This window comes from Streptomyces sp. TG1A-60, assembly GCF_037201975.1.
Taxonomy (GTDB): Bacteria; Actinomycetota; Actinomycetes; order Streptomycetales; family Streptomycetaceae; genus Streptomyces.
On the sequence record NZ_CP147520.1, the window covers coordinates 2,245,053 to 2,475,738 of the forward strand.

183 protein-coding genes, 5 tRNA genes, 15 pseudogenes and 2 riboswitches (2 of these 205 only partly in view) are annotated in these 230,686 nt (G+C 70.9%); of the genes and pseudogenes, 70 read left to right on the top strand and 133 right to left on the bottom strand.

Going from position 1 to position 230,686, the window contains the following annotated elements:
- Both WBG99_RS08990 and WBG99_RS08995 read right to left on the bottom strand, forming a co-directional pair.
- Window positions 1–1,126 carry the 5' portion of a PucR family transcriptional regulator gene (locus WBG99_RS08990; RefSeq protein WP_338895828.1) on the bottom strand. Its footprint begins 674 nt before the window's first position, so 1,126 of the gene's 1,800 nt are visible here — the first part of the coding sequence; its start codon is at window positions 1,124–1,126; the stop codon falls past the left edge of the window.
- Window positions 1,127–1,366: 240 nt separating this feature from the next.
- Window positions 1,367–3,496, bottom strand: coding sequence for an ATP-binding protein (locus WBG99_RS08995; RefSeq protein WP_338895829.1), 2,130 nt, complete (start codon window positions 3,494–3,496; stop codon window positions 1,367–1,369).
- A gap of 272 nt (window positions 3,497–3,768) precedes the next feature.
- On the opposite strand from WBG99_RS08995, the gene gabT reads away from it, so the two are divergent.
- Together gabT and WBG99_RS09005 are read left to right on the top strand one after the other, a co-directional pair.
- Entirely contained in the window at window positions 3,769–5,103 is a 1,335-nt protein-coding gene (gabT, locus tag WBG99_RS09000) for a 4-aminobutyrate--2-oxoglutarate transaminase (protein WP_338895830.1), read from the top strand.
- Window positions 5,104–5,470: 367 nt separating this feature from the next.
- The gene (locus WBG99_RS09005) at window positions 5,471–6,154 is read left to right on the top strand and encodes a phosphatase PAP2 family protein (protein ID WP_338895831.1); all 684 of its coding nucleotides are present in this window, start codon (window positions 5,471–5,473) and stop codon (window positions 6,152–6,154) included.
- Between the two features lie 248 nt (window positions 6,155–6,402).
- Here WBG99_RS09005 and WBG99_RS09010 read toward each other — a convergent pair whose 3' ends face one another.
- From WBG99_RS09010 to WBG99_RS09030, 5 genes are read right to left on the bottom strand one after another with little or no spacing between them, the layout of a single operon-like run.
- Window positions 6,403–7,821 carry an FAD-dependent oxidoreductase gene (locus tag WBG99_RS09010; protein WP_338895832.1) on the bottom strand — a complete coding sequence of 473 codons (1,419 nt, stop codon included), beginning with the start codon at window positions 7,819–7,821 and terminating at the stop codon, window positions 6,403–6,405.
- A 39-nt stretch (window positions 7,822–7,860) separates the two neighbouring features.
- Window positions 7,861–8,661: an ABC transporter permease gene (locus tag WBG99_RS09015; protein ID WP_338895833.1), complete on the bottom strand. Its 801-nt coding sequence runs from the start codon at window positions 8,659–8,661 to the stop codon at window positions 7,861–7,863.
- On the bottom strand, window positions 8,662–9,594 hold the full coding sequence (locus tag WBG99_RS09020; RefSeq protein WP_338895834.1) for an ABC transporter permease: 933 nt from the start codon (window positions 9,592–9,594) through the stop codon (window positions 8,662–8,664).
- Window positions 9,594–10,760, bottom strand: a complete 1,167-nt coding sequence (locus WBG99_RS09025; RefSeq protein WP_338895835.1) for an ABC transporter ATP-binding protein — start codon at window positions 10,758–10,760, stop codon at window positions 9,594–9,596. The genes WBG99_RS09020 and WBG99_RS09025 overlap by 1 nt, the downstream gene beginning before the upstream one ends.
- A gap of 8 nt (window positions 10,761–10,768) precedes the next feature.
- Window positions 10,769–12,013 (bottom strand): spermidine/putrescine ABC transporter substrate-binding protein, encoded by a 1,245-nt coding sequence (locus WBG99_RS09030; RefSeq protein ID WP_338900268.1) that lies wholly within the window; start codon window positions 12,011–12,013, stop codon window positions 10,769–10,771.
- Window positions 12,014–12,429: 416 nt separating this feature from the next.
- Between WBG99_RS09030 and WBG99_RS09035 the strand changes: the two genes are divergently transcribed.
- Complete coding sequence (locus WBG99_RS09035) at window positions 12,430–12,996, top strand: NADAR family protein (RefSeq protein ID WP_338895836.1); 567 nt, start codon at window positions 12,430–12,432, stop codon at window positions 12,994–12,996.
- Between the two features lie 83 nt (window positions 12,997–13,079).
- On the opposite strand, the gene WBG99_RS09040 is transcribed toward WBG99_RS09035, so the two are convergent.
- The gene (locus tag WBG99_RS09040; protein WP_338895837.1) at window positions 13,080–14,117 is read right to left on the bottom strand and encodes a DUF4190 domain-containing protein; all 1,038 of its coding nucleotides are present in this window, start codon (window positions 14,115–14,117) and stop codon (window positions 13,080–13,082) included.
- A gap of 223 nt (window positions 14,118–14,340) precedes the next feature.
- Here WBG99_RS09040 and WBG99_RS09045 point away from each other — a divergent pair.
- Both WBG99_RS09045 and WBG99_RS09050 read left to right on the top strand, forming a co-directional pair.
- A pseudogene (locus tag WBG99_RS09045) lies at window positions 14,341–15,556 on the top strand (adenosine deaminase).
- A 70-nt stretch (window positions 15,557–15,626) separates the two neighbouring features.
- On the top strand, window positions 15,627–16,376 hold the full coding sequence (locus tag WBG99_RS09050; protein WP_338895838.1) for a glycerophosphodiester phosphodiesterase: 750 nt from the start codon (window positions 15,627–15,629) through the stop codon (window positions 16,374–16,376).
- Here the strand turns inward: WBG99_RS09050 and WBG99_RS09055 are convergent.
- Together WBG99_RS09055 and WBG99_RS09060 are read right to left on the bottom strand one after the other, a co-directional pair.
- Window positions 16,321–17,994: a sigma-70 family RNA polymerase sigma factor gene (locus tag WBG99_RS09055; protein ID WP_338895839.1), complete on the bottom strand. Its 1,674-nt coding sequence runs from the start codon at window positions 17,992–17,994 to the stop codon at window positions 16,321–16,323. The two genes, WBG99_RS09050 and WBG99_RS09055, sit on opposite strands and share 56 nt — an antisense overlap.
- A gap of 279 nt (window positions 17,995–18,273) precedes the next feature.
- Window positions 18,274–18,936 carry a YceI family protein gene (locus WBG99_RS09060; protein WP_338895840.1) on the bottom strand — a complete coding sequence of 221 codons (663 nt, stop codon included), beginning with the start codon at window positions 18,934–18,936 and terminating at the stop codon, window positions 18,274–18,276.
- Window positions 18,937–19,152: 216 nt separating this feature from the next.
- On the opposite strand from WBG99_RS09060, the pseudogene WBG99_RS09065 reads away from it, so the two are divergent.
- Window positions 19,153–19,499 (top strand): annotated as a pseudogene (locus tag WBG99_RS09065) (sugar phosphate isomerase/epimerase); the annotation flags it as partial.
- 145 nt (window positions 19,500–19,644) lie between these two features.
- On the opposite strand, the gene WBG99_RS09070 reads toward WBG99_RS09065, so the two are convergent.
- Window positions 19,645–21,081 carry a gamma-aminobutyraldehyde dehydrogenase gene (locus tag WBG99_RS09070; RefSeq protein ID WP_338895841.1) on the bottom strand — a complete coding sequence of 479 codons (1,437 nt, stop codon included), beginning with the start codon at window positions 21,079–21,081 and terminating at the stop codon, window positions 19,645–19,647.
- A 179-nt stretch (window positions 21,082–21,260) separates the two neighbouring features.
- Between WBG99_RS09070 and WBG99_RS09075 the strand changes: the two genes are divergently transcribed.
- From WBG99_RS09075 to WBG99_RS09105, 7 genes and pseudogenes are all read left to right on the top strand, one after another.
- Complete coding sequence (locus tag WBG99_RS09075; protein WP_338895842.1) at window positions 21,261–21,797, top strand: Lrp/AsnC family transcriptional regulator; 537 nt, start codon at window positions 21,261–21,263, stop codon at window positions 21,795–21,797.
- A 2-nt stretch (window positions 21,798–21,799) separates the two neighbouring features.
- Window positions 21,800–23,173 carry an aspartate aminotransferase family protein gene (locus WBG99_RS09080; RefSeq protein ID WP_338895843.1) on the top strand — a complete coding sequence of 458 codons (1,374 nt, stop codon included), beginning with the start codon at window positions 21,800–21,802 and terminating at the stop codon, window positions 23,171–23,173.
- Between the two features lie 213 nt (window positions 23,174–23,386).
- Window positions 23,387–24,148 carry an ATP-binding cassette domain-containing protein gene (locus WBG99_RS09085; protein WP_338895844.1) on the top strand — a complete coding sequence of 254 codons (762 nt, stop codon included), beginning with the start codon at window positions 23,387–23,389 and terminating at the stop codon, window positions 24,146–24,148.
- On the top strand, window positions 24,130–25,431 hold the full coding sequence (locus WBG99_RS09090; RefSeq protein ID WP_338895845.1) for a hypothetical protein: 1,302 nt from the start codon (window positions 24,130–24,132) through the stop codon (window positions 25,429–25,431). Before WBG99_RS09085 ends, WBG99_RS09090 begins: the two co-directional genes overlap by 19 nt.
- 122 nt (window positions 25,432–25,553) lie before the next feature.
- A complete protein-coding gene (locus tag WBG99_RS09095; RefSeq protein WP_338895846.1) occupies window positions 25,554–25,961 on the top strand; it encodes a VOC family protein in 408 nt (135 codons plus the stop codon).
- Between the two features lie 58 nt (window positions 25,962–26,019).
- Window positions 26,020–26,559, top strand: a pseudogene (locus WBG99_RS09100) (Rossmann fold nucleotide-binding protein); the annotation flags it as partial.
- A 278-nt stretch (window positions 26,560–26,837) separates the two neighbouring features.
- The gene (locus WBG99_RS09105; protein WP_338895847.1) at window positions 26,838–27,521 is read left to right on the top strand and encodes an LAETG motif-containing sortase-dependent surface protein; all 684 of its coding nucleotides are present in this window, start codon (window positions 26,838–26,840) and stop codon (window positions 27,519–27,521) included.
- Between the two features lie 93 nt (window positions 27,522–27,614).
- Here the strand turns inward: WBG99_RS09105 and WBG99_RS09110 are convergent, their stop codons facing one another.
- The 10 genes and pseudogenes from WBG99_RS09110 to rpsB all read right to left on the bottom strand — a co-directional run bounded on the left by WBG99_RS09110 (window position 27,615) and on the right by rpsB (window position 38,474).
- Window positions 27,615–28,430, bottom strand: a complete 816-nt coding sequence (locus WBG99_RS09110) for a maleylpyruvate isomerase family mycothiol-dependent enzyme (protein WP_338895848.1) — start codon at window positions 28,428–28,430, stop codon at window positions 27,615–27,617.
- An 11-nt stretch (window positions 28,431–28,441) separates the two neighbouring features.
- Window positions 28,442–29,476: an ABC transporter ATP-binding protein gene (locus tag WBG99_RS09115; RefSeq protein ID WP_338895849.1), complete on the bottom strand. Its 1,035-nt coding sequence runs from the start codon at window positions 29,474–29,476 to the stop codon at window positions 28,442–28,444.
- Window positions 29,476–31,083 carry an iron ABC transporter permease gene (locus tag WBG99_RS09120; protein WP_338895850.1) on the bottom strand — a complete coding sequence of 536 codons (1,608 nt, stop codon included), beginning with the start codon at window positions 31,081–31,083 and terminating at the stop codon, window positions 29,476–29,478. The genes WBG99_RS09115 and WBG99_RS09120 overlap by 1 nt, the downstream gene beginning before the upstream one ends.
- A gap of 74 nt (window positions 31,084–31,157) precedes the next feature.
- Window positions 31,158–32,243: a thiamine ABC transporter substrate-binding protein gene (locus WBG99_RS09125; RefSeq protein WP_338895851.1), complete on the bottom strand. Its 1,086-nt coding sequence runs from the start codon at window positions 32,241–32,243 to the stop codon at window positions 31,158–31,160.
- Between the two features lie 83 nt (window positions 32,244–32,326).
- Window positions 32,327–32,434: riboswitch (TPP riboswitch) on the bottom strand.
- Window positions 32,435–32,504: 70 nt separating this feature from the next.
- Window positions 32,505–33,611: a 23S rRNA (adenine(2503)-C(2))-methyltransferase RlmN gene (rlmN, locus tag WBG99_RS09130; RefSeq protein ID WP_338895852.1), complete on the bottom strand. Its 1,107-nt coding sequence runs from the start codon at window positions 33,609–33,611 to the stop codon at window positions 32,505–32,507.
- Between the two features lie 143 nt (window positions 33,612–33,754).
- Window positions 33,755–34,881 (bottom strand): annotated as a pseudogene (locus WBG99_RS09135) (phosphatidate cytidylyltransferase).
- Window positions 34,881–35,438: a ribosome recycling factor gene (frr, locus tag WBG99_RS09140; protein ID WP_045561444.1), complete on the bottom strand. Its 558-nt coding sequence runs from the start codon at window positions 35,436–35,438 to the stop codon at window positions 34,881–34,883. Before frr ends, WBG99_RS09135 begins: the two are co-directional and overlap by 1 nt.
- A gap of 155 nt (window positions 35,439–35,593) precedes the next feature.
- Window positions 35,594–36,352 (bottom strand): UMP kinase, encoded by a 759-nt coding sequence (gene pyrH / locus WBG99_RS09145; RefSeq protein ID WP_338895853.1) that lies wholly within the window; start codon window positions 36,350–36,352, stop codon window positions 35,594–35,596.
- A gap of 202 nt (window positions 36,353–36,554) precedes the next feature.
- The gene (tsf, locus tag WBG99_RS09150; protein ID WP_338895854.1) at window positions 36,555–37,391 is read right to left on the bottom strand and encodes a translation elongation factor Ts; all 837 of its coding nucleotides are present in this window, start codon (window positions 37,389–37,391) and stop codon (window positions 36,555–36,557) included.
- A 159-nt stretch (window positions 37,392–37,550) separates the two neighbouring features.
- The gene (gene rpsB, locus WBG99_RS09155; protein ID WP_338895855.1) at window positions 37,551–38,474 is read right to left on the bottom strand and encodes a 30S ribosomal protein S2; all 924 of its coding nucleotides are present in this window, start codon (window positions 38,472–38,474) and stop codon (window positions 37,551–37,553) included.
- Between the two features lie 275 nt (window positions 38,475–38,749).
- Between rpsB and WBG99_RS09160 the strand changes: the two genes are divergently transcribed.
- Entirely contained in the window at window positions 38,750–39,337 is a 588-nt protein-coding gene (locus WBG99_RS09160; protein WP_338895857.1) for a M23 family metallopeptidase, read from the top strand.
- Between the two features lie 191 nt (window positions 39,338–39,528).
- On the opposite strand, the gene WBG99_RS09165 is transcribed toward WBG99_RS09160, so the two are convergent.
- The 18 genes from WBG99_RS09165 to proS form a co-directional block, all read right to left on the bottom strand.
- On the bottom strand, window positions 39,529–40,086 hold the full coding sequence (locus WBG99_RS09165; protein ID WP_338900269.1) for a helix-turn-helix domain-containing protein: 558 nt from the start codon (window positions 40,084–40,086) through the stop codon (window positions 39,529–39,531).
- A gap of 126 nt (window positions 40,087–40,212) precedes the next feature.
- Window positions 40,213–41,046: an RNA polymerase sigma factor WhiG gene (gene whiG / locus WBG99_RS09170; RefSeq protein ID WP_338895858.1), complete on the bottom strand. Its 834-nt coding sequence runs from the start codon at window positions 41,044–41,046 to the stop codon at window positions 40,213–40,215.
- A gap of 272 nt (window positions 41,047–41,318) precedes the next feature.
- Window positions 41,319–42,479 (bottom strand): DNA-processing protein DprA, encoded by a 1,161-nt coding sequence (gene dprA / locus WBG99_RS09175; RefSeq protein ID WP_338895859.1) that lies wholly within the window; start codon window positions 42,477–42,479, stop codon window positions 41,319–41,321.
- A gap of 34 nt (window positions 42,480–42,513) precedes the next feature.
- Entirely contained in the window at window positions 42,514–44,136 is a 1,623-nt protein-coding gene (locus tag WBG99_RS09180; protein WP_338895860.1) for a YifB family Mg chelatase-like AAA ATPase, read from the bottom strand.
- A complete protein-coding gene (locus tag WBG99_RS09185; protein WP_338895861.1) occupies window positions 44,136–44,501 on the bottom strand; it encodes a YraN family protein in 366 nt (121 codons plus the stop codon). Before WBG99_RS09185 ends, WBG99_RS09180 begins: the two co-directional genes overlap by 1 nt.
- Window positions 44,502–44,640: 139 nt before the next feature.
- Window positions 44,641–44,949 carry a DUF2469 domain-containing protein gene (locus WBG99_RS09190; RefSeq protein ID WP_005311352.1) on the bottom strand — a complete coding sequence of 103 codons (309 nt, stop codon included), beginning with the start codon at window positions 44,947–44,949 and terminating at the stop codon, window positions 44,641–44,643.
- A gap of 56 nt (window positions 44,950–45,005) precedes the next feature.
- Window positions 45,006–45,521: an NUDIX hydrolase gene (locus tag WBG99_RS09195; RefSeq protein ID WP_338895862.1), complete on the bottom strand. Its 516-nt coding sequence runs from the start codon at window positions 45,519–45,521 to the stop codon at window positions 45,006–45,008.
- A complete protein-coding gene (gene lepB, locus WBG99_RS09200) occupies window positions 45,511–46,257 on the bottom strand; it encodes a signal peptidase I (RefSeq protein ID WP_338895863.1) in 747 nt (248 codons plus the stop codon). The genes WBG99_RS09195 and lepB (WBG99_RS09200) overlap by 11 nt, the downstream gene beginning before the upstream one ends.
- Window positions 46,258–46,337: 80 nt before the next feature.
- A complete protein-coding gene (gene lepB, locus WBG99_RS09205; protein WP_338900270.1) occupies window positions 46,338–47,228 on the bottom strand; it encodes a signal peptidase I in 891 nt (296 codons plus the stop codon).
- On the bottom strand, window positions 47,194–48,321 hold the full coding sequence (gene lepB, locus WBG99_RS09210) for a signal peptidase I (RefSeq protein ID WP_338895864.1): 1,128 nt from the start codon (window positions 48,319–48,321) through the stop codon (window positions 47,194–47,196). The genes lepB (WBG99_RS09205) and lepB (WBG99_RS09210) overlap by 35 nt, the downstream gene beginning before the upstream one ends.
- Window positions 48,314–49,039: a signal peptidase I gene (lepB, locus tag WBG99_RS09215; protein WP_338895865.1), complete on the bottom strand. Its 726-nt coding sequence runs from the start codon at window positions 49,037–49,039 to the stop codon at window positions 48,314–48,316. The genes lepB (WBG99_RS09210) and lepB (WBG99_RS09215) overlap by 8 nt, the downstream gene beginning before the upstream one ends.
- Before the next feature lie 48 nt (window positions 49,040–49,087).
- Window positions 49,088–49,438: a 50S ribosomal protein L19 gene (rplS, locus tag WBG99_RS09220; RefSeq protein ID WP_013000407.1), complete on the bottom strand. Its 351-nt coding sequence runs from the start codon at window positions 49,436–49,438 to the stop codon at window positions 49,088–49,090.
- A 134-nt stretch (window positions 49,439–49,572) separates the two neighbouring features.
- Window positions 49,573–50,406 carry a tRNA (guanosine(37)-N1)-methyltransferase TrmD gene (gene trmD, locus WBG99_RS09225; RefSeq protein WP_338895866.1) on the bottom strand — a complete coding sequence of 278 codons (834 nt, stop codon included), beginning with the start codon at window positions 50,404–50,406 and terminating at the stop codon, window positions 49,573–49,575.
- Window positions 50,406–51,008: a ribosome maturation factor RimM gene (gene rimM / locus WBG99_RS09230; RefSeq protein WP_338895867.1), complete on the bottom strand. Its 603-nt coding sequence runs from the start codon at window positions 51,006–51,008 to the stop codon at window positions 50,406–50,408. Before rimM ends, trmD begins: the two co-directional genes overlap by 1 nt.
- An 82-nt stretch (window positions 51,009–51,090) precedes the next feature.
- Window positions 51,091–51,330, bottom strand: a complete 240-nt coding sequence (locus tag WBG99_RS09235; protein ID WP_013000410.1) for an RNA-binding protein — start codon at window positions 51,328–51,330, stop codon at window positions 51,091–51,093.
- 2 nt (window positions 51,331–51,332) lie between these two features.
- A complete protein-coding gene (gene rpsP / locus WBG99_RS09240) occupies window positions 51,333–51,761 on the bottom strand; it encodes a 30S ribosomal protein S16 (RefSeq protein ID WP_338895868.1) in 429 nt (142 codons plus the stop codon).
- A 386-nt stretch (window positions 51,762–52,147) separates the two neighbouring features.
- Entirely contained in the window at window positions 52,148–52,744 is a 597-nt protein-coding gene (locus WBG99_RS09245) for a hypothetical protein (RefSeq protein ID WP_338895869.1), read from the bottom strand.
- A gap of 314 nt (window positions 52,745–53,058) precedes the next feature.
- Window positions 53,059–54,474, bottom strand: coding sequence for a proline--tRNA ligase (gene proS / locus WBG99_RS09250; protein ID WP_338895870.1), 1,416 nt, complete (start codon window positions 54,472–54,474; stop codon window positions 53,059–53,061).
- A 200-nt stretch (window positions 54,475–54,674) separates the two neighbouring features.
- Between proS and WBG99_RS09255 the strand changes: the two genes are divergently transcribed.
- Window positions 54,675–55,535, top strand: a complete 861-nt coding sequence (locus tag WBG99_RS09255) for an SAM-dependent methyltransferase (RefSeq protein WP_338895871.1) — start codon at window positions 54,675–54,677, stop codon at window positions 55,533–55,535.
- A 306-nt stretch (window positions 55,536–55,841) separates the two neighbouring features.
- On the opposite strand, the gene ffh is transcribed toward WBG99_RS09255, so the two are convergent.
- From ffh to WBG99_RS09280, 5 genes are all read right to left on the bottom strand, one after another.
- A complete protein-coding gene (gene ffh / locus WBG99_RS09260) occupies window positions 55,842–57,395 on the bottom strand; it encodes a signal recognition particle protein (protein ID WP_338895872.1) in 1,554 nt (517 codons plus the stop codon).
- Between the two features lie 142 nt (window positions 57,396–57,537).
- A complete protein-coding gene (locus WBG99_RS09265) occupies window positions 57,538–60,048 on the bottom strand; it encodes a [protein-PII] uridylyltransferase (protein WP_338895873.1) in 2,511 nt (836 codons plus the stop codon).
- 26 nt (window positions 60,049–60,074) lie between these two features.
- Window positions 60,075–60,413: a P-II family nitrogen regulator gene (locus WBG99_RS09270; RefSeq protein WP_003997576.1), complete on the bottom strand. Its 339-nt coding sequence runs from the start codon at window positions 60,411–60,413 to the stop codon at window positions 60,075–60,077.
- Entirely contained in the window at window positions 60,410–61,678 is a 1,269-nt protein-coding gene (locus tag WBG99_RS09275) for an ammonium transporter (protein WP_338895874.1), read from the bottom strand. The genes WBG99_RS09270 and WBG99_RS09275 overlap by 4 nt, the downstream gene beginning before the upstream one ends.
- A 390-nt stretch (window positions 61,679–62,068) precedes the next feature.
- On the bottom strand, window positions 62,069–63,544 hold the full coding sequence (locus WBG99_RS09280; RefSeq protein ID WP_338895875.1) for a hypothetical protein: 1,476 nt from the start codon (window positions 63,542–63,544) through the stop codon (window positions 62,069–62,071).
- Window positions 63,545–63,970: 426 nt separating this feature from the next.
- Between WBG99_RS09280 and WBG99_RS09285 the strand changes: the two genes are divergently transcribed.
- Window positions 63,971–64,627, top strand: a complete 657-nt coding sequence (locus WBG99_RS09285; protein ID WP_338895876.1) for a bifunctional DNA primase/polymerase — start codon at window positions 63,971–63,973, stop codon at window positions 64,625–64,627.
- Window positions 64,628–64,764: 137 nt separating this feature from the next.
- Here the strand turns inward: WBG99_RS09285 and ftsY are convergent, their stop codons facing one another.
- Entirely contained in the window at window positions 64,765–65,970 is a 1,206-nt protein-coding gene (ftsY, locus tag WBG99_RS09290; protein ID WP_338895877.1) for a signal recognition particle-docking protein FtsY, read from the bottom strand.
- A gap of 135 nt (window positions 65,971–66,105) precedes the next feature.
- On the opposite strand from ftsY, the gene WBG99_RS09295 reads away from it, so the two are divergent.
- Window positions 66,106–67,077 (top strand): LLM class flavin-dependent oxidoreductase, encoded by a 972-nt coding sequence (locus WBG99_RS09295; RefSeq protein WP_338895878.1) that lies wholly within the window; start codon window positions 66,106–66,108, stop codon window positions 67,075–67,077.
- A gap of 145 nt (window positions 67,078–67,222) precedes the next feature.
- Here WBG99_RS09295 and WBG99_RS09300 read toward each other — a convergent pair whose 3' ends face one another.
- The 4 genes and pseudogenes from WBG99_RS09300 to WBG99_RS09315 form a co-directional block, all read right to left on the bottom strand.
- Entirely contained in the window at window positions 67,223–68,641 is a 1,419-nt protein-coding gene (locus WBG99_RS09300; protein ID WP_338895879.1) for a sugar porter family MFS transporter, read from the bottom strand.
- A gap of 267 nt (window positions 68,642–68,908) precedes the next feature.
- Window positions 68,909–72,621, bottom strand: a pseudogene (locus WBG99_RS09305) (AAA family ATPase).
- 249 nt (window positions 72,622–72,870) lie between these two features.
- Window positions 72,871–73,074 carry a hypothetical protein gene (locus WBG99_RS09310; protein WP_338895880.1) on the bottom strand — a complete coding sequence of 68 codons (204 nt, stop codon included), beginning with the start codon at window positions 73,072–73,074 and terminating at the stop codon, window positions 72,871–72,873.
- Window positions 73,075–73,472: 398 nt separating this feature from the next.
- The gene (locus WBG99_RS09315) at window positions 73,473–73,754 is read right to left on the bottom strand and encodes an acylphosphatase (RefSeq protein ID WP_338895881.1); all 282 of its coding nucleotides are present in this window, start codon (window positions 73,752–73,754) and stop codon (window positions 73,473–73,475) included.
- 190 nt (window positions 73,755–73,944) lie between these two features.
- On the opposite strand from WBG99_RS09315, the gene WBG99_RS09320 reads away from it, so the two are divergent.
- Complete coding sequence (locus WBG99_RS09320) at window positions 73,945–74,892, top strand: CAP domain-containing protein (protein WP_338895882.1); 948 nt, start codon at window positions 73,945–73,947, stop codon at window positions 74,890–74,892.
- Window positions 74,893–74,990: 98 nt separating this feature from the next.
- Complete coding sequence (locus tag WBG99_RS09325; RefSeq protein WP_338895883.1) at window positions 74,991–75,431, top strand: helix-turn-helix domain-containing protein; 441 nt, start codon at window positions 74,991–74,993, stop codon at window positions 75,429–75,431.
- Here the strand turns inward: WBG99_RS09325 and mutM are convergent.
- From mutM to WBG99_RS09375, 10 genes are all read right to left on the bottom strand, one after another.
- Window positions 75,404–76,264: a bifunctional DNA-formamidopyrimidine glycosylase/DNA-(apurinic or apyrimidinic site) lyase gene (gene mutM, locus WBG99_RS09330; RefSeq protein ID WP_338895884.1), complete on the bottom strand. Its 861-nt coding sequence runs from the start codon at window positions 76,262–76,264 to the stop codon at window positions 75,404–75,406. The two genes, WBG99_RS09325 and mutM, sit on opposite strands and share 28 nt — an antisense overlap.
- A 256-nt stretch (window positions 76,265–76,520) precedes the next feature.
- Entirely contained in the window at window positions 76,521–77,369 is an 849-nt protein-coding gene (rnc, locus tag WBG99_RS09335) for a ribonuclease III (protein ID WP_338895885.1), read from the bottom strand.
- A 7-nt stretch (window positions 77,370–77,376) separates the two neighbouring features.
- Window positions 77,377–77,550, bottom strand: coding sequence for a 50S ribosomal protein L32 (rpmF, locus tag WBG99_RS09340; protein ID WP_003951102.1), 174 nt, complete (start codon window positions 77,548–77,550; stop codon window positions 77,377–77,379).
- A 2-nt stretch (window positions 77,551–77,552) separates the two neighbouring features.
- Window positions 77,553–78,197 carry a YceD family protein gene (locus WBG99_RS09345; protein ID WP_338895886.1) on the bottom strand — a complete coding sequence of 215 codons (645 nt, stop codon included), beginning with the start codon at window positions 78,195–78,197 and terminating at the stop codon, window positions 77,553–77,555.
- Between the two features lie 151 nt (window positions 78,198–78,348).
- A complete protein-coding gene (locus tag WBG99_RS09350) occupies window positions 78,349–79,452 on the bottom strand; it encodes a cell division initiation protein (protein WP_338900271.1) in 1,104 nt (367 codons plus the stop codon).
- A 99-nt stretch (window positions 79,453–79,551) separates the two neighbouring features.
- Complete coding sequence (coaD, locus tag WBG99_RS09355) at window positions 79,552–80,031, bottom strand: pantetheine-phosphate adenylyltransferase (RefSeq protein WP_338895887.1); 480 nt, start codon at window positions 80,029–80,031, stop codon at window positions 79,552–79,554.
- A gap of 26 nt (window positions 80,032–80,057) precedes the next feature.
- Window positions 80,058–80,690 (bottom strand): 16S rRNA (guanine(966)-N(2))-methyltransferase RsmD, encoded by a 633-nt coding sequence (gene rsmD / locus WBG99_RS09360; protein ID WP_338900272.1) that lies wholly within the window; start codon window positions 80,688–80,690, stop codon window positions 80,058–80,060.
- Between the two features lie 70 nt (window positions 80,691–80,760).
- The gene (recG, locus tag WBG99_RS09365; protein ID WP_338900273.1) at window positions 80,761–82,968 is read right to left on the bottom strand and encodes an ATP-dependent DNA helicase RecG; all 2,208 of its coding nucleotides are present in this window, start codon (window positions 82,966–82,968) and stop codon (window positions 80,761–80,763) included.
- A gap of 609 nt (window positions 82,969–83,577) precedes the next feature.
- The gene (locus tag WBG99_RS09370; protein ID WP_338895888.1) at window positions 83,578–83,817 is read right to left on the bottom strand and encodes a hypothetical protein; all 240 of its coding nucleotides are present in this window, start codon (window positions 83,815–83,817) and stop codon (window positions 83,578–83,580) included.
- Window positions 83,818–83,996: 179 nt separating this feature from the next.
- Entirely contained in the window at window positions 83,997–85,685 is a 1,689-nt protein-coding gene (locus WBG99_RS09375) for a DAK2 domain-containing protein (protein ID WP_338895889.1), read from the bottom strand.
- A 302-nt stretch (window positions 85,686–85,987) separates the two neighbouring features.
- Here WBG99_RS09375 and rpmB point away from each other — a divergent pair, with 302 nt between their 5' ends.
- Window positions 85,988–86,173 (top strand): 50S ribosomal protein L28, encoded by a 186-nt coding sequence (rpmB, locus tag WBG99_RS09380; RefSeq protein ID WP_003993230.1) that lies wholly within the window; start codon window positions 85,988–85,990, stop codon window positions 86,171–86,173.
- A 122-nt stretch (window positions 86,174–86,295) separates the two neighbouring features.
- On the opposite strand, the gene thiD is transcribed toward rpmB, so the two are convergent.
- Both thiD and WBG99_RS09390 read right to left on the bottom strand, forming a co-directional pair.
- Window positions 86,296–87,105 (bottom strand): bifunctional hydroxymethylpyrimidine kinase/phosphomethylpyrimidine kinase, encoded by an 810-nt coding sequence (thiD, locus tag WBG99_RS09385; protein ID WP_338895890.1) that lies wholly within the window; start codon window positions 87,103–87,105, stop codon window positions 86,296–86,298.
- Entirely contained in the window at window positions 87,102–88,067 is a 966-nt protein-coding gene (locus WBG99_RS09390) for a thiamine-phosphate kinase (protein WP_338895891.1), read from the bottom strand. The genes thiD and WBG99_RS09390 overlap by 4 nt, the downstream gene beginning before the upstream one ends.
- A gap of 218 nt (window positions 88,068–88,285) precedes the next feature.
- Between WBG99_RS09390 and WBG99_RS09395 the strand changes: the two genes are divergently transcribed.
- Together WBG99_RS09395 and WBG99_RS09400 are read left to right on the top strand one after the other, a co-directional pair.
- Window positions 88,286–88,519, top strand: coding sequence for an Lrp/AsnC ligand binding domain-containing protein (locus tag WBG99_RS09395; protein WP_033526900.1), 234 nt, complete (start codon window positions 88,286–88,288; stop codon window positions 88,517–88,519).
- A gap of 20 nt (window positions 88,520–88,539) precedes the next feature.
- Entirely contained in the window at window positions 88,540–89,067 is a 528-nt protein-coding gene (locus WBG99_RS09400) for a DUF3515 domain-containing protein (protein ID WP_338895892.1), read from the top strand.
- 130 nt (window positions 89,068–89,197) lie between these two features.
- Here the strand turns inward: WBG99_RS09400 and WBG99_RS09405 are convergent, their stop codons facing one another.
- Genes WBG99_RS09405 through WBG99_RS09415 form a run of 3 tightly spaced genes read right to left on the bottom strand, consistent with a single transcriptional unit; the run spans window position 89,198 to window position 92,237 of the window.
- Window positions 89,198–90,355 carry a D-alanine--D-alanine ligase family protein gene (locus tag WBG99_RS09405; RefSeq protein WP_338895893.1) on the bottom strand — a complete coding sequence of 386 codons (1,158 nt, stop codon included), beginning with the start codon at window positions 90,353–90,355 and terminating at the stop codon, window positions 89,198–89,200.
- A 59-nt stretch (window positions 90,356–90,414) separates the two neighbouring features.
- Window positions 90,415–91,425: an NAD(P)H-dependent glycerol-3-phosphate dehydrogenase gene (locus WBG99_RS09410; protein ID WP_338895894.1), complete on the bottom strand. Its 1,011-nt coding sequence runs from the start codon at window positions 91,423–91,425 to the stop codon at window positions 90,415–90,417.
- Window positions 91,422–92,237, bottom strand: coding sequence for a lysophospholipid acyltransferase family protein (locus WBG99_RS09415; protein ID WP_338895895.1), 816 nt, complete (start codon window positions 92,235–92,237; stop codon window positions 91,422–91,424). The genes WBG99_RS09410 and WBG99_RS09415 overlap by 4 nt, the downstream gene beginning before the upstream one ends.
- Window positions 92,238–92,399: 162 nt before the next feature.
- Between WBG99_RS09415 and cofC the strand changes: the two genes are divergently transcribed.
- Window positions 92,400–93,050: a 2-phospho-L-lactate guanylyltransferase gene (cofC, locus tag WBG99_RS09420; RefSeq protein ID WP_338895896.1), complete on the top strand. Its 651-nt coding sequence runs from the start codon at window positions 92,400–92,402 to the stop codon at window positions 93,048–93,050.
- 9 nt (window positions 93,051–93,059) lie between these two features.
- Complete coding sequence (locus WBG99_RS09425; protein WP_338895897.1) at window positions 93,060–93,263, top strand: hypothetical protein; 204 nt, start codon at window positions 93,060–93,062, stop codon at window positions 93,261–93,263.
- Between the two features lie 103 nt (window positions 93,264–93,366).
- Here WBG99_RS09425 and WBG99_RS09430 read toward each other — a convergent pair whose 3' ends face one another.
- The 4 genes from WBG99_RS09430 to leuC all read right to left on the bottom strand — a co-directional run bounded on the left by WBG99_RS09430 (window position 93,367) and on the right by leuC (window position 96,706).
- A complete protein-coding gene (locus tag WBG99_RS09430) occupies window positions 93,367–94,020 on the bottom strand; it encodes an HU family DNA-binding protein (protein WP_338895898.1) in 654 nt (217 codons plus the stop codon).
- A gap of 138 nt (window positions 94,021–94,158) precedes the next feature.
- Entirely contained in the window at window positions 94,159–94,389 is a 231-nt protein-coding gene (locus tag WBG99_RS09435) for a hypothetical protein (RefSeq protein ID WP_338895899.1), read from the bottom strand.
- Between the two features lie 286 nt (window positions 94,390–94,675).
- A complete protein-coding gene (gene leuD / locus WBG99_RS09440; RefSeq protein ID WP_338895900.1) occupies window positions 94,676–95,269 on the bottom strand; it encodes a 3-isopropylmalate dehydratase small subunit in 594 nt (197 codons plus the stop codon).
- Between the two features lie 6 nt (window positions 95,270–95,275).
- Window positions 95,276–96,706 (bottom strand): 3-isopropylmalate dehydratase large subunit, encoded by a 1,431-nt coding sequence (leuC, locus tag WBG99_RS09445; protein ID WP_338895901.1) that lies wholly within the window; start codon window positions 96,704–96,706, stop codon window positions 95,276–95,278.
- Between the two features lie 193 nt (window positions 96,707–96,899).
- On the opposite strand from leuC, the gene ndgR reads away from it, so the two are divergent.
- Window positions 96,900–97,616 carry an IclR family transcriptional regulator NdgR gene (ndgR, locus tag WBG99_RS09450; RefSeq protein WP_338895902.1) on the top strand — a complete coding sequence of 239 codons (717 nt, stop codon included), beginning with the start codon at window positions 96,900–96,902 and terminating at the stop codon, window positions 97,614–97,616.
- A gap of 65 nt (window positions 97,617–97,681) precedes the next feature.
- Window positions 97,682–98,134: pseudogene (locus tag WBG99_RS09455) on the top strand (transcriptional regulator); the annotation flags it as partial.
- 71 nt (window positions 98,135–98,205) lie between these two features.
- On the opposite strand, the gene WBG99_RS09460 reads toward WBG99_RS09455, so the two are convergent.
- The 6 genes from WBG99_RS09460 to WBG99_RS09485 all read right to left on the bottom strand — a co-directional run bounded on the left by WBG99_RS09460 (window position 98,206) and on the right by WBG99_RS09485 (window position 99,544).
- Window positions 98,206–98,278: transfer RNA gene (locus WBG99_RS09460), tRNA-Glu, on the bottom strand.
- Window positions 98,279–98,306: 28 nt separating this feature from the next.
- Window positions 98,307–98,378, bottom strand: a tRNA-Gln gene (locus WBG99_RS09465).
- 20 nt (window positions 98,379–98,398) lie between these two features.
- Window positions 98,399–98,471, bottom strand: a tRNA-Glu gene (locus WBG99_RS09470).
- A 63-nt stretch (window positions 98,472–98,534) separates the two neighbouring features.
- A tRNA-Glu gene (locus WBG99_RS09475) sits at window positions 98,535–98,607 on the bottom strand.
- Between the two features lie 42 nt (window positions 98,608–98,649).
- Window positions 98,650–98,721: transfer RNA gene (locus tag WBG99_RS09480), tRNA-Gln, on the bottom strand.
- A 91-nt stretch (window positions 98,722–98,812) separates the two neighbouring features.
- Window positions 98,813–99,544 (bottom strand): HAD family hydrolase, encoded by a 732-nt coding sequence (locus WBG99_RS09485; protein WP_338895903.1) that lies wholly within the window; start codon window positions 99,542–99,544, stop codon window positions 98,813–98,815.
- Between the two features lie 88 nt (window positions 99,545–99,632).
- Here WBG99_RS09485 and WBG99_RS09490 point away from each other — a divergent pair, with 88 nt between their 5' ends.
- Window positions 99,633–99,893 (top strand): hypothetical protein, encoded by a 261-nt coding sequence (locus WBG99_RS09490; RefSeq protein ID WP_338895904.1) that lies wholly within the window; start codon window positions 99,633–99,635, stop codon window positions 99,891–99,893.
- Window positions 99,894–99,981: 88 nt separating this feature from the next.
- On the opposite strand, the gene gltX is transcribed toward WBG99_RS09490, so the two are convergent.
- The 3 genes from gltX to WBG99_RS09505 form a co-directional block, all read right to left on the bottom strand.
- The gene (gltX, locus tag WBG99_RS09495) at window positions 99,982–101,457 is read right to left on the bottom strand and encodes a glutamate--tRNA ligase (RefSeq protein ID WP_338895905.1); all 1,476 of its coding nucleotides are present in this window, start codon (window positions 101,455–101,457) and stop codon (window positions 99,982–99,984) included.
- The gene (locus tag WBG99_RS09500; RefSeq protein WP_338895906.1) at window positions 101,450–102,226 is read right to left on the bottom strand and encodes a fumarylacetoacetate hydrolase family protein; all 777 of its coding nucleotides are present in this window, start codon (window positions 102,224–102,226) and stop codon (window positions 101,450–101,452) included. Before WBG99_RS09500 ends, gltX begins: the two co-directional genes overlap by 8 nt.
- A 216-nt stretch (window positions 102,227–102,442) precedes the next feature.
- Window positions 102,443–102,622 (bottom strand): hypothetical protein, encoded by a 180-nt coding sequence (locus WBG99_RS09505; RefSeq protein WP_338895907.1) that lies wholly within the window; start codon window positions 102,620–102,622, stop codon window positions 102,443–102,445.
- A 601-nt stretch (window positions 102,623–103,223) separates the two neighbouring features.
- On the opposite strand from WBG99_RS09505, the gene WBG99_RS09510 reads away from it, so the two are divergent.
- The 8 genes and pseudogenes from WBG99_RS09510 (at window position 103,224) to WBG99_RS09545 (ending at window position 113,928) form a co-directional block, all read left to right on the top strand.
- Window positions 103,224–107,147: a nitrate- and nitrite sensing domain-containing protein gene (locus tag WBG99_RS09510; protein WP_338895908.1), complete on the top strand. Its 3,924-nt coding sequence runs from the start codon at window positions 103,224–103,226 to the stop codon at window positions 107,145–107,147.
- 9 nt (window positions 107,148–107,156) lie between these two features.
- Window positions 107,157–107,570, top strand: a complete 414-nt coding sequence (locus tag WBG99_RS09515) for a roadblock/LC7 domain-containing protein (protein WP_338900274.1) — start codon at window positions 107,157–107,159, stop codon at window positions 107,568–107,570.
- A gap of 110 nt (window positions 107,571–107,680) precedes the next feature.
- A complete protein-coding gene (locus tag WBG99_RS09520) occupies window positions 107,681–108,079 on the top strand; it encodes a DUF742 domain-containing protein (RefSeq protein ID WP_086754757.1) in 399 nt (132 codons plus the stop codon).
- Window positions 108,060–108,635 (top strand): ATP/GTP-binding protein, encoded by a 576-nt coding sequence (locus tag WBG99_RS09525; RefSeq protein WP_338895909.1) that lies wholly within the window; start codon window positions 108,060–108,062, stop codon window positions 108,633–108,635. The genes WBG99_RS09520 and WBG99_RS09525 overlap by 20 nt, the downstream gene beginning before the upstream one ends.
- A 409-nt stretch (window positions 108,636–109,044) precedes the next feature.
- Entirely contained in the window at window positions 109,045–112,275 is a 3,231-nt protein-coding gene (locus WBG99_RS09530; protein ID WP_338895910.1) for a nitrate- and nitrite sensing domain-containing protein, read from the top strand.
- A gap of 10 nt (window positions 112,276–112,285) precedes the next feature.
- Window positions 112,286–112,699 carry a roadblock/LC7 domain-containing protein gene (locus WBG99_RS09535; RefSeq protein WP_033321188.1) on the top strand — a complete coding sequence of 138 codons (414 nt, stop codon included), beginning with the start codon at window positions 112,286–112,288 and terminating at the stop codon, window positions 112,697–112,699.
- A gap of 98 nt (window positions 112,700–112,797) precedes the next feature.
- Window positions 112,798–113,366: pseudogene (locus WBG99_RS09540) on the top strand (DUF742 domain-containing protein).
- Window positions 113,347–113,928, top strand: a complete 582-nt coding sequence (locus WBG99_RS09545) for an ATP/GTP-binding protein (protein WP_013000463.1) — start codon at window positions 113,347–113,349, stop codon at window positions 113,926–113,928. Before WBG99_RS09540 ends, WBG99_RS09545 begins: the two are co-directional and overlap by 20 nt.
- A gap of 304 nt (window positions 113,929–114,232) precedes the next feature.
- Here the strand turns inward: WBG99_RS09545 and WBG99_RS09550 are convergent, their stop codons facing one another.
- The 3 genes and pseudogenes from WBG99_RS09550 to WBG99_RS09560 all read right to left on the bottom strand — a co-directional run.
- Complete coding sequence (locus WBG99_RS09550; protein WP_338895911.1) at window positions 114,233–114,427, bottom strand: acyl-CoA carboxylase epsilon subunit; 195 nt, start codon at window positions 114,425–114,427, stop codon at window positions 114,233–114,235.
- Window positions 114,428–114,484: 57 nt separating this feature from the next.
- Window positions 114,485–116,068 (bottom strand): acyl-CoA carboxylase subunit beta, encoded by a 1,584-nt coding sequence (locus tag WBG99_RS09555; RefSeq protein WP_338895912.1) that lies wholly within the window; start codon window positions 116,066–116,068, stop codon window positions 114,485–114,487.
- 165 nt (window positions 116,069–116,233) lie between these two features.
- Window positions 116,234–116,464 (bottom strand): annotated as a pseudogene (locus WBG99_RS09560) (hypothetical protein); the annotation flags it as partial.
- On the opposite strand from WBG99_RS09560, the pseudogene WBG99_RS09565 reads away from it, so the two are divergent.
- A pseudogene (locus WBG99_RS09565) lies at window positions 116,456–116,626 on the top strand (trypsin-like serine protease); the annotation flags it as partial. The pseudogenes WBG99_RS09560 and WBG99_RS09565 sit on opposite strands and share 9 nt — an antisense overlap.
- Window positions 116,627–116,701: 75 nt before the next feature.
- Here WBG99_RS09565 and WBG99_RS09570 read toward each other — a convergent pair.
- From WBG99_RS09570 to WBG99_RS09590, 5 genes are all read right to left on the bottom strand, one after another.
- Complete coding sequence (locus tag WBG99_RS09570) at window positions 116,702–118,075, bottom strand: hypothetical protein (RefSeq protein WP_338895913.1); 1,374 nt, start codon at window positions 118,073–118,075, stop codon at window positions 116,702–116,704.
- A 126-nt stretch (window positions 118,076–118,201) separates the two neighbouring features.
- Window positions 118,202–120,589 carry a glycoside hydrolase family 3 N-terminal domain-containing protein gene (locus tag WBG99_RS09575; RefSeq protein WP_338895914.1) on the bottom strand — a complete coding sequence of 796 codons (2,388 nt, stop codon included), beginning with the start codon at window positions 120,587–120,589 and terminating at the stop codon, window positions 118,202–118,204.
- A gap of 447 nt (window positions 120,590–121,036) precedes the next feature.
- A complete protein-coding gene (cimA, locus tag WBG99_RS09580; protein WP_338895915.1) occupies window positions 121,037–122,641 on the bottom strand; it encodes a citramalate synthase in 1,605 nt (534 codons plus the stop codon).
- 500 nt (window positions 122,642–123,141) lie between these two features.
- Window positions 123,142–124,230, bottom strand: a complete 1,089-nt coding sequence (locus WBG99_RS09585; RefSeq protein WP_338895916.1) for a branched-chain amino acid aminotransferase — start codon at window positions 124,228–124,230, stop codon at window positions 123,142–123,144.
- Window positions 124,231–124,499: 269 nt separating this feature from the next.
- Window positions 124,500–125,543 (bottom strand): 3-isopropylmalate dehydrogenase, encoded by a 1,044-nt coding sequence (locus tag WBG99_RS09590; protein ID WP_338895917.1) that lies wholly within the window; start codon window positions 125,541–125,543, stop codon window positions 124,500–124,502.
- A gap of 226 nt (window positions 125,544–125,769) precedes the next feature.
- Here WBG99_RS09590 and WBG99_RS09595 point away from each other — a divergent pair, with 226 nt between their 5' ends.
- Complete coding sequence (locus WBG99_RS09595) at window positions 125,770–127,293, top strand: metallophosphoesterase family protein (RefSeq protein WP_338895918.1); 1,524 nt, start codon at window positions 125,770–125,772, stop codon at window positions 127,291–127,293.
- Window positions 127,294–127,347: 54 nt separating this feature from the next.
- Here the strand turns inward: WBG99_RS09595 and WBG99_RS09600 are convergent, their stop codons facing one another.
- The 3 genes from WBG99_RS09600 to WBG99_RS09610 form a co-directional block, all read right to left on the bottom strand.
- Complete coding sequence (locus WBG99_RS09600; RefSeq protein ID WP_338895919.1) at window positions 127,348–127,479, bottom strand: hypothetical protein; 132 nt, start codon at window positions 127,477–127,479, stop codon at window positions 127,348–127,350.
- A gap of 353 nt (window positions 127,480–127,832) precedes the next feature.
- Window positions 127,833–129,464 carry an L-glutamate gamma-semialdehyde dehydrogenase gene (gene pruA, locus WBG99_RS09605; protein ID WP_338895920.1) on the bottom strand — a complete coding sequence of 544 codons (1,632 nt, stop codon included), beginning with the start codon at window positions 129,462–129,464 and terminating at the stop codon, window positions 127,833–127,835.
- A gap of 170 nt (window positions 129,465–129,634) precedes the next feature.
- Window positions 129,635–130,561, bottom strand: coding sequence for a proline dehydrogenase family protein (locus WBG99_RS09610; protein ID WP_338895921.1), 927 nt, complete (start codon window positions 130,559–130,561; stop codon window positions 129,635–129,637).
- Window positions 130,562–130,783: 222 nt separating this feature from the next.
- Here WBG99_RS09610 and WBG99_RS09615 point away from each other — a divergent pair, with 222 nt between their 5' ends.
- The 6 genes from WBG99_RS09615 (at window position 130,784) to WBG99_RS09640 (ending at window position 139,021) form a co-directional block, all read left to right on the top strand.
- Window positions 130,784–132,019, top strand: a complete 1,236-nt coding sequence (locus WBG99_RS09615; protein ID WP_338895922.1) for a helix-turn-helix domain-containing protein — start codon at window positions 130,784–130,786, stop codon at window positions 132,017–132,019.
- 69 nt (window positions 132,020–132,088) lie between these two features.
- Window positions 132,089–133,585, top strand: a complete 1,497-nt coding sequence (locus WBG99_RS09620; RefSeq protein ID WP_338895923.1) for an ABC transporter substrate-binding protein — start codon at window positions 132,089–132,091, stop codon at window positions 133,583–133,585.
- Window positions 133,582–135,402 (top strand): ABC transporter permease subunit, encoded by a 1,821-nt coding sequence (locus WBG99_RS09625; RefSeq protein ID WP_338895924.1) that lies wholly within the window; start codon window positions 133,582–133,584, stop codon window positions 135,400–135,402. The genes WBG99_RS09620 and WBG99_RS09625 overlap by 4 nt, the downstream gene beginning before the upstream one ends.
- Entirely contained in the window at window positions 135,392–136,450 is a 1,059-nt protein-coding gene (locus tag WBG99_RS09630; RefSeq protein WP_338895925.1) for an ABC transporter ATP-binding protein, read from the top strand. Before WBG99_RS09625 ends, WBG99_RS09630 begins: the two co-directional genes overlap by 11 nt.
- On the top strand, window positions 136,447–137,178 hold the full coding sequence (locus tag WBG99_RS09635; protein ID WP_338895926.1) for a dipeptide/oligopeptide/nickel ABC transporter ATP-binding protein: 732 nt from the start codon (window positions 136,447–136,449) through the stop codon (window positions 137,176–137,178). Before WBG99_RS09630 ends, WBG99_RS09635 begins: the two co-directional genes overlap by 4 nt.
- A gap of 157 nt (window positions 137,179–137,335) precedes the next feature.
- A complete protein-coding gene (locus tag WBG99_RS09640) occupies window positions 137,336–139,021 on the top strand; it encodes a serine/threonine-protein kinase (protein WP_338895927.1) in 1,686 nt (561 codons plus the stop codon).
- A gap of 284 nt (window positions 139,022–139,305) precedes the next feature.
- Here WBG99_RS09640 and serA read toward each other — a convergent pair whose 3' ends face one another.
- From serA to WBG99_RS09670, 6 genes are all read right to left on the bottom strand, one after another.
- The gene (serA, locus tag WBG99_RS09645; RefSeq protein WP_338895928.1) at window positions 139,306–140,895 is read right to left on the bottom strand and encodes a phosphoglycerate dehydrogenase; all 1,590 of its coding nucleotides are present in this window, start codon (window positions 140,893–140,895) and stop codon (window positions 139,306–139,308) included.
- A gap of 452 nt (window positions 140,896–141,347) precedes the next feature.
- Entirely contained in the window at window positions 141,348–142,349 is a 1,002-nt protein-coding gene (ilvC, locus tag WBG99_RS09650) for a ketol-acid reductoisomerase (RefSeq protein WP_338895929.1), read from the bottom strand.
- Window positions 142,350–142,467: 118 nt separating this feature from the next.
- A complete protein-coding gene (gene ilvN / locus WBG99_RS09655) occupies window positions 142,468–142,995 on the bottom strand; it encodes an acetolactate synthase small subunit (RefSeq protein ID WP_338895930.1) in 528 nt (175 codons plus the stop codon).
- Window positions 142,996–143,015: 20 nt separating this feature from the next.
- Window positions 143,016–144,881 carry an acetolactate synthase large subunit gene (locus tag WBG99_RS09660; protein ID WP_338895931.1) on the bottom strand — a complete coding sequence of 622 codons (1,866 nt, stop codon included), beginning with the start codon at window positions 144,879–144,881 and terminating at the stop codon, window positions 143,016–143,018.
- Window positions 144,882–145,233: 352 nt separating this feature from the next.
- On the bottom strand, window positions 145,234–148,263 hold the full coding sequence (locus WBG99_RS09665; RefSeq protein ID WP_338895932.1) for an EAL domain-containing protein: 3,030 nt from the start codon (window positions 148,261–148,263) through the stop codon (window positions 145,234–145,236).
- Window positions 148,264–148,655: 392 nt separating this feature from the next.
- Window positions 148,656–149,657 (bottom strand): 2-hydroxyacid dehydrogenase, encoded by a 1,002-nt coding sequence (locus WBG99_RS09670; protein ID WP_338895933.1) that lies wholly within the window; start codon window positions 149,655–149,657, stop codon window positions 148,656–148,658.
- A 76-nt stretch (window positions 149,658–149,733) separates the two neighbouring features.
- Between WBG99_RS09670 and WBG99_RS09675 the strand changes: the two are divergent.
- Window positions 149,734–150,731, top strand: a pseudogene (locus WBG99_RS09675) (aldo/keto reductase).
- Between the two features lie 189 nt (window positions 150,732–150,920).
- Window positions 150,921–152,084, top strand: a complete 1,164-nt coding sequence (locus WBG99_RS09680) for a PQQ-dependent sugar dehydrogenase (RefSeq protein ID WP_338895934.1) — start codon at window positions 150,921–150,923, stop codon at window positions 152,082–152,084.
- 298 nt (window positions 152,085–152,382) lie between these two features.
- On the opposite strand, the gene WBG99_RS09685 is transcribed toward WBG99_RS09680, so the two are convergent.
- The 6 genes and pseudogenes from WBG99_RS09685 to WBG99_RS09710 form a co-directional block, all read right to left on the bottom strand.
- Complete coding sequence (locus WBG99_RS09685; protein WP_338900275.1) at window positions 152,383–155,469, bottom strand: AAA family ATPase; 3,087 nt, start codon at window positions 155,467–155,469, stop codon at window positions 152,383–152,385.
- Window positions 155,470–155,722: 253 nt separating this feature from the next.
- Complete coding sequence (locus WBG99_RS09690; RefSeq protein WP_338895935.1) at window positions 155,723–155,947, bottom strand: hypothetical protein; 225 nt, start codon at window positions 155,945–155,947, stop codon at window positions 155,723–155,725.
- A gap of 225 nt (window positions 155,948–156,172) precedes the next feature.
- Window positions 156,173–156,769 carry a hypothetical protein gene (locus WBG99_RS09695; protein WP_338895936.1) on the bottom strand — a complete coding sequence of 199 codons (597 nt, stop codon included), beginning with the start codon at window positions 156,767–156,769 and terminating at the stop codon, window positions 156,173–156,175.
- A 35-nt stretch (window positions 156,770–156,804) separates the two neighbouring features.
- Window positions 156,805–157,380, bottom strand: a complete 576-nt coding sequence (locus tag WBG99_RS09700) for a GNAT family protein (RefSeq protein ID WP_338895937.1) — start codon at window positions 157,378–157,380, stop codon at window positions 156,805–156,807.
- Window positions 157,358–159,655 carry an MMPL family transporter gene (locus WBG99_RS09705; RefSeq protein WP_338895938.1) on the bottom strand — a complete coding sequence of 766 codons (2,298 nt, stop codon included), beginning with the start codon at window positions 159,653–159,655 and terminating at the stop codon, window positions 157,358–157,360. The genes WBG99_RS09700 and WBG99_RS09705 overlap by 23 nt, the downstream gene beginning before the upstream one ends.
- 193 nt (window positions 159,656–159,848) lie before the next feature.
- A pseudogene (locus WBG99_RS09710) lies at window positions 159,849–160,083 on the bottom strand (hypothetical protein); the annotation flags it as partial.
- A 199-nt stretch (window positions 160,084–160,282) separates the two neighbouring features.
- On the opposite strand from WBG99_RS09710, the gene WBG99_RS09715 reads away from it, so the two are divergent.
- A complete protein-coding gene (locus WBG99_RS09715; RefSeq protein ID WP_338895939.1) occupies window positions 160,283–161,086 on the top strand; it encodes a methyltransferase domain-containing protein in 804 nt (267 codons plus the stop codon).
- Window positions 161,087–161,158: 72 nt separating this feature from the next.
- Here WBG99_RS09715 and gatB read toward each other — a convergent pair whose 3' ends face one another.
- From gatB to WBG99_RS09760, 9 genes and pseudogenes are all read right to left on the bottom strand, one after another.
- Entirely contained in the window at window positions 161,159–162,673 is a 1,515-nt protein-coding gene (gene gatB / locus WBG99_RS09720; RefSeq protein WP_338895940.1) for an Asp-tRNA(Asn)/Glu-tRNA(Gln) amidotransferase subunit GatB, read from the bottom strand.
- A gap of 16 nt (window positions 162,674–162,689) precedes the next feature.
- Window positions 162,690–162,932 carry a hypothetical protein gene (locus tag WBG99_RS09725; RefSeq protein WP_338895941.1) on the bottom strand — a complete coding sequence of 81 codons (243 nt, stop codon included), beginning with the start codon at window positions 162,930–162,932 and terminating at the stop codon, window positions 162,690–162,692.
- Entirely contained in the window at window positions 162,929–164,425 is a 1,497-nt protein-coding gene (gene gatA, locus WBG99_RS09730) for an Asp-tRNA(Asn)/Glu-tRNA(Gln) amidotransferase subunit GatA (RefSeq protein ID WP_338895942.1), read from the bottom strand. Before gatA ends, WBG99_RS09725 begins: the two co-directional genes overlap by 4 nt.
- 7 nt (window positions 164,426–164,432) lie before the next feature.
- Window positions 164,433–164,729 (bottom strand): Asp-tRNA(Asn)/Glu-tRNA(Gln) amidotransferase subunit GatC, encoded by a 297-nt coding sequence (gene gatC, locus WBG99_RS09735; RefSeq protein WP_005480000.1) that lies wholly within the window; start codon window positions 164,727–164,729, stop codon window positions 164,433–164,435.
- A gap of 303 nt (window positions 164,730–165,032) precedes the next feature.
- The gene (locus tag WBG99_RS09740; RefSeq protein ID WP_338895943.1) at window positions 165,033–167,396 is read right to left on the bottom strand and encodes an EAL domain-containing protein; all 2,364 of its coding nucleotides are present in this window, start codon (window positions 167,394–167,396) and stop codon (window positions 165,033–165,035) included.
- Window positions 167,397–167,623: 227 nt separating this feature from the next.
- Window positions 167,624–169,837, bottom strand: coding sequence for an NAD-dependent DNA ligase LigA (gene ligA / locus WBG99_RS09745; protein WP_338895944.1), 2,214 nt, complete (start codon window positions 169,835–169,837; stop codon window positions 167,624–167,626).
- A 15-nt stretch (window positions 169,838–169,852) separates the two neighbouring features.
- Entirely contained in the window at window positions 169,853–170,878 is a 1,026-nt protein-coding gene (locus WBG99_RS09750) for a methionine synthase (protein ID WP_338895945.1), read from the bottom strand.
- Window positions 170,879–170,936: 58 nt separating this feature from the next.
- A pseudogene (locus tag WBG99_RS09755) lies at window positions 170,937–171,625 on the bottom strand (SDR family oxidoreductase).
- 139 nt (window positions 171,626–171,764) lie between these two features.
- A complete protein-coding gene (locus WBG99_RS09760; protein ID WP_338895946.1) occupies window positions 171,765–172,643 on the bottom strand; it encodes a class I SAM-dependent methyltransferase in 879 nt (292 codons plus the stop codon).
- 303 nt (window positions 172,644–172,946) lie between these two features.
- Between WBG99_RS09760 and WBG99_RS09765 the strand changes: the two genes are divergently transcribed.
- Window positions 172,947–173,138 (top strand): toxin-antitoxin system HicB family antitoxin, encoded by a 192-nt coding sequence (locus tag WBG99_RS09765; RefSeq protein WP_338895947.1) that lies wholly within the window; start codon window positions 172,947–172,949, stop codon window positions 173,136–173,138.
- Window positions 173,104–173,430 carry a type II toxin-antitoxin system PemK/MazF family toxin gene (locus tag WBG99_RS09770; protein WP_338895948.1) on the top strand — a complete coding sequence of 109 codons (327 nt, stop codon included), beginning with the start codon at window positions 173,104–173,106 and terminating at the stop codon, window positions 173,428–173,430. Before WBG99_RS09765 ends, WBG99_RS09770 begins: the two co-directional genes overlap by 35 nt.
- Before the next feature lie 148 nt (window positions 173,431–173,578).
- Here the strand turns inward: WBG99_RS09770 and mnmA are convergent, their stop codons facing one another.
- Window positions 173,579–174,709: a tRNA 2-thiouridine(34) synthase MnmA gene (gene mnmA, locus WBG99_RS09775; RefSeq protein ID WP_338895949.1), complete on the bottom strand. Its 1,131-nt coding sequence runs from the start codon at window positions 174,707–174,709 to the stop codon at window positions 173,579–173,581.
- 60 nt (window positions 174,710–174,769) lie between these two features.
- Between mnmA and WBG99_RS09780 the strand changes: the two genes are divergently transcribed.
- Window positions 174,770–175,474, top strand: a complete 705-nt coding sequence (locus WBG99_RS09780; RefSeq protein WP_338895950.1) for a peptidoglycan recognition family protein — start codon at window positions 174,770–174,772, stop codon at window positions 175,472–175,474.
- 6 nt (window positions 175,475–175,480) lie between these two features.
- Here WBG99_RS09780 and WBG99_RS09785 read toward each other — a convergent pair.
- From WBG99_RS09785 to WBG99_RS09795, 3 genes and pseudogenes are all read right to left on the bottom strand, one after another.
- A pseudogene (locus tag WBG99_RS09785) lies at window positions 175,481–176,649 on the bottom strand (cysteine desulfurase family protein).
- 274 nt (window positions 176,650–176,923) lie between these two features.
- A complete protein-coding gene (locus WBG99_RS09790) occupies window positions 176,924–177,205 on the bottom strand; it encodes a DUF4190 domain-containing protein (RefSeq protein ID WP_338895951.1) in 282 nt (93 codons plus the stop codon).
- A 34-nt stretch (window positions 177,206–177,239) separates the two neighbouring features.
- Window positions 177,240–177,404, bottom strand: coding sequence for a hypothetical protein (locus tag WBG99_RS09795; RefSeq protein ID WP_338895952.1), 165 nt, complete (start codon window positions 177,402–177,404; stop codon window positions 177,240–177,242).
- A 132-nt stretch (window positions 177,405–177,536) separates the two neighbouring features.
- Here WBG99_RS09795 and WBG99_RS09800 point away from each other — a divergent pair, with 132 nt between their 5' ends.
- A complete protein-coding gene (locus tag WBG99_RS09800) occupies window positions 177,537–178,163 on the top strand; it encodes a TetR family transcriptional regulator (protein ID WP_338895953.1) in 627 nt (208 codons plus the stop codon).
- A 107-nt stretch (window positions 178,164–178,270) separates the two neighbouring features.
- Here the strand turns inward: WBG99_RS09800 and WBG99_RS09805 are convergent, their stop codons facing one another.
- From WBG99_RS09805 to WBG99_RS09850, 10 genes are all read right to left on the bottom strand, one after another.
- Window positions 178,271–179,125: a thioesterase family protein gene (locus WBG99_RS09805; protein ID WP_338895954.1), complete on the bottom strand. Its 855-nt coding sequence runs from the start codon at window positions 179,123–179,125 to the stop codon at window positions 178,271–178,273.
- A gap of 63 nt (window positions 179,126–179,188) precedes the next feature.
- The gene (locus tag WBG99_RS09810) at window positions 179,189–179,848 is read right to left on the bottom strand and encodes a trimeric intracellular cation channel family protein (RefSeq protein ID WP_338895955.1); all 660 of its coding nucleotides are present in this window, start codon (window positions 179,846–179,848) and stop codon (window positions 179,189–179,191) included.
- Between the two features lie 179 nt (window positions 179,849–180,027).
- The gene (locus tag WBG99_RS09815; protein WP_338895956.1) at window positions 180,028–181,179 is read right to left on the bottom strand and encodes an oligopeptide/dipeptide ABC transporter ATP-binding protein; all 1,152 of its coding nucleotides are present in this window, start codon (window positions 181,177–181,179) and stop codon (window positions 180,028–180,030) included.
- Window positions 181,176–182,180: an ABC transporter ATP-binding protein gene (locus tag WBG99_RS09820; RefSeq protein ID WP_338895957.1), complete on the bottom strand. Its 1,005-nt coding sequence runs from the start codon at window positions 182,178–182,180 to the stop codon at window positions 181,176–181,178. Before WBG99_RS09820 ends, WBG99_RS09815 begins: the two co-directional genes overlap by 4 nt.
- A 6-nt stretch (window positions 182,181–182,186) precedes the next feature.
- Window positions 182,187–183,143: an ABC transporter permease gene (locus WBG99_RS09825; protein WP_338895958.1), complete on the bottom strand. Its 957-nt coding sequence runs from the start codon at window positions 183,141–183,143 to the stop codon at window positions 182,187–182,189.
- 1 nt (window position 183,144) lies between these two features.
- Window positions 183,145–184,149: an ABC transporter permease gene (locus tag WBG99_RS09830; RefSeq protein WP_338895959.1), complete on the bottom strand. Its 1,005-nt coding sequence runs from the start codon at window positions 184,147–184,149 to the stop codon at window positions 183,145–183,147.
- A gap of 99 nt (window positions 184,150–184,248) precedes the next feature.
- Window positions 184,249–185,916, bottom strand: coding sequence for an ABC transporter substrate-binding protein (locus WBG99_RS09835; RefSeq protein ID WP_338895960.1), 1,668 nt, complete (start codon window positions 185,914–185,916; stop codon window positions 184,249–184,251).
- Window positions 185,917–186,164: 248 nt separating this feature from the next.
- Window positions 186,165–186,992, bottom strand: a complete 828-nt coding sequence (locus WBG99_RS09840; protein ID WP_338895961.1) for an enhanced serine sensitivity protein SseB C-terminal domain-containing protein — start codon at window positions 186,990–186,992, stop codon at window positions 186,165–186,167.
- 179 nt (window positions 186,993–187,171) lie between these two features.
- Entirely contained in the window at window positions 187,172–187,948 is a 777-nt protein-coding gene (locus WBG99_RS09845; RefSeq protein WP_338895962.1) for an enhanced serine sensitivity protein SseB, read from the bottom strand.
- Window positions 187,949–188,091: 143 nt separating this feature from the next.
- Complete coding sequence (locus WBG99_RS09850; protein ID WP_338900276.1) at window positions 188,092–188,766, bottom strand: AAA family ATPase; 675 nt, start codon at window positions 188,764–188,766, stop codon at window positions 188,092–188,094.
- A 211-nt stretch (window positions 188,767–188,977) separates the two neighbouring features.
- A riboswitch (glycine riboswitch) is annotated at window positions 188,978–189,076 on the top strand.
- 161 nt (window positions 189,077–189,237) lie between these two features.
- Here WBG99_RS09850 and gcvT point away from each other — a divergent pair.
- The 4 genes from gcvT (at window position 189,238) to WBG99_RS09870 (ending at window position 193,656) form a co-directional block, all read left to right on the top strand.
- Window positions 189,238–190,365 carry a glycine cleavage system aminomethyltransferase GcvT gene (gcvT, locus tag WBG99_RS09855; protein ID WP_338895963.1) on the top strand — a complete coding sequence of 376 codons (1,128 nt, stop codon included), beginning with the start codon at window positions 189,238–189,240 and terminating at the stop codon, window positions 190,363–190,365.
- 133 nt (window positions 190,366–190,498) lie between these two features.
- On the top strand, window positions 190,499–190,876 hold the full coding sequence (gene gcvH, locus WBG99_RS09860; protein ID WP_338895964.1) for a glycine cleavage system protein GcvH: 378 nt from the start codon (window positions 190,499–190,501) through the stop codon (window positions 190,874–190,876).
- A gap of 18 nt (window positions 190,877–190,894) precedes the next feature.
- Window positions 190,895–192,160: a serine hydroxymethyltransferase gene (gene glyA / locus WBG99_RS09865; protein WP_338895965.1), complete on the top strand. Its 1,266-nt coding sequence runs from the start codon at window positions 190,895–190,897 to the stop codon at window positions 192,158–192,160.
- Between the two features lie 128 nt (window positions 192,161–192,288).
- Window positions 192,289–193,656: an L-serine ammonia-lyase gene (locus tag WBG99_RS09870; RefSeq protein WP_338895966.1), complete on the top strand. Its 1,368-nt coding sequence runs from the start codon at window positions 192,289–192,291 to the stop codon at window positions 193,654–193,656.
- Between the two features lie 96 nt (window positions 193,657–193,752).
- On the opposite strand, the gene WBG99_RS09875 is transcribed toward WBG99_RS09870, so the two are convergent.
- From WBG99_RS09875 to WBG99_RS09890, 4 genes and pseudogenes are all read right to left on the bottom strand, one after another.
- Window positions 193,753–195,285 carry a fused MFS/spermidine synthase gene (locus WBG99_RS09875; protein WP_338895967.1) on the bottom strand — a complete coding sequence of 511 codons (1,533 nt, stop codon included), beginning with the start codon at window positions 195,283–195,285 and terminating at the stop codon, window positions 193,753–193,755.
- Between the two features lie 101 nt (window positions 195,286–195,386).
- Window positions 195,387–195,830, bottom strand: coding sequence for a DoxX family protein (locus WBG99_RS09880; RefSeq protein WP_338895968.1), 444 nt, complete (start codon window positions 195,828–195,830; stop codon window positions 195,387–195,389).
- Between the two features lie 396 nt (window positions 195,831–196,226).
- Window positions 196,227–196,439 (bottom strand): EF-hand domain-containing protein, encoded by a 213-nt coding sequence (locus WBG99_RS09885; RefSeq protein ID WP_338895969.1) that lies wholly within the window; start codon window positions 196,437–196,439, stop codon window positions 196,227–196,229.
- Between the two features lie 71 nt (window positions 196,440–196,510).
- Window positions 196,511–196,954 (bottom strand): annotated as a pseudogene (locus WBG99_RS09890) (MerR family transcriptional regulator); the annotation flags it as partial.
- Here WBG99_RS09890 and WBG99_RS09895 point away from each other — a divergent pair.
- Window positions 196,951–197,223 (top strand): annotated as a pseudogene (locus WBG99_RS09895) (GNAT family N-acetyltransferase); the annotation flags it as partial. The pseudogenes WBG99_RS09890 and WBG99_RS09895 overlap by 4 nt on opposite strands.
- A gap of 190 nt (window positions 197,224–197,413) precedes the next feature.
- Here WBG99_RS09895 and WBG99_RS09900 read toward each other — a convergent pair.
- The 5 genes from WBG99_RS09900 to WBG99_RS09920 all read right to left on the bottom strand — a co-directional run bounded on the left by WBG99_RS09900 (window position 197,414) and on the right by WBG99_RS09920 (window position 203,188).
- On the bottom strand, window positions 197,414–198,616 hold the full coding sequence (locus WBG99_RS09900) for a YncE family protein (protein ID WP_338900277.1): 1,203 nt from the start codon (window positions 198,614–198,616) through the stop codon (window positions 197,414–197,416).
- Window positions 198,617–198,796: 180 nt separating this feature from the next.
- Window positions 198,797–199,300 carry an ATP-binding protein gene (locus WBG99_RS09905; protein ID WP_338895970.1) on the bottom strand — a complete coding sequence of 168 codons (504 nt, stop codon included), beginning with the start codon at window positions 199,298–199,300 and terminating at the stop codon, window positions 198,797–198,799.
- A gap of 331 nt (window positions 199,301–199,631) precedes the next feature.
- Window positions 199,632–200,399, bottom strand: a complete 768-nt coding sequence (locus tag WBG99_RS09910) for an enoyl-CoA hydratase-related protein (protein WP_338895971.1) — start codon at window positions 200,397–200,399, stop codon at window positions 199,632–199,634.
- A 90-nt stretch (window positions 200,400–200,489) separates the two neighbouring features.
- On the bottom strand, window positions 200,490–201,662 hold the full coding sequence (locus WBG99_RS09915) for an Ig-like domain-containing protein (protein WP_338895972.1): 1,173 nt from the start codon (window positions 201,660–201,662) through the stop codon (window positions 200,490–200,492).
- Between the two features lie 299 nt (window positions 201,663–201,961).
- Window positions 201,962–203,188, bottom strand: coding sequence for an Ig-like domain-containing protein (locus WBG99_RS09920; protein ID WP_338895973.1), 1,227 nt, complete (start codon window positions 203,186–203,188; stop codon window positions 201,962–201,964).
- A gap of 149 nt (window positions 203,189–203,337) precedes the next feature.
- Here WBG99_RS09920 and glgX point away from each other — a divergent pair, with 149 nt between their 5' ends.
- From glgX to WBG99_RS09965, 9 genes are all read left to right on the top strand, one after another.
- Entirely contained in the window at window positions 203,338–205,593 is a 2,256-nt protein-coding gene (gene glgX / locus WBG99_RS09925; RefSeq protein ID WP_338895974.1) for a glycogen debranching protein GlgX, read from the top strand.
- Between the two features lie 214 nt (window positions 205,594–205,807).
- On the top strand, window positions 205,808–207,685 hold the full coding sequence (locus WBG99_RS09930; protein WP_338895975.1) for an ABC transporter ATP-binding protein: 1,878 nt from the start codon (window positions 205,808–205,810) through the stop codon (window positions 207,683–207,685).
- The gene (locus WBG99_RS09935; RefSeq protein ID WP_338895976.1) at window positions 207,682–209,583 is read left to right on the top strand and encodes an ABC transporter ATP-binding protein; all 1,902 of its coding nucleotides are present in this window, start codon (window positions 207,682–207,684) and stop codon (window positions 209,581–209,583) included. Before WBG99_RS09930 ends, WBG99_RS09935 begins: the two co-directional genes overlap by 4 nt.
- A gap of 111 nt (window positions 209,584–209,694) precedes the next feature.
- Window positions 209,695–211,434, top strand: a complete 1,740-nt coding sequence (locus tag WBG99_RS09940; protein WP_338895977.1) for an ABC transporter ATP-binding protein — start codon at window positions 209,695–209,697, stop codon at window positions 211,432–211,434.
- On the top strand, window positions 211,431–213,203 hold the full coding sequence (locus WBG99_RS09945) for an ABC transporter ATP-binding protein (protein ID WP_338895978.1): 1,773 nt from the start codon (window positions 211,431–211,433) through the stop codon (window positions 213,201–213,203). The genes WBG99_RS09940 and WBG99_RS09945 overlap by 4 nt, the downstream gene beginning before the upstream one ends.
- A gap of 62 nt (window positions 213,204–213,265) precedes the next feature.
- The gene (locus WBG99_RS09950) at window positions 213,266–213,499 is read left to right on the top strand and encodes a hypothetical protein (RefSeq protein WP_338895979.1); all 234 of its coding nucleotides are present in this window, start codon (window positions 213,266–213,268) and stop codon (window positions 213,497–213,499) included.
- A gap of 293 nt (window positions 213,500–213,792) precedes the next feature.
- Window positions 213,793–215,862 (top strand): M4 family metallopeptidase, encoded by a 2,070-nt coding sequence (locus WBG99_RS09955; protein ID WP_338895980.1) that lies wholly within the window; start codon window positions 213,793–213,795, stop codon window positions 215,860–215,862.
- A 211-nt stretch (window positions 215,863–216,073) separates the two neighbouring features.
- Window positions 216,074–217,735, top strand: a complete 1,662-nt coding sequence (locus WBG99_RS09960; RefSeq protein ID WP_338895981.1) for a M4 family metallopeptidase — start codon at window positions 216,074–216,076, stop codon at window positions 217,733–217,735.
- Between the two features lie 80 nt (window positions 217,736–217,815).
- Entirely contained in the window at window positions 217,816–218,349 is a 534-nt protein-coding gene (locus WBG99_RS09965) for a DUF1990 domain-containing protein (RefSeq protein WP_338895982.1), read from the top strand.
- Window positions 218,350–218,523: 174 nt separating this feature from the next.
- Here WBG99_RS09965 and WBG99_RS09970 read toward each other — a convergent pair whose 3' ends face one another.
- On the bottom strand, window positions 218,524–221,154 hold the full coding sequence (locus WBG99_RS09970) for a glycosyltransferase family 1 protein (RefSeq protein WP_338895983.1): 2,631 nt from the start codon (window positions 221,152–221,154) through the stop codon (window positions 218,524–218,526).
- Between the two features lie 414 nt (window positions 221,155–221,568).
- On the opposite strand from WBG99_RS09970, the gene WBG99_RS09975 reads away from it, so the two are divergent.
- The 6 genes from WBG99_RS09975 to glgB form a co-directional block, all read left to right on the top strand.
- Window positions 221,569–222,780, top strand: coding sequence for a S8 family peptidase (locus WBG99_RS09975; protein ID WP_338895984.1), 1,212 nt, complete (start codon window positions 221,569–221,571; stop codon window positions 222,778–222,780).
- A 230-nt stretch (window positions 222,781–223,010) separates the two neighbouring features.
- Entirely contained in the window at window positions 223,011–225,146 is a 2,136-nt protein-coding gene (locus tag WBG99_RS09980) for an alpha-1,4-glucan--maltose-1-phosphate maltosyltransferase (protein WP_338895985.1), read from the top strand.
- Window positions 225,146–226,864, top strand: a complete 1,719-nt coding sequence (gene treS / locus WBG99_RS09985; protein WP_338895986.1) for a maltose alpha-D-glucosyltransferase — start codon at window positions 225,146–225,148, stop codon at window positions 226,862–226,864. Before WBG99_RS09980 ends, treS begins: the two co-directional genes overlap by 1 nt.
- A 91-nt stretch (window positions 226,865–226,955) precedes the next feature.
- Window positions 226,956–228,434, top strand: coding sequence for a maltokinase (locus tag WBG99_RS09990; RefSeq protein WP_338895987.1), 1,479 nt, complete (start codon window positions 226,956–226,958; stop codon window positions 228,432–228,434).
- 37 nt (window positions 228,435–228,471) lie between these two features.
- Window positions 228,472–229,446 (top strand): histone H1-like repetitive region-containing protein, encoded by a 975-nt coding sequence (locus WBG99_RS09995; protein ID WP_338895988.1) that lies wholly within the window; start codon window positions 228,472–228,474, stop codon window positions 229,444–229,446.
- On the top strand, window positions 229,377–230,686 hold the 5' portion of the coding sequence (gene glgB, locus WBG99_RS10000; protein ID WP_338895989.1) for a 1,4-alpha-glucan branching enzyme. The gene runs 811 nt beyond the window's last position; only the first 1,310 of its 2,121 coding nucleotides appear in the window; the start codon lies at window positions 229,377–229,379; its stop codon lies beyond the right edge, outside the window. The genes WBG99_RS09995 and glgB overlap by 70 nt, the downstream gene beginning before the upstream one ends.

Here is a 230,686-nt window from a genome sequence, read left to right on the forward strand (position 1 = left end):
CCGAGTCGACGACAGCCATGGCGACCCGTCCGGCACCCGCCTTGCCCCGAGGCTCGGCCCCGGTCCCGGGCCGATCGCCGGCCCCCGTCGTACGCGCACCCGGGGAAGAACTCGTGCCCCCCGCCCCTGACGCTGCCGTCGCCCCCACCGCAGCCGCCGCCCCGTCCACCCGTGCCCGCGCCGCCGACGCCGAGGCCGACTCCGCGAGGATCAGCCGGAACGGCGCGTCCAGCAGCTCTCCGAACAGGTCGCCGGCGACGGCCCGCGCGTGATCGGGCTCCCCGGCCAGCAGCATGCGCAGCACCGCCGCGCCGATCCGCTGCTCGGCGGCGTGGAGCGCGCGCGACCTCTCGGTGGTGAGGGTGAGGAGCGCGACGGCCGAGTGGACGGCGTACCGCTCGGCGGTGCCCAGGGCCGCGGCCGTGCCGACGGCGAGGGCGGCGCGGGCCCGGCGTCCGGTGCCGAGGGAGTGCAGTTCGACGCGGTCCTCGCCGCCGACTACCGCGCTCGCCGGCGCGGGCCGGTCCCGCAGCCGCTGGACGTCGGCGGAGAGCCGCCCGGCCCGCCGCTCCGCCCACTCGGGTGCCACCGCGACGGCGGCACCGGAGGCGTCGTACAGGGCGGCCCACCCGTCGACCTGTGCGGCGAGCGCGGTGAGCAGCCCTTCGGGGCCGTCGGCCAACGCCTGCTTGGTGAGCTCCCGCTGCGCGGCGAACCCCGCCGTCACCGCCCGGTACTGATCGGCGGCGATGGCGGCCGACACCGCCTTGCTGATGGCGAGGAAGGGGGTGCGGCGGGGCACTTCCAGGAGAGGCAGCCCCTCCCCCTCCGCCGCGTCGACGAGCGCCTTGGGGATCTCCTCGTAGTTCACGCCGACGGCGAAGCCGAGCCCGACGACGCCCGCCCCCACCAGCCGCCGCACGTAGCTTCGCATCGCCTCCGGATCCTCCGCGTCCAGCTTCAGCGCGGTGATCAGCAGCAGCTCCCCGCCTTCCATGTACGGCACGGGATCGGCGAGCTCACTGACGTGCGCCCAGCGCACCGGTACGTCCAGGCGGCCCTCGCCGGCCCGCACGGTCAGCTTGAGCGCGGAGTGGTGGACGAGCGAGGCGAGCGTGGGAGGCATGGGACCTTCAGGTCGTCGTCAGAGAGGCGGAGACGGATACGGTGCGGATGCGACGCAGACGCGATGCGGAGAGACGCGGAAACGGACCGATCTTGATGATCGATCAGCGCCACCTTTTGGCCGCCTCGTATGAACGGCCTCTACCGATTCTGCCTCACCGTACGGTCACAAGTCCCCCACACCTCGCACCGAATGGCTCAAACCGAACGGTGCCACCCGCCGCCGCACTGCTCGCTCCGCTCAGCCCCGCAGATCCACCAGCAACGGCGGCGCGTGCTCGCCCCGCACGTTCGTCAGGGACAGCACGGCGTGCCCCGGCGGCACACCGTGCGCCAGTTCGGAGGCGGACCAGCGCTCCCGTTCGACCTGACGTACGGTCACGGCGCGGGCGGTCGGCGCGTTGCCCGTGATCGCCCGGCGCAGCGCGTGCCAGGCCTTGCCCGCCGGGGAGTCGGCGACGATCTGCCGGTCGGTGACGTCCCGCGCCTCGGTCCACTCCTTGCCCCAGACCTCGGCGAAGTCCTGCCCGTCCCACGGGGTGAGCCCGGACAGCGCCATCCGGCAGCCGATGGTGCCGAGGAGCGGTCCGCGCAGGGGCCGGGGCACGTCGTCCAGGGTCCGGAGGGTGAGGACGGTACCGGCGTTGGCGGACCGCAGCCGCTGGATGCCGCGTACGGCCTCGGGGGTGACGATCCCGGTCGCGTCGTCCAGCACGAGGCAGGCGAACAGCGACCGGTCCTCCCGTACCGCGACGCTCGCCGCGAACTGGGCGAGCACCAGCCGCGCCAGGATGCGGGAGGCGTCGGCGTGGCCGCGCTGGGGGAGGTCGATGCGGACCCGTACGGGATGGTCGAGGGCCCGCAGGGAGAACGGCCGGGACCGGCCGGAGGTGTCGAAGAACCCTGCGAAGGCGGGCCGGTCGAGGAGGGCGACCCGGTCGGCCAGTACGGCGCCGACGTCGCCGGGGTGGCTGAGCTGGCGCTCCCGCGCGTCCAGCTCCCGCAGCAGCGACTCCTGCCCTGCGTCCTGGAGGGCCTCGCGCAGCTCGCCCAGCGGGCCGGGCGCGCCGTCCAGCAGCTGCCGCAGCTGCGGCACCGACGGGAACCGCCCGTGCACGGCCCGAAACGGCCCCAGCAGCTGGGCGAGCACGGTGGTGGAGCGCCGGCTGTCACCGCCGGGGTGCGGGTCGGCGAGGTCCCCGACGAGCGCCTCCGCGAGCACGGCCGCGGCCTCGTCGGGGTCGGTGGTCCCGCCGTAGAGGTCGAGGTCGTAGACGGACTCCGGGTTTCCGATGCGTACGACGACGTCGTAGGCGTCGGCCGGGCCGAGTCCGGCGCCCGCCGCGCCCACGACCACCACCGCCGCGCGTCCGGCGAGCGCGTGCAGGCACAGCGACTCGGCGACGGGCCACACGACGGCCCCGGTCTTCCCCGACCCGGCGGGCCCGACGGCCAGCAGGGAGGTGCCGAGCAGTTCGGGGCCCAGGGCGAGGCCCGTGCCCCGGTAGGCGTACGGGTTGCGCGGGTCGTCGACGGTGCCGCCCAGCCGGACCTGCCCGGTGACCATGTCGTGCCGGGCCAGCCGGGCCGGCAGGTCCCGCTCCCCGGACGGATGCGGACAGGCGGCGGCGCCGTCCTTCAACACCGCCCCCGTGAACGTCGCCAGACTGTGCCGCCCGCTGCGCACCCCCTGCCACGTCCGCATGATCCGCGCGTGATCCACATCCCGCATGAGCCCGGCCCGCGCCTCGGCGGCAAGCCGCTCGGCGGCTTCGGCGGCCCCGGCCTCCCGGAAATGGTTCCACTGGGCGGGGTCGTCCTCTGGTGGCGGTACGGCCTGCCGCTCCCGCGACTGCCGGAAGCGCGGGGCACCGTACCGGCGCCAGACCTCGCCCCAGCGACCGAGCCGGCCGACGCCGATCATGATCGCCAGGGCGACGATCGTGTACCAGACATAGCTGAGGACGACCGCGGAGTAGGAGTGGGCGGGCGCCCAGGAGTCCGGGATCATCGCGTAGAGCGGCACCAGCCACCAGCCGCCGAGGTACCCGTTCCAGAGCAGGGACCAGATCAGCCAGCCGATGAGGAAGGCGATCAGGGCGCCGCCGAGCAGCTGCCGGCCGGGGACGGTCTCCGGCTCCTCCTCCGGCCGGGGCCGATGCCCGAACCGCCACACGCCGGGCGCCGCGTCCGGTCGCGGTGTCCGCAACCAGGACAGGAAGGCGTTCCCGTCCGGCCTGGGCGGCGCCCCCGGTGCCCCCGTGGGCAGGGGAGGCACGGGAGGTGCCGCGGGCATCTCCGGCGACCCCGCCGGACGCGGCACGGGATGCGCATGCGTGCCCCGCGCGTCCCGCGTTCCGTCGCTGTTCATCGCGCCTGCCCCCTGACCAGCCGTTCCGTCCACCATCAGCGAGTCAATCTAACGCTCCCGCAAGGGGAGTTCACCGTTTGCGTGGCCGGGTGGGCCCCGTGACCACCGTATTACGCGGCTGGGCGCACACCCGTGCCCACCGTTCCTCCATGTCCAACGCGGACAAGACGAGCCCTCGACAACGCCCACATGGAGCATGCCCACCCCCCGGCCCTCGCCCTAGCCTGCGAGAAAAGAAGGCAAGCGTCCGTAAGACCTCCCAGGAGCCCCACATGAGCGCACTTCCCCAGGAGCGCCGCGTAGTCACCGCCATCCCCGGACCGAAGTCCCAGGAGTTGCAGGCGCGTCGTAGTGCCGCGGTCGCGACGGGGGTGGGGTCGGTGTTGCCGGTGTTCACCGCGCGCGCGGGCGGCGGCATCATCGAGGACGTCGACGGCAACCGGCTCATCGACTTCGGCTCGGGCATCGCCGTGACGAGCGTCGGCGCGAGCGCCGAGGCCGTCGTCCGCCGGGCCACCGCGCAGCTGCGGGACTTCACGCACACCTGTTTCATGGTCACGCCGTACGAGGGGTACGTGGCGGTCGCCGAGGCCCTCGCCGAGCTGACCCCTGGCGACCACGCCAAGAAGTCCGCGCTGTTCAACAGCGGCGCCGAGGCCGTCGAGAACGCCGTGAAGATCGCCCGCTCGCACACCGGGCGGCAGGCCGTGGTCGTGTTCGACCACGGCTACCACGGGCGCACCAACCTCACGATGGCGCTGACCGCGAAGAACATGCCGTACAAGCACGGCTTCGGCCCGTTCGCGCCCGAGGTGTACCGCGTCCCGGTGGCCTACGGCTACCGCTGGCCGACCGGTCCCGAGAACGCCGGCCCCGAAGCCGCCGCGCAGGCGATCGACCAGATCACCAAGCAGGTCGGCGCGGAGAACGTGGCCGCCGTCATCATCGAGCCGGTGCTCGGCGAGGGCGGCTTCATCGAGCCGGCCAAGGGCTTCCTGCCCGCGATCAGGAAGTTCGCCTCCGACCACGGCATCGTCTTCGTCGCCGACGAGATCCAGTCCGGTTTCTGCCGTACCGGGCAGTGGTTCGCGTGCGAGGACGAGGACATCGTCCCGGACCTGATCACCACCGCCAAGGGCATCGCCGGCGGTCTCCCGCTCGCCGCCGTGACGGGCCGCGCGGAGATCATGGACGCGGCGCACGCGGGCGGCCTGGGCGGCACCTACGGCGGCAACCCCGTCGCCTGCGCGGGCGCCCTCGGCTCGATCGAGATGATGAAGGAGCTGGATCTCAACGCCCGCGCCCAGTCAATCGAGGCGACGATGAAGGCCCGGCTGGCCACCATGGCCGAGAAGTTCGACGTCATCGGCGACATCCGGGGCCGCGGCGCCATGATCGCCGTCGAACTGGTCAAGGACCGCACGACGAAGGAGCCGCACCCGGAGGCGACCGCCGCGCTGGCGAAGGCCTGCCACCAGGAGGGCCTGCTGGTCCTGACCTGTGGCACCTACGGCAACGTGCTCCGCTTCCTGCCCCCGCTCGTCATCGGTGAGGACCTGCTGAACGAGGGCCTGGACATCATCGAGCAGGCGTTCAGCCGCGTCTGATCCCGGCATGAGCCCCTTTTCCGGCGCCGACGCGGATGCGGAACCCCCCATCCGTCTCCGACGATCCCGCGCCTCCCGGAACCGGAATCCGGCCTCGGGTCCCGGGCCCTGTGGACGAGCGTCGGACGGCGTGAAGAAGGTGTGCAAGGTGCATGTCGGGGCGCGGTTCCGCCTGTCGTCACCGCGTTCCCTGCCGTAGGTTTTCACGTAGATGAGAGATACACCCCGCCCACAGGGGACTGTGGACGGCACCGGGTCGGGGCCTCCCCAGCTTCGTCCTGGGCGTGCCCTCGCGCACACACCCGGAGCTTCCGGCTCCGGATCTTCTCACCGATCGGACGGCCGCCCGCCCCAAACCCCCCGGGGCGTGCGGCACACCGATCCGGTCGGCCGCCCTCGAACCACCCCCCCTGTTCGAGGGCGGCCGACCGTCTTCTCCGGCCGTCGCGCCGCGCTCCTCCTTCTCGGCCTCCCGGCCCTCCTCTTCGCGCTGGTCACCTGGCAGGTCGTCGCGCACGGCCCGCTGGCCCGCGCGGACGAACGCCTCAGCGACTCCCTCGTCCACCGGGGCGCCCCCACCCAGTTCCTCGCCGACCTCGGCAACCTCACGGTCGCCGTCCCGGTCCTCGCCCTCGTCGTCCTGTACGTGGCGTGGCGTACGCGTGCCACCGGTCGGGACCACTGGTGGCGGCCCTCCGCCGCCGCGACGCTCCTCATGGCCGCCGTACCGCTCTGGGTGATCCCGCTGAAGGAGCTCATCGCCCGGTCGGGCCCGCCGGTCATGGGTCCGGGCACGGGTTTCTACCCGTCCGGTCACACGGCGACCGCCTCCATCGCGTACGGCGGTGCCGTCCTGCTTCTGCTGCCCTGGCTGCGCGGCGCCCCCGCACGCCGCGCGATCGTCGTCGTCGCGGTCGTCCTGAACATCGGGGTCGGCTTCGGCCTGGTGCGTCAGGGCTACCACTGGCCGCTGGACGTGGTGGCGAGCTGGTGCGTGTGCGCGGTGCTGCTCTTCTCACCGTGGGGGTGGTCCCGTCGCTCCACGGGGTGAGGTCCGCGAGCGCGGCGCGGTCGGGGGACGGCCGCCGTCACGACGTGTGGCGGTCAGCCCTCGGCCGGCGCTGTGGGTGATCCCGGCCGTGGCCGTGGACAGCGGGTCACGCCAGTCGCGGGAGCGGTGGCAGGAGCCGTTGTGGTCAGTACCCGTTCCACGGTGATCCCGGCCTGGGCGAAGAACGACTGGGCGCGGATCCAGACGCCCTCACGCCCGGCCGACCGCCCGCCACCGGCTGCCCCGCGTCAGCTGTCGAAGCCCAGCCCCAGCCGGTCCATGGTCTTCAGCCACAGGTTGCGGCGGCCGGCGTGGGAGTCGGCTCGGGCCAGGGACCACTTGGTGAGGGCGATGCCGGTCCAGGCGAACGGCTCCGGCGGGAACGGCAGCGGCTTCTTGCGGACCATCTCCAGCTCGGTGCGTTCCGTACGCTCCCCCGCCAGCAGGTCGAGCATGACCTCCGCGCCGAACCGGGTGGCGCCCACCCCCAGCCCCGTGTAGCCGGCCGCGTACGCGACCCTGCCCTGGTGGGCAGTGCCGAAGAACGCCGAGAAGCGGGAGCAGGTGTCGATGGCGCCGCCCCAGGCGTGGGTGAAGCGGACGCCCTCCAACTGCGGGAAACAGGTGAAGAAGTGCCCGGCGAGCTTGGTGTAGGTCTCCGGCCGGTCGTCGTACTCGGCGCGCACCCGGCCGCCGTACTGGTACACCGCGTCGTAGCCGCCCCAGAGGATCCGGTTGTCGGCGCTGAGCCGGAAGTAGTGGAACTGGTTGGCCGAGTCCCCGAGCCCCTGCCGGTTCCTCCAGCCGACCGATGCCAGCCGGTCGGCGGTCAGCGGCTCGGTCATCAGCGCGTAGTCGTAGACGGGGACGGTGTACGCGCGGACGCGTCTGACCAGGCTGGGGAAGACGTTCGTGCCGAGCGCCACCTGCCGGGTACGGACCTGGCCGTAGGGTGTCCGGACGGCCATGCCGGCGCCGTACGCCTTCAGGGTCAGCGCGGGGGTGTGCTCGTAGACGCGGACGCCGAGGTCCCGGCAGGCCCGCTTCAGGTTCCAGGCGAGTTTGGCGGGGTGCAGCAGGGCGACACCCCGGCGGTCGTGGAGGCCCGCCTCGAAGGTGGGTGAGGCGACCTGGTCGCGGACGGCGTCGGCGTCGAGGAACTCGATGCCGACCGAGAGACCCTTGCGTTCGATCTCGTCGTACCAGTCGCGCACTTCCCAGGCCTGGTACGCCTCGGTGGCGACGTCGATCTCGCCGGTGCGTTCGAAGTCGCAGTCGAGGTCGTGCCGGGCGACCGCCGCCTCGATCGCGTCGAGGTTGCGGGCGCCCAGCTCCTGGAGCTTGTGGATCTCGTCGGGCCAGCGGGCGAGACCGTTGGCCAGACCGTGGGTGAGCGAGGCGGCGCAGAAGCCGCCGTTGCGGCCGGAGGCGGCCCAGCCCACCTCACGGCCTTCCAGCAGCACGACGTCCCGTCGCGGGTCGCGCTCCTTGGCGATCAGCGCGGTCCACAGTCCGCTGTAGCCGCCGCCGACGACCAGCAGGTCGCAGGTCTCGGCGCCGGTGAGCGCGGGTTCGGGGTGGGGCTTGCCGGGGTCGTCGAGCCAGTACGGGACCGGCCGTGCGTCGGAGAGAGACTTCGTCCAGCGGTTCATGGCGCTCGGGGCCATGATGTCAACTCCCTACAGAATGAGTCCGGGTCATCGGCGTTACGCCTTCTGCCGCTTTCTGCGGTTTCCGATGACCATTCCGGCCACCACGAACAGTACGGCGACCAGGAACATGGCCGTACCGATGACATTGATCTGGACGGGCGTGCCGCGCTGCGCCGAACCCCAGACGAACATGGGGAAGGTGACGGTCGAGCCCGCGTTGAAATTGGTGATGATGAAATCGTCGAAGGAGAGCGCGAAGGCGAGCAGCGCCCCCGCCGCGATGCCGGGGGCGGCGATGGGCAGGGTGACCCGGACGAACGTCTGGACGGGACCGGCGTACAGATCGCGCGCGGCCTCCTCCAGCCTCGGGTCCATCGACATCACCCGTGCCTTGACGGCTACGACGACGAAGCTGAGGCAGAACATGATATGGGCGTTCAGAATCGTCCAGAATCCCAACCGCGCACCCAGATTGAGAAACAGGGTGAGCAGTGAGGCGGCCATCACGACCTCGGGCATCGCCATCGGCAGGAAGATCAGCGAGTTCACCGCGCCCCGCGCGCGGAAGCGGTACCGCACCAGCGCGAACGCGATCAGCGTGCCGAGGACGGTCGCGCCCAGCGTCGACCAGGCGGCCAGCTGAAGGCTCAGGGAGAGCGAGCCGCACAGGTCGGCGACGCCGCACGGGTCGCTCCAGGCGGCCGTGGAGAATTCCTGCCACTCGTAGTTGAAGCGGCCCTTCGGCTGGTTGAAGGAGAAGACCGTGACGACGACATTCGGCAGAAGCAGATAACCGAGCGTCAGAAGTCCCGCGATGACGACGAGACGGCGCTTGAGCCAGGTGACGAAGGCCATTTAAACCAGATCCTCCGTCCCGGACTTTCGGATGTAGAGCGTGACCATGAGGAGGATCGCGGCCATGAGAATGAAAGAAAGGGCCGCCGCCGTCGGATAGTCGAGAATCCTCAGGAACTGGCTCTGGATGACGTTGCCGATCATCTGGGTGTTGGTGGAGCCGAGGAGTTCGGCGTTCACGTAGTCGCCGCTCGCCGGGATGAAGGTCAGCAGTGTGCCGGAGACGACGCCCGGGGTGGAGAGCGGCAAGGTGACCTTGCGGAAGGTCGTGAAGGGCTTGGCGTAGAGGTCGCCGGCCGCCTCGTGCAGCCGCCCGTCGACGCGCTCCAGCGAGGTGTACAGCGGCAGGATCATGAACGGCAGGAAGTTGTACGTGAGGCCGCAGACCACCGCGAGCGGGGTGGCCAGCACACGGTCCCCGGCCGTGAGGCCGAGCCAACTGGTGACGTCCAGGACGTGCAGCGAGTCGAGGACGCCGACGACCGGGCCGCCGTCGGACAGGATCGTCTTCCAGGCGAGGGTGCGGATCAGGAAGCTGGTGAAGAAGGGGGCGATCACCAGGATCAGGATCAGGTGGCGCCAGCGGCCCGCGCGGAAGGCGATCAGGTACGCCAGCGGATAGCCGAGCAGCAGGCACAGGAGGGTCGCCGTCCCCGCGTAGAGCACCGAGCGCAGGAACTGCGGGTAGTACTCACTCAGCGCGTCCCAGTAGGTCGCGACGTGCCAGGTGACCTGGTAGCCCTCCTCCAGCGAACCCGTCTGCACGGACGTGGAGGCCTGGTAGACCATCGGCATCGCGAAGAACACCAGCAGCCAGACGAGGCCGGGCGCGAGCAGCAGATACGGCGTCCAGCGGCCTCTCCCACGGGGCGGCTTCGCCGTCGGCACCCGGGCGAGCGGCGGTGGCGCCTCGGCTTCGGTGAGGGTCGACATCAGACGGCCGCCCCTTCGTCACCCGCGGAGGCCGCCGTCCCAGCCAGCGGGGACCGGGCGGCGTCGAGGCCGAACGTGTGCGCGGGACTCCAGTGCAGGACGACGTCGGCGCCCGGGACGAGCCGGGCGTCGCGGTCGATGTTCTGCGCGTACACCTCGAACTCGGGGCAGACGGAGCCGTCGATCACGTACTGCGTGGAGACGCCGGTGAAACTGGTGGCGGCGATCCTGCCGGTGACGCGGTTGCGGCCGGCCGGGATCTCCCCGGCGTCGTCCGCGTGCGTGAGGGTGATCTTCTCGGGGCGGACCCCGACGAGGACCTTGCCGCCGGTCCGGGGGGACGCGCCGCAGCGCGCCTCGGGGAGGACGAGCTTGCCGTCGCCCGCCTTGAGCACGATGTCGTCGCCGCTCCTGGAGTCGACCTCGGCCTCGATGAGGTTGGAGGTGCCGAGGAAGTCGGCGACGAAGGTGGTCCGCGGGTACTCGTACAGGTCGGCGGGTGAGCCGAGTTGTTCGACGCGACCGCCGTTCATCACGGCGACCGTGTCGGCCATGGTCATGGCCTCCTCCTGGTCGTGCGTGACATGGATGAAGGTGATGCCGACCTCGGTCTGGATGCGCTTCAGCTCCAGTTGCATCCGACGGCGCAGCTTGAGGTCGAGGGCGCCGAGCGGCTCGTCGAGGAGGAGCACCTTGGGGTGGTTGATGAGCGCGCGGGCGACCGCGACCCGCTGCTGCTGGCCGCCCGACAGTTGGTGCGGCTTCTTGCGCGCCTGCTCCCCGAGCTGGACCAGCTCCAGCATCTCCCCGACCTGCTTCTTGACGCTCCTGATGCCGCGTCGGCGCAGGCCGAAGGCGACGTTCTCGAAGATGTCGAGGTGCGGGAAGAGGGCGTACGACTGGAAGACCGTGTTCACCGGCCGCTTGTACGGCGGCAGGTTCGTCACATCCTGGTCGCCGAGCGAGACCGTGCCGCAGGAAGGTTCCTCCAGGCCGGCGATCATGCGCAGGGTGGTGGTCTTGCCGCAGCCGGAGGCACCGAGGAGGGCGAAGAAGGAACCCTCCGGCACGGTCAGGTCGAGCGGATGGACGGCGGTGAAGGAGCCGTAGGTCCTGCCGATGCCGGAGAGGCGGACGTCACCGCCGCTGTGCTCTGTCGTCTTCATCGTCCTCGTCACGCCCCCGTCAGCTTCGCGAACTTTTCTTCGTACGCCGTCTCTTCCTTCTGGCTGAGGGAGCGGAAGGCGCGGGACTCGGCCGCCATGGCCGCGTCGGGAATGATCAGCGGGTTGTTCGCCGCGTCCTCGTCGATCCTGGCCAGCTCCGCCTTCACGCCGTCGACGGGACACACGTAGTTGATGTACGCGGCGAGTTCGGCGGCCGGCTTCGGCTCGTAGTAGTAGTCGATGAGCCGTTCGGCGTTGGTCTTGTGCCGGGCCCTGTTCGGGATCAGCAGGTTGTCCGTCGAGGTCATGTAGCCGCTGTCGGGGATGACGAAGTCGACGTCCGGGGTGTCGGCCTTGAGCTGGACGACGTCACCGGCCCAGGCGATACAGGCGGCCAGGTCGCCCTTGCTGAGGTCCGAGGTGTAGTCGTTGCCCGTGAAGCGGCGTATCTGGCCCTTGTCGACGGCCTTCTGGAGACGGGCGATTGCGGCGTCGTAGTCGTCGTCGGTGAACCTCGCGGGGTCCTTGCCCATGTCCAGCAGGGTCATCCCGACGCTGTCGCGCATCTCGGAGAGGAAGCCGATGCGGCCCTTGAGCCCGGGGTTGTCGAGCATGTCGGAGACGGACCTGACCTCCTGGCCGTCGAGCGCCTTCTTGTTGTAGGCGATGACGGTCGAGATGCCCTGCCAGGGGTAGGAGTAGGCGCGGCCGGGGTCCCAGTCGGGATCACGGAACTGCTGGGAGAGGTTCGTGTAGGCGTGGGGCAGGTTCGACGCGTCCAGTTTCTGGACCCACCCGAAGCGGATCAGCCGGGCCGCGAGCCAGTCGGTGACGCATATCAGGTCGCGTCCGGTGTCCTGGCCGGCCGCGAGCTGTGGCTTGATCTTGCCGAAGAACTCGACGTTGTCGTTGATGTCCTCGGTGTACTTGACCTTGATACCGGTGCGCCGGGCGAACTGCTCCAGGCTGGGGTGGTGCTTGCCGCTGTCGTCGACGTCCATGTACTCGGTCCAGTTGGAGAAGGCGACTTCCTTCTCCTTGGCCGAGTGGTCCTCGGACGAGCCGCCCGAGGTGTTCCTCGCCGCGGGGATGCCGCAGGCGCTCAGCGCCCCGAGCCCGCCGGCGGCGAGCGCGCCGCCCGTTCCGGCGCGCAGCAGCGCACGGCGGCTGAGGGCGGCCCTGCCGCCCGTGAGGCCGCGCCGCACGGCGGTCGCCCGGGCCGGGGACAGGCGGTCGGGCTCGTACTGCTCCATGCGCGTGGCGGCCACGGCCGAGTCCACGTCGTCCGGCCCGGCCGGCTCGTGCCTGAGGACCTCGTCACCGGCCGCGGGAGCGACGCCCGTGTACGTACGACCCGAGGTGCCCTTCACCAGGCGGCCGGCGACGTACTGCGCGCCGTCCGCGAGGCGTTCCGCTGCGGGGAATCGGTCCGGGGTGGCGGTGGCCGGGTTCTGCATGTCGCTCTCCTCCGCCGTCGCCCCCTCTGGCCCCGGGGACGGGTGGCGTAGCTCCAGCTCGATTTGAGTGCCGATACTGACAGAGGCAAGTGGCATCAACAAGGGATTCCGTTGTTGCCTTTTGGTTACGCGACGGAATCTGTCGAGGAGCTGGCCAGCCGGAGGGGAAAACAGAGGACGGATCGTCAGCGGTGGCTGCCAGACTCTTCGCCATGGAGAAGATCGATTCCTGGGACACGCTGACGGAGGCGGTCCGCTCGGGGGAGAAGGTCAGGTACCTGCCTTTCTGGGGGCACCGGCCACGGCCCGACGGCCGGATCGGCGCGAGCTGTCTGAGCCAGTGGTGGCCGTCGCCGTTCACGGTGGACGGCGTGGAGTACGCGACGGCCGAGCACTGGATGATGGCGTCCAAGGCCCGGCTCTTCGCGGACCCGGAGGCGGAGCGTCAGGCCGTCGCCGCGTCGGGCCCCGCCCGGGCCAAGAAGATCGGCCGGCTCGTCCACGGCTTCGACGACACCGTGTGGGAGCGGGAGCGCTTCGCGATCGTCGTCGAGGGCAGCGTCCACAAGTTCGCCGCGCACCCGGACCTGCGGGCGTTCCTGCTGGGCACGGGGAACCGGGTGCTCGTCGAGGCCAGCCCCCTCGACCGCGTCTGGGGCATCGGTCTCGCGGCGGACGACGAACGCGCCATGGACCCCACGCGCTGGCGGGGCCCCAACCTGCTGGGCTTCGCGCTGATGGCGGCTCGGGAGCGGTTGCTGAGCGGCGGCGAAGCGTAGGCGGGGCGTTCGGGGGCCGCGCGTCGTCGGGCTGCGGGAGGCGGTGGTCGCGGCTGCACGGCCGGGCCACGGCGGACCGGCGGTCAGGTCAGGGCCGCCGGGGTGCTGCCTTCGGTCGGCAGCACCAGGGACAGCGAGGTGGAGTAGCCGTCGTAGAAGGGGTCGGGGTCCGAGTCGTGGCCGCCACCGCCGGGCGCCACGATGATGAGGACGAGGAAGCCGACGCCGACCAGGATGCCGACCGCTCCGCAGATGATCCCGGCCAGCGCGTGCCCCGGGTTCGTCGCCTCGCCCCGGCGCACCTTGGCCCGGCCCACGAACCCGAAGATCACGGCCGTGACCCCGAGCGGAATCGCCAGCGGCCACAGGCAGAACAGCGCGGCGGCGCAGATCCCGAGCACCATCGCCGCGATGCCCATCCCGTTGCTCGGCGGCGGCGCCATCACGGGCCAGGCATGGGCGGGGGCGGGATAGCCGACGCCGGGGTGGACGTGCCCGCCCGGGTACCCCGGATACCCGGAGTACTGGGGGTAGCCGTACGGGATGTGCCCAGGGCCCTCGGGGCTGATCGGCGGGGGCGGGACGGGCGCGCCGGTGGCGCCGGCTCCGGGCGGCGGGAAGGAGGCCTCGGGCGCGGGGGCGGCGAACGGGTTCGGGGTGGGGGCGGACGACATGGCGGGCCGTGGGCCGCCCGGGGGTGCGAACGCGCTGGGGCCGGCCCACGGCTGCGGGGTGGTGGCCGGGGGAGGCGTCGGCGCACCCGTGCCGTGCGGCGCGGGGGTGCTCACGTCGACGCCCGGCAGGGACGTGACCGTCACCTGGTCGTGCACCGAGGGCGGGGCGGCCGGGGTGGGGCTCGGTGCCGCGGTACCGGTCGGCGCGGCCCACGGGTCGTGTGCGGCCGGGGCGGCGGAGCCGGCGGGGGCGGAGAGCCCTGCGGAATCGGCGGACGCAGGCGCATCGGCGGAACCGTCAGCGGGCACGCCGGAACCGGTGGACCCGCCGTCCGGCCCCGGGGACGCGGCCGGCTTGTCCAGCGGGACCTTCTGCCGCGCCGGCACCGCGTCCCCGGGCTGCGGGGCGGCGTCCCGGTCGGTCGGCAGGGGGACACCGTCGGCCATGGTCGGCGGGGGAACGCTGTCGGCTGCGGCCGGCGGGGGCGGGACGCGGTCCTGCGGGGATGCCCGGGGGTCCGGCTGCGGGCCGGCCGGTGTTTTCGGAGTCGGTGCCTCGTCGGACGACATACGTGGATCCCCCTGTAGCGTTCCGTGCCGCTCTGCGTCGCGCTTCCCGCCGTACAGCACCCAGCTGTACGTTCGGTCATGCTAAGGCCCGGGGTGTGGCGTGCGGACCGCCGCCTACGATGATCCCCGAGTCATCGATCAGCCGATCACCCGCGTCCCCCGACGAGGCCACGGTCCGGGGCGGGCGCCGTTCCCGGGGAGGAACCTTGACCGACCACCGCACCACGCAGGGCGTGCCCGTCACCCCCGACGTTCCCGGCATGTCCGACCCCGGCCGCTCCGGCACCCGAGACCTGCGCTCCTTCATCGCCGGCCTGCCGAAGGCCGAACTGCATGTGCACCACGTCGGCTCCGCCTCCCCCCGTATCGTCTCGGAGCTGGCCGCACGCCACCCCGACTCCCAGGTGCCGACGGACCCCGAGTCGCTCGTGGACTACTTCACGTTCACGGACTTCGCCCACTTCATCCAGGTGTATCTGTCCGTCGTCGACCTGATCCGCACACCGGAGGACGTCCGGCTGCTGACGTTCGAGGTGGCGCGGGACATGGCCCGGCAACAGGTGCGGTACGCCGAGCTGACCATCACGCCGTACTCCTCGACCCGACGCGGGGTCGACGAGGTGGCCTTCATGGAGGCGATCGAGGACGCGCGGAAGGCGGCGGAGGCCGAGTTCGGGACCGTACTGCGCTGGTGCTTCGACATCCCCGGCGAGGCGGGGCCGGCCTCCGCCGAGGAGACGGTCCGGCTCGCCACCGACGACCGGCTGCGGCCGGAGGGGCTGGTGTCGTTCGGGCTCGGCGGGCCCGAGGTCGGCGTGGCCAGGCCGCAGTTCAAGCCGTACTTCGACCGTGCGATCGCGGCCGGGCTGCACTCCGTTCCGCACGCCGGCGAGACCACCGGCCCCGAGACGGTGTGGGACGCCCTGCACGCCCTGCGGGCGGAGCGCATCGGGCACGGCACGAGCGCGGCCCGCGACCCGAAGCTCCTCGCGCACCTGGCCGAGCACCGGATCGCCCTGGAGGTCTGTCCGACCTCGAACATCGCCACACGCGCGGTCCGCACCCTCGACGAGCATCCCCTCAAGGAGTTCGTGGAGGCCGGGGTCCTCGTGACCGTCAACTCCGACGACCCGCCGATGTTCGGCACCGACCTCAACACCGAGTACGCGGTCGCCGCGCGTCTCCTCGACCTCGACGAGCAGGGGCTGGCCGCCCTCGCGAAGAACGCGGTGGAGGCGTCCTTCCTCGACGAGCCCGGCAAGGCCCGTCTGTCCGCCGAGATCGACACCTACACGTCGGCCTGGCTCACCCCCTGACCCGACCGCGATCCCACCGCCCCAGCCCCCCGTCGACTCCGCATCGGACACCAGATCCACAAGGAACCCCATGCGCACCGTCACCACCGTGGCTCATCGCGGCGCCCCCTACCACCACCGGGAGAACACCCTCGGCTCCCTGCGGGCCGCGCTCGAACTCGGCGCGGACGCCGTCGAGTTCGACGTACGGACGACCCGTGACGGCGTCCCCGTCCTGCTCCACGACCCGACGCTGAACCGGCTCTGGGAGCTGGACCGGCCGCTGGCCGCGCTCTCCGCCGCGGAGCTGCGCGGGCTGACGGCCGACGGGGTGCCGACGCTGGCCGACGCGCTGCTCGCCACCGACGACAGCCGGATCATGGTCGACCTGCCGGGGGCGGACGGCCCCCGGGCGGTGCGGCAGGTGCTGGACGTCGTACGGGAGTACGAGGCAGAGGACCGGGTCTACTACAGCGCCGACCCGGCGACCGTGCTCGCCGTGCGGGAGGCCGCCCCCACCGCCGAGATCGCCCTCACCTGGAAGACCCTCGCCCCACCGCGCCCCGCCCTCCTCGACGCCATCCGCCCCCGCTGGCTCAACTACCGCTTCGGCCTGGTCACCCGTGCCCTCGCGGACCGCGTCCACCGCGACGGCTGTCTTCTCTCCGTCTGGACCCCCGACACCCGCCGCTCCATGCGACGCCTGATGGACCTGGGCGTCGACTCGATCACCACGAACCGGATCGACGCGCTGTGCCTCCTGCGAGACGGCCAGGGCCCGACCCCTACACCTCGGACCGCTGCGCCACCGTCGCCGCGTCCTCCGGCTCGTTTCGGGTGACGTACTGCGGGACCGGTGCCGTGTCCTTGCCGTTGTCACGGACGAGGCCGTAGCGGACGGCGCCCTGGTCGGGGCCGTGGTTGACGTCCTCGGTGACGGTGTCCCAGGTGGCGGGGGCGACCGTGAGGTTGTAGTCGGCGCCGCGTTCGTTCTGGGTGAGGGTGACCGTGCCGTCGAGGTAGAAGTACTCGTTCTGCCACATCTGCTGGGTGCCTTCGGGCAGGACTGTGTATCCGGTGTCGGGGCCACCCATGCCGGAGGTTTTGCCGTCGGCGGACATCGGGTCGTCCATGCGCCGGCCGCCGCCCGAGGCCACGTGGAAGAGCCTGCCCTTCAGACCGGTCCAGGACGGCATGACCAGGGCGCCCGCCCGGTACTGGGGCGCGATCTGCCAGCGGACCAGGACGTAGCCCTCGCCGGTGAGGGTCACGTGGTCGCCGCGGTGGTTCATCGTGGCCCTCGTGCCGCCGCTGCTGGTGAGGCCGGTCTCGGGTCGGCGCGGGAGGGCGGCGGGCGGAGTCCTTGGAGCCGGCGCCTCGTCCACGGTGTCGACCACGGTGCCGTACAGATCCGTCTTCGCCGTCGGCGAAGGGGTGGCGGAAGGGGACGGTGCGGACGAGGGCGACGCGGACCGAGGCACCGGGGCGGCGGGCGCGCGGGCCGTACTGAGCGCGGTGGGCGCGGCCTGCGAGGGCCGGTCGTCCGGGGGCTGCGTCACGACGTACGCGCCACCGGCGGCGATCGTCGCGCCCGCCGTCACCGCGACGGCGGGCTTGGTGAGGGCGCCGAGCACCTTGGCGGACCAGCCCACCGAGGCGGTGGCGGCGGTCGCGGCCACGGCGGTCTTCCCGCCGAACGCCAGTGACAGGGTGAAGCCGACGGGCACGGGGACCAGGGCGAGCCCGACGAGGAGGCGTTCGGCGGGGACGACGACCTGGCCGGGGCCGTCGTCGGCGCACCGGGCGCAGCCGCGGATGTGCCGGGCGATGCGCTTGCGCCACACCGAGTCGGGCCGGCCGCTCCAGCGGACGGTGACCCGGCCCAGCTCGGCACAGGAGGAGTCGAGGGCGCGGACGATGCGGCGCGCGGTTTCGAGGCGGGCCTTCATCCGCTGCACGCGGACGGCGGCGTGCTGCCGGCTGATGCCGACGGCGGCGGCGAGTTCGCGGCGGGTAAGTTCACCCGCCACCTCCAGCCACCACAGCGACAGCAGTTGCCGGTCCTCGTCGTCGAGCCAGCGGACCGCCTCCGCGACCTCACGTCGCTGACCCTCCAGCTGGAGCCGCAGCACGGTCAGTTCGGCGAAGTCGGTGGCACCGTGGGCGTCGCTGTCGTCAAGCTGGTCGGCGGTGCGCCGACGCGCCCGGTCCCGTATCTGCCGCATCGCGATCGCGACCAGCCAGGAGCGGAAGCTGTCCGGATCACGCAGCGTGTCGAGGTTGTCGACGGCACGCAGCATGGTCTCCTGCACGACGTCGTCGACGTCGGCGTGGCCGTTGAGGGCCCGGCCCACGATGTTGTAGACGAGCGGCAGCCACCCCTCGACCAGCTCGTCGAGAGCGCGCCTGTCCCCTGCCTGCGCGGCCGCGATGGTGGAGCGCCACTGCCGCCCGTCCACGTACGTTCCTTCCGGTCCTGCTGGTCTCACCCTGTTCACTCGGCTGTGATCCGTACCTTCTCAGCCAACCCTGTGACGTGGGGAACCTCCGAGGCGGAGATCACACTGCCCATACGGCTCACTCCTGTACGTGGGGAAACAGGGGATACCCGGGGAGACGCGGTGAGGGCGCCCGGGATAACAGTTTTTCCACCCGGCCCGTACGGCCGCCGCCCGGGGCGTCAGAAGTGAGTGGGGCCCACCGGACGGGGTGGGCCCCAACGGGAGGTCGAGGGGCTGTCAGCCGCCGGGGAGATAGCGGATCGCGGCGATGTCGAACTGCAGGCGCACCTTCTCGCTCACCATGGCACCGCCCTCCGCCAGGCGCTGGTCGTACGTGAGACCCCATTCGGAACGGTTGATGGTGGTGGTGCCGTCGAAACCGACCCGCTCGTATCCGAACGGGTCCATGACGTGTCCTATGTAGGTGAGTTCCAGATCGACGGGACGGGTGATGCTCTTGATGGTGAGTTCGCCGGACATGCGATAGACGTCACTGTCCACCGGACGCACCGCCGTACTGACGAAACGCATCCGTGGAAAGTTCGCGGCGTCCAGGAAGTCGCGGCCCGTCAGATGGGCGTCGCGCTGTTGCACACCGGTGTCGACGGACGCGGTGGACATGACGATCTCGGCCCGCGAGCGCGTCGGATCACGGCCGTCGAAGTACAGTCGGCTCTGGTACTCCGTGAACGCCCCGCGCACTGTCGTCACCAGGGCGTGGCGGACGGAGAAGCCGATACGGCTGTGCGCCGCGTCGATCACCCACTCTCCGGTCAGTGTCGCCAGGGCGGGATCGGACGGGTCGGTGGGAGCGAAAGCCGCTGACTCGTGGGGGAGTTGGGTGGCTGTGGGGGGTGCCGGGCGGCGTAGTGAGGACGCAGCACGGTTGAACAGGTTCATGATTCACGTAACTACGTCACGACGGAATCCGCCGCAACCCTTCGGTGACGGACCCGTCGGGTCCGTATCGGCACCGAAAGGCCGATAAAGCGGCACCGAGCGGCAGGCACTCGCACGATCTCCACAGCGCCGCCACGTATTGTCCGCCTGAAGTCGCCACCGGACGGCCGGAATTCGACCCGTGCGATCAGTGGGTCCACGGCGCCGCGCCGGTCCATCGCTGTGAACCCGGAGACCCGCCCGGGGACGGCTTCCGCGAGGAGAACACTCCCGCGGTCGGCCTGGTCCGCGCGATCGACAGGCCCTGGGTGAACTCCCTCTGCTGCGCCGCGCACGCCACATCCTCAACCCGCCCGGCACCGCCGCCCCGCGTCCACCAGCACCTCGACCTCGGCCGGGGCGAGGTCGACCGGTACGCCTTCTTCGGCACGCTCCGCGAGCTGGACTTCGACGGCGTCGCCACCGCACGCGGCTTCGCCCGGGAGGAACGCGCCCGCGAATTTCCCGCCTCCCTGTCCTTCCTGTCCTTCCTGCTGAACCGCATCACCAAGGAGTTCGCCTGACAGGGCGGCCCGGTGTGCGACCCGGCCACGAACGAACTCCCCGCGCTCCTGGGGCCGAAGGCCTCCAGCGACGCGGGGAGCCGTACGGACAACCGCAGTCCGCCCGCGGCCCCAGCCGGCCGCAGCCACAGCCGCCGGCGAACCCTCAGTCCAGCGACGTCATCACGTGCTTGATCCGCGTGTAGTCGTCGAACCCGTAGCCCGACAGGTCCTTGCCGTACCCGGACTTCTTGAACCCCCCGTGCGGCATCTCCGCGACCAGTGGAATGTGCGTGTTGATCCACACGCACCCGAAGTCCAGCGCCTTCGACATCCGCATCGCCCGCCCGTGGTCCTTCGTCCACACCGACGAGGCGAGGGCGTACTCCACGCCGTTCGCCCACTCGACGGCCTGTCCCTCGTCCGCGAAGGACTGCACGGTGATGACCGGTCCGAAGACCTCCTTCTGGATGATCTCGTCGTCCTGCTTCAGCCCGGAGACGACGGTCGGCGCGTAGAAGTACCCCTTCTCGCCGACCTGGTGACCGCCGGACTCGACCTTGGCATGGGCCGGCAGCCGCTCGATGAACCCGGCGACCTGCTTGAGCTGGTGGGGGTTGTTGAGCGGCCCGTACAGCACGTCCTCGTCGTCCGGCTGCCCGGTCTTCGTCTCTGCGGCGGCCTTCGCCAGCGCGGCCACGAACTCGTCGTGGACGGACTCCTGGACGAGGACGCGGGTCGCGGCCGTGCAGTCCTGCCCGGCGTTGAAGAAGCCCGCCACCGAGATGTCCTCGACGGCCTTGGCGATGTCGGTGTCGCCGAAGACGACGACCGGCGCCTTGCCGCCCAGCTCCAGGTGGACGCGCTTGAGGTCCTTGGACGCGGTCTCGGCGACGGACATGCCCGCGCGCACGGAACCGGTGATGGAGGCCATCGCCGGGACCGGGTGCTCGACCATCAGACGCCCGGTGTCACGGTCGCCCGTGATCACGTTGAAGACGCCCCTCGGCAGGATCGCACCGATGATCTCGGCGATCAGGACGGTCGACGCCGGGGTGGTGTCCGACGGCTTCAGTACGACCGTGTTGCCCGCGGCGATCGCCGGCGCGAACTTCCACACGGCCATCATCATCGGGTAGTTCCACGGCGCGACCTGTGCGCAGACACCGACCGGCTCACGGCGGACGATGGAGGTCATGCCCTCCATGTACTCGCCGGCCGAGCGGCCCTCCAGCATCCGCGCGGCGCCCGCGAAGAATCGGATCTGGTCGACCATGGGCGGGATCTCCTCGGAGCGGGTCAGGCCGATCGGCTTGCCCGTGTTCTCCACCTCCGCCGCGATGAGCTCCTCGGCCCGCTCCTCGAACGCGTCGGCGATCTTCAGCAGGGCCTTCTGGCGCTCGGCGGGGGTCGTGTCCCGCCAGGCCGGGAAGGCGGCCTCGGCGGCGGCCATCGCCGCGTCGACGTCGGCCTGCCCGGACAGCGGCGCGGTCGCGTAGGCCTCGCCGGTCGCGGGGTTGACCACCTCGGTGGTCCGTCCGTCGACGGCGTCACGGAATTCCCCGTCGATGTAGTTACGCAGACGACGCAGCTCGGTGCTCACTGCCGGCCCTCCAGTTGTGGGTGTCCGGGGCTGGGGTGTCCATCCCTTGAGACACCACCCTAATCCGCCGCCTCGCGTTTTCAACAACCCCGACACCTCGACTTCTGCGAAATCCGCAAGGTTGACGCCCATAGACAACGAATTTCATCGATCCTGCCTTGCGGAACTGTCGATACCTCGTGCACAGTGAGGTCGTGGCCAGTCGAAACGCAGACCAGAGAGACTCCAGGGAAGCCGGGAAGGACTCCAAGGAGCCCAGGAGCGGCACACCGCAGCTGGACGCCGTCTCCCTCGCCATCGTCGAGCAGCTCCAGGAGGACGGACGCCGGCCGTACGCCGCGATCGGCAAGGCCGTCGGCCTGTCCGAGGCGGCCGTGCGCCAGCGTGTCCAGAAGCTGCTCGACCAGGGCGTGATGCAGATCGTCGCCGTCACCGACCCGCTCACCGTGGGCTTCCGTCGGCAGGCGATGCTCGGCGTCAACGTCGACGGCGACCTGGATCCCGTGGCGGACGCGCTGACGGCCATGGCGGAGGTCGAGTACATCGTGATCACCGCCGGCTCCTTCGACCTCATGGTGGAGATCGTCTGCGAGGACGACGACCACCTCCTGGAGGTCATCAACAAACGCATCCGGACCCTGCCCGGCGTGCGGTCCACCGAGAGCTTCGTCTACCTCAAGCTCAAGAAGCAGACCTACATGTGGGGAACCCGATAGCCGTGAGCGACGACACTTCCAAGGACCTCAGCAGGACCGCGTACGACCACCTGTGGATGCACTTCACCCGCATGTCCACGTACGAGAAGGCCCCGGTCCCCACCATCGTCCGGGGCGAGGGCACGTACGTCTACGACGACCGGGGCAAGCGGTACCTCGACGGTCTCGCGGGACTGTTCGTGGTCCAGGCGGGCCACGGCCGCACCGAGCTCGCGGAGACGGCGTTCAAGCAGGCGCAGGAGCTGGCCTTCTTCCCGGTGTGGTCCTACGCCCACCCGAAGGCCGTCGAACTGGCGGAACGTATCGCCTCCTACGCTCCGGGCGATCTGAACAAGGTCTTCTTCACCACCGGCGGCGGCGAGGCGGTCGAGACCGCCTGGAAGCTCGCCAAGCAGTACTTCAAGCTCCAGGGCAAGCCGACCAAGTACAAGGTCATCTCGCGTGCCGTGGCCTACCACGGCACCCCGCAGGGCGCCCTGTCCATCACCGGCCTGCCGGCCCTGAAGGCCCCCTTCGAACCGCTGGTGCCGGGCGCGCACAAGGTCCCGAACACCAACATCTACCGGGCCCCGCTCTTCGGCGACGACCCGGAGGCCTTCGGCCGCTGGGCCGCCGACCAGATCGAGCAACAGATCCTCTTCGAAGGCCCGGAGACGGTCGCGGCGGTCTTCCTGGAGCCGGTGCAGAACGCCGGCGGCTGCTTCCCGCCCCCGCCCGGCTACTTCCAGCGGGTCCGGGAGATCTGCGACCAGTACGACGTACTGCTGGTGTCGGACGAGGTCATCTGCGCCTTCGGCCGGCTCGGCACGATGTTCGCCTGCGACAAGTTCGGCTACGTCCCGGACATGATCACCTGCGCCAAGGGCATGACCTCGGGCTACTCCCCGATAGGCGCCTGCGTCGTCTCGGACCGCATAGCCGAGCCCTTCTACAAGGGCGACAACACCTTCCTGCACGGCTACACCTTCGGCGGCCACCCGGTCTCCGCGGCCGTCGGCCTCGCCAACCTCGAACTGTTCGAGCGCGAGGGCCTCAACCAGCACGTCCTCGACAACGAGGGCGCGTTCCGGTCGACGCTGGAGAAGCTGTACGACCTGCCGATCGTCGGCGACGTCCGAGGCAACGGCTACTTCTACGGAATCGAGCTGGTCAAGGACAAGGCGACGAAGGAGAGCTTCGACGACGAGGAGACCGAGCGGATCCTCTACGGCTTCCTGTCGAAGAAGCTGTTCGAGAACGGCCTGTACTGCCGTGCCGACGACCGGGGCGACCCGGTCGTCCAGCTCGCCCCGCCGCTGATCTCCGACCAGTCGGCCTTCGACGAGATCGAGCAGATCCTGCGCGCGACCCTGACGGAGGCGTGGACCCTGCTGTAACCCTCCGGCGGTCACGCCGGAACACCCCGGCACCCGCGCGATCCGGCCCGGGACGCGCCCATCCGAGTGAGATGGGGGCGTCCCGGGCCGTGTGCTGTCCGGCCCCGGCCGCCCCGACTCCCTAGCGTGCCCCTGTAACCGATCGGCCCTGCCTTCGTTCCCCCGGACGGGGGACTCCCCCGGCAATCCTGATCCGAACCGAGGTGTACGCCCATGGTGGCCCCGCCGGACAACGACGTGCTCTGGGCACGTGGTCTGACCTACGCGCACGACGGCTCGCCCGCCCTGCAAGGCGTGTCGATGGGCGTCCGCGAGGGCGAGATCCTCGCCGTCACCGGCCCGCGCGGCAGCGGCAAGACCACCCTCCTGCGGTGCCTGTCCGGACAACTGCGGCCCCAGCAGGGCGCGGTGTGGTTCAACAGCATTCCCGTGCACACCATGGGCCCGCTCGCCCGGGAACGGCTGCGCCGCGACCGCTTCGGCTGGATCGACCCCGAGCCGGTCCTCGTGCCCGAGCTGAACGCCTGGGAGAACACCGCGCTGCCGCTGATGCTCCGCGGCACCGGCCGCCGGGCCGCCAAGGCCGCCGCCCTGGAGTGGCTGGAGCGCCTCGACATCCGCGACGCGGCCCGCAAGCGCCCGCACGCCCTGCTCCAGTCCGAGCGCCAGCGGGTGGTCGTCGCCCGCGCCCTGGCCGCCGCCCCCACCGTGCTCTTCGCGGACGAACCGACCGCCCCGCTGCACCGGGCCGACCACACCCATGTACTGCGCACCCTCACCGCGGCGGCCCGCTCGCACGACATCACGGTCGTCCTCGCCACCCACGACACCGCGACCGCGTCCCTCGCGGACCGCGCGGTGTCCCTGCTCGACGGGCGGTGCGTGAAGACGGTCCGTCTGCCCTCCGCCGCCGCGGGGGAAGGCCGGGCAGCCCCCGCGGGAGGAGGCCGCGCCGCGTGCTCGCTCTCCGCCTAGCCCGCCGGGCCCACCCCGTCGTCCAGCTCCGCCGCCTCCTGGTCACCGCCGCCACCGGCGGCACCGGCTTCCTGCTGCTCTGTGCCCTCGGCCACGCCCTGGCCCATCCGCACGCCCCGGCCGGTTCGGTGCTCCGGCTGGCCTGGTGCGTCGCGCCCGCCGCCGCCACCGTGTACTTCGCGGTGACGGTGGCCCGCACCGACCCGGGCACCCGGCCGCGTCCCGGCCTGTCCGCGATCGGCCTCGGCCCCGGCCGGCTGGTGGTCATCTCGGCGGTCACGACGGCCCTGTCCACCGTCCTCGGCTCGCTCCTCGCGCTGCTCTTCTTCCTCCACCTGCGCGGCGACCTCACGGGCATGCCGTTCGACGGCGCCGCCGCCGACATCCTCGCCGCCGGACGGCCCCTGCCCCTGCCGGCCGCCCTCACCCTCCTCTCCGTGGTGCCGGCCGTCGCCTCCGCGACGACCGCCCTCGTCCTGCGCCCCAAGGGCACCCGGGCCCGGCCCGTCGGCCCCCGGACCCGCTTCACGGCGTACGACACCTTCGATCTCCGCCGGTGGGCCGCGTCCCCTGCGGGTGCGACGAGATACGAGGAGGAACCGGACGAGGAGGAACCGGACCAGGAGGCCGCCGCCCCCACAGGCCCACGGGAGCTGTCGGAACCGCCGACGCCACGCCCCGCGCCCGGCGGCCTCCCCTGGGGCGTCGCCATGCTCCCCATCGGCCTCGCCGTCGCGACGTACGCCGGAGAGCCCGACGCCGGCTCCGGCGTCACACTCCCCGGCGGCTTCGCGAACAGCCCCGCCGGAGTCCTCGGCGGCTGGCTGCTCACCGCGCTCGGGCTGGTCCTCGCCGGGCCCGGTCTCACCCACCTCACCGGACGGCTGCTCCAGGCCGTGCGCCCCGGCGCACTGCGGCTCCTCGCCGGGCGCGTGCTCCAAGAGGATGCCCGGCGCATCGGGCGCCCCCTCGGAGTGGTGTGCGCGGTGACCTCCGGGGCGTACGTCATGGTGACGCTCTCCTCCGGCGCGCGTCCCACGGTCGGCCCGCTCACCCTGCTGGGCACGTTCGTGGTGGCCGGCTGCGCCGTGCTCACCCTCGCCACGGCCGCCGTCGAGGCCCGGCGGGCACACGCCGACACCACGGCCGCGCTGTTGCGGCTGGGGGCACCCGGCATGCTGCCCCGCCAGGCGGCGCTGCTCCGCGCGGGCGCCCTCCTCGCCGTGTTCGGCCCGCTGACCTGGACGGTCGCCCAGCTGGCGGCGCTCCCGCCGACCGCCTGAGCACCCCTGCCCGAGGGTGCCGGAAAACTCGTGCGAAAAAGATTCGCGAACGCCGATAAGTTCCGCGGGAGCCCCCGGTCTACCCCTGCGAACGGACCGCAACCTACGGGAGAGACCTCGCCATGTACCAGCAGATGATCTTCGTCAACCTGCCCGTGAACGACCTCGACGCCTCGAAGAAGTTCTTCACGGAGCTCGGGTACTCGATCAACCCCCAGTTCAGCGACGAGAACGCGGCCTCGGTCGTGATCAGCGAGACCATCGTGGCAATGCTGCTCACCAAGCCGTTCTACGCGTCCTTCACCAACAAGGAGATCGCGGACTCCACGAAGACCAGCGAGGTGATGCTGGCTCTGAGCGCCGAGAGCCGCGCGCAGGTGGACGAGCTGGTCGACAAGGCGGTCGCCGCCGGCGGCACCGCCTCGGAGAAGGTCCAGGAGATGGACTTCATGTACGGCCGCGCCTTCGACGACCTCGACGGCCACACCTGGGAGGTCGTGTGGATGGACCCGGCCGCGATCGAGGGCTGAGCCCCGTCCCGTCGGCCGCCGTACGAGCGGTCGCGCGGACCGTGCCCAGCATGGGCGGGTGCAGACGGTGCCCGCCCATGCGGCCCACCACGACGACCACGAGATCGAGACGATCGAGGAGTTCGACGAACTCGTCTCGGCCCGTGGCGCCCTCTCCGGATTCCGGGTGCAGGCCGTCGACCTGACGGACCGTACCCGCGAACTCCTCACCGCCGACGCGGCGGGCGCCGTCTTCCTCGGCTGCCCGATGCGCGAGGCGGCGGCGGCGAAGATCCGCGCGGACGGCGCCCTGGTCTTCCCGCCCGTACCGGGTCTGCCCTTCGCCCCCTACCGCGGTCGGCTGTCCCTCCCCGACGAGTTGTTCGCGTCCCTGTCGGACGGCGGTTACGAGGCGACGCCCGACGCCCGCTCGTACACCCGGTTCCAGCGGACCAGGCCGACCGGGACGTCTTCGCGTCCACGCTGCACGCCGTCCACGACGACTCCGCCTCGGACGCCCGCGGCGAAGTCCTCCTCGGCACACGGGTGGTGGGGGTGATGGACGGCCACGCGATGGCCCCGCGGCACCGAGGCGTACGAGGGCGCCGCCCGGCCCGGATCGCCCTGGTGGAGCGGATCGAGGAGGCCCCGGAGGCCCTGACGCGGCTGGGGGACTGAGCCGGGAACGAGACCGGGGGCGAGAATTCCGCAGGCTGCCGACCGGTGCTCAAACATTCGGACGGTTCATCACCGGACAGAGCCAACCGCTCGGACGCTTCTTCGGATTGACAGTACTTATCGCGCGCTTATAAACCTGTGAGGCACATGGGGAAGCCGCTGTTCCGGCGGCGCCCCCGTCACCCCCCAACTTCCCTGCGCTTCCCGTGAAGGGCAAACGTGTCCATATCCCCCCGTATCGCGCGGACTTCGCGTTGTATCGGTGTTGCCGTCGCATCCGCCGCACTCGTGTTCGGCGCCGCGGGCAACGCCATGGCCAGCAGCATCAAGGACTTCTCCGCCGTCGCCGAGTGCGACGGTGACAAGGGCGTCATCCGCGTCACCGACGTGGACCCGCTGGGCATCAAGGCCGAGATCACGGTCTACCTGGAGAACAACGGGGCCGACCTGCGCAAGGTCGGCAGCCGGACGATCGAGAACTCCACCGCCGAGGGTGTCACCATCACCTTCGAGGAGGACTGGGAGCCGAACGCCGAGTACCGCATCCACGTCACGGCGGACAAGTACGTCGACGAGGACATCGCGCCGAACCTGGTCGCGCCCGCCGAGGCGTGCGGGAAGGAGGCGGACACCCCGCCGGCCCCCGCCGAGAGCCCGGAGAAGCCCGCCCAGCAGGAACCGTCCGAGGCCGAGAAGTCCCCCACCCCGCCGACCTCGAAGAACACCGCGTCGGCGGGCACCAGCAACAACAACGTCCCGTCCGCCGAGGGCGGCTCCGACCTCGCCGAGACCGGCACCGATGCCGGCACCGGCCCGATAGCCGGTGCCGCGGCGGCCCTGGTCGCCCTCGGCGCCGGCGCCATGTACTACAGCACGCGGCGGCGTGGAGCCTCCACCCGCTGATCGGTTGCACACGGCTGTGGCCCGCACCCCTCTGTGAGGGGTGCGGGCCACAGCCGTGTCAGGGAGAGCCGGTTCTCGGCCTCGGCCGCCCGCTCACCCGAACGTCGCCCGCTCCAGCCAGAAGTCCAGCAGCCCCCGGTCCCCCAGCACCTCCAGTTGCCCGCCGTCCGGCGGGAGTCGACGGTAGAAGGCGAGCAGGACCTCGGTGAGCGGGCCGCGCAGCGCGACCGTCGCCTTCTCGTGGCCACGGCGCCAGCGCACGACGTCCTCGGTCAGTTCCACGGTCCACTCGGCGTTCACGTCGTCGGAGGCGTCGGTGGCGTGCAGGTGGATGCTGCGCCCGGCACCGCGCAGTTCGGCCGCCTCGTCGTGCGGCATGGTCCGCTGGACGAACTCGACGATCTCCAGCCACTCGTCGATCGCGTCGGCGGCGATCTCCGGCGCCACCTCGACCGGCCGTCCCACGGTGAGCGCGGCGTCGGCGCCGTGGATGACCTGTTCATGGGCCATCCGGCGGGCCCAGAACCCCGCGCTCCGCTCCCACCCCCACGACCACACCGGCGCCTTTGGCCCCGCCTCACGCAGCGTGGCGACGATGGTCGCGCCGGTCTCCGCGAGCCACGCGTCCAGCGCGGCGGGGTCCCCCTGCTTCTCGGGGCCCTCGCAGAGCGGGACGTCCGACTCGGGCACCTCTTCCTTCGACCGGGTCCGTACGTTCAGTTCGACCCAGCGCAGGGCGCCGCCGGTGTGGCGTATCAGCTCTTCCAGTGACCAGTCGGGACAGGTCGGCACGGTCGCCGACAGATCGGCGCCGGAGGTCACGATGTCCCTCAACCGCCGTACCTGGAACTCGATCTCGGTGCAGTAGCGGTCGTGCCGGACTCGGGGTTCTTGCCTGCTCATGGTCATGGTGCCGCACCTTATGCGGCCGGACCGCCCTCCAGCACGACGATTTCGGCCGCGTCGAAGCTCACGCCGACCTCGTCCCCGGGCTCCGGCGCGTCCCGCAGGGCGCACGCCGCCTCCAAACGCGGCGCATCCCCCGGCTGAAGGTGCACGGCGACATGGGTGCCCCGGAAGGTGCGCGCGGCCACGGTGCAGCGCAGCCCGTCGGCCGCGTCGACCAGCCGTACCCCGGCGGCCCGGACCAGGAGCGCGCACGGCCCCTGCGGTGCGCCCTCCGGCACCGGCACCTTGCCCCACGGGGTGTCCGCGGCCTGCCCGGCCACCGTCGCGTCGACCACGTTGTCGAAGCCGAGGAAGCGAGCCACGAACTCGTTCACGGGCCGCTGCCAGACCTCAAGGGGCGTGCCGGACTGGGCGATCCGGCCGTCCCGCATCACCACGACCCGGCCGGCCAGCGCGAACGCCTCACCCTGGTCGTGCGTGACCGCCAGCACGGTGGTGCCCAACACCCCGAACAGCTCCCGCAGTTCGACGACGAGCCGCTCCCGCAGCGAGCGGTCCAGCTGACCGAGGGGTTCGTCGAGCATCAGCAGCCGGGGGCGCGGGGCGAGGGCGCGGGCCAGCGCGACCCGCTGCTGCTCACCGCCGGACAGCTCTCCGACCCGCCGGCGCGCGGCCCCGGGCAGCCCCACCAGCTCCAGCAACTCCCTCACCCGTCCGGCCCGTTCGTCCTTCGCGGCCCCGCGCATACGAGGCCCGAAGGCGACGTTGCCGGCCACGTCCCGCTGCGGGAAGAGCTGGTGGTCCTGGAACATCAGGCCGACGCCACGCTGGTGCGCGGGCACGCCCGACTGGTCCCGGCCGTCGAGCAGCACCCGCCCGCCGTCGAGGGGTTGGAGCCCGGCGACCACCCGCAGCAGCGTCGACTTGCCACTGCCACTGGGCCCCAGCACACACACGACCTCGTGCTCCGCGACCTCCAGGTCGACCGCGTCGAGCACGGGCCGCCCGTCGAACCGTACGGTCGCCTCCGCAAGCCTGAGCAACATCAGAACTCCCCCGTGCGATCGGTACGGAGTCGTTCCAGCACCAGCAGGGCCACCGCGCACACCACCATCAGAATCGTCGAAAGGGCCATGGCCTGGCCGTAGTTGAGGTCCCCGGGCCGGCCGAGCAGCCGTGCCACGGCGACCGGCAGCGTCGGGTTGTCGGCGCGCGCGATGAACACGGTCGCCCCGAACTCCCCGAGCGACACGGCGAAGGCGAACCCGGCGGCGATCAGCAGCGCCCGCCGCACCATCGGCAGGTCGACCTCGCGCCACACCCGCCAGGGCGACGCCCCGAGCACGGCCGCCGCCTCCCGCAGCCGCTCGTCCACCGCCCGCAGCACGGGCAGCATGGTCCGTACGACGAAGGGGACGCCCACCAGTGCCTGGGCGAGCGGCACCAGGATCCAGGACGACCGCAGGTCCAGCGGCGGCTCGTCCAGCGCGATCAGGAACCCGAAGCCGACGGTCACCGCGGACACCCCGAGCGGCAGCATGAGCAGCGCGTCGAAGCCCCTGACGAGCCGGCCGGCCCGCCGGGTGAGCGCGGCGGCGGAGAGGGAGCCGATCAGCAGGGCGATGGCGGTCGCGGCCAGCGCGTAGCTGAGCGAGTTGCCGACCGCCTCGATCGGCGCCACCAGGAAGATCCCGCTGTCGTCACCGGTCAGCGCCTTGTAGTAGCCGAATCCCGGCGCGTCGAGCGACCGCTCCACCAGCACGCCCAGCGGCAGCAGAATCAGCACCACGACGGTGGCGAGGACCATGCCCAGCAACGCCCACTGTCCCGCCCCGCGTGGCTTCCGGGCCGTGAGCGACGCGTCCCCCAGCCGCAGCGCGCTCTCCCGCCGCCGTACGGTCCAGGCGTGCACGACGAGGACCAGAGCGACCGCGACGAACTGCACGAGCGTCAGCACGGCGGCCGTCGCCAGGTCGAAGATCTCCGAGGTCTGCCGGTAGATCTCCACTTCGAGCGTCGAGAAGGTCGGCCCACCGAGAACCTGCACCACCCCGAACGAGGTGAAGGTGAAGAGGAACACCATCAGCGTGGCGGCGGCCACGGCGGGCCCGAGCGCCGGGAGCGTCACCTTCCGCCAGGCCGCGAGCGGGGACGCCCCGAGCATCCGCGCGGCCTCCTCCTGCCGGGGGTCGAGCTGCGCCCAGAGGCCGCCCACCGTCCGTACGACGACGGCGTAGTTGAAGAACACATGCGCGAGCAGGATCGCCCAGACCGTCGTGTCCAGACGTACGCCCCACAGGTCGTCGAACATCCCGCCACGCCCGACCAGCGCCAGGAACGCCGTGCCGACGACCACGGTGGGCAGCACGAACGGCACGGTGACGACCGCCCGCAGGATGTCCTTGCCCCTGAAATCGAAGCGCGCGAAGACATACGCGCCAGGGAGCGCGATCAGCAGCGTGAGCGCGGTCGAGACGAGCGCCTGCCAGGTGGTGAACCACAGCACGTGCCGGATCCCGGAGTCCCCCAGCACCTCCGCGATCCGCCCGAACCGCCAGCCCCCGCCTTCCCCTTCGGCCTTCAGCCCCCGTGCGACGATCGCGGCGACGGGATAGGCGAAGAACACCGCGAAGAAAACGACGGGCAGGACCATGAGCCCGAGCCGCGCCGCGCTGCCTGTGCGGGCCCTCCGCCGAGGGGCCTTCGCCGCCTCGGCAGGTGTCCCGGTTACTTCAGTACGAGCGAGGTCCACGACTTGACCCACTGGTCACGCTTCTCGGCGATCTTCTCCGGCGCCATGGTCTCGGGGTCCTTCGCCGCGGGCCCGTACTCGGTGAACTCGGCGGGCACGGACGCCCCCTCGACCACCGGGTACACGAACATGTTGAGCGGCATGTCCTCCTGGAACTCCTTCGAGATCAGGAAGTCGATCAGCGCCTTGCCGCCCTCGGCGTTCTTCGCGTTGCTCAGCAGCCCCGCGAACTCGATCTGCCGGAAACAGGTGCCGGTCGCGACCCCGGTCGGCGCGGTCTTCGGGCGCGGGTCCGCGTAGACGACCTCGGCGGGCGGCGAGGAGGCGTACGACACGACGAGGGGCCGGTCGCCCCCGGCCTTCTTGCCGTCCGTCGAACCGGAGAACTCCTGGTAGTACGCCTGTTCCCAGCCGTCGACGACCTTCACACCGTTGGCCTTGAGCTTCTGCCAGTATCCCTCCCATCCCTCGTCGCCGTACTTCGCGGCCGTACCGAGGACGAATCCGAGTCCGGGCGAGGATGTGGAGGCGTTCTCGGTGACGAGGAGATCCTTGTACTCGGGCTCGACCAGATCGTCGAACGTCTGCGGCGGATCGATCTTGTGCTCGGTGAAGTACGCCTTGTCGTAGTTGACGCAGATGTCACCGGAGTCGACGGGCGTCACCCGGTGCTCGTCCTTGTCGAGCTGGTACTCGGCGCCGACCTTGTCGAGGCCCTTCGCCTCATACGGCTGGAAGAGGCCGTTGTCGAGCGCGCGCGACAGCAGCGTGTTGTCGACGCCGAAGAAGACGTCGCCCTGCGGGTTGTCCTTGGTCAGGATCGCCTGGTTCACGGCCTGGCCGGCGTCACCGCTCTTGAGGACCTTGACCTTGTAGCCGGACTCCTTCTCGAACGCCTTCAGCACGTCCTTGGAGTAGGCGAAGGAGCCGTGGCTGACGAGGGTGACGGTCTTGGAATCGGTGCCACCGTCGCTGCCACCCGATCCGGACGACCCGCACGCCGACAGAGTGACCAGGCCCAGCCCGACGACCAGGACCGTTGCCTTCTTGGTGATGCCCACTGACTTGATTCCTCCTGGGGGTGACCAGGAAGAGACGCGGCCCTGCCCGGGATCCCGAAGGGTTCCCGCGCAGGGCGCAACAGCTTGAGTGATGACCGAACTTCCTACCCAGAATGACCTGGGCGAGGTTCAGAGGGTCTGCGGCCTGGTTGCCGCACTCTCAGCGCTGTGGCGCTCCCCTGTCGGAATATGAAGATGTGTACGAAGGTCAGAGTACCCCGTGGCCGGATCCTGACTCCCGCCCGGTGGCCGGCACTCCGCCTACCTCTCGGTGGCCGCCAGTTGCCCGCACGCCCCGTCGATCTCCTGCCCCCGGGTGTCCCGGACGGTCACCGGCACACCGTGCGCGGCGATGGCGTCGACGAACGCCTTCTCGTCCTCGGGACGGGAGGCGGTCCACTTGGAGCCCGGCGTCGGGTTGAGCGGGATGAGGTTGACGTGCACGGGCCTGCCCTTGAGCAGCCGGCCCAGCCGGTCACCGCGCCACGCCTGGTCGTTGATGTCCCGGATGAGTGCGTACTCGATGGACAGCCGCCGCCCGGACCTGGCCGCGTACTCCCACCCGGCGTCCAGGACCTCGCGCACCTTCCACCGCGTGTTCACCGGTACGAGCGTGTCCCGCAGCTCGTCGTCCGGCGCGTGCAGCGAGATCGCGAGCCGGCACTTGAAGCCCTCGTCCGCGAACCGGTGGATGGCCGGCACGAGCCCGACCGTCGACACGGTGATCCCCCGCTGCGAGAGCCCGAGCCCGTCCGGCTCGGGATCGGTGAGCCGGCGGATGGCCCCGACGACGCGGTTGTAGTTGGCGAGCGGCTCACCCATCCCCATGAAGACGATGTTGGAGAGCCGCGCGGGCCCACCCGGGATCTCCCCGTCCCGCAGCGCCCGCATCCCGTCGACGATCTGATGGACGATCTCGGCGGTGGACAGATTCCGGTCCAGCCCGGCCTGCCCGGTGGCGCAGAAGGGACAGTTCATCCCGCACCCGGCCTGCGAACTGATGCACATGGTGACCCGGTCCGGGTACCGCATCAGCACCGACTCGACGAGCGTCCCGTCGAACAGCCGCCACAGCGTCTTCCGCGTAGTCTCCTGGTCGGTCGACAGATGCCGCACGACCGTCATCAGCTCCGGAAGCAATGCCTCCCGCAGCTTCGTGCGCGCACCCGCGGGGATGTCGGTCCACTGTTCCGGGTCGTGCGCGTACCGCGCGAAGTAGTGCTGCGACAGCTGCTTGGCGCGAAACGGCTTCTCCCCGACCGCGGCAACAGCCTCCTTACGCTCCGCAGGCGTGAGATCAGCGAGATGCCGCGGCGGCTTCTTGGCTCCGCGGGGGGCGACGAAAGTGAGTTCTCCGGGTGCAGGCATAACCCTCCCAGTGTCGCAGATCAACTCTGGTGGCCCAGGCCACAGCGTGCCAGGGGCCGACTGCCCCGGAGTTCACGCCAGTGGGCCCCGTCCCGGCGAACCGGGGCGGGGCCCACACGCGTCACGTACGCATCGCCGACCGGTCAGCCGGAGCCCACGAACAGCACCAGGAGCAGCCAGACCACCGGAGCGGTCGGGAGGAGGGAGTCCAGGCGGTCCATGATGCCGCCGTGGCCCGGCAGCAGGGTGCCCATGTCCTTGATGCCGAGATCCCGTTTGATCATGGACTCGCCGAGGTCGCCCAGCGTGGCGCTGGCGGCGACGGCGAGGCCGAGGAGCAGGCCCTGCCACCAGATGCCGTCGTCGATGACGAACTGCATGAGCAGCGCGCCCGCGGCCATGGCGAAGGCGACCGCGCCGAGCAGACCCTCGCGGGTCTTGCCGGGGCTGATGCGGGGCGCGAGCTTGTGCTTGCCGAAGCGCCAGCCGACGGCGTACGCGCCCGTGTCGCTGACGACGGTCAGCACCAGGAACACGAGGACCCGCCGCGGCCCGTCGTCGGCGGTGAGCATGAGCGCGACGAACGTGGCCAGGAACGGCACGTAGAAGGCCGCGAAGACCCCTGCCGTGACGTCCTTGAGGTAGTTCTCCGGCGGTTCCGTCATCCGCCAGACGAGCACGGCGAGCGCGGTGAGCGCCATGGCCACCCACGCGCCCTCGGGCCCGCGTACGTACCCGGCGACGACCATGGCGGCCCCGCCGACCGCGAGCGGCACGAGGGGCGCCTTGATGCCCCTGCGTTCCTGCAGGCGGGAGGTGAGCTCCCACAGCCCCACCACCACGGCGACCACTATCACGCCGACGAAGGCCGCCTTGACGATGAACAGCGACGCGACGATGACCACGCCGAGCCCGACGCCGACTCCTATGGCGGCACTCAGGTCACGGCCCGCGCTCTTCTTCTGCGGGGCGGGTTGCGGGGCGTCGGGCATGGGATCCGGCTTCTGCGGCGCCCCCCCGTGGGGACGCGCCGACGGCGTCTCGTCGCGGAACGGGGGCCGCCCTCCCGGGCGGCCCCCCGGTCGTCGTCCTGGTTCCCGCCATGCGAGGGTACATCGGGCACGATGGGCATGGCCTGAGTCTGCATCGGACGCTGGTCCTCGGACGCATCGTACGTGGGACCCGCCGGGGCGTGCCCCTGGACAGGTCCCCGGTCGGTCGGCGCCCAGTACCCGGCTTGTGGCGGCGCCCCCCAGGAAGAGTCGTTCATCAGACCTCGAGGAGCTCCGCTTCCTTGTGCTTGAGCAGCTCGTCCACCTGAGCGACGTACTTCGCGGTGGTGTCGTCGAGCTCCTTCTCCGCACGACGGCCCTCGTCCTCACCGACCTCGCCGTCCTTGACGAGCTTGTCGATCGCGTCCTTGGCCTTGCGGCGAACAGAGCGGATGGACACCTTGGAGTCCTCCGCCTTGCTCTTGGCGACCTTGATGTAGTCGCGGCGGCGCTCCTCGGTCAGCTCGGGGAACACCACCCGGATGATGTTGCCGTCGTTGCTCGGGTTGACACCGAGGTCGGAGTCGCGGATCGCCTGCTCGATGTTGCGCAGGGCGGTCTTGTCGAACGGGGTCACCACGGCCATTCGCGGCTCCGGCACCGAGAACGAGGCCAGCTGGTTGATCGGCGTCAGCGCACCGTAGTAGTCGGCCACGATCTTGTTGAACATCGCCGGGTGCGCACGACCGGTACGGATCGCCGCGAAGTCGTCCTTGGCGACCACGACGGCCTTCTCCATCTTCTCCTCGGCCTCGAGGAGGGTCTCTTCGATCACCACTTGCTCCTGCGTGTCTTGAGTAGGCCCGGCAGCTGTACTTGGTCTGGTCGGCGGCCGGCTGCGTCGCGTCTTGTTCCTGCACGGTTCCCGACCGGCAGGACATTGTCCATCCCCCGGTCAGGCTCCGTCCCCCGGGCAGGGGAGGGACCCGGTCAGGCCCGGCTTCCCTGATCACCCACGAGAGTGCCGATCTTCTCACCCTTGACGGCCCGCGCGATATTGCCCTCCTTGAGAAGCTCGAACACGAGGATCGGGAGCTTGTTGTCACGGCAGAGCGTGATGGCGGTGGCATCGGCGACCTTGAGCTCGCGGGTGATGACCTCGCCATAGCCGAGGGAGTCGAACCTGACCGCGTCCGGGTTGGTCTTGGGGTCGGAGTCGTAGACCCCGTCCACGCCGTTCTTGCCCATGAGCAGCGCCTCGGCGTCGATCTCCAGGGCACGCTGGGCGGCGGTGGTGTCGGTGGAGAAGTACGGCATGCCCATACCGGCGCCGAAGATGACCACGCGGCCCTTCTCCAGGTGGCGCACGGCGCGCAGCGGGATGTACGGCTCGGCGACCTGGCCCATGGTGATGGCGGTCTGGACCCGGCTGTCGATGCCCTCCTTCTCCAGGAAGTCCTGGAGGGCGAGACAGTTCATGACCGTGCCGAGCATGCCCATGTAGTCCGAACGGGCCCGGTCCATGCCGCGCTGCTGGAGTTCGGCGCCGCGGAAGAAGTTGCCGCCGCCGATGACTACGGCGATCTCCGCTCCGTCACGTACGACGGCCGCGATCTCCCGGGCGATGGCGTGCACCACGTCCGGATCGACGCCGATGGCACCGCCCCCGGAGAACGCCTCTCCGGACAGCTTCAGCAGGTACCGGCCGCTTACTTTGCCGTCGTCGCTCTTCTGGGGCTTGGTGGTCATGGAGATCTCGCCTCTTTACGTGTCGCACATACGAAGAAGGCCATTGCCGGTGGGGTGGTGTTCACATCCCATGCGCGGCAACGGCCTCCTCGTCAGATCTGCTGTCGTCCGTCACGCGTCACGCGTCACGCGCGCAGGTGGCGGCGTACGCGAACGACTGCCCTCGACCCTATCGGGGTCGGGTGCCCGTCGCGTAACGGACTCAGATGCCGACCTTGATGCGCGTGAAGCGCTTCAGGGTGACACCGGCCTCGTCCAGGACCTTCTGGACGGACTTCTTGTTGTCGAGCGCGTACGGCTGGCCGAGCAGCGTGGCGTCCTTGAAGAAGCCGCCCAGGCGACCCTCGACGATCTTCGGCAGGGCGGCCTCGGGCTTGCCCTCGGCGCGTGTGGTCTCCTCGGCGACGCGGCGCTCGGACTCGACGACCTCGGCCGGCACGTCCTCCCTGGAGAGGTACTTCGGCGCGAAGGCGGCGATGTGCTGGGCGACACCCTTGGCGAGCTCGGCGTCGGCCTTGTCCAGCTCGACCAGGACACCGATCTGCGGGGGCAGATCGGGCATGGTGCGGTGCATGTAGGCGAAGACGAAGCCGTCGGCGAACTGCGCGAAGCGGTCGAGGACGATCTTCTCGCCGAGGTTGGCGTTGGCCTCGTCGACGTACGCCTGGACGGTCTTGCCAGCCTCGATCTCGGAGGAGAGCAGGGTGTCGATGTCGGCCGGGGAGGTCTTGGCGACATGCTCGGCGATCGCGGCGGCGGCGGCCTGGAACTTCTCGCCCTTGGCGACGAAGTCCGTCTCGCACTTCAGCTCGACGAGGACACCGGAGGTGTTGTCGTCGGCGATGAGGGATACCACTGCACCGTTCTCGGCGGAGCGGCCCTCGCGCTTGGCGACGCCCTTCTGGCCCTTGATACGCAGGGCCTCGACGGCCTTGTCGACGTTGCCCTCGGCCTCGTCCAGCGCCTTCTTGCAGTCCATCATGCCGGCGCCGGTGAGCTCACGGAGCTTCTTGACGTCGGCGGCGGTGTAGTTCGCCATGATCTGTGAATCTCTTCTCGGAGTTCGAAGTCTCGAAGTCGGCGTCAGCCGCCGCTCGTGGGGCGGGCCTCCGCCGAAGATCTACGGGCTATGGGTGAACGGCGGGCGGCGCGCTCGGCGCCACCCGCCGTCGTGTCGTCAGCCCTACGACCGTGAAGGTCAGGCCTGCTCGGCGTCCGCGGCCGGAGTCTCGGCGGCTGCCGGGGCCTCCTCTGCGGCGGGGGCCTCGGCAGCGGCCTCGGCCGGAACCTCAGCGGGGGCCTCGGCGGCAGCCGGAGCCTCAGCGGCGGCCGGGGCCTCCTCGGCCTTCTTCTCGCCCTCGAGCAGGTCGCGCTCCCACTCGGCCAGCGGCTCGCCGGCGGCCTTCTCGCCCTTGCCCTCGGTGGCGACACCGCTGCGGGAGATGAGGCCCTCGGCGACGGCGTCAGCGATCACGCGGGTGAGCAGGGTGACGGAGCGGATCGCGTCGTCGTTGCCCGGGATCTTGTAGTCGACCTCGTCGGGGTCGCAGTTGGTGTCGAGGATGGCGACGACCGGGATGTTGAGCTTCCGGGCCTCGCCGACCGCGATGTGCTCCTTCTTGGTGTCCACGATCCAGACGGCGCTGGGCACCTTGGACATCTCGCGGATACCGCCGAGGGTCTTCTCCAGCTTGGCCTTCTCGCGCGAGAGCACGAGAAGCTCCTTCTTGGTCAGACCGGACGCGGCGACGTCCTCGAAGTCGATCTGCTCAAGCTCCTTGAGGCGCTGCAGACGCTTGTAGACGGTCGAGAAGTTGGTGAGCATGCCGCCCAGCCAGCGCTGGTTGACGTAGGGCATGCCGACGCGGGTGGCCTGCTCGGCGATGGCCTCCTGCGCCTGCTTCTTCGTGCCGACGAACATGACCGTGCCGCCGTGGGCGACGGTCTCCTTGACGAACTCGTAGGCGCGGTCGATGTACGACAGCGACTGGAGCAGGTCGATGATGTAGATGCCGTTGCGCTCGGTGAAGATGAAGCGCTTCATCTTCGGGTTCCAGCGACGGGTCTGGTGACCGAAGTGGACGCCGCTCTCCAGCAGCTCCCGCATCGTGACGACGGCCATGGCCGTTCTCCTTGAATTTCTCGGTTGTGCCGCGGGAACCGGACGGCTCCCGCGCCTGACGCCCACGATGCGCCGTTGCCACAAAGGACCGAGGGGCGCTGATACGGACCACTGACGGGGCCTCGTACCGGGGCGTGCGAAGTCGACCCGGTGACCCGGATCGCCATCAAGAAGTGTACGGGACCCACGAGGCCCCGGGTGACGCCGATATCCACAACCGCCGAGTACTCCACAGGACCCGGCCATGAGCGCCCCGTTCACGGGACGCTGCCGCCATGTCTCACGAGCGAACGAACCGACGGCGTACGGGTACGTGGGCGGCGTTGCCGTTGTTCCTGGCGGCTGTCCTCCTGGGCACGACCTGGACCACAGCCCCGCGCGCGACCCCGGGACCACCGCCGGGCCCCGCTGAGCCGGTACCCGCCATGGGCCGTGCCTGGCCGGTGGGCCTGCGCCCCCTGGTGGTCCGCGCCTGGGAACCCCCGCCCACCCCCTATGCCCCGGGCCACCGAGGCGTCGACCTGTCCGCCCCGGCCGGCTCCCCGGTGCGGGCGGTCGCCCCGGGCCGGGTGTCCTTCGCGGGCCGGGTAGCCGGCCGAGGAGTCGTCTCGGTCGAACTGACCGACACCGGCGACCCGCCCCTGCGCACCACCTACGAACCGGTACGACCGTCGGTCGAGAAGGGCGACGAGGTGGCCGCGGGCGATCCTTTGGGCACCCTGGAACCCACCCCGTCCCACTGTCCGACGGCCTGCCTGCACTGGGGTCTGCGCAGAGGTGAGACCTACCTGGACCCGCTGTCCCTCCTACCGCACTGGCTCCTGCGGAGGGGCCCGTCCCGTCTGCTGCCGGTGCCCGGGTAGGACGCGGCCGCGGTCGCTTGGTAGAGGGGCTGCGGGCAGTCGTGCCGCTGGGGCGACAGGGGCCCCTCCCGCTGAGCGAAGTCGAGAGCGGGGAGGACGGGCGCGGCGGCACCCTGCGAACGCCGGGGAGCGAAACCCCGCCCCAGGTTCAGCTCTGACGCCGGGGCGCCCGGCGTCAGAGCCGCGAAGCCTCAGCCCCGGACGCCCCGCAGAGCCATCGCCACAGCCGCCTCGGTGATCGCGGAGGGCTCCTCCGCCGTCGCCGACTCGATGCGTCGCACCGCCGCGTCCACGACCCCCTGCAACAGCATCGCGGCCAGCCGGGGCTCAGCCTTCCCGAGCGCCGCGAGCGCCTCCACGATCATCGCGACGAGACCACCGTGGGCGGCTCTGATCTTCTCCCGCGCCCCGGCGTCCAGCTCGCTCGCCGAGATCGCGACCACGGCCCGGTGCCGCCGGTCCCCGACCAGCTCCAGCTGCTTGCGGACGTACGCCTCGACCTTGTCCTCGGGCCGCTCGACCGAGGCCATCGCCGCCCCGACCTCCGCCGCCCAGACGGGAAAGTCGACCTCGCACAGCTCCTCGACCACGGCCGCCCGCGACCGGAAGTACTCGTACACGGACGACCGCGCCAGCCCCGTGCGCTCGGCGAGCGCGGGGAACGTCAACGCCTCCGTCCCGCCCTCGGACAGCAGGGATCGCGCCGCGTCCAGCAGGGCGGCTCGCTGCATCGACCGGTGCTCGGCCACGGAGGCCGCTCGAATCCTTGGCACGTCAACCACTTTACGGACGTACCGCCACCCACGGGAGTGGCTTCCCCCTACCGGCCCCGCCGAGGTCGGCTCCCGACCCGCTTGCGGCCGGGCCGTACCGGCTCAACGGCCGAAACTCGCCAGCTTCGCCCTCAGCTGCAGCACCGACTTCGTGTGGATCTGGCTCACCCTGCTCTCCGTCACCCCGAGCACGTTCCCGATCTCGGCGAGCGTGAGCCCCTCGTAGTAGTACAGCGTGACGACGGTCTTCTCCCGTTCGGGCAGCGTGTTGATGGCCCGTGCCAGGAACCTCCGCAGCTCCCGGTCCTCGGCGACCTCGACCGGGTTGTCCGCGGCGGTGTCCTCCAGCGTGTCCATCAGGCTCAGCCGGTCGCCCTCGCCGCCGACGTGCAGCAGCTCCTCCAGTGCCACCACGTTGGCCAGCGACAACTGGCTGAAGACGGCGTGGAGTTCGTCGACCGGGATGCCCATCTCGGCGGCGACCTCCCCCTCGCTGGGAGTGCGTCGGAGCCGCGACTCCAGCGTGGCGTAGGCCCGCTCCACGTTGCGCGCTTTCTGCCGCACCGACCGGGGGATCCAGTCCAGCGCGCGCAGTTCGTCGATCATCGCGCCCCGGATCCGGGTGATCGCGTACGTCTCGAACTTGATCTCCCGCTCGATGTCGAACTTCTCGATCGCGTCGATGAGCCCGAAGACCCCGGAGGAGACGAAGTCGGCCTGCTCGACGTTGGCCGGCAGGCCGACGCTCACCCGGCCCGCGACGTACTTCACCAGGGGCGAGTAGTGGAGGATCAACTGCTCGCGCAGCCGTTCGTCGCCTGTCGTCTTGTACGTCCGCCACAGCTCGTCGAGTGTCGAGGGGGCGGGCGGGCGCACGGTGCCGCGAGCGGCGGCGGGTACCGCCGCCCGGTCAGACCCGGAGGTGTGCTGGGGCATTCGTCGCCTTGTGCCGTTCTGCCGTGAACTGGGAGTGACTGGGTGCGCTGTCGGTCTGATGTCGAGTTGCCTGTCCTGAGTCGCAATCCTCGTGAGCGTAGCGTGACTGAAGAGTCGCAGTGCGCGAAGGGCGACGGATCGCTCGTGCGCAGATACGTTCCGCTGGACGCCCCATAGGGTCACGGAGGTGGCACTGTGTGACCGGCCCGGAACGCCAACTGCCGGAAACCGCAAGGCTGTCGGCGTTCCCCCGGACGGCCGAACACGCTCGGTCAACTTCGCCTCCGATCCGGCGAGACGGAGATCATCGCCTGGCGTGTCAACTTCCAGCCGTCGCCGTGTCGTTCGACGTAACCAAGTGAGCGGAGTTCGTACAGTCTCCCGACCGCGTCGTCCACCGTCGTCCCCGCGCCCCGGGCGACCTCCTCGACGGCCTCGGTCCCTCGCCCCGGCAGTGCGGCGAGCACCTGCCGCGCGCCGGGTTCCAGCAGGTCGCGGGGGAGCACGGGCCCGCGTCGGTCCGGCGCCAACTCCCCCATGTCGCCCACAAGCTCGACGACTTCCGCGGCGTCGGACACGAGCACCGCCTCGCCCCGCAGAAGTTCGTGGACTCCGGCCGAGAGGGCCGAGGTCGCGGGGCCCGGGACACCCATCGTGAACCTCCCCAACCGCTGCGCGGCCCGTGCGGTGACCAGCGCTCCGCTGCGGTAGGCCGCCTCCACGACCACGGTTCCCCTGGTGAGCGCGGCGATCACCCGGTTCCGCAGGATGAACCGGCTCGGCGTCGGATGGTCCCCCGGCGGCAACTCCCCGACCACCAGTCCCTGTTCGGCGATCCGCCTGATCAGCTGCACATGCCCCCTGGGATACGGCCGGTCCACCCCGCAGGCCAGCACGGCGACGGTCGCCCCACCGACCCCGAGCACGCCCCGGTGCGCGGCCCCGTCCACCCCGTAAGCCCCGCCGGACACGACCACCCACCCTCGCTCGGCCAGCCCCGACCCCAGCGCGGCAGCCATGTGCGCCCCGTACTCCGTGCAGGCCCGCGCCCCCACCACGGCCACCGACCGCAACGCCCACATCCGCACATTGGCCTTCCCCCGCACCCACAGCCCCACCGGCCGCCCGTCCCCGAGGTCGTCGAGCTGTCCGGGCCACTCGGCGTCGCCGGGGACGAGGAAACGGACCCCGGCCTCCCTCGCCCGGGCCAGGTCCCCTTCGGGTTCGGCGTGCCCGGCGCGGGCGCACAGCCCCGCCCACCGCTTCTCCGAGGCGTCCGGCAGCGGCCGTCCGCCGCCGGAGAGCCTCAGCACCACTTCACGGGCGCCGAACTCCCGCAGCCACCGTCCGCCGAGTTCGTCTCCGGGTTCGATGACACGGGCGAGGAAGGCACGGTCGAGCCTCTCGGCGTCCGCCGCACCGCCGCCGGTCATGGCTCACCCGCCGACGAGCCACCGGTCTCGGGGCTCATGTCAGTGCCCCGATCGCCATCGGTACGCCACGGGGGACTCCGGTGCGCAGTTGCAGGGCCAGGTTGACGTCCGTGGCGTCGGGGCGGTCGTGGCCGACGAGGTCCGCGATGGTCCAGGCGACCCGGAGCACCCGGTCCAGGCCGCGCGCGGTGAGCACTCCCCGCTCCAGGGAGCGCTCGGCCTCGTCCAGGGCGCCCGACGACGCGTGCCACCGGCTCCGCAGTTCACGTCCCGGTACCTCGCTGTTCGTCCGCCAGGGCGTGCCGAGCAGACGCGCGGCCGACCGCTCCCGGGCGGAGCGCACCCGGTCGGCCACCGTCGCCGTGGGCTCGCCCCTGGCACCGCGCCGGGTGAGTTCGGACCGGGTGACCCGGTCGACCTCGACCCTGAGGTCGACCCGGTCCAGCAGCGGCCCGGAGAGCCGGGCCTGATAGCGGCGGATCGAGGCGGGCGGGCACTCGCACAGGTCGTCCGTCCGCGAGAAGCGACCGCAAGGACAGGGATTGGCGGCGAGCACCATCAGGAACTTCGCCGGGAAGCGCACGACTCCGGCGCTGCGCGCGATCACGACGTGCCCCGCCTCCAGCGGCTGGCGCAGGGCGTCCAGTGTCTGACCGCTGAACTCCGGGGTCTCGTCGAGGAAGAGCACCCCGCGATGGGCCAGTGAGACCGCGCCGGGCCGTGCGATGCCCTGACCGCCCCCGACGAGAGCCTGCATCGTGGCCGAGTGGTGCGGGGCGCAGTAGGGCGCCACGTCGACCAGGGGCTTCCCCGCCGGCAGCAGGCCGGCGATCGAATGGACCGCCGTGACCTCCAGCGACTCCTCCCTGCCCAGCTTCGGCAGAATGGCCGGAAGCCGCTCGGCGAGCATCGTCTTGCCGGCGCCCGGCGGCCCTTCCAGGAAGAGGTGGTGCCCACCGGCCGCCGCCACCTCTACGGCGGTCCGGGCCGCGAGCTGACCCACGACATCGGCGAGGTCATGGCCCTGGTCCTGCTGCGCCGCTCCCGTGGTGTGCATACCGGTGGCCGCTCCCGTACCCGGCATGCGCAGTCCCGCCATGAGCGGGTCGGGGCGGCCCTCGTGTGGCTCCTCGTCCGGCACGGGTTCGTCCGAGAGCACGGCGATCAACTGCCGCAGGGTACGCACGCCCAGTACCGAGACACCGGGCACCAGCGAGGCCTCCGCGGCGGCGCACTCCGGCACCACCACCTGTTCGTATCCGGCCTCGGCGGCGGCCAGCACAGCGGGCAGGATGCCCCGCACCGGCCGGACGCGCCCGTCGAGTCCCAGCTCGCCGATCATCACGATGTCGCAGAGCACCCGTGGGTCGATACGCTCGGAGGCGCCCAGGACCGCACAGGCGACCGCCAGGTCGAAGCCGCTGCCGGCCTTCGGTACGGAGGCGGGGCTGAGCCCCACCGTCAGCTTCCTCTGCGGCCACTCGGCGCCCGAGTTGACCACCGCCGCCCTGACCCGGTCCTTGCTCTCCGTCAGGCTCTTGTCCGGCAACCCCACCAGCGTGAAGGCCGCCACGCCGGGTTCCAGGTCGGCCTGGACCTCGACGACCACGCCCTCGACACCGACGAGGGCCACGGAGCAGGTGCGGGCGAATCCCATCAGGCCACCCCTCGCACGTGTTCCACGACGGGTGCGCCGCGGTCGGGGAGGACGACGCCCACGATGTCGATGCGCACGCCGCCCGGCGGGGCCCCGCCGTGTTCCTGGAGCCAGTGTTCGGCGAGGCGGCGCAGCCGTTGGGCCTTGCTGGTCGTGACGGCCGCCATCGGGTTTTCGAAGGGGCCTGCCCTGCGGGTCTTCACCTCGCAGACGACCAGCGCGTCCCCGTCCCGGGCCACGATGTCGATCTCACCGGTCCTGCCGCCGCGCCAGTTGCGCTCCAGGACCGTCATCCCGGCCTCGGCCAGCCGCCGCGCGGCCAGCTCCTCGCCGTACCTGCCGAGTGCACCTCGTGCGTTGCTCATGTCGGCACCACCTCCGGCGCCAACACTGAGGGCAGCTCAGCCCGCTATTGGATCTTGGTGGACAAGCAGGCCTTTGTGGACAACTTCGCCACCCACACGGATTACCCGGCAGCCACACGGCTGCCCGACCGCCGTCCGCCTAGCTGCCCGGCAGCTCCAGGTCGCTCTTGTTCAACTCCTCGATGTTCACGTCCTTGAACGTGAGTACCCGCACCTGCTTCACGAACCGAGCCGGCCGGTACATGTCCCACACCCAGGCGTCCGCCATGGAGACCTCGAAGAACACCTCACCCTGGACCGAGTGCACCTGCATTTCGTAGTCGTTGGTCAGATAGAAGCGCCGCTCGGTCTCGATCACGTATTTGAACAGACCGACGACATCGCGGTACTCCCGGTAGAGCTTCAGCTCCATCTCGGTCTCGTACTTCTCGAGGTCCTCGGCGCTCATGGCATGTTCCCCTTCAGCCGTGCGGTCCCACCATTGTGCGCCAGTCCCGCGAGCCCCTAGACGATTTCGGTGTCGAGGACCACGGGTCTGGCCGGGGGACCCTCGTCGAGCAGTGTGCGAAGCAGTTCGGCGAGTCTGGTCGGGTACACCGTCTCATGTGCCCGGACCAGTTCCCCGCACGTCCACCAGCGTGCTCCGGCGATGCTGCGCCGTTCCAGTTCGGTGAGGCCCGCCGCGACGGGCGCCGCCTGGTGCGTATCGGTGGTACGGGCGAGGTAGTACCACTCGTCCTGGTCCCAGCGGCGTCCGGCGAAGGGGAAGGAACACATCCGCCGCCAGAGCACGGGGCCCAGTTCGACGTCCGTGATCCCGGTCTCCTCCGCGAGTTCCCGCAGGGCGGCCTCCTCGCGGGTCTCCGCGCCCTCCACACCGCCGCCGGGCGTGAACCACCAGTCGTCCGCCGGATCGTCCGGCTCGTGCCCGTGCAGCAGCAGGACGCGCCCCTGCGGATCCAGCAGGATCACCCGGGCCACCTTGCGCAGCCCGCCCTCGTACGTGTCCTCAGCCGACACCGGCCGACTCCGACCGCGCCGTACGGCCGCCCCCGCCGAACCGCTTGGCGACCGGTCCGTAGGCCGCTCCGCCCAGCACGAGCACCATGCCCACGACGAGCGCGGTGGTGATCAGCGGAAGCGGGCCGGGAGAGGAGAGCGGGCCGAGCTCCTCGAAGCCCGTGGGGCGGTCCAGCATGCCCTCCATGGGCCAGACGACGGCGTCCACGCGTGCGTCCACGTTGGTCCGCGGCACCGTTCCGCTGCCGGCCTCCGTGAGATGCGCGGTGGAGTCCAGGGAGCCGCTGCGCTCGTCTCCGAGGAGGAACAGCCGGCCCTTGGGGACCGTGATCTCGGGGATGCCGGTCAGCTCGGCGTCCTGGCCCTTGGGCAGGTAGCCCTCGTCGATCTTCTTGCCGTTGACGGTGAGCTTGCCGTCGGTGCAGCAGGCCACCGTGTCGCCGCCGACCGCGACGACCCGCTTGACCATGGGCGAGTTGCCCCAGGTCTCCTGGCGGAAGACCACGACGTCACCGCGCTCGATGTCGGCGCCGTCGATCCGCTCGGCGAGTATGCGGTCCCCGGAGGTGATGGTGGGGGCCATGGAGTCGGTCGGCACCGAGTAGGGCTGGTAGGCGACCGCGCCCCAGAGGAAGGCGCCCAGGAAGAGCACACAGCCGAGGGCCACGGCCAGCCCCGACAGCTTGCTGCCGAGCCGTCCGCGGCCCTCGTCCGTGCGACGTGTCGTCCCGCTCATCCCAGTGCTCCCCCAGGTCGGAGAATCGACCGTCCGGGCGCCGTACGGGCCGCGGAAGATCGGCGATCTGGGACGGCACCCTACCCGGCGGTACCCGAGCCAGAAACCCTCGGGCCCTCGCCGGCGAGAAGGCGTCGGCGGCGCCACAGGACCAGCGGGACCGCGCCCGCGAGGCCGAGCGCTCCGGGGGCTGCGGCGCTCAGGTTCTGGTCGAAGGTGTCGGGAACGGGCAGCGTGGACCAGCGGGTGGGCGGCCAGGCGACGACGATGGCTCGACCCACGGACTGGCTCGCGGGGACCATGCCGCCGTTCTCGTCGTTCTGGTGGTAGCGGGAGTCCAGCGAGTTCTGCCGGTGGTCACCCATGACCCAGATTCTGCCTTCGGGCACCTTCACCCTGAACTGACCGCCGATGTCGTCGACGGTGCACGGGGTGTTGCCCGGGTACACGTACGGCTCGTTGAGCGCCTTGCCATTGACCTTGAGCGGGCCCGTGCCCTTGCACTCGACGGTGTCGCCGGCGACACCGATGACGCGCTTGATGAGGTCCTTCTCCTCGGCGGACGGCATCAGGCCGATCCAGCCGAGAACCCGCTGCACGGCGTTGGGCTCCAGGGTGGGCTCGCCGTCCAGCCAGCCGGCCGGGTCGTGGAAGACGACGACCTCGCCCCGCTCGGGCTCGGAGCCGAACCACGGGGTGAGCTTGTCGACCAGGACCCGGTCGCCCTCCTGCAGGGTGTTCTGCATCGAGTCGGACGGGATGGAGAACGCCTGCACCAGGAAGGTCTTGATCAGCAGCGCGAGCACCAGCGCGATACCGATCAGGAGCGGCAGTTCCTTCCAGAAGGAACGCTGCTTCTTCCTGGGCCTCTCGTCCTGACCGCCGTCGTCGACCGGGGTCCGGGCGCTGTCCCCGCCGTCCGCTCCGCCCGGGGAGTCACTCCCGGCGTCGGCGGAACCCTCGGCGTTCAGAACGCTCTCCGCGTTCTCCGCGGCCGGGGAAGCCGCCTCGTCGGATCGCTCCGGCCGTTCTTCGGAACCACCGTGTCCGGACCGTGCGCCGACTGCCACATCCCCCACATCCACTCCTCACTCCGTACCGCCGCCCACGCCACATCCGGTGCAGGCCCACCACTCCCATAACGAGCGGGAGTTCCGCAGGGGTCGGGAGGGGGATCAATCCGATTCGATCCGCGGAGGCCACCCTATGCGAAGCGCCGAGGGCGGTGGTCGACCCGCTCGGCACGGCGGAGAACGTGTCCGGCTCCTCCAGCTGCCCCCAGTGACCGACCGGCCAGGCGATGACGACGGCCCGGCCGACGACGGACTCCTCGGAGACCGTACCCCCGTACTGGGCCGTCTTCGAATCGTCGGACTGGTGGGCGCGGGAGTCGGCGGAGTTCTCCCGGTGGTCGCCCATGACCCAGAGGCGGCCCTCGGGGACGCTGACCTCGAACGGCTGGGTCGAGGGTGTGTTGCCGGGGTGGAGGTACGCCGTCTCGTCCAGCGGCATGCCGTTGACGGTGACGCGGCCCTGGAGGTCGCAGCACTTGACGGTGTCGCCGCCGACCGCGACGACCCGCTTGATGATGTCCTTCTCGTCGTCGGACGGCAGGAGGCCGATGACCTGCAGGCCGTCCTTGATCTGCTTGATGACGATCGGGTCCTCGGTCGGGGGCACCGTCTGCTCGTCCTCCAGCCAGCCGCCGGGGTCCTTGAAGACGACGACGTCCCCCCGGGTGGGTTTGGAGCCGAACCAAGGGGTGAGCTTGTCGACCAGGACGCGGTCACCGATCTGGATCGTCTGCTCCATGGAGCCCGAGGGGATCACGAACGCCTGGACGAGGAAGGTCTTCAGGACCAGGGCTATGAGGACGGCGACACCGACGAGGAGCGGGATCTCCTTGGCCGCGGAGCGGCGCCTGCGCCGCTTGATCTTGCGAGCGAGCTTGCGCCGCTCGACGCGGCTCGGCCGGGCGGCCCCGCCGGCCCGGCGGGTACCGGTGGGCAGCAGGTTGTCGGAGGTGGCGCTGGGGGCACCGCGGGGTTTGCCACGGTTACCCATGCGCACCGCCGGAGGCGGGCACGCGCGCGTAGACGTCCGGGCGGTCCAGACGCGTCCAGTGGTCGGCGGGCCACGCGATCCAGTCGGCCCGGCCGATGACGGCGTCGAGGGGGATCATGCCACCGCCGGGCGATCCCAGGTGGTCACGGGAATCACTGGAGTCACCGCGGTGGTCGCCGAGGAGGAACAGGGTGTCCTCGGGGACGACCACGTCGAAGGGTACGTTCGACGGGCTGTCACCCGGATGCAGAAACGACGACTCGTCGACCCACCGGCCGTTCACCTCAAGCCTCCCCTGCTGGTCGCAACAGACCACCCGGTCTCCCCCCACGCCGACAACGCGCTTGATGTAGTCGGCGTTCCCGAAGTAGCCGGTGCCGTCGAACACCACGACGTCACCGCGCTGCGGCTCAGATCCGAAACGGTACGCCAACTTATTTACGAGAACGCGGTCCCCGATCCTCAATGAGCGGGCCATGGAGCTGCTGGGAATCTGGAAGGGCTGCATCACGAAGTTGCTGAAGAGGGCCAGAAAAAGCAGGCAGATCAGTGCGGTCAGGGTGTAGCGCCCGCCCGGCACCCACGCGGCACCTCGGTCCACCCATGCCGAACGCGACCGCCCCTCCGGCCCTTCTGTGTCGGAGATCTCCTCGGAGAGCTCGTCAGAAGGGCGGGAGGAACGGTCGCGTTCGCCGTGCTGCCGTGCTTCGGTGTCCATCGCGGCCAGATCGTATCCGGCCCCCGTGTGAACGCCTTGAGAGCGCGCTCAGTTGTCGCGCTTCTCCTTGATCTTCGCCGCCTTGCCGCGCAGCTCGCGCAGGTAGTACAGCTTGGCGCGACGGACGTCACCGCGGGTCACGAGCTCGATCTTCTCGACGATCGGGGTGTGCACCGGGAAGGTGCGCTCGACGCCGACGGAGAACGAGACCTTGCGGACCGTGAAGGTCTCGCGGACACCGGCGCCCTGGCGACGGATCACCACGCCCTTGAACTGCTGCACACGGGAGCGGTTGCCCTCGATGACGCGGACGTGGACGTTGACGGTGTCACCCGGGCGGAAGGCCGGGATGTCGCTGCGCAGCGACGCGGAGTCGACCGAGTCGAGCAGGTGAGACATTTCGTCTGCTTTCTTCGCCCATGCCACAGGTCATAGGCGGGAGCTAGGTGTTTCGAGAGGATGCTGTCCGTGTCGGGGCGGGCGTCGTCTCCCCCTGTGGCAGGGGCGCGCGCCGGACGACGCACAACATCGGCCTATTGTTCCACGCCCTCCGACCGCCGCCAAAATCGGCCGTGCCGCTCTCCCTCCGGATCCGGGGCCCAGCCCAGGATGGAGAGCATCTCGCGGTCCCTCTTGTCGAACGCCTTGGGTTCGCAGCACTCGATGAGGTCGGGCCGGTTGGCCGCCGTACGCTTCAGGGCCTCGTCCCGGCGCCAGCGCGCGATCTTGCCGTGGTGGCCGCTGAGCAGCACGTCCGGGATGTCACGGCCACGCCACTCGGGGGGTTTCGTGTAGACCGGCCCCTCCAGGAGACTGGCCATGGCGCCGGGTGCGAAGGAGTCGTCCCGGTGGGACTCGGCGTTGCCGAGGACGCCGGGCAGCAGTCGCGCCACGGCCTCGGTCATGACGAGGACGGCCGCCTCGCCGCCGGCGAGCACATAGTCGCCGATGGACACCTCGTGGACGGGCATCCGGGTGGCGTACTCGTCGATCACCCGGCGGTCGATGCCCTCGTAGCGCGCCGGGGTGAAGATCAGCCAGGGCCGCTCGGAGAGTTCGGCTGCGAGCGCCTGGGTGAAGGGGCGTCCGCTGGGAGTGGGGACGATGAGCGCGGGCTCGCGGGCGCCCGTCTCGTACCCGTCGGCGAGGACGGAGTCCAGGGCGTCACCCCAGGGGTCGGTCTTCATGACCATGCCGGGGCCGCCGCCGTACGGCGTGTCGTCGACCGTGTTGTGCCGGTCGTACGTCCACTCCCGCAGGTCGTGCACGTGCACGTTCAGCTGCCCCCGCGCGCGTGCCTTGCCGACGAGGGAGACGTTCAGGGGTTCGAGGTACTCGGGGAAGATCGTGACGACGTCGAGTCGCATCAGGCCCCGTCCCCGGCCCGGTCTGCGGACTCACCGGCGGCACCCTCGGTGCCCCGGTCGTCCAGGGCGTCTCTGGCGGAGGCGATCTCCGCGCGGTCGTCGATCAGACCGGGCGGCGGGTCGATGACGGCCCGCTGCTCCTTCAGGTCGACCTCCGTGACGATCTCCTCGACGAACGGGATCAGCACCTCGCTCCCGTCGGGCCGCTCGACGATGAAGAGGTCCTGGGAGGGCAGGTGGGAGATCTCGGTGATCCGGCCGACCTCGGCGCCGTCCACGGTGACCACGTCGAGGTCCATGAGCTGGTGGTCGTAGTACTCGTCCTCTTCCTCCGGCAGCTCCTCCGGGTCCACCTCCGCGATCAGGAGGGTGTTGCGCAGGGCCTCGGCGGCGTTGCGGTCGCGGACGCCCTCGAAGCGCAGGAGCAGCCGGCCGCTGTGGACGCGGCCGGTCTCGATGGTGAGCGGGCCCGTCGGGGCGGGATCCGTGAGCAGGACTGCGCCGGGGGCGAGCCGGAGTTCCGGCTCGTCGGTACGGACCTCGACGGTGACCTCGCCCTTGATGCCGTGGGCGCGGCCGATCCGTGCGACTACGAGCTGCACTGTGCTTGATCTCCTGTCATACGGCTACGGGCCGGGGACGGCCAAGTGGCCCTCCCCGGCCCGAGCCGGTGCTGCGAAAACATCAGCGGACGTGATCCACGTCGACGAGGTCGACACGGACTCCGCGGCCGCCGATGGCGCCCACGACGGTGCGCAGGGCGCGGGCGGTACGGCCGTTGCGGCCGATCACCTTACCGAGGTCGTCGGGGTGGACCCGGACCTCCAGCACGCGCCCGCGGCGCAGGTCGCGGGAAGCGACCTGCACGTCGTCGGGGTAGTCGACGATGCCCTTGACGAGGTGCTCGAGAGCCTCCTCGAGCATGCTCAGGCCTCGGTCGGCTCAGGCGAAGAAGACTCAGCGGCAGCCTCGTCCTTCTTGTCGGCCTTCTTCTTCTGGGTGATCGCCTCACCCTTGCCCTCTTCGCCGCCGCCCAGGGCCTCGAACGACGGACGCGCGGACTTCGGCTGAGCTACGAGGAGCGGCGCCGGAGCGGGCTCGCCCTTGAACTTCTGCCAGTCGCCGGTCTTCTTCAGGATGGCGAGCACGGGCTCGGTCGGCTGCGCGCCGACACCCAGCCAGTACGCGACGCGCTCCTCGTCGACCTCGATGACCGACGGGTTGTACGTCGGGTGGTACTTGCCGATCTCCTCGATCGCACGACCGTCACGGCGTGTGCGGGAGTCGGCGACGACGATGCGGTAGTGAGGCGAACGGATCTTGCCCAGACGCTTCAGCTTGATCTTGACTGCCACGGGAGTGGGTTCTCCTGGATTTGACGTGGTTGGGCACGGCGAGAAAGCCGCGTGGGGTTGCGGTACCCGAGTGCCCGATGGACGCGTCAGCCGGAGGAGAGAGGGGTCCTGTGCGACTGTCGAGTACAGCTAGACATTGTGCCACACCCTGCGGGTCGCACTCGACCGCGAGGGTGCGCCTGCGCATGGCCGAGCGCCACCCCGCGCCAGGCGTTCTCAGCTCACCGGCGCGCGGGGTGCCGCAGCGCCCGCCCTTCCGCATCGCACCAGCGGCACGACTGCCCGCGGCGACGCGGACGGCAGCGGCACCCCGCGGTGCGGCCGGGCCCGGACCCACGAGCTGTGTACGGCTGCCACGAGCAGCCGTCGTCCCAGCTCGTCGCCGGTCATGCCGCGCCCGCGACCTCCGGGATCCGGAACGGCTTGCCGCAGCCGCCGCAGACGATGGGCGCCTGGGCGAGTACGGACGGGACGACCCGGACGTTGCGGCCACAGTCGCACACGGCCTTGACACGGACGCCGCCGCCGGAGGAGCCGTGGCGGGCGGCCGGGCCCCGGAAGCTTCGGGCCGTGTCCGACGAGGTCGCGGCGGTGTGTGCCTTGAGGGCGCGCTGCAGTCTCTCGATGGTCGGGCGGTAGCGACGCTTGGCCTCGGGGTTGAGCGTGACCAACGAGAAACCGCTGCTGGGGTGCGGTTCCTCGGAGTGGTCGAGGCCGAGCTCCTCGGCGATCGCGAGGAATCTGCGGTTGTGATAACGGCCGGCCCGGGAGGTGTCGCGGACTCCTCGTGCGGCGGCGATGCCATGGACTGCCTCATGGAGCAGTCGCTCGAAGGAGAGTTCGTGCCCGCAGGCGGACGACGACTCCCCGATCAGGGACTCGGGAGCGGCAAGATCCGGCAGCTCGGGGTGGTACCGCTGAATGTCGGCCCACGCCTGTGCCAGCTCTGCGGCGAGAACAGGTGGTGTCTGTGTCGTGCTCACGTAATGACAACGAGCCTGAGTGCTCCTGTGTTCCGATTCCGGGGCATCTCAAATAATTTGCACGTACCCGTCAGTTGCCGCTAGTGCGTCGTGACGAGGGCGGGTGCGCTGATCTGCGGATAAGCCTCACAGCTCCACCCAAGGCGGTGCGTAGCGACACGTACGCGCACCCGTCTCCCGCCGCCACCCTCACCCGAGGCCCTGTCGTGCCACCCCTCTTGACAGGCGTGTAGACGAGGTCCGCGGGCCGGGGCACGCGGTGGTCGGCGGATGCGCAACGGGCGTTTCGGTCGCGCTCCCCGCGGAACGGATCGCTAGTAGGCGCGCGCCACGACAGCGACGTTACCGGGTGCGTCGGAGGAGTCGGGTACCGACCCGTCCTCGGCGACCAGGCACCGTACGGTCACCGCGTGCTCCCCGAGCCGGGCCTCGCCCTCCTCGCCCAGCGTCGACCAGGGAATACGCGCCCAGCCGCCGGCCGCGGTGGCCTCGATCGCCTCGTCGAGCGTGCACACCTCGCTCGTACGGGACTCACGGCGCTCCCGCGACTGCTTCAGCAGGAGCGCCTGGTCCTCTTCGAGAACCGTGGGCAGCAGACGTACGAGCGAGTCGAGGGCGACCGGCTCCTTGCCGCCCGGGATGCGGCGGGCGAGCATCGCGGTGCCGTCGTCCAGATCCCGGGGGCCGACCTCGATGCGTACGGGGACGCCCTTGAGCTCCCAGTCGACGGCGCGGCGGCCGAACGGGACGTCCGTGCGGTCGTCCACCTGGACGCGGATGCCGACGGCTTTCAACCGGTCGCCGAGCTCGTGGACCTTGGCCAGAACCGCGCCGTCGCCCTTGACGGCGAGGACGACGGCCTGGACGTGGGCCAGCCGGGGCGGGACCCGGAGGCCGTCGTCGTCGCCGTGCGTCATCACCAGGGCGCCGATCATGCGGGTGGTGGAACCCCAGGAGGTCTGCCAGACGAGTTCCCGCTCGCCCTCCTTGGACAGGTACCGCGTGTTGAAGGCTTTGGCGAAGTTCTGGCCCAGTTCATGACTGGTGGCCATCTGGAGTGCCTTGCCGTCGCCCATCATGCCTTCGAGCGTGAGGGTGTTGACGGCACCCGCGAAGCGCTCCTTGACGGTCTTGCGGCCGGGGACCACGTCCATCGCGAGGACGTTCACCATGAAGTCCTCGTAGACCTCCCGGTGGATGTGCGCGGCGAAGTCGCGCGCCTCCTCGCATGTCGCGTGCGCCGTGTGCCCCTCCTGCCAGAGGAACTCGCTCGTGCGGAGGAACAGACGGGGACGCAGCTCCCAACGCACCACGTTCGCCCACTGGTTGATCAGCAGCGGCAGATCACGGTAGCTCTGCACCCACTTCGAGAAGTAGTCGTTGATGATCATCTCGGAGGTGGGGCGGACCACGGCGGGCTCTTCGAGGTCCTTGCCGCCGCCGTGCGTCACCACGGCCAGTTCGGGCGCGAAGCCCTCGACGTGCTCGGCCTCCCGGGTGAGGTACGACTGCGGGATCAGGAGCGGGAAATAGGCGTTCTGCGTGCCCGTCTCCTTGATCCGGGCGTCCATCTCCTGCTGCGTCCGCTCCCACAGGCCGTACCCGTACGGTCGGATGACCATGGTGCCGCGCACCGGACCGTTGTCGGCCAGCTCGGCCTTGGTGATCAGATCCTGGTACCAGCGCGGAAAGTCGTCCGCGCGGGGCGTGAGAACGGGTGCCTTTGCCATGGCGCGAGGCTACGGGGCACCGTTGCGGGGATGTGAATTCTTTTCCCGCGCGCAGACAGTCCGCAAGCCGGTGTCCGCGCCCTCTGGACGACTCGCCGGGTGCGGAGTTTCCTGGCATACGGGGGGAGTGCGAGCGCACTGCCACGGGGGCCAGGAAATCCGGCATACGGCAACTCACGGCGGATTGGGGCGCTTTCGATATGACACCTACGCTCGTGCGGCAGCGACTGCCTCGCGCGGGGGCCGCACCCCGCGTGGACCAGTGGGCACGCGCGCGTGACTGGGCCGAGATCCAGGAACGCATGCTGGTACCGCTGTACGAGGCCGTCTACCGGCGCCTCGACGTCGGCACCGGTACGCGGCTGCTCGGTCTCGACTGCGGGTCGGGGCTCGCCCTTCTGATGGCGGCGTCGCGGGGCGCCGCGGTCACCGGCGTCGACGCGGCGGCGCCCGAGAGAGTGGCTCTCGCGCGGGAACGTCTGCTGCCGGAGGCATGGGGCACGCGCGCGCGGGCCGAAGCCCGGGTCGTGGACGGCACCCCCGAGAACGCGGCACGTGCCCCCGGCGACGGGCTGTACACCCTGGTGACCGCCTTCGAACCGATCGGCTGTCTGGCCGGGGACTCCGAGGGCCTCGGCGAACTGCTCGCGTCGGCAACCCCGCTCGCGGAACGCGGCACCCCCGTGGTGCTCGCCGGCTGGGGCCCACCGGAACGCTGCACCACGTCCGGCGTACTCCGCGTGGCCACGAAACTCGCCGACCCCTTGCGCAGCGCGGGCAGTTGGCGCCCGGCGCTGCGGGACGACCTGGAGGAGGTCGCCCAGCGTGCGGGCCTGAAGCCGGACGGCTCCGGGCGCGTGGCCTGCCCCTTCGGGTACGCCAACATGGACAACGCGGTACGGGGGCTGCTGTCGACCGGCCTCTTCGACGCGGCGATCAGGGCCACCGACCAGGTCCAGGTGGAGAAGGAACTGACCGAGGCCCTGCACCCGCACCGCCGCGCGGACGGCACCGTCTGGATGCCGAACGTGTTCCGCTACCTGATCGCGCGGACGCCCTGAGACAGCGGAAACCCTGAGGCATTCGGGGAACCTCTGAGAAGGTCTTCGAGAGCTTCTTCCGAAGCGGGTGTGAAGGGTGTGAAGAAAGCGGTCCGGCGCCGCCTTCGCTTGGCCAAGTGCCGCACTGCACCCCTAGCCTGACGCACCGTTCAGGGGAACAACACATCCGGCGTACGGGGGTACCGGCACAAGCACCACGAGCGAAACCACACCCACGCCGTCCACGCACGGCACCGGCGCCGCGTGCCCGGCCACACCCCCCGGCCGGTCACGCGGCGTCCGCCGTCGGGCACGGCGGAAGGGCCGTCAGCCCATGAACTTCTTGAACTCGTCCGGCAGTTCGAAGTCCTGACCGTCCTGCTGGCCCGGCAGGCCCAGGGCGGCGCCGCCCTGCGCGCCCGCGGCGCGGCGGGCGGCCTCCTCCTGCTCCTGCTGCTTGCGCTTCATCGGGTTGCCGGAGCGCTGCTTGCCCTTGGCCTTCTTGGGCTGCTTCTTGGACCGGCCGGGGCCACCGCCCATGCCCGGCATGCCCGGCATCCCGGGCATGCCGCCGCCCTGCGCCATGCGGGACATCATCTTGCGGGCCTCGAAGAACCTCTCGACCAGGTTCTTCACCGCGCTGACCTCGACACCGGAACCCTTGGCGATACGGGCGCGGCGCGAGCCGTTGAGGATCGTCGGGTCCTGGCGCTCGCCGGGGGTCATCGACTTGATGATCGCGGCGGTGCGGTCGACGTCGCGCTCGTCGATGTTGTTGATCTGATCCTTGATCTGCCCCATTCCGGGCAGCATGCCGAGCAGCTTGCTGATGCTGCCCATCTTCCTGACCTGCTCCATCTGGGCCAGGAAGTCGTCGAGCGTGAAGTCCTGACCCTTCTTGGACGCCAGCTTGGAGGCCATCATCTGGGCCTCTTCCTGGCTGAAGGTCTTCTCCGCCTGCTCGATCAGGGTGAGCAGGTCACCCATGTCGAGGATGCGGGAGGCCATCCGGTCCGGGTGGAACGCGTCGAAGTCGTCGAGCTTCTCGCCGTTCGACGCGAACATGATCGGCTTGCCGGTGACCGACGCGATCGACAGGGCGGCACCACCACGGGCGTCACCGTCGAGCTTGGAGAGCACGACGCCGTCGAAGCCGACGCCGTCACGGAAGGCCTCCGCCGTGTTGACGGCGTCCTGGCCGATCATCGCGTCGACGACGAACAGGATCTCGTCGGGCGAGACGGCGTCCCTGATGTCCGCCGCCTGCCGCATCATCTCCTGGTCGATACCGAGGCGGCCGGCCGTGTCGACGACCACGATGTCGTGGACCTTCGACGTGGCGAACTCGATGGAGTCCTTGGCGACCTTGACCGGATCCCCCACGCCGTTGCCCGGCTCGGGGGCGTAGACGGCCACACCCGCGCGCTCGGCCACGACACTGAGCTGGTTGACCGCGTTCGGGCGCTGGAGGTCACAGGCGACGAGCAGCGGCGAGTGGCCCTGCTCCTTCAGCCACCGGCCCAGCTTGCCCGCGAGGGTCGTCTTACCGGCGCCCTGGAGACCCGCGAGCATGATCACGGTGGGCGGCTGCTTGGCGAAACGCAGGCGGCGGGTCTCACCGCCGAGGATCCCGACCAGCTCCTCGTTGACGATCTTGAGGACCTGCTGGGCCGGGTTGAGCGCCTTGGAGACCTCGGCGCCGAGCGCTCGCTCCTTGACGTTCTTGATGAAGCCCCGGACGACCGGCAGCGCGACGTCCGCTTCCAGGAGCGCGATGCGGATCTCGCGGGCCGTGGCGTCGATGTCCGCCTCGCTGAGGCGCCCCTTGCCGCGCAGGTTCTTGAAAGTCGCTGAGAGGCGATCGGAGAGCGTATCGAACACGGCGGTGTCGGTCCTCGGAGTCGGGGGCAGTAGGAGTCGCCCTCCAGGGTATCTGTCTGGGTGTGGTCGGGTCTCCACCCCTGTGGACAAGAGACCCGATCCTCTGGGTACGGGACCCCGAGCGGGCCCCGTACCCGTCCGCTCAGCCCCGCAGGGTCTCCTCCAGCTTCCGTGCCACGGACGCCGCCTCGTCGCCCGGCAGCGGTGCGCCCTTCGACCCGGTGACGTAGAACGCGTCCACGGCGTTGGCGCCCAGCGTCGACACATGCGCGCTGCGCACCCGAACCCCGGCCTCCTCCAGGGCGCGCCCGATCCGGTGCAGGAGGCCGGGGGCGTCCTGGGCGCGCACCTCGATGACCGTGGCGTGCCGGGAGGCAGCCGCGGCCACGGTGACCCGTGGCGGAGGCGCGACGACGCCGCGGCGCCGGGGATAGGCCGCGTCGCGCTCGGCGAGCCGCCCGGCGATGTCCAGCGAGCCGTCCAGGGCCCGTACGAGGTCGGAGCGGAGCCGGGCCGCCTGGGGCAGCGAGCCGTACTCGGCGGCGACCCGCCAGTTCAGCAGCAGGACGGAGCCCTCCACGTCCGGCAGGTCGAGCGCCCGCAGTTCGGCCGTGCGCACGGTGAGCCGGTGCATGGCGAGGATGCCGGCGACGGCGGGCACGACGCCCTCCTGATCGGGTACGGCGATGAGGAGTTCCACACCGAGCGGCTCGGGGTCGGCCTTCTCCTCCTTCTCCTCGGCGTCGGCGGTCGCGCCGTCGGGCTGTGCGCGCAGCGACAGCACCGGCCCGCCCGTGCGGAACGCCTCGATGGCGAGTCGTTCCTGCTCGGCGCTGGGGTCGCCGGGCTCGGGCTCCTCGGGGGCGTCCCCGGCGAACACCGCCTCGACCCGCTTGACCAGCTCGGAGACGAGCGAGGCCCGCCATGACGACCAGGCGGCGGGCCCGGTGGCGAGAGCGTCCGACTCGGTGAGCGCGTGCAGCAGTTCGAGTGTGCCCGGCGATCCGACGGCGTCGGCCACGGACCGGACGGTGGCCGGATCCTCCAGGTCACGCCGGGTGGCGGTGTCGACGAGCAGCAGATGATGCCGTACCAGCGTGGAGAGCACCGCCACGTCCTCGCGGTCGAAGCCGATGCGGGCCGCCACGTCCTTGGCGATGATCTCGCCGGCGACGGAGTGGTCGCCGGGCCAGCCCTTGCCGATGTCGTGCAGCAGCGCGGCGACGAGGAGGAGGTCGGGGCGGTGGACCCGGCGGGTCAGTTCGGAGGCGCGGACGGCGGTCTCGATGAGGTGCCGGTCGACGGTCCAGATGTGCACGGCGTTGCGCTGCGGCCGGCAGCGGACCCGCTCCCAGTCGGGGAGCAGGTGCGTGATGAGGCCTTCGGCCTCCAGCGCCTCCCAGACGTCCACGGTCGGGCGCCCCGAACCCAGCAGGGTGACGAGCTGCTCGCGCGCCTCTGCGGGCCAGGGCGTCGGCATCGGCCGGGCGGCAGCGGCGAGGCGTCGTACGGCGTGGAGGGAGAGCGGCAGTCCGGCCTGGGCGGCAGCGGCGGCGGCGCGCAGCGGCAGCACGGGGTCCCGGTCGGGCTTGGCGGCCCGCGCGAGCACGACCTCCCCGTCCTGCTCGACGACGCCCTCGGCGAGCGGCGACCGCTCGGCGACCGGCTTGCCGCCACCGAGCGCTCTCCCGTCGCCCACCACCGCCCTTCTGAGGAAGTCGCTCCTGTCCCCTACCAATTTGCGCAGCCGGGGCCGCACGGCGCGCGAGCGCAGTACGCGCCCCACTTCACGCCAGGTCACGTCACTGGCGTAGGAGATGACCCGCGCGGCCTCGTACACCTGGCGCAGCAGGGTGTCGGCGTCCAGCAGTCCCAGCTCGGCGGCGACCTGGTCCTGTTCCTGGAGCGCGAGCCGGTCGGTGGCGCGCCCGGTGGTGAGGTGCAGCGCGTCCCGTACGTCGAGCAGGCTGCGGCGGGCGTCGGCGAGTCCTTCACGCGGGGCGTCGGCGAGCCAGGAGGCGGCGACGGCCCGGAGCATGGTGGCGTCGCGCAGTCCGCCTCGCGCCTCCTTGAGGTCGGGTTCCAGGAGGTACTGCAGCTCCCCCTGCCGTTCGGCCCGCTCGGCGCACAGCTCCTGGAGTTCCGGGAGGCGTTTGGGCGCCTGGTTGCGCCAGTCGGCGAGGACGGCCGTGCGCAGCCCGGCGGTCAGTCCCGGGTCACCGGCGATGTGCCGGGCGTCCAGCAGCCCCAGCTGTACCTTGAGGTCTTCGCCGGCTGTCTTGCGGGCCTCGGCGGGGGTGCGTACGGAGTGGTCGAGGGCCAGTCCCAGATCCCAGACGGGGTACCAGATGCGGTCGGCCAGCGTGGCCACCGCCTCCTGGTCGGACCCGTCGTGCAGGAGCAGCAGATCGAGGTCGCTGCGGGGCGAGAGTTCGCCGCGCCCGTATCCCCCGACGGCGACGAGCGAGACTCCGTGCGGTTCGCATGCGCCCGCGGCGAACAGTCCCCCGAGCCAGTCGTCGGTCAGCTCGGCCAGGGCGGTACGGCGCGGCGGCCCGGACCGCGCCTCCTCCTGGAGGAGGCGCAGCCGGGCCGCCGCGTAGCCGCTGGGTCCCGAGTCCTCTGCATCCGTGCGTACGTCCGTACCCGTCACCCAGTGACTCCTGTTCTTCTGTTCGATCAGAGCGCGTCCGGGCCGCGCTCGCCGGTCCGGACCCGAACGGCCGTCTCGACCGGGAGGGACCAGACCTTGCCGTCACCGATCTTGCCGGTGCGGGCGGCCTTGACGATGACGTCGATCAACTGCTCGGCGTCGTCGTCCTCCGCCAGTACCTCGATCCGGATCTTGGGAACCAGGTCGACCGTGTACTCGGCGCCGCGGTACACCTCGGTGTGTCCCCGCTGCCGACCGTAGCCGCTCGCCTCGGTGACCGTCAGACCATGGACCCCGAAGGCCTGGAGGGCTTCCTTGATCTCGTCGAGCCTGTGCGGCTTGACGACTGCGGTGATCAGCTTCATGCCTCGACCTTCTTGCTCTGAGGGGCAGCGACGCTGCTCGCGCTGGCGGAGATGTGCGAACCGGCGGCCGAGCTGAAGTCGTACGCGGTCTCGGCGTGGGCCGCCTGGTCGATACCGGCGACCTCGTCCTCCTCGGAGGCGCGGAAGCCGATCGTCTTCTGGATGACGAAGGCGATGATGTAGGTGAGGACGAAGGTGTAGCCCATCACCGAGAAGGCACCGGTGGCCTGCTTGCCGAACTGGCTCCAGCCTGCGCCCTCCATGGCCAGGAAGCCGACCATGAGGGTACCGATGACACCGCCGACGAGGTGGACGCCGACGACGTCGAGGGAGTCGTCGTAGCCGAGCTTGTACTTGAGGCTGACGGCCCAGGAGCAGACCGCACCGGCGACGACACCGATGAGCATGGCGCCGAAGGCGTTGACGTGACCACCGGACGGGGTGATCGCGACGAGACCGGCGACGGCACCCGAGCAGGCACCGAGCGTCGTGAAGGCGCCGTGGCGGATGCGCTCGTAGATCAGCCAGCCCATCACGGCGGCCCCGGTCGCGATCTGGGTGTTGATGGCCATCTGGGCGGTGGTGCCGTCGACGCCGAGCTCGGAGCCGGCGTTGAAGCCGAACCAGCCGAACCACAGCAGCGCGGTGCCGAGCAGGACCATCGGCATGTTGTGCGGCCGCATCGGGTCCCTCTTGAATCCGACCCTCTTGCCCACGACAAGGACGGCCGCGAGTGCGCCGACACCTGCGTTGATGTGAACGGCGGTACCACCCGCGAAGTCGATGACGCCCATCTCGAAGAGCCATCCGCCGGTCGCCCAGACCCAGTGGGCGATCGGGAAGTACACCACGGTGACCCAGATCCCGATGAAGATCATCCAGGAACTGAACTTGACACGGTCGGCGAGCGCACCACTCATGAGAGCGGCCGTGATCACGGCGAACAGCATCTGGAAGAGGGCGAACGCGAAGACCGAGATCTGCTCGTCCGCGAAGTTCGCCATCGTGCTGTCGGCGTTGATGCCCTTCAGCCCGATCGCGTCCAGATTGCCGATGAAGCCGCCGATGTCACCACTGAAGGCCAGCGAGTACCCGTAGAGCACCCACAGGATGGTGACGATGCCCAACGAGATGAAGGACATCATCAGCATGTTCAACACGCTCTTGGCGCGGACCATGCCGCCGTAGAAGAGCGCCAGCCCGGGCGTCATCAACATGACGAGCGCCGCACTGATCAATACGAATCCGGTATCTGTGCCGTTCAATGCCGGTATCTCCTCGTGGTCGGAACGGCCCGTGCGGATGCTGAAGCTTGGGGAGCTATGGGGAGGGCCGACTGTGCTCAGGAGACTGACGCAGCCCGGTTTCACAGGGAGTTTGGAAATGTTTCCCGCACGTGACGAAGGTCCCCGTCACGTTACAGACAAGTGAAACGTGAATCTGGGAGGAGCCATCCCGTGTGGGGCCCAGCCTCTGCGGGCCTCTCGGCGGATAACGGTTTCGTATCCGATGGAACTTCCGGTGGGACGTCCGGAACGGACCGGCCACGGCAGACCATCCGATGACCTGGCATGGGGGAGCCGAGTCGGGCAGTCGGGATGGCCGGCCGCGGCCGGAGTCGATGGGCCCTTGGGGTGCGGCGGGCCGGGCCGGGGTCAGACCGCTTCGGCGGTTTCTGGGAGGTGGACGGCGAGCTGCTCGGTGAGGTCGACGATCTCGGCGAGGCCGCCGAAATCGCGTACGGCCGTGTCGACGGTCTTGCGGATGCGCGTGTTGACGCGCTCGGAACGCACTTTCTTCGCGGTCGCCATGGCCTGCTTGGCCATGGCCGCCCCCTGCTCGGGTTCGCGCTGGAGCAGGTGCACGGTGGCCATGCCGATCAGGTTCAGCGCGTACGACCGCTGGTGTTCGGTGTCCGTGGCGAAGAGCTCGACCGCCCGGCGCATCACCGGCTCGGCGAGGGACGCGTAGGTGGGGCTGCGGCCGGCGACGTAGGCGAGGTCGCGGTAGGAGTGGGAGTTCTCGCCGTGGAGTTCGGCCTCGTTGAAGAAGCGGATCCAGTCGGGATCGGGGTCGTCCCATTCCTCGGCGTCGGCGAAGACGTCCTCGGCCATCCGGACCGCCCGTTTGCACTTTCCGGGCTGGCCCATGCTGGCGTAGGCGCGGGCCTCCATCGCATACAGCATCGACTGGGTGCGCGGGCTCGCGCAGTCCCGGCTGCCGTACTGGGCGAGATGGATCAGTTCGAGGGCGTCGTCGGGGCGGCCGAGGTGGATCATCTGACGGCTCATGCTGGAGAGGACGTACGAGCCGAGGGGCTTGTCGCCCGCCTCCTTGGCCGCGTGCAGGGCCAGGACGAAGTACTTCTGGGCGGTGGGCTGCAGACCGATGTCGTAGCTCATCCAGCCGGCCAGCTCGGCCAGCTCGGCGGCGACCTTGAACAACCGCCGGGTGGTGGCCTCGGGCTGGGGCTCCTGGAGGAGGTCGGTCACCTCGTGCAGTTGGCCGACCACGGCCTTGCGGCGCAGACCGCCGCCGCACTGGGCGTCCCACTGCCGGAACATCACCGTGGTGGATTCGAGGAGGTCCAGCTCCGGCTGGGAGAGGCGGCCGACGCGGCGGGCGGCGGGCGGCGGCTCGGGCTCCGCGCGCGGGGCGGGGGGCGAGGGGACGAGCCAGCGCTGCATCGGTTCGATGAGGGCCGGACCGGCGGACAGGGCCAGCGAGCTGCCGAGGAAGCCGCGCCGCGCCAGCATCAGGTCGCTGCGCGAGAACTCGCTGATCAGCGCCACGGTCTGCGGGCCCGTCCAGGGCAGGTCGACACCGGAGGCGGAGGGGGACTGGTGGGCGGCACGCAGCCCCAGATCCTCGACGGCGACGACACAGCCGAACCGCTCGGAGAACAGTTCCGACAGGATCCGCGGGATCGGCTCGCGCGGGTTCTCCCCGTCGAGCCAACGCCGTACGCGTGAGGTGTCGGTGGAGATGTGATTGGCCCCGAGCTGACGGGCCCGGCGGTTCACCTGCCGGGCGAGCTCACCCTTGGACCAGCCGCTGCGGACGAACCATGAGCCCAGCAGTTCGTTCGGGCGCTTCTCAGCGTTCGTGCCGCTTCCGCCGTTGCCGCCCACTGGAACGCCCCCATCCCTGAAACCACTTGTGCGCTGTGTGCGCCAAGCCCTACCAGAATGCCGGTTACCACGCCGTACGTCCGACACTTGTCACCCGTCGAACGGAAAGACGACTTGCCTCCGGCATACCCACGAGCGCATACGTCCCCAGGTTCCGTGCACTCAAAGTAATCCTACGATCACCCGTCCGGGCACGGTGATTCCAGAAACGCCACCATTCGCCACCCCTTCGAATGAACTCACGGTCGCCCGTACGCGATTCACTTGACACCTGACGACCGGGAGCGGGCGGAGTGACGCATTCAGGGGCGCGCGACGTCGACCGCACCACCGGCGGTGCCGTAGCACGCCGCCCCGACGGAAACAGAGCGTCGCATTACGACTCCGTCGCGTAACCGTCGGCGAGCTGGACACGTTGGAGGGGGCATGGGCTTCACGATCGGCGGCATCCGGGAGATGCGATCCGGCGCGCGTCGACGCGGCCGTTCCTCTGAATGTACGGCCGTGGCCGAGTTCACCGGCCTCTGCGGGTGGGACGTCGCCCCCGGCGCGCGGGCGGCATCGGGCGCGTGCTCGTGCGGCAGGACCGACTGCTCCGCGCCCGGCGCGCATCCACTCGACTTCGCGCCGCCGGTCCCCGCCGGGGCCACGCTCGACGAGGTGACCGAGGCCTGGGGCGAGTTCCCCGGCGCCGCCGTGATGCTGCCGGTGGGCCGCTCCTTCGACGTGATCGAGGTCGCCGAGTCGGCGGGCCGGCACGCACTCGCCCGGCTTGAGCGCATGGGCCTTCCGCTCGGCCCCGTGACCATCACCCCCGAGGGCCGCGCCCACTTCTTCGTCGCCCCCGGCGCCGCCGCCCAACTGCCCGCGCTGCTCTATCGCATGGGCTGGGACGACCCGTCCGCCCTCGACCTGCGCGGCCTCGGCCCCGGCGCCCACATCACCGCCCCGCCCTCCGACCGCGCCGGCCTCGGCCCGGTCCGCTGGCTCCGCTCCCCCGCCCTCGACTCGGCGACACAGCCCCCGGCCGCGCGATTGCTGCTGGGGACACTGGCGTACGTGGCACACCGGTCGCGGGCCTAGCTAGCCCAGGCCCTCGTACACGCACGCACACGCACACGCACACGCACACAGCGAAGCGCCCGTCCCCGACTGCACCTCCGGGGCGGGCGCTTCTTGTACCATCTATTGCCTCACATGCGAATTTTCGTATGTGGAGGTCACTCGCCGATCAGCGCGTCCACGAACGCCTCCGGCTCGAACGGCGCCAGGTCGTCCGCGCCCTCTCCCAGGCCGATGAGCTTGACGGGTACGCCCAGCTCGCGCTGTACGGCGATGACGATGCCGCCCTTGGCGGTGCCGTCCAGCTTGGTGAGGACGATGCCGGTGATGTTGACGACCTCGGCGAAGACGCGGGCCTGGACGAGGCCGTTCTGACCGGTGGTGGCGTCGAGGACGAGGAGCACCTCGTCGAGCGGCGCGTGCTTCTCGACGACGCGCTTGACCTTGCCGAGTTCGTCCATGAGGCCGGTCTTGGTGTGCAGCCGGCCGGCGGTGTCGATGAGGACGACGTCGGCGCCCTCCTCGATGCCCTCCTTGACGGCGTCGAAGGCGACGGACGCCGGGTCGCCGCCCTCGGGACCGCGCACCGTGCGGGCGCCGACGCGCTCGCCCCAGGTCTGCAGCTGGTCGGCGGCGGCGGCGCGGAAGGTGTCGGCGGCGCCCAGGACGACGTTCTTGCCATCGGCGACGAGGACCCGGGCGAGCTTGCCGGTGGTGGTGGTCTTGCCGGTGCCGTTGACGCCGACGACCATCACGATGCCCGGGGTGTCGAGCGGCGAGTCGGTGTTGACCGCGCGGTCGAACTCCGGGACGAGGATCTTGAGCAGCTCCTCGCGCAGCAGCGCGCGCAGCTCCGCCGGAGTGCGGGTACCGAGGATCTTCACACGCTCGCGCAATTGTTCGACCAGCTCCTGGGTGGGCTGCACGCCGACGTCGGCGGTGAGGAGGGTGTCCTCGATCTCCTCCCAGGTGTCGTCGTCGAGGTGCTCGCGCGAGAGCAGCGTGAGCAGCCCCTTGCCGAGCGCGTTCTGCGAGCGGGAGAGCCGGGCGCGCAGCCGCACCAGACGGCCGGCGGTCGGCTCGGGGACCTCGATCGCGGGGGCGGCCGGCGGCTCCTCGACGGCGACGGGCGCCGTCGCCGTGGCATCCGGGAGGTCCACCTCCTCGATCGTTCTGCGCGGTTGGTCGCGCGGCTCCTCGGCCTCGTCGCCGACGTGCGGCTCGGCCGGTGGTGCGGTGATGTCGGGTGTCGTGGGGGGCGCCCCGGGCAGGGTCTTCGCCTTCTTCTTGCGGCCGCCTACGACGAGCCCGCCCAGCACGCCGAGCACGACCACGGCGATGACTACAGCAAGGATGAGTTCCATAACGGAACCAGTATGCGGGACCGCCCCGCGCCGCGTTCGATCGCCGTACGGGGTTCCGCGCCTCTTCCCCACCTCTGGATACCTGACGAGCCGTCAGCTAACGTCCCCCTCCACAGCCGCCCGAAGGGGGTCCCCATGCCCGTCACGGTCGTCCGTTTCAACCTGGTCGAGCCCGGCGCGACGCCCGCCTCGCTCCGGGCCCGCTACCGGGCCGCCGTCGAGATGGCCGCGTACGCCGATGAGCGGGGCATCTCTGCCGTGCAGACGGAGGAGCACCACGGGGTCGACAACAACTGGTTGCCGTCGCCGTTCGTGTTCGCGGGGGCGGTGTTCGGGGCGACGCGGCGGATCACGGTGACGGTGTCGGCGGTGATCGGTCCGCTGCACGACCCGCTGCGGTTGGCCGAGGACATCGCCGTGCTGGACCTGGTGAGCGGCGGGCGGCTGGTGACCGTCGCCGGGATCGGATACCGGCCGGAGGAGTACGCGCAGTTCGACGTCGACTGGAAGGGGCGCGGAAAACTCCAGGACGAGGTGCTGGAGACGCTGCTCCAGGCATGGACCGGTGAGCGGTTTCACTACCGGGGACGCACGGTCCGGGTCACCCCGCGACCGGGCACCGAGCCGCATCCGCCGCTGCTGGTCGGCGGCTCGTCGAAGGCCGCGGCCCGCAGGGCGGCCCGCCTCGGCCTCCCCTTCTTCCCGAGCGCGCATCTGCCGGAGCTGGAGGCGTACTACAGGGAGCGGCTGGTCGAGTACGGCACCGAGGGCTGGACCATGATGCCCGCCGCCGAGACCCCGTTGCTGCATGTCGCGGAGGATCCGGACCGGGCGTGGGCCGAGTACGGCGGGCACTTCCTGCACGAGGCGCGGACGTACGCCTCCTGGCAGTCGGGCGGCATACGGTCGGCCGTGCGGTCGGGGGCCGCGACGGTGGCGGAGCTGCGCGCGGAGGGCGTGTACCGGATCGTCACGCCGGACGCGTGCGTGGCGCTGGGCCTGGACAACTACGTACTGCATCCGCTGGCGGGCGGGATGCCGGTCGAGGAGGGGTGGCGCGGACTGCGGCTGTTCGCGGAGCGGGTGCTGCCGCGGCTCGACGGCTGACCGTCACGTCCGACCCGGGAGTTCGCCCACGAACCGCCGTCCCGGCCCGCTCGGTGGTCGGGCCGGGACGGCGGAGGGGTACGAGGAGAGGGGCGGCGGGGGCTCGGACCTTCCCCCGGAGGGGTGAAGGCGCGTGGCCGACGGGCTAACCCATCTCTTCCAGCGCCTTGCCCTTCGTCTCCTTCACGAACTTGAGGACGAAGGGGATGGAGAGGGCGGCGAAGACCGTGTAGATCACATACGTCAGGGAGAGGTTCCACTCGGCCAGGGACGGGAAGCTCGCCGTGATGGCCCAGTTGGCGATCCACTGTGCGGAGGCGGCCACGCCCAGGGCGGCGGCACGGAGCCTGTTCGGGAACATCTCGCCGAGCATGACCCAGACGACGACACCCCAGGAGAGGGCGAAGAAGAGGACGAAGACGTGGGCGGCGATCAGGGCGACCCAGCCCTGGGTGGCGGGGAGCCTGCCGTCGACGAGGTCGAAGGAGAAGGCCCAGGCCTCCAGGGCGAGGCCGAGGACCATGCCGACGGAGCCGATGAGGGCGAGCGGCTTGCGGCCGATGCGGTCCACGAAGATCATCGCGATGACGGTGCCGACGATGTTGATGATCGAGGTCGTGAAGGAGTAGAAGAACGACGCGGTCGGGTCGACACCGACGGACTGCCACAGTGTCGCGGAGTAGTAGAACGCCACGTTGATGCCGACGAACTGCTGGAAGACCGACAGGCCGATACCGACCCAGACGATCGGCTTGAAGAGGAAGCTCCCGCCGAGCAGGTCCCTGAAGGTCGAATCGTGCTCGCGGTTCATGGCCGATTCGATCTCGGCGACCCGGGCGTCCGGGTCCACGCCCTCGCCCTCGACCTCGGTGAGCACCTCACGGGCGCGCTCGTTCCTGCCGACGGAGATCAGGAAGCGCGGGGACTCGGGGATGGCGAAGGTGAGCAGACCGTAGAGGACGGCCGGGACGACCATGACGCCGAGCATGATCTGCCAGGCCTCCAGGCCGAGCAGCTCACCGCGCTGGTCGCCCTCGGCGGCGTTCAGGATGCCCCAGTTGACCAGCTGGGAGATGGCGATGCCGATGACGATCGCGGCCTGCTGGAAGGAGCCGAGCCGTCCTCGGTACGCGGGCGGGGCGACTTCGGCGATGTAGGCGGGGCCGATGACGGACGCCATGCCGATGGCGAAGCCGCCGACGACGCGCCAGAACGCGAGGTCGTACAGCGCGAAGGGGAGCGCGGAGCCGACGGCGCTGGCGATGAAGAGTACGGCGGCGATCTGCATGCACCGGATCCGGCCGATGCGGTCGGCGATACGGCCAGCGGTGGCGGCACCGACGGCACAGCCGATCAGGGCGACGGCGATGACCTGGGCCAGGGCCGTGGAACCGATGTCGTAGCGGTCCCGGATGGCTTCGACGGCGCCGTTGATCACGGCGCTGTCGTAGCCGAAGAGGAAGCCGCCCATCGCGGCCGCCGCCGCGATGAAGATCACGTGCGAGAGATGGTCGGGCGGAGCGTCCCGCGCTCCCGCCTTGGATGACTGCGCAGTGCTGGTCACGTCTGTACTCCTCGGACCACCGGCGACGTCGCCGATGTGGGGGAAGCCTTCGATTTGAAGGTAAAAGCAACGACCCAGAGACCATATCTTCAAGTTTCTAAGTCAATAGGGCGTAATCTGACGGTACAGAGGGGCAAAGGGGTGACGCTTCGTTCATTTATTGAAGAAATGGAAACAGCGGCGGCCACCCGGGGCGCGAGGCTGCGACCTATGGGTGACCCGCCGCGTGGGCGCGACAAGCCCCCGCCTACCCGCAGACCAAAACGGCTAACGCAGCCTCTGGCTGATGACCTTCGACACGCCGTCCCCCTGCATGGACACGCCGTACAGCGCGTCGGCGACTTCCATGGTCCGCTTCTGGTGGGTGATCACGATCAGCTGCGACGCCTCCTGCAGCTCCTGCATGATCCGGATCAGCCGCTGCAGGTTGGTGTCGTCGAGCGCCGCCTCGACCTCGTCCATCACATAGAACGGACTGGGCCGAGCCTTGAAGATCGACACGAGCATGGCGACGGCGGTCAGCGACCGCTCGCCGCCGGAGAGCAGTGACAGCCGCTTGACCTTCTTGCCCGGGGGACGGGCCTCGACGTCCACGCCGGTGGTGAGCATGTTGTCGGGGTCGGTCAGGATCAGCCGCCCTTCACCACCGGGGAAGAGCCGACTGAAGACGCCCTCGAACTCCCGCGCGGTGTCCCAGTAGGCCTCGGTGAAGACCTGCTCGACCCGCTCGTCGACCTCCTTCACCACCTGGAGCAGATCGGCACGGGTCTTCTTCAGGTCCTCCAGCTGCTCACTGAGGAACTGGTGCCGCTCCTCCAGCGCGGCGAACTCCTCCAGCGCCAGCGGATTGACCTTGCCCAGCTGCTGGTACGCCCGCTCCGCCGCCCGAAGGCGCTTCTCCTGCTCGGCCCGGTGGAACGTCTTCGGCTGGTTGCGGGGATGCCCCGGATCCTCCGGCAGTTCCTCACCCTCGGCCGGCGGCGAGGGCGGTACGGGCTGGTCGGGCCCGTACTCCGAGATCAGCCCCTCCGGTTCGACACCCAACTCCTCGAGCGCCTTGGCCTCCAGCTGCTCGATCCGCATCCGCTTCTCGGCACCGAGCACCTCGCCCCGGTGGACGGAGTCGGTTAGTTTGTCCAACTCGGCCTTGAGGTCGCGCCCCTCGCCCCGGGCTTGCGCGAGTTCCTGCTCCCGGCGGGCCTTGGCGGCGTCGGCGGCGGTACGTTCCTCCTCCGCGCGGGCGAGGGACACCTCCACGTGGGCGAGCAGTTGCCGGGCGCCGGACGCGACGGCCTCGGCGACGGCCGCCTCGTGTCGCAGCCGCGCCCGGCGCTGTTCGGCCCGCGCCCGCGCCTCGCGCTCGGCGCGGGCCGCCCGGTCGAGCGAGTCCGCGCGCCCCGCGAGCCCCTTGACCCGCTCCTCGTGCGTCCGCACCTGGAGCCGGGCCTCCATCTCCGTCTGCCGCGCGTTGGCCCCGTCCGCCGCGAGCCGATCCCGTACGGAGGTGTCGGGCTCCTCCTCGACCGGCATCTCCTCGGCCACCGCGAGCCGTTCGGCCAGCTCCTCGGCTTCCTGTACTGCTCTGTCGAGCGCCTTCTGGGCCCGCGCGGCGGCAGCCGTGGACCGCTCGGCCTCCCCGGCGGCGCCCCGCGCCTGCCCGGCCAGCCGCCCGAGCTGCTGGGCGACCGTCGACTTCTCCCGCTCGGCCGCCCGGCGCCGCTCCCCCACTCCTCCACGGCCCGGGCCCGTTCCTGACGCAGCTCGACCGCGCTCTGCTGCGCCTCGGTCAACTCCTCGCAGCGGACGGCCAGTTCCTCCAGCTCGGCCGCCGCCTCGTCGACGGACGCCTGCACCTCCAGCAGACTCGGCGCCCCCGCCGAACCGCCGTGCGCGAAGTGCGCCCCGAGCAGATCGCCCTCGGCGGTCACCGCGGTGAGATCGGGACGGGCGTAGACAAGATCCTCGGCGTCTTCGAGGGTGCCCACGACGACGATGCCCCGCAGCAGCAGCCGCACGGAGGGCAGGAGCTCGGCGGGGCCGCGGACGAGGTCGGCGGCGTGGGGATGGCCGTGGGCGCGAGGGGAACCACCATGGACAGGGGAGGCGGGTTCGCCACCGGCGGGGCCCGCCGCGAAGACGCCGGAAGCGCCCGAAGTGCAGGGCTGGGTGGTCTGTGCCTGCCCGGAGTCGTCGTGCGAACCACCGTGGTCAGCGCCGGCCGCTCGGGCGCCCGCAACCGGTCCGTCCCCCGGGTCCTCCGGCGCCGTCGCCAGCAGCAGCGCTGCCCGTCCCGCGTCCTGTTTCCGGAGCAGGCGGATGGCTTCGGCGGCCGAGGCGGGGTTCGTCACCGCGATGGCGTCTGCCGCGGCACCGAAGGCGGCGGCGAGGGCGATCTCGTGGCCCGGGGCGATGGTCAGCAACTGTGCGGCCGGGCCGAGCAGTCCGTTGACGCGGTCCTTCGCGCCGAGCAGGGCGCCCGTGCCGTCCTTGCGGCGCAGGCCCAGTGCGAGGGCTTCGTGCCGGGCCTGGGTGGCGGCGCGACGGCGTTCGGCGACGGTGCTGGTTTCGCGGGCCGCGGTGAGGGCGGACTCGGCCTCGGCCAGGGCGCGTTTGGCCGCTTCGTGCTGTTCGGTCAGTCGGGTGTCGTCGGCGTCGAGGCCGTCGACCTCGGCCTTCAGCGCCTCGTACTCCTCCTGGGCGGCCACGGCGCGTTCCCGCGCCTCGTCACGGGCGGCGGCCAGGCGATCGATCTCGGCCTGGGCGGAGGCCGCGCGGGAGCGGGCGGCGTTGACCTGACCGCCCAGGCGGGCGAGGCTTTCGCGGCGGTCGGCGATGGAGCGGGCGACGTCCTTGAGACGGCGTTCCTCAGCAGTCAGTTCGCGCTCCAGCTCGGCGCGGTGCTCGACCGTGTCCTCCAGGGCGCGCTCGGCCGCCTCCAGGGCCGCTTCGAGTTCGGCCTCCTGTTCGCGGATCCGGACGGCCTCTCGCTCCATGTCCTCGGGGTCGCGGCCACGCCGCTCCTCGGGGGGCGCGGAGGTGGCGCTCTTGATCCGGGCGTCGGCCAGGGAGATCGTGCCGCGCACCCGTTCGGCGAGCTGCGAGAGCGCGTACCAGGTCTCCTGGGCTCGCTGGAGGCGCGGGGTGAGCCGTCGTACCTCGTCCTCCAGCCGCGCCTCCCGGTGCAGCGCCTTCCTCAGCTCGGCCTCGGCGGCCTCCTTGCGCTGCTTCAGCGCGGCTTCGTCGGCGACCTCGGTCCGCAGCGCCGCGTGGAGCCGTACGAGATCGTCGGCCAGCAGTCTCAGCCGCGCGTCCCGCAGATCCGCCTGGATGACGGCGGCCCGGCGGGCGACGGCGGCCTGGCGGCCGAGCGGTTTGAGCTGGCGGCGGAGTTCGTCGGTGAGGTCCTGGACGCGGGCCAGGTTGGCCTGCATGGCGTCCAGTTTCCGCAGGGCCTTCTCCTTGCGCTTGCGGTGTTTGAGGACGCCGGCGGCCTCTTCGATGAAGGCGCGGCGGCCCATGGGGTCGGCGTGCAGGACGGAGTCGAGCTGGCCCTGCCCGACGATGACGTGCATCTCACGGCCGATGCCGGAGTCGGAGAGCAGGTCCTGGATGTCGAGAAGACGGCAGGTGTCACCGTTGATCTGGTACTCGCTGCCGCCGTTGCGGAACATGATCCGCGTGATCGTGACCTCGGCGTACTCGATGGGGAGGGCCCCGTCGGAGTTGTCGATGGTCAGGGACACCTCGGCGCGGCCGAGCGGGGGGCGCCCGGTGGTGCCGGCGAAGATGACGTCCTCCATCTTGCCGCCGCGCAGCGACTTCGCGCCCTGCTCTCCCATGACCCAGCTGAGCGCGTCCACGACGTTCGACTTGCCCGAGCCGTTCGGTCCGACGACACACGTGATGCCCGGCTCGAACCGGAGTGTGGTCGCCGAGGCGAACGATTTGAAACCGCGGAGGGTCAGGGCCTTGAGGTGCACGCCGCCGGACTCTACCTTCCGGCCTTGTCTCACTCCATGAACGAACGGTTTCGCCCATGAACGTGCAGGGCACATCAGACGTTGAAGAGAGTGGGGAAAGCGTGGGGGTGCGGGGGAACGGAACCTCGGGAAAGAAGAAGGGACGCCTCTAGAGAAGGCGTCCCTTGCAGATCTGACAACTTAGCGGTTGATACGGGCAGCCCAACCACTGCTGTCGTAGTACGTGTGGTACGTGCCGCGATGCAGTGATCAGGTGAGCGCAGGCTCCGCCTGGTGTGCGTCGATGCTCTCCATAAGCGAGTCGTGAGAAGCGGCAGCCGTCAGCGCGTCGTTCTCCGCCTGGATGCGTCCGAGCTCGGATTCCAGGTCCTGGACGCGCTGCTGGAGCCGTCGCATCTCGGCGAGGAGTCGCGGGTCGGAGCCGCCGACGTAACCGAGAAGCGCCTTTGCCATGATGGATGGTCCTCCACAATGAGTGACCGACCGAAGCGGTATGGGTCGTGAGGGAATCGCACCCGTGGTGCTTGGCACTGTTGAGTTTTGCTGCCGTACTCCATGCCAAACAGCTAAGGTGCGCGGGGCTTTCAGCGTCTCACCAAAAAGTTTGACGGTCAACACGATCACGCCCCGCATTGGCGGGCAACCCTGTGACGCGCGGCCCTGAGCGGGCGACGCTGCGGCGGCGACAGGGCCTCTCCTGGACGGCGGAGCGAGGGGATCATCCGTTCTTCGGAGCCTGCCATGACAGAACCGTCTTGGCAATCACCTGCACGTTTCTGCTTTGTGCATGCTCCTGGCATATGCCAGCGGCGGCCCTCTCGCCCTCATCCGGCCCGCTTCACAGGCAGGCGTCAGCGGATGGCGAAGCCCGCATAGCCCCCTCGCGGTGTGTCCCAGATCTCGGTGACGCCGTCCACGCGCCCGGGCGTGTCGTCGCCCTGGAGCCAGTCGAGAAGCCCCTGACACGCCTCACGCGGGCCCTCGGCGACCACCTGGACCCGCCCATCGGCCAAATTGAGAGCAAAACCACTCAGCCCGCCGATCTCCAGGGCTCTGGCCCGGGTGAACCAGCGGAAACCCACACCTTGCACCCGTCCACGCACCCAGGCGACCAGCCGTACATCCTCGCTCATGACTGCACGCTAACGGGCCAATACCTCTCGGGCCTCTCACTCCCCTGGCGCCATGCTGTACCGTCCCCACCCAATGAATCTCATATGAAACTCACTCGTTCGTGTGGGGTTCGTGAAGACGGCTATCACAACGTTGACAACCTCCCCAACGTTGACCGCAGGACACCGCAAGGACGAGGAAGGCCAGAACATGGGACGCCACCGACGCTCCGCCGCCGGCCGCGCCACCGGGGTCACCACCACGGGCTTCACCTCCGAAGAGCCCCACTACGGCCCGGAGAACCTGTACGGGTTCGCCGCAGTCCTGGAGGCCGACGCCCAGACCGCATCGCGCGCCGGTGGTTCGCGCCGCCGCAAGAAGAAGGCCGCGACGTCCGTGAAGACCGGTCTGCTCGGTGTGTCCGCCGCCGTCGCCCTCGGCACCGTCGCGGTGGCCACCGGGGTGCTGCCGGGCGGCGACAAGTACACGGTCAGCGGGGGCAACAGCACCGAGACGGTGGTACCGACCGGCTCGCCGACGGGTGCGGCGGACCAGCAGGGCGGCACGGACGGCGCCGCGCAGGAGCAGCGCGAGGACGAGTCCACCAGCCGCGACGCCGAGCGCGAAACCTCCCCGTCGACCAGCCCCTCCCCCGCTGAGACCCCGTCGGAGAAGCCCACCGAAGAGGCGGACAGGGGTTCCGGCTCCAAGAAGCCCACGACGCCGAGCGCCAGGCCCACGGAGGAGAAGAAGACCCCTCCCCCGGTGGAGATCTCCACGGAGACCCAGGCCGAGGCCGCGGTCCTCCAGTTGGTCAACGAGGAGCGGGCCAAGGCGGGCTGTGACCCGGTGGCGGCCAACAGCGACCTGGCCGAGCTGGCCGAGGTCTTCAGCAAGGACATGGCCGCCCGCGGCTTCTTCGACCACACCGACCCCGACGGCCAGGACCCGTGGGACCGCGCCGCCATCCTCGGGATCACCGGCCTCGGCGGCGAGAACATCGCCCGCGGCCAGGCCAACGCCGAGGCGGTCATGGAAGCCTGGATGAACAGCCCCGGCCACAAGGCGAACATCCTGAACTGCGACTTCAAGACCCTCGGTGTCGGTGTCCACATGGGCGACGGCGGCCCGTGGTGGACGCAGGACTTCGGCTACTAGACAGCGTTCCATCCCGGCGCCGGGCAGCGCCCCCGGGGAGGCTAACCAGAAGTTAGTGCAACCTTCTGGTTAGCGCTGCGTCGGAGTATCCTCAACGTATGGAATCAGCCGCGCAGACCGCCGTGACGCCCGCGCAGGCTTCCGCGGACGCGGACGCCGTGGCCTTCGACGCCTTGGCCTTCAACGTGTTCGCCAGGAACTGTCCCTCGCGGGGCACCCTGGAGCACGTCACGGGCCGCTGGGGCGTGCTCACGATGGGAGCGCTGTACGAGGGCTCGCTCCGCTTCAACGAGCTGCGCCGCCGCGTCGACGGCGTCAGCGAGAAGATGCTCTCCCAGACCCTGCACGCCCTGGAGCGCGACGGCCTGGTGCACCGGGAGGCCCAGCCCACCAACCCGCCCCGTGTCGACTACACGCTCACCCCGCTCGGCCGCGAAATCTCCGAGCGTGTGCTGTCCCTCATCATCTGCGTGGAGGGCCGCATGGAGGACGTGCTCAGCGCGCGCGAGCGTTACGACGAGGCACGCGGCGCCCGCTGACACCGCGGGCAGAAGTAGCTGGATCGGTTCATCCACGGCCGTCGGCGCATGGGGGTGGCACAGCGCCGGCAGGGCAGTCCCTCCCTGCCGTACGCGTCGAGCGAGCGGTCGAAGTACCCCGACTCGCCGTTGACGTCGACGTACAGGCTGTCGAAGCTCGTGCCGCCCACCGAGAGGGCCGCGTTCATCACGTCCCTTACGTGGCCCAGGAGTTCGGTGGTCCGGGGGCGTGTGAAACCGGCGGTCGGGCGCTCGTAGTGGATGCGCGAGCGCCAAAGCGCCTCGTCCGCGTAGATGTTGCCGACGCCGCTGATCAACGACTGGTCGAGCAGGGCCCGTTTGACGGTCGTACGCTTCCGCCGCAGCGCCTGGTGGAAGGCCTCCGCGTCGAACAGCGGGTCGAGGGGGTCGCGTGCGATGTGCGCGATGACGTCCGGCAGGCCCTCGGGGGTGGTGTCGTGCAACGACAGGCCGCCGAAGGTGCGTTGGTCGACGAAGCGGAGTTCGGTGCGCAGGGCGTCCGCGAAGCGGACGCGGATTCTGAGGTGCTTCTCGTCGGCCGAGTCATGCGGCTGCACCAAGAGCTGGCCGCTCATTCCGAGGTGGGCCAGGACGGCGATGCCGGTGTCCTCGACGGGCAGCCACAGGTACTTGCCGCGCCGGCTCGGCTCACGGATGCGGTGACCCTTGAGGCGGTGCGCGAAGTCCTCGGGTCCGGCCAGGTGTCTGCGGATCGCCCGGGGGTGCAGCACCTCGACGTCGGCGACGGCCCGGTGCGCCACCCACCGCTCCAGGCCCCGTCGTACGACCTCGACTTCGGGAAGTTCGGGCACGGGGTCCTCCGGGGGCGGGAGCCTGAGAGTTCGGGGGGATGTCGTGTGCCGACCGCGGGGGATGTGAGGGGTGTCTGGTAGCACAGCTCCCCGCGCTCCCTGCAGGCCAGGGGGCACCCGACGTGCTTCTCAAGGGGCGCGGGGAGCTGCGCGAGCCACCGAAGACAACCCGCACACCGCCAAGCACCCCGGACACTCGCATGAGACCAGCGCGCGGGGATCCGGGGCGGCGGCCCCCGGAGGGGCCGGCCGACGGTCAGACCGAAGCCGCGTCCGGCTCGGCGTCGGGCGGCGTCTCGGCCACTGCGGCTGGCGCTGCCTTCGCCCGTTCGTCCGCCGCCGCGCGGATGGCGCGCCAGGCGGACTCGGCCGCCTGCTGCTCCGCTTCCTTCTTGCTGCGGCCGGTGCCGGTGCCGTACGAGACGCCTCCGACGCGGGCAGCAGCGGTGAAGATCTTCTCGTGGTCGGGGCCGGTCTCCGTGACCAGGTACTCGGGCACACCGAGCCCCTCGGTCGCGGTGAGCTCCTGGAGGCTGGTCTTCCAGTCCAGGCCGGCTCCGAGATTCGAGGACTTCTCGATCAGCGGGTCGAACAGGCGGTGCACCAGCTCCGCCGCCGAGTCCAGCCCCTGGTCGAGATAGACCGCACCGATCACCGCTTCCAGCGTGTCGGCGAGGATGGACGCCTTGTCCCGCCCGCCTGTGCCCTCTTCACCCCGGCCGAGCCGGATGAAGGAGCCGAGGTCGAGCCCGCGGCCCACCTCCGCCAGCGCACGAGAATTGACCACCGCGGCCCGCAGCTTGGCCAGCTGGCCCTCGGGCAGGTCGGGGTGGGTGCGGTACAGCGTGTCCGTGACCACGAGGCCGAGCACGGAGTCCCCGAGGAACTCCAGGCGCTCGTTGGTGGGCAGGCCGCCGTTCTCGTACGCGTACGAACGGTGGGTCAGCGCGCGCACCAGAAGGGCGGACTCGAGCTGGTACCCGAGCCGCCCTTCCAGAAGCGTGTGGGACGAGGCTGTGTTCTCCGCCGGGCCGCCTCCGCTCACGCGAAGGGAATGCTTCTTGGCGTCATCCGCCTTCTTAGGGCTGGACACAGTGCCTCTCACCAGCCGCTCAGACCTCGAGGACCTGGCGCTTGTTGTAGGTGCCGCAAGACGGGCACGCGATGTGCTGCTGCTTGGGCTCGTGGCAGCGCTCGCACGCAACCAGGGTGGGGACCGCAGCCTTCCACTGCGACCGGCGGTGGCGCGTGTTGCTGCGCGACATCTTCCGCTTCGGAACAGCCACGGCTACTTCTCCTGCTTCTCGTCGACGCCCGGTTCGGCGCCGCTCATCTCGTCCTTCTCGCCATCTTCGAGTGAACCGGCGAGTCCCTGCAGTGCCGCCCAACGGATGTCGACGGCGTCATGGTGGTGGTCCGGGGCGTCAGTGAGCCGCTCTCCGCACTCGGAGCACAGGCCCAGACAGTCGTCCTGGCACACCGGCTGCATAGGCAGTGCGAGCACCACCGCGTCACGCAGCACGGGTTCGAGGCCGAACAGGCCGTCCTCGATGAAGAGCCTGTCCTCGTCATCCTCGGCGTCGTCGGCCGGCTCCGCCTTGGGGCGGCCCCGGTCGTCGGCGTCAGGGTACGAGAACATCTCCTGGAAGTCCGCTTCGAGCTCCAGCTCCAGCGGCTCCAGACACCTTACGCACTCCCCCTCGGCCTGTGCACGGGCGGTGCCTGTGACGAGCACCCCTTCCATGACCGACTCCAGACGGAGTTCGAGCTCCACCGGGGCGCCTTCCGGCACTCCGATGACCCCCTTGATGCCGAGATCCTTGGGAGCGTCGACCGAACGCGTCAGGCGCTGCAGCGCACCGGGCCGCCGGCCCAGCTCGTGCGTGTCGAACACGAGGGGGTCGCGGTGGTCGAGGCGGGCGTTCAGAGCCATTTCTGCTTTCGGTGTCGCGGAACTCGGCGGAGGGCGCCGTCCTCGATGTCCGGACAGCGCTCGATCGCGGGCGTCTTCTGCGGACAGCATGAACGTACGCGCGACCGAAGAGCCAGGATACTGGACCTTTCTCTCTCGGCCCAATCCGCTGTCAGCGGCCCTGCTCGTAGCGGCGCAGCTGCTCCGCGGTGATCATGGTGGTGTCGAAGAGGCTGGTCTCGTCGAGCGCGTTCGCCTGCGGCTGCGCGTACCCCTGATGCCCTTGCTGGGCCTGGTGACCTTGCTGGGCCTGGTGACCTTGCTGGGCCTGGTGACCCTGGTTCGGGTCGTATGCCGGCTGCTGCGGGTAGCCGGCCGCGTACGGGTCGGCCTGCTGGTACCCGTAGGGGTCGGCGGCCTGCTGGGGCTGGGTGTACTGCTGCCGGTAGCCGCCGTAGGGGTCCTGTTGGAACGCCGTCGCCTGGTACGCGTCCTGCTGCTGCCCGTACGACTGCTGGTCGGGCACCGGCCGGGACTGCTGGGCGGGGGTGTCCGAGAGGGCGGCGAGGTCGGCGAGGTAGTCGGCGTCGCTGGTGGGCTGAGGGGAGGTGCCGTCGTCGTTCAGGGCGAGGGCACCGAGGTCGTCGGTGGCGATGCGGCCATGGAGCTTCTGCCGGCCCCGGCCGACAGCGTCCAGGGTCTTGGCGAGGACCGCCTCGAAGGCGCCGAGCTTGGCGTCCACGTAGGCGTCGGCGTCGCGGCGCAGGGTCTCGGGGTCGTGGCTGCGCTCGGGGGCGTCGTCGTCCTCGTAGCCCTGCTCGTCGAGGCCGGGGCCGGTGCCGAGGAGCTTCTCGCGGCCTCGGCCGACGGAGCCGAGGGTCTTGGTGAGGACGACCTCGAAGTTGGCGAGCTTGGAGTCGACGTAGTCGTCGGCCTCGGCGCGGACTTCCTCGGCCTCCTGGCGGGCCTCGGTGAGGATGCGGTCGGCCTCGTTCTGGGAGCGGCGGGCGACCTCGGTGTCGGAGATCAGGGAGCCGCGCTCGGCGTGCGCGTTCTCGATGATGCGCTCGGCCTCCAGGCGGGCCCGCTCGACCATGTGCTCACGGTCGCCGATCAGCTCCCGCGCCTGGGCGAGGGAGTCGGGCAGGGCCGCGCGCACCTCTTCGAGCAGGGAGAGCAGTTCGGCGCGGTTGACCACGCACGAGGCCGACATGGGCATGGATCGGGCGCCGGAGACCACCGAGACGATCTCGTCGAGCTTCTTCTGCACGTCCACCGTGTGGTCCACCGTGTGCTCGCCACTCTCTACAGGTGTGTTGGAGACGGTCGGGTCGACTGTAGTCCCAACGGTCCGGTGCTCGGGGGTGCGGCACCGTCAGTCCTTGCGGAGGCGCTCGCCCAGGGCCTCCAGGACGAGCGGGGGCACCAGGTGGGAGACGTCGCCGCCCCAGGTCGCGACCTCCTTGACCAGGGAGGACGACAGGAAGCTGTAGGTGGGGTTGGTGGGGACGAAGAGGGTCTCCACCCCCGAGAGGCCGATGTTCATCTGCGCCATCTGCAGCTCGTAGTCGAAGTCGCTGACCGCGCGCAGACCCTTGACGATGGCCGGGATGTCGCGCTGCTTGCAGAAGTCGACGAGCAGGCCGTGGAAGGCCTCCACGCGGACGTTGGCGTACTCGGTGGTGACCTGGCGGATCAGGTCGATCCGCTCCTCGACCTCGAAGAGGCCCTTCTTCGACTTGTTGATCATCACCGCGACGTAGACCTCGTCGTACAGCTTGGAGGCGCGGCCAATGATGTCGAGGTGTCCGTTGGTGATGGGGTCGAACGACCCGGGACAGACGGCACGGCGCACTTGGGATCCCTCGCTCTCCGGTCCGGTCACGATGCGTCTTCGCACGTAAGGGCGGCGCGACCGTACCAAAACGTTCCCTCGCCGTAGCGACGGGCCCTGATCGCTTCGAAACCGGTCGGCCAGCCGAATTCACCGCCTCTGGTGCTGCGCTCCACGGTGACGAGCGCTTCCTCGCCGAGCCAGCCCCCCGTGCGGAGTGTGAGCAGGATCTCGCGAAGATCGTCGTCCGAGGCGGCGTACGGCGGGTCGAGGAAGACGATGTCGTACGGCTCGTCCGGCGGCGGGCCCTGGATGACCTGCTCCGCTCGGCCCGACCTCACCTCGGCGCCGGGGAGGCCGAGTGAGCGGACGTTGTCGCGGATCGTGCGGGCCGCTCGGGCGTCGGCCTCGACGAGGAGGGTGTGGCCGGCGCCCCTGGAGAGGGCCTCCAGGCCTACCGCCCCCGATCCCGCGTACAGGTCGAGCACCCGTTCGCCGTCGAGGGGGCCGCCGAGGAGGGATTCCCAGGTGGACAGGAGGCCCTCGCGTGCGCGGTCGGAGGTCGGCCGGGTGCCGGTCCCCGGCGGCACGGCCAGGCGGCGTCCGCCGGCCGCGCCGGCGATCACGCGGGTCATCTTGGGTCCTTGTTCGAGGGCTTGGTCACGGGTCCAGTCTGGCAGTCGGAGGCGGGGGGGTGTGAGGACCGTGGACCACTGCCGGGTCCGCTGCCCCGGAAGCGGCGCGCCTTCCTCAGCCCTTGTCCAGGTACTGCTCCCTCTCCTCGTCCAGCAGCGCGTCCAGGGCCGTCCTGAGGCCCGGCAGGCGCTTCAGGTCCGGGTCGTCGGCGACGACCCGGACGGCCTCTTCTCTCGCCTCCGCGATGATCTCCTCGTCGTCGATGACGGTGAGCATGCGGAGGCTGGTGCGGGCGCCGGACTGGGCCTGGCCCAGGACATCGCCCTCGCGGCGTTGTTCCAGGTCGATGCGGGAGAGCTCGAAGCCGTCGAGGGTCGAGGCGACGGCGTTGAGGCGCTGACGGGCCGGACTCGCCTCGGGCATGTCGGTGACGAGGAGGCAGAGGCCGGGAGCGGAGCCCCGGCCGACGCGGCCTCGGAGCTGGTGGAGCTGGGAGACGCCGAAGCGGTCGGCGTCCATGATCACCATGGCCGTGGCGTTCGGGACGTTCACTCCGACCTCGATGACCGTCGTCGCGACCAGGACGTGGGTCTCGCCGGCGGCGAAGCGGCGCATGACCGCGTCCTTGTCGTCGGGGTGCATACGGCCGTGCAGGACCTCGACCGCGAGACCTTGAAGGGGGCCCTTGGCCAGTTGGTCGGCGACCTCCAGGACGGCGAGGGGCGGGCGCTTCTCGGCCTCGTCCTCGGGGGACTTGCTGCCGGACTTCTTCGGGTCGTCCTCCTCGTCTCCGATGCGGGGGCAGACGACGTACGCCTGATGTCCGTTGTCGACCTCCTCCCGGACGCGCTCCCAGGTGCGGGCGAGGAAGTGGGGCTTGTCGGCTGCCGGCACGACATGGCTGGCGATGGGTGAGCGGCCGGCGGGGAGTTGGTCGAGGACGGAGGTCTCCAGGTCACCGAAGACGGTCATGGCCACCGTGCGGGGGATGGGGGTGGCCGTCATGACGAGGAGGTGGGGCGGCTGCTTGCCCTTGCCGCGCAGGGCGTCGCGCTGTTCGACGCCGAAGCGGTGCTGTTCGTCCACGACGACCAGACCCAGGTCGTGGAACTGCACCTTGTCCTCGATCAGCGCGTGGGTGCCGATGACGATGCCCGCCTCGCCGGTGACCAGTTCGAGCAGGGCCTGGCGGCGGGCCGCGGCGCCCATCGAGCCGGTGAGCAGCACCACTTTGGTGGCGTGCTCGGCCCCGCCCAGCAGCCCGCCCTCGGCCAGCTCGCCCATCATCTCGGTGACCGACCGGTGGTGCTGCTGGGCGAGCACCTCGGTGGGCGCGAGCATGGCCGCCTGGCCGCCGGCGTCGACCACGGCGAGCATGGCCCGCAGGGCCACCATCGTCTTGCCGGAACCCACTTCCCCCTGGAGCAGCCGGTGCATCGGGTGCTCGGTGGCCAGGTCGTCGAAGATCTCCTTGGAGACCTTCCGCTGGCCGTCGGTGAGGGTGAAGGGGAGGCAGGCGTCGAAGGCGGTGAGGAGGCCGTAGGGGGCGGGTCTGCGGGCTACGGCGGGGAGCTGCGCGTCGGCGTACCGGCGGCGGGCGAGGGCGACCTGGAGGACGAAGGCCTCGTCCCACTTGAGACGGTCGCGGGCGCCCTCGATGTCCGCTTTGGTATGGGGGCGGTGGATCTTCAGGAGGGCTTCGGGGAGCGGGACGAGGCCGCGGCCCGCGCGCAGGGCGTCGGGCAGGGGGTCGGCGGCCTCCTGGGCGCTCGGGAGGACCGTCTGGACGGCTTTGGCGATCTTCCAGGACTCCAGCTTGGCGGTGGCGGGATAGAGGGGGATGAGGGCGCCGGCCCAGGTGTCGACGGTCTCCGTGACATCGTCGCCGCGGAGCAGTTCGTAGGCCGGGTGGGCCAGTTGGAGGCGGCGGTTGAAGACGGAGACCTTGCCGGCGAAGAGGGCGCGGGTGCCAGGGAGGAGCTCCTTGTGGGGTTTGTGCACGCCGTTGCCGAAGAAGACGAGCTGGAGGCGCCCGCTGCCGTCCGTGATGGTCACTTCCAGGCGCTGGCCCTTGCCCCGGGGGGCCTTGGCGGAGGCGAAGGTGTGCAGGCGGGCGTCGGCGACCTGGGCGACCACCGTGACGTGCTCGTCCATGGGCAGGTCGGTGAGGTGGGTGAGCTGGCCACGCTCCTCGTACCGGCGGGGATAGTGGTGCAGCAGGTCCCCGACGGTGTGCAGGCCGAGGTGCTCGGCCATCACCTTGGCGGTGGCGGCGCCGAGCGTGTTCTTGAGCGGTTCTTCGAGCGCGGGCACGAGATCCATTGCACACCACGGCACTGACAATCCCGCACAGGTCCCCGAAATCCGCTGGTCAGACGGGTCGTTCGTGCCGGCACGGGTGCCCGGCAGCGGATGGACCAGCCGCTGCCGGCTGGACCGGCTTCCGCTGGGCGTGCGCCCGACGCGGACCGTCGTGCCGGTGCCGGTACCCCGGCCGCCCGCCCCGGGGAGCGCGGGGCGGCCCGGGACGAGCTGCCCGCCCTTGTCGCCGAGGCCCGGCGGCTCGCCGAGGCGCTGCACCCCGGCTCCGTCGAGGCCTGGGCTGCCGTGGCGTGTGCCGCCGAGGTTGAGGGCACGGAGCTGGACGCCCGGGACCGCGCGGAGATCGTCGACCATGAGGCGATCGGCCTCGGTCCGGAGGGCCGCGCTCTCTTCGAGCGCGCGGCAGAGCCGTACGAGGCGGCCGGCGACCCGGGCGAAGCACTGGCCCCACGCGCACGTGGGGCGAACGTCCACGCCCTCACGGGCCACCCCGAGGCGGGCCCTGGCGCTGGTCTTCGAGCCGTACGAGCGGATCCTCGCCCTCTGTGCGGACGGCGGACCGGCGCACGCAGACGGCGTCCGTGCCAATGGGCCGGGCTCGGATTCCCGTCAGCGGATGCACGAGACGGAGGACCCCGAATCGGTGGGCATGGCCGAGGCCGCCGTACGGGAGCTGGCGGACTTCGTGGATCCGCGCCGCGCGGAGGACGTACGGCTGGCCTCGCGGGCCGCGGCGGGGCGGGCGCGGGGTGTGCTGTCGGTGGTCGCCGGGCGGAACGACGAGACGGCGGTGGCCCGGCGGGCGGAGGCGGAGAGGCTGCCGGAGCTGGCGGGGGTCCGGAGCGACAAGCTGAGCGGGGTGGGGGCGCGCCTCCGGGTTCTCGCCCCCGTCGCCCCCACTCGTCCCGTCCCGTCCCCAGGGGCGGCTGCCCCTTCAACCCCGCCGAAGACACGGGGCTCCGCCCCGGGCCCCGCTCACGCGGTTCCCCGCGCCCCCGCATCCAGCCACCGGCCAACCCGCGCCCGAACTACTCCACGCCGATCAGCAGCAGCGCCCCCTGTCGGCCGCCCCGGTACACGACGGTGTCCACCGCCAGGTACGACTCGCGCACGCTGGTCTCCACGTGGTCCGCGACCCCCGTGGGGGCCTCGTCGCCGAGGACGAGGGTGACCATCTCGCCACCGGCGGCGAGCATGCGGTCGACCACCGCCGCCGCGGTCGCCGTGACGTCGGAGCCGATGACGGCGACATCGCCGTCGATGAGGCCGAGGACGTCACCGGCCTGGCAGATGCCGGCCATGGTCCAGGACTGGCGCTCGGCGATGACGACCTCGGCGTAGCGGGTGGCGCCCGCGGCGGAGGTCATGGAGACGACGTCCTCGTCGAAGCGGCGGTCGGGCTCGTGGACCGCGAGCGCGGCGATGCCCTGGACGGCGGAGCGGGTGGGGATGAGGGCGACCCGGACGCCCTCGGCGCGGGCCTGCTCGGCTGCGGCAGCGGCTGTGTGGCGAAGGTCCGCGTCGTTCGGCAGCAGCACCACCTCGCGCGCGTGGGCCCGTCGTACGGCCTCCACGAGCTCTCCGCTGGCGGGGGGCTCCCCGGGACGGGCGAGGACCGTGGTCGCGCCGGCCCCGGTGTACAGCCCGGCCAGCCCCTCCCCCGGCACGACGGCCACGACCGCCCGCTGGGCGCGCTCGCGCGGCTGCCGCCCGGCCGCACCGGCCATGTGCGCGTCCTCGGCGCCGAAGTGCGTGATCCGGATCCGGTACGGCCGCCCGGCCTCGACTCCCGCCTCCACTGCGGCCCCGGCGTCGTCGACGTGCACATGGACGTTCCACAGCCCGTCCCCGCCGACCACGACGAGGGAGTCGCCCAGCCCGTCCAGCCGTTGCCGCAGGCGGGCCACGGCCGTGTCCTCCGCCTCCAGGAGGTAGATCACCTCGAAGGCGGGCCCGTCGGCGCCCGGCCGGTCTTCCGCGCACACCTCCGGTACGACACCGAGGTCCGCCACGCGCGCGAGGCCCTCCGGCGCGGTCACCGCCCTGGGAGCGTCCCCCGTGAACGTCTCCACCAGCGCCGCCAGCACCGCCACCAGGCCCCGTCCACCCGCGTCGACGACGCCGGCGCGGGCCAGGGCGGCCAGTTGGCCGGGGGTGGCCGCGAGGGCCGTACCGGCGCCCTCGTAGGCGGCGCGGGCGACCGTGCCGCAGTCGCCCTCGGTGTCGGTGGCCGCGTCGGCCGCCGCGGAGGCGACGGTGAGGACGGTGCCCTCGACGGGGTGGGCGACGGCGTCGCGGGCGGAGTCGGCGGCGCGGCGGAGGGCGAGCCGGAGGCCCCGGCCGTCGGTGTGGGCCGCCTCACGGTCGTCGGCGAGGACCTGTGCCATACCGCGCAGGAGCTGGGCGAGGATCGTCCCGGAGTTCCCCCGGGCCCCGATCAGCGCGCCGTGCGCCATGGCCCGCGCGGCCTCGGCGAGCGTGGGTTCCCCCTCAGCGCCGCGCGGGCCGCCGGCCTCGTGTCCCGCGAACACGGCCTCGACGGCCGCCGCGGCCGACTCCATCGTGAGGTAGAGGTTCGTGCCGGTGTCGCCGTCGGCCACCGGGTACACGTTGATGGCGTCGATCTCCTCGCGCGCGCGTCCCAGCGCCGCCAGCGCCAGTCCGCACCAGGTGCGCACCGCGAGAGCATCGAAGACTGTCTGCGGCACCTGCGGCACCTGGGCCTCCTTGAGCGGCTTGGCTGCTGGACGTGGGATCAGGTGGGACGCCGCACGTCGCACGCAGCGTAGACCGGTGGTGGTGACCGCCGGTGAGAGGACCGGGACGAGCCCTGGACCAGCCATGGTAGTTTCGTTGTACGGACGCGGTCGTTGTATGCTGCTCCGGTTGTCCGATCCAGATCGACGATCCGGTTCGGACTCTTCCCCCTGGCAACGCCACTCGGGTCCCAGTTTCTGGGATCGTGATCCCGGCATGCCGGGATCAACCGTAAGTGCACCTGAAGTCTTTGGAGTGACCCGTGGCTGCCAACTGCGACGTCTGCGGCAAGGGGCCGGGCTTCGGCAACAACATCTCGCACTCGCACCGCCGTACGTCCCGTCGCTGGAACCCGAACATCCAGCGCGTCCGTACCGTGGTCGGCGGGACGCCGAAGCGCGTGAACGCCTGCACCTCGTGCATCAAGGCCGGCAAGGTCTCGCGCTGACGCTCAGCTAGCGCGCGGCCACTGCTGGTTCGCTGCACAGAGCCGGTCCACCGAAGGGTGGGCCGGCTTTTTGCCGTACCCGGACGCCGCTCGGCCGCGCGATCGAGATCCGGCCGGCGGCGTCAGGCCGAGGGAGTCCGGCGGGTCAGGTCCCACCCGTGGTCCACGGGCCCGATGCCCCCGCCGAGCGCGAACCCGGCGGCGATCGCGCCGGTGACGTACTCCTTGGCCGTCCTCACGGCCCGCGGTACGGCCCGTCCCTTCGCGAGCTGCGAGGCGATCGCGGAGGCGAGGGTGCAGCCCGTGCCGTGCGTGTGCCGGTTGTCGTACCTGGCTGCCCGCAGCCAGTGCTCCTCAAAGCCATCGGTGAGCAGGTCGACGGCCTCTCCCGAGAGATGCCCGCCCTTGATCAGCACCCACCGGGGGCCGTACGCCAGCACCGCCTCGGCCGCCTCGCGCATCCCGGCCTCCGACCGGACCTGTAGGCCGGTGAGTTGGGCCACCTCGTCGAGGTTGGGGGTGGCCACGGTCGCCGTCGGCAGCAGGCTCACGCGGACGGCGTCCAGTGCGGAGGCGGCGAGCAGCGGGTCGCCGTGCTTGGAGACGCCGACCGGGTCGACGACGACCGGCGCGTCCGTGGCGGCGAGCAACGCGGCGACGGCCTCGACGAGTTCGGCGGAGGCGAGCATGCCCGTCTTGACCGCCTGGACGCCGATGTCGTCGACGACACTGCGGTACTGGGCCCGCACCGCCTCCACCGGCAGCTCCCAAGCACCCTGCACGCCGAGGGAGTTCTGCGCGGTGACCGCGGTGACGACGCTCATGCCGTGCACACCGAGCGCGAGCATCGTCTTCAGGTCGGCCTGGATGCCGGCACCGCCGCCGGAGTCGGAGCCGGCCACGGTGAGCACCCTGGGTGGCGCGGTGCTCATGACTCGATGTCCCCGAAGTGGTCCCAGCCGCCCTTGCTCGTCCAGGGCGCCCCGTCCACGGTCACCTGAGGCAGCGCCGAGGGGTTGAGGACCTCGCCGATCACCTTCCACCGGGCGGGCAGCTTCACGTCCGGTGGGAAGGTCGCCACGATCGCGTGGTCCTCGCCGCCGGTCAGCACCCACTGGATCGGGTCGACGCCGACGGCCTGCCCGATGTCGTTCATCTGGGACGGGATGTCGATCGCGCCGGAGCGGATGTCGATCCGGCACTTGCTCGCCTCCGCGATGTGCCCCAGGTCGGCGATCAGCCCGTCGCTCACGTCGCACATCGCGGTCGCGCCGAGGTCGGCGGCGGCCGGGCCCGCGTGGTACGGCGGCTCGGGGCGACGATGGGCCTCCACGAAGGCGCGCGGCGAGCGGAAGCCCCGCGAGAGCACGGCGTACCCGGCGGCGGACCAGCCGAGCCAGCCGGTGACGGCCACGACGTCCCCGGGCTGCGCTCCGCCCCTGGTGACGGGCTCGTGGTTGCGCAGGTCACCGAGCGCGGTGATCGAGATCATGATGGTGTCACCGCGTACGACGTCACCGCCCACCACCGCCGCGCCGGCGACCTGGCATTCGTCCCGCAGTCCGTCCATCAGCTCGGTGGCCCAGGTCACCGGGAGTTCGGCGGGGGCAACCAGGCCGAGGAGCAGCGCGGTGGGTACGGCGCCCATGGCGGCGATGTCCGCGAGGTTCTGTGCGGCGGCCTTGCGCCCGACGTCGTACGCCGTGGACCAGTCGCGCCGGAAGTGCCGTCCCTCCAGGAGCAGGTCGGTGCTCGCCACGACCCTGCGGTCCGGCGCGGCCACCACGGCGGCGTCGTCGCCGGGCCCGACCCGGACCGCCGGGGTGGTGGTGAGCCGGGAGGTGAGCTCCCTGATGAGCCCGAACTCCCCCAGCTCTCCCACGGTGCCCTTCATCGTCGTATCGCCCCTTCTTGTGCCGCTTCCAGTGTGACTCGCGCCCGGTCGCGGGCCGTTCTCGTCCTCGGTACGGTCGAGTGGACCGTCAACTTCCGTCGTCCCCGACCCCCGGTGTGCGCGGCCCGGTCTTCGCGACTCTCCCCGTGGCGCGCGACGACGCGATACCGTGGCGTTCCTTTTCCCCACATGATCCTCGTGGCCGCCCTGGAGGTTCCGTGGTACAGGCGTACATCCTGATCCAGACGGAGGTCGGCAAAGCGTCGACCGTCGCCGACACGATCAGCAAGCTCCCCGGAGTCATCCAGGCCGAGGACGTGACGGGTCCGTACGACGTCATCGTGCGCGCCCAGGCCGACACCGTCGACGACCTCGGCCGGCTGGTGGTCGCGAAGGTCCAGCAAGTGGACGGGATCACCCGCACCCTGACCTGCCCGGTGGTGCACCTGTAGCCCCCGTCTACCCTTGGCCGGTGAACTCCTCGCGTCACCGGCACCCCGCTTGCCTCGGGCTGCCCGTCCTGGCCGTGTCGTTGATCGCCGTCGCAGGCTGCTCCTCAGCAGACGACGGCGGCTCGGCGGCGGTTCCCAGCCCGAGCCCGGACGCGGCCGTCACGAAGCTGTGCCGGAACCTGGATGAGTCACTGCCGAAGAAGGTCGACGGTGAGAGCCGCCGGGACCCCGAGCCCGCCTCCGCGCTGACGGCGGGCTGGGGCAGCCCGGCGATCATACTGCGCTGCGGTGTGGCCCAGCCGCCGAAGATGATCGACCCTGGGGTGGCCGAGGGCCGCGACGCCGACGCCGTGGCCGGCGCGGTGAACGGGGTCGACTGGCTGATGGAGAAGCGGGAGGACGGGTCATACCGCTTCACCACGGCCAATCGCTCCGCGTACGTGGAGGTCACGGTGTCTGAGGGAAGGGCCCGGGAGGACACCTCTGCGATCCTTGTGGGGCTTGCGCCCGCCATCAAGAAGGCGATCCCTGAGGGGATTGCTTCCTGAGGCGGTGCCTGGGGAGGCCGTCGGGAGGCCGCGGGCCGTGCGTGGCTGGTCGCGCCCACGCGGCGGAGCCTCACATCGATACAGCCCCGAGGCACCCCTTTCCTGGCCTTCGGCCCGTCAGGGGCACGGCTCAGCGAAGGCCTGTCGAGCGGCGCAACGCCGCCTGGATCAGGCGGTCCACCAGCTCCGGATACTCGATGCCGCTCGCCTTCCACATCGCCGGGTACATCGAGATCGGTGTGAATCCGGGCAGCGTGTTGATCTCGTTGATCACGAACTCGCCGTCCTCCGTGAGGAAGAAGTCCGCCCGGACCAGCCCTTCGCACGACGCCGCCTCGAACGCGTCCACGGCCAGGCGCCGCACCTCGGCGGTCTCGTCCGGGGTGAGCGGGGCAGGGACGAGGCCGGGGGTCGAGTCGATGTACTTGGCCTCGAAGTCGTAGTAGGCATGCGCCTCCGGCGGCGGGATCTCGGCCGGCACGGATGCCCGGGGGCCGTCGTCGAACTCCAGGACGCCGCACTCGATCTCCCGGCCGCGCAGGGCCGCCTCGACCAGGATCTTCGGGTCGTGCCGCTGGGCCTCGGCGATCGCCTCGTCGAGGCAGGCGAGGTCGTCGACCTTGGTGATACCGATGGAGGAGCCCGCGCGGGCCGGCTTCACGAAGAGGGGCCAGCCGTGCTCACCGGCGAGGTCGATGATCTTCTTGCGGGCGGCGGACTCGTCGAGCTGCCACTCGCGCGGCCGGATCACCACGTACGGGCCGACCTTGAGCCCGAAGGAGGTGAAGACCCGCTTCATGTACTCCTTGTCCTGGCCGACGGCCGAGGCGAGGACGCCCGAGCCGACGTAGGGGACGCCGGAGAGCTCCAGCATGCCCTGGAGGGTGCCGTCCTCGCCGTACGGGCCGTGCAGGACGGGGAAGACGACGTCGACCTCGCCGAGCGCCTTGGGCACCGATCCGGGCTCGCTGTAGACGACTTCGCGGTTGGCGGGGTCGACGGGGAGCACCACGCCGCCCTCCCGCGACTCGGCGAGTTCCTCGACGCTCGGGGTGCGGCGGTCGGTGATCGCCATGCGCTCCGGTTCGTCGGCGGTGAGAAACCAACTGCCATCCCGGGTGATGCCGATCGGCAGGACGTCGTACTTCGTCCGGTCGATGGCCCGCAGGACGGCGCCGGCCGTGACCACGGAGATCCCGTGTTCCGAGCTACGGCCGCCGAAGACGACGGCCACGCGCGGCTTGCGGGACGGCTGCTCAGGGCTCTGGGGAAGGTTCTCGCTGCTCATATCGCGTTGAGGGTACCCGTTGGTAGGGCGGCAGTCAGTGCCCACACGGTCGCTTTCGCTCAGCGTCGCTCGGGCTTGGCGCTGCGCGACATCAGCTCCTTGAGGGCGACGACGGGCGGCTTGCCCTCGTGGACGATGCCGACGACCGTCTCCGTGATGGGCATGTCGACGCCGTGCCGGCGCGCCAAGTCCAGCACGGACTCACAGGACTTGACGCCCTCGGCGGTCTGCTTGGTGACCGCGATGGTCTCCTGCAGGGTCATGCCCCTGCCGAGGTTGGTGCCGAAGGTGTGGTTGCGGGAGAGGGGCGAGGAGCAGGTCGCCACCAGGTCGCCGAGGCCCGCGAGTCCGGAGAAGGTGAGCGGGTCCGCGCCCATCGCGAGGCCGAGGCGGGTCGTCTCGGCGAGACCGCGTGTGATCAGCGATCCCTTGGCGTTGTCGCCGAGGCCCATGCCGTCCGCGATGCCGACGGCGAGGCCGATGACGTTCTTCACCGCGCCGCCCAGCTCGCAGCCGACCACGTCGGTGTTCGTGTACGGGCGGAAGTACGGGGTGTGGCAGGCGGTCTGGAGCCGCCGGGCGACGGCCTCGTCGGTGCAGGCGACCACGGAGGCGGCCGGCATGCGGGAGGCGATCTCGCGTGCCAGGTTGGGCCCGGTGACGACGGCGATGCGGTCCTGGCCGACCTTGGCGACGTCCTCGACGACCTCGCTCATCCGCATGGCGGAACCGAGTTCGACGCCTTTCATCAGCGAGACGAGGACGGTTCCGGGGGCCAACAGGCCGGCCCAGTCGGCGAGGTTGCCGCGCAGTGTCTGGGAGGGCACGGCGAGGACGGTGAAGTCGGCGTCGTCGGCGGCCTCGGCGGGGTCCGTGGTGGCCCGCAGGTTCTGCGGGAGCTCCACTCCGGGCAGGTAGCCCGGGTTGGTGCGGGTGGAGTTGACCGCGTCCGCGAGGTCCGGGCGCCGCCCCCACAGAACGGTGTCGCATCCCGCGTCGGCGAGCACCATGCCGAAGGCCGTGCCCCACGAACCGGTGCCGAAGACGGCCGCCTTGACCGGCTTGCTCACTTGCCCTGCCCCTCTTCCTGGTGTTCCGCTACCCGCTGGACCGTGCCGCGCTGCCGCTGCTTCTGATGGTGGACGACCGCCCGGGCGGTCCTGCGCCGCTGCTCGACCCGCTCCAGCTTCGGGTCGTACGGCGTCTCGGGCGCCTTCTCGCCGCGGATCTCCTCCAGCTGGCGGGTGACGGCGGCCATGATGACCTCCGTCGCGTCCTTCAGCAGGTCGGGCGTCATCTCCCGGTCGTAGAAGCGCGAGAGGTCGACCGGCGGGCCCGCGAGCACATGGTGGGTCTTGCGCGGCAGGAGGTTGGGCTTCCTGGCGTACGGCGGCAGCAGTTCGTTGGCGCCCCACTGGGCGACCGGGATCACCGGGCACCTGGTCTGCAGGGCGACCCGCGCGGCCCCGGTCTTGCCGGTCATGGGCCAGCCGTTCGGGTCGCGGGTGAGGGTGCCCTCGGGGTAGAAGGCGACGCACTCACCGCGCTCCACGGCGGCGATCGCGGCCCGGAAGGCGCTCAGCGCGTCGGTGCTCTCGCGGTAGACGGGGATCTGTCCGGTGCCGCGCATCGCGGCGCCCACGAATCCCCTGCTGAAAAGACCGCTCTTCGCGAGGAATCGCGGAACGCGGCCACTGTTGTACTGAAAGTGCGCGTACGCGAAGGGGTCCACATGCGAATTGTGGTTCACCGCGGTGATAAATCCGCCGTCGGCCGGAATGTTCTCCATTCCACGCCAGTCCCGCTTGATCAGAACCACCAGCGGCGGTTTGCACAGGACCGCTGCGAAGCGGTACCAGAACCCGATTCTGCGGCGGGACACTCGGACACCTTCCTCTACGGGGGCCAGGGGGCTCCTCGCCCGGGGAGCCGCACAAGTGTCGCCCCGGGTCGCCGGTCTGTCGAGAACACCGTACGCCCCGCCCTGCGGCCTTCCCTGGCGCCCGGGTGACAATGACCGCGACAAGAGAGGGACGGAACGCCCGTGCAGTGGACCCTGGTCGTACCCCTGAAACCCCTGGCGCGGGCCAAGAGCAGGCTCTCGGACACCGCCGCCGACGGGGTGCGCCCCGGCCTGGCCCTCGCCTTCGCCCAGGACACCGTGGCCGCGGCGCTGGCCGCGACGGCGGTCGGCGGTGTGGTGGTGGTCACGGACGATCCCCTCGCGGCCCGCGAGCTGGCCGCTCTGGGCGCCCGAACCGTCCCTGAGGACCCCCGCGACAGCCTCCGGGACGGCCTGAACGCCGCTCTGCGACACGGAACCGCCGTCACACGGGCGATACGCCCACGAAGCCCGGTGGCGGCCCTGAACGCCGATCTGCCCGCTCTGCGCCCGGAGGAACTGACCCGCGTCCTGAACGCCGCCGCCGCTTTCCCCCGCTCTTTCCTCCCGGACGCCGCCGGCACCGGCACCACCCTGCTCACCGCCGCCCCCGGCCGTGAGCTCTCCCCCGCCTTCGGCCCCGACTCCCGTCTGCGCCACCGCCGCTCCGGCGCCGTGGAACTCGCCCTCGACGCCGTCGACTCCGTACGCCAGGACGTCGACACCGGCGGCGATCTCCGCGCCGCCCTCGCCCTCGGCGTCGGCCCCCGTACGGCCGCCGCCGCCGCGCGCCTGCTGATCCCCGGCCAGTAGGCTGCGCCCATGCAGGCCACCGCGTACACCTACGATCCCGCCACCCGCACCGGCCGGGTCCTCCTGGACGACGGCACCCCGGTCCCCTTCGACGCCCCGGCCTTCGACGCGGGCGCCCTGCGCCTTCTCCGCCCCGGCCAACGCGTCCGCATCGAGACGGAGGGCGAGGGCGAGACCCTCCGGATCACCCTGATCACCCTGCAGACGTTCTGATCGCACCACGGCTCTGCGGAAGGCGGGCGGGCGCCCGGAACGCCGCGGGCCGGGCTCCGTCAACAGGAGCCCGGCCCGGCGCGTGTGCGTACCCAGCGCCCTACTACTGCTGGCGGGCGGCAGTCTTCTTCGCGGTCGTCTTGCGAGCCGTCGACTTCTTGGCCGGCGCCTTCTTCGCGGTGGCCTTCTTGGCCGGCGCACTCTTCGCCGCGGTCTTCTTCGCCGCAGCCGAAGTCTTCTTCGCCGTCGTCTTCTTGGCCGCCGCCGTCTTGCTGGTGGCCTTCTTCGCGGTCGACTTCTTCGCCGTGGTCTTCTTCGCGGCGGCCGTCGCCTTCTTCGCGGTGGCGGTCGTCTTGCGGGTGGTGGTCTTCTTCGCGGTCGACTTCTTGGCCGCCGCCTTCTTGACCGTCGCCGAAGCCCCACCGCTCAGGCTGCCCTTGGGTGCCTTCTTGACCGCGACCTCGCCACCACGGGGAAGTTTCTTCGAGCCGCTCACCAGGTCCTTGAAACCCTGGCCCGCACGGAAACGCGGCACGGAGGTCTTCTTGACCCGAACCCGCTCACCCGTCTGCGGGTTGCGGGCATAACGGGCCGGCCGGTCGACCTTCTCGAACGAACCGAAGCCGGTGACCGACACCCGGTCCCCGGCGACCACCGCACGGACGATGGCGTCCAGGACAGCGTCGACCGCGTCGGCGGCCTGCTGTCGCCCGCCGACCTTGTCCGCAATCGCTTCTACGAGCTGCGCCTTGTTCACGTCTTCCCCTTCGGAGACATCGCCAGAACGAAAGTGTTCAAGCTTTTTCGCACGTTAGGCAGATATATACCGCAAATCAAACACGAAACGGGCTTATCACCCTTGTGCCGCAACGAACTCGGCAGTCACGGAGTTCCTTCAGCGTTCCCCTGTGGGCATTCGACCCTCGTCGAGGTCCGTCATGAAGCTCTCCAGACGCCTTGCCGCGTCGGCGAGATCGTGCTTGGCCACGGCCGTAATGACCAGCAGCTTCCGGGTCAGCGCCATCCGTACGCCCTCCGGGACTTGCAGTGCGCGCACTCTTGCGTGCGCTTCCTTTAGTTGGCTCGCGACCGCCGTATAGAGCTTGAGTTGGCCGTCGTGTTCCATGCACAGATTGTGCCATCTGGGGCGAGTTGTCGCCTGCGCAGGGGGCAACTACCGTCTCCCGGGGGCTTGGGGAGCACCCCCGTCCGATGCCGCACCATGATGCGTGTACCCCGGCAATCACCTTTGTAACTAGGGGAGTTGAAACCTTTCTGCACATGACTTCGAAGGTTCACGGACCCGGACATGGCAGTACCCCCAACCGTGCACGATTGGGGGTACCTGGAGGTGTCGCGGTGGCTGGAATCCGCCCCGCGCGGGCCGGTCACGAGGGGGCCCGCGGGGTGGGTCAGACCTTCTGCGTCCTCGGCTTGTACGAGGGGCGCTTGGCCTCGTACGTGGCGATGTCGGCCTCGTTCTGGAGGGTGATGGAGATGTCGTCCAGCCCGTTCAGCAGCCGCCAGCGGGAGTTCTCGTCCAGCTCGAAGGAGGCGGTGATGCCCTCGGCGCGCACCTCGCGGGCCTGAAGGTCGACCGTGATCTCGGCCTGCGGGTCCTTCTCGGCGAGCTCCTGCAGCGCGTCCACGATCTTCTGCTCCAGGACGACCGTGAGCAGGCCGTTCTTGAGTGAGTTGCCGCGGAAGATGTCGGCGAAGCGGGAGGAGATCACGGCCTTGAAGCCGTAGTTCTGCAGCGCCCACACGGCGTGCTCACGGGAGGATCCGGTGCCGAAGTCGGGGCCGGCGACCAGGACGGTGGCGCCCTGGCGCTCCGGCTGGTTGAGGATGAAGGTCTCGTCCTTGCGCCAGGCCTCGAACAGCCCGTCCTCGAAGCCGTCCCTGGTCACCTTCTTGAGCCAGTGGGCGGGGATGATCTGGTCGGTGTCGACGTTGCTGCGGCGCAGCGGGACGGCCCGGCCGGTGTGCGTGGTGAATGCTTCCATGGCTGTTCAGACTCCAGCGGGCGCAGGGGTGTCGGCGTCGGTCAGGTCGGCGGGGGACGCCAGGTGGCCCAGGACGGCCGTCGCGGCGGCGACCTGCGGTGAGACCAGGTGCGTACGGCCGCCCTTGCCCTGCCTGCCCTCGAAGTTGCGGTTGGAGGTGGACGCGGAGCGCTCACCGGGGGCCAGCTGGTCGGGGTTCATGCCCAGACACATCGAGCAGCCCGCGTGCCGCCACTCGGCGCCGGCCTCCTTGAAGACGACGTCCAGGCCCTCGGAGACGGCCTGCAGACCGACCCGCGCGGAGCCGGGGACGACCAGCATCCGTACACCGTCGGCGACTTTGCGGCCCTTGATCAGCTCGGCGGCGGCGCGCAGGTCCTCGATGCGGCCGTTGGTGCACGAGCCTACGAAGACGGTGTCCACGTTGATGGACTTCAGCGGCTGTCCGGCCTCCAACCCCATGTACTCCAGGGCCTTTTCGGCGGCGAGACGCTCCGAAGCGTCCTCGTACGAAGCCGGGTCGGGGACGGACGCCGAAAGCGGGGCGCCCTGGCCGGGGTTGGTGCCCCAGGTGACGAAGGGCGCCAGGGTGGCGCCGTCGATGATCACCTCGGCGTCGAACTCGGCGTCCTCGTCCGTCTTCAGCGTCTTCCAGTACGCGACGGCCGCGTCCCAGTCCTCGCCCTCGGGGGCGTGCGGGCGGCCCTTGAGGTAGTCGAAGGTGGTGCCGTCGGGGGCGATCATGCCCGCGCGGGCGCCGGCCTCGATCGACATGTTGCAGATGGTCATGCGGGCCTCCATCGAGAGCTTCTCGATGGCCTCGCCGCGGTACTCCAGGACGTAGCCCTGGCCGCCGCCGGTGCCGATCCTGGCGATGATCGCCAGGATCAGGTCCTTGGCGGTGACACCCTCGGCCAGCTCACCCTCGACCGTGATGGCCATGGTCTTGGGGCGGGCCAGCGGCAGCGTCTGGGTGGCCAGCACATGCTCGACCTGGGAGGTTCCGATACCGAACGCCAGCCCGCCGAAGGCGCCGTGCGTGGAGGTGTGGGAGTCACCGCATACGACGGTCATACCGGGCTGGGTCAGGCCCAGCTGCGGGCCGACGACGTGCACGACGCCCTGCTCGACGTCGCCCAGCGGGTGCAGGCGCACCCCGAACTCGGCGCAGTTCCCGCGCAGCGTCTCCAGCTGGACGCGGGAGACGGGGTCGGCGATGGGCTTGTCGATGTCGAGGGTGGGGGTGTTGTGGTCCTCGGTCGCGATGGTCAGGTCGAGCCGGCGAACCTTCCGCCCGCTCTTGCGGAGACCGTCGAAGGCCTGGGGGCTGGTCACCTCGTGCAGCAGGTGCAGATCGATGAAGAGGAGGTCGGGCTCGCCCTCGGCGCGCCGGACGACGTGGTCGTCCCAGACCTTCTCCGCGAGTGTCCTACCCATCGCTTTCCCTCCGGCCGGCATGTCCGTGCGCCGGCCCAACTAGAGATATCGGAGGTGGCGAGCGCACATACCCCGCGTATGAGCGCCGGCCGCCGGGCTCGTTGGTCCGCGAGCCGTTGTTCTGCTTCCAGAGTGGCAAGGTCCACGCGAAATTGAACTTGCGTTTCACAGAGTGAGACGCGAGTATCGTTGCATGGACAACAGTAGCGGCGTCGGCGTTCTGGACAAGGCGGCCCTGGTCCTGAGCGCTCTGGAGTCCGGTCCGGCCACCCTCGCGGGTCTGGTCGGCGCCACCGGACTCGCACGGCCCACGGCCCACCGCCTGGCCGTGGCTCTGGAACACCACCGCATGGTGGCACGCGACATGCAGGGCCGTTTCATCCTCGGCCCCCGACTGGCCGAGCTGGCCGCGGCCGCCGGAGAGGACCGTCTCCTCGCGACCGCCGGCCCGGTGCTCACGCACTTGCGTGACGTCACGGGCGAGAGCGCGCAGCTCTACCGCCGCCAGGGCGACATGCGCATCTGCGTGGCCGCGGCGGAGCGCCTCTCCGGCCTCAGGGACACGGTCCCGGTCGGTTCGACCCTCACGATGAAGGCCGGGTCGTCGGCCCAGATCCTCATGGCCTGGGAGGAGCCCGAGCGCCTGCACCGCGGCCTCCAGGGCGCCCGCTTCACGGCCACGGCCCTCTCGGGCGTACGGCGCCGGGGCTGGGCCCAGTCCATCGGCGAGCGCGAGCCGGGCGTCGCCTCGGTCTCCGCCCCGGTACGCGGCCCCTCCAACCGCGTGGTCGCCGCCGTCTCCGTCTCGGGCCCCATCGAGCGCCTGAGCCGCCACCCCGGCCGCATGCACGCCCAGGCGGTCATCGACGCCGCGTCCCGCCTGTCGGAGGCCCTGCGCCGCACGGGCTGACAGCGATCCTCCCGCACCACCACGAAAAAGGCCTGCCTCAACGCCGCGGCAGGCCTTTTCGCATGAGGGAGGTGCTCAGGCACGTCGACGACGACTCCCTGGGCCGCACGATCCGCCTCGGCGCGGCTCTGTGGGCGCTGCCCCAGGCCCCCGACCCGGACGAGGAGGACCCGGTCACGGTCGCCGCGACGGCCGAGGTGGACCGCCTGCTGCGGACGCTGGACTGGGACTCGGCGCGGGAGATCGGCCCCCTGTCGCCCGTGCTCCGTTCACTGGTGGCACTGGTGGCCACGCTGCTGCGGCTGGGCTATCCATGCGACGCCGAACTGATGGCTCCGTACGCCGAGTTGATGCACCAGGCGGCCGTGCGGGACCTGGATCGCATGGAGACGTACGCGTCCGACACGGAGATGGTGGTGGTGGCGGTCTCGTCGGCGGTGCTCTTCGAGCCGGTCCTGCGGGCGCTGCACCGGCTGGCGCAGGAGGAGGAGTCGGCGCGGCGGTACGGCATCGAGTAGGCCGGGCCGGGCAGCTCCGCCCAGGAGACGCCGAAGGCCCTCCACCGAGGTGGAGGGCCTTCGTTCGTGCGTACCCCCGACCGGATTCGAACCGGCGCTACCGCCTTGAGAGGGCGGCGTGCTAGGCCGCTACACAACGGGGGCGTGGAGCCTGCGTTTCCGCAGGTCCGAGCTGGTCTACCTGGACTCGAACCAAGACTAACTGAACCAGAATCAGTCGTGCTGCCAATTACACCATAGACCAATGTGGTTTAGACCAGTCAGTACCCCCGACCGGATTCGAACCGGCGCTACCGCCTTGAGAGGGCGGCGTGCTAGGCCGCTACACAACGGGGGCCCCTAGCGATCCTGCATCGAGGTGAGGGGGTGCGACCCGAGCTCTCCCCGTGGGAAGGATCTGTACCCCCGACCGGATTCGAACCGGCGCTACTGCCTTGAGAGGGCAGCGTGCTAGGCCGCTACACAACGGGGGCTTCGCGGATCTGATCTCCGCATGTGCAGATGAGCTCTGCGAGCTGGCCTACCTGGACTCGAACCAAGACTAACTGAACCAGAATCAGTCGTGCTGCCAATTACACCATAGGCCACTGGAACGCAAGCCCCTGAGGGGATCTTGTTCTAGTTCGCTCCGTCGGTTCCGGTCTTTTCGACCCGCTCCCCGGCGGCGCAGAAAGAACATTACCCGAAGGTGGACGGCGCTCCAAAACGGGTATCGGAGCCGAGGATCGAGGGGAGTTCGGCGAGGGTGGCGATCCGGTGCGGACCGGCCGGGAGGTCGACGGTCGCGTGGACACCGCCGCGATCGATCCAGACCGACAGCAGACCGGCGTCCGCGGCCCCCCGTCCGTCGATCTCCGGGTGGTCGCCGACGTACGCGACCTGGCACGGTGACAGCTCCAGGGCCTGGCATGCCGCGTGGAACGCCTTGGCGGCCGGCTTGTGGACCCCCAGCTCGGCCGCGCAGAGCACCGCCTCGAAGCGGTCCCGAACGCCGAGGACGCGCAGCTTGTGGTCCTGGACGCGGATCGTGGAGTTCGACAGGACGGCGTGGCGATGGGTGGCGGCGAGGGCGTCCAGGATGGGCAGGACGTCCGGGAAGAGGGTCCAGGCCCGCTCGTAGTGAGCGATGTAACGGTCGAACCAGGCGTCGGCCGCCCGGTCGCTCAGCGGCTCCTCCAGGAAATCCCGGACGCGGTCGCGCCGGGTGGCCTCCCAGTCGAGCCCGCCCGCCGCGTACCGCGCCCACTGCTGGTCGGTGAGGTCGCGCCAGCGCCGCAGCGCCTGTTCGACCGACTCGTACCCGTCGAGCAGCCCCTCGGCGGCCAGGTGGTCGCTCATTCCGGCGCGGTCGGCCGTGGTGTAGTCGAAGAGGGTGTCGTCGACGTCCCAGACCACGGCCTTGATGTTCATGGAATCGACGGTAACCGTGAGCAGGGCCTCCTGTATCCCGGATGCCCTGACGTGGTGGGACCGACGCGTGGAAGACCGGGTCACAGCCATGACCGAGTACCGCGTCCAGTTCACCGTCGAGGCCCGCGCGACGTACGACGCTCTGCCCGGAGAGCGCCGGGCCCAGCTGGACAAGGCCGTGCGTGTAATGGCCCGTGATCCGTTCCGCAAGACCTCCACCGCGCCACTGGGCCCGGACGACAGTCTGCGCAGGGCCTACGTCGCCCCTGGCGTGGTGCTGGAGTACGTGGTCGCCGGGCGATCATGGTGGTCGCCGTGCTGGAGATCTTCGACGAGAGCGCCTGTCTGATCGACGAGAACGACGCCGTCTGATCAGCGCGAAGGGGCGGCACCCGGTGGTGCCGCCCCTTCTCCTGCGCGTGGCGTCCTCGCGTGCGTTACGCCGCCAGCTTGGCCAGGGCCGCGTCGATGCGGGCCAAAGTCTTCTCCTGGCCCAGGATCTCCAGGGACTCGAAGAGGGGGAGGCCGACCGTACGGCCGGTGACGGCGACGCGGACGGGGGCCTGGGCCTTGCCGAGCTTGAGACCGTGGGCCTCGCCGGCGGCCAGGACGGCCTCCTTCAGCGACTCGGCCGAGGTCCAGTCGGCGGCCTCCAGCTTCGCCCTCGCCGTGCGCAGGAGCGCGTCGGAGCCCTCCTTCATCGCCTTCGTCCAGCTCACCTCGTCCTCCACCGGCTCCGGCAGGAACAGGAAGTCGACGTTGTCCGTGACCTCCGAGAGGACCTTGAGGCGGGTCTGCGCGTGCGGGGCGATGGCCTCCCACTTCGCCTCGTCGAAGTCCTCCGGCGCCCAGGGGGCGAACGGGGCCTTCAGCCACGGGGCGCAGCGCTCGGTGAACTCCTTCACATCCAGCAGACGGATGTGGTCGGCGTTGATCGCCTCGGCCTTCTTCAGGTCGAAGCGGGCCGGGTTGGGGTTCACGTCCGCGATGTCGAAGGCGGCGACCATCTCCTCGATCGTGAAGACGTCCTGGTCCGCGGAGAGCGACCAGCCCAGCAGGGAGAGGTAGTTGAGCAGGCCCTCGGGCAGGAAGCCGCGCTCCCGGTAGAGGTTCAGGCTCGACTGCGGGTCGCGCTTGGACAGCTTCTTGTTGCCCTCGCCCATGACGTACGGCAGGTGCCCGAAGGAGGGGACCGCCTTCGCGATGCCGAGCTCCATCAGCGCCTCGTAGAGGGCGATCTGGCGGGGCGTCGAGGAGAGCAGGTCCTCTCCCCGCAGGACGTGGGTGATCTTCATCAGGGCGTCGTCGACGGGGTTGACGAGCGTGTAGAGGGGAGCGCCGTTCGCGCGGACGATGCCGTAGTCCGGCACGTTCTCCGGGGTGAAGGTCAGCTCGCCGCGCACCAGGTCGGTGAAGGTGATCGTCTCGTCGGGCATGCGGAAGCGGACGATGGGCTCGCGGCCCTCCGCCTCGTACCGCGTCCTCTGCTCGGGCGTGACCTCGCGGCACTTGCCGTCGTAGCCGGAGGGCCTGCCGGCGGCGCGGGCGGCGTCGCGGCGCTCCTCCAGTTCTGATGCGGTGCAGTAGCAGTGGTACGCGTGGCCCGCGTCCCGGAGCTTCCGGGCGATCTCCCGGTAGGTGTCCATCCGCTGCGACTGGCGGTACGGCGCGTGCGGGCCGCCGGCCTCGGGGCCCTCGTCCCAGGTGAAGCCCAGCCAGCGCAGGGAGTCCAGGAGCTGCGCGTAGGACTCCTCGGAGTCGCGGGCGGCGTCGGTGTCCTCGATGCGGAGGACGAACGTGCCGCCGGTGTGGCGGGCGAACGCCCAGTTGAACAAGGCCGTGCGGACCAGACCCACATGGGGGTTGCCGGTCGGGGACGGACAGAAACGTACGCGGACGGAGCCGTTAGCCACGCTTGATCACCTTGTTGGTGAGAGTGCCGATGCCTTCGATGGTGACGGCGACCTCGTCGCCGACGTTGAGGGGGCCGACCCCTGCCGGGGTGCCCGTGAGGATCACGTCGCCGGGGAGCAGCGTCATGGCCTCGGTGATGTTGACGATCAGGTCCTCGATGGAGTGGATCATCTCGCTCGTACGGCCGAGCTGGCGCTGTCGGCCGTTGACGGTGAGCTGGACGGTCAGGTCGCCCGGGTCCAGGTCGGTCTCCACCCAGGGACCGAGCGGGCAGGAGGTGTCGAAACCCTTGGCCCTGGCCCACTGCTTCTCGCGCTTCTGGACGTCGCGGGCGGTGATGTCGTTGGCGCAGGTGTAGCCGAAGATCACCTCCTTGACGCGCTCGCGCGGGACCTCGCGGCACATGCGGCCGATGACGACGGCCAGCTCGGCCTCGTGGTGGAGGTCCTGGGAGAAGGCCGGGTACTGGATCTCGTCGCCGGGGCCGATCACCGAGGTGGCCGGCTTGAAGAAGGCGAACGGGGCGTCGGGGACGTCGTTGCCCAGCTCGCGCGCGTGCGCGGCGTAGTTGCGGCCGAAGGCCACGACCTTGTTGGGGAGCACCGGCGGCAGCAGCCTGACCTTGCTGAGCGGGACCTTGGTACCGGAGAGCTCGAAGTCCGCGAACGGGATGCCCTTGATGATGTCGAGGACGAGCTCGTCCGGCTTGTCGCCCTCGACCGCGCCGAAGGCTACGTTCCCGTCGATGGAGAACCTGGCGATGCGCACGGGATGCTTGCGCCCCTTAACTGAGCTGGCTGGAGTGTGACGCTCCAGGCTAACGCGGGGCGGGGTGCCCGCCTCGCGCATGAGAGCGGTACGCGCGACGAAGGGCGCCCGCTCGTGCCGGGCGCCCTTCGTCTTCGTTGCTCGCGGGAGTCCGCCGGTTTTTCACAGGTACCGGATTGAGCAGTCGGCGGATTCGGCGCGTACGTGGGCGTGCAACTACTCCGCCGTCCGGACCGGGACCGTCATCAGAACCGTCCGGCGGGGGTTGGCGGTCTGGGAGGGGAGGTCGACGGAGTGCTCCTGCTCCGGCGTGCGCAGGTCCTCGGCGTCGACGAGGTGGGCCAGCGTGGTGCGCCGGGGGTTGGCTATCGTGCGGAACATCGTCGTCGTCTTCACTGTTGTTCAAGACCTCGTCGTGTGCGGGCGCCGGGACGGGCCGCGAGGGCCGCCCCGCAAGCGCGGGTTGTCGGATTCGCCATCCCTGTAAAGCGTCAGGCTAAACATGCGGTTCCCGGGCCATGTCGTGAAGAAGACATGATCGATGTGTGAGTTCGCTCACTCAGCCATGGGTAAACCGGGCAATCCGGACCCTCGATCCGGCTCCACGAAACGGACATAAATGACCTGAAGCCCGCATTCCGCTCCTGATCATGGCGACTGGGACACCCTGCCCACCCCTGCGGATCGCACAACTATGCCCGATATGAGCCGAAACACCCTCCACGTCTGGTGACGCGCTCCTCACGTGCCGTGACAGTGAACAGACCGTTATCCGCTGGCCTTGTTGGAGATCCGGCACTGTGCTGGAATTCCACGGACCGCCGCAGGATCGTGCCGGCGCGCAGAGGCGCACAGCAGCGCCTGGCGGCGGTGGGAGGGGGAGCAGCGCCGGTCACTCACGACCACCGATGGGGACGTATTCAGGGCGTCCCCGAAGACGCCGACACCGTCCCTCCGTTCACGCGGTGGGACGCCTGGTCCAGAGGTTGCGACGCTAGTGCAGGGACGTTTCAAGAGGGATGGCAGCGCTTCGGCGGAGCCGGAGCCACACAACGGAACCGGCCACGGTTCCTCCCCCCAGCACGCCCAGAACCCGGGTCCGGCGGAGATCGGCGACGGCGGTGAGCGCTCCGGGCGCCCCGGCGCGTCAGTTCCTCCCACGCCGCCCGACAGGTCCAAGGGCGGCAACAAGGCCGGTGCCAGTGGTCCCGGCTCCCGTATAGCCCTGCGCAACTGGCGCATCTCGACCCGTCTCGTCTCGCTGCTCGCGCTCCCCGTGGTGGCGGCGACCTCTCTCGGCGCGCTGCGCATCGGCGACAACGTGGACGACATCCAGCAGCTCGACAACATGCGGCTGCTGACCGACATGACCAAGCAGGCGACCGAGCTGGCCACCGCGCTCCAGCAGGAGCGCGACCTGTCCGCCGGTCCCCTCTCGCACGGTCTGAGCGCCACCGACTTCACGGTCAAGGGCACCCGCGAGAAGACGGACCAGGCCCGCGTCCAGTTCACCGACGCCACCCAGGAAGCCGACAGCGCGAGCACGACGGACCGGCTGCCCGGTGTCCGTGACAGTCTCGTCCGGGTCGTCCGCGAGCTGAACAACCTCAACGCCATCCGCAAGACGGCCTACGCGGACCCCGAGAACTCCACGCAGACGGTCGAGGCCTACCACCGTCTGATCACCCAACTGCTGGGCCTGTCCACGGACATGGCCGAGGCCACCAGCAACCCGGACATGATCAAGCGCACCCGTGCCCTGGCGGCGTTCTCCTCCGCCAAGGAGTTCGCCTCGGTGCAGCGCGCGGTCATCGCGGCGGCCCTGCCCGAGAGCAAGGACAAGTCCGGATCGCTCTCCGAGAACGACCGGCTGTACGCGAGCTCGGCGCTGGCGAACGAGGAGTCCGACCGCAGCACCTTCTCCGACATCTACGGTGACGGCGCCGAGGAGATGACCAGGCCGATCGACGACGCGAGCCCCACCATCGAGGCCGCCGAAGTCTACGCGGACCGGGTGCTCGCCAGCGCGAACGGTCTGCGCGGACAGGACAAGCGCTCGTACAAGGACTGGACCGACGACTCCTCTGCCGAGATCGAGCAGATGAAGAAGATCGAGGGCACGCTGCTGGAGGAGATGGAGCAGACCGCTCGTACCCTCCGTGCGGAGTCCGAGCAAGAGGCGATCATCTCCGGTGCGCTGATCCTGCTCGTCCTCGGTGTCTCCCTGGTCGGCGCGTTCGTCGTGGCCCGCTCCATGATCCGCTCGCTGCGCCGGCTGCAGGACACCGCGACCAAGGTCGCCCAGGACCGGCTGCCCGAGCTGGTCAAGCAGCTGTCGGAGTCGGACCCGCAGGACGTCGACACCTCCGTCGAGTCGGTCGGTGTGCACTCGCGCGACGAGATCGGCCAGGTGGCCGCGGCCTTCGACGACGTGCACCGCGAGGCGGTCCGCCTCGCCGCCGAGCAGGCCCTGCTCCGGGGCAACGTCAACGCGATGTTCACCAACCTCTCGCGCCGCTCCCAGGGCCTCATCCAGCGTCAGCTCTCGCTCATCTCCGAGCTGGAGTCCCGCGAGGCCGACCCGGACCAGCTGTCGTCGCTGTTCAAACTCGACCACCTCGCCACCCGCATGCGCCGTAACGGTGAGAACCTCCTCGTGCTCGCCGGTGAGGAGCCCGGTCGCCGCTGGACCCGTCCGGTCCCGCTGGTCGACGTGCTCCGCGCCGCCGCGTCCGAGGTGGAGCAGTACGAGCGCATCGAGCTGGCCTCCGTGCCGACCACCGAAGTGGCGGGCCGTGTCGTCAACGACCTCGTGCACCTGCTCGCCGAGCTGCTGGAGAACGCCACCTCGTTCTCCTCGCCGCAGACCAAGGTCAAGGTCACCGGTCACGCGCTGCCCGACGGCCGCGTGCTGATCGAGATCCACGACACCGGTATCGGCCTCTCCCCTGAGGACCTCGCGGCGATCAACGAGCGGCTCGCCTCGCCGCCCACCGTGGACGTCTCCGTCTCCCGCCGCATGGGTCTGTTCGTGGTCGGCCGGCTCTCGCAGCGCCACGGCATTCGTATCCAGCTGCGCCCGTCCGACTCGGGCGGTACGACCGCGCTGGTCATGCTCCCCGTCGACGTCGCCCAGGGCAACAAGAAGCCCACCCCGGGCAAGCCCGGCCAGGGTGCCCCCTCCACCGGTGGTCCCGCCGCCGCGCAGGCCGCGGCCGGTGCCGCCGCCGCGCGTCGCCAGAACGGTGGCCAGGCGGGTCCGCCGCTGGGCGGTGGCGGCGGTCTCCTCGGTGGCCCTCCGCAGCGTGGACAGGTCGGCGCGGGCCAGGGTCCGCGGGCCGCACTGCCCGGCAACCCCGGTGGCCCGCGTGGGCCGCAGGGCGGCCCGCCCTCGCCCCCACAGGGCGGCCGACCGGCTCCGGCGGGCGCCGGTGCCGGCGGGTTCGGCGGCGGTCAGGCACCGGGTGCCCCGCAGGGGCTGCAGGCCGCCGGGACCGGTGGCCCCAGGAACTTCGAGAGCTTTGACGACTCCGGACGCCAGGGCGGCTTCCCGGGCGGCGGCTCGGGCCTGCGCCCGGCCGGCGGTCCGGGTGACGCCGGTGCGGCCCGGCCGGGTGGCCCCGACAGCGGCCCCGGCGCCGTGCCGCCGAAGCAGGGCAAGGAACGTTCCGGCAGGCGCCGTCCGCAGCTGCCCGGCCGCGGTGGCCCCCGCGCCGAGCTGCCCGGTGGCAACTCCCCGTCGCGGACGCCGAGCTGGAGCGACGACAACGCGCAGCCGCCGGTGCCGCGCGCCTCGCTGGACACCCCGCGCGGCCACGACGAGCAGCCGGACGTCACCGCGCCGATGCCGCGGATCGACCCCGGCCAGGGCCCGGCCCCGGACTTCCCGCAGCACTCCGACTTCGACGCCCAGCGCCCCGGCGCGGGCACCCCGCAGAACGGCACCGGGTCCTTCCTGCGCTCCGACGTGTTCGGGGAGGGCGGTACTCAGTCGGCACCCGGGGGCCCGCCCCGCGGCGCCTCGCAGGACCCGTCGTCCTCCGGTCAGTTCGCCGCACCGGGCTACGACAGCTCCGGCGCGGGCCAGTTCCCGGCTCCGGGCCGGCAGAACCCGCAGGACGCCGGGCAGTACGGGGCCCCGGAGTGGCAGAACCCGCGGGACACCGGAGAGTTCGGCGTGCCCGGCCGGCAGAACGGCCCGGGCACCGGGCGGTTCCCGGCCGCGGGTCGGCAGAACCCGCAGGACAGCGGACAGTTCGAGCGGCCGCAGGTCAACGGTGAGAGCTTCGGCGCGCCTCGCCCGCCGGTGCCGCCGCAGCGTCCGCCGATGCCCCCGCAGCGCTCCGCCCGCCCGCAGGAGCCGGAGGCACTGCCGCCGGCGACGGGTCCGATGGACGGCCGTACGCCGCTGTACGACACACTGGAGACCAACTGGTTCCACGGTCACGGCGGTCAGAACGGGGAGAGCGGCCGACAGGAGCAGCAGCAGCCTGGCGACGGCCGCGCGCCGCAGCAGCAGCCCGCCGCGCCTGCCCCGCAGGCTCCGGCCTCTCCCACCCGCTCGTCCTCGTTCGAGCAGGGAGGGCCCGCCGGCCGGCGGTCGGCGCCCTCCGCCGCGCCTGCCTCTCCCACCTGGCGCAGCACTCCCAATGACGACCTGGTCCGCCAGGCAGAACGCGCCCGTCAGCCGTCGGCGGGCGGGGTCACCACCTCCGGCCTGCCGCGCCGGGTCCCGCGCGCGAACCTCGTGCCGGGCACGGCTCAGCAGCAACAGCACCAAACCGGTCCGCAGGTCTCGCGATCGCCTGATGAGGTTCGCGGCCGGCTGACCAATCTCCGTCGGGGCATCGCGCAGGGTCGACAGGCCGGTACCGGCCAGACCGGCAGCTTCCCGAGCCCCACTCACCAGCAGGAGCGTTAGTTGAGCCAGATGAGCCAGGCGGCACAGAACCTCAACTGGTTGATCACCAACTTCGTGGACAACACCCCCGGGGTGTCCCACACCGTCGTCGTCTCCGCCGACGGCCTTCTACTGGCGATGTCGGAAGGTTTTCCACGCGACCGCGCCGACCAGCTCGCGGCCGTGGCCTCCGGGCTCACCTCGCTCACAGCCGGGGCGTCCCGGATCTTCGAGGGCGGGGACGTGGCCCAGACCGTGGTGGAGATGGCGCGCGGCTTCCTCTTCCTGATGTCCGTCTCGGACGGTTCGTCGCTGGCCGTACTCGCCCACCCCGAGTGCGACATCGGCCTCGTCGGTTACGAGATGGCACTGCTCGTCGACCGTGCGGGCGCCGTGCTCACACCCGACCTGCGTGCCGAGCTCCAAGGCAGTCTGCTCCACTGACGCCTGCGGATGCACAGAACTCACCAAACCACCGTCCGGCCGCCGCAGTCCCCCACCGGCCCCCGTCAGACGGCGCGACCGACCGACTTGCTGTCCCGCTCGGAGGATCAATGACCCCGCCCACCGCTCCTCACGATCCGTACGCAGAGCCGTACGGAGACGAGGGCGACCAGCCGCTGGTTCGGCCATACGCCATGACCGGTGGCCGGACGCGGCCGCGTTACCAGCTCGCCCTCGAGGCGCTGATCAGTACGACGGCAGACCCCGCGCACCTGATGGGGCTGCTCCCCGAGCACCAGCGGATCTGCCACCTGTGCCGCGAGGTGAAGTCGGTGGCCGAGGTGTCGGCCCTGCTGTCCATGCCGCTCGGTGTGGCACGGATCCTTGTCGCGGACCTCGCGGAGGCCGGGCTCGTCGCGATCCACCAGCCCGGTGGCGACGAGAACGCCGGTGGCGCGCCGGACGTGACACTGCTCGAAAGGGTGCTCAGTGGACTTCGCAAGCTCTGAACCGGGACGGACCACCACCTCGGCGAAGATCGTGGTGGCGGGTGGCTTCGGCGTGGGCAAGACCACGTTCGTCGGGGCCGTCTCGGAGATCAACCCGCTGCGTACCGAGGCCGTCATGACGTCCGCGTCGGCGGGCATCGACGACCTCACCCACACCGGGGACAAGACGACCACCACGGTCGCCATGGACTTCGGCCGCATCACCCTGGACCAGGACCTCATCCTGTACCTGTTCGGCACCCCCGGTCAGGACCGCTTCTGGTTCATGTGGGACGACCTCGTCCGCGGCGCCATCGGGGCCGTGGTACTGGTCGACACCCGCCGTCTCGCCGACTGCTTCCCGGCGGTCGACTACTTCGAGAACAGCGGCCTGCCCTTCGTCATCGCGCTCAACGGCTTCGACGGGCACCAGCCGTACAACCCGGACGAGGTGCGTGAGGCACTCCAGATCGGACCCGACGCCCCGATCATCACCACCGACGCCCGTCACCGTGCGGACGCGAAGAGCGCGCTGATCACCCTGGTCGAGCACGCGCTGATGGCGCGCCTCCGGTAGGGCACCGGAAGCCGAGCACCGCGCCTGGACCCGAAGCAGGGCCAAAACAGGACTCAAGTCCACAACGTCATACAGCGGTTGTCGTAGTTACACCGAAGCCGGCTGTGTCCTTTGACACGGTCGGTCTCGGTGTTCATAACGTTTCGACAGAGAAGTAGGGTGGTATGACCACGCGTCGCGGTCGATCGGTGCCGCTGCGCTCACCATGGCCCCGCTTTTTGCCGGGGCTCGCTCTTTTTGACCGTTTTATCTGGGACTTACATCACGTGGAATCGTTGCCTCCCAGTGTTTGGAAGTCCTCAGCGTGACGTGCTGGAATGCCTGAACTGCCCATTAGTCAAAGACGTACTAGGGCGTGGAGTCACCCGCGGCACGACGTAGGTGCCGGCGCCGAGAGGTTGTTGGTCGAGTGAGGCGAAGCAAGAAAGGTCCCGAGCCGTCGGCGCGGGGCAACTTCACCCCGCCGCCGCGCGGAGCGGCACCCGCACAAGTGACCGGACCGGAGCCGACGGCAGCTCCCGCGCCCAGCGGCAGTCGCCTCTCTCCCCGCAACTGGCGTGTGCCCACCCGCCTGAACGCGATTCTCCTCATACCCGTGCTGGTCGGCCTGGTCATGGGCGGCTTCCAGGTGAAGGGCTCGATCGACACCTGGCAGGAAGCGCGGGACGCGGAGAAGGTCGCCAAGATCGTAGCCGCCGCCGCCGTGTACGCCGAAGCGCTGCTCAACGAGCGTGACCTCTCGGCCCAGCCCCTGCTGGAGGGCGACCGGGACAGCGAGGTCGTCAAGGACGCCCGTGCCTTCACCGACGAGAAGGCCGACGCCTTCCACGCCGAGGTCGTCGGGATGCCCGCCAAACAGGGTCTGGAGCGCCGGCTGCGCCTGGTGCAGGAGGCCGAGCCGAAGCTGGAGGACATCCGGCAGTCCGCGTTCACCCGGGCCGCCGACCCGGTGCAGACCGAAGAGGACTACGTCACCGTCGAGCACCTGCTGTTCGAGTTCACCAACGAGCTCGGCCTGGGTACCGGAAACGTCACCGCGTACGGCCGTACGGTCTACGCGATCGCCCTCGCCAAGGGCGCCGCCTCGCTCCAGCGCTCGATCGGCACCCACCTGCTGGTCCGGCCCAGCGAGGACGAGGCGATCTTCCGTCGGCAGATCACCGCCTTCACCTCGTACGCCTACCTGGAGAACGTCGCCGTACAGGAGTACGTCTCCGGTGGTACCGAGGCCGACGCCTCCCGTCTCGAGTCGGTCATGGCGCAGAAGACCGACGAGGGCAAGAAGCTGGCCGCCGAGGCCGCGGCCAAGGACCCGGACTACGTCGCGCCGCCGGACAGCATGCTGAAGATGATCCAGCTGATCGGCAGCGGCGCCTCGCCCGAGGATCTCGCGAAGCAAGGCGTCACCTACGAGAGCTGGATGACGGCCTCCACGCTGAAGTTCGAGGGCTACAGCGAGGTCGAGACCGACCTGATCAACCGCGCGGTGACCGAGGCCGGCCAGATCGCCTCCGACGCCCAGCGCGACGCGTACATCAACGGCGCCATCGTCATCGTCGCCCTGCTCGCCGCGTTCATCATCGCCGGGATCATGGCCCGCCAGATGAGCCGCTCGATGCGTCAGCTGCGCAACGCCGCCTTCGGTATCGCCGAGCAGCGCCTGCCGATGCTGGTCGACCAGCTCTCGCGCACCGACCCCGGCCGGGTGGACACCCGCGTGGCACCGATCCCGATCACCTCCACGGACGAGATCGGCGAGGTCGCCCGCGCCTTCGACCAGGTCCACCGCGAGGCCGTCCGGCTCGCCGCCGAGCAGGCCCTGCTGCGGGGCAACATCAACGCGATCTTCACCAACCTCTCGCGCCGCAACCAGTCGCTGATCGAGGGCCAGCTGACCCTGATCACCGACCTGGAGAACAACGAGGCCGACCCGGACCAGCTGGAGAACCTCTTCAAGCTGGACCACCTGGCGACCCGTATGCGCCGCAACGGCGAGAACCTCCTCGTCCTCGCGGGCGAGGAGCCCGGCCGCCGCTGGGACCAGCCGGTCCCGCTGGTCGACGTGCTGCGCGCCGCCTCCTCCGAGGTGGAGCAGTACGAGCGCATCGAGCTCTCCGGCGTCCCGGAGGCCGAGATCCACGGCCGTGCCGTGACCGACCTCGTGCACCTGCTCGCCGAGCTGCTGGAGAACGCCACCACGTTCTCCTCCCCGCAGACCAAGGTGCGCGTCACCGCGACCCGTCTGCCCGACGGCCGCGTGATGATCGAGATCCACGACAAGGGCATCGGCCTCACCGCCGAGGACTTCGCGGACATCAACCACAAGCTGGCCAACCCGCCGACCGTGGACGCCGCGATATCCCAGCGCATGGGCCTGTTCGTGGTCGGTCGGCTGTCCGACCGGCACGGCGTCCGCGTCCAGCTGCGCCCCTCGGGCGAGCAGGCCGGCACGACCTCGCTGGTCATGCTCCCGGACGTCATCACGCACGGTGGCGGTGGCGAGCAGCAGCAGCAGCCGCAGGCCGACCAGTTCACCGTCTCGCAGATCATCCCGGAGCAGCACCCGTACCAGCAGCCGGGCATGGCCCCCATGCGGACCGCCGCCGAACTGGGCTTCGACGACAGCCGCTACGAGGTTCCGGACGACCTGCGCGATCTGGACCCGGTGGGCCGCTCCCTGATGCGCGAGGAGCGTCGAGCGGCCCTCGAGTCCCAGAACCAGAACCCGCAGCTGCCCGCCGCCGAGGCGCCACGCTACGGCGACGACTTCCAGTCGCCCGAGCCGTCCTACGACAACGGCGCGACGGCCTATGCGGACCCTCAGCGGTCGTTCGACCAGCAGACGTCGTACGAGCAGCCGCAGCAGCCGTACGACGAGACGTACTTCGGCTCCACGGGCGGCACGGCGAACGGCAACGGGCACCTGCCGGGCGGGAACGACACGTTCACCGCTACCGGCGGTTACCCCGAGCCCGCCTATGAGGAGCCCGTCCAGGAGGACCACGCGGCGACCGCCTCGACGGCCCCGGAGACATACGCGGGCTTCGAAGAGCCGTCCTATCAGGACGACTGGCCGCAGCAGCAGGGCTACCAGAGCTCCTACGGCTCCGAGTACGCTCCGGAACCGGAATCCGCGCAGGCCGCTGACGTGAAGGAGTCGGACCGCGTAGGCTTCGACCATCCGGGACCCACCCCCTCCGCCGGCCACGCGCTGACCGACGCCGGCCTGCCCCGCCGCGGATCCACCGCGGGCGCGGGCGGCACCAGCGCGGGCGCCGTGAACGGACGGCAGGACGGGGCCCAGGACCAGCCGACGGCCGGGGGGCCGAACGGCGACTGGCGCTCGGCCAACGACCAGCGCTGGCAGCAGGCCTCCCAGCTGAAGAAGCCGAAGGCGGGCGGGGTCACCTCCTCCGGCCTGCCACGGCGGGTGCCCAAGGCCAACCTGGTCGAGGGAGCCGCCAGGACGACCCCGCAGGGAGGTCCACAGATCTCCCGCGCTCCCGAGGACGTCAGGGGCAGGCTGAGCAACCTGCGCCAGGGGGTCCAGCGCGGGCGCAACGCAGGCAGTGAAACGAACGGCCAGGCCACTGGGAATCACCACAGTGGTCCTGACAGCACCTACAACCAGGAGCGTTAGTGTGAGCCCGATGAGCCAGGCGGCGCAGAACCTGAACTGGTTGATCACCAATTTCGTGGACAACACCCCCGGGGTGTCGCACACGGTGGTGGTCTCCGCCGACGGACTCCTTCTGGCGATGTCCGAAGGGTTTCCGCGTGACCGAGCCGACCAGCTGGCGGCCGTCGCGTCGGGTCTGACCTCTCTGACCGCGGGCGCCTCCCGCATTTTCGAAGGTGGAAGCGTCAATCAGACGGTTGTGGAGATGGAGCGGGGGTTCCTCTTCATCATGTCCATTTCCGACGGATCCTCGCTCGCCGTTCTCGCACATCCGGAAGCCGACATCGGTCTCGTGGGGTACGAGATGGCTCTTCTGGTGGACCGTGCCGGTACGGTCCTGACGCCCGATCTTCGTGCGGAGCTCCAGGGCAGCCTGCTCAACTAACAGTCAGACGGTGCGTTTTGGCGTCCCGGGGCCGTAAGGTTTCGAGACGCGGCTTCCAATGAGCCATGGATGCCAGCACAGTCGGAGGAGGAGAGAACGTGGCAACACCCCCAGGCGGTTCATCGTCGGGCAACTGGTCATACCCTGGCCAGGGGCCTGGCCAGGGTGACCAGAACCGGTACAACTTCCCCTCCGCACCGAGCCGTCAGCAGCCGTACGCACCGCAGGGTCCCGGCCCTTCGCCGTACGACCAGCCGTCGGCGCCACGCATCCAGCCCGCGCAGCCGCAGCGCCGCACCCCTGAGCCGTCGCCCGCCGGGGGGCGAGCAATCCCCTGGTGCGCCCGTACGCCATGACGGGCGGTCGCACCAGGCCGCGCTACCAGCTCGCCATCGAGGCGCTGGTGCACACCACCGCGCAGCCGCACCAGATGCAGGGCCAGTTGCCCGAGCATCAGCGGATCTGCAACCTCTGCCGGGAGATCAAGTCGGTGGCCGAGATCTCGGCCCTCCTGACGATCCCTCTCGGCGTGGCCAGGATCCTCGTCGCCGACTTGGCGGAGGCGGGCCTGGTCGCCATCCATCAGCCCGGCGGCGACGAGAGCGCCGGCGGCCAGCCAGACGTGACACTGCTCGAAAGGGTGCTCAGTGGACTTCGCAAGCTCTAGCGGCGGTCCTTCCCGCTCCACCACCTCGGCGAAGATCGTGGTGGCGGGTGGCTTCGGCGTGGGTAAGACCACGTTCGTCGGGGCCGTCTCGGAGATCAACCCGCTGCGTACCGAGGCCGTCATGACGTCCGCGTCGGCGGGCATCGACGACCTCACCCACACCGGGGACAAGACGACCACCACGGTCGCCATGGACTTCGGCCGCATCACCCTGGACCAGGACCTCATCCTGTACCTGTTCGGCACCCCCGGTCAGGACCGCTTCTGGTTCATGTGGGACGACCTCGTCCGCGGCGCCATCGGCGCGATCGTCCTGGTCGACACCCGCCGTCTCGCCGACTGCTTCCCGGCGGTCGACTACTTCGAGAACAGCGGCCTGCCCTTCGTCATCGCGCTCAACGGCTTCGACGGCCAGCAGCCGTACAACCCGGACGAAGTCCGGGAAGCTCTCCAGATCGGGCCGGACACGCCGATCATCACCACGGACGCGCGGCATCGGTCGGACGCGAAGAGCGCGCTGATCACCCTGGTCGAACACGCACTGATGGCCCGCCTGCGGTAGGCCTGCGGCGCTCAGCGGTACGAAGGGGCCCCGCTTTGGCGGAGGGGCCCCTTCGTCGTGTCCGGCTCCGTTCAGCGCCGTCGTGCTTCGGATTCGCTGGCTACGGATGGTGTGTGGTTACTCGCGGTTCCCCGCGCCTCTGAGTAGCCCGGGGTACGCCCGAGTCCTTCAGGGGGCGCGGGGAACTCCCTACCACGACGGACCGGCAGCCGTACGAGCACGCCGCACCCCGACGGCGCTGGACACACGACGAAGGGGCCCCTCTGCCAAAGAGGGGCCCCTGGTACCGCTCAGCGCCGCAGGCCTACCGCCAGCTGTGCGGCGCCCGGAAGCCCCGCTCGCGCTCCAGGCGACGCCAGCCTGCGCGGGCACGGCCCCGGTGGACCGGGGCGGCATCGGCGGGCCGGGCGGCGGCGCGGGCGAGGAGCAGGGCGGTGATCGCGGCCACTTCCTCGGGCTCGGCGTGGCCCTTCTCGACGCGGATGTCAGGAACGTTCATGGGTGTCAGTCTCCAGGGATGAGGTTTCCGCAGGGGTACCGCGAGGGATCCGCTGGGTTACTGCGGTGGGTTGCCGTGCTTGCGGGACGGCAGGTCGGCGTGCTTGGTGTGGAGCATCGCGAGGGAGCGGATGAGGATCGCGCGGGTGTCCGCCGGGTCGATCACGTCGTCGACGAGGCCGCGCTCGGCCGCGTAGTACGGGTGCATCAACTCGGCCTTGTACTCCTTGACCATCCGGACCCGCATCGCCTCGGGGTCCTCGGCCTCGGCGATCTGCCGCCGGAAGATGACGTTGGCGGCACCTTCGGCGCCCATGACGGCGATCTCGTTGGTCGGCCACGCGTACGTGAGGTCCGCACCGATGGACTGGCTGTCCATGACGATGTAGGCACCTCCGTACGCCTTCCGAAGGATCAGGGAGATCCGGGGAACGGTCGCGTTGCAGTACGCGTACAGCAGCTTCGCGCCGTGGCGGATGATTCCACCGTGCTCCTGATCGACGCCGGGCAGGAAGCCGGGAACGTCCAGAAGAGTGACGATCGGGATGTTGAAGGCATCGCACATCTGCACGAAGCGGGCGGCCTTCTCCGATGCCTCGATGTCCAGGACCCCTGCCAGCGTCTGCGGCTGGTTGGCGACGATGCCGACCACCTGGCCGTCGAGCCGGCCGAGGGCGCAGATGATGTTGCGGGCCCAGCGCTCGTGGACCTCCAGGTAGTCGCCGTCGTCGACGATCTCCTCGATGACCTTGGCCATGTCGTACGGCCGGTTACCGTCGGCCGGGACCAGGTCCAGCAGGACCTCGCCACGGCGGTCCGCCGGGTCGGAGGCCTCCACGCGGGGCGGGTTCTCGCGGTTGTTCTGCGGGAGCATCGACAGGAGGTAGCGCACCTCGGCGATGCACGTCTCCTCGTCGTCGTACGCGAAGTGGGCCACGCCGCTGGTCTCGGCGTGCACGTCCGCGCCGCCGAGGCCGTTCTGGGTGATCTCCTCGCCGGTGACCGCCTTGACGACGTCCGGGCCGGTGATGAACATCTGGGACGTCTCGCGGACCATGAACACGAAGTCCGTGAGGGCGGGGCTGTAGGCCGCACCGCCCGCACACGGGCCGAGCATCACGCTGATCTGCGGGATGACACCGGACGCCCTGGTGTTGCGCTGGAAGATGCCGCCGTACCCGGCGAGGGCGGAGACGCCCTCCTGGATACGGGCGCCGGCGCCGTCGTTCAGCGAGACCAGCGGGGCACCTGCCGCGATGGCCATGTCCATGATCTTGTGGATCTTCGTGGCGTGGGCCTCGCCGAGGGCGCCGCCGAAGATACGGAAGTCATGGGCGTAGACGAAGACCGTACGGCCCTCCACCGTGCCCCAGCCGGTGACGACACCGTCGGTGAACGGCTTCCTGGCCTCCAGACCGAATCCGGTGGCCCGGTGCCGGCGCAGCTGCTCGACCTCGTTGAAGGAGCCCGGGTCCAGCAGCAGCTCGATGCGCTCCCGGGAGGTCAGCTTGCCCTTGGCGTGCTGCGCCTCGGTCGCCTTCTCGCTCGGGCCGGCCAACGCCTGGGCACGAATCTCGTGCAGCTCGGCCACCCGCCCGCGCGCGTCCGTCGGCTCACCCGGTGCCTCATCCAAAACGGTCATGTAGCGACCTTACGAAGTCGGGCACGCAAACCGGTCCGTCGACTCCGCACAGTCTCCGGCGTGTTTTCCTGGTGCCCCTGAACAGAACCGTCCCGGCATGCAGGCGAACCTCCTGCTCAGAGGGTGCGGCGCTTGTAGGGGTCGCACAAAGGCGCGCGGGCCCTCTCAGGCGGGAGTCAGCTCACAGGTGTGCGTGGCACAGGCCTTGCCGGAGGGCGACGCGTAGCCGCAACCGACCGTCGGCCGCCGCCAGCACCTCGACCGGCCGGTCCGCCCGGACCACCGCGTGGGCCTGCGCACGCCAAGCGATCTCCACCGGCTCGCCCGTACGCGGCGGTTCGCTCACGCAGAGGGTAGCCGTCCGCCCCGGCGGCGCAGCAGCACGCCTGCCAGGGCGACTCCGGCGGGCCGATGTTCCGCAGGGACAACGCCGATCAGTGGGTCCAGGTCGGCATCGTCAGCTGGGGCATAGGCTGTGCCCGGCCCAACGCGCCCGGTGTCTACACCGAGGTGTCCACCTTCGCCTCCCAGATCGCCGCGGCGGCGGCCACTCTCTGACCGGAACCCCGGCAGCACCTCATGCGACGTGCACGGGTCCGGCGCACCCAGCGCCGGACCCGTTTCCCGTCACTCTCAGAAGCCGCCGAAGTCCCCGCCCCCGAAGCCGCCTCCGCCACCGAAGTCCCCGCCACCGAAACCGTCGCTGAAGTCGCCCGTGTCGAAGTCGGCGCCCGAGACGTCGCCGCCGCCGTAGCCGGAGGCGGTGCCGAAGTCGCCGTAGCCGGAGCCGTAGACGGCCGCGTAGGACGGGGTGGCCATCATGCTGCCGAGCATGGTGCCGACGAGGAGGGCGGGGAGGATGCCGCCGCCGTAGTAACCGCCTGCCCAGGGGCCGTAGGCCGGGCCGGCGTCCCAGTAGGGGCGGCGGGCGCCGGAGGCGGTCTCCACCTCGCGGATCATGGGGTCCCGGCCGTCGGCGAGACGGTCCCGGTCCGCGGCGCAGACCGGGACCTCGCGCGGCGTACCGAGCTCCGGGCTCCACTGGACGTCCGCGGCGGAGGGGCCGTGGCGGGGGTCGAAGAAGCAGGGGGCGCGGCGCTCGGGGAGCGGCAGGCCCTCCCTGCGGGCGGCGAGCCGGGTGAGAGAGAAGCGGCCGTCGTCCAGGGTCTGCGTGACCGCGCGGACCTCCTCGGGGCGGGTGGCCGCCGCCATGAGGGACTTGGCCTTCTCGTACGTGTCCAGGGCGCGCTCGTAGTCGGCGCGCATCGCGTCGCTGGCGCCCGCCTCGGCGGGGTGGAAGTCCAGGCGCTCCAGCTCCTCGCCGAAGGCGGTGATGTCCTCGTCCACCACCACCGCGAGCTTCGCCAGCGCCTCCCGGCGTTCCTCCTCCTTCCTGCGGCGGCTGCGGCGGACCAGCGCGTACGCGCCCACGCCGCCCGCCACCACGACCGCGCCCGCCGCGGCCAGGGCGCCCGCGTCCACACCCTCGTCGCCGGCGTCGCTCCAGCTCGACGGGGCCGTGCCACCGGGGTTGCTGCGCAGGGCGTCGTCCACGAAGTCGTTGAGCTGGGCCTTCGGGTCGCCGGCACCCTGGACCGCCGTGACCAGGTTCGCCACGGCCTGGTTGCTCAGGACGGAGCTGTCGGCCTGGGCGTCGAAGCGGTCGCCGAGGCGGATGGCGTAGACGCCGGTGATGCCCGTCTCCGTGCGGAGGTTCCGGAAGAGGTCCTGGGTCGGGTAGTCGGCCGGGAGGACCGCCACGAAGATCGGCTCGTCCGCGTCCTCGATCTTGTCGGCGAGCGCTTCGGCGTCCGCCGAGGAGAGCAGACCGGAGGCGGCCGGGTCGACGTAGACGGGGCTCTCGCGCAGCGCCTCTGCCACCGTCGAGAGGTCGGTGGCCGCGTGTGCGCTCTGCGCACCGACCGACACCACCGCCAGGGCCGCCGCGGCGAGCGGCGCGATCAGCAGGCGGAGGAACAGACGAAGCCGGCTCGGTGCGCCTTTCATACTTTCGAAGCTACCTCGATCGCAGTGAAAACGGACAATCCGATCGGTGGAGAGTCGGCGGACGGCGAGAGCCGGCTCCCCACAGACGGTCGTCGGATGGGCGTCACACGGTGCTCCGTAGGGCCGTCAAGCCGCCCGGTACGCCTCTCCCAGCTTCGCGAGGGCCGCCGTGTAGCGGCCCGTGAGCAGCAGGTGGTCGGCCTGTGCGAAGGGTTTCGCGACCGCCTGCGTCATACGGACGTCCTGGCCCACCTTCCGCTGCACCAGCTGCCGTGCCTTGAGCACCGCCGCGTGTGCGCCCCGCTCGGGTGCCGCCCCCTTCGTCGTCAGACCCCAGCCGTACGGGAACTGCGGGTCGTACGCCGTGTCACCGACGTTGATCGGCACCTGGGTCTGCGACCTGGGCCAGGTGACGGGGAGCCGACCGGTGAAGGGCCGCTCCCCGTAGAGGACGTCCGCGACGCCGTCACCCTCGGAACCGGGGAGCCAGGAGGCGACGAGCGCGTCCATGGCGCCGAGCCGGTCGCCGACGAGCTGGGGGCGCCCGGAGACGATCAGCACCGCGCACTTCATGGCGCCGCACACCTTGTCCACGGATGCCTTGTCGGCGGCGCTCAGCTCCAGGTCGTGGCCGTTGCCGACGTCGCCGAAGCCCTCGGCGTACGGTGTCTCACCGACGACGACCACGCCCACGTCATGGCCGGACGTCGGGGCGGAGGCGTCCTTCGAGTAGGTGACGCTCTTCCCGCCGGCCTTCCGGATGCCCTGAAGGATCGTCGTGCCCTCGGTGATGTCACCGGAGGAGCCCTGCCAGGTGATCGTCCAGCCGCCGGACTGGTTGCCGACGTCGTCGGCGTTCGAGCCGGCCACGTACACCTTCTGGGACTTGCTCAGGGGCAGGACCCCGCCCTTGTTCTTCAGCAGGACCTGCGACTTCGCCACCGCCTCGCGGGCCGCCGAGCGGTGCTCGGCCGAGCCGATGGCGGGGATGCCGCTCGTGTCGGCGTACGGCTTCTCGAAGAGCCCGAGCCGGAATTTCTGCGTGAGGATGCGCGATACCGCGTCGTCCACCCGCCGCTCGCTGACGCGACCGGCCCTCACCTCGGCGACGAGGGTCCGGTGGAAGTCGCCGTACGCGTACGGGACCATGATCATGTCGAGACCGGCGTTGACCGACGTACGGACGTCGGAGGCGTAGTCGCCGGGGATCTGGTCGATGGCCTGCCAGTCGCTGATGACGAAGCCGTCGAAGCCCATGCGGTCCTTGAGGACGCCGTTGATCATGTCTGCGCGGGCGTGCACCTTCACCGCGCCCTTGCCGTCGCCGAGGATGTCGAGGGACGAGAACGACGGCATGACCGAGCCGACGCCCCGGTCCACGGCCTCCTGGTACGGCGAGAGATGAACCGCCTCAAGCTCCCGGCGGGTGACCTCGGTGACGCCCTGGTCGATCGTGTACGTCCCGGTCGTGGACGAGCCGTACGCGGTGCCGCCGTCGCCGACGAAGTGCTTGGCGGTGGCGAGCAACTTGTCGCTCCGGGCCAGGTCCCGGCCGTCGGGGGCGCCCTGGAGGCCCTGGATCATCGTCTCCATGGACGTCACAAGCGCCGGGTCCTCGCCGAAGGACTCGTACGCGCGGCCCCAGCGGTCGTCGCGCGTCACGCACAGACAGGGTGCGAAGTTCCACGGGATGCCGGTGGCCCGGGTCTCGGCCGCCGTCAACGCACCCATCTCGTAGGCGACCTGCGGGTCCCGGGAGGCGCCCAGGCCGATGTTGTGCGGGGTGATCGTGGCGCCGACGAGGTTGTTGTGGCCGTGGACCGCGTCCACCCCGTAGATCAGCGGGATCTGCAACCGCGTGGCCAGCGCACGGCGCTGGAAGCCGTCGATCATCTCGGCCCAGGCCTCGGGCGTGTTCCGCACGGGGGTCGAGCCGCCGCCGGAGAGGATCGAGCCGAGGCCGTACGCCGTGATGTCGGCGGGGGTCGCCAGGGCGCCGCGCTCGGCCTGGGTCATCTGGCCGGCCTTCTCCTCCAGGGTCATCCGGGAGAGGAGGTCCGCCACCCGTTCCCTCACCGGCAGCTCCGGGTCCAGGTACGGCAGGCCGTGGGCGCCGATGACGACCGTCGGGGTCTCGGCGGGGGGCTCGGCGCCGGTGACGGTGAGCCGGACGGGGACCGTCTCGGCCGTCTCCGCCGAAGTGTCGCGCTGGGTGCGCACGGCGAGGGTGCGGGAGGTGCCGGACGGGGTGCCCGCCGGGAAGGCCAGGGTGCCGTCGGCCGGGATGTGGTCGGGGTCGGCGGTCGTCCGGTACGCCACGGTTACGGGCTCGGTGACCGTGCCGGTGACGGTGACCCGGATGCGGGCCGTGGCGCCCTCCGCCACCGGGTACACGGTGGCGTCGGTGGTCACCTTCGCGGGGGTGGCCGCCGTCGCCGTGGGAGCGAACGACAGGGGGATCAGGCCGGTGAGCAGGGCGGCCGAGACGAGCAACGGCGTTCTTCGGTTCCGCATCAGGGTTCCCTCCACTGAAACTCCAGGACCAGCAGCCGCGCTGAACTCCCGTTTCGCTCTGGGGACTTGGTGGGAGTCAACTGTCGGCTCGGACAGGCGTCAAGACGGCCTGTACAACCGTTCGCAAGGCGTGGTGGTCACGTAGTGCGACAGGGGGCGGGACGAGCGGAAGCGAGTGCCGCGACAGGCGACGTCTTGTCCGTGAAGGAGCGGCCTCCGGTGCGTGCTCTCGGTGTGCCGGCCCGAAGTCCTCGCACTGGACGTACCCGGGCTTTCGGCCGGTGCGGCGCGCGGGCGTGCCGCGCGCCGCGACGGGGCGAAGGTCGCCTGTCGCGGCACGGGAAGCACGGGGGCGGCCCGTGCTTCCCAAGAGTGCGGGGAACCGCGCGAGCGGCCACGGACGATCCGCGACCGCCCACGCACCCGGGCCGACCGAGCTGCCGGGTGTTACTCGGCCGGCTCCACGCCCGCCCGCAGCAGGCCGTACGTGTAGGCGTCCTCCAGGGCCTGCCAGGACGCGGCGATCACGTTCTCGGCCACGCCGACCGTGGACCACTCGCCGGCGCCGTCGGTCGTGGAGATGAGGACACGGGTGGTGGAGTTGGTGCCGTGCTTGCCCTCCAGGATGCGGACCTTGTAGTCCACGAGCTCCAGCTTGGCGAGCTGGGGGTAGATCCTCTCCAGGGCGACGCGCAGAGCGCGGTCGAGGGCGTTGACCGGGCCGTTGCCCTCGGCGGTGGCGACGATGCGCTCGCTCTTGGCCCACAGCTTGACGGTGGCCTCGTTGGCGTGGCTGCCGTCGGGGCGGTCCTCGACGATGGCCCGCCAGGACTCGGTGCGGAAGTAGCGCTGGGGCTTGCCCGCGACCTCGTCGCGCAGCAGGATCTCGAAGCTCGCGTCGGCCGCCTCGTACGTGTAGCCCCTGAGCTCGCGCTCCTTGACCCGCTCGACGACCCGCCCGACCAGTTCGCGGTCGCCGCCGAGGTCGACGCCCAGCTCCTTGCCCTTGAGCTCGATGGAGGCGCGGCCCGCCATGTCGGAGACCAGCATCCGCATGGTGTTGCCGACCAGCTCGGGGTCGATGTGCTGGTAGAGGTCCGGGTCGACCTTGATCGCGGAGGCGTGCAGACCCGCCTTGTGCGCGAAGGCCGAGACACCGACGTACGGCTGGTGCGTGGAGGGGGTGAGGTTGACTACCTCGGCGATGGCGTGGGAGATACGGGTCATCTCGCGCAGGGCGCCCTCGGGGAGGACCTTCTTGCCGTACTTCAGCTCCAGGGCGGCGACGACCGGGAAGAGGTTGGAGTTGCCGACGCGCTCGCCGTAGCCGTTGGCCGTGCACTGGACGTGGGTGGCGCCGGCGTCGACGGCGGCCAGGGTGTTGGCGACGGCGCAGCCGGTGTCGTCCTGGGCGTGGATGCCGAGGCGGGCGCCGGTGTCGGCGAGGACGGTCGCGACGACGGCCTGCACCTGGGCGGGGAGCATGCCGCCGTTGGTGTCACAGAGGATGACGACGTCGGCGCCGGCCTCGGCGGCGGTGCGGACGACGGACTTGGCGTACCCGGGGTTGGCGCGGTAGCCGTCGAAGAAGTGCTCGCAGTCGACGAAGACCCGGCGGCCCTGCGCGCACAGGTGGGAGACGGTGTCGCGGACCATCTCCAGGTTCTCGTCGAGCGTGGTGCGCAGCGCCAGCTCCACGTGCCGGTCGTGGGACTTGGCGACGAGGGTGATGACCGAGGCGCCGGATTCGAGGAGGGCCTTGACCTGCGGGTCCTCGCTCGCCTTGCCGCCCGCGCGACGGGTGGCGCCGAACGCGACCAGCCGGGCGTGTTTGAAGTCGATCTCCTTCTGGGCGCGGGCGAAGAACTCGGTGTCCCTCGGGTTGGCGCCGGGCCAGCCGCCCTCGATGAAGCCGACGCCGAAGTCGTCCAGGTGCCGTGCGATGGCCAGCTTGTCCGCGACCGTGAGGTTGATGCCCTCGCGCTGGGCACCGTCGCGCAGGGTGGTGTCGAAGACGTGGAACGAGTCGTCGAGCTCGCTGGTTTCCGTCATGGTCTCAAGGCTCCTGTGTTGGATCTCGGTCGTACCGGAATGACCGGCTCCACCGTCCACCGCTGATCCCTCGCGCTGCGCTCCCGGCTGGGGGTGGGCCAGAAAAGCGAAAAACCCCTCGCGGGTGCGAGAGGTCTGCGCGCGGGTCGAGGACGACGGTGTCCGCCCGTACCTGGTCGTACGTGGCGGTCACTGCGGACCGGCGCGCCTGCTGCCAATAATCATGGCGAACGAGAGCACGGGGGCAGTCTGGCACAGACCGTCCCGTGCTCACCGTCCGTCTCAGGATACGAACAGCGCGCTGACGCGCTGCGCCGAGCGCTCACCGCGTGGCCGGGCGGCGAGCCGGTCCGCGTCGGCCGCGCGGAACGCCCCTTCGGCAGGACGGGGAGGACCGAGGGGCGGGCGTGTGGACGGTCGTGTCCGGAACGCGCCGGGCCCGCCCCGGACACGACCGTCCGGGGCGGGCCCGGACGCTCGGGTCCCGACGGCTCAGGTGGTCAGCCCAGCTCGTGCATCCATCCGTGCTTGTCCTCGACCGTGCCGCGCTGGATGTTCAGCAGGGCCTCGCGGAGCCTGAGGGTGACGGGGCCGGGCTCGCCGCCGGACTGCTGCCAGGCGGCGCCGGTGCGCTTGACCGTGCCGACGGGGGTGATGACGGCGGCGGTGCCGCAGGCGAAGACCTCGGTGAGGGCGCCGCTCTCGGAGTCGGCCTGCCACTGGTCGATGGAGATGCGGCCCTCCTCGGCGGTGTGGCCGAGGTCGGCGGCGACCGTCAGCAGGGAGTCGCGGGTGACGCCCTCCAGGATGGAGCCGGTGAGGGAAGGGGTGACGATGCGGTCGCCGTACACGAAGTACAGGTTCATCCCGCCCAGTTCCTCGACCCACTTGCGCTCGACCGCGTCGAGGTAGCAGACCTGGGCGCAGCCCTCGGCGGCGGCCTCGGCCTGGGCGAGCAGGGAGGCCGCGTAGTTGCCACCGGTCTTGGCGTCGCCCATGCCGCCGGGGACGGCGCGGACGTGGTCCTCGGAGACCCAGATGGAGACGGGCTTGACGCCGCCGGGGAAGTACGCGCCGGCCGGGGAGGCGATGACGAGGAACAGGTACTCGTTGGCCGGTTTGACGCCCAGACCGACCTCGGTGGCGATCATGAACGGGCGGAGGTAGAGCGACTCCTCGCCGCCGTGCGCGGGCACCCACGCCTTGTCCTGCCGGACCAGCACGTCGCACGCCTCGATGAAGGTCTCCACCGGCAGTTCGGGCATCGCGAGCCGTTTGGCGGACCGCTGGAAGCGCCGGGCGTTCATCTCCGGGCGGAAGGTGGCGACGGAGCCGTCGGGCCGGCGGTACGCCTTCAGTCCCTCGAAGATCTCCTGCGCGTAGTGCAGGGTCATGTTCGCGGGGTCCAGGGAGAGCGGGCCGTACGGGACGAGTTGGCCGTCGTGCCAACCGCGGCCCTCGGTCCACTTGATCGTCACCATGTGGTCGGTGAAGTGGCGGCCGAATCCGGGGTCGGCCAGGACCGCCTCGCGCTCCGCGTCGGAGAGCGGGTGGGCGGACGGCTTCAGCTCGATCGTGGGCGTCGTCATGAGTGGTTGTCCTTCACCGGTTGTGTGTGACGGGCCGCGCTCACATCCGTACGGCCAGTGGCCAGTGTCAGGACGTCCGAGCATTCCCTCATTCCGCGGCACCTCGTTCGATTATCGCCTGTGTGCGGGCGGGGACGAAACGTGGATGACAGTGGACCAAAACGGTGCGGTGTACGGCCCGGGGGATGATGGTGACACCCGGCGGGGACATGCGGAAGCCGCCGGGTGCAGGTGCGACCCGGCGGCTTCGAAAGACTTCGAGTGCGGGGTCAGCCGGCTACTCGTACGGCGAGGGCGTCGCCGATCTCGTCCGTCGAACGGGCGGGCAGTTCGCCGCGCTCCGCGAGGTCGGCGGAGACGGCCTCCTCGATGCGCGCGGCCTCGGGCTCGTAGCCGAGGTGGCGCAGGAGCAGGGCGACGGACAGGACCGTGGCGGACGGGTCGGCCTTGCCCTGGCCGGCGATGTCCGGGGCCGAGCCGTGCACGGGCTCGAACATGGACGGGAACTCTCCGGACGGGTTGATGTTGCCGGAGGCCGCGACGCCGATGCCGCCGGAGACGGCCGCGGCGAGGTCGGTGATGATGTCGCCGAAGAGGTTGTCGGTGACGATCACGTCGAAGCGGGCCGGGTCGGTGACGAGGTAGATCGTCGCCGCGTCGACGTGGATGTAGTCGGTGGTGACGTCGGGGAACTCCGCGGCCACCTTGTTGAAGAGGTTCGTCCACAGGTGACCGGCGAAGGTCAGCACGTTGTTCTTGTGGACGAGGGTGAGCTTCTTGCGCGGGCGGGCCTGGGCGCGGGCGAACGCGTCGCGGACCACGCGCTCGACACCGAAGGCCGTGTTCACGGAGACCTCGGTGGCGACCTCGTGCTCGGTGCCCTTGCGGATCGTGCCGCCGTTGCCGGTGTACGGGCCCTCGGTACCCTCGCGGACCACGACGAAGTCGATCTCGGGCTGGCCGGCGAGCGGGGTGGCGACCCCCGGGAGCAGCTTCGACGGACGCAGGTTCACGTGGTGGTCGAAGGCGAAGCGGAGCTTGAGCAGGAAGCCGCGCTCCAGGACCCCGGAGGGGACGCTCGGGTCGCCGATCGCGCCGAGCAGGATCGCGTCGTGCCGCTTCAGCGAGTCGAGGTCGGCGTCGGTGAGGGTCTCACCGGTGGCGTGGTAGCGCTGGGCGCCGAAGTCGTACTCCTCGGTCTCCAGCTTCACATCCTGCGGAAGGACGGCGGAGAGGACCTTGAGCCCCTGGGCCACGACTTCCTGACCGATGCCGTCACCGGGGATCACTGCGAGATTGAGGCTGCGAGACATGACGGCACCGTACTCCTTGTCCCACGGGATGACACGGTCCGTCCGCGATATGGACGTGCCGGAGTGACCTCCACGCCGATCCGTTGACCGGCGTTCACCCGCCTGTTTGCCGGGAGTTGGCCTCTGCTGGGAAGTTGCCCGTCATGACCGCATCCTCCAGGGGGGACCCTCCGGGCCCTCCGTCCCGAACCTCGGCATCCCGGAACGGCTCGCCCGCCGCCTCAGCATGCCGGAGCAGCACGAGTACCTGCGCGAGAAGCTCTCCCGGCGCGTCGCGCTGGCGGCCGGCGCGGTGGCGAGCGGGCTGCTGGCCGGCTGCTCGGGGTCCGCGGACGCGCCGGCGAAGAGGCGGTCGTCCCCGCCCGCACCGGCCCCGGCCACCGGCGAGGTTCACGGCTCGGTCGTGGTCCCCTTCGGCCGCCGGCTGGCTTTCGGCGCCGACCCGAAGGCACAGATGCGGATCTCCTGGCAGGTCCCGTTCGCCGTCCGGAAGCCGTACGTCCGGGTCGGGCTGAAGCCGTGGGAACTGAGCCGGAAGATCGAGGCCGAGGTCCGGGACCTGCGCACCCCGCCCCTGTCGAAGAAGCTGCCGTCGGTCGACCAGTACTACGTGCACGCGGCGCTCGACGGTCTGAGGCCCGGCACGACGTACTACTACGGTGTCGGCCACGAGGGCTTCGACCCGGCCGACCGGCTGGAGACGCTGGGCACCTTCACCACCGCCCCCGCGAAGGCGGAGTCGTTCGTCTTCACCGCCTTCGGCGACCAGGGCGTCAGCTACGACGCCCTCGCGTGCGACCAGGTCCTCCTCGGCCAGAACCCGGCCTTCCACCTGCACGCCGGCGACATCTGCTACGCGGACACCACCGGCCACGGCAAGGAGGACGACGTCTACGACGCCCGCGTCTGGGACCAGTTCCTCGCCCAGACCGAGTCGGTCGCCAAGTCGGTGCCGTGGATGGTCTCGTACGGCAACCACGACATGGAGGCCTGGTACTCCCCCGACGGCTACGGCGGCCAACTCGCCCGCTGGTCACTGCCGGAGAACGGCTTCGACCCGCGCAAGGCACCGGGGGTCTACTCCTTCGTCTACGGCAACGTCGGCGTCGTCTCGCTGGACGCGAACGACGTGTCGTACGAGATCCCGGCCAATCTCGGTTACACCGACGGCAGGCAGACGAAGTGGCTGGACCGGCGGCTCGGCGAGCTGCGGGCGTCCGACGCGGTGGACTTCGTCGTCGTCTTCTTCCACCACTGCGTGTACTCGACGTCCACGCACGCCTCGGACGGCGGTCTGCGCGACGCCTGGCTGCCGCTCTTCGCCAAGCACCAGGTCGACCTCGTCATCAACGGCCACAACCACGTCTACGAGCGCACCGACGCCGTCAAGGAAGGCACGGTGGGCCGGCAGGTGCCGGTGGGCGCGTCGACCGATCCGACGCGGGACGGGATCGTGTACGTCACGGCGGGCGGGGGCGGCAAGGGCCTGTACGGGTTCCCGGAGGGCGTGACGGACAGCTACGAGGGGCACGTCGAGAAGGCCGCCGAGCGCGAGCCCGTGGAGTCGTACCACTGGACCGCGTCACGGGAGAGGAAGTCGGAGACGGTGGAATGGTCGCGGGTGCGCTACACCGGCTTCTCGTTCCTGTCCGTGGCGGTGGAGGCGGGCGCCGCTCCTCGCCTCACGGTCTCGGCACTGGCCCAGTCCGGGGCGCGGATCGACCATTTCGAGGTGCGGCGCGGCGCCTGAGCGCCTGTCGGGTGACCTCCCGGCCGGAGGTCACCCGACAGGCTCTGAACCCGCTCAGTGTCCGGTGGACCCGCCGTTGTCCCTGCGGTCGAGGGCGCGCTGGAGCGCGGCGGCGGCGTTCTTCCGGTCGGACTCGTCGGTCCGGGAAACGTGACGGACTCGGCGGCGGATGGTCGTCTCGGCCATGGGGGATCGACTCCTTCGAGGCAGTACGGAGTACGGAAACGGAAGGTTTGCGAGACTCCCCCACTGCCGGAAGGGCGTGGGAGGTGCCCTCAGAGGGCCGGGGAGCGAAGCCGCAGGGATTGCCTGCCTCGGGCTCCGGCTCACGACCGCCATACGCTGGATCGAGCGAGACGTTCGGCTCCTACAACGCTAAGCGAGGCCGGGGCATCTGTCTCCACAGTTAGTCGGACTTCCTACTATCTGAGACGGTGGATTGGGTCACACCCGCCTGACCTGCGCTTTCCCTCCGTACAGCAGCCGCCCCCGCCCCCGGCTTCGGACCGGGGACGGGGGCGGAGGCGGGGCCTCGCACGTCAGCCCATGTGCGGGTACGTGTAGTCCGTCGGCGGGACCAGGGTCTCCTTGATGGCGCGGGTCAGGGTCCAGCGCATCAGGTTCTGCGGGGCGCCGGCCTTGTCGTTGGTGCCGGAGGCGCGGCCCCCGCCGAAGGGCTGCTGGCCGACGACGGCGCCGGTGCACTTGTCGTTGATGTAGAAGTTGCCGGCCGCGTAGCGGAGCTTGTCCATCGTGTACGCCGCCGCCGCGCGGTCACCGGAGATGACCGAGCCGGTGAGCGCGTAGGCGGACACCGACTCCATCTGGGTCAGCATCTTCTCGTAGGCGTCGTCCTCGTAGACGTGCACGGCGAGGAACGGACCGAAGTACTCCGTGGTGAAGACCTCGTTCTCCGGGTCGGCGCACTCGACGACGGTCGGGCGGACGAAATAGCCCACCGAGTCGTCGTAGGAGCCGCCCGCGACGATCGTGCAGGCCGGGTCGGACTTCGCGCGGTCGATCGCGGCCTTGTTCTTGGCGAAGGCGCGCTCGTCGATGACGGCACCGATGAAGTTGGAGAGGTCCGTGACATCCCCCATGGTCAGGTAGTCGACCTCGGCGGCGAACTCCTCCTTGAAACCGGAGTTCCAGATCGACGCCGGGATGTAGGCCCGGGAGGTCGCCGAGCACTTCTGGCCCTGGTACTCGAAGGCACCGCGGGTCAGCGCGGTCTTGAGGATCGCCTGGTCGGCGCTGGGGTGGGCGACCACGAAGTCCTTGCCGCCGGTCTCGCCGACCAGACGCGGGTAGGAGCGGTACTTCTCGATGTTGTTGCCGACCGTCTTCCACAGGTACTGGAAGGTCTTGGTCGAGCCGGTGAAGTGGATGCCGGCGAGGTCACGGTGGTTCAGGGCGACCTCGGACACCTCGATGCCGTCGCCGGTGACGAGGTTGATGACTCCCTTGGGCAGTCCGGCCTCCTCCAGCAGCCGCATGAGGAGGACGGCCGCGTGGGTCTGCGTCGGGGAGGGCTTCCACACGACCACGTTGCCCATGAGGGCCGGCGCGGTCGGCAGGTTGCCCGCGATCGCCGTGAAGTTGAACGGGGTGATCGCGTAGACGAAGCCCTCCAGCGGGCGGTGGTCGAGGCGGTTCCAGACGCCCGGGGAGTTCGCCGGGGGCTGCCCGGCGAGCAGGTCGCGGGCGTACTGGACATTGAAGCGCCAGAAGTCGATCAGCTCGCAGGGCGTGTCGATCTCGGCCTGCTGGGCGGTCTTCGACTGGCCGAGCATGGTGGAGGCGGCCAGCGTCTCGCGCCAGGGGCCGGCCAGCAGTTCGGCGGCGCGCAGGATGATCGCGGCGCGGTCGTCGAAGGCCATCGCGCGCCAGGCGGGCGCGGCGGCGAGCGCCGCGTCGACGGCGTCCTGGGCGTCCTGCCGGGTGGCGTTGCCGTACGTGCCGAGGCGGGCCTTGTGGTTGTGCGGCTGCACGACGTCGAAGCGTTCGCCGCCACCCATCCGCTTCTCGCCGCCGATGGTCATCGGCAGGTCGATCGGGTTCTCGGCCAGCTCCTTCAGCTTGACCTCCAGCCGGGCGCGCTCGGGCGAGCCGGGGGCATAGCCGTGCACCGGCTCGTTGACGGGGGTGGGGACCTGGGTCACAGCGTCCATGAGTTCCGTAACTCCTTACTGAGCGGGTGGTTGAGGGCTCAGCCCTTGCTGACCATCGAGCGGACGAGGAAGCGTGGGTCCGCCGCTTCCTCCGCCGACCGGCACATGCCGGGTCTTCCCGGGGGACTGCCTCCGGGCCCCTGGCAGAACATCGCGGTGGCCGCCATGTCTCAGCCTCGGGTCATCATGCTGCGGGCGAAGAAGCGCAGATTGGCCGGCTTCTCCGCCAACCGTCGCATGAAGTAGCCGTACCAGTCGGTGCCGTACGCGGTGTAGACGCGCATCCGATGCCCCTCGGCGGCGAGCCGCAGGTGTTCGTCGGTGCGGATGCCGAACAGCATCTGGAACTCGTACTCGTCGAGTTTGCGCCCCGCACGGCGGGCGAGTTCCTGGGTGAGGGCGATGAGGCGCGGGTCGTGGGACCCGATCATCGGGTACCCCTCCCCCGCCATGAGGATCTTCAGAACGCGTACGTACGCCTTGTCGATCTCGGCCTTCTGTTGGAAGGCGACGGAGGCGGGCTCCTTGTAGGCGCCCTTGACCAGCCGGACGCGACTGCCGTTCTCGGCGAGCCGGCGGGCGTCGGACTCGGTGCGGAAGAGGTAGGACTGGATGACGCAGCCGGTCTGCGGGAAGTCCCGGCGCAGTTCGTCGTGGATGGCGAACATCGAGTCGAGGGTGGTGTGGTCCTCCGCGTCGAGCGTGACCGTCGTACCGATCGCGGCGGCGGCCTCGACGACCGGGCGGACGTTGGCGAGCGCCAGCCCGTGCCCGCCGGGGAGCGCCTGTCCGAACAGGGACAGCTTCACCGACATCTCGGCGCGCTCGCCGAGCTCCAGCTGCTTCAGCCGGTCGACCAGCTCCAGGTAGGCGTCGCGGGCGGCGGCGGCCTGCTCGGGGCGGGTGATGTCCTCGCCGACGACGTCCAGCGTCACTTCGAGGCCCTGGTCGGTGAGACTCCGCACGACCGGGACGATGTCGTCGACCCGTTCGCCGGGGATGAAACGGTCGACGACCTGCTTGGTCACAGGCGCCGCCGCGATCATGCGGCGCATCCGGTCGCTGCGCGACGCGGCGAGAATCACGGGACCCAGCACGGGGCACCTCCACAACGGGACCAAGTGGGCCGCGACCCGACGTTTCGGGTACGGCACGGAGAACCACCGTGAAACCTAAGGATCCCTCCGATCGTCGGCCATCGACAGCTGTCACGCATCCGTGCCCTGGATCTCAGACATCTGTATGAAGGAGGGTGGACAACGCGGGAGAATGCGTGACGGACGTTCTCAAGGCAGACGCGGGTACGGGCGGTGGAGACGGTGACAGGCGTAGGCGGTACCGGTACCGGTGGCGGCGGTGGCGGGCGCGGCGAGTACCAGGAGCTCGTCGACGAGATCTCGGGGCTGCTCGGCGCTCCGGCGACGCTGGAGAACCGCGACTTCGAGCTGATCGCCTTCGGCGCGTACGACAGTGAGGGCGACCTCGACCCGTCGGCCCTGGACCCCGTGCGCACCCGCTCGATCCTGTCGCGCCGCTCGACGGCGGCGGTGCGGGAGTGGTTCGAGGGCTTCGGCATCACACGGGCGACCGCCCCGGTCCGGATCCCGCCCACCCCCGAGGCGGGGGTTCTGCGCGGCCGTATCTGTCTGCCGGTACGCCATCGGGGTGTCGTCCTCGGTTACGTCTGGCTGCTGGACGGCGACCCGGGCCCCACCGACGGGCAACTGTCCGCCGCGATGGCGGTCGCCTCCCGCATCGGCGCCCTCCTCGCCGACGAGGCCCAGGCGGGCGCCGACCTCACCCGGGAGCTGCGTGCGGTGCTCACCGCCGAGCGCGGCTGGGAGCGCGATATGGCCGTCGCGGAGCTGCGCACGGCCCTCGGACCGCGCGGCGACGGCGTCCACACGATGGTGTGTGTGGCCCCCTGGCCGTCCGGCGACCCGGGCGACGCCCCGTCCTTCCGTACGGTGGCGGGGGTGACCGCGCTGTGCACGGTGCCGTGGGGCGGGGCCGACCAGTGCCTGGCCCTGCTGGTGCGGCTCCGCGCGACGGACGTACCGGCCCCGGCGCTCACCGCCGCCACCCGGCTACTGGAGCGCGCGGGCCCGGCCGCGGCGGCCGGGGTGGCGGGCGTCCGTACGGGCCTCGCCGAACTGGACACCGCCTGGCGCGAGGCCTCGGCGGCGGCCCGTGCGGTGCTGGCGGAGTCCCGCCTCGGTCCGATCGCCGAGTGGCGCTCCATCGGCCCGTACCGCCTGCTGACCGCCCTCCCCCCGCACGCTCCCGAGGACCCGGCCGTGCGTCCCCTGCTCACCTCCGCCCACCGCGAACTCGCCCGCACCGCCGAGGTGTTCCTCGACTGCGCCGGCCAGGCCGGCCGCACCGCCGCCGAGCTCGCCATCCACCGCCAGACCCTCTACTACCGCCTCTCCCGGGTGGAACAGCTCACCGGCCTCGACCTGGACGACGGCGAGGACCGCCTCCTCCTGCACATGGCACTGAAGGGGGCGCGGCTCCGAGGCACCCGCCGGGGTGGCGCGAATGCACGCTTCTGAAAATGATTGTCATCATGCTACGGTCAGTGCACGTTCAACCTTTAACCACGCCTTTACTCGGAGTGTCCCGTGCGCCTCCCCGCCCGTTTCGTCCCTCTCACCGCGGTCACCACCGCGGCCTCCGCCCTGCTCACGGGCTGCTTCTCGTCGACGGGCCCGGCGGAGGACTCCGCCGCCGGGGAGGGCAGGCGGATCCGTGTCGCGATGATGCAGCCGCCCCGCTCGGGCCTGACGCCGCTGTCCGACGACGCGTTCAAGCTGTCGCGGTGGTCGACCGCGGAGACCCTGGTGAAGCTGAACGCGGAGGGCGACGCGCAGCCCGCGCTGGCCACCGAGTGGAAGCAGTCGGGCAAGAACTGGACGTTCACGCTCCGGGAGGGGGTGACCTTCCACGACGGGACGAAGCTGACCGGCGAGGCCGTCGTGAAGTCCCTCACCGTGGCGGCCGCCGCCTCCCCCAAACCCCGCATCCTCGACGGCGTCGACCTGACGGCGAAGGCCGACGGTGACACCGTCACCGTCACCACGGCCACCGAGGACCCGCTGGTCCCGCAGCGCCTCAGCTCGCCGCAGCTGTCGATCCTCGCGGCGAAGGCGTACGACGGGAAGACAGTCGATCCGGTGGGCGCCGGCACCGGCCCCTTCGAACTGACCAAGGTCAACGGCACCTCCTCCGCCTCCCTCGACCGCTACGACGACTACTGGGACGGCAGGGCGAAGGCCCCCGGCATCGACGTGAAGTTCGTGCCGGACGGCACCGCCCGCGCGGCCTCCCTGCGCAGCGGCGAGGCCGACATCGTCGAGTCGGTCCCCGTGTCGCAGGCCGCCGTACTCGACCAGGACCTGATCACCGAGGTCCCGATGCCCCGCACCAACACCCTCTACCTGAACACCGAGAAGGGCGTTTTCACGGACGCCTCCCTGCGCGCCGCCGCCCGCGAGGCCCTCGACACCAAGTCGATCGTCGAGGGTGTGTACGAGGGCCGTGCCGACGTGGCCGAGGGGCTGCTCGGGCCCGCGCTCCCCTGGGCCGCCGAGCTGCGGTCGACGGTGAAGCGCGCCGAGGCCGGTGACCCCGCCGGCAAGTCGATCACCATCGGTACGTTCACCGACCGCGCCGAACTGCCCGAGGTCGCCGCCGCGCTCCAGCAGCAGCTGCAGAAAGCCGGGTTCAAGGTGAAGCTCGACGTACGCGAATACGCCAACATCGAATCCGACGCGCTGGCGGGCGAGTTCGACGCCTTCATCCTCTCCCGCGCGACCGTACTCGACTCCGGCGACCCGGCCGCGTACCTCTACAGCGACTTCGCCTCCGACGGCTCCTTCAACATCTCCCAGCTCGCCGACAAGACCGTCGACAAGGCCCTCGACAAAGCCTCCGACACCGCCGCCGGCGATGCCCGCCGCCAGGCCGTCATCGACGCCGAGGCCGCCGTCCTGCGCACCGACGCCGCCGTGCCGATGCTCCACGAGCGCGTCATCCAGGGCGACGCCGCCGGAGTCGTGGACGCGGCGCACGACCCGCGCGAGCGGGAGCTGGTCACGGCGGACACCTACGTCAAGTGAAGCGTTCCGTAAGGAAGTCGGTCGGCCCCTCCGGGTCGGCCCGCTTCGTCTGTCTGATCGCCGTGCTGGCCGTCGTGGGTCTGCTGCCGTGGCTGTCCGGCCGTGACCCCGCGCTGACCGTGCTGCGCGCCCGGTCCGCCGAGCAGGAGGCCACTCCCGAGGCCCTGGCCGCGATCCGCGAGGACCTGGGCCTGGGCGCCGGTCCCCTTTCCCTGCTGGGGGACTGGGCCTCCGGCCTGCTGCGCGGTGACCTCGGCACGTCGTGGGTCTCCGGCACCGACGTGCTCCCCTCGGTCGTCTCCGGCCTCCAGGTCTCCCTCGGTCTCATGGGCGCCGCCTTCGCCGTCGCGGTGCTGCTGGCCTGCGCGCTGGTCGCCCCGGTGCTCGTCCGGAGCCGGGGGTCGGCCGGCGCGTTCGCCGCGATGCTCGCCGCCGTGCCCGAATTCCTGCTGGCCACGGTCGCGTTGCTGGTGTGCGGGGTGTGGCTGGGCTGGCTGCCGACGGCGGGCTGGGCGGGACCCGAGTACCTGGTCCTGCCCGCGATCGCCCTCGGCGTCCCGGCCGGCGGTCTGCTGGGCCGCCTGGTCGCGGACGCGCTGCCCGCCGTGCTCGACGAACGCTGGGTGGAGCTGTGGCGCGGCGCGGGCGTGGGCCGGGCCCGCGTCTGGACCGCCGCGCTGCGCCGCGTACTGCCGCCCCTGGTACCGCAGTTCGGCATGGTCGCCGTCGGCCTGACGGGCGGCGCCGTCGCCGTGGAGACGGTGTTCGCGGTGCCCGGCATCGGCCGTACGGCACTGGGCGCCGCCAAGTCCCAGGACCTTCCCCTCCTGCAGGGCTCGGTCCTCGTCCTCCTCACGCTGGGCCTGGTCGCCGGCGCCCTGGCCGCACTCGTCCGGCGCCGGCTCCTCGGCCCGGCCCTGCGCGACGCGGGCCTCACCCTCCCGCCGGCCCGCCCGGTCCGCACCCACCCGGCGGTACCCCTGGCCCTGGCGGCCGTCCTCCTGGTCACCATCGGCTGGGGCCTGCTGCGCGACCCGTACGCCGTGGACACCACCGCCCGTCTCCTCCCGCCGTCCTGGGTGCACCCGCTCGGCACGGACGGGCTCGGCCGTGACGTGCTGGCCCGCCTCGGCCACGGCGCCGCCTCCACGGTCGGCACCGCCGCGGCGGTCTGCGCGCTGAGTCTGCTGGTGTCCCTGGCGCTCGGCTTCGTGCCCGGCGTGGCCGCGGGCGCGGCGGACATCGCCAACGCCCTGCCCCCGGTGATCGTCGGCATCCTCGTCGCCGCGGCGGCCGGCCCCGGCACGGGCGGCGCGGCCCTCGCCGTGGCCGTGATCTCCTGGCCGGCCCTGTCCGCCCACGCGGCGGCACTGGTCCAGGAGGTCCGCGCGTCCACGTTCCTGACCGCCCAACGGGCCATCGGGGCGAGCCCGTCATGGATCCTCACCCGGCACGTCCTGCCGTCCGTCGCCGGGCCGGTCGCCCGCCACGCCGTCCTCCGCCTCCCGGGCATCGCCCTGGCCCTCGCCGCCCTCGGCTTCCTGGGGCTGGGCGCCCAACCGCCCACACCCGAGTGGGGGTTGCTCCTCGACGAGTCCCGCGCGTACGTGGAACGCGCCCCGTGGGCGGCCCTCGCCCCGGCGGTCGCCCTGGCCCTGCTGGCCGGGCTGGCGGTGTCGGGTGCGGCGTACGCGGAGGGGCAGCGCGGCCGGAGGACCGGCCGGCGCCGTGCCGTGAAAGCCACGAGGACCGTTCAGAACCCTACGAACACGACCAGCGTGAAGACCGTGGCGGAGGAGGCCCCCGTTGACGTCTGACGACGTACTGCTGTCGGTGCGCGACCTGCGGATCGCGTTCGACGGGGTGGAGGCCGTGCGCGGTCTGTCCTTCGACGTCCGCCCGCGCGAAGTCCTCGCCCTCGTGGGCGAGTCGGGCGCGGGCAAGTCCCTCACGGCGCGGGCCCTGCTCGGGATGCTGCCCAAGGGCGCGACGACGAGCGGAACCGTACGGCTGCGTGGTGCGACGGATCTCGCCGCCCAGCGTGGCCGCCGTATCGCCCTCGTCCCCCAGGACGCCCTCTCCGCGCTCTCCCCCGTGCACCCCGTGGGCGACCAACTCGCCGCCGCCGTACGGTCGGTGGCCGGCGTCTCACGCAAGGAGGCCCGCGCCCGCGCGGTCGCCGCGCTCGACCGGGTGGGGATCCCCGACGCCGCACGCAAGGGGCGGGCGTATCCGCACGAGTACTCCGGCGGTATGCGCCAGCGCGCCGTGATCGCCATGGCGACGATCAACGAACCCGACGTCGTCGTCGCCGACGAACCCACGACCGCCCTCGACGCGGAGCTCCGGGAACAGGTGCTCCGGGTTCTCGGCGAGCAGCGCGAGGCTGTCGGCGCCGCGCTCGTGCTGGTCACCCACGACCTGGGCGTGGTCCGGGGACATGCCGACCGCGTGCTGGTCATGTACGCCGGCCGCCAGGTCGAACAGGGCACGGCGAAAGGGGTACTGGGCCACCCCCGGGCGCCGTACACGGTGGGGCTGCTGGCGTCACTGCCACCGGACGACGGCGACACTGGTGCTGGTGCTGGTGCTGGTGCTGGTGCTGGTGCTGGTGCTGGTGACGATCCACTGCCCGGTGCGCGTCGGCGTCTCCGTCGGCTGCCCTCCATCCCCGGCTCTCCTCCCGCCCCCGACGCGCTCCCGCCCGGCTGCGCCTTCGCGCCGCGCTGTCCGCTCGTCGAGGACCGCTGCCGTCGCGAGGAACCGCCGCTGTGGGCGGCCGACACCGGCCATGAGGTCGCCTGCCACCGCTGGAACGAAGTCCCGCACCCCACAACCGAGTTGTTCCTGGAGCAGCCCGCATGAACCCGAGCGACGCCCGGCTCGACGACCGCAGCCGCGCCCTGTCCGGCGACGAGGGCCACGCCCTGCTCGACGTGCGTGATCTGGTCGTCCGCTACGGCACGGCCACCGCTGTCGACCATGTGTCCTTCACGGTGGACGCGGGCGAGACCCTGGCCCTGAACGGCCCCTCCGGCTGCGGCAAGTCCTCCACGGTCGCGGCCGTACTCCAGCTGCGGCGCCCGGATGGGGGCGAAGTCCGTTTCGAGGGACGGGAGTTGACCGCTCTCACCGAACGCGAGCTGCGTCCGCTCCGTCCCCGGATGCAGCCGGTCTTCCAGGACCCGTACGGCTCGCTCAGCCCTCGCCACCGTATCCGGGACGCGGTGGCGGAACCCCTCCACGTCCAGGGCCGCTGGGACGCGACGGGCCCCGCCCGGGTCTCCGAACTCCTCGACCGGGTCGGCCTGGACCCCGCCTACGGCGACCGCCACCCGCACGAGCTGTCCGGCGGGCAGTGCCAACGCGCCGGTATCGCACGGGCGTTGGCGTCCGAACCCCGCCTGCTGGTGCTCGACGAACCGGTGTCCGCCCTCGACCCCTCCATCCGGGCCGGCGTCCTCAACCTGCTCGCCGACCTCCAGGACGAGCTGAACCTGGCGTACCTCTTCATCTGCCACGACCGTGCGGTGGTACGCCACTTCGCGGACCGTTCGATCGAGATGCGCGCCGGGAGGCTCGTACCGGCCTAGGGGTTTCGCCCCGCCCGGCGGGCGACCGTTCGGACCCGGCTCCGGACGGCGACCTCAGGAGACCCTTTAGGCTGACTGCCGTCCGATCCCGATCATCGGACCAGGGGATCAGGGCCCAGAGGGCCTGGGGATCAGGGAATCAGGGGGACAAGGACCGTTGGAGAACGCGACTGAGGTGTTCCAGCCGCTCCAGGCGGACGATCCGCCCGTGGTGGCCGGCTACCGCCTCGCCGCCCGGATCGGCGCCGGTGGCATGGGCCGGGTCTATCTGTCGCACACGCAGGGCGGCCGGCCGGTGGCGATCAAGGTGGTACGCCCGGAACTGGCCGACGACCCCGCCTTCCGGCGTCGGTTCCGCCGGGAGATCAAGGCGGCCCAGCGGGTCCGGGGCGCGTACACGGCGGAGCTGGTCGACGCCGACGCGGACGGCGTACCGCCCTGGCTGGCCACGCTGTACGTGCCGGGCCCCTCCCTGGCGGAGACCGTCGCCCGGCGCGGACCGCTGCCGGTGGCGGCGGTGCTGTGGCTGATGGCGGGGGTGGCCGAGGCCCTGCAGGCCATCCACGACGCGGGCGTCGTGCACCGCGACCTGAAGCCGTCGAACGTGCTGCTGGCCGCCGACGGGCCTCGGGTGATCGACTTCGGCATCTCGCTGGCCTCCGGCGTCACCTCGAACACCGCCACGGGCACCGCCGTCGGTACGCCTCAGTTCATGGCTCCCGAGCAGGCGACCGGCGGTGAGGTCACGGCGGCGACCGATGTCTTCGCTCTGGGCCAGACAGCGGGGTTCGCGGCGCTGGGCGAGCCGCTGTACGGGGACGGGCCCTCCTTCAGCGTGCTGTACCGGATCGTGCACTCGGAACCCGATCTGTCCCCGCTGCCCGAGCAGCTCCGTCCGATGCTCGCCCGCTGCCTCGCCGCCGAGCCGGCGGAGCGGCCCAGCCTGGCGGAGGTCATCGAGTGGTGCCGACGGCGTCTGGGCCGGGACGCCGACGGGGGCGGAGGACCGGCCGTCTGGCCGGAGGTCACGGGGCCGGAGGTCACGGTCCCGGCCCCGATACCCACCCCCACCCCGGTGCACACGATGCCGTTGCTCGCGCCGCCGCAGGCCACGGGGCCGACGGGGCTGCCGATTGGGCTGCCGGGGCCGACGAGGCAGATGCTTCCGATGCCGCCGGACCAGCGGCGGGCCCGGCGGCGCCGGAACGCGCTGATCACGGCCGTCGCCGTGACGGCGGGCGCGCTGCTGCTGACCGGCATGGCGTGGACGGTCACGGAAGGGCTGGACCGGCTTCGCGACCGGACCACGGCCTCCTCCACCACACCCGGTCCGGAAACGTCCGCACGCTCGTCCGGATCCTCGCCGGGATCCTCGTCGGCACCCGGGACGGCCGAAGGGGCCGCGGAGAAGGGCGACCGGGCACCAGCGGCGTCCAGCCCGTCCCCGGCCGGGCCCGAGCAGCCGCAGCCCACCCCGTACCCCCTCCAGTTCCTCGACGAGAAGAACTCCCTGGGCATCAAGAAGCCGGTCAACCGCAAGGACCGCGAGGGGGACATCCGCTTCACCTGCGAGGAGCCCGGCTGCGCGCTGGAGAGCGACACAAGCGTGATCACCATGCTGTTCGCCGACCCGGGCGCCACCCTGGAGACGTGCCGTATCGCCCTCACCGGTGCCAGGAGCCGAAGCTTCTCGCTGGCCTCGGCGGCACCCGGCAGCGAGTTCTGCGTCAAGCACCCCTCCGGGGACATCGGGCTGTTCGTGATCCAGGTGAAGTCGACCGCACTGCCGGACAGCGGAGTCAGCTTCGTGACCGGGGACCTGACGGTCTGGCGGGCGACCTAGGTGTATTGCCCTGAGAGATCGGGGACGCGTCGTCCGCCGGAGGCGACGACCAGGCCCTGGGGGCTCCATGAACAGTGTCACGATGCCGCGCGCCCCCTCGCACTGCGCGAGAAACCACACTCACCCCGCGCCCGCCAACCAGCGGAACCTCTCAGCCGCCCAGCGGGATCGAAGGGACGCAGCCACTGGGGAGCGGGACTACGGGACGGGCAGGGGCGGCGGGGGCGAGAAAGCGGGGCCCGACCACCCACGGTGACCGGGCCCCGCCTGCCGTGCGTTGATCCTCAGACGAGGTTCACCGAGCGCGCCGACGTCGCGCCGATCTCCTCCGCGACCTCGGTGAGCACCGGCTGAGGAACCGTGTCGTCGACGGTGAGAACGGCGAGCGCCTCGCCGCCGGCGGTGGAGCGGGCGACCTGCATGCCGGCGATGTTGATGCCCGCCTCGCCGAAGACGCGGCCGACGGTGCCGACGACGCCCGGACGGTCGACGTAGCTGAGGACGACCATGTGGTCGGCGAGGGCGAGGTCGACGTCGTAGTCACCGACCGCGACGAGCTTCTGGTGGTGCTTGGGCCCGGCGAGCGTGCCGGAGACCGACACCTCCTCGCCGCTGCCGAGCGTGCCGCGCACGGTGACGACGTTGCGGTGGTCGGGCGACTCGGAGCTCGTGGTCAGGCGGACCTCCACACCCCGCTCCTGCGCGAACAGCGGAGCGTTGACGTAGGAGACCGTCTCGTCGACGACGTCCTCGAAGACACCCTTCAGAGCCGAAAGCTCCAGCACCTTCACGTCGTGCTGGGTGATCTCGCCGTACACCTCGACGTCGAGGCGGACCGCGACCTCGCCCGCGAGGGCGGTGAAGATGCGGCCGAGGCGCTCGGCGAGCGGCAGGCCCGGCTTGACGTCCTCGGCGATGACACCGCCCTGCACGTTCACCGCGTCCGGGACCAGCTCACCGGCGAGGGCGAGGCGCACGGACCGCGCCACCGCGATGCCCGCCTTCTCCTGGGCCTCGTCCGTGGAGGCGCCCAGGTGCGGGGTGCAGACGACCTCGTCCAGCTCGAAGAGGGGGGAGTCGGTGCACGGCTCCTTGGCGTACACGTCGAGGCCCGCGCCCGCGACCCGGCCCTCCTTGAGCGCCGAGTACAGCGCCGCCTCGTCGACGATCCCGCCACGCGCGGCGTTGACGATCCGCACCGACGGCTTGACCTTGTGCAGCGCCTCGGCACCGATCAGGCCGACCGTCTCGGGGGTCTTCGGCAGGTGGACGGTGATGAAGTCGGAGACCTCCAGCAACTCGTCCAGCGACAGGACCTTGACGCCCATCTGCGCGGCCCGCGCGGGCTGCACATAGGGGTCGTAGGCGACGACCTTCATGCCGAAGGCGGACATGCGCTGGGCCACCAGGGCGCCGATACGGCCGAGGCCCACGACACCGAGGGTCTTCTCGGCCAGCTCCACACCCGTGTACTTGCTGCGCTTCCACTCGCCGTTCTTCAGCGCCGTGTTCGCCTGCGGGATGTGGCGGGCGGTGGCGAGGAGCAGGCCGCAGGCCAGCTCGGCGGCGGTCACGATGTTCGAGGTGGGGGCGTTGACGACCATCACGCCGGCCTTGGTGGCGGCGGAGACGTCCACGTTGTCCAGGCCGACGCCGGCTCGCGCGACGACCTTCAGCTTCTTCGCGGCGGCGATCGCCTCGGCGTCGACCTTGGTGGCCGAGCGGATCAGGATCGCGTCGACGTCGGCGATGGCCGGGAGCAGTTCGGCTCGGTCCGCTCCGTTGCACTGCCGGATCTCGAAGTCCGGACCGAGCGCGTCCACCGTGGCGGGCGACAGCTCTTCAGCGATCAGTACGACTGGTTTCGAGCTCACGTGAGTCCTCACAAGTCCAATGCTGCGGACGGCCGTCCCGACGGCCGCAGGCGGTGGAGGGAAGCAGCACCGGGGAGTTGGGGGTGCGTCCCGTCGTCGTCGGTGCGTGCTCTCGGTGTGCCGGACGAATGCCCTAGTAGCTTCGCTACGAGGGCCTTTCACCGGTGCGGCGAGAGTGCGTGCCGGGCGGCGCGGGGGCGTGCCCGCAATTCCTCGGTGTCGCTGGGCCGCGTGGAAGACGCACGACGCTGTGGGCCTGACGCGTATGTAGTGCAGCAGTGTAGTGGCGCCGAGAGCGTCGCCTCACGCCACCACGGAAGGATCACCCGGACGGGAACCGCACGCGAAAAGCCCCTCCGGCGCTTGCGGAGCGGGGTCCGGGGCCGGGTCCCGCGGCGGCGCCTCCGTACGGAAGCACCACCGCGGAACCCGGCTCAGCGCTGCGGCGGCGCTTACGCCTCTTCGTCGTTGACCCAGCTCATCAGCTTGCGCAGCTCCTTGCCGGTGGTCTCCAGCAGGTGCTCGGAGTCCTGGGTCTTGTACTCGTTGTACTTCTTCAGACCACCGTGGTACTCGTCCATCCACTGCTGGGCGAAGGTGCCGTCCTGGATCTCGGCGAGGACCTTCTTCATCTCGGCCTTGGTTGCGTCCGTGATGATCCGCGGACCGGTGACGTAGTCGCCCCACTCGGCGGTCTCGGAGATCGACCAGCGCATCTTCTCCAGGCCGCCCTCGTACATGAGGTCGACGATCAGCTTCAGCTCGTGCAGGCACTCGAAGTACGCGATCTCCGGCTGGTAGCCGGCCTCGGTCAGCGTCTCGAAACCGGCCTTGACCAGCGCGGCCGTACCACCGCAGAGAACGGCCTGCTCACCGAAGAGGTCGGTCTCGGTCTCCTCGGTGAAGGTCGTCTTGATGACGCCGGCGCGGGTGCCGCCGATGCCCTTGGCGTACGACAGGGCCAGCGCGAAGGCGCTGCCGGTGGCGTCCTGCTCGACGGCCGCGATGCAGGGGACGCCGCGGCCCTCCTCGTACTGGCGGCGGACCAGGTGGCCCGGACCCTTGGGGGCGACCATGCAGACGTCGACGCCGGCCGGGGGCTTGATGAAGCCGAAGCGGATGTTCAGACCGTGGCCGAAGAACAGCGCGTCGCCGTCCTTGAGGTTGTCCTTGATGTGGTCCTCGTAGACCTGCGCCTGGATCGGGTCCGGGACGAGGATCATGATGACGTCGGCCTCGGCGGCGGCCTCCGACGGGGTCACCACGCGCAGGCCCTGCTCCTCGGCCTTGGCCTTGGACTTCGAGCCCTCGTGCAGACCGACGCGGACGTCGGCACCCGAGTCGCGCAGGGACAGCGCGTGGGCGTGGCCCTGGCTGCCGTAGCCGATGACCGCGACCTTGCGGCCCTGGATGATGGACAGGTCGGCGTCAGCGTCGTAGAACAGCTCGGCCACTTTGGGTTCTCTCCTTGAGTGCAGGTGTTGCGTCCCACCGTATGACGGCGGGCGGAATGAAGGTCTGCGGGTCTCGGCATACGGGCGGCCGGCGGTCGACGGCCGCCCGTATCGAGTGTCAGGCCGACCGGTCCAGGGCGCGCAGGGAGCGGTCCGTGATCGAACGGGCACCACGGCCGATCGCGATCGTGCCGGACTGGACCAGTTCCTTGATGCCGAACGGCTCCAGCATCTTGAGCATGGCGGACAGCTTGTCGTGGGAGCCGGTGGCCTCGATGGTGACGGCCTCCGGGGAGACGTCGACCGTCTTGGCGCGGAACAGCTGGACGATCTCGACGATCTGGGAGCGCGTCTCGTTGTCGGCGCGCACCTTCACCAGAACGAGTTCCCGCTGAACGGCGGAGCCCGGCTCCAGCTCGACGATCTTCAGGACGTTGACGAGCTTGTTGAGCTGCTTCGTCACCTGTTCCAGAGGCAGTTCCTCGATCACGTTCACCACGATGGTGATCCGGGAGATCTCCGGATGCTCGGTGACGCCGACCGCCAGCGAGTCGATGTTGAAGCCGCGACGGGAGAACAGGGCGGCGATCCGGGCCAGGATGCCCGGGGTGTTCTCCACCAGGACGGAGAGCGTGTGCTTGGACATGTCGGAAGGGTCTCTCTCGCTCAGTCGTCTTCGTTGTCGCCGAAGTCGGGGCGGACGTCCCGGGCGGCCATGATCGTGTCGTTCGAGGTGCCGGCGGCGACCATCGGCCACACCATCGCGTCCTCGTGGACGATGAAGTCGATGACGACCGGGCGGTCGTTGATCGAGTTCGCCTCCTCGATGACCTTGTCGAGGTCGGCGGGGTCCTCGCAGCGAATCGCGTAGCAGCCCATGGCCTCCGACAGCTTCACGAAGTCGGGGACACGGGTGCCGGCGCTGGGCTGCTTGCCGTCCGCGCCGGGGCCGCTGTGCAGCACGGTGTTGGAGTAGCGCTGGTTGTAGAACAGGGTCTGCCACTGGCGGACCATCCCGAGGGCGCCGTTGTTGATGATGGCGACCTTGATCGGGATGTTGTTCAGGGCGCAGGTGGTGAGTTCCTGGTTGGTCATCTGGAAGCAGCCGTCGCCGTCGATCGCCCAGACGGTCTTCGCCGGGGCTCCGGCCTTGGCGCCCATGGCGGCCGGGACCGCGTAGCCCATCGTTCCGGCGCCGCCGGAGTTCAGCCAGGTGGCGGGCTTCTCGTACTGGATGAAGTGGGCGGCCCACATCTGGTGCTGGCCGACACCCGCCGCGAAGACCGTGCCCTCGGGGGCGAGCTGTCCGATGCGCTCGATGACCTGCTGCGGGGAGAGCGAGCCGTCGGCCGGCTGGTCGTAGCCGAGCGGGTAGGTCTCGCGCCAGCGGTTCAGGTCCTTCCACCAGGCTGCGTACCTGGGCCCGGCGGCCTCGCCCTCGTTGCCCTCGCTGTGCTCCTTCTGCACGGCCTGGATCAGGTCGGCGATGACCTCGCGGGCGTCACCGACGATCGGCACGTCGGCGGCGCGGTTCTTGCCGATCTCGGCCGGGTCGATGTCGGCGTGGACGATCTTGGCGTACGGCGCGAAGCTGTCCAGCTTGCCGGTGACGCGGTCGTCGAAGCGGGCACCGAGGGCGACGATCAGGTCCGCCTTCTGCAGTGCGGTGACGGCGGCCACGGAGCCGTGCATACCGGGCATGCCCAGGTGCTGCGGGTGGCTGTCGGGGAACGCGCCGAGCGCCATCAGGGTCGTGGTGACGGGCGCGCCGGTCAGCTCGGTCAGCACCTTCAGCTCGGCCGTCGCCCGTGCCTTGAGGACGCCGCCGCCGACGTACAGGACGGGCCGCTTGGCGGCGGTGATCAGCTTGGCGGCCTCGCGGATCTGCTTGGCGTGCGGCTTGGTGACGGGACGGTAGCCGGGCAGGTCCATGGTCGGCGGCCAGCTGAAGGTGGTCTTCGCCTGAAGGATGTCCTTGGGGATGTCGACCAGGACCGGCCCCGGGCGGCCGGTGGCGGCGATGTGGAACGCCTGCGCGATCGCCCGGGGGATGTCCTCCGCCTTGGTGACCAGGAAGCTGTGCTTGGTGATCGGCATGGTGATGCCGACGATGTCCGCCTCCTGGAAGGCGTCCGTGCCGATCGCCTTGGACACGACCTGCCCGGTGATCGCGACCAGCGGCACGGAGTCCATGTGCGCGTCCGCGATCGGGGTGACCAGGTTGGTGGCGCCCGGCCCGGACGTCGCCATGCACACCCCGACCTTGCCGGTGGCCTGCGCGTAACCGGTGGCCGCATGCCCGGCCCCCTGCTCGTGGCGGACCAGCACGTGGCGCACCCGCTTGGAGTCCATCAAGGGGTCGTACGCCGGCAGGATGGTGCCCCCGGGGATGCCGAACACCGTGTCGGCCCCGACCTCCTCAAGAGAGCGGATGAGGGACTGCGCACCCGTGACGTGCTCGACGGGGGTGGACTGTCCTCCGGGTCGGGGCCGCGGCTGCGGATGGTGGGCCCCGGTGGCCTGCTCGGTCATCGGCATTCTCTTCTCGATGCTGAGGGTGTTTTGCGAGGTTCGTGCGGTGTGCGGCCGACGCTGATCGGTGCCCGTGCAACAAAAAACCCCTCCTTGCCACAAGGCAAGCGAGGGGAGCGCGCCGGGTACGGTCGCTGGGGATTCCGGAACGTCGTCCGGTGTGCCCCGGCTTCAGCCGACGCGCTTTCCAAGTACGAGAATTCGGGTGCGCATGGCACAGACCCTCTCCCCGGCGCACACCGTGTGTCAAGTGGGTGGGACGGGAGTCTCATTATGTGAGCGAAGGGCACTTTCGCCTCCGGGGACAGCGGGCACACCACTTGTGTACACCCCCGCGCTGCCCGCTGCCCGTTCACCTGCCGGGCGCGACGGTCGGTGGCGAGGCCACCATCGCGCTCAGCCCTTCGGGCCGCCGCACGAAGGCGGGTTCCGCCGGCCCGGTGGGCACCGGGTAATGCCCGACGGACAGGGCCCGACGCAGCCGGTACTCGTCCAGCGGCCCGGAGAACGCGGCGCCCTGGCCGTGGGTGCAGCCCATCGCGCGCAGGGCGACGACCTGCTCGGGCAGGTCCACCCCGTCGGCCACGGCCTGGAGCCCCAGGTCGCCCGCAATGCGCAGCAGCCCATGGGTGATCTTGTGCAGCCGGGTGGACTCCACGATCCCCTCGACGAGGCTCCGGTCCAGCTTCAGTACGTCGACGGGGAGGCGGCGCAGTGCCGTGATGCCCGCCTGGCCGGTGCCGAAGCCGTCCAGGGCGATCCGGACCCCGAGGCGCCGGAGATGCTTCAGTCGGCGCTCCAGCTCGTCCAGGGGTCCCTTCAGCTCGGTGTCGGACAGCTCGACGACCAGCGAGCCGGAGGGCAGCCCGTGGCGGGTCAGGAGCGTCTCCAGGAAGCCGGGGGGCAGTGAGCGGTCCAGCAGGCGCCGGGCGCCCATCCGGACGGACACGGGGACGCTCAGCCCGCCGGTGAGGCGGTCGGCGGCCTGCTCGACGGCCTGTTCCAGCATCCAGCGGCCCAGTTCGGCGGTCTTGTCGCTGTCCTCGGAGACCCGCAGGAACTCGGCGGGAGTGAAGAGCACTCCCTGGGACGAGCGCCAGCGGGCCGCCGTCGCGACCGACGAGATCCGGCCGGTCTCCAGCTCTACCACGGGCTGGTTCAGCAGGATGAACTCGCCGTCGTGCAGTGCGGCCCGCAGCCGGGTGGCCAGCTGGGCCTTGCGGACGACGTCCTGCTGCATCTGTGGTCTGTACAGCTCGACGCGGCCCTTGCCGGACGCCTTGGCCCGGTACATGGCGAGGTCGGCGTTGCGCAGCAGCTCGCCCGCGCCGAGGCCGGGCTCGGCGAAGGAGACGCCGATGGAGGCGGCCACCCGGACATCGTTGCCGTCGATCGTGTACGGCTGGGAGAGGGTGATCCTGAGCCGGTCGGCGAGCTCGAAGATGTGCCGCTCACGGGCGGCGCGGTCGCGGGAGCCGTCCCCCACGATGAGCGCCGCGAACTCGTCGCCGCCGAGGCGGGAGGCGGTGTCCCCCTGCCGGACGGCGTCCTGGAGTCTGCGGGCGGCCTGGACGAGCAGTTCGTCCCCGGCCTGGTGCCCGATCGTGTCGTTGACGGCTTTGAAGCCGTCGAGGTCGATGAAGAGGACCGCCGTGTTGCGCAGGGCGATGCCGCGGTCGGAGGAGCGGCGGCCGGAGAGCGCCTGCTGGACGCGCTTGGTGAACAGGGCACGGTTGGGCAGGTCGGTGAGCGGGTCGTGCTCGGCGTTGTGCTGCAGCTGGGCCTGCAGGCGCACTCTCTCGGTCACGTCCCGGCTGTTGAAGATGAGGCCGCCGTGGTGGCGGTTGACGGTGGACTCCACGTTCAGCCAGCCGCCGTCGCCGGACTTGAAGCGGCACTCGATACGCGTGGTGGGCTCCTCGGCGGGGTTGGCGGCGAGGAAGCGGCGCGCCTCGTGGACGACGCAGCCGAGATCCTCGGGGTGGATGATCGAGGCCAACTCCCTGCCGACGAGCTCCTCCGCGGGGCTGCCGTAGACGCCGGCGGCGGCCGGGCTGACGTAGCGGAGGATGCCGTTCGGCGCGGCGATCATGATGACGTCGCTGGAGCCCTGGACCAGGGAACGGAAGTGGTTCTCCTTCTGGGCCAGCTCCTGGGTGAGGGTGATGTTGTCGAGGAGCATGATGCCCTGGCGCACGACGAGAGCGAGCACGACGGTGCAGGCGGTCATGAGCACCACGCGGTCGACGCTGCGGCCGTTGAGGACGTTGTAGAGGATGCCCAGGGTGCAGACGGCGGCGGCCAGGTACGGGGTGAGTGCGGCCAGGGATCCGGCGATGGGGCGGGTGGCCGGATACCGACTGTGGTCTCCTCCCTCTCCCTGGAGGAGCACGTGCACGTGTCCTCCTTGTTGCCCGTCGTGCCGGTGGTCGGGCTGGGCTTCGTGGCGGTGGCCGGGCTGGATGTCGTGTCGCTGGCCGGGGATGTGCTCGTGCACCACGCGCGCGTGGCCGCTCTCGTCCGTTTGTCCGTGCCGCTGGCCGGCCCAGGGGGCGTAGGCGAGGAGCAGGGAGCCCGCGAACCAGCCGGCGTCGAGGAGCTGGCCGGAGCGGTAGGTGGTGTGCAGCAGGGGCGAGGTGAACAGCGCGTCGCACATCACGGTGAGCGCGAGGGCGCCGATCGCGGTGTTCACCGCGGAGCGGTGCATCGAGGAGCGCCGGAAGTGCAGCGCGAGCACCATGCTGACCAGGGCGATGTCGAGCAGCGGGTAGGCCAGCGAGAGCGCGGTGTGCGCGGTGTTGGAACCGTCGAGCTGGGCGGTCTGGGCGAGCGCCAGGCTCCAGGAGAGGGTGACCAGGGAGCCGCCGATGAGCCAGGAGTCCAGCGCCAGGCAGACCCAGCCCGCCTTGGTCACCGGCCTCTTGGCCAGCACCAGCAGGCCGACGATGGCGGGTGGCGCGAAACAGAGGAAGAACAGGTCCGCGTAGCTCGGCTCGGGGACGGGCCGCTCCAGGACGACCTCGTACCAGCCCCAGACGCCGTTTCCCAGCGCCGCCATCGCGGACGAGAGGGCGAACAGCAGCCAGGCGGGTCGAAAGCGGCTGCGGCGGCTGCGCGCGTAACGGAAGCAGGAGACCGCAGCCGCGGCGGCGGCTGCGGCGAGTCCGAAGTCGCCCATGATCAGGGCGACTTGATCGCTGCCCCAGCCGAGCGCGGCACCGACGGCGTAGGCCGCGCACACCAGGGCGAGGACGAGCCGGGCCCGCTGGCTCGCCGCACCGGGGTCGGGTACCGGCCCGCCGGACGGCGGCGGTCCGGACAGCGGCCCGGCCCCCCGGAGCGCGGGGTTCAGCGTGGAGGCGGAGGACTGGCGGGGGCTCACCGGGTCTCCCAGGTGAGCGTCGACCCCGCGTCCCGCTGGTCCCGCCGTGTCGGGTGGGTGTGCTTTCTGCGGCTGCTGTGCCTGCGGTGATGACCGTGACCGCCGTGGCCGCCGCGACTCCCGTGCGGGTGCCTCCGCGTCACAGCTCGCCAGGGCCGCCGTCGGCGGCTCCGCCGCGTCGGATCGTTCGTCCTTAGGTCGTGCATCGCCCGTCGCCCCCCTCACTGTCTCTCTCCGTCCCCGGCGCCGAACGGTGCACGGCGCAGCCCCCTGTCGGGGACGATACACCAGTATCGTCACTCAGGGACATAGTTCCTCTACGCTCAGTGACCACCTGCGGCGATACGAGCACGTTCCGCTTCCGAGGGAATGCGGAGGGTGCCCGAAGTGGATTACACGTCGTCCGTCTCGCCTGTCGTAAGGACCACGTTGCGCAGTGGCTCCCGGTTCACGAAACGCCCCAACTGGTCCACCAGCAGCCTTTTGGCGCGCGGCAGAAAGGCCGATGTGGGGCCGCCGACGTGCGGGCTGATGAGCACTCCCGGCGCGCGCCACAGCGGGTGCCCCGGCGGCAGCGGCTCGGGGTCGGTGACGTCGAGCGCCGCGGTGATGCGCCCGCGGTCCAGTTCCGCCAGGAGCGCCTTGGTGTCGACGACGCCTCCGCGGGCAACATTCACCAAGAGGGCGCCGTCCTTCATACGGGCCAGGAAGTCGGCGTTGACCAGGCCTTTCGTCTGTTCTGTGAGGGGGGTGGAGAGGATCACGACGTCCGCCCGCGGCAGCAGGGCGGGCAGTTCGGTGAGTGGGTGCACCAATCCGCGCGCCGTGGTGCGCTCAGAGCGCGCGACGCGCGCCACCCGCGCCACCTCGAAGGGCACGAGCCGGTCCTCGATGGCGGCGCCGATCGAGCCGTAGCCGACGATGAGGACGGACCTGTCGGCGAGCGCGGGCCGGAAGTCGCCCTGCCAGCACTCCTTTTGCTGGGCCCGGACGAAGTCGGGGACGCCGCGCAGCGAGGCGAGGGTGAGCGTCAGCGCGAGTTCGGCCGTACTCGCCTCGTGCACCCCGCGCGCGTTGCACAGCCGGACGCCGGGCGCGACCACCGACAGCCGGGCCAGGACGTCGTCGACGCCCGCCGTGAGCGTCTGGATGACCCGCAGGTTCCGCATGTGCTCCAGCGGGCTCACCTTCACCGGCCGGCGCTTCATGTACGGCACGACGTAGAGGACGCAGTCCCCCGGGTCGCCCGGATACGGCTGCGTGCCGTCCTCACCTCCGTCCCAGAAGAGGTAGTTGGGGCCCTGCGGAAGTCCCTCGATCTCGTCCGGCGGGATGGGGAGCCACACGTCGGCGGTCACGTCCGCGGTCGGGTCGGCAGTCGCGTCGTCAGTCATGCTCCGGAGGCTATGTCAGGTGCCTGGCACGGCAGAGGTTAGGTTGGAGGGCCAGGAGAGGGAGGGTCACGACCAGGTGGAGCGCAGGACGATCGGCGCGGCGACGCTCGAAGTGGGGGCCGTCGGACTCGGGTGCATGCCGATGAGCTGGGCGTACACCGGGTCGCGGCAACGGGGCGACGAGTCGATGCGTACGGTGCACCGGGCGCTCGACCTCGGCACCACGCTGCTGGACACGGCCGACATGTACGGCCCCTTCACCAATGAACTGCTGGTGGGCCGGGTGCTGAAGGAGCGCCGCGCGGAGGCCTTCGTCTCCACGAAGGTGGGCCTGCTGGTGGGCGAGCAGCACATCGTGGCCAACGGCCGCCCCGGCTACGTGAGACGCGCCTGCGACGCCTCGCTGCGCCGGCTCCAGACCGACGTCATCGACCTCTACCAACTCCACCGGGCGGACCCCGAGGTCCCCGTCGAGGAGACCTGGGGCGCGATGGCGGACCTCGTACAGGCCGGAAAGGTACGGTCGTTGGGCCTGTGCGCGGTGGGGGCGCGGGCGGGCCGCCGGCCGGGCGCGGGCCTGTACGACGGCACGATCCGCCAGCTGCGGCGCGTCCAGCAGGTCTTCCCGGTGAGCGCGGTGCAGGCGGAGCTGTCGGTCTGGTCGCGGGAGGCGCTGGGCTCCCTCCTGCCCTGGTGCTCGGCCCGCGGCATCGGCTTCCTCGCCGCCATGCCCCTCGGTAACGGCTTCCTCACCGGCACGCTGACCCCCGGCGGGGGCTTCGAGCCCGACGACCTCCGCGCCCGCCACCCCCGCTTCACCGCCGACATGATGGCTGCCAACCAGCCCCTCGTCGTCGGCCTGCGCCGCGTCGCGGCCCGTCACGGGGCCACCGTGACCCCGGCGCAGGTCGCCCTCGCCTGGTTGCTGTCGCTGGGCTCCCACGTGGTCCCGGTGCCGGGCACGAAGCGGGCACGGTGGGTGACGGAGAACGCGGCGGCCCACGCGCTGCGTCTCACGCCCGAGGATCTGGCAGAGGTGGCGGCCCTCCCCCTGCCCAGGGATCCTGGGACTGAGTGGACACCCGTCGGGCGACGGACGGACCGGAGCACCGGGCCGCAGCCGTGGTGGGAGTCGTGGCGGAGTCGGCCGCACCCGTGCCGGGCGTGTGTGAGCCGAAGAAATTCGCTTGATCGGGCGGAGGGGGAACTTGTGGGGCACTCGCGGTGTAAGACAAGTAGAAGCTCCACGCCGAAGGGATCGTGATGGTGCAACGTCGAGTGGTGACGGCCGCGTTGGCCGCAGCCGTGCTCCTGGTGACGTCCGGCTGCTCCTCCGACGACGGAGAGCAACCGGACGCGGCCGGCGGCTCACCCCCGAGCAGCAGCGCGGAGGCGTCCCCCTCCGGGCAGGCGGCGGACGCGGCGCCCCCCGCCGAGGGCTCGGTGAAGGTCGTGCGCACGGTCGCCGAGGACCTCGACAGCCCCTGGGGCCTCGCGGCCCTTCCCGAGGGCGGCCTTCTCGTGTCCTCCCGTGACGAGGCCACGATCAGCAGAATCGACGAGAGGACCGGCGAGAAGACCGAGCTCGGCGAGGTCCCCGGCGTCGCCCCGGCCGGCGAGGGCGGCCTCATGGGCATCGCCGTCTCCCCGGAGTACGCCTCCGACCACATGATCTACGCGTACTTCACCTCGGCGTCCGACAACAGGATCGTGCGGATGCCGTACGACCCCGCGAAGCCCGTCGGCGAGCAGCTCGGCGCCCCCGACGTAGTCCTCCGCGGTATCCCCAAGGGCACGAACCACAACGGCGGCCGTATCGCCTTCGGCCCCGACCAGATGCTGTACGCCGGCACCGGCGAGCGGTACGAGGGCCCCCTGGCCCAGGACAAGGACTCTCTCGGCGGCAAGATCCTCCGCATGACCCCGGACGGCGAGCCCGCCCCCGGCAACCCCTTCGACGACTCCGTCGTGTACTCGTACGGCCACCGCAACGTCCAGGGCCTCGCCTGGGACGGCGAGCAGCGCCTCTGGGCCTCGGAGTTCGGCCAGAACACCTGGGACGAGCTGAACCACATCCAGCCGGGCGGGAACTACGGCTGGCCGGAGGCCGAGGGCAAGGGCGGCGAGTCCGGTTACATCGGCCCCGTGGCCGTCTGGGACGTGGCCGAGGCCTCCCCCAGCGGCATAGCCATGGCCGAGGGCTCAATCTGGATGGCCGGCCTCCGGGGCCAGCGCCTGTGGCGCATCCCCCTGGACGGCACCAAGACCTCCGCCGAGCCCCGGTCCTTCCTCGAAGGTGACTACGGCCGCCTGCGCACGGTGGTCTCCGCCGGCGGCGACAAACTGTGGCTGGTCACCAGCGAGACGGACGGCCGCGGTTCCCCGGAGGGCGGCGACGACAAGATCCTGGAGCTGGAGGTGAGGTAGCCCGCCGGGTCACTCGTCGCTGATCAGCGACTGGTCGAGGATCACCACCGAGACCAGGATCAGGAACGCCCGGTGGATCATGTGCCAGACGGTCGGTCCCGGGACTACGGACGCCACACGGATGTCCTCACCGCTCACGGCCTGGGACGTCGGCGTGAAGGGATCCTCGGCCAGCTTGTGAAGTCTCCGCTCCAGAAGCTTGCGTCTGTCCTCGGCAAGCACGTCCCTCTGCGCGGCAGCACACTGTGAACTCGATCTGGTACAACACAGCTCCTCCGCTGTTCGTGACCTACCCGCGTCATCCCGCGACAAGCCGCTCCCCCACCCCCGCGGGGACCAACCCCACCCGATGCGCCACCGCCGCCGCCTCGCCCCGGCCCGAGACACCGAGCTTGGCGAGGATGTTCGAGACGTGGACGCTGGCCGTCTTCGGGGAGATGAAGAGTTCCTCGGCTATCTGGCGGTTGGTGCGGCCGGCGGCGACGAGGCGGAGGACGTCGTGTTCGCGGCCGGTGAGGCCGAGCGCGGCGACGGGGTCGGCGGGGGCCAGGGCCGGCTCGGGGGCGCGGCTCAGGGTGAGGCGGGCGCGGCGGGCCAGGCGGGCGACCTCGTCGGCGAGCGGGCGGGCGCCGAGGTGGTCGGCGACGGCGGCGGCCAGCCGCAGCAGTTCCGTCGCCCGGTCCCGTGCCTCGTCGTCGGCGCCGTCGGCCAACAGCGCCTCGGCGAGGCGGTGCCGGACGCGGGCGAGATCGTACGGCCGTTCCAGGGGCTCGAAGGCGGTGACGACGTCGGACCAGGTGTCCGGGGCCACCTCGCCCTCGGCGCGCCGGAGTTCGGCGCGCACCCAGCGTTCGTGGGCGAGCCAGACCGGTGCGCCGGTGGTGAGCTTCCTGACCACGGTGAGGATCCGGTCGAGGACCTCGGCGCGGCCTGGCTCGGCCGCCGGCAGGGCGCGGGCGTCGGCCTCCGCGACGGTCGCGGTGAGCAGCAGCGGCCAGGCATAGCGCTGGGTGCCGACGGGGAAGCCGGTGTCGAGGACGCGGGCCAGTTCGGCGCGGGCGTCCGGGAGGCGGCCCTCGGCGGCGGCGATGCCGATCGCGAAGCAGGACAATGGCAGGTTGTTCTGGGGCATGGGGTTGTGGGTTCCGAAGTGGCCGTGTGCGGTGGCGAGTTGGCTCCGGGTCTCGGCGGTGTCGCCGCGGGCGAGGGCGATGGCGGCGAGGCAGAGGGAGCTGCCGCCGCGCGTCTTGGTGCTGGTCCCGGTGTACCGGGCCTTCGCGGCGGCTTCCCCGGCCTCGTCCCAGTGTCCGAGGGAGATGAGCGATTCGGAGAGATTGCCCCAGATCCAGGCCTCGTAGTCCAGCAGACCCATGCGTTGGGTGACGTCGAGTCCCGCTCGCAGCAGGCGGACGGCCTCCTGGGAGCGCCCGACGCCCTCCAGGCAGGACGGGAGGTTGATATGGGCGCGGCCCACGACGGTGGCGGGGCCGCGTGCGAGGGCGCGTCTGCGGACCTCCTCCATCTCCGCGAGGCCCGTCTCGACGTCTCCCGCGTCGGCCATCAGGCCGCCGAGGGTGAGGCGGGCGTTCAGCTCGATGTCCTCGGCGCCGACCATGCGCGCGTACTCGACGGCGCGCTGGGCGTCGGAGAGGGCGTCGGGACCGGGGGCGTGGAGCATGGACCAGCCCGCGACACGGGACAGCACCTCGGCGTGCACCTCGGACGGGGGCAGGCCGCGTACCAGTTCCTGGGCGGTGGCGAGTTCCTTCCAGCCGTCGCCCCGGGCCAGGCCCTCCGTCAGCAGGGAGCGCTGTACCCAGAACCAGGCGGTGCGCAGCGGGTCGTCCCCGTCGGCCAGCAGGTCGAGGGCCCGTCGGGTGATCCGCATGGCCCGCTCCCGTTCCCCGCACAGCCGTCCCGCGACGGCGGCCTCGGCCATGAGGTCGAGGTAGCGCAGTGGTGTGGTGGCGGGGTCGCAGCCGCAGGGAGGGTAGACCTCGGCGTGGTCGATGGGGCGCAGGGCGGCGCGTACGGCGTCGGGGGCGGCCTCCCACAGTTCCATCGCCCGCTCCAGAAGCCGTAGTTGCTCGGAGTGGGCATGCCGGGAGCGGGCCTCGGCGGAGGCGTAGAGGACGGCGGGCAGGGCCTTGGCGGCGTCGTGGGCGTGGTACCAGTAGCTGGCCAGTCGGGTGGCGCGGCCGTCGGCCGGGACGAGCGTCGGGTCGGCCTCCAGGGCCTCGGCGTAGCGGCGGTTGAGGCGGGAGCGTTCGCCGGGCAGCAGGTCGTCGCTGACGGCCTCGCGGACCAGGGAGTGCCGGAAGCGGTAGCCGTCGCCGCCGGGTGCGGCGTGCAGGATGTTGGCGCCGACAGCGGCGCGCAGCGCCTCGATGAGGTCGTCCTCGGGGAGCCGGGCCACGGCCGCGAGCAGGGCGTACTCCACGGTGGAACCGCCCTCGGCGACGATGCGGGCGACCCGCTGGGCGTCCTCGGGGAGGTGTTCGACGCGGACGAGGAGCAGGTCGCGCAGGGAGTGGGTGAGGGCGGGGCAGCCGCCGCCGTGGGCGGCGACGGCGAGTTCCTCGACGAAGAAGGCGTTGCCGTCGGAACGTTCGAAGATCTCGTCGGCCCGCTCCGGTGCGGGTTCGGCGGCGAGGATGCCGGCGAGCTGGTGGCCGACCTCGGCGCGGTTGAAGCGGCGCAGATCGATGCGGCGGACCGTGCGGAGGCGGTCGAGTTCCGCGAGGAGGGGGCGCAGCGGGTGGCGGCGGTGGATGTCGTCGGAGCGGTAGGTGGCGAGGACGACGAGGCGGCCGGTGCGCAGGGTGCGCAGGAGGTAGGAGAGGAGGTGACGGGTGGAGGTGTCGGCCCAGTGCAGGTCCTCCAGGGCGAGGAGGATCGTGCGGTCGGCGGCGAGGCGTTCCAGGAGGCGGGCGGTGAGTTCGAAGAGGCGAGCCGTGCCCTCCTCGTCGTGCCGTGCGCGGGAGGCCTCACCCAACTCGGGCAGGAGCCGGGCCAGTTCCTGTTCCTGGCCGGCGGCTGCGGCGGACAGCTCGTCGGGGAGCTGGCGGCGCAGGGCGCGCAGCGCGGTGGAGAAGGGCGCGAAGGGCAGCCCGTCGGCGCCGATCTCGACGCAGCCACCGAGCACGACGACCGCGCCCCCGCGCACGGCCTCGCCGGCGAACTCCTCGACCAGACGGGTCTTGCCCACACCGGCCTCACCGCCGAGCAGCAGCGCCTGCGGCCCGCCCTCGTCCGTCCCGCTCCCCGCCGCCCGCGCGCCGCCTTCACCTGCGGCACGGGCCAGCGCCTCGCGCAACACCTCCAGTTCATCGGCTCGACCCACGAACACCGGACTGACGGACCTGGTCTCCACATCGCCGAGCATCGCACGAGGCGCCGACACTCCGTCACCGATTCTCCGCAGCCCCCGGCCGGCCGCGTGGTCGCCCGCCCGACCGTCGCCGATACCGCCTCGGTTCACCACGGCACCCCCACGGCCGGCTTCCCCGCAACGGCGGCCCCGGCCGAGCCCGCACATCCGGCTCCCGCGCCACGGCGGCTCCCTGCCACACCCTCACGCCCGGATACGCGCCCGTACCCCCTCGGCCGATCTCGTCGCCCCACGACCCACCCCGAGCTCACGCGGCACGTGGGAAGCGAAGCCGGCGCAGGCGCTCGCGCGGTGCCCGGCCCTCCGGTTCCGGGTCTCCGCCCCTCTCCCCCGACGCGGACCTCGACAGCGGCGTCCTGGACTCGCGTGCCGCCTCGCGGTGGGCGCGGCGGGCCGCGCGGGCCCGGCGGTGCTGCTCCGCTTCGCGGACCAGCTCTGCGGAACGGGTCTGCTGGAGTTCGTACTCGAACATCTCGTACCCCTCGTGAGGAATCGGTCTCGGCTCGTTCGCCGCGATGCCTCAACCTTCGTGTGCAAGGGGGGTGCGCCACATCGGGAGAGTTCCGCATCCTGGACGCGGGAGGGGCCTTAGGTCCGTCGCGGAGATCCCCGCGACGGGCCTAAGGCCCCTCAGAAGCAGTCCTGTCCGGGTGTCCGGGTGTCCGGGTCTCCGGGTCTCCGGGTCTCCGGGCGGGCGTCAGGTGCTGGGCAGTGCCAGCAGGATGTCGGAGTACTTCAGGGCGGCCAGCACCAGCCCGACGAAGCCGACCGAGACACCGGCCCAGGCGACGGACTTGATCCAGGGCTTCTGCACCTGGTCGGGGTCGCCGAACGCGGGCCGGACCAGCACGGCGACGCCGACGATCAGCGCGGCCAGGGCGAAGACGCCGCCCCACAGGGCGGTGGCCTGCCAGGCGTCGCCGTAGACCGCCTGGAGCTGTGTGGCGACGGTCGCGTCGGCGGCGGCCTGCATCTCCAGCTGACCGGTGATCTCCTCACGCGCGGAGGCCACGGTGCCGACCCAGCTGCCGGTCAGCGAGACCGTGCCGAGGGCGACGGACACGATGGCGCCGGCGCCCTGCCCGACACCGGACGGCTCCTTCACCCGGGCCTCGGACAGGCGGTCGCCGTCCTCGACATCAGCCGCGTCGTCGGCCTCGGAAGCCGACGCGACGTCGTCCGGCTCGCCTTCGGGGGCCACCGTGTCGGCCTTGGTCACATCCACCATGTCCTCGTCGTTCTTCGCCGCGGCGCCCGTGTCGGCCCCGCTCTCGTCAGCTGTCTTGGTTCCCATACCTCGCACCGTACGAATGTTGTCTGAGAGTCCTCTTAATGATCGCTGTAAGCGCTGCGGGCGCGTGCCGCACGCCATTCGGGCGCCAGGACGGACCATATCTCCAGGTCGTGCCGGGCCCCTCGGTGCGGATAACTCTCGCGCTGCACACCGTCCCGGGACATTCCGAGCCGCCGGGCCACGTTCAGGCTCGGCTGGTTGCCCGAGGCCGCGATCCATTCGACCCGGTGGATCCCCCTGGCGTCGACGGCCCAGTCGATGAGGATCCGCACGGCGCGCGTGACCAGCCCCCGCCCCGTGCCGGCGGGTTCCAGCCAGCAGCCCACCTCGCAGTTGGCGTTCTCCGCGTCGAAGTTGAGGAAGAGGACCCCACCGACGAGCTTCCCGCCGAGCCAGATGCCGTGCAGGGAGCCGGTGTCGGCGGCGCGCAGGTCGGCGTACCGCTGGAGGACGGCGCGCGCGGACGCGATGTCCGTGGCGGTCTGGCCGAAGGGGACGTACTGGTTGATGAACTCCCGTCCCCGCTCCAGGTGCGCGAGGAACTCCTCGGCGTGCCAGGGGTCCAGGGGCCGTAGTTCGGCTCCGTCGTCACCCAGGGATGTCGCGTACATCCGGCTGTCGCTCCTTCGCCCGTGCGTCCGTCGCGTCGGCGTTCCCCGCCGGTGCCTGTCCGACGTCCCCCGCCAGTACGTCCGCCGCCTCGGCGTCCGTCGCGGCGGCCAGCCTCTCATGGGCGGCGCGGCACTCGGGCGGTTCGATGCTGAGGCGGGGCAGTCTGCGGTCGAGCCAGCCGGGAAGCCACCAGTTGGCGCCGCCGAGCATGTGCATCAGGGCGGGCACGAGGAGCGTGCGGAGGACGAAGGCGTCGAGGGCGACGGCGGCGGCGAGGGCGATGCCGAACATGGCGATCACGCGGTCGCCGCTGAGGACGAAGGCGAGGAAGACGGAGATCATGATGACCGCCGCGGAGTTGATCACCCGGCTGGTCTCGGCGAGGCCGATCCGGACCGCGCGCCGGTTGTCACCGGTCTCCAGCCACTCCTCGTACATCCGGCTGACCAGGAAGACCTGGTAGTCCATGGAGAGTCCGAAGAGAACGGAGACCATGATCACCGGGAGAAACGGTTCGATGGGCCCGGCCCGGCCGAGGCCCATCAGTTCGCTCCCCCAGCCCCACTGGAAGACCGCGACGACCACGCCGAACGCGGCGGCGACGGCGGCCACGTTCATCGCGGCGGCCTTTACCGGTATCCCGATCGACCGGAAGGCGAGCAGGAGCAGCAGACAGCCGAGGCCGATGACGACCCCCACGAACAGCGGCAGCTTGCCGACGATGACGTCCGCGAAGTCGTCGTAGCCGGCGGTCACCCCGCCGACGTGCAGATCGAGCGACGTGCCCCGCTCGGCGCGCGGCAGCACCTCGTCGCGCAGCCGTTCGACCAGGTCGCTGGTGCGCTCGGACTGCGGGGAGGAGTCCGGTACGACGGTGAGATAGGCGGTGTCACCGCCGGTGTTGTACGTCACCGGGGTTACCGCCGAGACGCCGTCGGTGGCACTCAGCGCGGTGTCGAGGTTGTCGAGAGCGAGCTTGTCGGCGGCGCCGTCCACCTCGGTGACCAGGGTCAGCGGCCCGTTCACTCCGGGCCCGAAGCCGTGGGCGAGCAGGTCGTACGCCTGGCGGGTGGTCGTCGCCCCGGGGTCGTTGCCCTGGTCGGAGGTGCCCAGGCGCAGCCCCAGGGTGGGCAGGGCGAGCAGGGTCATGATGACGAGGGCGATCGCGCCGAGTTTCTTGGGGTGCCGTTCGACGAAGGCGGACCAGCGGGCGGCGAAGCCCGTGGGCAGCTCGGGCTCCGGCCCGTGCTCCGTCAGTCGGCGGCGTTCGCGGCGGCTCAGCGCCCGCATGCCGATGAACGACAGCAGGGCGGGCAGCAGCGTGACGGACGCGGCGACGGTCAGGACCACGGTGAGCGAGGCGGCGATCGCGACGCCGTTGAGGAAGCCGAGCCGCAGGATCAGCATGCCCAGCAGGGCTATGCACACGGTGGCACCCGCGAACACCACGGCCCGCCCGGTGGTCGCGACCGCGCTCCGCGCGGCCTCCTCCACCGACAGTCCCCGCTTCAGCCCCCGGCGATGGCGGGTCACGATGAACAACGCGTAGTCGATGCCGACGCCGAGCCCGATCAGGGTGCCCAGCATGGGCGCGAAGTCGGCCACCGTCATGGTGTGCCCGAGCAGGGTGATCCCCGCGTAGGCGGTGCCGACACCCACCAGGGCGGTCGCGATCGGCAGCAGACTGGCGGCGAGCGAGCCGAACGCCAGGAAGAGGACCACGGCGGCGACGAGCACGCCGACGATCTCGGCGAGGTGCCCGCCGGAGGTCTCGGTGAGCCCGATCGCGCTGCCGCCCAGTTCCACCCGGAGCCCGTCGCCCTCGGCGGCCTTCGCTGTGTCGACGACGGCCTCGGCCTGCGCCTTGTCCACGTCACCGGCCGGCTCGTCGAAGGTCACGGAGGCGTACGCCGTACGCCCGTCCTCGCTGATCCGGCCGGCGCCGGCGCCGTCGTACGGGTCGGTCACGGCGGTGACGCCCGGCAGGTCGGCGATCTCGTCGAGGGTCCGGGTCATCGTCTGCTCGACGGCGGCGGCCCGTACGGACCCCTCGCCCGTGTGCCAGACGACGGTGGCGCTGTCGCCGCTGATGCCGGGGAAGCCCTCGCTCAGGAGGTCGGTGGCGCGGCTGGACTCGGTTCCGGGGGTCTTGTAGTCGTTCGAGTACGCGGCTCCCGCGGCGGCGGCGCCTGCGGCCGTGCCGGCGAAGGCGAGAAGCCACAGAAGGACGGTGACGAGACGGCGCTGGACACACCAGCGGGCGAGGGCTGCCACGAAACGTGCTCCCAGGGGGACTTTTCTGGATCTTTGACCGGGAGCAGTCGTCCTTGAACTGAACAGCCCGCAAAGAACGCATGAGCAAGGCAAAGCCACTCTGGCAGGCGCACGAGATCATTTGTCATATTCGTGGGCTTGTTCACAACAGGGGGAGACAGCTCGCGGGACGGTCAGGTGAACGCTGTCGCCCTCAGTCGAACCGGTCCCCCAGCGCCACCACCACCCCCGCGATCAGCAGCCACAGCGCTCGCCGGGTGCGTCTGCGTGAACCCAGTACGGCGTGCGCCCGCGCAGACGACCGCTCCGCAGGCGTACGCCGCCCAGACGCGTGCCGGTGCGGTGCGGGTGAGGCGGAGCAGTGCCGCGGCCAGCCCTGCCAGGGTCAGCGCGGCGCCCGTGCCCGCAGCCGTCCAGCGGGCCCGCTGGCGCGGTCATGGCCGAGGCGGTAGCCCGTCGAGGGAAAACCGGGTGCGGGGCCGACGTTCCGGCTGTTAGCGTCCGCTGGTCCGAGGAACGCCCCGTGGCGCCCCGCCGCCCGGCCGAAGCAGGTGCATTGTTTGACGGTCCGACCGAGCTCCGACGCATCCCCTTTCTTCCTCAAGGACTCAAGGAGCCCGTTCACCGATGCCGGACATCACTTCCCGGACCTCGAACGCCCCCCTCACTGACCGCGCCAGCCACCCCCGCTACCCGCGCAGCAACCGCTACGACGCCCGCTGGACCATCGAGAACCAGATGGGCCCGCACGCGCTGTGGCTGCTGGAGTGGCTGGCCCCGGCGCTCGGCCTGGAGGAGCTGCGCCCCGGCGCTCGCGTCCTCGACCTCGGCTGCGGTCGCGCCATGACGTCCGTCTTCCTCGCCAAGGAGTACGACGTCCAGGTCACCGCCGCCGACCTGTGGGTCAGGCCCGACGAGAACGCGGCCCGTATCACCGAGGCCGGCGTCGCGGACCGCGTCCTGCCCGTGTTCGCCGAGGCGCACGACCTGCCGTTCGGCGAGGGCAGCTTCGACGCGGTCGTCTCCGTCGACGCGTACCAGTACTTCGGCACCAGCGACCTGTACCTGCCCACGCTGACCGGGCTGCTGAAGCCGGGCGGGCGGATCGGGGTCGTCGTACCGGCGCTGCGCGAGGAGATCGACGGCACCGAGCCGCCGGAGCACCTCAAGCCGCACTGGGAGCCGGATTTCTGGTGCTTCCACACGGCCGCCTGGTGGCGGCGTCACTGGACCCGCGGCGGGGCCGTGGAGGTCGAGACGGCCGACTGGCTGGAGGACGGCTGGCACGACTGGCTGCGGTGGTGCGAGGTCGTGGCCGAGGAGAACACGGACGAGTTCCACATCCGGATGGCCGGCCGGTGCGCCGAGATGCTGCGCCTCGACCAGGGCGGCACGCTGGGATTCGTGCGGGTCGTGGGGCGCCGGATCTGATCCGGAGCCACTGATCACACTCCGAGGGGGATGCGCCGGGACCGGCACATCCCCCTCGGAGTGTCGCAGGGCTCAGCCCTCGCTGACGCCCAGCTTCTCCAGGATCAGCTCCTTGACGCGAGCCGCGTCCGCCTGCCCCCGCGTGGCCTTCATGACGGCGCCGACCAGGGCACCGGCCGCCGCCACCTTGCCGCCGCGGATCTTGTCCGCGATGGCCGGGTTGCCGGCGATGGCGTCCTCGACGGCGGTGGTCAGGGCGCCCTCATCGGAGACGACCTTCAGACCGCGCTTGTCGACGACCTCGTCCGGGGTGCCTTCGCCCGCGAGGACGCCTTCGATGACCTGGCGCGCCAGCTTGTCGTTCAGGTCGCCGGACGCGACCAGTGCGGTGACCCGGGCGACCTGCTCCGGAGTGATCGCCAACTCGTCGAGCGCCTTGCCCGACTCGTTGGCGCTGCGGGCCAGCTCACCCATCCACCACTTGCGGGCGGAGGCGGCGTCCGCGCCGGCCTCGATGGTGGCGACGATCGGCTCCAGCGCACCGGCGTTGAGGATCGCCTGCATGTCGGTGGCGCTGATGCCCCACTCCTCGCGGAGCCGGTTGCGGCGGACCAGCGGCAGCTCGGGCAGCGCGGACCGGATCTCCTCGACCCACTCCCGCGAGGGGGCCACCGGCACCAGGTCCGGCTCGGGGAAGTACCGGTAGTCCTCGGCCTCCTCCTTCACCCGGCCCGAGGTCGTCGACCCCGTGTCCTCGTGGAAGTGCCGGGTCTCCTGGACGATCGTCCCGCCATCGCCGAGGACGGCCGCGTGGCGCTGGATCTCGAAACGGGCCGCGCGCTCCACGGACCGCAGCGAGTTCACGTTCTTCGTCTCGGAACGCGTGCCGAACTTCTCGCGGCCGTGCGGGCGCAGCGACAGGTTCACGTCGCAGCGCATCTGCCCCATCTCCATGCGGGCTTCCGAGACACCGAGCGCCTTGATCACCTCGCGCAGCTCGCGGACGTACGCCTTGGCGACCTCCGGTGCGCGTTCCCCGGCTCCGACGATCGGCTTGGTGACGATCTCGATGAGCGGGATGCCCGCGCGGTTGTAGTCGAGCAGCGAGTGCGAGGCGCCGTGGATGCGGCCGGTGGCACCGCCGACGTGCGTCGACTTGCCGGTGTCCTCCTCCATGTGGGCGCGCTCGATCTCCACGCGGAAGGTCTCGCCGTCCTCCAGCTGTACGTCGAGGTAGCCGTTGAAGGCGATGGGCTCGTCGTACTGGGAGGTCTGGAAGTTCTTCGGCATGTCCGGATAGAAGTAGTTCTTCCGGGCGAAGCGGCACCACTCGGCGATCTCGCAGTTCAGCGCGAGACCGATCCTGATCGCGGACTCGACGCCGATCGCGTTGACGACCGGGAGCGCGCCGGGCAGGCCGAGGCAGGTGGGGCAGGTCTGCGTGTTGGCGTCCTGACCGAGTTCGGTGGAACAGCCGCAGAACATCTTGGTCCTGGTGCCGAGTTCGACATGGACCTCAAGGCCCATGACGGGGTCGTACGACGCCAGCGCGTCCTCGTACGAGACCAGGTCGGTCGTGGTGGTCACGGTGGAAACTTCCCTCTCAGCCCAGCAGGACGTCGTCGTCGCCCAGCCGCTTCAGTTCGCGGTACAGGATGGCGAGGCCGGTGACGATGCCGACGGCGGCCACCGTCGCGTCGAGCAGCCGCAGGGTGTCCTCGTCGGCGCGGGCCTTCTTGATCCGCTTGGCGACACCCCACGCGCCGAAGGCGGTGGTGGCGATGGACACGTACGTGCCGGACTTGGACCTCTGGAAATCCTTGGCCTTGGACAGTGCGTTGGTCACAGTGACGGAGCCTCCTCCAGGAGCGGGTGCCCCCACTTTTCCACGAAGGCGGCCTCGACGGCGGCGCCGACCTTGTAAAGGCGGTCGTCCTTCAGTGCCGGGGCGATGATCTGCAGTCCGACCGGCAGCCCGTCCTCCGGCGCGAGACCGCAGGGCAGGGACATCGCGGCGTTGCCCGCGAGGTTGGTCGGGATGGTGCACAGGTCCGCGAGGTACATCGCCATCGGGTCGTCGGCGCGCTCGCCGATCGGGAAGGCGGTGGTGGGCGTGGTCGGCGAGACGATGACGTCGACCTTCTCGAACGACTTCTCGAAGTCCCGCGTGATGAGCGTACGGACCTTCTGGGCGGAGCCGTAGTACGCGTCGTAGTAGCCGGAGCTGAGCGCGTACGTGCCGAGCATGATGCGGCGCTTCACCTCGGGGCCGAAGCCCGCCTCACGGGTGAGGGAGGTGACCTCCTCGGCGGAGTGCGTGCCGTCGTCGCCGGTTCGCAGGCCGTAGCGCAGGCCGTCGAAGCGGGCGAGGTTCGAGGAACACTCGCTGGGCGCGATCAGGTAGTACGCCGCCAGCGCCAGGTCGAAGGACGGGCAGTCCAGCTCGACGATCTCGGCGCCCAGCTCCCTCAACAGCTCGACCGACTCGTCGAACCGCTGGACGACGCCGGCCTGGTAGCCCTCACCGCGGAACTGCTTGACGACACCCACCCGCATCCCGGCGACACTGCCGTTGCGCGCGGCCTCGACGACCGGCGGCACGGGAGCGTCGACGGAGGTGGAGTCCAGCGGGTCGTGCCCGGCGATGACCTCGTGCAGCAGCGCCGCGTCCAGGACCGTACGGGCGCAGGGGCCGCCCTGGTCGAGGGAGGACGAGAAGGCGACCATGCCGTACCGGGAGACCGCGCCGTACGTCGGCTTCACACCGACCGTGCCGGTGACGGCGGCCGGCTGACGGATCGAACCGCCGGTGTCGGTGCCGATGGCGAGGGGCGCCTGGTAGGAGGCGAGGGAGGCGGAGGAACCGCCGCCGGAGCCGCCCGGGACGCGGGTGAGGTCCCACGGGTTCCCGGTCGGGCCATAGGCGCTGTTCTCGGTCGAGGACCCCATGGCGAACTCGTCCATGTTGGTCTTGCCGAGGATGACGACGTCGGCGTCCTTCAGCCGCTTGGTGAGGGTGGCGTCGTACGGCGGGATCCACCCTTCGAGGATCTTCGATCCCACGGTGGTCGGGACCCCCATGGTGGTGAAGATGTCCTTGAGCGCGAGGGGCACGCCGGCGAGCGGCCCGAGCTTCTCGCCCTTGGCCTTCTTCTCGTCGACGGCACGGGCCTGGGCGAGGGCACCCTCGCGGTCGACGTGCAGGAAGGCGTGCACCTTCTCGTCGACGGCCTCGATCCGGGCCAGGTGGGCCTCGGTGACCTGTACGGCGGTGAGCTCGCCGGCGGCGATCTTCGCGGCGATCTCCGCCGCGGTGAGCTTGATGATGCTGTCGGTCATGACGTGATCAGTCCTCCCCCAGGATCTGCGGCACCTTGAAACGCTGCTGCTCCTGGGCCGGGGCGGCGGAAAGCGCCTGCTCGGGGGTGAGCGACGGACGGACCTCGTCCGCGCGCATGACGTTCGTCAGCGGCAGCGGGTGCGAGGTCGGCGGTACATCTTGGTCGGCGACCTCGCTGACGCGGGCGACCGCGCCGATGATGTCGTCCAGCTGGCCCGCGAAGTGTTCGAGCTCTTCGGGCTTCAGCTCCAGACGCGCCAGCCGTGCGAGGTGGGCGACCTCCTCGCGCGTGATGCCAGGCATGCAGCGATCCTCTGGGGTGAGTGTGTGTGGTTTGGCGCCAATCCTATGGGGCGCGCGCCGCTGCCCGTGCACGGGTTTCGCCGCCGCGCGCGGGCGGCGGCGCTGAGCCGGGCGCCTCGGAGCCCGGGAGGCGGAGGTGTTTGGGCGGGTACGGGTGGGTGGGGAGTGGTCGCGTGGTTCCCCGCGCCCCCTGAAAAGCCTGAAAATCAGGGGCCGCGCCCCGTGCCGGTGACAGCCGCACGCGCTCGCGGTCGGACCGGGCGGCTGCGGCTGCGGCTGCGGCTGCGGCTGCGGCGGGAAGGACTACTCGTCGACCGTCGCCGCGGGCAACGCCGCCGTCGGCCGCTGCCATCCACGGGACCCCCGAGCCCGCAACCAGGCCGTGGCCTCCTCCGGCGGCATGGCGGCGGCGACCAGCCACCCCTGCACCGCGTCGCACCCCAGATCCCGCAGCCGCTCCCACGTCTCGTCGTCCTCGACCCCTTCCGCGACGACCAGCAGCCCCAGCGAATGCGCGAGATCGACGGTGCAGCGCACGATCTCCGCGTCCTCGTTGTCCACCGCCAGCCGGGCCACGAAGGACCGGTCGATCTTCAGCTCGCTCACCGGCAGCCGCCGAAGGTGGACCAGCGACGAATACCCCGTACCGAAGTCGTCGAGCGACATCTTCACCCCGTGTCCGGTCAGCCCGGCGAGGGTGTCCGCGGCCCGCTGCGGGTCCTCCAGCAGCACGTGTTCCGTTATCTCCAGCTGCAACGACCCCGCGGGGACCCCGTGCCGGGCGAGCCGCGCGGCCACCGCCCCCGCGAAGCCGGGCGTGTGGACGTCGCGCGGGGACACGTTCACGGCGACCGGCACGTGCAGCCCCTGCGCCCGCCACCTCGCCACCTGTCCGAGCGCGGTGTCCAGGACGTACTCGGTGAGATGCGGCATCAGCCCGGAGGACTCGGCGATCGCTATGAACTCGTCCGGCGGCACCTTCCCCCGCTCCGGATGCACCCACCGCACCAGGGCCTCCAGCCCGGCGACCTGCCCGTCGAAACGCACCTTCGGCTGGTAGTGCAGCTCGACCTCGTGGGCGTCCAGCGCCCGCCGCAGGTCACCCAGCAGACCGAGCCGGTCCGGTGTGTTCGAGTCCCGCTTGGACTCGTAGACCTCGACGCCCGTACGGTCCCGCTTCGCCTGGTACATCGCCACGTCCGCCCGCCGCAGCAGCCCTTCCGCGTCGAGTGCGTGGTCGGGGAAGACGGCGAGCCCGGCGCTGGCCTCCAGGACGAGGGTGAGCCCGTCGAGGTCGAGCGGCGAGCCGAGCGCGGCGACGAGGTTGCGGGCGACGCGGGAGGCGGACGTGGTGGAGTCGGCGACGGGCAGGAGTACGGCGAACTCGTCGCCGCCGAGCCGCGCGACCTCCGCTCCGCGCGGCAGCGCGACCCGGAGCCGGTCGGCTATCTGCAACAGCAGCCGGTCGCCCGCGAGATGCCCGAGCGTGTCGTTGACGGACCGGAAGCGGTCGAGGTCGATCAGCATCAACGCCGACCTGGCCCCGATCCGTTCGGCGTCGTCCAGGGCGGTCCAGGTCCGTTCGAGCAGCCACTGGCGGTTCGGGAGTCCGGTGAGCGGGTCGCGCAACTGCTCCTCGGCGCGGGCGCGGGCTATCCACAGGGTGGAGTCGAGCGCGATGAGGGGGATGGCGAAGAGCGGCAGCAGCAGCGGCTGGGCCATGGCGACGACGCAGACGAGCGGGGCGATGCCGAGCAGGGCGACGGCGACGAGCCCCTGCCTGACCAGGGCCGTACGCGCGACGGTGGGCAGGCCGCCGCGCGGTACGGCCAGATACCAGAGCAGGACGCGGGTGACCGCGAGATAGGCGATGGCGACGAACGCCACCTGCGGTGCCGAGTAGACGCTCCAGTTGTCAGGGTTCCAGGGCCGCTCCACCGAGGGGACACGGCCGAAGACCCACAGGACGAGCGAGCCGGCGCCGATGCCGAGGATGTCGACCGCGCCGTGCAGCACGCCCTGCCGCCAGCGGCCCAGGCGGGCGACGCCGACGAGGACGACGACAGTGAGGCTGACCATCCCGGCGGGCACCCAGCCGTACAGCAGCAGGACGGCGAGGGTGAGGGCGGCGCCGGAGCCGGTGCCACCCCACCAGCGGGCACGGCCCATGGCGACCAGATGGCCGACGATGATGCCGGTCAGCAGGGCGAGGGACCAGCCGACCGCGCCCGACGGGAAGAGCGCGTGCTGTCCGGCGAACGCCCGGTAGAAGCCGGCGCCCAGGATGGCGCCGGCGAGGCCCACGATCACGGCGGGCAGTGCGGGCCAGGACAGATGCCGCTCGGCCTCGTGGCCCGGCAGTCCGTGCTTGCGGCCGTCACCGAGGGCGCTCCCGACCGGGTGGGCCGCACCCGTGCCGGCAGAGGTGCCGACGGTGAGCTGTGCCGGGCCGGGTACGAGCGAGCCGCGTGCGGTCGCACCCGCACGGCCCGGCGGGCGTCCCGCTCCGGCACCGGGGTCCGACGCCGTCTGCCTCCCGGGGCTCCGCTCGCCGCTTCCCTCGAACGGGCGTACCCCCGTGAGCAAGGAGCGTCCCCATCGCCAGGCTCCGGACACCCGGCGCGGGCGCAGCCGTGAGTCCGGGGCGACGCTCTCGGTCGGTTCCATTCCCGTCCCTCTCACAGCCGGCGGTGCCCACGCCACGCGGCCCGTTGCTCCCGACAACTCAACGGCACCGCGCGTCCGAGAACCCACCACGCGTCCGGGCACGGCAGGCGCACATCTCAACAGTAGGCCGCACAGGGCTTCCACGTGCAGCGGTCGACGTCGGTTGCCCGAATGCGACCGGCCACCCCCATGCATCTGGTATGCGCCGAACGGGTGGCCTTCAACCCCTACTCCACGGCCGGAAGCGCGACTTCCGCCGCCGCGTCCGGCCCTTGTTCGAGCAGAACGGCGAAGCCGTCCTCGTTCAGGACGGGGACCTTGAGCTGCATCGCCTTGTCGAACTTCGAACCCGGGTTCTCACCGACCACGACGAACGAGGTCTTCTTCGACACCGAGCCGGTCACCTTGGCGCCCCGGCTCTGCAGCGCCTCCTTGGCCCCGTCACGCGTGTGGTGTTCGAGGGTTCCGGTCACGACGACCGTCAGCCCTTCGAGCGGCCTGGGTGTCTCGTCCTCGTCGGAGCCCTCTTCCTCCATGCGGACACCGGCGGCCTTCCACTTGCGGATGATCTCGCGGTGCCATTCCACCGCGAACCACTCTTTGAGGGAGGCGGCGATGACGGGGCCGACACCGTCGGTGTTGGCCAGCTCCACCTCGCTCGCCTGTTCGATACGGCCGATGGAGCGGAACTCGCGGGCCAGCGCTTCGGCCGCGACCGGGCCGACATGACGGATCGACAGGCCGGTGAGGACACGGGCGAGGGGCCGCTGCTTGGCAGCCTCGACGTTCCTGAGCATCGCGACCGCGTTCTTCCTCGGCGCGCCCTCCTGGTTGGCGAAGACGGTGGCGATCTTCTCCTCGCCGGTCTTCGGGTCACGCTTGGGCAGTCCGCTGTCCTGGTCGAGGACGTACGCCTTGATGGGCAGCAGTCGCTCGATGGTGAGGTCGAAGAGGTCGCCCTCGTCCAGGAGCGGCGGCTCGGACGGCTCCAACGGCTTGGTGAGCGCGGCGGCGGCGACGTATCCGAAGTGCTCGATGTCCAGGCACTTGCGGCCGGCGAGATAGAACAGGCGCTCGCGCAACTGGGCCGGACAGGTGCGGGAGTTGGGGCAGCGCAGATCGACGTCGCCCTCCTTGGCCGGGGCGAGCGGCGTACCGCACTCGGGGCATTCGGCCGGCATCACGAACTCGTGCTCGCTGCCGTCGCGCAGATCGACGACCGGGCCGAGGATCTCAGGGATGACCTCACCGGCCTTGCGCAGCACCACCGTGTCGCCGATGAGGACGCCCTTGGCCTTGACCACGTCCTGGTTGTGCAGGGTGGCGAACTCGACCTCCGATCCCGCGACCGTGACCGGCTCGACCTGGGCGTACGGCGTCACCCGGCCCGTACGGCCCACACCCACACGGATGTTGACGAGCTTGGTGTTGACCTCCTCCGGCGCGTACTTGTACGCGATGGCCCAGCGCGGGGCGCGGGAGGTGGAGCCGAGGCGGCCCTGGAGGGGGATCTCGTCGAGCTTGACGACCGCGCCGTCGATCTCGTGCTCCACGGAGTGGCGGTTCTCGCCGTAGTACACGATGAACTCCCTTACGCCGTCGAGGTCGTCGACCACCCTGTTGTGGCGGGCGGTGGGCAGGCCCCAGGACTTGAGGAGGTCGTAGGCCCCGGACAGGCGGGTGAGGCCGTCGAAGCCCTCCAGGGCGCCGATGCCGTGGACGACCATGTGCAGGGGCAGGGTGGCCGTGACCCTGGGGTCCTTCTGGCGCAGCGAACCCGAGGCGGAGTTACGGGGGTTGGCGTACGGCTTCTCACCGGCCGCCACACGGCGCGCGTTGAGGCTCTGGAAGGCCTCCATCGGGAAGTAGACCTCGCCCCGGATCTCGACGAGCCGCGGGACGCGGTCACCCTTCAGCCGGTGCGGAATCTCCGCGATCGTCATGACATTGGGCGTGATGTCCTCGCCGGTCCGTCCGGTGCCCCGGGTGGCGGCGCGGGTGAGCCTGCCGTCCTCGTACGTCAGGTTCACCGCGAGGCCGTCGATCTTGAGCTCGCACAGCAGGTGGTACTCCGACGTACCGACGTCCTTGGCGACGCGGTCGGCCCAGGCGGCGAGCCCCTCGTCGTCGAAGACGTTGTCCAGGGAGAGCATGCGTTCGCGGTGTTCCACCTCGGCGAGGTCGGTCTCGTACTCGACGGCGACCTTCTGGGTCGGTGAATCCGGTGTGCGCAGCTCGGCGTACTGCTCCTCCAGCGCCTCCAGGGTGCGCAGGAGCTCGTCGAACTCCGCGTCGCTGACGACGGGGGCGTCCTTCACGTAGTACCGGAAGCGGTGCTCCTCGATCTGTTCGGCGAGCCGCGCGTGCTTCTCGCGTGCCTCGGCGGGCGCCGCCGCCTCGTCCGGTACCGATGTGGGCTGTGCGTCCTTGTCGCCGGCCACCGTGTTGTCCTCCCGTTACTCTGGGTTGTCCGCGAGAGATCTCGCCGCCTTGACGCACTGGGCGAGCGCCTGGCGCGCGTACGCCGGGGAGACCCCAGCGAGCCCGCACGTCGGCGTGACCGTGACCGCCTCCGCGAGAAGCCCCGGTTGCAGCCCCAGCCTGCGCCACAGCGTCCTGACACCCATGACGCTACCGGCAGGGTCTGACAACGGGCCCTGCGTGGTCGGCACGACGCCGGCGAACAGGTGCGTGCCTCCTTCCACCGCTTCTCCGATCGCGTCGTCGTCGCGCTCGGTGAGCAGCGAGAAGTCGAAGGAGATCCCGGAGGCACCGGCGCGGCGGAGGAGCGCGAAGGGGACGTCGGGGGCGCAGGAGTGCACGACGCCCGCCGACCGGGCGCCCTCCTGGGTGTGGACGCCGAGGACGTCCCTGAGTGTGGCCTCGACGACCTGGCGGTCGACGGCGCGATGGGTGCGGTAGCCGCTCGCGCTCTTCACCTGCCCGCGCAGGACGGCGACGAGGGACGGCTCGTCGAGTTGGAGCACGATCCGGGCGGCGGGTACGCGCCGCTTCACCTCGGCGAGGTGCTGGCGCAGCCCCTCGGTGAGAGAGCCGGCGAGGTCCCGGCAGGCACCGGGGTCGGAGAGGGCCGCCTCGCCGTTCTTCAGTTCCAGCGCGGCGGCGAGTGTCCACGGTCCGACGGCCTGCACCTTCAGCGGGCCCTCGTACCCCTGCGTGAACTCCTCCAGCGCGTCGAGGTCCTCGCCCAGCCACGACCGGGCCCTCTTGGTGTCCCGCCCCGGCCGGTCCCCGACACGCCACCCGCTGGGCTCCACGCGCGCGTACAGCTCCGCCAGCATTCCGGCCGTCCTGCCGATCATGTCGGCGCCGGGGCCTCTGGCGGGCAGTTCGGGCAGATGCGCCATCCCCGTCTCCGGCCACCCGAACGTCCCGGTCACGGTTTTCGCGGTCTCGCGCGCGTCCCCACCGGGCATGGAGCCGACGCCGGTGGCGGGACCGAAGCTGAAGTGTTCACTCACGTGGTGAAGCCTACGTATGTCTGCGCGGGCCGAGTGCTCACGCCTCCCGCGCCCGTCGTCAGCGGCCCGGGCGGACCGTCAGGTCGTTCACTTCCGCGTCGCCGGGCAGATCCAGCGCCATGAGGATCGTGGTCGCCACGGACTCCGGCGAGATCCACCGGGAGGGGTCGTACTCCTTGCCCTCCTGCTGGTGGACCTTGGCCTGCATGGGGCTGGCGGTACGCCCGGGATACACGGTGGTGACCCGCACCCCGTTGCCGTGCTCCTCCCCCGCAGAGAGTCGGCCAGCGCCTTCAGACCGTGCTTGGAGGCGGCGTAGGCGGACCAGTCGGCGTGCGCGTTCAGACCGGCACCGGAGTTGACGAAGACCACGTGCCCCCCGGCGGCCCGGAGCTGGGGCAGGAAGTGACGGGTGAGTTCGGCTGGGGCGATGAGGTTCACGTTCAGCTGGTGGCGCCAGGACTTGGGCGTCAGTTCGCCGACCGGCCCGAGGTCCACCACGCCCGCGATGTGCAGCAACGAGTCCACCTGGTCGGGCAGCGTCTGGTGGGAGAAGGCCCAGGAGAGCCTGTCCGGGTCCGCCAGGTCACCGACCAGCGTCCTCGCCCCCGGGAACCGAGCCGCCAGTTCCTTCGCCCGCCCCGCGTCGCGCGCGTGCAGAACGAGGTCGTCCCCGCGCTCGTGCAGCCGTCGGGCGACGGCCGCGCCGATGCCGGAACCCGCCCCGGTGATCACATGAGTAGCCATGCCGTTCATGCTCGCATCACCCGGGGCCCCGCGCGGGCCCACCCGGGTCCGCCAAAACCGGCCTCAGGCGACGCCCCGGCTCTCCTCCAGGTGAAGGTGGCCGCCGACCGGGTGCGGGAGGCCGGCGGCGGACTGGTCGTCAGGGGGCGCCACCGACATCGGGGGCCGCCTGTCCACCGGCTTCCTTCGGAACGCTCACACGGATCTTCGACTGACGGTGCGGCAGTTCCTCCCAGTCGTCCATGAACCGGGCGGACAGGCCGTGTTTCCGGGCGAGTTCGATCAGGGTCTCGGTCCGGTAGTAGAAGTCCTCGTGGAGCACCTGGTGTTCCGTGCCCTCCGTGCGGCCGAAGGTGAAGTCGAAGAAGCCGCCGGGGGCGAGGACGCGGCCGACGTGCGCGAGGCACTGCTCTATGACGTACGGCGGGGAGTGGGAGAACACGCTGTGCGCGTGGACGACGTCGAAGTGGTCGTCGGGCAGGAAGGAGAAGGAGAGGTCGGCGACGAGTGTCAGATAGGGGAGTTTGGATTGCAGACCCTCTCGCGCGAGGGTGCGCTGGGCCTCCATGAGGATGGCCGGCGAGATGTCGAGCCCGTGGTAGTGCCCGGCGTCCAGATGGTCGATGAACAGCCGCCCGGCCCGCAGGTTCCCGCAGCCGATCTCCAGCATCCGGTGCCGGGGCTCCAGACCGTGCCCCAGGAGGTAGTCGAACTGCATCCGGCCGATGCGTTCCCACTTCGCGACGGACGGGTTGTGCCCCACCGCGGCCTCCGGGCTGCGCGCCGTGTCGGCGGCCATGACGGCCCGGTAGTAGGCGATGTGGTCGCGGTGCTTCAGCCGCAGCCACGTGTCGCGCACCACCCGCCGGGCATGGGCGGGCACGCGCCTGGGATGGCGCAGGGCGTACCGGGCCCGGTGGGTGAGACTGCGGCGGTTCCTGGACTGGTCCTTGGACGGTTTTCCGGACGGCTTCTTGGACGGGTTCTTGGCCTCTCCGGCCGGATCTGCGGCTGCCATGGCGACCTCCTGGGTCTCCCTGCGGCCCCTGCGGCCTGCAGGGGCCTGTGGAGGAACTCACCAGAAGCCTGCGCCGTACACGCGGAGACGGCTACCCGGGAGGGACGATCGTGACCGGAGGGCGGCGTCGGCCCTGGGCGGCGGCACGAGCCCGAGCGGATACACAAGGTCTCCCGGGCCGCCGCGCAGGCAGTGCCACCGGGTGCTGGAGGGCGGCCGAATCCACCTGCTGGATCCGACCCTAGTGACACCACTCTTTGCCACCATACTGCGACACCATGCACTGATTGCTACCGTGACGCCATGTCTGTCATGACGCTCCGGATTCCGGATGAACTCGACTCGTCGATAAGGGCCAGCGCCAAGGCGGCCGGACTCTCGCTCAACGCCTACATCGTGCGCGCGGTCCGACGGCAGTCGGTCCACGACGCCGCGCAGCAGCTCGCGGCGCTCGGTCTCGGTGGCGAGTTGTGCGGAGAGGGCGACATTCTGTGAAACGGGGGACATCTGGACGCTCGACGACGGGCGGAGCGTCCTGATCATTTCGCTCGACGGGCTGGAGGGGGCATACGGCGCGGTGCTCGCGATCATGCTGCATCCCGTCGGCCGGTACCCGGACACCGCGATGTCCGTGGCGATCGAGAATCCGCTTGCCTGCACCGCGGTGGCGGTCAACATCCAGCAGTTGAGGACCACGCACTTCGACGAGGCGAAGCGGCTCGGCTCCGTGGAACCCGCGGTGATGGAGCGGGTGAGCCAGGCGCTTCGCGCGGTCCTCGATCTGTAGACGCGCGTCGCGCTCGCCACCCTGCCACGAAGGCGCCCTCGTCAGGACCGCGCGACGAGGGTGCCTCTCGACCGCAGGCGGCGCCGCGCTGTCCTCACTCACGCAGGGTGAAGGCGGGCGCATTGCAGCACCCGCCTTCATAGCACGCCTAGGTCGGAGCGGTCACCGCGCGTGCGGTGGACGCGATCGTCGCCGACCCCACCACCCGCGTGTCGTCGTACAGCACGATCGCCTGGCCGGGGGCGACGCCGCGGACGGGCTCGGTGAAGCGGACCCGGAGTTCGCCGCCGACCAGCTCCGCCGTCACCTCCGTCTCGCCGCCGTGCGCGCGCAGCTGGGCGGTGTAGGTGCCGGGGCCGGTGGGGGCCGCGCCGCACCAGCGGGGCTTGATCGCGGTCAGGGCGTCGACGTCGAGGGCGGCGGCCGGGCCGACGGTGACCGTGTTGTTCACCGGAGAGATGTCGAGGACGTAGCGCGGCTTGCCGTCGGGGGCGGGGGTGCCGATGCGCAGGCCCTTGCGCTGGCCGATGGTGTAGCCGTACGCGCCCTCGTGCGTGCCCAGCACGTTGCCGGACTCGTCGACGATGTCGCCCTCCGCCTTGCCCAGCCGGTCGGCGAGGAAGCCCTGGGTGTCGCCGTCGGCGATGAAGCAGATGTCGTGGGAGTCGGGCTTCTTGGCGACGGCGAGGCCGCGGCGCTCGGCCTCGGCGCGGATCTCCTCCTTGGTGGTGACGGTGTCACCGAGGGGGAACATGGCGTGGGCGAGCTGCCTGTCGTCGAGCACGCCGAGGACGTACGACTGGTCCTTGGCCATGTCGGAGGCGCGGTGCAGCTCGCGCGTGCCGTCGTCCTTGACGATCACCTGGGCGTAGTGGCCCGTGCAGACGGCGTCGAAGCCCAGGGCGAGGGCCTTGTCGAGCAGGGCCGCGAACTTGATCTTCTCGTTGCAGCGCAGGCAGGGGTTGGGGGTGCGCCCGGCCTCGTACTCGGCGACGAAGTCCTCGACGACGTCCTCGCGGAAGCGCTCGGCGAGATCCCAGACGTAGAAGGGGATGCCGATGACGTCCGCGGCGCGGCGGGCGTCCCGTGAGTCCTCGATCGTGCAGCAGCCGCGCGCGCCCGTGCGGAACGACTGGGGGTTCGCGGACAGCGCCAGGTGGACACCCGTCACGTCGTGCCCGGCTTCCGCCGCGCGGGCGGCGGCCACGGCGGAGTCGACCCCGCCGGACATGGCGGCGAGGACACGGAGGGGGCGGGGGCGCTGCGAGATCTCAGTCATAACCCTTCAAGGGTACGGGGCGCCGGGAACCGGAGCCCGCGCATATCCGTTGACGCTCTCGTGGGCACCAGAGGGGCATCCGGGGACAGCGCTTCCCAGGGCAGGGGCAAGGACGGGGACCGACGCGTGGGACGTCGGGCCCTGCTCATCGGCACGGCTGTGGCCGCCGTCGGCACCGCCGTGGTGGCGCGCGACGAGCTGACGCGCGCGTGGTGGCGGGTGCCCGGCGTCACCAAACCGCGCAAGGAGGGCGAGGTCGACCACACCGGCGCGAGGTGGGTGGCGGCGTCGGAGGCGAACTGGCGGCTCGCGGACCGGCCGGACGACTTCGGCATAGACATGGTGATCATCCATGTCACCCAGGGCAGCTTCGACAGCGCCGTCAGGGTGTTCCAGGACCCGGCGCACGGCGCCGCCTCGCACTACATCGTCCGCAAGGACGGCCACATCACCCAGATGATCCGCGAACTGGACGTGGCGTACCACGCGGGCAACCGCGACTACAACGAACGCAGCGTCGGCATCGAGCACGAGGGCTTCGTCGACCGCCCCGAGGACTTCACCGACGAGATGTACGAGTCCTCCGCCCGCCTCACGGCCCGCGTCTGCGCCCGCTACGACATCCCCCTCGACCGCGACCACATCCTCGGCCACGTCGAGGTCCCGGGCACGGACCACACGGACCCCGGTGACGGCTGGGACTGGGACCGGTACATGAAGCTGGTCCGCGCGGCAGCCGCCGCCCGGACCGCTACGCCCGCCTGAGCTCTCTCAGCTCAGGCCCGCGCTGCGGGCCCGTTCCACCACCGGGCCGATCGTCTTCGCGACCGCCTCGACGTCCGCCTCCGTGGAGGTGTGGCCGAGGGAGAAGCGGAGGGTGCCGCGGGCCAGGTCGGGGTCGGTGCCGGTGGCGAGGAGGACATGGCTGGGCTGGGCGATGCCCGCGGTGCAGGCGGAGCCGGTGGAGCACTCGATACCCTGGGCGTCGAGGAGCAGGAGCAGGGAATCGCCCTCGCAGCCGGGGAAGGTGAAGTGCGCGTTGGCCGGCAGGTGCCCCGCCGCGTTCGGGTCGCCGCCGAGGATCGCGTCCGGGACCGCCGTACGGACCGCCTCGACCAGCGCGTCGCGCAGGGCGCCGATCTCCCGTGCGAACCACGCGCGCCGTTCGGCGGCGAGCCGGCCCGCGACCGCGAAAGAGGCGACGGCCGGGACGTCGAGGGTGCCGGAGCGGACATGGCGTTCCTGACCGCCGCCGTGCAGGACGGGCACGGGGCTGTACTCGCGGCCGAGGAGCAGCGCGCCGATGCCGTACGGGCCGCCGATCTTGTGGCCGGAGACGGTCATCGCGGCGAGGCCGGAGGCGTCGAAGTCGACCCGGACCTGCCCGAAGGCCTGCACCGCGTCGGCGTGCAGCGGGACGTCGAACTCGTTTGCCACGTCGGCGAGTTCACGGACCGGCATGATCGTGCCGATCTCGTTGTTGGCCCACATCACGGTGGCCAGGGCGACGTCGTCGGGGTTGCGCGCGATGGCCTCGCGGAGGGCTTCCGGGTGGACCCGGCCGTAGGTGTCGACCGGGAGGTACTCGACGGTGGCGCCCTCGTGCTCGCCGAGCCAGTGGACGGCGTCGAGGACGGCGTGGTGTTCGACGGGGCTCGCGAGGACCCGGGTGCGTGCCGGGTCGGCGTCGCGGCGGGACCAGTACAGGCCCTTCACGGCGAGGTTGTCGGCCTCGGTGCCGCCGGAGGTGAAGACCACCTCGCCGGGCGGGCCCCGAGGGCCTCACCGAGGGTTTCCCGGGCCTCCTCGACGGTGCGCCGCGCCCGGCGGCCGGATGCGTGCAGCGAGGAGGCGTTGCCGGTGACGCTCAGCCGGGCGGTCAGGGCCTCTGCCGCCTCGGGGAGCATGGGGGTGGTCGCCGCGTGGTCGAGGTAAGCCATGGTGAGCCCGATTCTACGGGCCCGCCGTCCGAGACCTGGGGCCCGGCGGTGGTGGGCGTCGTACGGGGCGGGCACCGGCGTCGGCCGTGCGCCTCGCCGGGGTGTACTGGGGCCTGGGGGCGGGGCACCCGGCGCTGTCGGCCGCGCCCACCCGTTCCGCCCTGCGGAACGACGGCCCACAGCGGTTGGGGCAGCGATGCCCTCCGCGGTTGGCGGCGGCGGGCGGCAGCGCGGCTCGGGACGAGCCGCCCGACGGCCACCCGTCACTCCGGCCTCAGAAGCTCCAGGACACCGTGTTCGTCGTCTCCATCAGGGTGGCCAGGACCACCAGGTCGGCGATGCCGAGGCCGAGGCCCAGGTAGGCGCGACCGGGCCGGGTCGTACCGCGCTTCAGGGAGACGACGGCCAGGGTGATGGCGATGGGGCCCAGGAAGAGGTTGAGGACGAGGAGGCCGAGGAGGCCCAGCACGAAGGAGGCGACGGCCATGCCGTCGGCGTCCCGGCCCCGAGGGCGGCTCCTGGTGGTTCCGGTCTGGCGTGCAGCGGTGAGTTGCATGGTCGGTCCACTCCCAACAGGCTCTCGTGGATGGTCAGTTGGCGCTGCGACCACGGCGGGCGTGGCGCTCGCGGCAGGCGAAGACCGCCAGCCAGACGGCGATGACGGCGGCGAGGACGGACGAGACGGTCAGCGGTACGTGGGCCACGGTGCCCAGGACGACACCCAGCAGCAGAAGTGCGGCGACGAGGAACAACATGACCTGGAGGACCTCTCCTTGGTTCGTCGTGACATTTCGGTGAACGTCTGTGGCTACAGTTGTGTACTGACTTTTGAGTCTAGCGTGTCGACCGGCTTTGCAATTACGGAGAACAGTTGTTAACTGCATGGTATGAGTCACACTCCCGGCATCCGGCAGGTCCAGAAGCAGAGGACCCGGCAGGCACTCTTGGACGCCGCGCTCGGCCTGTTGGAGGAGCAGAGCCTCAGCAGCCTGGGACTTCGTGAGGTCACCCGGGCCGTGGGCGTCGCCCCGACCGCCTTCTACCGGCACTTCCGGTCGACCGCGGACCTCGGTGTGGCGCTCGTCGAGGAGGCGCTGGGCAGTCTGCACGCGGTGCTCGGCGACCTGATGTCGGCGGTGGGCGACAGCGACGAACTGGTCGACCGCGCCGTCGATCTGATCGCCCGCCACGTGGACGCGTACCCCGCTCACGTCCGTTTCATCGCACGCGAGCGACACGGCGGGGTCCAGCCGGTACGGGAGAGCATCCAGGGGCAACTGTCCCGGTTCGCCGAGGAGGTGCGGCACGAGCTGGCCAAGCGGCCCGAGACCGAGGGGTGGTGCGACGACGACCGGCTCATGCTCGCGGGCCTGTACGTCGACCAGATGCTGGCGACCGCTTCACTGTTCCTGCAGGCGCTGGACGAGCCGGAGGAGGAGCGCGGCAGGGTGACCCGGCTGGCGGGCCGCCGTATGCGGCTGATCAGCATCGGCTGCCGCCACTGGCTCGACTGAACCGCCGAACACGCGACAGGGCGCGCCCGTTCGCCGTGGCGCGCCCTCCCCTCACGTCTGCGCCGGTCACGACGCCTACGGCCGGCCGCCAGGCCGGCCGTAGCCCCTCAGTCGGCCAGCCTGACGCGTGCCAGCTGCCGCGACTGCGCGACCAGCCGGTCGGCACTGTCCCAGACCTCGGCGTCCTCCTCCAGGAAACCGCCGGCGAGGTTACGGGTGGTGACGGCGACCCGGAGCGGTCCCGGCGCCGGACGGCACCGGACGTGGACGGTCAGCTCGACCGTCGGGACCCAGCCGGAGATGCCCAGTTCGAAGGCGGTGGGCGGCAGCGCGTCCACCGCGAGTAGCAGGGAGAGGGGGTCGGCGTCCCGGCCGTCGGCCAGCCCGAACCAGGCCCGCATCTCGCCCTTGCCGGAGGGCGCGCCGAGCGCCCAGCCGAGGGTCGCGGGGTCGAGCTTGAGGAACAGCCGGTCGGCGATCGCGGAGCTGCCGGAGACGGGGGTGGGAGCGTCCTGGGGGCCGAAGCACTGGCCGACCGGGGGGATCGCGGGCGGTTTCGCCGTCGTACGGACGTCGTCCGGGAGGGCGCCCAGGTCGCCGTAGGAGGCCAGGACGCGTATCCGCTCGACCTCGCGGCCCTCGTCGTCGTGCTGGAAGAGGGAGGCCTGGCCGGTCGACAGGGTCCGGCCGGTGCGGACGACGTCCGTGCGGACGGTCGCGGGGCCCGGCCGGGAGGCGGTCAGGTAGTGCGCGGAGATCGTGAACGGGTCCTCGTGCGGAAGCGCGTCGGCGAGGGCGCGGCCCAGGACGGCCAGGAGGTAGCCGCCGTTGACGGCGCTGGTGATCGTCCAGCCGGCGGAGAGGTCGATGTCGTATACGCCGGGTTCCCGCAGGGTGACCGCGGTGTCCCGGTCGAACTCACTGGCGCCGATGGTGGCCTGTACGGAAGCTGCTTCGGGCATGGGTGAACCGTACAACAGGCGATTACTAAGCGGTAGCTTTATCTGCTGGGGCGATGTTTCGCCTCAGCTCTCCTCGACCGCCGCCGACCTCCGGTTCCATGCCCGCGGCGCCCGCCAGTGGTACCGCAGCGCCAGCAGTCGCAGCGCGAAGGCCGTGGCGGCGGCGAAGGCCGAGGTGAAGGGGTTCAGGGCCTCCTGGCTGATACACAGGACGATGATCCCGGCGCCGACCATCGCGGGCACGGCGTACAGGTCGCGGTCCCGGCGCAGCAGCGAGGGCACCTCGTTGGCGAGGACGTCGCGCAGCACACCGCCGCCGACGGCCGTGGCGAGGCCGAGGGCGGCGGAGGCGGTCAGGCCGAGGCCGTACTCGTACGCCTTCGTCGTGCCCGCGACACAGAAGAGGCCGAGGCCGGCCGCGTCGAAGACGTTCACCCCGGTCTGGATGCGCTCCACGTGCGGATGGAGGAAGACGACGAGGAGCGCGGCGAGCAGCGGGGTGACGAAGTAGCCGAGGTCGGTGAAGGCGGCCGGCGGTACGGCGCCGATGACCAGGTCCCGGAACAGCCCGCCGCCGAGCGCGGTGACCTCGGCGAGGACGGCGATGCCGAAGACGTCGAAGTTCTTGCGGACGGCCAGCAGCGCGCCGGAGATGGCGAAGACGAAGATGCCGACCAGGTCGAGGACATGCTGGACGGACTGACTGAAGAGTTGCTGGAACACTCGAACATTCTCACCCGAAAACAGGTGTGCGCCTTGCAATACAAGGCGCACACCTGGTGGGCCCTACGTGTCGGAGGAGTCCTCCTCAGGCCTGGGTGACCGAGTGGCCCGCTGACAGCACGGGCCACAAGGAGTGCCGCCCGCGGGGGGACCGGCGGGTCCCGGCAGATCGGACACCGCTATACGGCCTTCTCCGCCTTCTCCGCCTTCTCCTTGTCCACCGCCGCGGACTGCCGCGGCACCTCCACTCCCGCGGAGTCCGCGGACGCCGCGGGCGCCATGCCGTCCGCCACTCCCTCGCGCACCGCCGGCACCACCTCTCCCGTGGTCCGCCGCAGCGTTCCGGCCGCGATCTCGGCGGCGTAGTGGCAGGCCACCCGGTGCCCGCCACCGATGTCGGTGAGTGCGGGCCGGTCGGTCGCGCAGCGGGTGTCCTGCACCCACGGGCAACGGGTGTGGAAGCGGCACCCGGTCGGCGGATCGGCCGGCGACGGCAGGTCGCCGATGAGCAGGATGCGCTCGCGCCGGTCCTCGACCTCCGGGTCGGGTACCGGCACCGCCGACATCAGGGCCCTGGTGTACGGGTGTCGTGGCTGCGCGTACAGGGCGTCGCTCGGCGCCTCCTCCACCAGGGCGCCGAGGTACATCACGCCGATCACGTCGGAGATGTGGCGGACCACGGCCAGGTCGTGGGCGATCACCAGATAGGTCAGGCCCAGTTCCTCCTGGAGTTCCTCCAGGAGGTTGATCACCTGCGCCTGGATGGACACGTCCAGTGCCGAGACGGGCTCGTCGCAGATGATCACGTCTGGTTCCAGGACCAGGGCGCGGGCGATGCCGATGCGCTGGCGCTGACCGCCGGAGAACTCGTGCGGGTAGCGGGACAGGGCGTTGGTCGGGAGCCCGACCCTGGAGAGGATCTCCTTGATCTTCTCCCGGCGCTCCTCCTGGGTGGCGCCGATGCCGTGGGCGAGCATGCCCTCCGAGAGGATCGACTCGATGTTCTGCCGGGGGTTGAGGGATCCCAGCGGGTCCTGGAAGACCATCTGGAGACGGCGCCGGAAGCGGCGCATCTCCTCGTCGGGCAGCTTGGCCAGATCGGTGCCGTCCAGCACCACCTCGCCCTCGGTGATGTCCACCAGCCGCAGCACGGCCCGCCCGAGGGTGGTCTTCCCACAGCCCGACTCGCCGACCAGACCGTAGGTCTGGCCCGCCTCGACCTTGAGCGAGACGCCGTCGACCGCGTGGACGTGGCCGACCGTGCGGTCGAAGAGGATGCCTTTCCTGACGGGGAAATGGACCTTCACTCCGTCCAGTTCGAGCAGGCTCATGCGGGGACCTCCTCGGCCCGGACGTCTTCGAGTACGGGGTGGACACAACGCACCTGGTGACCGGCCGTGCGAGGTTCGGTGAGCGGGGGCGTGCCGGTCAGGCAGTCCAGTTCGTAGCGGTCGCAGCGGGGGGCGAAGGCGCAGCCGTCGACCCAGTCGATCCGGTCGTTGATGGAGCCCCGGACGGGGGTGAGCGGTTCGCCGCGCGGCGCGTCCAGGCGCGGGATGGAGCCCAGCAGCCCGTGCGCGTAGGGGTGGGTGGGGTGGGCGAACAGTTCACGACGTCCGGCGGACTCCACGGCCTTGCCCGCGTACAGGACGTTGACCTGGTCGCAGAGTCCGGCCACCACGCCCAGGTCGTGGGTGATCATCAGCAGGGCCGTGCCCTCCTGGTCCACCAGTTCCTTGAGCAGTTCCAGGATCTGCGCCTGGATCGTCACGTCGAGGGCCGTGGTGGGCTCGTCGGCGATCAGCAGGCTAGGCGCGCAGGCCACGGCCATGGCGATCAGCGCACGCTGCCGCATTCCGCCGGACAGTTGGTGCGGGTACTCCCTGAGCCGCCGGTCGGGGTCGGGGATGCCGACCCGGTCGAGGAGGTGGGCCGCCTCCTTGCGGGCGGCCTCGCCCTTGAGTCCCCGGTGGCGCTGGAGTATCTCGGTGACCTGGACGCCGATGGGAACGACCGGGTTGAGGGAGGACAGCGGGTCCTGGAAGATCATGGCGATGCTGCTGCCGCGCAGATCGCGCAGCGCCTTGCGGCTCATGGTGAGCAGGTCGGCTCCGTCGAAGTCGGCGCGGCCGCCGACCTGGACGCCTTTGCGCGGCAGCAGCCCCATCAGTGCCAGGGAGGTGACGGACTTGCCGCAGCCGGACTCGCCGACCAGTCCCACGACCTGGCCCCGGTCGACGGAGAACGAGACGCCGTCGACCGCCCGGGACTCCTTGCGGCCGTGCTCGCCGCCGAAAGTGACGGTCAGTTCGTCGACTGTGAGAAGTGGCATGGTGGTTCAGCCTCGCAGCTTCGGGTCGAGGGCTTCCCGCATGGCCTCGCCGAGCAGGGTGAAGCCGAGGGCGGTGATGATGATGCCGACGGCCGGATAGACCGCCATCATCGGCGCGTTGTCGAAGAAGCGCTGCGCCTGGGACAGCATGACGCCCCACTCGGGGATCGCCGGGTCGGGGTTGCCGAGACCCAGGTAGGACAGGGCCGCGGCCTCGATGATCGCGGTGGCGAGGGACAGCGTCGCCTGCACGATCACCGGGCTGAGCGAGTTGGGCATGATCTGGGTGAGGACGATGCGCCTTCTGCGGACGCCGAGGGCGCGGGCGGCCAGGACGTAGTCGGTTCCGCCCTGGACGAGCATGGAGCCGCGCAGCAGCCGGGCGAAGATCGGCACCTGGACGACACCCACGGCGATCATCACGGTGGTCAGGGACTGGCCCAGCACGGCGGCGATGGACACGGCGAGCAGCAGCGAGGGCAGCGCCAGCATCATGTCGGTGACGCGCATGATGAACGAGTCCAGACGCTTGCCCGCCTCGCCGCCCAGCGTGGCCGCGGCGCCCGAGAGGCCGCCGACCAGGAAGCCGACGACGAGCCCGATGAAGGTCGCCACGACGCCTACGAGCAGCGTCTGCCGGGCGCCGACCAGCATCCGCGAGAACATGTCCCGGCCCAGGTGGTCGAGGCCGAGCCAGTTCCCACCGCGCGGCCCGACGAACTGGCCCTGGTTGACGAGGACTTCTCCGCGCCAGGTCAGTGCCGTCGGCGAATGGGGGGCGACCCAGGGGCCGATGACGGCGAGGAGCACGAAGGCGGCGATGATGCCGGCCCCGATGATCGCCATCTTGCTGGCCTTCAGCCGGCGGAAGGCCTCCCGCCACAGACTGGCGCCGGTCGTGGTCTCGTGCTGGGCGGTGAGCTCCGCGAGGCGCTGGATCTTCTCTGTCTTGGTGGTGCTCACGTCAGTGCACCCGCACTCTCGGGTCGATGAGGCTGTACGCCACGTCCACCAGCAGGTTGATCAGGACGTACGCGATCGCGATGAACATGATGAAGCCGACGAGCACCGGGTAGTCGCGGCCGTCGATCGCGGTCCGGATGAAGGAGCCGATGCCGCCGAAGGAGAAGACGGACTCGGTGAGCACCGCTCCGGACAGCAGCGAACCGGTGAGCAGGCCGACCGCGGTGACGACCGGCAGCATGGCGTTGCGCAGCACGTGCCGCCCACGCACCGTACGACGCCTGAGACCCTTGGACTCGGCCGTGCGGACGTAGTCCTCGCCCACCACCTCCAGGACGCTGGCGCGGGTCATGCGCACGATGACGGCGAGGGGGATGGAGGCCAGTGTGACGGCGGGCAGCACCAGATGGGAGATCGCGTCCCAGGAGGCGTCGAGCTCTCCGGTGAGGACGCCGTCCAGGACGGCGAAGCCGGTCACGCCGGTGGCGTCGATACCGGTGGACTGGCGGCCGTAGGTGGGGAAGAGGCCCAGTTCGACGGCGAAGATCCCCTTGAGGATGAGCGCGAGGAAGAAGACCGGGATGCAGATGCCGACGAGCGAACCCGAGACCGCGGTGACGTCCAGCCAGCCGCCCCGCTTGCGGGCGGCGAAGTAGCCGAGCGGAACACCGACCGCCACGGCGATGAGCATCGCGGCGACGGACAGTTCGACGGTGGCGGGGAAGCGCAGTGTGAACTCCTCCCACACCGGCTGTCCGGTCTGCACGGAGGTGCCCAGGTCGAGTTCGGCGATCCGCTTCAGGAAGCGCCAGTACTGGATGTGGAGGGGCTGGTCGAGCCCCAACGCACGGTTGATGCGTACCACTTCGGCCTCGGTGGCCCTCTCCCCCAGGATCGCTGAGGCGGGTCCGCCGGGCAGCCGGTTCAGCCAGAGGAACAGCAGAACCGACAGGCCGAGCAGGGTGGGAATGAGTTGGAGCAGTCTCCGTACGACGAGACGCAGCACCCCGCATGCCCCTTTCTTACGTGTGTGACCTCACAAACGGGTCCGCCCGGCCGCCGAGTTGCAGCAGCCGGGCGAACCCGTGCGATGCCTGTCCGATACCTACTTGAAGGAGACTTCCGCGAAGTTCTCCTGCGTCAGCGGGGAGACGTTCGGCGGGTTGACGTCCTTGGCGAACGCGATGGACGGCGGCGAGGAGGAGAGCGGGACACCCGGCAGGTAGTCCATGATGACCTCGTTGGCCTTCTTGTACGCCGCGGTGCGCTCGTCGGCGCTGCCCAGCTCCGAGCCGGCGTTCACCGCGTCGAAGAGCTCCTGGTTCTTGAAGCCCCACTGCTCGCCGTACTTGGCGAACCAGGTGCCGATGAAGTTGTAGCCGTCGTTGAAGTCACCGGTCCAGCCCAGCATGTGCAGGGCGCAGGAGCCGGACTCGGTGGCGTCCAGGTAGTCCGGGGCCCACTTCATGGCCTTCGGGGTGACCTTGACGCCGGCCTTCTCCAGGTCGGCCTTCATCAGCTCGAACAGGTCCTGCGGGGCGGGCATGTAGGGGCGGGTGACCTCGGTCGGGTAGCAGAACTCGATCTCCAGACCGCTCTCACCGGCGTCCTTGAGGAGTTCCCTGGCCTTGGCGGTGTCGTAGTCGTACGTCGTCACGTCGTCCGAGTAGCCGGCGACGGTGTCCGGCATGAACTGTGTGGCCACCTTGCCGCCCTCGGGCAGCTGGGTCTTGACCAGGTTCTCGCGGTCGATGGCGTGCGCGATGGCCTGGCGGACCTCCTTCTTCTTCAGCGCCGCGTTCTTCTCCTGGGTCATGCCGAGGTAGAAGAGGTTGAAGACGCCACGGACCGGGACCTGGAAGCCCTCGCCCTCCAGCGTCTTCACGTCGGCGGGCGCCACCAGGTCGTAGCCGTCGATGTCACCGGCCTGGAGCGCCTGGCGGCGGCCCTCCTCGGTGTCGATCGTACGGATGACCAGGTTCTTCACCTTGGCCTTGTCGCCCCAGTAGTCGTCGAAGCGCTCAAGGGAGACCTCCTTGTTGCCCTTGTTCCACTTCGTGATCTCGTACGGGCCGGTACCGGCGACCGTGCCGGCCTCCTGGCTGTACTTGGGGTACGTGATGGCGTCGCCCTTGGCGGTCGCCTCCTGCTTCTCGTACTCCGCGATGGCCTTCGGCGAGTGGATGGCGAGGGCCTGCAGGGAGAAGCCGCCCGGCAGGTTCGCGGAGGGCTCCTTGACCTCGATGACGGCGGTGTTCTCGTCCTTCGCGGTGCAGGACTCGTAGTTCGCCTCGGGCGTCTCCTCGTCCTCGTTCTTCGCGAAGCCGCCCATGATGGTCTGCCAGTAGTAGGAGACCGCGCTCGACTGGTAGGTGCCCGTCCAGTTGAACCAGTGGTCGTAGTTGGCGCATACGGCCTCGGCGTTGAACGTCTCGCCGTCGTGGAACTTCACGTTCTTGCGGAGGTTGAAGGTCCAGACCGTGCCCGCGTCGTTGCTCTCCCAGCTCTCGGCGAGGCCTCCGACGAGCTTGCTGCCGCCCGACTCGTGTTCGAGCAGCGCCTCGAATGCCTGGCGGGTGACCCGGAAGGTCTCGCCGTCGCTCGCGAGTGCCGGGTCCAGCGAGCCCGGGTCGCCGGGGGCACCGAACACGAACGTGTCCTTGCCGCCGTTCTCGTCTTCCTGGTCTCGCTCACTGGCACAGCCGGTGGCGATCAGACTGACCGCCACCGCGGCCGTGATCGCCCTGGCGGCACGGGATCTGAGTATGCGCATGGGGAGGCCACTCCGGGTTCCTCTGTGGGGAATGCACTGTTGACCGCGAGAACACTACAGACGCGATCGGCAACCTAGAACAGTCCGCATAGCGGTGATACATACCTGAGATCTGGACACTCGAAAAATCGGAAGCTTCCACCACATCAAGGATGCGTGCGGTTAACCCGCCTGATACAGATGAGAGTTCGCAGGCCGAAGGGCTGTGCCGCGGTTCAGTACACCTGCTCCGAGGACTGTACAGCGGTTCAGTACGCGCGGGGGGCGGCGGCTCCGGGCTGGTGACCGGGGGCCGGAGGGTAGCCGTAGCCGCCGACCGGGGCGGCGCCGACGGCGCCGTGGGCCTCGCGGTCGTAGAAGGGGCGGGCGGCGGCGCGCAGCCACATCGCGATCGGGTCGTACTCGTCGGACATGGCCACGGTGGAGACCGGCAGTCCGTCCGGAACGGCGCCGATGGACTGCTGCATCATCGCGCGCACCGAGTCGACGGCGGGCGGCGAGGTGTCGTACACGTCCAGGCCGATGGCCAGGTAGGGCGCGCCGAGCGCGGGCTGCACCCAGGCGCGGCGCAGCGAGCGCACGGCGGGGGTGCGGTGGGCGTTCTGCGTCAACAGGGCGTAGAACTGCGGGATCTCGATGGCCGGCTCGGACAGCCGCAGCGGGCCCGCGGGCTGCCGCTCCAGGCCCGTGGCGATCCGGCGCAGGTCGAGCCAGGGGACGCCGACGCCGCCGCCCGGCGCGTGCGGGTTCAGCCAGAGGCCGTAGTGGTCGGGGTAGAGGGTGCGGGCCACGTCCAGGCCGTCGACCACCTCGTAACTGCGGTTCCAGCCACTGGCGGAGAGCTCCTGGGCGGAGGTCACGCATGGGGCGTAGTTGAACCCGTCGACCTCCATGTTCCCGTACTGCGCGTCCGGCGAGCCGGCCTGGCCGTGCCAGAGCAGCATCCAGATCTGGCCGGAGGACGGGGTGGCGAGGGCACGCAGCAGCGCCTCGTAGGCGTCGTAACGCCCGGGCGTCACCTGGCGCAGCATGTGCTCGACCTGCCCGGTGGCGATGCCGCTGCCGCTCGCGCTCACGTTGGCCGCCCTTCGGTGTTGGACCCTGGTTATAGGAACCAGCTTAGGTGGTGTGCGGGTTGAGCCGGTCAGGGCTCGGGGTTGTGGTGCGTTGCCGGCCGCGGGCTCGTTGTGGCTGGTCGCGCCCACGCGGCGGAGCCACATGCCGATACGGCCCGCGCCCCTTCGGGGCTCGCTGGTCAGTAGCCCTGCTGGTAGAAGGGCCGTACCTTTTCGCGGAGCCAGTCGCCGACCGGGTCCTGGGCGACGTCGAGGAAGACCGTGTTGACCGGCCAGGGCACGGGTGCCTTGGTGAGGGCTCGGCCGAGGGCGGCCAGGATCAGGGTGCGGTCGGCCTCCCAGGAGACCGGTTCGACACCGATGAACAGCACGGGGTCGGCGGTCTCGACGGCGGCGAGGCAGCGGCGGGCGGAGAGGACGGCTCCGGCTCCGGCGAACTCGGCGGAGGCCGCCGCGAGGAAGTCCACCGGGTCGTCCTGCCAGTCGGGCTCGAACAGCCGTACCCGGGCGCCGCTCGCCGATCCGTCCAGCGGGGTCCGCCCGGCCCGGCACAGTTCGGCCACGGCGGGCGGCGGCAGCGGGATGCCCACGACACCGTCCGGGTTCAGCACGAGGCCGACCTGCGGGGGCAGGCCGCGCGCGAACTCGGCGGCCGGCGCGACCGTGAACGACATGTGGTCGCCGGCGACCTGGCGGAACTGCTCCTCGGAGCTGAAGACCGGCACATACGCCTGACCGCCGATGTCCATCGTGGGCAGATCGAGCTGACCGCTCTGCGGGCCGCCGCCCTCCGGCAGCGGCACCCACACGAAGCCGCGGGCCAGCACCTCCACGATCCGCGGCCCGGCGGAGGGCACCCCGAGGGACGCGGACAGCACCTCCTCCAGCTCGTTGCCGGGCCACCCGCCGTGCCCATGGGGGTGCGCCTGTGCCGGAAAGTCCGCCGGGAAGTCCATCTGCTGCCTACCGCTTTGCTCCGTGATGCTGTTGTCCCTGCACCTTAACGCCACCGGCTCCCCCGCGGGGCGCCCGGAACCGCGCGATCAGCCACGACGGGCCCGCGGCCGGCACCACAGAAGGGGCGCCGGGCTCTGGCCCTTCACCCCGCGAACTCGATCCGCTTCAGGACATCCGCCGCGGCCCGGTCGATCAGCACCGCCGAACCGCACCCCGGCGGAAGCCTGCCCTTCTCCACCGCCCGCAGCAACCGCGTCATGGCACCCCGATGGCGGGCGAACGCATAGCGCGACACGCCCCGCCCCCGCTCGCGCTGACCGTCCCGGGCCTGGTCGGCGGTGACATCGAGCAACAGCAGGTGCAGGGTGCCGCCCCGCCTCCCGGCCTCGCGCGCGAGCCAGCCCCGCACCCACGCCTGCGTCCCACAGTCGTGGACGACGATCCCCTGCCCGGAGCGCAGCGCCCGCCGCAGCCCCGCGTAGTGGGCGAGGCGCACGAAGGGCCGGTAGACCGCGTACGGCAGAGAGCCGGCGAAGCGCGCGTCGAAGCGGTCGCGGGTGTCCTGGGAGTCGATCCGGACGCCCGGTACCGCGCGCCGCATCAGCGTCGACTTCCCGCTGCCGGGCAGGCCCGTGACCACCACGAGGTCGTCCGGTCCGAAGGACAGCCCGTGGGGACTGCGCCCGGCACGCTCCCTGAGGTCGCGGACGACCGCCTTCGGGAAGGGGCCGCACGCCTCACCGGCCGGTGCGACGGGCGGCTCGGGCAGGGCGATGCCCGAGGTCGTCGCGTACGCCGTGGTCCTGTTCACCGTGATCGTCCTCCCCAGGGGATGGATGTCCCATCCCCACAGACTGTAAAGAGAAGGCAATGCCCGGTCCCTCCTGGTTCAGTCCCCGTCTTGCCACAAGAGTGCTACGGACCGCTGTGTCTCCCCCGTGGGGATTGTCCCCCACCTGTGAGAGATCCCCCTGCCGTGCCACGACGATGCGTGCGATGATGTGCGCGCCAACTGCATACCGGCCGCTTGAATCCGCGCGGGAGAGCTCCCAGCAGTCGTTCGCTGGGGCGCCGAAGGAGCAAGTCCCTCCCTTGAATCTCTCAGGCCCCGATACCGCGCGGGCGAGGCACATCTGAAAAGCGGGCCGCATCCCTCTTCCGCAGGGGGCGGCTCCACCCAAGGTGCAAGTCACGACCCCCCTCGCGCGCGGTCGTGGTGAACCTCTCAGGTTCCGATGACAGATGGGGAGGAACTGTCCTCGCCTGTCATGCCCTGGGAGCGGAACCGATGAGCAGTAGCCCCACCGCCGGATCGCGCCATACGGCGCTCGACGCCCTGCATCGCGCGCTCGGCGCGACGATGACCGACTTCGCGGGCTGGGACATGCCGCTGCGCTACGGCTCCGAGCGCGACGAGCACAACGCCGTACGCACGCAGGCCGGCCTCTTCGACCTCTCCCACATGGGCGAGATCACCGTCACCGGCCCGCAGGCCGCCGCCCTGCTGGACCACGCCCTCGTCGGCGACATCGGCGGCGTGAAGGCCGGCCGGGCCCGCTACACCATGATCTGCCGCGAGGACGGCGGCATCCTCGACGACCTGATCGTCTACCGGCCGGCGGCCACGGAGTACATGGTCGTCGCGAACGCCTCCAACGCCCAGGTGGTGCTGGACGCGCTGGTCGAGCGCTCCGCCGGGTTCGACGCCGAAGTGCGGGACGACCGGGACGCGTACGCGCTCCTCGCCGTCCAGGGCCCCGAGTCCGCCGGCATCCTGGCGTCCCTCACCGACGCCGACCTCGACGGTCTGAAGTACTACGCGGGCCTGCCCGGCACGGTCGCCAAGGTGCCCGCGCTGATCGCGCGCACCGGCTACACCGGCGAGGACGGCTTCGAACTGTTCGTGAAGCCGGAGCACGCCGTCGAGCTGTGGCAGGCGCTGACCGAGGCGGGCGAGGGCGTCGGCCTGGTGCCCTGCGGGCTGTCCTGCCGGGACACGCTGCGTCTGGAGGCGGGCATGCCGCTGTACGGGCACGAGCTGTCCACCGAGCTGACGCCCTTCGACGCCGGGCTCGGGCGGGTCGTGAAGTTCGGGAAGGAGGGCGACTTCGTCGGGCGTACGGCGCTCGCCGAGGCCGCCGCCAGGGCCGAGACCCACCCGCCGCGTGTCCTCGTCGGGCTGGTCGCCGAGGGCCGCCGGGTGCCGCGCGCCGGATACCCGGTCGTCGCCGACGGCAGGGTGATCGGCGAGGTCACCTCCGGCGCCCCCTCCCCGACGCTGGGCAGGCCGATCGCCATGGCGTACGTCGACGCCACGCACTCCGCGCCCGGCACCGCGGGCGTGGGCGTGGACATCCGGGGCAGCCACGAACCGTACGAGGTCGTGGCGCTGCCGTTCTACAAGCGGCAGAAGTGACACCGTCGTAGCGTTCAAAAGCGGCACCCGTGCGGACCCCGAGCGTGACACCGGGCACATCCGCCCTGCTCAACAGCGGTTTCAGCAGTCCCCCACTCATCACCACTCCCTCGCGTACAGGAGAATTCAGGCCATGAGCAACCCCCAGCAACTGCGCTACAGCAAGGAGCACGAGTGGCTGTCGGTCGCCGAGGACGGCGTCTCGACGGTCGGCATCACGGAGTTCGCGGCGAACGCGCTCGGCGATGTCGTCTACGCCCAGCTCCCCGAGGTGGGCTCCACGGTGACCGCGGGCGAGACCTGCGGCGAGCTGGAGTCCACCAAGTCGGTCAGCGACCTGTACTCGCCGGTCACCGGTGAGATCACCGAGATCAACGAGGACGTGGTCGGCGACCCGTCGCTGGTGAACACCGCCCCGTTCGAGGGTGGCTGGCTGTTCAAGGTGCGCGTCGCGGAGGAGCCGGACGATCTGCTCTCCGCCGACGAGTACGTCGCCCACACCGCCGGCTGAGAAGACGAGGTCGCACGCATGTCGCTTCTGAACACGCCCCTGCACGAGCTGGACCCGGAGGTCGCCGCCGCCGTCGACGCCGAGCTGCACCGCCAGCAGTCCACCCTGGAGATGATCGCCTCGGAGAACTTCGCTCCGCTCGCGGTCATGGAGGCCCAGGGCTCGGTCCTCACCAACAAGTACGCCGAGGGCTACCCCGGCCGCCGCTACTACGGCGGCTGCGAACACGTCGACGTGACCGAACAGATCGCGATCGACCGGCTCAAGGACCTGTTCGGCGCCGAGTACGCCAACGTCCAGCCCCACTCCGGCGCCTCCGCCAACCAGGCCGCCCTGTTCGCACTCGCCCAGCCCGGCGACACCATCCTCGGCCTGGACCTCGCCCACGGCGGACACCTCACCCACGGCATGCGGCTCAACTTCTCCGGCAAACAGTTCCACGTCGTCGCCTACCACGTGGACACCACCACCGGCCTCATCGACATGGCCGAGCTGGAGCGACTGGCGAAGGAGCACCGCCCGAAGGTGATCATCGCGGGCTGGTCGGCATACCCCCGGCAGCTGGACTTCGCCGCCTTCCGCCGCGTCGCCGACGAGGTCGGGGCCCACCTGTGGGTCGACATGGCGCACTTCGCCGGTCTCGTCGCCGCCGGACTGCACCCCAACCCGGTCCAGTACGCGGACGTGGTCACCTCCACCACCCACAAGACACTCGGCGGCCCGCGCGGCGGCATCATCCTCGCCAAGAAGGACTTCGCGAAGAAGCTCAACTCCTCCGTCTTCCCCGGCTTCCAGGGCGGCCCCCTGGAACACGTGATCGCCGCCAAAGCGGTCTCCTTCAAGGTCGCGGCCTCACAGGAGTTCAAGGAACGCCAGCACCGTACGGTCGAAGGCGCACGGATCCTCGCCGAACGCCTGACGGCCGCCGACGCCCGCGAAGCCGGCGTCAACGTCCTGTCCGGCGGCACGGACGTCCACCTCATCCTGGTCGACCTGCGCGACAGCGAACTGGACGGCCAACAGGCCGAGGACCGCCTCCACGAGGTCGGCATCACCGTCAACCGCAACGCCGTCCCCGACGACCCCCGCCCGCCGATGGTCACCTCCGGCCTGCGCATCGGCACACCCGCCCTCGCCACCCGCGGCTTCACCACCGAGGACTTCACCGAGGTCGCGGACGTCATCGCCGAGACCCTGAAGCCCTCCTACGACACCGAGGCACTCAGGGCCCGGGTCAAGGCCCTCGCCGACAAACACCCGCTGTACCCGGGGCTGGGCAAGTAGCTCCGGATTCACGGGCGCGTAGGTCCGTACGTACGCAGTCCCGCTTTCTTCCGGGGCGCCGCGCACACTGGGGAGTCAGCGCGGCGCCCCGGCCTCCGCACAGCCCTCCCCCGTTCTGAGGAGTCACCGTGGCCATCTCGGTCTTCGACCTGTTCTCGATCGGCATCGGCCCGTCCAGCTCCCACACGGTCGGCCCGATGCGCGCGGCCCGGATGTTCGCCCGTCGGCTGCGCAACGAGGAGGTGCTCACGAGCGTCGCGTCGGTACGCGCCGAGCTGTACGGCTCCCTCGGCGCCACCGGCCACGGCCACGGCACCCCCAAGGCCGTACTTCTGGGACTGGAGGGCGCCTCGCCGCGCACGGTGGACGTCGAGTCGGCCGACCATCGGGTGGACACGATCCGGGAGTCGGGCCGTATCCGCCTCCTCGGCGACCACGAGATCCCCTTCGACTTCGACGAGGACCTGGTCCTGCACCGCCGCGAGACGCTCCCGTACCACGCCAACGGCATGACGGTCCGGGCGTACGACGCCTCGGGTGCGGAGCTGCTGTCGAAGACGTACTACTCCGTCGGCGGCGGCTTCGTGGTCGACGAGGACGCGGTCGGCGCGGACCGCGTCACACTCGACGACACGGCCCTCAAGTACTCCTTCCGCACCGGCGACGAGCTGCTGCGCCTGACCAAGGAGACGGGTCTGTCGATCTCCGCGCTGATGCTGGAGAACGAGCGGGCCTGGCGCACGGAGGAGGAGATCCGTTCCGGGCTCCTCGACATCTGGCGCGTCATGCAGGCCTGCGTCTCGCGCGGCATGTCCCGCGAGGGCATCCTGCCGGGCGGCCTGCGCGTACGCCGCCGGGCGGCCGTCTCGGCCCGTCAGCTCAGGGCGGAGGGGGAGCCGTTGGCCCGCTCCATGGAGTGGATCACGCTCTACGCGATGGCCGTGAACGAGGAGAACGCGGCGGGCGGCCGTGTCGTGACGGCCCCCACCAACGGCGCGGCCGGCATCATCCCGGCCGTCCTGCACTACTACATCAACTTCGTCCCCGGCGCGGACGAGGACGGCGTCGTACGGTTCATGTTGGCCGCCGGGGCCATCGGCATGCTCTTCAAGGAGAACGCCTCCATCTCCGGCGCCGAGGTCGGCTGCCAGGGCGAGGTCGGCTCCGCCTGCTCCATGGCCGCGGGAGCCCTGGCGGAGGTCCTGGGCGGCAGCCCCGAACAGGTCGAGAACGCCGCCGAGATCGGCATGGAACACAACCTGGGCCTGACCTGCGACCCCGTCGGAGGCCTCGTCCAGATCCCCTGCATCGAACGCAACGGCATGGCCGCGGTGAAAGCCGTCACGGCGGCCAGGATGGCCCTGCGCGGCGACGGCTCCCACAAGGTGTCCCTCGACAAGGTCATCAAGACGATGAAGGAGACCGGCGCGGACATGAGCGTGAAGTACAAGGAGACGGCCCGGGGCGGGCTGGCGGTGAACATCATCGAGTGCTAGGAAATGGGCCCTGACCGGAGCATGCGTGTTTTTCGGCGCTGTGCGCGACGTCATGAGCACCGGCGGTGCGCCGGCAGGGCCTGGACGTGTGTCCTGTCACCGGCTGTTCCGTGGGCTGTAGGGCTGGAGGAGCTGGTCGACGGGTGCGTAGTCGTCGGTGAGCAGTTGGGCGTCGCCGATCCAGGAGGTGAGGTCGTCGCCGGTGGCGATCTTCCATCCGGTCTGCCGGGCGTCCAGCGCTTCCTGGGTCGCGCGCAGGTCGACCGGTCGGTTGGAGGCGAGGACCACCAGGTTGCCGCCCTCGGGGGTGGCGGTCGGGGCGAGGCCGATATCGGTGGGTTCGCCGAGGAGGGCGACGTGCTCGAAGGTCTCGCCGAGGGTGGCTACTTCGGCACGTGCGAAGGCCATGGCACCGTGATCGATGAGGTTGGCGACGTACAGGCCGTCCTCGTCGAGCACCCGCCGTACGTCGGTCATCGCTTCCACCGTGGTGAGGTGCCACGGCACGCTGACGCCTCCGAAGGCGTCGCCGACGACGAGGTCACGGCTGTCGGCGTCCAGTCGCCGCAGGCCGAGCCTGCCGTCCTCGGCGCGTACGTCGACAGCGGCTTCCGATTCCAGACCGAGTTGGTCGCGGTCGATGCGCAGGACACCGCTGTCGATCTCGGACACAAGGCTGCGCGTCCCGGGCCGCGTGGCCGCGAGGTAACGGGGGAAGGTGAGCCCGCCGCCGCCCAGGTGGTGGGCGGCAAGCGGCTCACCTTCGGGAAAGGCGGCATCGACCACCGACGCGATGGCGCGCACATACGTGAACTGCAGGAAGGTCGGGTCGTCGACGTCGACGTAGGAGTGCCGCAGGCCGTCCAGAACGAGTGTGCGTCCGCTGGACCGGTCGGGGTCTGCGACGACCCGTGCGCAGTGGTATCTGGTCTCCGCGTCGCAGCCACCGGGCGCGACCATGGTGGCGAGGCCGCCGGCAACGATGACGAGTGTGAGGGCGAGGGTGCCGCTCCATCGGCGCGTTCGCCACTCGACCAGCGCCGAGCCGACCACCAGCAGTGCTCCGAGGCCGATCAGGATGCCGCTGACCGGCAACCGCGACACGAGGACGAAGCCGGTGAGGACGGTGCCGACGATGGCGCCGACGGTGCCGACGCCGGACAGTCGGCCGACGACCGTTCCGGTCTCGGCGAGGCTGGTGAGACGCAGCTTGGTCACGATCGGCGTCACCGCGGAGAGCAACGCGCCCGGCACGAGGATGGTCAGCGACGCGATCAACAAGAGCATCGCCGGTGCCCACTCCGCGGTGGTGCGCAGGACGACGGGGGTGAGCGCCACGACCGCTCCCGACACCCCGAGCGAGGGGCCTATGAGCCGGCGTGGATTGACCTGGTCCGCGATGCGCCCACCCAGCCACGAGCCGAGGGCGATCGCGGTGAGGGCGATGCCGATCACCATGGTGCTGGTCTCGAGAGTGAGGCCGAGGTAGGGGGCCAGCAGCCGCAGAGCGACGATCTCGACCACCAGGACCGCGGCCGAGGAGCCGAACACAAGCACGGCAGCGGCGCGGGGACCCAGGCCGTTGCGAGGTGTGCCCTCGGCGGCAGACGAGGAAGAGGATCCGGTCACGGGCGACATCCTCGCACGCGACTCATCGACCGAACGACATCGCGAGAATCCTCATGCACGCGACCGCGCGCGGGGACGTGTTCCACGTCCTCCCACGCACCTCAAGGGCTGACCCGGCGCGAGTGCGCGCCGGGACCTGCTTCGCGGTCGGTCTGGCCCGTGAGGGAGAGGGCGCCCGGTCCGCTGAAGACCAGGAGCAGGAAGGCCCAGCAGAACAGGGCCGGGGCGAGGCCGCCGTTCTGGAGGGGGAAAAGGCCGTCCTTCTGATGCTCCGTGAAGTAGGCGAAGGCCATGATGCCCGAGCTGATGAAGGCGGCGCCGCGGGTCGCTACTCCGAGGAGTACGAGGACGCCGCAGACCAGTTCGATGACTCCGGCGTACCAGAAGGGCCAGTCGCCGACCGGACTCGCCTCGCGGTCCAGTATCCCGAACACCGTGGCGGCGCCCTCGCTGGTGAACAACAGGCCCAGGGTGATGCGGAACAGGCCCAGTACGAGGGGTTGGCGGGCGGTGAGCCAGTCGTTCAGACGCGCGGTGCTGTTCATGGGTGCTCCTCTAACGGGTCGGCGCATGCGGGGCGGTGCGGGCCATATGGGCCCTGATGCACGGGTACTCCCGGTTCTTCCTACGCGTGTGCCCGGCCGCCGGTTCAAGGCTTCCGCCGACATCTTCGAGGGTGGCGTTCGAGGCTGCGGTTCCCGGCTTCCATCGAGGCGAAGATCACCGCCGCCGACGGCTCCACCGCCACCAGGATCGTCACCCTCGACCAGAGCCCTGCCTCCCCGTGACGACTGCCAACGCCCCTCCTGGGGTGGGCACTTCGAGCACACAGGGGCGCACGCCCCCTGCCGCGGCACCGGATCGGTCGCAGCCGGCCGCACATGCCGCAGGGGCGCCCACCGCACAAAGCGCACAACGGTGGGCGCCCCATCCAGTACGGCTCACTTGTTCAGATGGGCCCAGAACTCGTCGAACGACAGAAGCCTGTCGCCGTTGAGGTCGCGGGAGCGGATGATGACCTCCGCCACGGACTCGGTGACGTTCCAGTCGCCTCCCTGGGCCAGGGCGGTCTTGAACTCCACGGCGGTGATGAACCCGTCACCGTCCGCGTCGATCCGCTGGAACTCCTTGCGCGCTGCCTCGATGTCCGCCACCGATCCGCCCCTTCTTGGTGCCCTGCCTCTTCGAGGCAGTCCTGCTGACAGTCCTGCTGACGCAGGTCAGATTAACCGGCCACGCGAGCGCGGAGTGCGGCGACCACCCACGCGAACTCCTTGGTGTGCGCCGACAGCGGCTCCACGCCCCGCACCAGCGAGGCCAGCTCCCGGAACCGGGCCAGCTCGGCGTGGGCCGCCGACGTGACGCGTTCCAGCAGGACGACCCGGTCGGCGTCGCCGAGCAGCCCGGTCAACACCTCCTCGGCGGCGGGCGAGACGGGGTCGACGCCCTCCCGCAGCGCCTCGCCCGCGAGTTTCACCAGGCGGCTCATGAACCACAGGGAGGTGCCCGCCCGCACATCGGGCCCCCGGTCCGCCGCGTTGAACTCGACCGTCTGCCGCATCCGCGCCCGGAACGCCGGGTCCTGGATCATCTCGGCCAGTTCCACCCAGGCGTCCACCTGCTCGGGCGTGGGGTCCTCCGGCAGATCCGCGAGGCTGAACCGGGTACGCGCGGCGGCGCCGTGGCGACGTACGGGTCTGGACGGCGGACGGTGGTGTCCTGACGACGGGCCGCGGGATCGCCGGGCGGCTGGAGGTCTCGGTCGAGGTGGACGAGGGCGTACGGCACCGGGGGCTGGGCCGGTCGCTGGCGACCGCCGCACGGCATCTCGTCGCCGAGCCGCTGTGGGCGCAGGTCGCGCCGGGGAACGTCCACAGCATGCGGGCGTTCCAGTCGGCCGGCTATCTGCCGGTGGGCTCCGAGATCCTGCTCAGCGCCCGATGGACCCGACGGACGCGACGGGCATCAGTGCCAGGGCTGGTAGTGCGGGTTGCTCTCGCACTCGCTCATCGGATGGCGGCGGCCCGGCGCCGCAGACGAGTTGTGATCATGACGAGCACGATCTCGGCTGCGTGGCGCCGGGCCGGGGACCCTCACCCATGAGGCGGCGCGTCCGTCTGCCTGGTTGTCACCGGAAGATGCCCGTGTGGCCGAGTGAGTAGCGGCCCGGCTGCGGATACACGGCGAGGCCGTGCGGGCCGCTGCCGACGGGGATGCGGGCGAGCTGCTTCCCGGTGCGGGTGTCGATGGCGTACACCTCGGAGTCGTAGCGGCCGGAGAGCCACAGGACCTTGCCGTCGGCGGAGACGCCGCCCATGTCGGGGCTGCCGCCGTCGGGCAGGTGCCACTTCTTGGTGAGCTTGTTCTTGGTGAAGTCGAAGACCGAGACGGAGCCCTCGCCGCGGTTGGAGACGTACATCTCGCGGGAGTCGCGGCCGACGTACAGACCGTGGCAGCCCTTGCCGGTGGGCAGCAGCTTCGGCTCGTCGAACGTGTCGCCGTCCAGGACCCACATGCCGTCGGCCATCATGTCGGCGATGTAGAACCGCTTGCCGTCCGGTGAGATCTTCACGTCCTGCGGCATGGCCCCCTCGAACGGCAGCTTCTGCTGTCCGATCACCTTCATCTTCTCGGTGTCGACCTTCAACAGCTCACCGCTGAACTCGCACGACACGATGAAGTACGTGCCGTCGGCCGAGAAGTCGGCGTGGTTGACGCCGTAGCAGGTGACCGGCTCGGTCTTGACCCGCTTCATGGTGTGCGGGTCACGGAAGACGAGCTCGCGGTCGAGGGAGGCCATGACGACGGCGTGCTTGCCGTTCGGGGTGAAGTACAGGTTGTACGGGTCGTGCACCTCGACCGGCTTGCCCGCCTTCCCCGTCTTGGGATCGATGGGGGTGAGGGTGTGGCCCCGGTTGTTGTTGACCCACAGGGTCTTCAGGTCCCAGGAGGGGACGACGTGCTGGGGCTGACGGCCCACCGGGATCGTCTCGATGATCTTGTACGTCTTGGGGTCGATGACGGAGACGGTGTCCGACTCGCTGTTGGGGACGTACACCCGGGAGGGGAAGTCCTTCACCACCGGGGAGAGCCGGTCCGGTCGGTCGGCGGCGTAGACGTCCTTGGGGTCCAGCACGGGCGGCATGCCGTGCAGTCCCCGCACCGCCGTTGACTGTTTCTCCTTCCGCTCGGCGGCTTCGGCTTCGGCGGCGACCCGGTCGGCCCGGGTCCGCTCCTCCTGCTCGTTGGTCCTGGTCTCGGTGCCGCACGCGGCCACGGCGGCGAGAACGGCGGCCGAGACGAGCGTGCGCCGCGCAAGGCCGCGCTGCATAAGGGGGGTACGGGACATGGTCACGCGCACCATTTATAGGGATCCGTACCGGGAAACCCGGCGATTGACCCGATCGACGGAGGTGCGCGTTGCGCCCAGCGCGTTGCGCGGGGCCGTGACGTGTGGGGATACGCCGCGTGGGCGCGATGGGCCACGTACGACCCGCGGCCGACAATCCGCCTAGCGATCCGCGACTCTCATCTCGAACCACGTCGTCTTCCCGCGCGGCAGCAGATCGACCCCCCAGCGATCCGAGAGCTTGTCGACGAGGAACAGCCCCCGCCCGCTGACGTCCATCTCCTGCACCGGCATCAGACACGGCAGCCCCCGTGAGGGATCGCGGACCTCGACCCGGATCCAGCCCGGCCGACGGCGCATGCGGAGTCCGAAGACGCGTGCCCCGGTGTGCCGGACGGCGTTGCCTACGAGTTCGGAGACGAGCAGGACCGCATCCTCGGTCATCTTCGGCGAGAGCCGCCACCGGCGGAGCATGACGACCTGGGCGAGCCTGCGGGCCGTGGCCGCGGACTCGGGGCGGGACGGCAGCGGGACCTCGGCCTCGGTCGGATCGCCGAACAACTCCAGTGCCTTCTGCGCCCGTTCGTCCTCGATCGCAGGTGACCAACGCGCCGCGGTCGCACTAACGTGCCGCCGCGGCTGTTCGATACCCTCCAGCCCCGCCATGCCCCCATCATGGCCGTCCTGGCCCCCGCTCGGGGTTGTTCCTCAGGAATACAACCCCCGGAACCAACCATTCCGGGGATTTCGATAGGCATATGCCAAAGGCATTCAACGTCCCGCCACAACCCGCCCGACCTGCAGAGACCACCTGAACTTCGGTCAACAACAAGGCGCCTGGGCAAGAATCCCTGAAGGCTGTCTCAAGGCTCCGATAACCGCCCCTTCGGGGGACGCGGGTAACGCATCGCGCGCAAGTGGATCAGGGAATTCGGGGGCCGATTCCCCGGCCGCCGCTGGAACCCGCGGGCGGGTTCCAGCGCCTTCGGACGAACCGTCAGACGAACTTCGCCTTGCCCGGCCCCTCCTCCACGAAACTGCGCATCCCGCGCTCGCGGTCCTCCGTGGCGAACAGCCCCGCGAACCAGTTCCGCTCGATCGCGAGCCCGGTCTCCAGGTCGGTCTCCAGCCCCGCGTCGATCGACTCCTTGGCGGCCCGCAGCGCGATGGCCGGTCCCTGCGCCAGCCCGGCGGCCCAGGCGTGCGCGGCGGTGTACACCTCTTCGGCCGGCACGACGCGGTCCACCAGGCCGAGCGCGAGGGCCTCGTCCGCCTTGACCATGCGGCCGGTGAAGATGAGGTCCTTGGCCTTGGAGGGGCCGATGAGGCGGGCCAGCCGCTGGGTGCCGCCGGCACCCGGGATCACCCCGAGCAGGATCTCCGGCTGGCCGAGCTTCGCGTTCTCCCCGGCGATGCGGTAGTCCGCGCACAGCGCGAGTTCGCAACCGCCGCCCAGCGCATACCCCGTGACGGCCGCGACGACCGGCTTGGGGATACGGGCCACGGCGCTGAAGGAGTCCTGCAGGGCCCGGGACCGCGCGACCATCGCCGCGTGGTCCATGGCCCGCATCTCCTTGATGTCCGCGCCGGCCGCGAACACCTTCTCCCCGCCGTAGAGCACCACCGCGCGCACGTCGTCGCGGCGCGTGGCCTCCTCGGCGAGCTCCTTGACGCCGTCCTGGGTGGCGATGTCCAGGGCGTTCATCGGCGGACGGTCGAGCCGGATCGTGCCGACACCTTCGGCGACTTCGAGATGCACAGTCATGACGGCAGGCTAACGGGGCCTAACGACAACGGCCCCGGTGGAGTGCGTCACACCGGGGCCGTACGTCACCGTCTCAAGAGCGGGCTGCGGCTACGCCTTCCACTTGTCCCACGACATGTTCCAGCCGTTGTACCCGTTGTCCGGGTCCACGATCCGGTCGTCGGAGTTCTTCACGACCACCACGTCGCCGATCATCGTGTGGTCGAAGAACCACGCGCCGGGCGCGCCGCGGTCGTAGCCGCCGCGGGTGTCGCGCAGGCCGATGCAGCCGTGGCTGGCGTTGTAGTTGCCGAAGGCGTCACCGCCCCAGTAGTTGCCGTGGATGAAGGTGCCGGAGGTGGTCAGGCGCATCGCGTCCGGCACGTCCTTGATGTCGTACTCGCCGCCGTAGCCGACCGTCTCGCCGTTCATCCGGGTCACCCGCAGGCGCTCGCTGACGACCATCTGGCCGTTCCAGGTCTCCATTCCGGGCTTGCCGGTGGTGACGGGGAAGGTCTTGATGACCTTGCCGTCCCGCGTGACCTTCATCGTGAGCTTCTTGACGTCGACGACGGAGACCTGGTTGCGGCCGATGGTGAAGGAGACCTTCTTGTTCTGCTCGCCGTAGACGCCGTCACGGCCCTCGACGCCGTCCAGGTTGAGGTCGACGGTGACCTTCGTGCCGGCCTTCCAGTACTTCTCCGGGCGGAAGTCGAGGCGGTCGTTGCCGAACCAGTGGCCCTCGACGTCGACGGCCGGCTCGGTCTTGACGGTGATGGCCTTCTCGACGTCCTCGGGGGCGGTGATGCCCCGCGTGAAGCGGATCGAGAACGGCATGCCGACGCCGACCTTCGAGCCGTCCTCGGGGGTGAAGATGCCGACGAAGGTGTTCTTCGGGGTCAGCGTGGTGAAGGACGCGTCCTCGGCCGCCTCACGCCCCTCGGAGTCCTTCGCGACGGCGTGCACCTTGTACTCGGTGGCCGAGTTGAGATGGATGGACGGCGTCCAGGTGGCGCCGTCGCCCGATATCTCCCCGGCGATCTTCTCACCCTTGTCGTTCTCGACCGTGACCTCGGACAGCTTGCCCTTGGCGGCGGTCACCTTGAGGGCGCCGCTGGTGGCCACGTCGTCGGCGCCGTTCTTCGGAGCGATGGAGACCACCGCTTCCGAGGCCTTGGTGGCCGTCTTGACGGAGGCGCTCTTGTCGGAGCCCGTCCCCTTGTCCCCGTCGGAGCCGGAGTCCGAACCCCCGCCGCCGCCGCACGCGGTGACGGCGAGCAGCATCAGGGCCGGCAGAAGAGCCAGGGCCCCCTTGCTCCGCCGCGTCCGCGCGCCAACCGACGCCCCCGATATCGGTCGCCCGTTCAATGTTCTGTTCTCCCCTCGCACGGCCTGATCAGGCCCGCACCCCTACGCGCAGCACGCGCGTCCGCACGTACATTAACCAGATGATCGGCATGGTTCGGCCTCGGCGAATGTCACCGTTCAGTCCCAACTTGAACAGTCTCCGGCCCTGATCCGGCCTTGTTCCCGCCCTGGCCCCGCCCTGCGAGCTCCCCCCGCGCACGTACACCTATGTCGGTCTACTTCACCGCGGTACCCGCTTTCCATTCCTTCCACCCCATGTTCCACCCTCCGAGGCCGTTGTCGGGAGCGACCCTTTTGTCGTTGCTGTTGACCACCTCGACGACGTCCCCGACGAGACTGCGGTCGAAGAACCAGCCCGCCGGGGTGCTCGAACTGCCGCCCTTCACATCGCGCAGGCCCACGCAGCCATGACTGACGTTGGCCCGTCCGAAGATGTCCGGGGCCCAGTAGTTGCCGTGCAGGAAGGTGCCGGAGGTGGTCAGACGCATGGCGTGCGGGACGTCCGGGATGTCGTACTCGCCCTTGCCGTTCGCCTTCTTGAAACCGACGGTGGCGCCGTTCATCCGCGTCACCTCCAGCATCTCGGTGACGACCATCTTCCCGTTGTACGTCGTGGTGCTGGGCGCCCCGGCCGTGACGGGCAGGGTGGCTAGCACACCGGCGCCGCGCTCCACACGCATGGTGTGCCTGGCCGCGTCGACGGTGCTGACCTGGTGGCGGCCGACGGTGAAGGAGAAGGTCCTGTACTGCTGGCCGTAGACACCCGGCGCGCCCTCGACGTCCCGCAGCCGCAGACCGACGGTGACCTTCGTGCCGGGCTTCCAGTACGTCCGCGGACGGAAGTCGAGGCGGTCCCCGCCGAACCAGTGCGGGCGGACGTCGACGGCCGGCTCGGCGGTCACGTCGACGGCGCGCTCGACGGCCGCGCGGTCCTCGATCTCCCGGTTGAACTCCAGGGAGACGATCATCCCGGTGCCGACGGTGGCCCGGTTCTCCGGTGTGACGTACGCGATGAAGCGTTCGTCGGGGACGTACGTCGTGAAGGTGACGTGGCGTGCCGAGCGGCGGCCGTGGCCGTCGAGGGCGACCGCGTCGACGGTGTACTTGGCGGCCAGCGCGAGCTTCCGTGCGCCGGTGGGGCGCCAGGTCATCCCGTCGGCGGACAGCCGCCCCGGCACGGGTGACTCCTGGGCGTCCTGCGACTTCACGACCTTGACGGACTCCAGGCGCCCGCTCGGCACCCGTACTTCGAAGCGCTGCTCCGGGCGCACGCCCCTGCTGCCGTCCTCCGGTGCGACCCGGATCGTGTCGTCAGGGGCCTTTGCGCTGGTCAGCGGCGATTCGGCGGTGCATCCGGCGGCCCCGGCCAGCAGGCTCGCCCAGGTGAGTACGGCGGCCAGGGCGGCCCCGGCGCGGCGCGTGTGCGTCTGTGCGTGGTTCACGTGCGGCCCAACGACGGCGCACGCTCCCGGGAAACGTGAGTGCGAGGCGTGCTCTGGGCAGAACCCTTGGGAGGACGACTCGGCGGGGAGCAGTGTCTGGACACCGGCTCCCCCTTCATGTCGCCCCACCGAGCCGCGGGAGGCCTGAGGTGTCGAGCGCAGCCGAGCAGGAGGCAGTGCAGGAGACGCGCGGAGTGCCGGCCGCGCGTCCGGCCACCGTGCTGAACGGCAGCCGGCGGGGCGAGGCCGCGCCGGAGCCGAGGTCCGTGTGGCCGGGGGCGTCGACGCCGCTGGGCGCGCGGTTCCGGGTGGGCCCCGACGGGGTCGCGGGCACCAACTTCGCGCTGTGGGCGGGCGGGGCGGAGGCCGTGGAGCTGTGCCTCTTCTCCGAGGAGGGGGTGGAGACGCGGCTGAGGCTGACCGAGCTGACCCATGAGATCTGGCACGGCTTCGTGCCGGGCGTGCTGCCGGGCCGGCGGTACGGCTACCGGGTGCACGGCCGCTGGGACCCGTGGACCGGCGCCCGCTGGAACCCGGCCAAGCTCCTCCTCGACCCGTACGCGCGGGCCGTGGACGGTGAGTTCGGTTTGCCGGCGGAGGTGTACGCGCATGTCCGGGACTGGCCCGAGCAGCATGTGGCGGACACCGTGCGCGACGAGCGGGACTCGGCGCCGTACGTCCCGAAGGGCGTCGTCGTCCACGATGACGACGACTGGTCCGACGACCACCGTCCGAAGACCCCGTGGGCGGACTCGGTCATCTACGAGCTGCACGTCCGCGGCTTCACCAGGACCCACCCCGGCGTCCCCGAGGAACTGCGCGGCACGTACGCCGGTCTGGCGCACCCCGCCGCGATCGAGCACCTGGTGAGGCTGGGCGTGACGGCGGTGGAGCTGCTTCCCGTGCACCAGTTCGCCCACGAGGACCATCTGCTGCGGCGGGGCATGCGCAACTACTGGGGCTACAACTCGATCGGCTACTTCGCCCCGCACGCGGCGTACGCGTCGTCCGGCACGGCCGGGCAGCAGGTCGGGGAGTTCAAGCGGATGGTGCGGGCGCTGCACGCCGCCGGGATCGAGGTCGTCCTCGACGTGGTCTACAACCACACGGCCGAGGCCGACGAGCGCGGCCCGAGCCTGTCGCTGCGGGGCATCGACAACCGGGGCTACTACCGGTTGCAGGGTGACGCGCGTCGCTACGCGGACTACACGGGCTGCGGGAACACGCTGCATGTGGTCCAGCCGCACGTCCTGCGCCTGATCACGGACTCACTGCGGTACTGGGTGACGGAGATGGGGGTGGACGGCTTCCGCTTCGACCTGGCCGCCGCACTCGCGCGCTCGATGCACGACGTCGACATGCTGTCCCCGTTCCTCGCCGTCATCGCCCAGGATCCCGTCCTGCGGCGGGTGAAGCTGATCGCCGAGCCGTGGGACGTGGGGTCGGGCGGCTACCAGGTGGGCGCCTTCCCGCCCCTGTGGACGGAGTGGAACGACCGCTACCGGGGGGCTGTCCGGGACTTCTGGCGGGGTGCGCTGCCGGACGTACGGGACCTCGGCTACCGGCTGTCGGGGTCGAGCGACCTGTACGCCTGGGGCGGGCGGCGGCCGTACGCGTCGGTCAACTTCATCACCGCGCACGACGGTTTCACGCTGCGGGACCTCGTGTCGTACGAGCGCAAGCACAACGAGGCGAACGGGGAGGGAAACCGGGACGGCTCGGACGACAACCGGTCCTGGAACTGCGGGGCGGAGGGCGAGACGGACGACGAACGGGTGCGGGCGCTGCGGCGACGGCAGTTGCGGAACCTGCTGACGACGCTGCTGCTGTCGACGGGGGTGCCGATGCTGGTCGCCGGTGACGAACTGGGCCGCACCCAACGGGGCAACAACAACGCGTACTGCCAGGACAACGAGATCAGCTGGCTCGACTGGGGGTTGTTGGAGGAGCCCGGCTGGAAGGCGCTCTTCGATCTCACGGCCCGCCTGATCGCCCTGCGCCACCAGCACCCGGTCCTCCGCCGCCGGGCCTTCTTCTCCGGGCGGGCGCGTTCGGCGGACGGGCTGCGGGACCTTGCCTGGTTCACGGCCCGCGGCACCGAGATGACCGAACGGGACTGGTACGCGCCGGCCGCGACCCTCGGCATGTACCTCTCCGGACGCGACATCCCCGGCCGCGACGCCCGTGGCGCGCCCATCGTCGACGACAGCTTCCTCGCCGTCCTCCACGCCGGGGACCGGGCGGCGAGCTTCGTCCTGCCGGGGACGCCCTGGGCGGAGCGGTACGAGGTCGTCGTCGACACGTCGCTGGAGGAGCAGGCGGAGGGGCCGGGCGTGGTGCGCGAGGCGGGGTCGGTGGTGACGGTGCCGTCCCGGGCGGTGTTGTTGCTGCGGGTGGTGGGATGAGGGGGCGCGGGGAACCGCGAGAGCGACCGCTGACGATCCGCGGCCGAACGCGCCGGCTCAGGATGCCCCGCGATGCCCGGCGACCGGGCCGGGACCGGCGCCCCGGACCCGGCGTGCCGGTGCGGCCCCGCGCAGGTCGTAGGACTGACGACCGATCGCGGTCCGGCCAAAACTCGGTGGGCGTTGTCAGTGGCGGTCCGTAGGCTCGCTGCTGATGGCCACGACACGTGCAACCGCCGAGGAACCCGAACAGACGCAGGAACCCGCAAAGGCCGCGGGGGCCGAGAAGGCCGAGGGGCCGGAGAACGCCGAAGGGCGGTCCACCGTGCACACGCTGCTGCGGCTGTGGCCGTATGTGCGGCCCGTGCGGGTGCGGCTGTCCGTCGCCGCGTTCGTCGCGGTCATCGCCTCGTGCGTGGGCCTCGTCATACCGCTCGTCCTGAAGTGGATGGTGGACGGACCGGTCGCCGACCGGGACCCGGCGGGCGTCTGGCTCGGTGCGCTCTACCTGCTGCTGCTCGGCCTCACCGAGGCGCTGCTGTTCGGGTTGCGGCGCTGGCTCGTGGCGCGGCCCCTTGCCGGGGTCGAGGCGTCGATGCGCGCGGACCTCTACCGGCATCTGCAACGGCTGCCGCTCGCCTTCCACGATCGCTGGGCCTCCGGGCAGTTACTCTCGCGCGGCACGACCGATCTGATGCTGCTGCGGATGTTCCTGGCCTTCCCGCTGACGTTCCTGCTGGTCAACTCGGTGACCATCGTCGTGGGCGTCATCATCATGCTGGTCCAGGACTGGACCCTCGGGCTCGTCATCCTCGGCCCCGTCGTCCCCGTGATCGTCACCTGCGTCCTCTTCGAGAGGAAGTACGCCGCGGTCGCGCGCCTCGCGCAGGACCAGGTCGGCGACCTGACCACGGTCGTCGAGGAGAGCGTCCTCGGGATCCGCGTCATCAAGGGGTTCGGACGGCACCGCAGCCAGGCCCGCGCCTTCCGTGACCTGTCCCGCACCCTGCGCGGCACCGAGTTGCGCAAGGCCCGCCTGCTGTCGGCGATCTGGGGCGTCATCATCACCCTCCCCGAACTGGCCATCGGTGCGGCCCTCGTCCTCGGCGTCGTCCAGGTCGCGGACGGGGTGCTGTCGGCGGGCACGCTGGTCGCCTTCCTGTCGACCGCCCTCGCGCTGCGCTGGCCCGTCGACTCGATCGGCTTCCTGCTGGCGATGAGCCAGGAGGCGGCGACGGCGACGGAACGGTACTTCGAGGTGATGGACGAGGAGCCGGAGTCCGGCGGAGCCAAGGGGTCCAGCGGCCCGGCGGTACGACTGCCCGCGGCTGGGACGGATCACGAGACCGGCGGCCTGCGGTTCCACGACGTCACGTTCCGCTACCCCGACGCCGCCCCCGGTACCATCCCCGCCCTCGACCGCATCGACCTGCACATCCGCCCCGGCGAGTCCATGGCCCTGGTCGGCGCCACCGGCTCCGGCAAGACCACCCTCACCGCACTCGTCCCCCGCCTCCACGAGGTCACGTCGGGCCGCATCACGCTGGACGGTCACGACATCACCGAGATGCCCCGGGAATCGCTGCGCGCCCTGGTGGCCGTGGCCTTCGAGGAACCCACCCTCTTCTCCGCGAGCATCGGCGAGAACGTCCTCATGGGCGCCCACCCGAACGCGGGCGAGCCGGAACTGGACCGCGCCCTGGCCATCGCCCAGGCGGAGTTCGCGCACGCCCTCCCCGACGGCACGGCCACCCAGGTCGGCGAGCAGGGCCTCAGCCTGTCCGGCGGCCAACGGCAGCGGCTGGCGCTGGCGCGGGCGGTGGTCGGCCACCCCCGCTTCCTCGTGCTGGACGATCCGCTGTCGGCACTGGACGTGCACACGGAGGCCGCGGTGGAGGCCGCGCTGCGCCGCGTGCTCGCGGAGACGACCGCGATGATCGTGGCGCACCGCCCGTCGACGGTCCTGCTCGCCGACCGCGTGGCCCTGCTCTCCGGCGGCCGTATCGCCGCGGTGGGCACCCATCACGAACTGCTGCGCACGAACGCGGAGTACGCCCATCTGATGTCCGGGACCGAGGGGGACGAGCGATGACGGCGCCCACGACCGCCGCGCCGAACAGGGAACCGAACGAGGAGCCGGACAAGGAATCGGCCAAGGACCCGGGCAGCGGGCAGCCCCTCGCGCGGCGGGCCTCCGCCGACCACCCGTTCGACCACGACGACCTCCCCACTCCCCCGGGCGCCACCCTCGCGCTGCTGCGCTCCCTGCTCGCGCCGATGAAGGCCCGGGTGGTCATGGCGAGTGTGCTGCTCCTGCTCCAGCAGGCGGCGGTGCAGGCGGGCCCGCTGCTGGTGGCGTACGCCATCGACACCGCCGTACCGGCGCTCAGGGACGGCCGGAACGGACCGCTGACCACGGTGGCGGTCGGGTATCTGCTGTGCGCGCTGGCCGCCGGCGGTCTGCAGTACGCGTTCATCGGGGCGTCCGCGCGCGTGAACCAGGACGTGCTGCTGGATCTGCGGGGCCGGATCTTCCGGCACGCGCAGGCGCTGAGCCTCGACTTCCACGAGCGGTACACCTCGGGCCGGCTCATCTCCCGGTCCACCACGGACGTCGAGTCGCTGCGCGAACTGCTCGACGAGGGGCTGCAGGAACTCATCGGGGTGATCGTCGCCTTCGTGTACATCTCGGCGATGCTGCTCTGGCTGGACCTGGGGCTGGGCGCGGCGGCGGTGGCGTCGTTCGTGCCGCTGTACGGGTTCGTACGGATGTACCGGCGGCGCGCGGCGAGCGTCTACACGGCCCGGTCGACGGCGATCGCCGCGGTGATCGTGAAGTTCGCGGAAACGATGAACGGCATCCGCCCGGTGCGGGCGTTCCGCCGGGAGGCCGCGAACGACACGGGGTTCCGTGCCCTGAACCGGCGCCACGAGCGCAGGAACGGTGACGCCATCCTGGAGATGGCCCGCTATGTGGTCTGCTCCCGTGTGGTCGCCAACATCACGGTCGCGGCGATCGTGCTGTGGGGCGCCTACCGGGTGGCGTCGGAGTCGCTCGCGCTGGGTGTGCTGGCGGCGTCGGTGCTGTATCTGCGGCGGTTGTACGACCCGATCGACCGCCTCGGAATGTTCCTCAACTCGTACCAGTCGGCGGCGGCCTCCCTGGAGAAGATCGCGGGGTTGCTGGCCCAGACCCCCTCGGTCCCCGAGCCGCGCGAGCCGCGGGAACTGCCGGCCCCGGCATCCGAACTCCCTGGCCGCGAGGTGGTGTTCGAGGACGTACGGTTCGCGTACCGAACCGGCGGCGAGGTCCTGCCCCGCTTCGGCCTCACGCTCGCCGCGGGCAGCACGGTGGCGGTGGTCGGCTCCACCGGCGCCGGCAAGTCGACCCTCGCCAAGCTGGTGGCCCGCTTCTACGACCCCTCGTCCGGGCGGGTCCTCCTCGACGGCGTCGACCTGCGCGACCTCTCGGTGCGCGAGCTGCGGCGCGGGATCGTCATGGTGACCCAGGAGTCGTTCCTGTTCTCCGGCACGGTCGCCGAGAACATCGCGATCGGCCGCCCCGAAGCGACCCGCGCGGACGTCGAGCGGGCAGCCAAGGCCATCGGCGCCCATGACTTCATCAGCGCCCTGCCCGACGGCTACGACACCGACGTACGCAAGCGCGGTGGCCGCATCTCCGCGGGACAGCGCCAACTCGTCGCGTTCGCCCGTGCGTTGCTCGCCGACCCGGCCGTCCTCATCCTGGACGAGGCGACCAGTTCCCTCGACGTCCCCGGGGAACGGGCCGTCCAGCGCGCGATGTCCACGGTCCTGCAGGGCCGCACGGCCGTGGTGATCGCCCACCGCCTCTCCACGGTCGGGATCGCCGACCGGGTGCTGGTGATGGAGCACGGCCGGATCGTCGAGGACGGCAGCCCGGCGGAGCTGATCGCGGGGAGGGGCCGCTTCGCGGACCTGCACCGGGCGTGGCGGGACAGCCTGGCGTAGCGCCTCGTCAGGGGCACGTATCGCCATGCGGCTCCGCCGCGTGGGCGCGGCCGGTCCCGCCCTGCCGCGCGAGCCGCGACATTGACGATCCCACACGAGAATCGGGGGCTGATGATCGACGCGTACGAGGACCCCGGCACACCCGACTGCCGGGGCGGCGCCCGGTACCTGTGGTGGCTGGTCCGCATGCAGGCGGGCCGGTCCGCGCTCGGCTCGCTGATCTCCTGCGTATGGATGGTGCTGCTCGCGGCGACCCCGTATCTGCTCTCCCGGGCGATCGACGAGGGCCTGGAGCCCGGTGACCAGCGGGCGCTGGCCGGTTGGACGGCCGCGCTGTTCGGGGTCGGCGCCTTCAACGCGTGGCTGAGCATCATGCGGCACCGCACGATGACCCGTGTGCGGATGGACGCCAACTTCCGCACGGTGAAGGCCGTGATGGCGCACGCGGTCCGGCTCGGAGCGGCCCTGCCGCGCCGCGTCGGCGCCGGGGAGGTCGTCACGATCGGGGTGGGCGACGTCAACACGATCTCCTCGTCGCTGACGGTCATCGGGCCGGGCGTCGGCGCGCTCGCCGCGTATCTGGTGGTCGCCGGGCTGCTGGTGTCGATCTCGCTGCCGATCGCGGCGGTCGTCCTGCTGGGGATGCCGCTGATGGCCGTCCTCGTGGGGCCGTTGCTGCTGCGGCTGCAGGGCACGGAGACGGAGTACCGCGAGCGGCAGGGCGTGCTGACCGCGCGGATCGCGGACCTCGCGGGCGGGCTGCGCGTCCTCAACGGCCTCGGCGGCAAGGGTCTGGTCGCCGACGCGTTCCGCCGGGACTCGCAGCGGCTGCGCGCGCAGGGGTACCGGGTGGGAGCGGTGACGAGCTGGACTCAGGCGCTCGGGGTGGGGCTGCCGACGCTGTTCCTCGCGGTGGTGACCTGGCTGGCGGCCCGGCTCGCCGCCCAAGGGGCCATCACGGTGGGCGAGTTGGTGTCGGTGTACGGGTATGTCACCGTACTGGTGCGGCCGGTGTCGTACTTCGTCGACTGGGGGTACGAGCTGAGTCGCGGGGTGGTGGCCGCGCGGCGCGTCATCCGGTTCCTGGCCCTGGAGCCGCTGCCGGACCACGGCACCGTGGACGCCCCCGCCGAGCCGTCCGCGCTGCACGACCCGGAGTCGGGCGTACGGGTGCCGCCCGGGCGGCTGGCCGCGCTGGCCGCCGAACGGCCGGCCGAGGCCACGGCCGTCGTGGACCGGCTCGGCCGGTACGCGCCGACGGCGGTGACCTGGGACGGGACCCCGTTGGACGAGATCCCGTTGGCGCAGGTCCGCGCGCGGATCCTGGTCGCCGACCACGAGGCCCACCTGTTCGCGGGACGGCTGCGCGACCTGCTCGGCGGTCACGGCGACGTCGACGACGCGAAGGCCGCGCGGGCCCTGCACGCGGCGGTGGCCGAGGACATCGTGCAGAGCCTGGCGGACGGCCTCGACTCGCCGGTCGAGGCACAGGGCCGCAACCTCTCCGGGGGCCAGCGGCAGCGCGTACGGCTGGCCCGGGCCCTGGTGGCCGACCCCGAGATCCTGCTCGCCGTCGAGCCCACCTCGGCGCTCGACGCCCACACCGAGGCGCGCGTCGCCCAGCGGCTGCGGGCCGCCCGCGAGGGCCGTACGACCCTCGTCACCACCACCTCGCCCCTCGTCCTCGACCACGCGGACACCGTCCTCCACCTGGTCGACGGCAAGGTCGCCGCCACCGGCACCCACCGAGAACTCCTCGCGCGCGAGCCGCGGTACCGGGCGCTGGTGGCACGGGACGCGGGCGAGGAAGAGGACACGGACGAGACCGCGGTCGAGGAGGTCGCACGGTGACCACGCAACCCACCTCCCACCTCTCGGGCCGGCTGCCCGTCGCCGAGCCGGCCGCCGTGCGGAGGGCCACCGTACGGCTGGTGCGGGCCGACGGGCGGGCGTTCCTCGCCGTGTTGGGGCTGAACGCGGCGGCTGCCGCGATGGGTCTGGCCGGGCCGTGGCTACTCGGGCGGATCATCGACGAGGTGCGCGGCGGGGGTGGCGTCGGGGTGGTGGACCGGCTGGCGGCGGCGATCGTGCTGTGCGCGGTGGCGCAGTTGCTGCTGGCGCGCTGGGCCCGGTTCGTGGGGCACCGGTTCGGGGAGCGGACGCTGGCGCGGGTGCGGGAGGAGTTCGTGGACCGGACGCTGGCGCTGCCCGCGTCGGTCGTGGAGCGGGCCGGGACCGGCGATCTGACGGCGCGCGGCACGGCCGACGTGGACGCCGTCGGCAGGACGCTGCGCGATGTCGGCCCGGAGCTGCTCATCAGCTCGATGCAGGCGTTGTTCCTGATCGGGGCGGTGTTCGCGCTGGATCCGCTGCTCGGCGTGTGCGCGCTGTCCGGCCTGGCCGGCATCGGGGTGGTGCTGCGCTGGTATCTGCGCCGGGCGCGCACCGGTTATCTCGCGGAGGGCGCGGCCAATTCCGAGGTCGCGGAGATCGTCGCGGCGACGGCGTCCGGCGCCCGTACGGTGGAGGCGCTGCGGCTGGAGCGGCGGCGGATCACCGCGAGCCGGGACGCGCTGGAGGCATCCCGGCGACGGCGGTTCCACACCCTGTTCCTGCGCACGGTGTTCTTCCCGGGCGTGGAGATCTCCTACTTCGTGCCCCAGGCGCTGGTCCTGCTGCTCGGCGGGGTGCTGCTGGCGCGCGGCTCGGTCAGCCTGGGCGCGGTGGTGTCGGCGGCCCTGTATCTGCAGCAGCTCAGCGGTCCGCTGGACGAGATCCTGATGCGGGTGGAACTGCTGCAGAGCAGCGGCGCCTCGTTCGCGAGGGTGGAGGGCCTGGCCGGGGCCCCGCGGCCGTCTCGCGCCGACTCCCCGGAACCGGCGGACGACCGCATCGACGTGACCGGTGTCCGCTACGCCTACGACCGGGGCGGCGAGGTGCTGCGGGGTGTGGACCTGACCGTGCGGCCGGGCGAACGCCTCGCGGTGGTGGGCCCGTCCGGCGCGGGCAAGACCACTCTCAGCCGCCTCCTGGCCGGCATCGACGCGCCGACGGCGGGCACGGTGACCGTCGGCGGCGTCCCCGTCGGCGGCCTCGGCCCCGAACGCCTGCGCCGCCAGGTCGTCCTCGTCACCCAGGAGCACCACGTGTTCCTGGGAACGGTCCGCGACAATCTCCTGATCGCCGAACCCGGCGCCTCGGACGAGGAGTTGTGGACCGCCCTGGCGGCGGTGGGCGCCGACACCTGGGTGCGTGAGCTCCCGGACGGCCTGGACACCCGCCTCGGCGAGGGCGGTCGCCGCACGGACGGCCCTCAGGCCCAGCAGCTCGCGCTCGCCCGCGTCGTCCTCGCCGACCCCCACACCCTCATCCTCGACGAGGCCACCGCCCTGCTCGACCCCACCACCGCCCGCCACACCGAACGCGCCCTCGCCGCCGTCCTCCACGGCCGCACCGTCATCGCCATCGCCCACCGCCTCCACACGGCCCATGACGCCGACCGCGTCGCCGTCATGGAGAACGGCCGGCTCACCGAACTCGGCACGCACGAGGAACTGGTGGCGGCGGGCGGGGCGTACGCGGCGTTGTGGGAGAGGTGGCACGGGGAGGGGGTGGCCTGACGGGCGCGCGGCACCGTACGAGAATGCCGAACACCCCTGCCAGAACAAGGAGTTCCCGTCCCATGATGCCGCCGATGTGTGTCGTCTGCCCTCCCGCCCCGTACAGCCGCAGGCCATTCGAGGAGTTCACCCTGGTGCACTTCCGCGAGACCCGCACGTACGACGAGGACTGGGTCGGTCACCCGGAGAACGCCGTCTGGTTCTGCGCCGACCACGCACCCCTCGTCGAGGGGCTGACCGGCCTGACGGCCGACGAGGCGCTTGAGCGGATCGGGCAGCGGACGACGCGGAGCTGATCAGACGCCTTCGCCAGGACGCGTTACACGGTCCGTGTATCGAACATGACTCACCGGACAACGGAGCGTTTCCGGCCAACTTATTGACGCGCTCCTGACAGGACCCACGGTCTCCTGCAAATCTGCCCACAACCGCGACACAGCAACCTCACAGCTAGGTCCCGCCGTGCCGTGAAGCACTCCCCACGCATGTGGTTTTCGCGTTCACCAGTCACACCTTGTTCTGCCCGGGCGGTCACCAGCCTTCCGGTCTCCCCTGGCCGCGCGAACCCGCGGCCGTGCAGAAGGAGTCAGTGTTGAGACGCCAGTCCCACAGACACACCTCCCACACCGGTAACACCTTCGGCCACAGCACCCGGCGACGCGCCGCCGCCGGCGCGCTCGTCGCCGTCACCGCCCTGTTGGCCGCGGCCGTCCAGTCGGGCGCCGCCACCGCCGCCCCGGAGAAGGCACCGTCGGCTGCGGGCAAGGCCGACCCGGGCGCGCTCTCCGTGAAGCTCACCCCCGCCCAGCGGGCCGAGCTGATACGCGAGGCCAACGCGACGAAGGCGGAGACGGCCGGGGAGCTGAACCTCGGCGCGAAGGAGAAGCTCGCCGTCCGTGACGTGGTCAAGGACCGCGACGGCACCGTGCACACGCGGTACGAGCGGACGTACGACGGCCTCCCGGTCCTCGGCGGCGACCTGGTCGTCGAGACCTCGAAGGCGGGCGAGACCGAGGGCATCGTCAAGGCCACCAAGGCGAAGATCGAGGTCCCGTCGCTCACGCCGACCGTCAGCACCGGCAAGGCAGAGAAGCAGGCGCTCGGCGCGGCGAAGGCCGAGGACGCCGAGAACCCGGACGTCAACCGCGCGCCCCGCAAGGTGGTCTGGGCCGCGGGCGGCAAGCCGGTTCTCGCGTACGAGACGGTCGTCGGCGGCTTCCAGCACGACGGCACCCCGCAGGAGCTGCACGTCGTCACCGACGCCACCACCGGCGAGAAGCTGTACGAGTGGGAGGCGATCGCCACCGGCACCGGCCACACGGTGTACAGCGGCGAGGTGACCCTCGGCAGCACGCAGTCCGGTTCGACGTACAACCTCACCGACGGCGCGCGCGGCAACCACCGGACGTACAACCTCAACCGCGGCACCTCCGGCACCGGCACGCTGTTCTCCGGCTCCGACGACGTGTGGGGCAACGGAAGCTCGTCGAACCTGGAGTCTGCCGCCGCCGACGCCCACTACGGCGCGGCGCTGACCTGGGACTACTACAAGAACGTGCACGGCCGCAACGGCATCCGGGGTGACGGCGTCGGCGCCTACTCGCGTGTGCACTACGGCAACAACTTCGTCAACGCCTTCTGGTCCGACGGCTGCTTCTGCATGACCTACGGCGACGGCAGGGGCAACGCCAACCCGCTGACGTCGATCGACGTGGCCGCGCACGAGATGACCCACGGCCTCACCAACAACACCGCGGGCCTCAACTACAGCGGCGAGTCCGGCGGCCTGAACGAGGCGACCTCCGACATCCTCGCCGCGGCGGTCGAGTTCCACGCGGCCAACTCCTCCGACGTCGGTGACTACCTCATCGGCGAGAAGATCGACATCAACGGCGACGGCACCCCGCTGCGCTACATGGACAAGCCGAGCAAGGACGGCTCGTCGAAGGACGCGTGGTACTCGGGCATCGGCTCCGTCGACGTGCACTACTCCTCCGGCCCCGCGAACCACTTCTTCTACCTCCTCTCCGAGGGCAGCGGCGCCAAGACCGTCAACGGCGTCAGCTACGACTCGCCCACCTCGGACGGCCTCCCGGTGACGGGTATCGGCCGCGCCAAGGCGGAGCAGATCTGGTTCAAGGCGCTGACCACGAAGTTCACGTCGACGACCAACTACGCGGGTGCCCGCACCGGCACGCTCGCGGTCGCCGGTGACCTGTACGGCACCACGTCCGCGGAGTACGCGGCCGTGCAGCACGCGTGGGCCGGCGTCAACGTCGGCTCACGGCCCGGTGACGGCGGTGGCGGCGGTACGTCGTTCGAGAACACGGCCGACGTGTCGATTCCGGACAACGGCGCGGCGGTCACCTCGTCGATCACCGTCTCCGGCCGGACCGGCAACGCGCCGTCGAACCTCGCGGTCGCCGTGGACATCGTCCACACCTACGTCGGCGACCTCCAGATCCAGCTGGTCGCCCCCGACGGCACGGCGTACACGCTGAAGGCGTACGGCACCGGCGGCAGCTCGGACAACATCGACACCACCTACACGGTGAACGCCTCCTCCGAAGTCGCCAACGGCGTCTGGCAGTTGAGGGTCCAGGACAACGCGGCCCGGGACACCGGCCACATCAACAGCTGGAAGCTGACGTTCCCCTAGGCCACCCCTCGGGCGGGAACTCCCGGCAAGGCGTCGCCCCGGCGGGTCACCTCCCGCCGGGGCGACGCCGTTCGCTTTCCCGAAACGTTCGCCGGACAGTCGGCTTTCGGCCAACATCACCACCTCCTCCTGACATGCACACGACCTAGGTGTCACTCTTCCCCCACCCACCGCACCAGCACCAGAGCACTCCCCCACATAAGGAGCTTGTGTGACCCCCCTCTACGCGCGTCACAAGCGCACCACGCTGGCCATCGCCACCGCCCTCGCCGCCGGCGCGCTGCTCACCACCGGGCTTACCACCGGTGCCACCGCCCAGCCCGCGCCGGCCGCGGACAAGACCCGGCCGGCCGGTGCCCCGGTCCTGCTGACCCCCTCCGCGCGCACCGCCCTGATCAAGCAGGCGGACTCCGCCGCGACCGGGACGGCCGACGAGATAGGCCTGGGCGCCAAGGAGGAGCTGGTCGTCCGCGACGTCCTCAAGGACGCCGACGGCACGGTCCACACGCGCTACGAGCGCACCTACGGCGGCCTCCCGGTCCTCGGCGGCGATCTGATCGTCCACGAGTCGAAGACCGGTGACGTCAAGAGCGTCACCAAGGCCACGAAGGCCCCCGTCAGGGTCGCCGACCTCACCGCGGACGTCACCAAGGCCAGCGCCGAGAAGCAGGCGCTCAAGGCCGCCAAGGCCGAGGGCTCCACCAGGACCGAGGCCGACAGGGCGCCCCGTAAGGTCGTCTGGGCGGCCGACGGCGAGCCCGCGCTCGCCTACGAGACGGTCGTCGGCGGCTTCCAGCACGACGGCACCCCGCAGGAGCTGCACGTCATCACCGACGCGGAGACCGGCGAGAAGCTGTACGAGTGGGAGGCCATCCAGACCGGTACCGGCCACAGCCAGTACAACGGCCAGGTCACCATCGGCACGACCCCGTCGGGCTCGACGTACAACCTGACCGACGCCTCACGCGGCGGCCACAAGACGTACAACAAGGCCCGCGCCACGTCGTCCTCGGCCGGCACGCTCTTCACCGACGCGAACGACATCTGGGGCACCGGCAGCATCTCCAGCTCCCCGACCGACCAGAACGCCGCCGTGGACGCCCACTACGGCGCCCAGGTCACCTGGGACTTCTACAAGAACGTCCTCGGCCGCAACGGCATCAGGAACAACGGCGTCGCCGCCCACTCCCGCGTCCACTACGGCAACAACTTCGGTAACGCCTTCTGGTCCGACAGCTGCTTCTGCATGACCTACGGCGACGGTGCGGGCAACGTCAAGCCGCTGACCTCCCTCGACGTGGCCGGCCACGAGATGACCCACGGCCTGACCTCCAACACGGCGCGCCTCAACTACTCGGGCGAGTCCGGCGGCCTCAACGAGGCCACCTCCGACATCATCGCCACGGCCGTCGAGTTCTACGCGGCCAACTCCAAGGACCCGGGCGACTACCTCATCGGCGAGAAAATCGACATCCGCGGCAACGGCACCCCGCTGCGCTACATGGACCAGCCGAGCAGGGACGGCAAGTCGGCCGACTACTGGTCGTCGTCGCTGGCCGGCCTGGACGTCCACTACTCGTCGGGCCCGGCGAACCACTTCTTCTACCTCCTCTCCGAGGGCAGCGGTTCGAAGACGATCAACGGCGTGTCGTACAACTCCCCGACGTCGAACGGCTCCACGATCACCGGCATCGGCCGCGACAAGGCCGTCCAGATCTGGTACAAGGCGCTGACCACGTACATGACCTCGACGACCAACTACAAGGGCGCCCGCACGGCGACCCTGAACGCGGCTCGTGACCTCTACGGCTCCGGCAGCACGGAGTACAACGCGGTGAACGCGACGTGGGCGGCGGTCAACGTCACGGCGTGACGTCGCGTCGGCCTGGCCGAGGTGGGTGGGGCGGTACCCGGAGAGAAGGCGACTTCGGGTGCCGCCCTACGCTTTGGCCCATGCCCCATACCGACGGCCCTCCCCCCGAGGGCCCCTTCACCTACGACGCGGTCGGCGCGACCCGCGATGGACACTGCCCGCCCGACTTCCACCCCCTCCACGTCCGCACCCGCATCGGGGAGGGCACGGACGTCTTCGAACGCGCCGCCACCGCGGTCCTCACCTGGGAAATGCACCGCGCGATGGGCGTGGGCATACAGACGGACGCCACCGAAGCCGCCCCGGGTGTCGACGTCACGGTGACACTGGGCGGCGTCATCAAGGCCCCCTGCCGCGTCGTCTGGACCCTCGACGAGCCCCGCCGCAAGGGCTGGGCCTACGGCACCCTGCCGGGCCACCCGGAATGCGGCGAGGAGGCCTTCGTGGTCGACCGCACTGGCGACGGCACGGTATGGCTGACCGTCACGGCCTTCAGCCGGGGCGCCAAGTGGTACGCCCGCGCGGGCGGCGCCGCGACGAGGGGCCTGCAGCACGCGTACGCGCGCCGCTGCGGGGTCGTGTTGCGGAGGTTGGCGGGGGACCCTGAGGAGTGAATAACTTGTGCAACTGGGACGTTCGTTACCTGGTGTCACTGTTCACGTCCAGCTCAGGACCGCACTTCAGGCCTCGACGAACGCACTGAGTCTCGAGCACGGACAGAAGCATGTCGGCGCGGGATTCACGGCCGGGGCGGGGCGGCCGTATCGACCACCCCGCCCCGGCCGGGGCTACCGCATCAACACCCCCGCCCCCTCCCCCATCTCCTCCGGAGGCACCGCCACCAGTCCCAGCTCGGCCGGTGAGACGAGCAGGCGGTGGGCGGGCAGGATGCGGACCGTGTAGCCGAAGGAGCCCGTGCGGTCCAGGGCGAGGGGGCCCTCGTAGAGCCAGCGGCCCTCCTCGTCGGGGCCGCTCGTCGGCTTCAGCGGGCCGTACGTGCCGTCCGTGATGCGGTCCTCCGTGTCCACGCGGCCGGAGACCGCCTGGACCTCGACGTCGTCCGGGGCGAGGTCGCCGAGCGCGACGCGTACTCGGAGCACGAGCGTCGCGCCCAGTTCGGCGGCGGTGCTCTCGGGAGCGGCGGACGTCTCCACGTGGTCCACCTTCACCCGGTGCCACCCGCCCCGCACCCGTGCCTTCCAGTCGGCGGACTCCCGGGCCACGTCCGGGGTCAGCGACCGGTGGGCCCGCGCCGCCGGGGCGTACAGGCGCTCCACGTACTCGCGGACCATGCGGCCGGCCAGCACCTTCGGTCCGAGGTGGGTGAGGGTCTGGCGCACCATCTCGATCCAGCGGTCGGGCAGGCCGCCCTGGCCGCGCTCGTAGAAGCGTGGGGCCACCCGCTGTCCGAGCAGGTCGTACAGGGCCGTCGCCTCCAGCTCGTCCCGGCGGTCGTCGTCGGTCGCCTTACCGTCCGCGGTCGGGATCGCCCAGCCGAAGTCCGGCTGGAACCACTCGTCCCACCAGCCGTCCAGCACCGACAGGTTCAGGCAGCCGTTCAGCGCCGCCTTCATCCCGCTCGTCCCGCACGCCTCCAGCGGTCGCAGCGGGTTGTTGAGCCACACGTCGCAGCCCGGATACAGCTTCCGGGCCATGGCCATGCCGTAGTCCGGCAGGAACACGATCCGGTGGCGGACGCGTGGGTCGTCCGCGAACCGCACCAGCTCCTGGATCAGCCGCTTCCCGCCGTCGTCCGCCGGGTGCGCCTTGCCCGCGACCACGATCTGCGCCGGCCTCTCCGGGTGGAGCAACAGCTCCATGAGCCGGTCGGGGTCGCGCAGCATCAGGGTCAGGCGCTTGTAAGAGGGGACGCGGCGGGCGAAGCCGATGGTCAGGACGTCCGGGTCCAGCACACCGTCGATCCACCCGAGTTCGGCGGTGCCGGCGCCGCGCTGCCGCCAGGAGGCGTACAGGCGTTCCCGTACCTCCGTCACCAGCTGCTCGCGCAGGCCCCGGCGCAGCTCCCAGATGTCCTGGTCGGGGATGTCGGCCACGGCGTCCCAGCGGTCGGAGCCGCCGACCGTCATGGCGTCCTCGGTCCGTTCGGCGCCGATCTGGCGGGCGCCGAGGCGGAAGACCTCCGGGGCCACCCACGTCGGGGCGTGTACACCGTTCGTCACCGAGGTGATCGGGACCTCCTCCGCGTCGAAGCCCGGCCACAGGCCGGAGAACATCTCGCGGCTGACCTGGCCGTGCAGCAGCGAGACGCCGTTCGCGCGCTGCGCCAGCCGCAGCCCCATCACGGCCATGTTGAAGACGTTCGGGTCGCCGCCCCGGTAGGTCTCCATGCCCAGTCCCAGGATGCGGCCCACGTCCATGCGCGGGAGTTCGGCGTGGGGCCCGAAGTGGCGGGCGACCAGCTCCCGGTCGAAGCGGTCGATGCCGGCGGGGACGGGGGTGTGGGTGGTGAAGACCGTGCCGGCCCGGACCGCCTCGAGGCCGGCGTCGAAGTCGAGCCCCTCGTCGCGGAGTTCGGCGATGCGTTCCAGGCCGAGGAAGCCCGCGTGTCCCTCGTTGGTGTGGAAGACCTCCGGCCCGGGGTGGCCGGTGAGCCTGCAGTACATGCGTACGGCCCGGACTCCTCCTATGCCGAGCAGCATCTCCTGGAGGAGGCGGTGTTCGCTGCCGCCGCCGTACAGCCGGTCGGTGACGCCGCGTTCGCCGAGGTCGTTCTCCTCGACGTCCGAGTCGAGCAGCAGCAACGGCACCCGGCCGACCTGGGCCTGCCAGATGCGGGCGTGCAGCCGTCGGCCGCCGGGGAGAGCCAGGTCGACCTGGGCGGGGGTGCCGTCGGCCGCCGCCAGCGGCACCAGGGGCAGCTCGTTCGGGTCGAGCACCGGATAGTGCTCCTGCTGCCAGCCGTCGCGGGACAGGGACTGCCGGAAGTAGCCGTGCCGGTAGAGCAGTCCGACGCCGATCATCGGTACGCCGAGGTCGCTGGCCGCCTTCAGATGGTCGCCGGCGAGGATGCCGAGGCCGCCGGAGTACTGCGGCAGGGCGGCGGTGATGCCGAACTCGGGCGAGAAGTAGGCGACGGCGGCCGGGAGTTCGGACGTCTGTGCCTGCCCCTGGTACCAGCGGTCCCCCGTGGCGTAGTCCCGCAGGTCGTCGGCGACGACGGTCAGGCGGCGCAGAAATCGCCGGTCCTCGGCGAGTTCGGCCAGGCGCCGGGTGGAGACGGAGCCGAGGAGGCGTACGGGGTCACCGCCGGACGCGGCCCAGCGCTCGGGGTCGACCGACTGGAAGAGGTCACGGGTCTCCGCGTGCCAGGACCAGCGCAGATTGCGCGCCAGTTCGCTGAGCGGATGCAGGGCTTCGGGAAGGACGGGTCGGACGGTGAATCTGCGGATGGCCTTCACAGAGGGTTCCACCTTCACGCCAGGACGTACGGGCCGGGGGACGCACTGCTGCCGTGCGCCCGTTCGTCACCCCCGACGGTAGGGAGCGGCGCGGGGGTCCGGCAACTGCGGCGCGTCCCTCGGTACGCAATTACGGCGCATCCGTACCCCGGCCGCCCTGCGGGGCAGTCCCCTTCGGCGGGTTCAGTCCTGAATTCGCCGCAAGCCAGCCGCAACCTTCCCATGTACCCCACGGGGGATATGGCCGATTCCGCCCCTCTGTGCGACCTTGTGGCGCTTCACGCCTCGCGAGAGGCTGCCCAGTGGCGCACCGGCCGTCCTCGGCCGAATCCGGTGGATTCCGGCAGCCCGCCACGGCCGGCTCCCGCTGAACCGCGGTGCCGGTGCGCCGGGTCGAGGAGGGGGTTCTCACACATGCACCATCTGGCAGAGGCGAGAAGCTGGCGCGCACGCTGGGCGGGAGGCCTCACGGCGGTCATGACGGCCGCGGTGCTTTCGGCCGTCACCCTGCCCGCGCAGGCCGCTCCGGAGGGGCTCGTCATCGGAGCCGGTGATCCCGGTTCCCTCAGCGGCAGTTACATCGTGACCCTCAAGGCGGGAACGAAGGCCCCGTCGACGGCGGGAAAGGACGTGGCGGCGGAGTACGGGGCGAGAATAGGCCATATGTACAGCACGGCCCTGAACGGTTACTCCGTACGGGCCGGTGAGAAACAGGCCAGGCGTCTCGCGGCGGACTCCCGCGTGGCCTCGGTCGTCCAGGACTCGAAGGTCGCCTACGACCACCGGCAGCCCGACCCGCCCTCGTGGGGCCTGGACCGGATCGACCAACCGAAGCCGCCGCTCGACAAGAGCTACACCTGGCCCGAGTCGGCGGGCAAGGGCGCCACCGTGTACGTGATCGACACCGGCATACGGATCACCCATGAGGACTTCGGCGGCCGGGCCGGTCACGGCTGGGACTTCGTCCAGAACGACCGGATCGCGCAGGACGGCAACGGCCACGGCACCCATGTCGCGGGCACCGTCGCCGGCACCGCCCACGGCGTCGCCAAGAAGGCGAAGGTCGTCGCCGTGCGCGTCCTCGACAACGCGGGCTCGGGGACGACCGCCCAGGTCATCGCCGGTATCGACTGGGTCACCCGGCATGCGAGGAAGCCGGCCGTGGCCACCATGAGCCTGGGCGGCTTCGGCAACGCGCAACTCGACGCCGCCGTACGCAACTCCATAGCGTCCGGGGTCACCTACACGGTCGCCGCGGGCAACGACGGACTCGCCGCCGGCCTGTACTCGCCCGCCCGCGTCAAGCAGGCGATCACGGTCGGCGCCACCGACCGGAAGGACGTCCGCGCCGACTTCTCGAACTGGGGCCCGAGCCTGGACCTGTTCGCGCCCGGCGTGTCCGTCACCTCCGCCTCGCACAGGAGCGACACCGCGAAGGCGACCCTTTCGGGTACGTCCATGGCCACCCCGCACGCGGCGGGGGCGGCTGCGCTCCATCTGGCCGACCATCCGTCGGCCACGCCGGCCGAGGTGGGCGAAGTCCTGGTGGAGCGTGCGGTTTCGGGCAAGGTCAAGGACGGATATCCGGGCTCCCCGAACCGACTTCTCCAGGTCGACGGCCCGTAGGAAGCCGTAACACCACAGGTGAACAGCCCTTTACCCAGAGCGACTACAGTGACCGGTCTCGCCCACCCAGGACGAGGCCGGTCTTGTGTGTAGACATACGCGTGAGTAGTTAACAAAGTGCCGGAATGCCCACCCGCACTGTGTGGGAAGGCTCCACCGGTACGTCCCGCTGGCCCCACCTCCCCACAACTCTCATCCGCCCACCCACGTTGACGCGGACAGGAGCGGTCATGCCCGCCACGCACCACTCGTCAGCACCCCCGACGACCAGTACCACGCCCGCCGCACCCGACAGCACCGCCGCACGCCCCGCACGCCGGGCGCGCACCGGCCCGCCCGAGCCGACCGCGCCGCCCCCCAAGACCCCTGTGCCCCCGGGCGCCCCCACCATCGGGCGGATACCGGTCCTCGACGTACGGCCGACCGTGCACCACGGCCGCCGACCGGCGAAGGCGGTCGTGGGCGAGGCCTTCGAGATCTCGGCCGTCGTCATCCGGGAGGGCCATGACGCGGTCGCCGCCCATGTCGTGCTCAGGGACCCGGAGGGCCGTCCGGCCGGCTGGACCCCGATGCGCGAACTCGCCCCCGGCACCGACCGTTGGGGCGCCACCGTCTCCGTACCGGGCGAGGGCCTCTGGTCCTACGCCGTAGAGGGCTGGGGCGACCCGATCAGCACCTGGCGCCACCACGCCCACATCAAGATCCCGGCCGGCATCGACACCGAACTGGTCCTGGAGGAGGGCGCGCGCCTCTACGAACGCGCCGCCGACGGCGTCCCCGAGGGCCTGGGCAGGCGAGGCGTCCTGCTCGCCGCCGTGGACGCGCTCCGGGACACCGGGCGGCCCGCGTCCGCCCGGCTGGCGGCGGCGTCGGTGCCGGAGGTGGACGAGGTCCTGGCCGTGCACCCGTTGCGTGAGCTGGTCACCTCCAGCGAGCCGTTGCCGCTGCTGGTGGAGCGGGAACGGGCCCTGTTCGGCTCCTGGTACGAGTTCTTCCCCCGCTCCGAGGGCACCCCCGAACAGCCCCACGGCACCTTCCGCACCGCAGCCCGCCGCCTGCCCGCCATCGCGGGGATGGGCTTCGACGTGGTCTACCTGCCACCGATCCACCCCATCGGCACCACCTTCCGCAAGGGCCGCAACAACACCCTCTCCCCCACCGGCGACGACGTGGGCGTGCCCTGGGCGATCGGCTCACCCGAGGGCGGCCACGACGCCGTCCACCCCCACCTGGGCACCCTCGAGGACTTCGACCACTTCGTCACCGAAGCCCGCGCGCTGGGGCTGGAGGTGGCCCTCGACTTCGCCCTGCAGTGCTCCCCCGACCACCCCTGGGTGCACAAACACCCCGAGTGGTTCCACCACCGCCCCGACGGCACCATCGCCCACGCGGAGAACCCGCCCAAGAAGTACCAGGACATCTACCCCATCGCCTTCGACGCCGACATGCCCGGCCTGATCACCGAGACCACCCGGGTACTGCGGCACTGGATGGACCACGGCGTGCGGATCTTCCGCGTCGACAACCCCCACACCAAACCGGTCGTCTTCTGGGAACAGGTGATCGCCGACATCAACCGCACCGACCCGGACGTCATCTTCCTCGCCGAGGCGTTCACCCGCCCGGCGATGATGCACACCCTGGCCGCGGCCGGATTCCAGCAGTCCTACACCTACTTCACCTGGCGTACCACCAAGGAGGAACTGACCGAGTACGCCACCGAACTGGCCGGCGAGGCCGCGAGCTACATGCGGCCCAACTTCTTCGTCAACACCCCCGACATCCTCCACGCCTTCCTCCAGGACGGCGGACGCCCGGCCTTCGAACTGCGCGCCGTACTCGCCGCGACCCTCTCCCCCACCTGGGGCGTCTACTCCGGCTACGAACTGTGCGAGAACACCCCCCTCAAACCCGGCAGCGAGGAATACCTCGACTCGGAGAAGTACCAACTCCGCCCACGCGACTGGGACACCGCCGAACGAGACGGACGCACCATCGCCCCACTGCTCGGCAAGCTCAACGAGATCAGGCGCCGGAGCCCGGCGCTGCGACAGTTGCGCGACCTGCACTTCCATCACGCCGACCAGGAAGCGGTGATCATCTACTCGAAGCGCGCGGGCTCGAACACGGTTCTGGTGGTCGTGAACCTCGACCCCCACCACACCCAGGAGGCCACCGTCTCGTTGGACATGCCGCAACTCGGCCTGGACTGGCATGAGTCCGTGCTGGTGCGCGACGAGCTCACCGGCGAGGTCCACACCTGGGGCAGGAACAACTACGTACGTCTCGAACCGGGCCGCGCGCCCGCTCACGTACTGACCGTCCTGCGACCGTCCAACCCGCAGATCGGGGGGTCACCCACATAATGATCGTCAACGAGCCCGTTCCGGACACCTTCGAGGACACGCCGCAGAAGGACCGGGACCCGGACTGGTTCAAACGCGCCGTCTTCTACGAGGTCCTCGTCCGCTCCTTCCAGGACAGCAACGGCGACGGCGTCGGCGACCTCAAGGGCCTGACCGCCAAACTCGACTATCTGCAGTGGCTGGGCATCGACTGCATCTGGCTCCCGCCCTTCTTCAAGTCGCCACTGCGCGACGGCGGCTACGACGTCTCCGACTACACCGCCGTCCTCCCCGAGTTCGGCGACCTCGCCGACTTCGTGGAATTCGTCGACGCCGCCCACCAGCGCGGCATGCGCGTCATCATCGACTTCGTCATGAACCACACCAGCGACCAGCACCCGTGGTTCCAGGAGTCCCGCAGCGACCCCGACGGCCCCTACGGCGACTACTACATCTGGGCCGACGACGACAAGCAGTACCAGGACGCCCGCATCATCTTCGTCGACACCGAAGTCTCCAACTGGACCTTCGACCCCGTCCGCAAGCAGTACTTCTGGCACCGCTTCTTCGCCCACCAACCGGACCTCAACTACGAGAACCCGGCGGTCCAGGAGGAGATGATCTCGGCGCTGCGTTTCTGGCTGGACCTGGGCATCGACGGCTTCCGGCTGGACGCGGTGCCGTATCTGTACCAGCAGGAGGGCACCAACTGCGAGAACCTTCCCGCGACGCATCAGTTCCTCAAGCGGGTGCGGAAGGAGATCGACGCGCACTACCCCGACACCGTACTGCTGGCGGAGGCGAACCAGTGGCCGGAGGACGTCGTCGACTACTTCGGCGACTTCCCCAGCGGCGGCGACGAATGCCACATGGCGTTCCACTTCCCGGTGATGCCGCGCATCTTCATGGCTGTACGCAGGGAGTCCCGCTACCCGGTCTCGGAAATCCTCGCCAAGACCCCGGCCATTCCGTCGAACTGCCAGTGGGGCATCTTCCTGCGCAACCACGACGAGCTCACCCTCGAAATGGTCACCGACGAAGAACGCGACTACATGTACGCGGAGTACGCCAAGGACCCGCGCATGCGCGCCAACATCGGAATCAGGCGCCGCCTCGCCCCGCTCCTCGACAACGACCGCAACCAGATCGAACTGTTCACGGCCCTGCTGCTCTCCCTGCCCGGCTCGCCGATCCTCTACTACGGCGACGAGATCGGCATGGGCGACAACATCTGGCTCGGCGACCGGGACGCGGTGCGCACCCCCATGCAGTGGACACCCGACCGCAACGCGGGCTTCTCCTCCTGCGATCCGGGACGGCTCTCGCTGCCGACGATCATGGACCCGGTCTACGGCTACCAGGTGACGAACGTCGAGGCGTCGATGTCCTCCCCGTCGTCGCTGCTGCACTGGACCCGCCGCATGATCGAGATCCGCAAGCAGAACCCGGCGTTCGGCCTCGGCACCTACACCGAGCTGCCCTCGTCCAACCCCGCCGTCCTCGCCTTCCTCCGGGAGGCCCCCTCCACCGGGGAGAACGAGGACGACCTGGTGCTGTGCGTGCACAACTTCTCCCGTTTCGCGCAGCCCACCGAACTCGACCTGAGCGCCTACGGAGGACGTCACCCCGTCGAGCTCATCGGCGGAGTGCGCTTCCCGGCCATCGGCGAGCTGCCGTATCTGCTCACCCTCGCGGGTCACGGCTTCTACTGGTTCCGCCTGCGAAAGGACGCCGTGTAAGCCCGACCGGAACCCGGGGCGGGCCGGTTTCTCCCGGCCCGCCCGGGGCACGCATCAGTAACACCCCGCCCCGGGGAAAGGACGCGACGCCATGTCGGAAGCCGCCACGCACTCCACCGCGACAAGTCCTGCACCACTGCCCGCGGTCGAAGCGATGCCCGAGCTGCTCACCTCGCTGGAGCCGCTGCTGCGGGAGTGGCTGCCACGGCAGCGCTGGTTCGCGGGGAAGGGGCGGCCGGTCACCGGGTTCGGTCTGGTGGCGGCCACCGCACTGCTGCCGGTGGCTTCGCGGGTGGAGGACTCCCGGTCGGGCACGGCGAAGGCCGGGCTGCTGCATCTCCTCGTCCGCGCCCATCAGCCGCTGGTACCGGCCCAGGGCGCCCCGTCCCACCCCGGCGACTGCTACCAACTGCTGCTCGGCGTGCGCGAGGCGCTGCCGCCACGGCTCGCGCCCGCGCTGATCGGGCATGTGACCGAAGGCCCGCTGGCCGGACGGACGGTCTACGAGGCGCTGCACGACCCACGCCTCGCCGAGGTCCTCCTGGAGGCCCTGCGGACGCAGGCACACGTCGGCGGGCTGCGCTGCGGGCGGGACACGCGCCACGACATCCCCGAGGGCCTGGTGCCGCGCCTGGTCACCTCGGAGCAGTCCAACTCCTCGATCGTGTACGGCGATACGTTCATCCTCAAGCTGTTCCGTCGGGTCGTGCCCGGGGACAACCCCGACCTCGAACTGCCGATGACGCTGTCCCGCGAGCGGTGCCCCCGTGTCCCGTCGCCGGCGGCCTGGATGGTGGCCGACCTGGGCCCCACCGCCGATCCCGACGGCCACCACGTCCTGGGCGTCCTCCAGCCGTTCCTCCACGGCGCGGCGGACGGCTGGGAGCTGGCGCTGAGCGTGCTGGCCAAGGGGGAGGACTTCACCGCCGAGGCGCGGGCACTGGGGCAGGCGACCGCAGAGGTCCACACCGCGCTGGCACGGGCACTGCCCATGGTCACGCTGGGCCGGCCACAACTGGAGCGGCTGGTCGCCGGCATGACCGAACGCCTGGAGGCGGCGGCGCAGGCCGTACCCGCGCTGCGGCCGTACGCACCGGGGCTGCACACCGCATTCGAGGCGCTCGCCGACCTGGCCGCCGAGGGCCGCGCCTGGACGGCCCAGCGCATCCATGGCGATCTTCACCTCGGCCAGTGTCTCCGCTCTGCCTCCGGGGAGTGGTCGCTCATAGATTTCGAGGGTGAGCCGTCGAAGCCGCTGGCCGAGCGCCGTATGCCGCAGCCCGTCGCCCGCGACATCGCCGGCATGCTCCGCTCCTTCGACTACGCCGCCCACTCCCTCCGGCCCCCGGCCACCGACTGGGCGACCGCCTGCCGGGCCGCGTACTGCTCCGGCTACGCGGACGTCACCGGGGCCGACCCGCGCACCGATCCCGTACTGCTGCGCGCCTACGAGACCGACAAGGCCGTGTACGAGGTCCTCTACGAGGCCCGCCACCGCCCCGACTGGCTGCCGGTGCCCCTGGCGGCCGTCCACCGCCTGTCCACGGACACCGGCGCCGACACTCCCTGACCGCCCCACACCAGCCCCTGCCGAGGAGGCCGTCCCTGTGACTCCCCGCCCGCCGTCCGACGACAGCACGCAGCCCACCGGCGCCGCCGCCGAGGGCCCTGGCCCGGTGAAGAAGTCGGCCGCGAGGAAACCCGCCGCCGAGAAGGCGCCGGCGAAGAAGACGGCGACGAAGAAGGCAGCGGCCAAGAGCACGGCGAAAGCGGTCGCCAAGAAGGCCGCCGAGGCGACGGCAGCGGTCGGGAAACCCGCCGAAGGCAAGCCGGTGGGCACGGAGGTGACCGACGGGGCGCCCGCGGCGGTCGAGAAGGCGGCCGGGGGCAAAGCGGTGGCGAAGAGGACCGCCGGGAGCGGCAGGTCCGCGACGAGAAGGGTGGCGGACGGCGAGGGCTCGGCCGAGAAGACCCCTGCCACGAGGGCTGCCGCCAGGAAGGCCCCTGCGAAGAAGGCCGTGACGAAGAAGGCCGTGACGAAGAAGGCCGTGACGAAGAAGGCGACGGCCAAGAAGACCGCTGCCAAGACCGCTGCCGAGAAAGCCGTGGCCAAGAAGGCAGTCGCCAAGCAAGCCGTGGCCAGGAAGGCCCCGGCCAAGAAAGCCGTCACCGCCAAGGCCGTCGCCAAGAAGGCCGCCGCGAAGAAGGCGGTGAGGCCGCCGCAGAAGACGGAACGGGCGGCGGTGATGGTTCCTGCCGTCCCACGGGGCGCCGGAAGTACCGTGCCCGAACCGGCTGGGTCAGCGGTCCCCGAACCGGCGGCGGTCCCCAGGCAGTCCGCCACCGAGCCGGTCGTCGGCGAACCGGTGGTTCCCCGGCAGGCCACCGCCGGGCCGGCGGTCTCCGCCCCCTCGGCCCACGGACCCGGCCTCACCCGGCCCGCTTTCTCCCCGCCGTCGACGGCGCCGACCGCGACCGCCTGCTGGCCGGCACGCACCACGCCCCGCACTCCGTGCTGGGGGCGCATCCGACGCCCGGCGGGGTGGTGTTCCGGGCGTTCCGGCCGTACGCGCTCGGGGTGAGTGTGGTGGTGGAGTCGGTGCGGACACAGTTGCACGACGACGGGGGCGGGTTCTTCTCGGGGCTGTTGCCGTTGCGGGAGGTGCCGGCGGGGTACCGGCTGCTGGTCTCGTACGAGAGCGCGGAGCACGAGACCGAGGACGCGTACCGGTTCCTGCCGGCGATCGGCGAGCTGGACCTGCATCTGATCAACGAGGGACGGCACGAGGAGCTGTGGCGGGCGCTCGGCGCCGAGCCGATGACCCACCAGGGCGTCACCGGCACCCGCTTCACGGTGTGGGCACCGAACGCGCGCGGCGTACGGCTGGCCGGGACCTTCAACTTCTGGGACGGCACGGGGTTCCCGATGCGCTCGCTGGGCTCCTCCGGGGTGTGGGAGCTGTTCGTGCCGGGGATCGGTGAGGGCGAGCTGTACAAGTTCGAGATCACCCGGCCCGACGGCTCGAAGACGCTCCGCGCGGACCCGCTGGCCCGCCGTACGGAGGTGCCGCCCGGCACGTCCTCCATCGTGCACGCCTCGCACCACGAGTGGGGCGACGAGGAGTGGCTGGCGAAGCGGGCGGAGATCCCCGCGCACGAGGCACCGTTCTCCGTCTACGAGGTCCATCTGCCCTCCTGGCGACCGGGACTGACGTACCGTCAACTCGCCGAGCAGCTACCGGCGTACGTCTCGGACCTCGGCTTCACCCATGTCGAACTGCTGCCCGTCGCGGAGCACCCGTTCGGCGGCTCGTGGGGCTACCAGGTCACCGGGTTCTACGCGCCGACGGCCCGCCTCGGCACCCCCGACGACTTCAAGTATCTGGTCGACGCGCTGCACCGGGCGGGCATCGGCGTGCTGATGGACTGGGTGCCGGCCCACTTCCCGCGCGACGACTGGGCCTTGGCCGAGTTCGACGGGCGTCCGCTGTACGAACACGAGGACCCGGCGCGGGCGGCGCACCCCGACTGGGGGACGCTGGAGTTCGACTACGGGCGCCGTGAGGTGCGCAACTTCCTGGTGGCGAACGCCCTTTACTGGTGTGAGGAGTACCACATCGACGGCCTGCGGGTGGATGCCGTGGCGTCGATGCTCTACCTCGACTACTCGCGCGAGCCGGGCCAGTGGACGCCGAACGAGCACGGCGGCCGGGAGAACCTGGACGCGGTGGCCTTTCTGCAGGAGATGAACGCGACGGTGTACCGGCGGGTGCCGGGCGTCGTGACGATCGCCGAGGAGTCGACCGCCTGGGACGGCGTCAC

Coding starts and splice junctions, on each gene's coding strand:
- WBG99_RS08995 (WP_338895829.1), bottom strand. CDS start 3,496: ATGAACAGCGACGGAACGCGGGACGCGCGGGGCACGCATGCGCATCCC.
- gabT (WP_338895830.1), top strand. CDS start 3,769: ATGAGCGCACTTCCCCAGGAGCGCCGCGTAGTCACCGCCATCCCCGGA.
- WBG99_RS09010 (WP_338895832.1), bottom strand. CDS start 7,821: ATGGCCCCGAGCGCCATGAACCGCTGGACGAAGTCTCTCTCCGACGCA.
- WBG99_RS09015 (WP_338895833.1), bottom strand. CDS start 8,661: ATGGCCTTCGTCACCTGGCTCAAGCGCCGTCTCGTCGTCATCGCGGGA.
- WBG99_RS09020 (WP_338895834.1), bottom strand. CDS start 9,594: ATGTCGACCCTCACCGAAGCCGAGGCGCCACCGCCGCTCGCCCGGGTG.
- WBG99_RS09025 (WP_338895835.1), bottom strand. CDS start 10,760: ATGAAGACGACAGAGCACAGCGGCGGTGACGTCCGCCTCTCCGGCATC.
- WBG99_RS09030 (WP_338900268.1), bottom strand. CDS start 12,013: ATGGAGCAGTACGAGCCCGACCGCCTGTCCCCGGCCCGGGCGACCGCC.
- WBG99_RS09035 (WP_338895836.1), top strand. CDS start 12,430: ATGGAGAAGATCGATTCCTGGGACACGCTGACGGAGGCGGTCCGCTCG.
- WBG99_RS09040 (WP_338895837.1), bottom strand. CDS start 14,117: ATGGCCGACGGTGTCCCCCTGCCGACCGACCGGGACGCCGCCCCGCAG.
- WBG99_RS09050 (WP_338895838.1), top strand. CDS start 15,627: ATGCGCACCGTCACCACCGTGGCTCATCGCGGCGCCCCCTACCACCAC.
- WBG99_RS09060 (WP_338895840.1), bottom strand. CDS start 18,936: ATGAACCTGTTCAACCGTGCTGCGTCCTCACTACGCCGCCCGGCACCC.
- WBG99_RS09085 (WP_338895844.1), top strand. CDS start 23,387: ATGGTGGCCCCGCCGGACAACGACGTGCTCTGGGCACGTGGTCTGACC.
- WBG99_RS09095 (WP_338895846.1), top strand. CDS start 25,554: ATGTACCAGCAGATGATCTTCGTCAACCTGCCCGTGAACGACCTCGAC.
- WBG99_RS09110 (WP_338895848.1), bottom strand. CDS start 28,430: ATGACCATGAGCAGGCAAGAACCCCGAGTCCGGCACGACCGCTACTGC.
- WBG99_RS09115 (WP_338895849.1), bottom strand. CDS start 29,476: ATGTTGCTCAGGCTTGCGGAGGCGACCGTACGGTTCGACGGGCGGCCC.
- WBG99_RS09120 (WP_338895850.1), bottom strand. CDS start 31,083: ATGGTCCTGCCCGTCGTTTTCTTCGCGGTGTTCTTCGCCTATCCCGTC.
- rlmN (WP_338895852.1), bottom strand. CDS start 33,611: ATGCCTGCACCCGGAGAACTCACTTTCGTCGCCCCCCGCGGAGCCAAG.
- pyrH (WP_338895853.1), bottom strand. CDS start 36,352: ATGACCACCAAGCCCCAGAAGAGCGACGACGGCAAAGTAAGCGGCCGG.
- tsf (WP_338895854.1), bottom strand. CDS start 37,391: ATGGCGAACTACACCGCCGCCGACGTCAAGAAGCTCCGTGAGCTCACC.
- rpsB (WP_338895855.1), bottom strand. CDS start 38,474: ATGGCCGTCGTCACGATGCGGGAGCTGCTGGAGAGCGGCGTCCACTTC.
- WBG99_RS09160 (WP_338895857.1), top strand. CDS start 38,750: ATGTCTCACGAGCGAACGAACCGACGGCGTACGGGTACGTGGGCGGCG.
- whiG (WP_338895858.1), bottom strand. CDS start 41,046: ATGCCCCAGCACACCTCCGGGTCTGACCGGGCGGCGGTACCCGCCGCC.
- dprA (WP_338895859.1), bottom strand. CDS start 42,479: ATGACCGGCGGCGGTGCGGCGGACGCCGAGAGGCTCGACCGTGCCTTC.
- WBG99_RS09180 (WP_338895860.1), bottom strand. CDS start 44,136: ATGGGATTCGCCCGCACCTGCTCCGTGGCCCTCGTCGGTGTCGAGGGC.
- WBG99_RS09185 (WP_338895861.1), bottom strand. CDS start 44,501: ATGAGCAACGCACGAGGTGCACTCGGCAGGTACGGCGAGGAGCTGGCC.
- WBG99_RS09190 (WP_005311352.1), bottom strand. CDS start 44,949: ATGAGCGCCGAGGACCTCGAGAAGTACGAGACCGAGATGGAGCTGAAG.
- lepB (WP_338895863.1), bottom strand. CDS start 46,257: ATGAGCGGGACGACACGTCGCACGGACGAGGGCCGCGGACGGCTCGGC.
- lepB (WP_338895864.1), bottom strand. CDS start 48,321: ATGGGTAACCGTGGCAAACCCCGCGGTGCCCCCAGCGCCACCTCCGAC.
- lepB (WP_338895865.1), bottom strand. CDS start 49,039: ATGGACACCGAAGCACGGCAGCACGGCGAACGCGACCGTTCCTCCCGC.
- rplS (WP_013000407.1), bottom strand. CDS start 49,438: ATGTCTCACCTGCTCGACTCGGTCGACTCCGCGTCGCTGCGCAGCGAC.
- trmD (WP_338895866.1), bottom strand. CDS start 50,406: ATGCGACTCGACGTCGTCACGATCTTCCCCGAGTACCTCGAACCCCTG.
- WBG99_RS09235 (WP_013000410.1), bottom strand. CDS start 51,330: ATGCTCGAGGAGGCTCTCGAGCACCTCGTCAAGGGCATCGTCGACTAC.
- proS (WP_338895870.1), bottom strand. CDS start 54,474: ATGGCAAAGGCACCCGTTCTCACGCCCCGCGCGGACGACTTTCCGCGC.
- WBG99_RS09255 (WP_338895871.1), top strand. CDS start 54,675: ATGACACCTACGCTCGTGCGGCAGCGACTGCCTCGCGCGGGGGCCGCA.
- WBG99_RS09270 (WP_003997576.1), bottom strand. CDS start 60,413: ATGAAGCTGATCACCGCAGTCGTCAAGCCGCACAGGCTCGACGAGATC.
- WBG99_RS09285 (WP_338895876.1), top strand. CDS start 63,971: ATGGGCTTCACGATCGGCGGCATCCGGGAGATGCGATCCGGCGCGCGT.
- ftsY (WP_338895877.1), bottom strand. CDS start 65,970: ATGGAACTCATCCTTGCTGTAGTCATCGCCGTGGTCGTGCTCGGCGTG.
- WBG99_RS09295 (WP_338895878.1), top strand. CDS start 66,106: ATGCCCGTCACGGTCGTCCGTTTCAACCTGGTCGAGCCCGGCGCGACG.
- WBG99_RS09310 (WP_338895880.1), bottom strand. CDS start 73,074: ATGGCAAAGGCGCTTCTCGGTTACGTCGGCGGCTCCGACCCGCGACTC.
- WBG99_RS09315 (WP_338895881.1), bottom strand. CDS start 73,754: ATGAGCGAGGATGTACGGCTGGTCGCCTGGGTGCGTGGACGGGTGCAA.
- WBG99_RS09320 (WP_338895882.1), top strand. CDS start 73,945: ATGGGACGCCACCGACGCTCCGCCGCCGGCCGCGCCACCGGGGTCACC.
- WBG99_RS09325 (WP_338895883.1), top strand. CDS start 74,991: ATGGAATCAGCCGCGCAGACCGCCGTGACGCCCGCGCAGGCTTCCGCG.
- WBG99_RS09345 (WP_338895886.1), bottom strand. CDS start 78,197: ATGGCTCTGAACGCCCGCCTCGACCACCGCGACCCCCTCGTGTTCGAC.
- recG (WP_338900273.1), bottom strand. CDS start 82,968: ATGGATCTCGTGCCCGCGCTCGAAGAACCGCTCAAGAACACGCTCGGC.
- thiD (WP_338895890.1), bottom strand. CDS start 87,105: ATGAGCACCGCGCCACCCAGGGTGCTCACCGTGGCCGGCTCCGACTCC.
- WBG99_RS09390 (WP_338895891.1), bottom strand. CDS start 88,067: ATGAAGGGCACCGTGGGAGAGCTGGGGGAGTTCGGGCTCATCAGGGAG.
- WBG99_RS09405 (WP_338895893.1), bottom strand. CDS start 90,355: ATGAGCAGCGAGAACCTTCCCCAGAGCCCTGAGCAGCCGTCCCGCAAG.
- WBG99_RS09425 (WP_338895897.1), top strand. CDS start 93,060: ATGCAGGCCACCGCGTACACCTACGATCCCGCCACCCGCACCGGCCGG.
- WBG99_RS09435 (WP_338895899.1), bottom strand. CDS start 94,389: ATGGAACACGACGGCCAACTCAAGCTCTATACGGCGGTCGCGAGCCAA.
- leuD (WP_338895900.1), bottom strand. CDS start 95,269: ATGGAAGCATTCACCACGCACACCGGCCGGGCCGTCCCGCTGCGCCGC.
- leuC (WP_338895901.1), bottom strand. CDS start 96,706: ATGGGTAGGACACTCGCGGAGAAGGTCTGGGACGACCACGTCGTCCGG.
- ndgR (WP_338895902.1), top strand. CDS start 96,900: ATGGACAACAGTAGCGGCGTCGGCGTTCTGGACAAGGCGGCCCTGGTC.
- WBG99_RS09485 (WP_338895903.1), bottom strand. CDS start 99,544: ATGAACATCAAGGCCGTGGTCTGGGACGTCGACGACACCCTCTTCGAC.
- WBG99_RS09490 (WP_338895904.1), top strand. CDS start 99,633: ATGACCGAGTACCGCGTCCAGTTCACCGTCGAGGCCCGCGCGACGTAC.
- WBG99_RS09515 (WP_338900274.1), top strand. CDS start 107,157: ATGAGCCAGGCGGCACAGAACCTCAACTGGTTGATCACCAACTTCGTG.
- WBG99_RS09520 (WP_086754757.1), top strand. CDS start 107,681: ATGACCCCGCCCACCGCTCCTCACGATCCGTACGCAGAGCCGTACGGA.
- WBG99_RS09535 (WP_033321188.1), top strand. CDS start 112,286: ATGAGCCAGGCGGCGCAGAACCTGAACTGGTTGATCACCAATTTCGTG.
- WBG99_RS09550 (WP_338895911.1), bottom strand. CDS start 114,427: ATGAACGTTCCTGACATCCGCGTCGAGAAGGGCCACGCCGAGCCCGAG.
- WBG99_RS09555 (WP_338895912.1), bottom strand. CDS start 116,068: ATGACCGTTTTGGATGAGGCACCGGGTGAGCCGACGGACGCGCGCGGG.
- WBG99_RS09570 (WP_338895913.1), bottom strand. CDS start 118,075: ATGAAAGGCGCACCGAGCCGGCTTCGTCTGTTCCTCCGCCTGCTGATC.
- WBG99_RS09575 (WP_338895914.1), bottom strand. CDS start 120,589: ATGCGGAACCGAAGAACGCCGTTGCTCGTCTCGGCCGCCCTGCTCACC.
- cimA (WP_338895915.1), bottom strand. CDS start 122,641: ATGACGGAAACCAGCGAGCTCGACGACTCGTTCCACGTCTTCGACACC.
- WBG99_RS09585 (WP_338895916.1), bottom strand. CDS start 124,230: ATGACGACGCCCACGATCGAGCTGAAGCCGTCCGCCCACCCGCTCTCC.
- WBG99_RS09590 (WP_338895917.1), bottom strand. CDS start 125,543: ATGTCTCGCAGCCTCAATCTCGCAGTGATCCCCGGTGACGGCATCGGT.
- WBG99_RS09595 (WP_338895918.1), top strand. CDS start 125,770: ATGCCGGAGCAGCACGAGTACCTGCGCGAGAAGCTCTCCCGGCGCGTC.
- WBG99_RS09600 (WP_338895919.1), bottom strand. CDS start 127,479: ATGGCCGAGACGACCATCCGCCGCCGAGTCCGTCACGTTTCCCGGACC.
- pruA (WP_338895920.1), bottom strand. CDS start 129,464: ATGGACGCTGTGACCCAGGTCCCCACCCCCGTCAACGAGCCGGTGCAC.
- WBG99_RS09635 (WP_338895926.1), top strand. CDS start 136,447: ATGAACCCGAGCGACGCCCGGCTCGACGACCGCAGCCGCGCCCTGTCC.
- ilvN (WP_338895930.1), bottom strand. CDS start 142,995: ATGTCCAAGCACACGCTCTCCGTCCTGGTGGAGAACACCCCGGGCATC.
- WBG99_RS09660 (WP_338895931.1), bottom strand. CDS start 144,881: ATGACCGAGCAGGCCACCGGGGCCCACCATCCGCAGCCGCGGCCCCGA.
- WBG99_RS09670 (WP_338895933.1), bottom strand. CDS start 149,657: ATGACTGACGACGCGACTGCCGACCCGACCGCGGACGTGACCGCCGAC.
- WBG99_RS09680 (WP_338895934.1), top strand. CDS start 150,921: ATGGTGCAACGTCGAGTGGTGACGGCCGCGTTGGCCGCAGCCGTGCTC.
- WBG99_RS09685 (WP_338900275.1), bottom strand. CDS start 155,469: ATGCTCGGCGATGTGGAGACCAGGTCCGTCAGTCCGGTGTTCGTGGGT.
- WBG99_RS09690 (WP_338895935.1), bottom strand. CDS start 155,947: ATGTTCGAGTACGAACTCCAGCAGACCCGTTCCGCAGAGCTGGTCCGC.
- WBG99_RS09695 (WP_338895936.1), bottom strand. CDS start 156,769: ATGGGAACCAAGACAGCTGACGAGAGCGGGGCCGACACGGGCGCCGCG.
- WBG99_RS09700 (WP_338895937.1), bottom strand. CDS start 157,380: ATGTACGCGACATCCCTGGGTGACGACGGAGCCGAACTACGGCCCCTG.
- WBG99_RS09715 (WP_338895939.1), top strand. CDS start 160,283: ATGCCGGACATCACTTCCCGGACCTCGAACGCCCCCCTCACTGACCGC.
- gatA (WP_338895942.1), bottom strand. CDS start 164,425: ATGACCGACAGCATCATCAAGCTCACCGCGGCGGAGATCGCCGCGAAG.
- gatC (WP_005480000.1), bottom strand. CDS start 164,729: ATGCCTGGCATCACGCGCGAGGAGGTCGCCCACCTCGCACGGCTGGCG.
- WBG99_RS09740 (WP_338895943.1), bottom strand. CDS start 167,396: ATGGAACCGACCGAGAGCGTCGCCCCGGACTCACGGCTGCGCCCGCGC.
- WBG99_RS09760 (WP_338895946.1), bottom strand. CDS start 172,643: ATGGCAGCCGCAGATCCGGCCGGAGAGGCCAAGAACCCGTCCAAGAAG.
- WBG99_RS09765 (WP_338895947.1), top strand. CDS start 172,947: ATGTCTGTCATGACGCTCCGGATTCCGGATGAACTCGACTCGTCGATA.
- mnmA (WP_338895949.1), bottom strand. CDS start 174,709: ATGACTGAGATCTCGCAGCGCCCCCGCCCCCTCCGTGTCCTCGCCGCC.
- WBG99_RS09790 (WP_338895951.1), bottom strand. CDS start 177,205: ATGCAACTCACCGCTGCACGCCAGACCGGAACCACCAGGAGCCGCCCT.
- WBG99_RS09795 (WP_338895952.1), bottom strand. CDS start 177,404: ATGTTGTTCCTCGTCGCCGCACTTCTGCTGCTGGGTGTCGTCCTGGGC.
- WBG99_RS09800 (WP_338895953.1), top strand. CDS start 177,537: ATGAGTCACACTCCCGGCATCCGGCAGGTCCAGAAGCAGAGGACCCGG.
- WBG99_RS09805 (WP_338895954.1), bottom strand. CDS start 179,125: ATGCCCGAAGCAGCTTCCGTACAGGCCACCATCGGCGCCAGTGAGTTC.
- WBG99_RS09815 (WP_338895956.1), bottom strand. CDS start 181,179: ATGAGCCTGCTCGAACTGGACGGAGTGAAGGTCCATTTCCCCGTCAGG.
- WBG99_RS09820 (WP_338895957.1), bottom strand. CDS start 182,180: ATGCCACTTCTCACAGTCGACGAACTGACCGTCACTTTCGGCGGCGAG.
- WBG99_RS09835 (WP_338895960.1), bottom strand. CDS start 185,916: ATGCGCATACTCAGATCCCGTGCCGCCAGGGCGATCACGGCCGCGGTG.
- WBG99_RS09845 (WP_338895962.1), bottom strand. CDS start 187,948: ATGGACTTCCCGGCGGACTTTCCGGCACAGGCGCACCCCCATGGGCAC.
- gcvT (WP_338895963.1), top strand. CDS start 189,238: ATGAGCAGTAGCCCCACCGCCGGATCGCGCCATACGGCGCTCGACGCC.
- gcvH (WP_338895964.1), top strand. CDS start 190,499: ATGAGCAACCCCCAGCAACTGCGCTACAGCAAGGAGCACGAGTGGCTG.
- glyA (WP_338895965.1), top strand. CDS start 190,895: ATGTCGCTTCTGAACACGCCCCTGCACGAGCTGGACCCGGAGGTCGCC.
- WBG99_RS09880 (WP_338895968.1), bottom strand. CDS start 195,830: ATGAACAGCACCGCGCGTCTGAACGACTGGCTCACCGCCCGCCAACCC.
- WBG99_RS09900 (WP_338900277.1), bottom strand. CDS start 198,616: ATGCAGCGCGGCCTTGCGCGGCGCACGCTCGTCTCGGCCGCCGTTCTC.
- WBG99_RS09905 (WP_338895970.1), bottom strand. CDS start 199,300: ATGGCGGGGCTGGAGGGTATCGAACAGCCGCGGCGGCACGTTAGTGCG.
- WBG99_RS09910 (WP_338895971.1), bottom strand. CDS start 200,399: ATGACTGTGCATCTCGAAGTCGCCGAAGGTGTCGGCACGATCCGGCTC.
- WBG99_RS09915 (WP_338895972.1), bottom strand. CDS start 201,662: ATGCTGCTCGCCGTCACCGCGTGCGGCGGCGGCGGGGGTTCGGACTCC.
- WBG99_RS09930 (WP_338895975.1), top strand. CDS start 205,808: ATGGCCACGACACGTGCAACCGCCGAGGAACCCGAACAGACGCAGGAA.
- WBG99_RS09935 (WP_338895976.1), top strand. CDS start 207,682: ATGACGGCGCCCACGACCGCCGCGCCGAACAGGGAACCGAACGAGGAG.
- WBG99_RS09940 (WP_338895977.1), top strand. CDS start 209,695: ATGATCGACGCGTACGAGGACCCCGGCACACCCGACTGCCGGGGCGGC.
- WBG99_RS09950 (WP_338895979.1), top strand. CDS start 213,266: ATGATGCCGCCGATGTGTGTCGTCTGCCCTCCCGCCCCGTACAGCCGC.
- WBG99_RS09965 (WP_338895982.1), top strand. CDS start 217,816: ATGCCCCATACCGACGGCCCTCCCCCCGAGGGCCCCTTCACCTACGAC.
- WBG99_RS09975 (WP_338895984.1), top strand. CDS start 221,569: ATGCACCATCTGGCAGAGGCGAGAAGCTGGCGCGCACGCTGGGCGGGA.
- WBG99_RS09980 (WP_338895985.1), top strand. CDS start 223,011: ATGCCCGCCACGCACCACTCGTCAGCACCCCCGACGACCAGTACCACG.
- treS (WP_338895986.1), top strand. CDS start 225,146: ATGATCGTCAACGAGCCCGTTCCGGACACCTTCGAGGACACGCCGCAG.
- WBG99_RS09990 (WP_338895987.1), top strand. CDS start 226,956: ATGTCGGAAGCCGCCACGCACTCCACCGCGACAAGTCCTGCACCACTG.